General features: G+C 64.4%; 211 protein-coding genes, 2 tRNA genes and 3 pseudogenes (2 of these 216 only partly in view). 127 read left to right on the forward strand and 89 right to left on the reverse strand.

Annotated features, from left to right (window positions below):
- Positions 1-207, reverse strand: partial view of a hydroxyisourate hydrolase gene (uraH, locus tag HYN69_RS00840; protein ID WP_108436960.1) — the 5' portion only. 144 nt of this gene lie to the left of the window's left edge; the window shows 207 of its 351 coding nt (coding positions 1-207); the start codon lies at positions 205-207; its stop codon lies beyond the left edge, outside the window.
- 151 nt (positions 208-358) lie between these two features.
- On the opposite strand from uraH, the gene puuE reads away from it, so the two are divergent.
- The 4 genes from puuE (at position 359) to HYN69_RS00860 (ending at position 5,339) form a co-directional block, all read left to right on the forward strand.
- Entirely contained in the window at positions 359-1,774 is a 1,416-nt protein-coding gene (gene puuE, locus HYN69_RS00845) for an allantoinase PuuE (RefSeq protein ID WP_108434069.1), read from the forward strand.
- On the forward strand, positions 1,771-2,616 hold the full coding sequence (locus HYN69_RS00850) for a bifunctional allantoicase/(S)-ureidoglycine aminohydrolase (protein WP_108434070.1): 846 nt from the start codon (positions 1,771-1,773) through the stop codon (positions 2,614-2,616). Before puuE ends, HYN69_RS00850 begins: the two co-directional genes overlap by 4 nt.
- 85 nt (positions 2,617-2,701) lie before the next feature.
- Positions 2,702-3,175: an ureidoglycolate lyase gene (locus tag HYN69_RS00855; RefSeq protein WP_108434071.1), complete on the forward strand. Its 474-nt coding sequence runs from the start codon at positions 2,702-2,704 to the stop codon at positions 3,173-3,175.
- Between the two features lie 193 nt (positions 3,176-3,368).
- Complete coding sequence (locus tag HYN69_RS00860) at positions 3,369-5,339, forward strand: potassium transporter Kup (protein WP_108434072.1); 1,971 nt, start codon at positions 3,369-3,371, stop codon at positions 5,337-5,339.
- Here HYN69_RS00860 and HYN69_RS00865 read toward each other — a convergent pair.
- The 5 genes from HYN69_RS00865 to bhcA all read right to left on the reverse strand — a co-directional run bounded on the left by HYN69_RS00865 (position 5,336) and on the right by bhcA (position 10,845).
- Complete coding sequence (locus HYN69_RS00865) at positions 5,336-6,310, reverse strand: type I glyceraldehyde-3-phosphate dehydrogenase (RefSeq protein WP_108434073.1); 975 nt, start codon at positions 6,308-6,310, stop codon at positions 5,336-5,338. The genes HYN69_RS00860 and HYN69_RS00865 overlap by 4 nt on opposite strands.
- Before the next feature lie 170 nt (positions 6,311-6,480).
- Entirely contained in the window at positions 6,481-7,440 is a 960-nt protein-coding gene (bhcD, locus tag HYN69_RS00870; RefSeq protein ID WP_108434074.1) for an iminosuccinate reductase BhcD, read from the reverse strand.
- A gap of 79 nt (positions 7,441-7,519) precedes the next feature.
- Positions 7,520-8,683: a 3-hydroxy-D-aspartate aldolase BhcC gene (gene bhcC, locus HYN69_RS00875; protein ID WP_108434075.1), complete on the reverse strand. Its 1,164-nt coding sequence runs from the start codon at positions 8,681-8,683 to the stop codon at positions 7,520-7,522.
- 4 nt (positions 8,684-8,687) lie between these two features.
- Positions 8,688-9,659 (reverse strand): beta-hydroxyaspartate dehydratase BhcB, encoded by a 972-nt coding sequence (gene bhcB / locus HYN69_RS00880; protein WP_108434076.1) that lies wholly within the window; start codon positions 9,657-9,659, stop codon positions 8,688-8,690.
- A 16-nt stretch (positions 9,660-9,675) separates the two neighbouring features.
- Complete coding sequence (gene bhcA / locus HYN69_RS00885) at positions 9,676-10,845, reverse strand: L-aspartate--glyoxylate aminotransferase BhcA (protein WP_108434077.1); 1,170 nt, start codon at positions 10,843-10,845, stop codon at positions 9,676-9,678.
- Between the two features lie 139 nt (positions 10,846-10,984).
- On the opposite strand from bhcA, the gene bhcR reads away from it, so the two are divergent.
- Positions 10,985-11,800: an HTH-type transcriptional regulator BhcR gene (bhcR, locus tag HYN69_RS00890; RefSeq protein WP_108434078.1), complete on the forward strand. Its 816-nt coding sequence runs from the start codon at positions 10,985-10,987 to the stop codon at positions 11,798-11,800.
- Here bhcR and rlmN read toward each other — a convergent pair.
- Both rlmN and HYN69_RS00900 read right to left on the reverse strand, forming a co-directional pair.
- Positions 11,797-12,975 (reverse strand): 23S rRNA (adenine(2503)-C(2))-methyltransferase RlmN, encoded by a 1,179-nt coding sequence (gene rlmN / locus HYN69_RS00895; RefSeq protein WP_108434079.1) that lies wholly within the window; start codon positions 12,973-12,975, stop codon positions 11,797-11,799. The two genes, bhcR and rlmN, sit on opposite strands and share 4 nt — an antisense overlap.
- 99 nt (positions 12,976-13,074) lie before the next feature.
- A complete protein-coding gene (locus HYN69_RS00900) occupies positions 13,075-13,596 on the reverse strand; it encodes an invasion associated locus B family protein (RefSeq protein WP_108434080.1) in 522 nt (173 codons plus the stop codon).
- 185 nt (positions 13,597-13,781) lie between these two features.
- On the opposite strand from HYN69_RS00900, the gene HYN69_RS00905 reads away from it, so the two are divergent.
- Positions 13,782-14,789 carry an asparaginase gene (locus HYN69_RS00905; protein ID WP_108434081.1) on the forward strand — a complete coding sequence of 336 codons (1,008 nt, stop codon included), beginning with the start codon at positions 13,782-13,784 and terminating at the stop codon, positions 14,787-14,789.
- 236 nt (positions 14,790-15,025) lie between these two features.
- Entirely contained in the window at positions 15,026-15,373 is a 348-nt protein-coding gene (locus HYN69_RS00910; protein WP_108434082.1) for a DUF2794 domain-containing protein, read from the forward strand.
- A 13-nt stretch (positions 15,374-15,386) separates the two neighbouring features.
- On the opposite strand, the gene HYN69_RS00915 is transcribed toward HYN69_RS00910, so the two are convergent.
- The 3 genes from HYN69_RS00915 to HYN69_RS00925 all read right to left on the reverse strand — a co-directional run bounded on the left by HYN69_RS00915 (position 15,387) and on the right by HYN69_RS00925 (position 18,039).
- Positions 15,387-16,205: a C40 family peptidase gene (locus HYN69_RS00915; protein ID WP_108434083.1), complete on the reverse strand. Its 819-nt coding sequence runs from the start codon at positions 16,203-16,205 to the stop codon at positions 15,387-15,389.
- Positions 16,205-17,593, reverse strand: coding sequence for a leucyl aminopeptidase family protein (locus tag HYN69_RS00920; protein ID WP_108434084.1), 1,389 nt, complete (start codon positions 17,591-17,593; stop codon positions 16,205-16,207). The genes HYN69_RS00915 and HYN69_RS00920 overlap by 1 nt, the downstream gene beginning before the upstream one ends.
- 68 nt (positions 17,594-17,661) lie before the next feature.
- Positions 17,662-18,039, reverse strand: coding sequence for a hypothetical protein (locus HYN69_RS00925; protein ID WP_108434085.1), 378 nt, complete (start codon positions 18,037-18,039; stop codon positions 17,662-17,664).
- 146 nt (positions 18,040-18,185) lie between these two features.
- Between HYN69_RS00925 and HYN69_RS00930 the strand changes: the two genes are divergently transcribed.
- Entirely contained in the window at positions 18,186-18,836 is a 651-nt protein-coding gene (locus tag HYN69_RS00930; protein ID WP_108434086.1) for a carbonic anhydrase, read from the forward strand.
- A gap of 40 nt (positions 18,837-18,876) precedes the next feature.
- Here the strand turns inward: HYN69_RS00930 and HYN69_RS00935 are convergent, their stop codons facing one another.
- The 4 genes from HYN69_RS00935 to HYN69_RS00950 all read right to left on the reverse strand — a co-directional run bounded on the left by HYN69_RS00935 (position 18,877) and on the right by HYN69_RS00950 (position 22,910).
- Entirely contained in the window at positions 18,877-19,068 is a 192-nt protein-coding gene (locus HYN69_RS00935) for a hypothetical protein (protein WP_108434087.1), read from the reverse strand.
- A gap of 306 nt (positions 19,069-19,374) precedes the next feature.
- The gene (locus HYN69_RS00940) at positions 19,375-20,397 is read right to left on the reverse strand and encodes an aspartate-semialdehyde dehydrogenase (RefSeq protein WP_108434088.1); all 1,023 of its coding nucleotides are present in this window, start codon (positions 20,395-20,397) and stop codon (positions 19,375-19,377) included.
- Between the two features lie 96 nt (positions 20,398-20,493).
- Positions 20,494-21,666, reverse strand: a complete 1,173-nt coding sequence (locus HYN69_RS00945; protein WP_108434089.1) for an MFS transporter — start codon at positions 21,664-21,666, stop codon at positions 20,494-20,496.
- On the reverse strand, positions 21,666-22,910 hold the full coding sequence (locus HYN69_RS00950) for an MFS transporter (RefSeq protein ID WP_108434090.1): 1,245 nt from the start codon (positions 22,908-22,910) through the stop codon (positions 21,666-21,668). The genes HYN69_RS00945 and HYN69_RS00950 overlap by 1 nt, the downstream gene beginning before the upstream one ends.
- Before the next feature lie 175 nt (positions 22,911-23,085).
- Here HYN69_RS00950 and HYN69_RS00955 point away from each other — a divergent pair, with 175 nt between their 5' ends.
- Positions 23,086-24,669, forward strand: a complete 1,584-nt coding sequence (locus tag HYN69_RS00955; RefSeq protein ID WP_108434091.1) for an alpha-amylase family glycosyl hydrolase — start codon at positions 23,086-23,088, stop codon at positions 24,667-24,669.
- Here the strand turns inward: HYN69_RS00955 and HYN69_RS00960 are convergent.
- From HYN69_RS00960 to HYN69_RS00995, 8 genes are all read right to left on the reverse strand, one after another.
- Positions 24,666-26,570, reverse strand: coding sequence for a beta-galactosidase (locus HYN69_RS00960; protein WP_108434092.1), 1,905 nt, complete (start codon positions 26,568-26,570; stop codon positions 24,666-24,668). The two genes, HYN69_RS00955 and HYN69_RS00960, sit on opposite strands and share 4 nt — an antisense overlap.
- The gene (locus HYN69_RS00965; RefSeq protein WP_108434093.1) at positions 26,567-27,424 is read right to left on the reverse strand and encodes an SMP-30/gluconolactonase/LRE family protein; all 858 of its coding nucleotides are present in this window, start codon (positions 27,422-27,424) and stop codon (positions 26,567-26,569) included. Before HYN69_RS00965 ends, HYN69_RS00960 begins: the two co-directional genes overlap by 4 nt.
- Entirely contained in the window at positions 27,421-28,038 is a 618-nt protein-coding gene (locus HYN69_RS00970; RefSeq protein ID WP_108434094.1) for a 2-dehydro-3-deoxy-6-phosphogalactonate aldolase, read from the reverse strand. Before HYN69_RS00970 ends, HYN69_RS00965 begins: the two co-directional genes overlap by 4 nt.
- On the reverse strand, positions 28,035-28,928 hold the full coding sequence (locus HYN69_RS00975; RefSeq protein WP_108434095.1) for a 2-dehydro-3-deoxygalactonokinase: 894 nt from the start codon (positions 28,926-28,928) through the stop codon (positions 28,035-28,037). The genes HYN69_RS00970 and HYN69_RS00975 overlap by 4 nt, the downstream gene beginning before the upstream one ends.
- Before the next feature lie 89 nt (positions 28,929-29,017).
- Positions 29,018-31,081: an alpha-galactosidase gene (locus HYN69_RS00980; protein ID WP_108434096.1), complete on the reverse strand. Its 2,064-nt coding sequence runs from the start codon at positions 31,079-31,081 to the stop codon at positions 29,018-29,020.
- Complete coding sequence (locus HYN69_RS00985) at positions 31,078-31,923, reverse strand: carbohydrate ABC transporter permease (protein WP_108434097.1); 846 nt, start codon at positions 31,921-31,923, stop codon at positions 31,078-31,080. Before HYN69_RS00985 ends, HYN69_RS00980 begins: the two co-directional genes overlap by 4 nt.
- 3 nt (positions 31,924-31,926) lie before the next feature.
- The gene (locus tag HYN69_RS00990; protein ID WP_108434098.1) at positions 31,927-32,853 is read right to left on the reverse strand and encodes a carbohydrate ABC transporter permease; all 927 of its coding nucleotides are present in this window, start codon (positions 32,851-32,853) and stop codon (positions 31,927-31,929) included.
- Positions 32,854-32,921: 68 nt separating this feature from the next.
- Positions 32,922-34,175, reverse strand: coding sequence for an ABC transporter substrate-binding protein (locus HYN69_RS00995; protein WP_108434099.1), 1,254 nt, complete (start codon positions 34,173-34,175; stop codon positions 32,922-32,924).
- 106 nt (positions 34,176-34,281) lie between these two features.
- Here HYN69_RS00995 and HYN69_RS01000 point away from each other — a divergent pair, with 106 nt between their 5' ends.
- The gene (locus HYN69_RS01000; protein WP_108434100.1) at positions 34,282-35,064 is read left to right on the forward strand and encodes an IclR family transcriptional regulator; all 783 of its coding nucleotides are present in this window, start codon (positions 34,282-34,284) and stop codon (positions 35,062-35,064) included.
- A gap of 16 nt (positions 35,065-35,080) precedes the next feature.
- Complete coding sequence (locus HYN69_RS01005) at positions 35,081-36,133, forward strand: ABC transporter ATP-binding protein (protein ID WP_108434101.1); 1,053 nt, start codon at positions 35,081-35,083, stop codon at positions 36,131-36,133.
- Here HYN69_RS01005 and pbpC read toward each other — a convergent pair.
- Positions 36,130-38,174: pseudogene (gene pbpC / locus HYN69_RS01010) on the reverse strand (penicillin-binding protein 1C). The gene HYN69_RS01005 and the pseudogene pbpC overlap by 4 nt on opposite strands.
- Before the next feature lie 24 nt (positions 38,175-38,198).
- Positions 38,199-43,585 (reverse strand): annotated as a pseudogene (locus HYN69_RS01015) (alpha-2-macroglobulin family protein).
- A gap of 154 nt (positions 43,586-43,739) precedes the next feature.
- Between HYN69_RS01015 and HYN69_RS01020 the strand changes: the two are divergent.
- From HYN69_RS01020 to HYN69_RS01050, 7 genes are all read left to right on the forward strand, one after another.
- On the forward strand, positions 43,740-46,256 hold the full coding sequence (locus HYN69_RS01020) for a hybrid sensor histidine kinase/response regulator (protein ID WP_108434102.1): 2,517 nt from the start codon (positions 43,740-43,742) through the stop codon (positions 46,254-46,256).
- 403 nt (positions 46,257-46,659) lie between these two features.
- On the forward strand, positions 46,660-46,986 hold the full coding sequence (gene rsfS, locus HYN69_RS01025; RefSeq protein WP_108436961.1) for a ribosome silencing factor: 327 nt from the start codon (positions 46,660-46,662) through the stop codon (positions 46,984-46,986).
- Position 46,987: 1 nt separating this feature from the next.
- Positions 46,988-47,458: a 23S rRNA (pseudouridine(1915)-N(3))-methyltransferase RlmH gene (gene rlmH / locus HYN69_RS01030; RefSeq protein ID WP_108434103.1), complete on the forward strand. Its 471-nt coding sequence runs from the start codon at positions 46,988-46,990 to the stop codon at positions 47,456-47,458.
- A 61-nt stretch (positions 47,459-47,519) separates the two neighbouring features.
- On the forward strand, positions 47,520-49,037 hold the full coding sequence (gpmI, locus tag HYN69_RS01035) for a 2,3-bisphosphoglycerate-independent phosphoglycerate mutase (protein ID WP_108434104.1): 1,518 nt from the start codon (positions 47,520-47,522) through the stop codon (positions 49,035-49,037).
- The gene (locus HYN69_RS01040) at positions 49,034-50,143 is read left to right on the forward strand and encodes a murein hydrolase activator EnvC family protein (protein ID WP_108434105.1); all 1,110 of its coding nucleotides are present in this window, start codon (positions 49,034-49,036) and stop codon (positions 50,141-50,143) included. The genes gpmI and HYN69_RS01040 overlap by 4 nt, the downstream gene beginning before the upstream one ends.
- Before the next feature lie 5 nt (positions 50,144-50,148).
- On the forward strand, positions 50,149-51,495 hold the full coding sequence (locus HYN69_RS01045) for a S41 family peptidase (RefSeq protein WP_108434106.1): 1,347 nt from the start codon (positions 50,149-50,151) through the stop codon (positions 51,493-51,495).
- A gap of 49 nt (positions 51,496-51,544) precedes the next feature.
- Positions 51,545-52,021 carry an RNA pyrophosphohydrolase gene (locus HYN69_RS01050; RefSeq protein WP_108434107.1) on the forward strand — a complete coding sequence of 159 codons (477 nt, stop codon included), beginning with the start codon at positions 51,545-51,547 and terminating at the stop codon, positions 52,019-52,021.
- Between the two features lie 153 nt (positions 52,022-52,174).
- Here the strand turns inward: HYN69_RS01050 and HYN69_RS01055 are convergent, their stop codons facing one another.
- A complete protein-coding gene (locus HYN69_RS01055) occupies positions 52,175-53,215 on the reverse strand; it encodes an LLM class flavin-dependent oxidoreductase (RefSeq protein WP_108434108.1) in 1,041 nt (346 codons plus the stop codon).
- 192 nt (positions 53,216-53,407) lie between these two features.
- Positions 53,408-54,169 carry an NYN domain-containing protein gene (locus tag HYN69_RS01060; protein ID WP_108434109.1) on the reverse strand — a complete coding sequence of 254 codons (762 nt, stop codon included), beginning with the start codon at positions 54,167-54,169 and terminating at the stop codon, positions 53,408-53,410.
- Positions 54,170-54,334: 165 nt separating this feature from the next.
- Between HYN69_RS01060 and HYN69_RS01065 the strand changes: the two genes are divergently transcribed.
- Complete coding sequence (locus HYN69_RS01065) at positions 54,335-54,775, forward strand: DUF2382 domain-containing protein (protein WP_108434110.1); 441 nt, start codon at positions 54,335-54,337, stop codon at positions 54,773-54,775.
- Positions 54,762-55,874, forward strand: a complete 1,113-nt coding sequence (locus tag HYN69_RS01070; RefSeq protein ID WP_108434111.1) for a YsnF/AvaK domain-containing protein — start codon at positions 54,762-54,764, stop codon at positions 55,872-55,874. Before HYN69_RS01065 ends, HYN69_RS01070 begins: the two co-directional genes overlap by 14 nt.
- A 116-nt stretch (positions 55,875-55,990) precedes the next feature.
- Here the strand turns inward: HYN69_RS01070 and HYN69_RS01075 are convergent, their stop codons facing one another.
- The gene (locus HYN69_RS01075) at positions 55,991-57,127 is read right to left on the reverse strand and encodes an S-(hydroxymethyl)glutathione dehydrogenase/class III alcohol dehydrogenase (RefSeq protein ID WP_108434112.1); all 1,137 of its coding nucleotides are present in this window, start codon (positions 57,125-57,127) and stop codon (positions 55,991-55,993) included.
- Between the two features lie 146 nt (positions 57,128-57,273).
- Between HYN69_RS01075 and HYN69_RS01080 the strand changes: the two genes are divergently transcribed.
- The gene (locus HYN69_RS01080) at positions 57,274-57,552 is read left to right on the forward strand and encodes an I78 family peptidase inhibitor (RefSeq protein WP_159082316.1); all 279 of its coding nucleotides are present in this window, start codon (positions 57,274-57,276) and stop codon (positions 57,550-57,552) included.
- A 60-nt stretch (positions 57,553-57,612) separates the two neighbouring features.
- Here the strand turns inward: HYN69_RS01080 and HYN69_RS01085 are convergent, their stop codons facing one another.
- Positions 57,613-58,047 carry a c-type cytochrome gene (locus tag HYN69_RS01085; RefSeq protein WP_108434114.1) on the reverse strand — a complete coding sequence of 145 codons (435 nt, stop codon included), beginning with the start codon at positions 58,045-58,047 and terminating at the stop codon, positions 57,613-57,615.
- 166 nt (positions 58,048-58,213) lie between these two features.
- Between HYN69_RS01085 and HYN69_RS01090 the strand changes: the two genes are divergently transcribed.
- Entirely contained in the window at positions 58,214-59,947 is a 1,734-nt protein-coding gene (locus tag HYN69_RS01090) for a Y-family DNA polymerase (protein WP_108434115.1), read from the forward strand.
- Between the two features lie 8 nt (positions 59,948-59,955).
- Here HYN69_RS01090 and yaaA read toward each other — a convergent pair whose 3' ends face one another.
- From yaaA to HYN69_RS01105, 3 genes are all read right to left on the reverse strand, one after another.
- Positions 59,956-60,747, reverse strand: a complete 792-nt coding sequence (yaaA, locus tag HYN69_RS01095) for a peroxide stress protein YaaA (RefSeq protein WP_108434116.1) — start codon at positions 60,745-60,747, stop codon at positions 59,956-59,958.
- Between the two features lie 33 nt (positions 60,748-60,780).
- Positions 60,781-62,823 carry a DNA helicase RecQ gene (gene recQ / locus HYN69_RS01100; RefSeq protein ID WP_108434117.1) on the reverse strand — a complete coding sequence of 681 codons (2,043 nt, stop codon included), beginning with the start codon at positions 62,821-62,823 and terminating at the stop codon, positions 60,781-60,783.
- Between the two features lie 61 nt (positions 62,824-62,884).
- On the reverse strand, positions 62,885-63,172 hold the full coding sequence (locus HYN69_RS01105) for a YggT family protein (protein WP_108434118.1): 288 nt from the start codon (positions 63,170-63,172) through the stop codon (positions 62,885-62,887).
- Positions 63,173-63,435: 263 nt separating this feature from the next.
- On the opposite strand from HYN69_RS01105, the gene HYN69_RS01110 reads away from it, so the two are divergent.
- The 6 genes from HYN69_RS01110 to arfB all read left to right on the forward strand — a co-directional run bounded on the left by HYN69_RS01110 (position 63,436) and on the right by arfB (position 68,542).
- Positions 63,436-63,966 carry an acyl-CoA thioesterase gene (locus tag HYN69_RS01110; RefSeq protein WP_108434119.1) on the forward strand — a complete coding sequence of 177 codons (531 nt, stop codon included), beginning with the start codon at positions 63,436-63,438 and terminating at the stop codon, positions 63,964-63,966.
- A 61-nt stretch (positions 63,967-64,027) separates the two neighbouring features.
- The gene (locus tag HYN69_RS01115) at positions 64,028-65,392 is read left to right on the forward strand and encodes an MFS transporter (protein ID WP_108434120.1); all 1,365 of its coding nucleotides are present in this window, start codon (positions 64,028-64,030) and stop codon (positions 65,390-65,392) included.
- A 2-nt stretch (positions 65,393-65,394) separates the two neighbouring features.
- Entirely contained in the window at positions 65,395-66,276 is an 882-nt protein-coding gene (mepA, locus tag HYN69_RS01120; protein ID WP_108434121.1) for a penicillin-insensitive murein endopeptidase, read from the forward strand.
- The gene (locus HYN69_RS01125) at positions 66,249-67,145 is read left to right on the forward strand and encodes an esterase-like activity of phytase family protein (protein WP_108436962.1); all 897 of its coding nucleotides are present in this window, start codon (positions 66,249-66,251) and stop codon (positions 67,143-67,145) included. The genes mepA and HYN69_RS01125 overlap by 28 nt, the downstream gene beginning before the upstream one ends.
- 89 nt (positions 67,146-67,234) lie before the next feature.
- On the forward strand, positions 67,235-67,861 hold the full coding sequence (locus HYN69_RS01130; protein WP_108434122.1) for a queuosine precursor transporter: 627 nt from the start codon (positions 67,235-67,237) through the stop codon (positions 67,859-67,861).
- Between the two features lie 258 nt (positions 67,862-68,119).
- Entirely contained in the window at positions 68,120-68,542 is a 423-nt protein-coding gene (gene arfB / locus HYN69_RS01135) for an alternative ribosome rescue aminoacyl-tRNA hydrolase ArfB (RefSeq protein WP_108436963.1), read from the forward strand.
- Positions 68,543-68,716: 174 nt separating this feature from the next.
- Here the strand turns inward: arfB and pncB are convergent, their stop codons facing one another.
- A complete protein-coding gene (gene pncB, locus HYN69_RS01140; protein ID WP_108434123.1) occupies positions 68,717-70,006 on the reverse strand; it encodes a nicotinate phosphoribosyltransferase in 1,290 nt (429 codons plus the stop codon).
- A gap of 1 nt (position 70,007) precedes the next feature.
- A complete protein-coding gene (gene pncA / locus HYN69_RS01145; protein ID WP_108434124.1) occupies positions 70,008-70,616 on the reverse strand; it encodes a bifunctional nicotinamidase/pyrazinamidase in 609 nt (202 codons plus the stop codon).
- A gap of 126 nt (positions 70,617-70,742) precedes the next feature.
- Here pncA and trhO point away from each other — a divergent pair, with 126 nt between their 5' ends.
- Together trhO and HYN69_RS01155 are read left to right on the forward strand one after the other, a co-directional pair.
- Positions 70,743-71,645, forward strand: a complete 903-nt coding sequence (gene trhO / locus HYN69_RS01150) for an oxygen-dependent tRNA uridine(34) hydroxylase TrhO (RefSeq protein ID WP_108434125.1) — start codon at positions 70,743-70,745, stop codon at positions 71,643-71,645.
- Between the two features lie 58 nt (positions 71,646-71,703).
- A complete protein-coding gene (locus tag HYN69_RS01155) occupies positions 71,704-72,804 on the forward strand; it encodes an MFS transporter (RefSeq protein ID WP_108434126.1) in 1,101 nt (366 codons plus the stop codon).
- Here HYN69_RS01155 and HYN69_RS01160 read toward each other — a convergent pair.
- Positions 72,801-73,361: a DUF2585 domain-containing protein gene (locus HYN69_RS01160; RefSeq protein WP_108434127.1), complete on the reverse strand. Its 561-nt coding sequence runs from the start codon at positions 73,359-73,361 to the stop codon at positions 72,801-72,803. The genes HYN69_RS01155 and HYN69_RS01160 overlap by 4 nt on opposite strands.
- Positions 73,362-73,437: 76 nt before the next feature.
- On the opposite strand from HYN69_RS01160, the gene HYN69_RS01165 reads away from it, so the two are divergent.
- Complete coding sequence (locus tag HYN69_RS01165) at positions 73,438-73,659, forward strand: hypothetical protein (protein ID WP_159082317.1); 222 nt, start codon at positions 73,438-73,440, stop codon at positions 73,657-73,659.
- Here HYN69_RS01165 and HYN69_RS01170 read toward each other — a convergent pair.
- The 3 genes from HYN69_RS01170 to HYN69_RS01180 all read right to left on the reverse strand — a co-directional run bounded on the left by HYN69_RS01170 (position 73,625) and on the right by HYN69_RS01180 (position 78,024).
- On the reverse strand, positions 73,625-74,359 hold the full coding sequence (locus HYN69_RS01170; protein WP_108434129.1) for a metallophosphoesterase: 735 nt from the start codon (positions 74,357-74,359) through the stop codon (positions 73,625-73,627). The genes HYN69_RS01165 and HYN69_RS01170 overlap by 35 nt on opposite strands.
- 801 nt (positions 74,360-75,160) lie before the next feature.
- Positions 75,161-76,756, reverse strand: coding sequence for a phosphoglycerate dehydrogenase (serA, locus tag HYN69_RS01175; protein ID WP_108434130.1), 1,596 nt, complete (start codon positions 76,754-76,756; stop codon positions 75,161-75,163).
- A 110-nt stretch (positions 76,757-76,866) separates the two neighbouring features.
- A complete protein-coding gene (locus HYN69_RS01180) occupies positions 76,867-78,024 on the reverse strand; it encodes a phosphoserine transaminase (protein WP_108434131.1) in 1,158 nt (385 codons plus the stop codon).
- Positions 78,025-78,174: 150 nt separating this feature from the next.
- Here HYN69_RS01180 and serB point away from each other — a divergent pair.
- Positions 78,175-79,049 (forward strand): annotated as a pseudogene (serB, locus tag HYN69_RS01185) (phosphoserine phosphatase SerB).
- Positions 79,050-79,125: 76 nt separating this feature from the next.
- Positions 79,126-79,890, forward strand: coding sequence for a TSUP family transporter (locus HYN69_RS01190; RefSeq protein ID WP_108434132.1), 765 nt, complete (start codon positions 79,126-79,128; stop codon positions 79,888-79,890).
- Between the two features lie 204 nt (positions 79,891-80,094).
- On the opposite strand, the gene zapE is transcribed toward HYN69_RS01190, so the two are convergent.
- On the reverse strand, positions 80,095-81,174 hold the full coding sequence (gene zapE, locus HYN69_RS01195) for a cell division protein ZapE (protein WP_108434133.1): 1,080 nt from the start codon (positions 81,172-81,174) through the stop codon (positions 80,095-80,097).
- Between the two features lie 126 nt (positions 81,175-81,300).
- On the opposite strand from zapE, the gene HYN69_RS01200 reads away from it, so the two are divergent.
- Positions 81,301-81,504 carry a hypothetical protein gene (locus HYN69_RS01200; RefSeq protein ID WP_108434134.1) on the forward strand — a complete coding sequence of 68 codons (204 nt, stop codon included), beginning with the start codon at positions 81,301-81,303 and terminating at the stop codon, positions 81,502-81,504.
- Positions 81,505-81,568: 64 nt separating this feature from the next.
- On the forward strand, positions 81,569-82,798 hold the full coding sequence (locus HYN69_RS01205; RefSeq protein WP_108434135.1) for a hypothetical protein: 1,230 nt from the start codon (positions 81,569-81,571) through the stop codon (positions 82,796-82,798).
- Here HYN69_RS01205 and HYN69_RS01210 read toward each other — a convergent pair.
- Both HYN69_RS01210 and HYN69_RS01215 read right to left on the reverse strand, forming a co-directional pair.
- Complete coding sequence (locus HYN69_RS01210; protein WP_108434136.1) at positions 82,795-84,327, reverse strand: di-heme oxidoreductase family protein; 1,533 nt, start codon at positions 84,325-84,327, stop codon at positions 82,795-82,797. The two genes, HYN69_RS01205 and HYN69_RS01210, sit on opposite strands and share 4 nt — an antisense overlap.
- Entirely contained in the window at positions 84,324-85,586 is a 1,263-nt protein-coding gene (locus tag HYN69_RS01215; RefSeq protein ID WP_108434137.1) for an imelysin family protein, read from the reverse strand. Before HYN69_RS01215 ends, HYN69_RS01210 begins: the two co-directional genes overlap by 4 nt.
- A gap of 251 nt (positions 85,587-85,837) precedes the next feature.
- On the opposite strand from HYN69_RS01215, the gene HYN69_RS01220 reads away from it, so the two are divergent.
- A complete protein-coding gene (locus tag HYN69_RS01220; protein ID WP_216824630.1) occupies positions 85,838-86,140 on the forward strand; it encodes a GIY-YIG nuclease family protein in 303 nt (100 codons plus the stop codon).
- A 96-nt stretch (positions 86,141-86,236) separates the two neighbouring features.
- Positions 86,237-87,040 carry a sulfotransferase family 2 domain-containing protein gene (locus tag HYN69_RS01225; RefSeq protein WP_108434138.1) on the forward strand — a complete coding sequence of 268 codons (804 nt, stop codon included), beginning with the start codon at positions 86,237-86,239 and terminating at the stop codon, positions 87,038-87,040.
- A 19-nt stretch (positions 87,041-87,059) separates the two neighbouring features.
- Here HYN69_RS01225 and HYN69_RS01230 read toward each other — a convergent pair whose 3' ends face one another.
- The 3 genes from HYN69_RS01230 to flhA are packed head-to-tail and all read right to left on the reverse strand — an operon-like array spanning position 87,060 to position 90,924.
- A complete protein-coding gene (locus tag HYN69_RS01230) occupies positions 87,060-87,779 on the reverse strand; it encodes a sigma-70 family RNA polymerase sigma factor (protein ID WP_230426455.1) in 720 nt (239 codons plus the stop codon).
- Positions 87,780-87,834: 55 nt separating this feature from the next.
- Positions 87,835-88,809: a hypothetical protein gene (locus HYN69_RS01235; RefSeq protein WP_108434139.1), complete on the reverse strand. Its 975-nt coding sequence runs from the start codon at positions 88,807-88,809 to the stop codon at positions 87,835-87,837.
- 12 nt (positions 88,810-88,821) lie between these two features.
- A complete protein-coding gene (gene flhA, locus HYN69_RS01240) occupies positions 88,822-90,924 on the reverse strand; it encodes a flagellar biosynthesis protein FlhA (RefSeq protein ID WP_108434140.1) in 2,103 nt (700 codons plus the stop codon).
- A 414-nt stretch (positions 90,925-91,338) separates the two neighbouring features.
- On the opposite strand from flhA, the gene HYN69_RS01245 reads away from it, so the two are divergent.
- The 6 genes from HYN69_RS01245 (at position 91,339) to HYN69_RS01270 (ending at position 95,146) form a co-directional block, all read left to right on the forward strand.
- Complete coding sequence (locus tag HYN69_RS01245; protein ID WP_159082318.1) at positions 91,339-91,779, forward strand: hypothetical protein; 441 nt, start codon at positions 91,339-91,341, stop codon at positions 91,777-91,779.
- Positions 91,780-91,968: 189 nt separating this feature from the next.
- Entirely contained in the window at positions 91,969-92,520 is a 552-nt protein-coding gene (locus HYN69_RS01250; protein ID WP_108436966.1) for an LPP20 family lipoprotein, read from the forward strand.
- Positions 92,520-93,605 carry a flagellar assembly protein T N-terminal domain-containing protein gene (locus HYN69_RS01255; protein WP_230426456.1) on the forward strand — a complete coding sequence of 362 codons (1,086 nt, stop codon included), beginning with the start codon at positions 92,520-92,522 and terminating at the stop codon, positions 93,603-93,605. The genes HYN69_RS01250 and HYN69_RS01255 overlap by 1 nt, the downstream gene beginning before the upstream one ends.
- Positions 93,606-93,607: 2 nt before the next feature.
- Positions 93,608-94,312, forward strand: coding sequence for a flagellar basal body P-ring formation chaperone FlgA (gene flgA, locus HYN69_RS01260; protein ID WP_108434142.1), 705 nt, complete (start codon positions 93,608-93,610; stop codon positions 94,310-94,312).
- Between the two features lie 34 nt (positions 94,313-94,346).
- On the forward strand, positions 94,347-94,652 hold the full coding sequence (gene flgM / locus HYN69_RS01265) for a flagellar biosynthesis anti-sigma factor FlgM (protein WP_108434143.1): 306 nt from the start codon (positions 94,347-94,349) through the stop codon (positions 94,650-94,652).
- Positions 94,653-94,729: 77 nt separating this feature from the next.
- Positions 94,730-95,146: a hypothetical protein gene (locus HYN69_RS01270; protein WP_108434144.1), complete on the forward strand. Its 417-nt coding sequence runs from the start codon at positions 94,730-94,732 to the stop codon at positions 95,144-95,146.
- A gap of 101 nt (positions 95,147-95,247) precedes the next feature.
- Here the strand turns inward: HYN69_RS01270 and HYN69_RS21115 are convergent, their stop codons facing one another.
- Both HYN69_RS21115 and HYN69_RS21120 read right to left on the reverse strand, forming a co-directional pair.
- Positions 95,248-96,066, reverse strand: a complete 819-nt coding sequence (locus tag HYN69_RS21115) for a DNA methyltransferase (protein WP_159082319.1) — start codon at positions 96,064-96,066, stop codon at positions 95,248-95,250.
- 235 nt (positions 96,067-96,301) lie between these two features.
- Complete coding sequence (locus tag HYN69_RS21120; protein ID WP_216824631.1) at positions 96,302-97,048, reverse strand: DNA methyltransferase; 747 nt, start codon at positions 97,046-97,048, stop codon at positions 96,302-96,304.
- Between the two features lie 71 nt (positions 97,049-97,119).
- Between HYN69_RS21120 and HYN69_RS01285 the strand changes: the two genes are divergently transcribed.
- The 4 genes from HYN69_RS01285 to HYN69_RS01295 all read left to right on the forward strand — a co-directional run bounded on the left by HYN69_RS01285 (position 97,120) and on the right by HYN69_RS01295 (position 102,694).
- Positions 97,120-98,394 (forward strand): lytic murein transglycosylase, encoded by a 1,275-nt coding sequence (locus HYN69_RS01285; protein ID WP_108436968.1) that lies wholly within the window; start codon positions 97,120-97,122, stop codon positions 98,392-98,394.
- Between the two features lie 408 nt (positions 98,395-98,802).
- Positions 98,803-98,973 (forward strand): hypothetical protein, encoded by a 171-nt coding sequence (locus HYN69_RS20425; RefSeq protein ID WP_159082320.1) that lies wholly within the window; start codon positions 98,803-98,805, stop codon positions 98,971-98,973.
- 85 nt (positions 98,974-99,058) lie between these two features.
- Positions 99,059-99,229 (forward strand): hypothetical protein, encoded by a 171-nt coding sequence (locus HYN69_RS01290; protein WP_159082321.1) that lies wholly within the window; start codon positions 99,059-99,061, stop codon positions 99,227-99,229.
- A 573-nt stretch (positions 99,230-99,802) separates the two neighbouring features.
- A complete protein-coding gene (locus HYN69_RS01295; RefSeq protein ID WP_108434148.1) occupies positions 99,803-102,694 on the forward strand; it encodes an error-prone DNA polymerase in 2,892 nt (963 codons plus the stop codon).
- A gap of 176 nt (positions 102,695-102,870) precedes the next feature.
- On the opposite strand, the gene HYN69_RS01300 is transcribed toward HYN69_RS01295, so the two are convergent.
- Complete coding sequence (locus HYN69_RS01300) at positions 102,871-103,452, reverse strand: SOUL family heme-binding protein (RefSeq protein WP_108434149.1); 582 nt, start codon at positions 103,450-103,452, stop codon at positions 102,871-102,873.
- 229 nt (positions 103,453-103,681) lie between these two features.
- On the opposite strand from HYN69_RS01300, the gene leuC reads away from it, so the two are divergent.
- From leuC to HYN69_RS21790, 5 genes are all read left to right on the forward strand, one after another.
- Positions 103,682-105,103: a 3-isopropylmalate dehydratase large subunit gene (gene leuC, locus HYN69_RS01310; protein WP_108434151.1), complete on the forward strand. Its 1,422-nt coding sequence runs from the start codon at positions 103,682-103,684 to the stop codon at positions 105,101-105,103.
- A gap of 3 nt (positions 105,104-105,106) precedes the next feature.
- Positions 105,107-105,712, forward strand: coding sequence for a 3-isopropylmalate dehydratase small subunit (leuD, locus tag HYN69_RS01315; protein ID WP_108434152.1), 606 nt, complete (start codon positions 105,107-105,109; stop codon positions 105,710-105,712).
- A gap of 254 nt (positions 105,713-105,966) precedes the next feature.
- A complete protein-coding gene (locus HYN69_RS01320; protein WP_108434153.1) occupies positions 105,967-106,803 on the forward strand; it encodes a hypothetical protein in 837 nt (278 codons plus the stop codon).
- Between the two features lie 11 nt (positions 106,804-106,814).
- Positions 106,815-107,558 carry an endonuclease/exonuclease/phosphatase family protein gene (locus HYN69_RS21785; RefSeq protein WP_108434154.1) on the forward strand — a complete coding sequence of 248 codons (744 nt, stop codon included), beginning with the start codon at positions 106,815-106,817 and terminating at the stop codon, positions 107,556-107,558.
- Positions 107,525-107,863 (forward strand): hypothetical protein, encoded by a 339-nt coding sequence (locus tag HYN69_RS21790; protein WP_329608599.1) that lies wholly within the window; start codon positions 107,525-107,527, stop codon positions 107,861-107,863. Before HYN69_RS21785 ends, HYN69_RS21790 begins: the two co-directional genes overlap by 34 nt.
- Here the strand turns inward: HYN69_RS21790 and HYN69_RS01335 are convergent.
- The 3 genes from HYN69_RS01335 to HYN69_RS01345 form a co-directional block, all read right to left on the reverse strand.
- Positions 107,799-108,707, reverse strand: a complete 909-nt coding sequence (locus HYN69_RS01335) for a LytTR family DNA-binding domain-containing protein (RefSeq protein WP_108434156.1) — start codon at positions 108,705-108,707, stop codon at positions 107,799-107,801. The genes HYN69_RS21790 and HYN69_RS01335 overlap by 65 nt on opposite strands.
- Positions 108,707-109,630, reverse strand: a complete 924-nt coding sequence (locus HYN69_RS01340) for a LytTR family DNA-binding domain-containing protein (protein WP_108434157.1) — start codon at positions 109,628-109,630, stop codon at positions 108,707-108,709. The genes HYN69_RS01335 and HYN69_RS01340 overlap by 1 nt, the downstream gene beginning before the upstream one ends.
- A gap of 69 nt (positions 109,631-109,699) precedes the next feature.
- Complete coding sequence (locus HYN69_RS01345) at positions 109,700-110,239, reverse strand: hypothetical protein (protein ID WP_108434158.1); 540 nt, start codon at positions 110,237-110,239, stop codon at positions 109,700-109,702.
- Positions 110,240-110,444: 205 nt separating this feature from the next.
- Here HYN69_RS01345 and leuB point away from each other — a divergent pair, with 205 nt between their 5' ends.
- The 3 genes from leuB (at position 110,445) to HYN69_RS01360 (ending at position 112,770) form a co-directional block, all read left to right on the forward strand.
- On the forward strand, positions 110,445-111,551 hold the full coding sequence (leuB, locus tag HYN69_RS01350) for a 3-isopropylmalate dehydrogenase (RefSeq protein WP_108434159.1): 1,107 nt from the start codon (positions 110,445-110,447) through the stop codon (positions 111,549-111,551).
- Positions 111,552-111,665: 114 nt separating this feature from the next.
- A complete protein-coding gene (locus tag HYN69_RS01355; RefSeq protein WP_108434160.1) occupies positions 111,666-112,625 on the forward strand; it encodes a DMT family transporter in 960 nt (319 codons plus the stop codon).
- 68 nt (positions 112,626-112,693) lie between these two features.
- Positions 112,694-112,770 (forward strand) — tRNA-Pro (locus HYN69_RS01360).
- A gap of 149 nt (positions 112,771-112,919) precedes the next feature.
- Here the strand turns inward: HYN69_RS01360 and HYN69_RS01365 are convergent.
- On the reverse strand, positions 112,920-113,684 hold the full coding sequence (locus HYN69_RS01365; RefSeq protein ID WP_108434161.1) for an IclR family transcriptional regulator domain-containing protein: 765 nt from the start codon (positions 113,682-113,684) through the stop codon (positions 112,920-112,922).
- A 129-nt stretch (positions 113,685-113,813) separates the two neighbouring features.
- Here HYN69_RS01365 and HYN69_RS01370 point away from each other — a divergent pair, with 129 nt between their 5' ends.
- Genes HYN69_RS01370 through HYN69_RS01385 form a run of 4 tightly spaced genes read left to right on the forward strand, consistent with a single transcriptional unit; the run spans position 113,814 to position 117,543 of the window.
- Complete coding sequence (locus tag HYN69_RS01370; RefSeq protein ID WP_108434162.1) at positions 113,814-114,548, forward strand: 3-oxoacid CoA-transferase subunit A; 735 nt, start codon at positions 113,814-113,816, stop codon at positions 114,546-114,548.
- Positions 114,545-115,216, forward strand: a complete 672-nt coding sequence (locus HYN69_RS01375; RefSeq protein WP_108434163.1) for a 3-oxoacid CoA-transferase subunit B — start codon at positions 114,545-114,547, stop codon at positions 115,214-115,216. The genes HYN69_RS01370 and HYN69_RS01375 overlap by 4 nt, the downstream gene beginning before the upstream one ends.
- Positions 115,217-116,416, forward strand: coding sequence for a 3-oxoadipyl-CoA thiolase (gene pcaF, locus HYN69_RS01380; protein ID WP_108434164.1), 1,200 nt, complete (start codon positions 115,217-115,219; stop codon positions 116,414-116,416). It abuts the gene before it with no gap.
- 59 nt (positions 116,417-116,475) lie between these two features.
- Positions 116,476-117,543, forward strand: a complete 1,068-nt coding sequence (locus HYN69_RS01385) for a maleylacetate reductase (protein ID WP_108434165.1) — start codon at positions 116,476-116,478, stop codon at positions 117,541-117,543.
- An 8-nt stretch (positions 117,544-117,551) separates the two neighbouring features.
- Here the strand turns inward: HYN69_RS01385 and HYN69_RS01390 are convergent, their stop codons facing one another.
- Together HYN69_RS01390 and HYN69_RS01395 are read right to left on the reverse strand one after the other, a co-directional pair.
- On the reverse strand, positions 117,552-119,282 hold the full coding sequence (locus HYN69_RS01390; protein WP_108434166.1) for an ABC transporter substrate-binding protein: 1,731 nt from the start codon (positions 119,280-119,282) through the stop codon (positions 117,552-117,554).
- Positions 119,283-119,286: 4 nt separating this feature from the next.
- The gene (locus HYN69_RS01395) at positions 119,287-120,198 is read right to left on the reverse strand and encodes an NAD(P)-dependent oxidoreductase (protein WP_108434167.1); all 912 of its coding nucleotides are present in this window, start codon (positions 120,196-120,198) and stop codon (positions 119,287-119,289) included.
- 311 nt (positions 120,199-120,509) lie between these two features.
- On the opposite strand from HYN69_RS01395, the gene HYN69_RS01400 reads away from it, so the two are divergent.
- The 13 genes from HYN69_RS01400 (at position 120,510) to HYN69_RS01460 (ending at position 133,448) form a co-directional block, all read left to right on the forward strand.
- Complete coding sequence (locus HYN69_RS01400; protein WP_108434168.1) at positions 120,510-121,577, forward strand: zinc-binding dehydrogenase; 1,068 nt, start codon at positions 120,510-120,512, stop codon at positions 121,575-121,577.
- Positions 121,578-121,608: 31 nt separating this feature from the next.
- Complete coding sequence (locus HYN69_RS01405; RefSeq protein ID WP_108434169.1) at positions 121,609-122,679, forward strand: SDR family oxidoreductase; 1,071 nt, start codon at positions 121,609-121,611, stop codon at positions 122,677-122,679.
- A 20-nt stretch (positions 122,680-122,699) separates the two neighbouring features.
- Positions 122,700-122,987 carry a YciI family protein gene (locus HYN69_RS01410; RefSeq protein WP_108434170.1) on the forward strand — a complete coding sequence of 96 codons (288 nt, stop codon included), beginning with the start codon at positions 122,700-122,702 and terminating at the stop codon, positions 122,985-122,987.
- Positions 122,984-123,991, forward strand: a complete 1,008-nt coding sequence (locus HYN69_RS01415; RefSeq protein WP_108434171.1) for a Gfo/Idh/MocA family protein — start codon at positions 122,984-122,986, stop codon at positions 123,989-123,991. The genes HYN69_RS01410 and HYN69_RS01415 overlap by 4 nt, the downstream gene beginning before the upstream one ends.
- A gap of 12 nt (positions 123,992-124,003) precedes the next feature.
- Positions 124,004-124,984: a zinc-dependent alcohol dehydrogenase gene (locus HYN69_RS01420; protein WP_108434172.1), complete on the forward strand. Its 981-nt coding sequence runs from the start codon at positions 124,004-124,006 to the stop codon at positions 124,982-124,984.
- Between the two features lie 30 nt (positions 124,985-125,014).
- Positions 125,015-126,043 (forward strand): ABC transporter permease, encoded by a 1,029-nt coding sequence (locus HYN69_RS01425; protein ID WP_216824632.1) that lies wholly within the window; start codon positions 125,015-125,017, stop codon positions 126,041-126,043.
- Positions 126,036-127,097, forward strand: a complete 1,062-nt coding sequence (locus tag HYN69_RS01430) for a substrate-binding domain-containing protein (RefSeq protein ID WP_108434173.1) — start codon at positions 126,036-126,038, stop codon at positions 127,095-127,097. Before HYN69_RS01425 ends, HYN69_RS01430 begins: the two co-directional genes overlap by 8 nt.
- Before the next feature lie 70 nt (positions 127,098-127,167).
- Positions 127,168-129,693, forward strand: coding sequence for an ATP-binding cassette domain-containing protein (locus HYN69_RS01435; RefSeq protein WP_216824633.1), 2,526 nt, complete (start codon positions 127,168-127,170; stop codon positions 129,691-129,693).
- A gap of 87 nt (positions 129,694-129,780) precedes the next feature.
- Positions 129,781-130,644 (forward strand): intradiol ring-cleavage dioxygenase, encoded by an 864-nt coding sequence (locus HYN69_RS01440; protein WP_108434174.1) that lies wholly within the window; start codon positions 129,781-129,783, stop codon positions 130,642-130,644.
- 4 nt (positions 130,645-130,648) lie between these two features.
- On the forward strand, positions 130,649-131,728 hold the full coding sequence (locus tag HYN69_RS01445; protein WP_216824634.1) for a ketopantoate reductase family protein: 1,080 nt from the start codon (positions 130,649-130,651) through the stop codon (positions 131,726-131,728).
- Positions 131,721-132,062, forward strand: a complete 342-nt coding sequence (locus tag HYN69_RS01450; RefSeq protein WP_159082323.1) for a hypothetical protein — start codon at positions 131,721-131,723, stop codon at positions 132,060-132,062. The genes HYN69_RS01445 and HYN69_RS01450 overlap by 8 nt, the downstream gene beginning before the upstream one ends.
- Before the next feature lie 177 nt (positions 132,063-132,239).
- Positions 132,240-132,668: an Rrf2 family transcriptional regulator gene (locus HYN69_RS01455; RefSeq protein WP_108434176.1), complete on the forward strand. Its 429-nt coding sequence runs from the start codon at positions 132,240-132,242 to the stop codon at positions 132,666-132,668.
- 135 nt (positions 132,669-132,803) lie between these two features.
- Complete coding sequence (locus HYN69_RS01460) at positions 132,804-133,448, forward strand: NADPH-dependent F420 reductase (RefSeq protein ID WP_108434177.1); 645 nt, start codon at positions 132,804-132,806, stop codon at positions 133,446-133,448.
- A 224-nt stretch (positions 133,449-133,672) separates the two neighbouring features.
- Here the strand turns inward: HYN69_RS01460 and HYN69_RS01465 are convergent, their stop codons facing one another.
- The 8 genes from HYN69_RS01465 to map all read right to left on the reverse strand — a co-directional run bounded on the left by HYN69_RS01465 (position 133,673) and on the right by map (position 139,628).
- Complete coding sequence (locus HYN69_RS01465) at positions 133,673-134,176, reverse strand: YidB family protein (RefSeq protein WP_108434178.1); 504 nt, start codon at positions 134,174-134,176, stop codon at positions 133,673-133,675.
- A 31-nt stretch (positions 134,177-134,207) separates the two neighbouring features.
- Positions 134,208-134,459, reverse strand: a complete 252-nt coding sequence (locus HYN69_RS01470; protein WP_108434179.1) for a GlsB/YeaQ/YmgE family stress response membrane protein — start codon at positions 134,457-134,459, stop codon at positions 134,208-134,210.
- Between the two features lie 111 nt (positions 134,460-134,570).
- Positions 134,571-135,488 carry an ornithine cyclodeaminase family protein gene (locus HYN69_RS01475; RefSeq protein ID WP_108434180.1) on the reverse strand — a complete coding sequence of 306 codons (918 nt, stop codon included), beginning with the start codon at positions 135,486-135,488 and terminating at the stop codon, positions 134,571-134,573.
- Positions 135,485-136,108, reverse strand: coding sequence for an HAD family hydrolase (locus tag HYN69_RS01480; protein WP_108434181.1), 624 nt, complete (start codon positions 136,106-136,108; stop codon positions 135,485-135,487). Before HYN69_RS01480 ends, HYN69_RS01475 begins: the two co-directional genes overlap by 4 nt.
- The gene (locus tag HYN69_RS01485) at positions 136,083-137,054 is read right to left on the reverse strand and encodes a DMT family transporter (protein WP_108434182.1); all 972 of its coding nucleotides are present in this window, start codon (positions 137,052-137,054) and stop codon (positions 136,083-136,085) included. The genes HYN69_RS01480 and HYN69_RS01485 overlap by 26 nt, the downstream gene beginning before the upstream one ends.
- Positions 137,055-137,197: 143 nt before the next feature.
- On the reverse strand, positions 137,198-137,653 hold the full coding sequence (locus tag HYN69_RS01490) for a YaiI/YqxD family protein (RefSeq protein WP_108434183.1): 456 nt from the start codon (positions 137,651-137,653) through the stop codon (positions 137,198-137,200).
- Positions 137,646-138,476, reverse strand: coding sequence for an S-formylglutathione hydrolase (gene fghA, locus HYN69_RS01495; RefSeq protein WP_108434184.1), 831 nt, complete (start codon positions 138,474-138,476; stop codon positions 137,646-137,648). The genes HYN69_RS01490 and fghA overlap by 8 nt, the downstream gene beginning before the upstream one ends.
- Before the next feature lie 321 nt (positions 138,477-138,797).
- A complete protein-coding gene (gene map, locus HYN69_RS01500) occupies positions 138,798-139,628 on the reverse strand; it encodes a type I methionyl aminopeptidase (RefSeq protein WP_174213590.1) in 831 nt (276 codons plus the stop codon).
- A gap of 131 nt (positions 139,629-139,759) precedes the next feature.
- Here map and HYN69_RS01505 point away from each other — a divergent pair, with 131 nt between their 5' ends.
- Genes HYN69_RS01505 through HYN69_RS01515 form a run of 3 tightly spaced genes read left to right on the forward strand, consistent with a single transcriptional unit; the run spans position 139,760 to position 142,237 of the window.
- Entirely contained in the window at positions 139,760-140,479 is a 720-nt protein-coding gene (locus HYN69_RS01505) for a competence/damage-inducible protein A (RefSeq protein ID WP_108434185.1), read from the forward strand.
- Positions 140,476-141,180 (forward strand): GNAT family N-acetyltransferase, encoded by a 705-nt coding sequence (locus HYN69_RS01510; protein WP_108434186.1) that lies wholly within the window; start codon positions 140,476-140,478, stop codon positions 141,178-141,180. The genes HYN69_RS01505 and HYN69_RS01510 overlap by 4 nt, the downstream gene beginning before the upstream one ends.
- A 19-nt stretch (positions 141,181-141,199) precedes the next feature.
- The gene (locus tag HYN69_RS01515) at positions 141,200-142,237 is read left to right on the forward strand and encodes an OmpA family protein (protein WP_108434187.1); all 1,038 of its coding nucleotides are present in this window, start codon (positions 141,200-141,202) and stop codon (positions 142,235-142,237) included.
- A gap of 18 nt (positions 142,238-142,255) precedes the next feature.
- On the opposite strand, the gene HYN69_RS01520 is transcribed toward HYN69_RS01515, so the two are convergent.
- From HYN69_RS01520 to HYN69_RS01540, 5 genes are all read right to left on the reverse strand, one after another.
- The gene (locus tag HYN69_RS01520; protein ID WP_108436973.1) at positions 142,256-143,161 is read right to left on the reverse strand and encodes a LysR family transcriptional regulator; all 906 of its coding nucleotides are present in this window, start codon (positions 143,159-143,161) and stop codon (positions 142,256-142,258) included.
- A gap of 164 nt (positions 143,162-143,325) precedes the next feature.
- Positions 143,326-145,317 carry an NADPH-dependent 2,4-dienoyl-CoA reductase gene (locus tag HYN69_RS01525; RefSeq protein ID WP_108434188.1) on the reverse strand — a complete coding sequence of 664 codons (1,992 nt, stop codon included), beginning with the start codon at positions 145,315-145,317 and terminating at the stop codon, positions 143,326-143,328.
- Between the two features lie 182 nt (positions 145,318-145,499).
- The gene (locus tag HYN69_RS01530) at positions 145,500-145,871 is read right to left on the reverse strand and encodes a hypothetical protein (protein WP_108434189.1); all 372 of its coding nucleotides are present in this window, start codon (positions 145,869-145,871) and stop codon (positions 145,500-145,502) included.
- Between the two features lie 2 nt (positions 145,872-145,873).
- Positions 145,874-146,650: a DUF6478 family protein gene (locus HYN69_RS01535; RefSeq protein WP_108434190.1), complete on the reverse strand. Its 777-nt coding sequence runs from the start codon at positions 146,648-146,650 to the stop codon at positions 145,874-145,876.
- Between the two features lie 136 nt (positions 146,651-146,786).
- Positions 146,787-147,410: a hypothetical protein gene (locus HYN69_RS01540; protein WP_108434191.1), complete on the reverse strand. Its 624-nt coding sequence runs from the start codon at positions 147,408-147,410 to the stop codon at positions 146,787-146,789.
- A gap of 169 nt (positions 147,411-147,579) precedes the next feature.
- Here HYN69_RS01540 and HYN69_RS01545 point away from each other — a divergent pair, with 169 nt between their 5' ends.
- The 4 genes from HYN69_RS01545 to HYN69_RS01560 all read left to right on the forward strand — a co-directional run bounded on the left by HYN69_RS01545 (position 147,580) and on the right by HYN69_RS01560 (position 150,808).
- Positions 147,580-148,020: a GNAT family N-acetyltransferase gene (locus HYN69_RS01545; RefSeq protein ID WP_159082324.1), complete on the forward strand. Its 441-nt coding sequence runs from the start codon at positions 147,580-147,582 to the stop codon at positions 148,018-148,020.
- Between the two features lie 98 nt (positions 148,021-148,118).
- Positions 148,119-149,012: an acetyl-CoA carboxylase, carboxyltransferase subunit beta gene (gene accD, locus HYN69_RS01550; protein WP_108434193.1), complete on the forward strand. Its 894-nt coding sequence runs from the start codon at positions 148,119-148,121 to the stop codon at positions 149,010-149,012.
- A gap of 1 nt (position 149,013) precedes the next feature.
- Positions 149,014-150,288: a bifunctional folylpolyglutamate synthase/dihydrofolate synthase gene (locus HYN69_RS01555; protein WP_108434194.1), complete on the forward strand. Its 1,275-nt coding sequence runs from the start codon at positions 149,014-149,016 to the stop codon at positions 150,286-150,288.
- 67 nt (positions 150,289-150,355) lie between these two features.
- On the forward strand, positions 150,356-150,808 hold the full coding sequence (locus tag HYN69_RS01560; protein WP_108434195.1) for a PIN domain-containing protein: 453 nt from the start codon (positions 150,356-150,358) through the stop codon (positions 150,806-150,808).
- On the opposite strand, the gene HYN69_RS01565 is transcribed toward HYN69_RS01560, so the two are convergent.
- Positions 150,783-151,415, reverse strand: coding sequence for a TetR/AcrR family transcriptional regulator (locus HYN69_RS01565; protein WP_230426457.1), 633 nt, complete (start codon positions 151,413-151,415; stop codon positions 150,783-150,785). The two genes, HYN69_RS01560 and HYN69_RS01565, sit on opposite strands and share 26 nt — an antisense overlap.
- Before the next feature lie 129 nt (positions 151,416-151,544).
- Between HYN69_RS01565 and mbfA the strand changes: the two genes are divergently transcribed.
- Both mbfA and HYN69_RS01575 read left to right on the forward strand, forming a co-directional pair.
- A complete protein-coding gene (gene mbfA / locus HYN69_RS01570; RefSeq protein ID WP_108434196.1) occupies positions 151,545-152,522 on the forward strand; it encodes an iron exporter MbfA in 978 nt (325 codons plus the stop codon).
- A complete protein-coding gene (locus HYN69_RS01575) occupies positions 152,522-153,214 on the forward strand; it encodes a nitroreductase family protein (RefSeq protein WP_108434197.1) in 693 nt (230 codons plus the stop codon). Before mbfA ends, HYN69_RS01575 begins: the two co-directional genes overlap by 1 nt.
- A gap of 108 nt (positions 153,215-153,322) precedes the next feature.
- Here HYN69_RS01575 and HYN69_RS01580 read toward each other — a convergent pair whose 3' ends face one another.
- Genes HYN69_RS01580 through HYN69_RS01590 form a run of 3 tightly spaced genes read right to left on the reverse strand, consistent with a single transcriptional unit; the run spans position 153,323 to position 155,732 of the window.
- Entirely contained in the window at positions 153,323-153,967 is a 645-nt protein-coding gene (locus HYN69_RS01580; protein WP_108434198.1) for an HAD family hydrolase, read from the reverse strand.
- Positions 153,964-154,527, reverse strand: coding sequence for a 16S rRNA (guanine(966)-N(2))-methyltransferase RsmD (rsmD, locus tag HYN69_RS01585; RefSeq protein ID WP_108434199.1), 564 nt, complete (start codon positions 154,525-154,527; stop codon positions 153,964-153,966). The genes HYN69_RS01580 and rsmD overlap by 4 nt, the downstream gene beginning before the upstream one ends.
- On the reverse strand, positions 154,527-155,732 hold the full coding sequence (locus HYN69_RS01590; RefSeq protein WP_108434200.1) for an NAD(P)/FAD-dependent oxidoreductase: 1,206 nt from the start codon (positions 155,730-155,732) through the stop codon (positions 154,527-154,529). The genes rsmD and HYN69_RS01590 overlap by 1 nt, the downstream gene beginning before the upstream one ends.
- A 91-nt stretch (positions 155,733-155,823) precedes the next feature.
- On the opposite strand from HYN69_RS01590, the gene HYN69_RS01595 reads away from it, so the two are divergent.
- Complete coding sequence (locus HYN69_RS01595; protein WP_108434201.1) at positions 155,824-156,312, forward strand: peroxiredoxin; 489 nt, start codon at positions 155,824-155,826, stop codon at positions 156,310-156,312.
- Between the two features lie 17 nt (positions 156,313-156,329).
- Here HYN69_RS01595 and HYN69_RS01600 read toward each other — a convergent pair whose 3' ends face one another.
- Entirely contained in the window at positions 156,330-157,097 is a 768-nt protein-coding gene (locus tag HYN69_RS01600; protein WP_108434202.1) for a sulfite exporter TauE/SafE family protein, read from the reverse strand.
- A gap of 200 nt (positions 157,098-157,297) precedes the next feature.
- On the opposite strand from HYN69_RS01600, the gene HYN69_RS01605 reads away from it, so the two are divergent.
- Positions 157,298-158,965, forward strand: coding sequence for an acyl-CoA dehydrogenase family protein (locus HYN69_RS01605; RefSeq protein ID WP_108434203.1), 1,668 nt, complete (start codon positions 157,298-157,300; stop codon positions 158,963-158,965).
- On the opposite strand, the gene HYN69_RS01610 is transcribed toward HYN69_RS01605, so the two are convergent.
- Together HYN69_RS01610 and HYN69_RS01615 are read right to left on the reverse strand one after the other, a co-directional pair.
- A complete protein-coding gene (locus tag HYN69_RS01610; RefSeq protein WP_108434204.1) occupies positions 158,940-160,178 on the reverse strand; it encodes an MFS transporter in 1,239 nt (412 codons plus the stop codon). The two genes, HYN69_RS01605 and HYN69_RS01610, sit on opposite strands and share 26 nt — an antisense overlap.
- Before the next feature lie 84 nt (positions 160,179-160,262).
- Positions 160,263-162,206: a lytic transglycosylase domain-containing protein gene (locus HYN69_RS01615; protein ID WP_108434205.1), complete on the reverse strand. Its 1,944-nt coding sequence runs from the start codon at positions 162,204-162,206 to the stop codon at positions 160,263-160,265.
- 183 nt (positions 162,207-162,389) lie between these two features.
- Between HYN69_RS01615 and dapA the strand changes: the two genes are divergently transcribed.
- Positions 162,390-163,262, forward strand: a complete 873-nt coding sequence (gene dapA / locus HYN69_RS01620; protein WP_108434206.1) for a 4-hydroxy-tetrahydrodipicolinate synthase — start codon at positions 162,390-162,392, stop codon at positions 163,260-163,262.
- 68 nt (positions 163,263-163,330) lie between these two features.
- The gene (locus HYN69_RS01625) at positions 163,331-164,158 is read left to right on the forward strand and encodes a DMT family transporter (protein WP_230426538.1); all 828 of its coding nucleotides are present in this window, start codon (positions 163,331-163,333) and stop codon (positions 164,156-164,158) included.
- Here the strand turns inward: HYN69_RS01625 and HYN69_RS01630 are convergent.
- Positions 164,137-164,571, reverse strand: coding sequence for an ion channel (locus HYN69_RS01630; RefSeq protein ID WP_108434207.1), 435 nt, complete (start codon positions 164,569-164,571; stop codon positions 164,137-164,139). The genes HYN69_RS01625 and HYN69_RS01630 overlap by 22 nt on opposite strands.
- 110 nt (positions 164,572-164,681) lie before the next feature.
- Between HYN69_RS01630 and smpB the strand changes: the two genes are divergently transcribed.
- From smpB to HYN69_RS01645, 3 genes are all read left to right on the forward strand, one after another.
- A complete protein-coding gene (gene smpB / locus HYN69_RS01635) occupies positions 164,682-165,161 on the forward strand; it encodes an SsrA-binding protein SmpB (protein WP_108434208.1) in 480 nt (159 codons plus the stop codon).
- Positions 165,162-165,365: 204 nt separating this feature from the next.
- Positions 165,366-166,214 (forward strand): 3-mercaptopyruvate sulfurtransferase, encoded by an 849-nt coding sequence (sseA, locus tag HYN69_RS01640; protein ID WP_108434209.1) that lies wholly within the window; start codon positions 165,366-165,368, stop codon positions 166,212-166,214.
- Between the two features lie 3 nt (positions 166,215-166,217).
- Positions 166,218-167,396 carry an amino acid aminotransferase gene (locus tag HYN69_RS01645; protein WP_108434210.1) on the forward strand — a complete coding sequence of 393 codons (1,179 nt, stop codon included), beginning with the start codon at positions 166,218-166,220 and terminating at the stop codon, positions 167,394-167,396.
- A gap of 101 nt (positions 167,397-167,497) precedes the next feature.
- Here HYN69_RS01645 and HYN69_RS01650 read toward each other — a convergent pair whose 3' ends face one another.
- Together HYN69_RS01650 and HYN69_RS01655 are read right to left on the reverse strand one after the other, a co-directional pair.
- Complete coding sequence (locus HYN69_RS01650) at positions 167,498-168,844, reverse strand: ammonium transporter (protein WP_108434211.1); 1,347 nt, start codon at positions 168,842-168,844, stop codon at positions 167,498-167,500.
- A 28-nt stretch (positions 168,845-168,872) separates the two neighbouring features.
- A complete protein-coding gene (locus tag HYN69_RS01655) occupies positions 168,873-169,211 on the reverse strand; it encodes a P-II family nitrogen regulator (protein WP_108436976.1) in 339 nt (112 codons plus the stop codon).
- Between the two features lie 257 nt (positions 169,212-169,468).
- On the opposite strand from HYN69_RS01655, the gene HYN69_RS01660 reads away from it, so the two are divergent.
- Both HYN69_RS01660 and HYN69_RS01665 read left to right on the forward strand, forming a co-directional pair.
- Positions 169,469-171,802 (forward strand): transglycosylase domain-containing protein, encoded by a 2,334-nt coding sequence (locus HYN69_RS01660; RefSeq protein WP_108434212.1) that lies wholly within the window; start codon positions 169,469-169,471, stop codon positions 171,800-171,802.
- A gap of 109 nt (positions 171,803-171,911) precedes the next feature.
- Entirely contained in the window at positions 171,912-172,391 is a 480-nt protein-coding gene (locus tag HYN69_RS01665; protein ID WP_108434213.1) for a VOC family protein, read from the forward strand.
- A gap of 160 nt (positions 172,392-172,551) precedes the next feature.
- Here the strand turns inward: HYN69_RS01665 and HYN69_RS01670 are convergent, their stop codons facing one another.
- Together HYN69_RS01670 and HYN69_RS01675 are read right to left on the reverse strand one after the other, a co-directional pair.
- The gene (locus HYN69_RS01670; RefSeq protein ID WP_108434214.1) at positions 172,552-173,160 is read right to left on the reverse strand and encodes an MlaC/ttg2D family ABC transporter substrate-binding protein; all 609 of its coding nucleotides are present in this window, start codon (positions 173,158-173,160) and stop codon (positions 172,552-172,554) included.
- Entirely contained in the window at positions 173,150-173,869 is a 720-nt protein-coding gene (locus tag HYN69_RS01675) for an MlaA family lipoprotein (protein WP_108434215.1), read from the reverse strand. Before HYN69_RS01675 ends, HYN69_RS01670 begins: the two co-directional genes overlap by 11 nt.
- Positions 173,870-174,119: 250 nt before the next feature.
- Between HYN69_RS01675 and HYN69_RS01680 the strand changes: the two genes are divergently transcribed.
- From HYN69_RS01680 to HYN69_RS01710, 7 genes are all read left to right on the forward strand, one after another.
- Positions 174,120-175,853 carry a type I secretion system permease/ATPase gene (locus tag HYN69_RS01680; protein ID WP_108434216.1) on the forward strand — a complete coding sequence of 578 codons (1,734 nt, stop codon included), beginning with the start codon at positions 174,120-174,122 and terminating at the stop codon, positions 175,851-175,853.
- A 2-nt stretch (positions 175,854-175,855) separates the two neighbouring features.
- Positions 175,856-177,157, forward strand: coding sequence for an HlyD family type I secretion periplasmic adaptor subunit (locus tag HYN69_RS01685; protein WP_108434217.1), 1,302 nt, complete (start codon positions 175,856-175,858; stop codon positions 177,155-177,157).
- Positions 177,158-177,234: 77 nt separating this feature from the next.
- On the forward strand, positions 177,235-177,693 hold the full coding sequence (locus tag HYN69_RS01690) for a RidA family protein (protein WP_108434218.1): 459 nt from the start codon (positions 177,235-177,237) through the stop codon (positions 177,691-177,693).
- A complete protein-coding gene (locus HYN69_RS01695; RefSeq protein ID WP_108434219.1) occupies positions 177,693-178,475 on the forward strand; it encodes a glycerophosphodiester phosphodiesterase family protein in 783 nt (260 codons plus the stop codon). The genes HYN69_RS01690 and HYN69_RS01695 overlap by 1 nt, the downstream gene beginning before the upstream one ends.
- Before the next feature lie 99 nt (positions 178,476-178,574).
- Complete coding sequence (locus tag HYN69_RS01700; protein ID WP_108434220.1) at positions 178,575-179,744, forward strand: GNAT family N-acetyltransferase; 1,170 nt, start codon at positions 178,575-178,577, stop codon at positions 179,742-179,744.
- 43 nt (positions 179,745-179,787) lie between these two features.
- Positions 179,788-180,405 (forward strand): glutathione S-transferase family protein, encoded by a 618-nt coding sequence (locus tag HYN69_RS01705; protein WP_108434221.1) that lies wholly within the window; start codon positions 179,788-179,790, stop codon positions 180,403-180,405.
- Positions 180,398-180,685 carry a 4a-hydroxytetrahydrobiopterin dehydratase gene (locus HYN69_RS01710; protein ID WP_108434222.1) on the forward strand — a complete coding sequence of 96 codons (288 nt, stop codon included), beginning with the start codon at positions 180,398-180,400 and terminating at the stop codon, positions 180,683-180,685. Before HYN69_RS01705 ends, HYN69_RS01710 begins: the two co-directional genes overlap by 8 nt.
- 79 nt (positions 180,686-180,764) lie before the next feature.
- Here the strand turns inward: HYN69_RS01710 and HYN69_RS01715 are convergent, their stop codons facing one another.
- The gene (locus HYN69_RS01715) at positions 180,765-182,363 is read right to left on the reverse strand and encodes a phosphoenolpyruvate carboxykinase (protein WP_108434223.1); all 1,599 of its coding nucleotides are present in this window, start codon (positions 182,361-182,363) and stop codon (positions 180,765-180,767) included.
- 430 nt (positions 182,364-182,793) lie between these two features.
- Here HYN69_RS01715 and HYN69_RS01720 point away from each other — a divergent pair, with 430 nt between their 5' ends.
- The 7 genes from HYN69_RS01720 to HYN69_RS01750 are packed head-to-tail and all read left to right on the forward strand — an operon-like array spanning position 182,794 to position 188,145.
- Entirely contained in the window at positions 182,794-183,495 is a 702-nt protein-coding gene (locus tag HYN69_RS01720; RefSeq protein ID WP_108434224.1) for a response regulator transcription factor, read from the forward strand.
- The gene (locus HYN69_RS01725) at positions 183,492-185,177 is read left to right on the forward strand and encodes a sensor N-terminal transmembrane domain-containing protein (RefSeq protein WP_108434225.1); all 1,686 of its coding nucleotides are present in this window, start codon (positions 183,492-183,494) and stop codon (positions 185,175-185,177) included. The genes HYN69_RS01720 and HYN69_RS01725 overlap by 4 nt, the downstream gene beginning before the upstream one ends.
- A gap of 3 nt (positions 185,178-185,180) precedes the next feature.
- Positions 185,181-185,609, forward strand: coding sequence for an HPr kinase/phosphorylase (locus HYN69_RS01730; RefSeq protein WP_108434226.1), 429 nt, complete (start codon positions 185,181-185,183; stop codon positions 185,607-185,609).
- The gene (rapZ, locus tag HYN69_RS01735; RefSeq protein ID WP_108434227.1) at positions 185,606-186,526 is read left to right on the forward strand and encodes an RNase adapter RapZ; all 921 of its coding nucleotides are present in this window, start codon (positions 185,606-185,608) and stop codon (positions 186,524-186,526) included. Before HYN69_RS01730 ends, rapZ begins: the two co-directional genes overlap by 4 nt.
- Before the next feature lie 7 nt (positions 186,527-186,533).
- Complete coding sequence (locus HYN69_RS01740; RefSeq protein ID WP_108434228.1) at positions 186,534-186,929, forward strand: PTS sugar transporter subunit IIA; 396 nt, start codon at positions 186,534-186,536, stop codon at positions 186,927-186,929.
- A gap of 10 nt (positions 186,930-186,939) precedes the next feature.
- The gene (locus HYN69_RS01745; RefSeq protein WP_108434229.1) at positions 186,940-187,224 is read left to right on the forward strand and encodes an HPr family phosphocarrier protein; all 285 of its coding nucleotides are present in this window, start codon (positions 186,940-186,942) and stop codon (positions 187,222-187,224) included.
- A 33-nt stretch (positions 187,225-187,257) separates the two neighbouring features.
- Complete coding sequence (locus tag HYN69_RS01750; RefSeq protein ID WP_407925239.1) at positions 187,258-188,145, forward strand: lysophospholipid acyltransferase family protein; 888 nt, start codon at positions 187,258-187,260, stop codon at positions 188,143-188,145.
- Positions 188,146-188,257: 112 nt separating this feature from the next.
- Here HYN69_RS01750 and HYN69_RS01755 read toward each other — a convergent pair whose 3' ends face one another.
- Positions 188,258-188,968, reverse strand: coding sequence for a 16S rRNA pseudouridine(516) synthase (locus tag HYN69_RS01755; RefSeq protein ID WP_230426459.1), 711 nt, complete (start codon positions 188,966-188,968; stop codon positions 188,258-188,260).
- 29 nt (positions 188,969-188,997) lie between these two features.
- The gene (locus HYN69_RS01760) at positions 188,998-189,876 is read right to left on the reverse strand and encodes a 3-hydroxybutyryl-CoA dehydrogenase (protein ID WP_108436978.1); all 879 of its coding nucleotides are present in this window, start codon (positions 189,874-189,876) and stop codon (positions 188,998-189,000) included.
- 144 nt (positions 189,877-190,020) lie between these two features.
- Here HYN69_RS01760 and HYN69_RS01765 point away from each other — a divergent pair, with 144 nt between their 5' ends.
- Positions 190,021-190,854, forward strand: coding sequence for a DUF6473 family protein (locus HYN69_RS01765; RefSeq protein WP_108434231.1), 834 nt, complete (start codon positions 190,021-190,023; stop codon positions 190,852-190,854).
- 111 nt (positions 190,855-190,965) lie between these two features.
- Here HYN69_RS01765 and HYN69_RS01770 read toward each other — a convergent pair whose 3' ends face one another.
- The 6 genes from HYN69_RS01770 to HYN69_RS01795 form a co-directional block, all read right to left on the reverse strand.
- Positions 190,966-191,889, reverse strand: coding sequence for an electron transfer flavoprotein subunit alpha/FixB family protein (locus HYN69_RS01770; protein WP_108434232.1), 924 nt, complete (start codon positions 191,887-191,889; stop codon positions 190,966-190,968).
- Positions 191,889-192,650 carry an electron transfer flavoprotein subunit beta/FixA family protein gene (locus HYN69_RS01775; RefSeq protein WP_108436979.1) on the reverse strand — a complete coding sequence of 254 codons (762 nt, stop codon included), beginning with the start codon at positions 192,648-192,650 and terminating at the stop codon, positions 191,889-191,891. The genes HYN69_RS01770 and HYN69_RS01775 overlap by 1 nt, the downstream gene beginning before the upstream one ends.
- Before the next feature lie 134 nt (positions 192,651-192,784).
- Positions 192,785-193,363, reverse strand: a complete 579-nt coding sequence (locus HYN69_RS01780) for a cob(I)yrinic acid a,c-diamide adenosyltransferase (protein WP_108434233.1) — start codon at positions 193,361-193,363, stop codon at positions 192,785-192,787.
- Positions 193,363-193,566 (reverse strand): twin transmembrane helix small protein, encoded by a 204-nt coding sequence (locus HYN69_RS01785; protein ID WP_108434234.1) that lies wholly within the window; start codon positions 193,564-193,566, stop codon positions 193,363-193,365. Before HYN69_RS01785 ends, HYN69_RS01780 begins: the two co-directional genes overlap by 1 nt.
- Before the next feature lie 83 nt (positions 193,567-193,649).
- Positions 193,650-194,471 carry an SDR family NAD(P)-dependent oxidoreductase gene (locus HYN69_RS01790; RefSeq protein WP_108434235.1) on the reverse strand — a complete coding sequence of 274 codons (822 nt, stop codon included), beginning with the start codon at positions 194,469-194,471 and terminating at the stop codon, positions 193,650-193,652.
- Between the two features lie 73 nt (positions 194,472-194,544).
- The gene (locus HYN69_RS01795; protein WP_108434236.1) at positions 194,545-195,072 is read right to left on the reverse strand and encodes an SH3 domain-containing protein; all 528 of its coding nucleotides are present in this window, start codon (positions 195,070-195,072) and stop codon (positions 194,545-194,547) included.
- 126 nt (positions 195,073-195,198) lie between these two features.
- On the opposite strand from HYN69_RS01795, the gene HYN69_RS01800 reads away from it, so the two are divergent.
- Positions 195,199-197,502, forward strand: coding sequence for a DNA topoisomerase IV subunit A (locus tag HYN69_RS01800; protein WP_108434237.1), 2,304 nt, complete (start codon positions 195,199-195,201; stop codon positions 197,500-197,502).
- Positions 197,503-197,690: 188 nt separating this feature from the next.
- Here the strand turns inward: HYN69_RS01800 and HYN69_RS01805 are convergent, their stop codons facing one another.
- Positions 197,691-199,055, reverse strand: a complete 1,365-nt coding sequence (locus HYN69_RS01805; protein WP_108434238.1) for a cytochrome P450 — start codon at positions 199,053-199,055, stop codon at positions 197,691-197,693.
- 133 nt (positions 199,056-199,188) lie between these two features.
- Here HYN69_RS01805 and HYN69_RS01810 point away from each other — a divergent pair, with 133 nt between their 5' ends.
- The 3 genes from HYN69_RS01810 (at position 199,189) to HYN69_RS01820 (ending at position 201,651) form a co-directional block, all read left to right on the forward strand.
- On the forward strand, positions 199,189-199,872 hold the full coding sequence (locus tag HYN69_RS01810) for a hypothetical protein (protein WP_230426460.1): 684 nt from the start codon (positions 199,189-199,191) through the stop codon (positions 199,870-199,872).
- A gap of 111 nt (positions 199,873-199,983) precedes the next feature.
- A complete protein-coding gene (gene tuf / locus HYN69_RS01815) occupies positions 199,984-201,159 on the forward strand; it encodes an elongation factor Tu (protein ID WP_108434239.1) in 1,176 nt (391 codons plus the stop codon).
- Between the two features lie 114 nt (positions 201,160-201,273).
- On the forward strand, positions 201,274-201,651 hold the full coding sequence (locus HYN69_RS01820) for a GFA family protein (protein ID WP_456238444.1): 378 nt from the start codon (positions 201,274-201,276) through the stop codon (positions 201,649-201,651).
- Here HYN69_RS01820 and HYN69_RS01825 read toward each other — a convergent pair.
- On the reverse strand, positions 201,648-201,869 hold the full coding sequence (locus HYN69_RS01825; RefSeq protein WP_108436980.1) for a DUF2798 domain-containing protein: 222 nt from the start codon (positions 201,867-201,869) through the stop codon (positions 201,648-201,650). The two genes, HYN69_RS01820 and HYN69_RS01825, sit on opposite strands and share 4 nt — an antisense overlap.
- Positions 201,870-201,986: 117 nt before the next feature.
- Here HYN69_RS01825 and HYN69_RS01830 point away from each other — a divergent pair.
- The 18 genes from HYN69_RS01830 to HYN69_RS01915 form a co-directional block, all read left to right on the forward strand.
- Positions 201,987-202,062 (forward strand) — tRNA-Trp (locus tag HYN69_RS01830).
- 428 nt (positions 202,063-202,490) lie between these two features.
- Complete coding sequence (locus HYN69_RS01835) at positions 202,491-203,357, forward strand: porin (protein ID WP_159082325.1); 867 nt, start codon at positions 202,491-202,493, stop codon at positions 203,355-203,357.
- A 67-nt stretch (positions 203,358-203,424) separates the two neighbouring features.
- Positions 203,425-204,453 (forward strand): substrate-binding domain-containing protein, encoded by a 1,029-nt coding sequence (locus tag HYN69_RS01840; protein WP_108434242.1) that lies wholly within the window; start codon positions 203,425-203,427, stop codon positions 204,451-204,453.
- A gap of 192 nt (positions 204,454-204,645) precedes the next feature.
- Complete coding sequence (locus HYN69_RS01845; RefSeq protein WP_159082326.1) at positions 204,646-205,803, forward strand: hypothetical protein; 1,158 nt, start codon at positions 204,646-204,648, stop codon at positions 205,801-205,803.
- A gap of 141 nt (positions 205,804-205,944) precedes the next feature.
- Positions 205,945-206,136 carry a preprotein translocase subunit SecE gene (secE, locus tag HYN69_RS01850; RefSeq protein WP_108434244.1) on the forward strand — a complete coding sequence of 64 codons (192 nt, stop codon included), beginning with the start codon at positions 205,945-205,947 and terminating at the stop codon, positions 206,134-206,136.
- Between the two features lie 165 nt (positions 206,137-206,301).
- Entirely contained in the window at positions 206,302-206,835 is a 534-nt protein-coding gene (gene nusG / locus HYN69_RS01855; protein WP_108436981.1) for a transcription termination/antitermination protein NusG, read from the forward strand.
- A gap of 91 nt (positions 206,836-206,926) precedes the next feature.
- Positions 206,927-207,379: a 50S ribosomal protein L11 gene (gene rplK, locus HYN69_RS01860; RefSeq protein ID WP_108434245.1), complete on the forward strand. Its 453-nt coding sequence runs from the start codon at positions 206,927-206,929 to the stop codon at positions 207,377-207,379.
- A gap of 5 nt (positions 207,380-207,384) precedes the next feature.
- Positions 207,385-208,083, forward strand: coding sequence for a 50S ribosomal protein L1 (gene rplA, locus HYN69_RS01865; RefSeq protein WP_108434246.1), 699 nt, complete (start codon positions 207,385-207,387; stop codon positions 208,081-208,083).
- A 427-nt stretch (positions 208,084-208,510) separates the two neighbouring features.
- On the forward strand, positions 208,511-209,026 hold the full coding sequence (rplJ, locus tag HYN69_RS01870) for a 50S ribosomal protein L10 (protein WP_108434247.1): 516 nt from the start codon (positions 208,511-208,513) through the stop codon (positions 209,024-209,026).
- Positions 209,027-209,101: 75 nt separating this feature from the next.
- Positions 209,102-209,476: a 50S ribosomal protein L7/L12 gene (gene rplL, locus HYN69_RS01875; RefSeq protein ID WP_108434248.1), complete on the forward strand. Its 375-nt coding sequence runs from the start codon at positions 209,102-209,104 to the stop codon at positions 209,474-209,476.
- A gap of 249 nt (positions 209,477-209,725) precedes the next feature.
- Entirely contained in the window at positions 209,726-213,859 is a 4,134-nt protein-coding gene (rpoB, locus tag HYN69_RS01880; RefSeq protein ID WP_108434249.1) for a DNA-directed RNA polymerase subunit beta, read from the forward strand.
- A 103-nt stretch (positions 213,860-213,962) separates the two neighbouring features.
- A complete protein-coding gene (gene rpoC, locus HYN69_RS01885) occupies positions 213,963-218,204 on the forward strand; it encodes a DNA-directed RNA polymerase subunit beta' (protein WP_108434250.1) in 4,242 nt (1,413 codons plus the stop codon).
- Positions 218,205-218,306: 102 nt separating this feature from the next.
- Complete coding sequence (locus HYN69_RS01890) at positions 218,307-219,122, forward strand: glycosyltransferase (RefSeq protein ID WP_108434251.1); 816 nt, start codon at positions 218,307-218,309, stop codon at positions 219,120-219,122.
- 25 nt (positions 219,123-219,147) lie between these two features.
- On the forward strand, positions 219,148-220,029 hold the full coding sequence (locus HYN69_RS01895; protein ID WP_108434252.1) for a DMT family transporter: 882 nt from the start codon (positions 219,148-219,150) through the stop codon (positions 220,027-220,029).
- A complete protein-coding gene (locus HYN69_RS01900) occupies positions 220,026-220,751 on the forward strand; it encodes a glycosyltransferase family 2 protein (protein ID WP_108434253.1) in 726 nt (241 codons plus the stop codon). Before HYN69_RS01895 ends, HYN69_RS01900 begins: the two co-directional genes overlap by 4 nt.
- 11 nt (positions 220,752-220,762) lie before the next feature.
- Positions 220,763-221,068, forward strand: a complete 306-nt coding sequence (locus HYN69_RS01905; protein ID WP_230426462.1) for a lipid-A-disaccharide synthase N-terminal domain-containing protein — start codon at positions 220,763-220,765, stop codon at positions 221,066-221,068.
- Positions 221,061-222,497, forward strand: a complete 1,437-nt coding sequence (locus HYN69_RS01910; RefSeq protein ID WP_108434255.1) for an ArnT family glycosyltransferase — start codon at positions 221,061-221,063, stop codon at positions 222,495-222,497. Before HYN69_RS01905 ends, HYN69_RS01910 begins: the two co-directional genes overlap by 8 nt.
- Positions 222,487-222,787, forward strand: the beginning of a protein-coding gene (locus tag HYN69_RS01915; RefSeq protein WP_159082327.1) for a phosphatase PAP2 family protein. It continues 392 nt past the right edge of the window; only the first 301 of its 693 coding nucleotides appear in the window; the start codon lies at positions 222,487-222,489; its stop codon lies beyond the right edge, outside the window. The genes HYN69_RS01910 and HYN69_RS01915 overlap by 11 nt, the downstream gene beginning before the upstream one ends.

Below are 222,787 nucleotides of genomic sequence, written 5' to 3' on the forward strand. Positions count from 1 at the left end.
ATAGTCGCCTGCGCAGAACACCAGCTCATAGCTCCCGGCCACCAGCGGTGTCAGCATCGGCGCATCCGTCCGGCCGTCCGCATTGGTCACCGTCTCGGCGATCTTGCGATGGGAATCCCCGCTCACAAGGTACAGCATGATCCGCACCCCCGCCGCAGGTTTCCCTCGCGCGGTATCCAGCACATGCGTCGTTAACCGTCCGGCCATCGTACCCTCCATATTTCCCCCAGCTTAGCCCGCTTTCCCCGCAAAACGCGACCGCCCCGCCGCCGAAAAGGTCTTACTTGGATTTTTTGATAAACCCCGCTCGACTTCCGTCCTAAGCTTCCCTTTGACAGGCATTGCAAGGAAATCCCAAGTGAACCGTTACCCCCGCGATTTCCGTGGCCACGGCCCCGACGCCCCCGATGCCAAATGGCCGGACGGCGCGAAAATCGCTATCTCCCTCGTGCTCAACTACGAAGAGGGTGGCGAAAACAACATCCTGCACGGCGATGGCCAGTCCGAAGCCTTCCTGTCCGACATCGCCGGCGCCGCCCCTTGGCCGAACCAGCGCCACTGGAACATGGAAAGCATCTACGACTACGGCGCCCGCGCCGGTTTCTGGCGCCTGCACCGCCTGTTCACCGAACGCAGCATCCCCGTCACCATCTACGGCGTGACCTCGGCCCTTGCCCGCAACCCCGAACAGGTCGCCGCGATGAAAGCCGCAGGCTGGGAAATCGCGTCCCATGGCCTCAAATGGGTCGACCACCGCGACATGGCCCCTGAAGAGGAAGCAAGGCAAATCGCCGAATCCTTCCGCCTGCACACCGAAGTCGTCGGCGCCCCCCCGCGCGGCTGGTACACGGGCCGTTGCTCGATGAACACCGTGCGCCTGACCGCCGAAACCGCACGGCTCGACTGGATCAGCGATACCTATGACGACGACCTGCCCTATTGGCTCGAAGTCGGCGACCGCGACCAGCTTGTCATCCCCTATACGCTCGAAGCCAACGACATGCGCTTTGCCACCGCACCGGGTTACATCACCGGCGAGCAGTTCTTCACCTACCTGAAAGACAGCTTCGACACCCTCTACGCCGAAGGCGAACAGGGCCGCGCCAAGATGTTTTCCATAGGCCTGCACAACCGCCTGATCGGCCGCCCCGGCAAGGTCGCCGGTCTGCAAAAATTCCTCGACTACGCCCAATCCCATCAGGGCGTCTGGTTCCCCCGCCGCATCGACATCGCCGAGCATTGGGCGAAAACCCACCCCCACCACCGCATCGAACGCCCCAGCCAGATGACGCGCGACCGTTTCACCCTACGCTTCGGCAGCATCGTCGAACACTCGCCCTGGGTCGCCGACCGTGCTTGGCAGCTCGAACTCGGCCCCGCCCATGACAGCGCCACCGGCCTCGCCAACGCGCTTGCCCGCGTGCTCCGCACCGCCAGCCACGATGAACGCCTGACCGTCCTTCGCGCCCACCCCGACCTTGCCGGAAAACTCGCCGCCGCCAAGCGCCTTACGCCCGAAAGCACCGCCGAGCAGGCCAGCGCCGCACTCGACGCGCTGACCGACGAAGAACGCAGCCAGTTCCAGTCGCTCAACACCGCCTATGTCGCCAAACATGGCTTCCCCTTCATCATCGCCGTGCGCGACAACACCAAGGACTCCATTCTTCAGGCCTTCCAGTCCCGCATCTCCAACGACACGACCACCGAATTCGCCACCGCCTGCGCGCAGGTGGAACGCATCGCCGAACTCCGCCTCAAGGACATTCTCCCGTGACCAGCTATTACACGCCCCCCGGCGGCCTGCCGCCCCAGACGCAACTGATGACCGGCCGCGCCGTCTTTACCGATGCCTATGCTTTCATCCCGAAGGGCGTCTTTTCCGATATCGTCACCAGCTTCCTGCCCGGCTGGGACAAGACGAAGCTTTGGCTCATCGCCCGCCCGATGTCGGGCTTTTCCGAAACCTTCAGCCAATACGTGGTCGAGGTCGCCCCCGGCGGCGGCTCCGACGCGCCTGATCCCGACACGGGCGTGCAGCACGTCATCTTCGTCACCGGCGGCCTCATCACCCTCACGATCGACGGTCAGGGCTTTGAGCTCGACGAAGGCGGTTACGCCTATATCCCCGCGGGCGCCAAATGGACCCTCCTCGCCGAAGGCGGCACCCCCGCCCGCTTCCACTGGGTTCGCAAACTCTACGAACCCGCCCCCGGCGTGGCTCACCCCACCGCCTTCGTGACCAACGAAAAGACCATCCCGCTCTCGCCCATGCCCGATACGAACGGCGTCTGGGCCACCACCCGCTTCGTCGATCCGTCAGACCTGCGCCATGACATGCATGTCAACATCGTCACCTTCCAGCCCGGCGGCACGATCCCGTTCGAAGAAACCCACGTCATGGAACACGGCCTTTACGTGCTGCAAGGCAAGGCCGTCTACAAACTCAACCAAGACTGGGTCGAGGTCGAGGCAGGCGATTTCATGTGGCTGCGCGCCTATTGCCCGCAAGCCTGCTATGCCGCAGGCCCCGGCCCGTTCCGCTACCTGCTCTACAAGGATGTCAACCGCCACGCCAAGCTGCGCGGCCCCGGCGCTTTCGGAGCCCTCGCCCGCTGATCCTGCCCCCGCACCCCTTCACCTTTGCGCAAATACTCCACGGGGGTGCGGGGGTGTGAAACCCCCGCTCCGACAGGTCAAACCGATGCAACCGATCAGAACCGAACCCCTCACCGCCGAAGCCTTCGCCCCTTTCGGTGACGTGCTCGACGCCACTGGCGATTTCCGGCTCATCAACGCGGGCCTCTGCCAGCGCCACCACGACCGCGCGACACTCGATTTCGGCCCCGAAGGCCGCGCCGGCGTCTCGATATTCAAAGCCGAAGCCCGCAGCCTCCCTTACGAATTCGACCTGATCGAGCGTCACCCCGACGGCTCCCAGGCCTTCCTGCCCATGTCCGCCGATCCCTTCCTCGTCATCGTCGCAGCAGGCCCCGAGGCCACGCCCCGCGCCTTTCTCACCAATGGCGCGCAGGGCATCAACCTGCACCGCGGCACATGGCACGGCGTGTTGACCCCGCTCCATTCTCCCGGCCTCTTCGCCGTGGTCGACCGCATCGGTCCCACCCCGAACATCGAAGAATACCGCTTTCCCGCGCCCTTCACCGTCCAGCCCTGATCCCCGCGCAACGCTGCATTGCAGAAAGGCCCTTGCCGCATTGTTGCCATAGGCGTAAAAGCCTGCCCATGCCGCCGCTGCTACGGCCGTGTATGGAGTGTCCGAAGACCCGCGCACGGGTCTCATCTGCCCGACGAGACGCGCCTATTCCGGGCTGCTCGGTCACACCCACCCTGTAAAATCCATGAACCCTATGCATGACCCCAAGCTTGCGGCGTCAGCCGAGCGGCAGTTGCCACTCTTTGACGAAGACGAACTCGACATCGCCGCTTATCTTCGCGACGAGGGCGAAGACCATCACGCATCGGTTGCGCCAAAGGGGTTTGCGGCCCTGACCCTCGGCGCGGTCGGCGTGGTTTATGGCGACATCGGCACGTCTCCAATCTATGCCTTTCGCGAAGCCTTGCGCCCTGTCGCAGCCGATGGCCTCGCACGGGCAGAAGTCCTTGGCCTTTTGTCGATTCTCGTCTGGACGCTCATCCTCATCGTCACCGTAAAATATGTCCTGTTCCTGCTGCGCGAAGACAACCGCGGCGAAGGCGGCGTGCTTGCGCTTTACACGCTCGCCCGCCTTGCAATCGGCCGCCGGTCCATCCCGACCCTCTCGCTTGCCATAGCTGGCGCGGCATTGTTCTACGGTGATGCGATCATCACACCCGCAATCTCGGTGCTGTCTGCGGTCGAAGGCGCAGGTCTGATCCTGCCGCAGCTCGAAACCTATGTCGTGCCTGTCACCCTCGGCATCCTGTTTGCGCTTTTCTTCGTCCAGCGCCAAGGCACCGCCCGCATCGCCATTGCCTTCGGCCCGATCACCGCCCTGTGGTTCGTCGTGCTCGCCGTCACCGGCGTGTGGCACATCATCGGCAACCCTTCGGTGCTAGCGGCCTTCGACCCGCGCTACGCCGCCTCTTTCCTGATCGAGCACCGCGCCATCTCGTTCATCGTCCTTGGCGCGGTCTTTCTGGCCGTCACCGGGGCCGAGGCGCTCTATGCCGACCTCGGCCACTTCGGTCGCAAGCCGATCATGACCGCATGGTTCATTCTGGTGTTTCCGGCGCTGACACTCAATTATCTGGGGCAGGGCGCGCTGGTGCTTGCAGATCCGTCAGCCGTCGAAAATCCCTTCTTCCGCAGCGTGCCCGAAAGCCTGCTGCCGTTCCTCGTGGCACTCGCCACTGCGGCGACCGTCATCGCGGCTCAGGCTGTGATCTCGGGCGCCTTTTCGATGACCCGCGCCGCTGTCCAGCTTGGCCTGTTGCCGCGCCTGACCATCCGCCACACCTCGCATGACCAAAGCGGACAAATCTATATCGGCGGCATGAACTGGATCATGCTGTTCGGCGTGCTCTGGCTGGTTCTCGCCTTCGGCAGCTCCGAGGCACTGGCCTCCGCTTACGGCATTGCCGTCACCGGAACCATGGTGGTGACCACCTCGCTGGCGATGATCTATATGGTCCGCTCGGGCAAGTTGCCGCTTTGGGCGACGCTTCTGGTTGCAGCGCCGATGATCGCGCTCGAACTCGCCTTCCTCGCCTCTAACATGACCAAGGTCGCCGATGGCGGCTATGTGCCCCTCATCCTCGCCAGCATCGTGGGCCTGTGCATGTGGGCATGGTGGCGCGGCACGCAGAACATGTCGGTCAAATCCCACAAGCAGATGGTTGGCCTGCAAGGCTTCGTCAAATCGATGAGCCATTCTTCCGTCCATGTCGTCCCCGGCACCGCCTTCTTCCTGACACCCGACCCCACCGTCGTGCCCTCGGCGCTGCTTCACAACCTCAAGCATAACCGCGTCCTGCATGAACAAAACGTGCTCCTGACAGTGGAAACCCTGCGCGTCCCCGTCGCCATGCCGGAAGAACGCGCCAGCTACGAACTGCTCGACGGGCGCTTTGCCCGCCTGACGCTGCGCTTCGGCTTCATGGAAACACCCAACGTCTCGCGCGCCATGGGCAACGCCCGCAAGGTCGGCCTGAAATTCGACGTGATGTCGTCAAGCTTCTTCCTTGGCCGCCGTCGCCCCGTTGTCGCGGGCACCTTCGGTCTCGACCGCCTCCTTGACCGGATCTACGCGGCCCTGACGCGGTTTTCGGCAGACCCGTCCGATTTCTATCACCTGCCGCGCGACCGTGTCGTCGAACTGGGCGAAAGGGTGGCCGTCTAGCCCATCAGGGCGGCCACATCGAGCATCCGGTTCGAAAATCCCCATTCATTGTCATACCAGCCGAACACCCGCACCATCCCCTGCGGCGTGATCCGCGTCTCGGGGCAGGCCATGACAATGCTTTCAGGCCGCGCCCGCAGGTCGGTCGAAACCAAGGGCCGGTCGGTCGCCCCCATCACGCCGCCTGCACTCCGAAAAGCCGCGTTGATCTCATCCACCGTCACCGCACGCTCCAGCATCACCGCCAGATCGACACAAGACACGCTCGCCACCGGCACCCGCACCGCCGACCCTTCGATCCGCCCCGCCAGATGCGGCAAGACGCGGTCCAGCAAACGGCTGGCCGAGGTGGTGGTGGGCACCATCGACAGCGCAGCAGCCCGACTGCGCGGATAATCCGCCGCCGGAGCATCCACCGTCGGCTGGCTCCCGGTATAGCAATGGATCGTCGTCATCGATCCCGTCACCACACCCCAACGTGCATCCAGCAACTTGGCCAGCGGCGCCAGCGCATTGGTCGTGCAAGACGCGTTCGACACGATCCGCGCCCCGCCAAGCGCCGTTTCGTTTGCCCCCAGCACCACCGTCACATCCGCCGCCGCCGAAGGCCCCGACACCAGCACCCGTGCTGCCCCCGCCACCAGCCCCCGCGCCGCAACCTCGCGGGCATCGGCCCGTCCCGTGCATTCCATCACCACATCCACGCCACCCAAGGGCAGGCCCGAGATATCCGGCGTCCGGTGCAGCGCAATGGCCCGCCCGTTGACAACCAACGCGCCCGCCTCCAGCGTGACCGTCCCGCGCCAAGGGCCAAAAACGCTGTCATATTCAAAGAGATAGGCGCACATTTCAGCCGCCGCGATATCATTGATACCGACGATCTCCAGCCCCGCCCATTTCTGCGGCGCCTCTGTCCACGCCCGCAACACGGACCTTCCGATCCGCCCGAACCCGTTCAGAAACACCCGCATGATCCGGCCTCGCCTGATATTTTTTGATCAAAAACCACGCCACAAAGGCGACTGCAACGGAATTTGACGCAAATTCCGCGCCGGTTTCTGACGCAGAAACCGCCCCCCACCGCTGCGCCCCGATTTTTGCGTCAAAAATCGCCGCGAAGTTTTCGTGAAACTTCGCACCCCTACACCTCGACGGTAAAGCCCAAGCCCCGTTCCCGCGCACGCTTCACCGCCATTCCGGCAACAGCAAGGTCTTGCAACCCGACGCCCGTGCCGTCGAACAGCGTAATCTCGCCGTCGCTCTGCCGCCCGCTCTGCATCCCCGCTACGACATCGCCCAAGGGTGTGATCGCACCGGCCTCGATCAGGCCCGCTGCAACCGCATGCTGCGCTTCCCCGATCATCACCGATTGCGCCACCTCGTCGGTGAAAACCCGTGCCTTTGCCAGCAGTGCCGCTTCCACCTCTTGCTTGCCCTTGGTGTCGGTCCCCATGCAGGCCAGATGCGTTCCCGCCGATACGTGCGCCGCCATCAGGCTCGCCGCAGGCGACGAGGTGATGGTGATGATCGCATCCGCATCGACCATCCGCTCCAGCCCGACCGCTTCGAAGGGCAAGCCCAGACCCGCCGCCACCGCCGCCAGCTTCGGCAACATTTCAGGATGCAGGTTCCAGCCGATCACCTTTTCCCAAGGTCGCACCCGCGCCGCCGCGCGCAGTTGGAATGCCGCCTGATGCCCGGCGCCGACAATGCCCAGCACCTTGGCATCGCGCCGCGCCAAAAGGTCGATCGACAGGGCCGAAGCCGCCGCCGTCCGCAGCGCGGTGAGCAGGTTTCCCCCGACCATCGCCACGGGAACCCCGCTGTCGGGATCGAACAGGAAGACGGTCGACTGATGGTTCGTCAGCCCGCGCTCCATGTTGGCGGGAAAGTAGCCGCCCGATTTCAGGCCCAGCATCCCGCCCGAAACGTCGATGCCCGATTTGAACCCGTATTGCCGCCCCTGTCCCAGCGCCTCGCGCACCACCGGAAAGTTCCGCGCCCCGCCCCGCGCCATCGACGCAAAGCAGTCAGAGACCGCCGCCAGCGCGTCGACCTCCGAAACAAGACCGGCGATCAGCGCCTCGGGAATGATCAGCATGGGGTCACCAACTTCCTAACGGTTCTTAACGAGTTTACGGATATCGTCTGCATCGCCTGTGCATCGCCTGTGCACAGGGTCAATAGGCCTTCCCACGGGCCGAAACCGGCCAGACCACCTCAACCTTGCCGCCCCGCACGCCGACATACCAGTCATGCACATTGCAGGTCGGATCACAGTGTCCGGGCACCAGTTTCAGCTTGTCGTTGACCTTCAAAACACCCTGCGGATCGTCGATAACCCCATGTTCGTCCGAGCATTTTATGTATTTCACATCGTCGCGGCCAAAGATCACCGGCAGCCCGCTGTCGACCGACTGCGCCTTCAGCCCGGCATCGCAAATCGCGCGGTCGGGCTTTGTGTGGCTCATCACGCTTGTCAGGATGAACAGCGCGTTCTCCCATTCCCCCCGGTCGATCCGGTTGCCGTTCTTGTCCAGAATCCGGCCATAATCCGCATCCATGAAGGCATAGGAACCGCACTGCAATTCATTGTAAACGCCGGAATTTCCTTCAAAGTAATAAGACCCGGTGCCGCCGCCGCCAACGATGTCGCACTCCAGCCCGACAGCCTTCAGCCCCTCGACCGCATCGCGCACCATGGCCACCGCCACCGCAATCTTGGCCTCGCGGTCCTCATACTTGTCCATATGTTGCATCGCACCCTGATAGGCCTGAATTCCCGCGAATTTCAAACCCTTGGCACATGCGATCGCCTGCCCAAGCTCCACCACCGTAGCGGTCGAGGTCACCCCGCAGCGCCCCGCGCCGCAGTCGATTTCCACCAGACATTCGATCACCGTGCCATGCGTCACCGCTGCCGCCGACAGATCGGCCACATTGGCCAGATCATCCACACAGCAGATCGTCCGCGCCCCCAGTTTAGGCAAGCGTGCCAGCCGGTCGATCTTGGCCAAGTCCCTGACCTGATTGGAAACAAGCACGTCCTTGATGCCGCCACGGGCGAAAACCTCGGCCTCGCTCACCTTCTGGCAGCACACCCCGACCGACCCGCCCAGCCGTTCCTGCAACAGTGCCACATCGACCGACTTGTGCATCTTGCCATGCACCCGATGCCGCACGCCCATCTCGCGGGCGAACCGTCCCATCTTGGCTACGTTGCGCTCCAGCGCGTCAAGGTCGAGCACAAGGCACGGCGTCTGGATATCGGCCTCGTCCATTCCCGGCAGGGCAGGGATGTCGTAGCCCACTTCGAGGCCGGCGAAACTCTCTTTGATATTCATGGCGTTATCCCTTCATCCACGGCAGAGTATCCAGATCGACATTCCCGCCGGTCAGGATAACCCCGACCCGCTTGCCCCGGAACGCCTCGGGGTTCTTCAAGATCACGGCCAGAGGCACCGAACAGCTCGCCTCGATGATGATCTTCATCCGCTTCCACGTCAGCTTCATCGCCTCGACGATCTCGTCCTCGGTCGCGGTGAATACATCGCTCACGTGGTTCTTCACGAAATGCCAGGTCAAATCCTTCAACGGCACCTTCAACCCGTCCGCCACCGTGTCGGGCGCATCATCGGCAATTATATGGCCCGCCTTGAAACTCCGCGCCGCGTCATCGGCATTCAGCGGTTCGGCGGCGTATATCTTCACATCGCGCGCTATCGTCGATAGCGTCAGGCAAGTGCCTGAAATCATTCCGCCTCCGCCAATCGGAGCGACCACGGCTTCAAGCCCCGGCACCTGCTCCATCAACTCGCGCGAGCATGTCGCCTGACCCGCGATCACTCGCGGATCGTTATATGGATGCACGAAATCCGCCCCCGTTCGCGCCTGCACCTCGGCAAAGACCGCCTCGCGGCTGCTGGTCGAAGGCTCGCATTCCACGATCACCCCGCCATAGCCCCGCACGGCATCCTTTTTGGCCTGCGGTGCCGTGCGCGGCATCACCACGTTGCAGGGTATCCGCCGCCGCCCCGCCGCGTAAGACAGCGAAAGCGCATGGTTTCCGCTGGAATGGGTGGCAACTCCGCGGGCCAACTGGTCATCGCGCAACCCGAACACCGCATTCGACGCGCCCCGCACCTTGAAGGCACCGGCCTTCTGGAAGTTCTCGCATTTGAAGAACAACTCGGCCCCGGTCAGTGCGTTGAGGTAAGAAGATGTCAACACAGGCGTCTTATGGATATGGGGCGCGATGCGATGATGCGCTTCCAGCACGTCTTCAAAGGTCGGTATCATCAGTCCGTGAAAATCTCTCATTTCCTTAATGCTTCCTTTACGCCGCCGCCCGCAGGGCGACCGATCCACGGTAGAATTCCTGCGCCGCCGCCACGCCCGACCCCAGGCGCACCGGCCAGCCCAGATCGGCCATGCACATCTCGGCAGTCGCCAACCCTGCCAGCATCATCACATCGGTCAGCATTCCCAGATGCCCGATCCTGAACACCGTGCCCGCCACCTCGCCCAGACCCACGCCAAAGGCCACGCCGTATTTGTCGGCGGCCAGCTTGACCAGATCGGTGCCGTTGCAGCCTGCTGGCACCTGCACGGCGGTGACCGTGTCGGAATAAAGCTCGGGCCGCGCCGCAAAGGGACGCATCCCCCAAGCTGCAACGGCGTGGCGTACCCCTGTCGCAAGCCGTGCATGGCGGGCATAAACCGCCTCAAGCCCCTCGTCCTCGAGCATCTGGATCGACGCGGCAAGGCCCGAGATCAGGCCCACCGCAGGCGTATAAGGATAGCCCCCCGCCGCATAGCTTTTCAGCATGTCGCGGAAATCGAAGAAGGTTCTTGGCAAGGTCGCGCTGTCCATCGCCGCCAGCGCCTTGTCCGACACGCCCAGAATTGCAAGGCCAGCGGGCAGCATGAACCCCTTTTGGCTGCCGGCCACCGCGATATCGACACCCCATCCGGACATATCGAACGGCATCGACCCGATGGACGACACGCCATCCACGAACAAAAGCGCCCCATGCCCCGCCATCGCACGGCGGATGCCCGCGATATCCGATTTCACACCCGTGGCCGTTTCATTATGCGTCGCCAGCACCGCCTTGATCTTGCCTGCCTTGTCGGCCCGCAGCGCAGCGGCAATCGCTTCCAGCGGCGCGCCCTCGCCCCAAGGCGTCTCGATGATCTGCACGTTCAACCCGTGCCGCTGGCACAGGTCTATCCAGCGGTGCGAGAACATGCCGAACCGCGCCGCCAGCACCGTATCGCCTGCCGAAAGCGTGTTGCTGATTGCGGCTTCCCACCCCCCCGTGCCGGTCGAGGGCAGGATGATGACTTCACCACCCGACATGTTTAGCACGCGCCGCACGCCATCCACCGCAGGGCGGAACATCCGCGCGAAGGCGGGCGAACGGTGGTCCAGCGTGGCAATGTCGCAGGCCTTGCGGATCGCATCGGGAATGTTGGTCGGGCCGGGAATGAAAACGGGGTTCATGGGTCTGGTCTCCTGACGTTGAACCCAGATTACGCTTGCCATTCCCACCGCACAATTTTTTCGAAAAAGATTTTCAATAAGTGAAAAAATCTGTATTATTTATTGAAATCAATATGTCACGCTTTTTCAGGCATTTGTCATGACTGATCTTCCCCGCCTTCGTGGCCGCCCCAAGGCCTTTAACGACAAGACCGAACAGAACACGGTGCAGGCGCTTGACCGCGCCTTGGGCCTGCTTTCGACGCTTGCCGCTTCCTCGGGCCTGACGCTTTCCGAACTGGCGCAAACCTCGGGCCAAGCCGTTGCCACCGTCTACCGTGCGCTGACCACGCTGCAATCGCATGGCATGGTCGAATGTGAAGATCCGGGGCAAGTCTGGCATATCGGCGCAGATGCCTTTCGTGTCGGTTCGGCCTTTCTGCGCCGCACCAAGGTGGTCGAACGCGCCCGTGGCCCGATGGACCAGTTGATGCGTGACAGCGGAGAAACCGCCAATCTGGGCATCGAAGCGGGGGATGAAGTCCTGTTCCTGTCACAGGTCGAAACGCATGAGGCGATCCGCGCCTTTTTCCCGCCGGGAACCAAGGCGCCCATGCATGTGTCGGGCATCGGCAAGGCGCTGCTCGCCTGGTATCCCGAGGAAAAGCTTGACGGAATCCTATCACGTCAGGGGATGGAGCGGTTCACCACGTTGACCCATACCGCCCCCGCCACGCTGAAGCGCGACCTTGTCCATACCCGCGAGCGCGGCTTTGCCATCGACGATCAGGAACGCGCCGAAGGGATGCGCTGCGTCGCGGCCCCGATCTTCAACGCCCACGGCGAACCCGTCGCGGGCCTGTCCGTGTCAGGCCCCGCCTTCCGCATGGCCCTGTCGAACGCGGCGAATCTGGGCGATCTGGTCCGCACCGCCGCCGACCGCGTGACCGGGGCGACGGGTGGGATGCGCCCCTAAAGCCCCGCTTCCGCTGCGATCTCGCGCGATGATTTCCGCGCCCGCTCGGTCGCCGATTTCAACTGCCCGCAGGCTGCCATGATATCCTCGCCCCGCGGGGTGCGGATCGGGCTGGCGTATCCGGCCTTGTAGACGATGTCGGCAAACGCCTCGATCCGCTCCCAATCCGATCGTTCATAGGGCGCACCGGGCCATTCGTTGAACGGGATCAGGTTGATCTTCGCCGGAATCCCCGAAATCAGCTTCACCAAGCGCCGCGCATCGGCATCAGAGTCGTTTACACCCTTCAGCATCACATATTCGAACGTGATCCGTTCCGAATTCGACAGTCGCGGATATTCGCGCAACTCGTTCAGCAAGGTCTCGATATTCCAGCGTTTGTTGATCGGAACCAGCTTGTCGCGCACCTCGTCGGTCGTGGCGTGGAACGAAACCGCCAAGAGACAGCCGATCTCCTCGGCCGCCCGCGCGATTTCGGGCACGACACCACTGGTCGACAAAGTGATCCGCCGCCGCGACAGCGTCAGCCCTTCGTTGTCCATCACCACCTGCATGGCATCGCGGACATTCTCGAAGTTGTAAAGTGGCTCGCCCATGCCCATCAGCACGACGTTGGACACCAGCCGCGTTTCATCCTTGGGCGCGCCGGGCACCGGCCATTCGCCCAGATCGTCGCGCGCCAGCATTACTTGCCCCACGATCTCGCCCGCCGTCAGGTTCCGCACCAGTTTCTGCGTGCCGGTATGGCAGAACGAACAGGTCAGCGTGCAGCCGACCTGACTGGAAATGCACAGCGTCCCGCGATCCTTTTCGGGGATATAGACCGTCTCGACCTCATGCCCGCCCGCGATCCGCACCAGATATTTGCGCGTGCCATCGGCTGAAATCTGGCGGGTCACGACCTCGGGCAACTCGATGGTGAAATGCTCGTCAAGAAAGGCGCGGTAATCCTTGGCCAGATTGGTCATTCCCGCAAAGTCGCGCAGACCCCAATGGTAGACCCACTGCCAGACTTGCCCCAGCCGCATCTTGGCCTGCTTTTCGGGCGTACCCTTTTCGATCAGTGCCGCGCGCAACTGGTCGCGCGTCAGGCCGACGATATTGACCTTGCCGCCCTCGGGCAGCTTGCGCGGAAGGGTCAGCACGTCCTGAGTGATGGGCGCGGTGGCGGTCATGGCATTGTCCTGATCGGGTTTAAGCCAGTCATATAGGGGATTCGCCCCAAAAACAAAAGGCTCCCCGACGGGGAGCCTGTCGTCGCAATTACGTCACGCTTATTTGCAGCGCGTCTCGGCCTCGGTCACGGCAGCAGTAAAGCCGCGCAGGCTGAAGGTGTCTTTGGTCTGGGTGCCCTTGCCCGAACGCGCCGACAGCACCGCCTGCGATCCGTTCTTCATCGCCGCCAGAATGGCATCGTCACCGCCCGGCGCAGCCCATGCCCATTCGCCATTGGCGACCAGTTCAAAGGTCTTACCATCCACATCGACACCGATCTTCGACCCGTCGGCAAAGGGATAGCCGCCGGTAAAGGAAATCTCGGCGGGTGAACCAGGGCGATAGGTCACGAACAGCAGAATATCGCCGCGCCGCACCGAAACCGGCTGGCCGTCACGCGTGTTGACGGATTCCTTCGGAACCGTCACACCCCAGCACTCTTTCGGATTGTCCTCGGTGAAAACGTTCCAGTCCGAGGTCACTGCAACGCGGTTGCCAGACTCCTGCGCCGAAACCGCCGAAAGCGAAAGCGCCCCCGAAACGAGTGTCGCGCCAAGAACCCGGCCGAAATGGAACGTCATGTCTAGAAGCCTCCGATAATGCCCAAAGCTCTTGCGCTGTCGCCTTGTCGCCGGACCGACCCGACAAGTGGCGTCCTTTTCAGTGGCGCAGAACCCACCAACCCGATACTCCCTTCTAAACGGAAAAGTCGATTTCGCGAAAGCCCCATGGGCAAAAAATCGCGCAAGCGTGAGGAGGAAAACCCATGAGCAAGGTCAATGACGGTGCGGTTCCCGTAGCCGAAGCCTGGCGCGGTGGCATTCTGGAAAGCACCCATACCGGCCATGCCGTGATTTGTGACGAAACCGGACAGATCGCGCACAGCTGGGGCAACCCTTCAGCCATCATCTTCCCGCGCTCATCTTGCAAGATGCTGCAAGCTCTGCCGCTGGTGGAAAGCGGTGCTGCCGATGCGGCGGGCCTGACGCCGCGCCAGCTTGCCCTGTCTTGCGCCAGCCACGAAGGAGCGGCCCTGCATACCGATGCGGTCAGCCACTGGCTTGCCGATCTTGGCCTGTCCGAAGGCGATCTGCGCTGCGGGTCGCACGAACCCTATGACCGCGCCGAACGCAACCGTCTGATCGAAGCGCATGAAACGCCATGCCAGCTTCACAACAACTGCTCGGGCAAGCACGCGGGTTTTCTCACCCTGAACCGGCACCTGAAAGCCGGATCGGAATATGTCGAGGTCGACCATCCCGTGCAGAAAGCGGCACGTGAGGCGTTCGAGGCCACCACGGATGAGGCCAGCCCCGGCTACGGCATCGACGGCTGCTCGGCCCCGAATTTCGCTACATCGGTGCTGGGACTTGCCCGCGCGATGGCCAGCTTTGCCGCAGCCCGCGAAGATGGCGGGGTGCGCCAGAATGCCATGCACCGGCTGACCCACGCCATGGCCGCCTATCCCGAAATGGTCGCGGGTGAAGGGCGGGCCTGCACCGAACTGATGCGCGCCATGGGGGGGCGGGTTGCGATCAAGACGGGGGCGGAAGCGGTCTTTGTCGCTATCGTGCCGGAAAAGAAGATGGGCATCGCGCTCAAGATAACCGATGGCGGCACCCGTGGGGCGGAAGCCGCGATTGCGGGGCTGCTGGTCAAGCTGGGCGTGCTCGATGCCGAACACCCCGCCACGCGCAAACGCCTGAACGCGGTGCAAAAGAACTGGCGCGGGTTTGAAACCGGCATCACCAAGCTTGCACCCGGCTTTGCCTGACAAAGCAAGGCCCCCGTCGCGGCAAGCAACGGGGGCCCCTTTGTGCGATCGCCCGGTCCGGACAGATTGGGGGCAATGTCGCCGCGCCGTTCGATCGTCTGACACCCGTATGACGGGCAAACACGGCAAAAATTGGGGGCTTTCCCGGTTTCACCGGGGCCATATCGGGGCAAGTTGTGGAACCGCGGGCGTCAGCCTTCGCTTGATTTGCCAAGGCAAGGGGGTAATCTGACCAGATGACCGTGCAGACGCCGACGCCTTTCCCGCTGTCCGACACCCTGCCCGAGCAGGTCCATTTCGACCGTGCCGAATTGTCGATGATCCTTACGCTTTATGGCCGCATGGTCGCCCTGGGCGAATGGCGCGACTATGGCATTTCGGCCCTGCGCGACATGGCCGTGTTTTCGGTCTTCCGTCGCACCGCCGAAAATCCGCTTTACCGCATCGAAAAGCGTCCGCGCCTGCGCGCCAAGCAGGGCATGTATGCTGTCGTCGGGATGGATGGCCAGATCTTGCGGCGCGGGGCTGACCTTGCGGCCGTGCTGCGGGTCTTGGAAAAGAAACTGATCCGCCCGATCGACTGACCGAATTGGGTTACTATGGCCTGCGCCGCATCAGGACGGGCAGCCCTTCCTGCGCCATGACCCTTGCGATACAGGCCGCGACACCTTCGTAAGCCACCGACATCGTATGACCGTTGGCGTGTATAAGCTGGTCGGCATCGACCGCCATCGCCACATGGCCCTTCCAGAACACAAGGTCACCGCGTTGCAACGGCGCATCTTCGGGCAGATCGGTTCCGACCGAACGTTGCTGGTCGCTGTCGGCAGGGCAGGGCTTGCCGCAGGCGATCAGCGCGGCCTGCACCAGGCCCGAACAATCGATGCCTGCCCTGCTGTTGCCGCCCCAAAGGTAGGGCGTGCCGAGGAAAAGCTCCGCCACCGTGACCGCATCGGCAAACGGCGCATCGAGCGGGCGCAGGTGCATCTCGGGAATGAAGCCTTGCGGCGTTTTCGCAAACTTTCCCTCGATTTCCGTGACCGTTACCAGACTGCCAAAAGACAGAGCCGCAACTTCGGCTGCCTGCACGCGGGGGCCTGAATAAAGGTGGCTCGCCGGGGCCGCTACGCGATGCGTCGGCTTGCTGGCAGCGCCAAGTGCTGCGTCAGCGACATAGCCGCAATAGCCATCCTTCGCCGCTTGCACAAAAGCCCAACCGTCATGACGTTCGATGACCATCACGGCCTCGCCCCACAAAAGCTGTCGGTCGCGGTTGCCTGACGGCCCATCGAGCAGATCGACGACCTGCGCTACAACGTCCGCCGCTTCGCCCGCTACGTAAAGCGGGGCATCGACAATGCCGCGCATGGATTGCAGCGCCACACGGCCGTTTGCAGGCGTCAGGCGGCGATCCATCACAGACCCAGCATCGCCGGCAATGCCAGAAGCAAGGCCCGCGCGCCTTGGCCTGCGCCCCCTTTCGGGCGGGCGGGTGCCTCGGTCGGGGTGTGGCCGTAGATGTCGAAATGCATGTAGCGCGGCTTGTCGACGAAGCGCCGCAGGAACAGCGCGGCGGTGATCGAGCCCGCAAAGCCAAAGCCGGGCGCGTTGTCGAGATCGGCGATCCCCGGTTCGATCACGCTTTCATAGGCGTCATGGAACGGCATCCGCCAGACCGGATCGAACCCCGCCTGCGCGCCGGATTCCAGCGCCGCCACCGCCCGTGCATCGTCGGTGTAATATGGCGCAAGATCCGGCCCCACCGCCACGCGCGCGGCTCCAGTCAGCGTGGCCATCGAGATCACCAGATCGGTCTCTTCCTCGCAGGCGTAAGCCAGCGCATCGGCAAGCACCAAGCGCCCCTCGGCATCGGTATCGTTGACTTCGACCGTCAGGCCCTTGCGCGAGGTCAGAATGTCCTTGGGCTTGAGAGCGTTGCCCGAAATGACGTTTTCCACCGCGGGCACCAGAACACGCAGGCGGATCGGCAGGTTCAGGCGCATGACCATCAGCGCCAGCCCCATCACGGTTGCAGCCCCACCCATGTCTTTCTTCATCAGCGACATGCCCGACGACGGCTTGATGTTCAGCCCGCCCGTGTCGAAACACACCCCTTTGCCGACCAGCGTGACCAAGGGCCCCTTTTCGCCCCAACGCATGTCGAGCAAACGCGGCGCACGGGGAGACGCACGGCCGACCGCATGGATCATCGGAAAATTCTGCGCCAGAAGGTCATCGCCCCGGATCACGGTCGCATCCGCAACGAAACGGTCGGCCAGATCGAGAAAGGTCGCCTCCAGCTCGGCGGGGCCAAGGTCGCTTGCGGGCGTGTTGATCAGGTCGCGGGTCAGAAACTCGCCCTCGGCCATGGCAGCCAGCAAGGCGGGGTCGCACCCCTCGGGGCATTTCAGCGTGACCGCCTCGGGCATTTTCGCCTCGGGCCGGTAATAGTCAAACCGGTATTGTGCCAAAAGCCAGCCAAGCGCGGCTTCGGTCTTTTCTGCCACGCCGAGCGGTCCTTCAAGATGCCAGACCCCTGCCGGCAGGGCAACGCAGGCCTTGGCTACACCAAAGCGCGTGCGCTTTCGGCTTTTGGCGGTGCCGAACCCGACTACTGCGGCCTGAACCTGTCCGTCGGGAGCGGGCAACAACCGAACATCGCCAAGCGAGGCTTCGAATTTCGTCGCCCCTAGCCAAGCTGCTTCGGCTTCCGAACATTCTGCCAGAAAGGCAGAAAGCCGGTCGGACGAGACGACATGAAGCGGGCGCGAAGGCGCGGCAGGATCGGCAAAAGCGGGGATCATTGGCACGGTTCCGTCACTACTGGGGCAAGACCAGCCTATCCGACCCAAAGATGCCCGCAAGGCCCGGATTACCGGCCTGCCACCCATTCGCGGGAAAGCCCGACCAAAGACCGGCTGGCAACCCGCATCAGCCGGGCGCAAACTGCGGCAAAGGCCGTCGGGTCGGAATGGCTGCGCCGCAAATCGCCTGCGACATTGGCCAGACTGATAAGCCCAAGCCCCAGCGCCAGTTTCTGCACGCGGCGGGAATGCCACTGCACATCGGCAAGATCATGCAGCCGCACCTGCGTTGCGATTGCGGCAACCGCAAGCGCCAGATCCTCGATCGACCGGGCCAGCACGCGGGCTGCCGTGTCGGGACCAAGCCGGTCACAGATTTCACTGATCGCGCCTGCATCCTCGCGCAAGAATTCGCGCGGGCTCAGCGCAATGACGGCGCATGCCATGCCACACCTCGAAAAACACCACTCACCCGGCACACAGCATGTTTCGTGCCACTGAATAAAAGGTTGCCGCGATATGCAATAAACTCTCGAATTTTCCGTTTCAGGGGCCTAGGAAGGCGCACGGAACGAAGAAGCAAGGAGACCAGATGCTTCAGGCCCGCCCCCTCCCCGCCTATCTGATCCAGCGCTTTCAAGGTTGGAAGGCCACGACCTATCAGGACAATAAGGCGTGGTACCGGCGGCTTGCCGAAAGCGGCCAGCATCCTCGGGCCATGGTCATTTCCTGCTGCGACAGCCGCGTGCATGTCACGTCGATCTTCGGCGCGGACGAAGGCGAGTTCTTCATCCACCGCAACGTCGCCAACCTCGTGCCGCCCTACAATCCCGATGGCGAATATCATGGCACCTCGGCTGCCGTCGAATATGCCGTAACCTCGCTCGGGGTGGCGCATATCGTCGTCTTGGGCCATTCCAACTGTGGCGGGGTGCGCGGATGCCACGACATGTGTTCCGGACACGCCCCGCAGCTTGAGGAAAAATCCAGCTTCGTCGGGCGATGGATGGACATCCTGCGCCCCGGTTTCCTGCGGATACAGCACCTGCCCGAAGCCGATCGCCCGCGCGCGCTGGAAAAGGAAGCAGTCCTCGTCAGTCTTGAAAACCTGATGACTTTTCCCTTCGTGCAGGCCGCAGTCGAAGAGGAGCGGCTTACCTTGCATGGTCTGTGGACCGATACGGGGGAAGGTGGTCTTGAACAATACGACCCGTCACGCGCGGGTTTCGTTCTGGTCGGTTGAACGGGCGCAGCGTCAGGGGTGGCGACGCGCCCACGAGCCTTCAGGCAGCAAATGCTTGCATGCGCCGGTTGGCATGCCGTGCGGTGATTTCGACGGCACTGCGATTGTGCAGGTCGAAGTCGTTGCGGAACAGATCCTGCAACTCGCTCTGGGTCATTTTGGCACGATCTGCAGCCCCCGCATCGGCGGCCTGGCGGCGCAGAAAGATCGACGATGCAAAGGTCTTGAACATGATATCCCCCGAAAGCGTGTCCGATACCCATTAGTGCCAATAAACATGGCAACATCTCAATGCGAACGAGGCTTTTCTTGGGCTTTCATGGGGATGCGGCTCATCCCTTTGGGTGGGTGTGGAAAAGACCTTTTGCCAGCGATCCAACCCGCTGGTCTGCCACATTAAGGCAATCACTTGGCGCCGCGTGCCGCTTCGTGGCGGAACATTGACCCGTACCGCTGCGCCGGTGACATGAGTGAGTCGGCACCGCAATGAAAAATCCCGCCCGATTGGGCGGGATTCGTTCAACAATGGCCGGGGATCTTAGCCCTTTTTCAGGCAGCGGTTGCCCAGCACTTCGGCGATCTGCACGGCGTTCAGTGCGGCACCCTTACGCAGGTTGTCCGAAACGCACCAAAGCGACAGGCCGTTTTCCACCGTGCTGTCCTGACGGACGCGGCTGATGTAGGTCGCGTAATCGCCCACACATTCGATCGGGGTGATGTATCCACCCGGTTCGCGCTTGTCGACAAGCAGGATGCCGGGGGCCTCGCGCAGGATGTCCTGAGCTTCTTCCCAGTCGAGGAAATCCTCGAATTCGATGTTGATCGCTTCGGAATGACCGACAAAGACCGGAACACGAACGCAAGTTGCGACGACCTTGATCTTCGGGTCGAGGATCTTCTTGGTCTCGGCCACCATCTTCCATTCTTCCTTGGTCTCGCCCGAGTCCAGAAAGACGTCGATCTGCGGAATCACGTTGAAGGCGATCTGCTTGCTGAACTTCTTCGGCGCGACTTCCTGACCGGGAACATAAATGCCCTTGGTCTGGCTCCACAACTCGTCGATGCCTTCCTTGCCTGCGCCCGAAACCGACTGGTAGGTCGAGACCACAACGCGCTTGATACGGGCGCGGTCGTGCAACGGCTTGAGCGCAACCACCATCTGCGCGGTCGAGCAGTTGGGGTTCGCGATGATCATCTTGTTCTTGTACATCTCGATGGCGTCGGCGTTCACTTCCGGCACGATCAGCGGAATGGCCGGATCGTAGCGGTAGAGCGACGAGTTATCGATGACTACGCAACCGGCTGCAGCCGCCTTGGGCGCGTAGATCTTGGTCGCCTCGGACCCGACTGCGAAAAGCGCGATGTCCCAGCCGGTAAAGTCGAAGGTGTCGAGGTCTTTGGTCTTGAGAGTTTTCTCCCCGAAGCTGATCTCGGTGCCCATGGATTTGCGCGACGCGAGTGCGACGATTTCGTCCACAGGAAACTCGCGCTCGGCGAGGATGTTCAGCATTTCGCGGCCCACGTTACCCGTGGCACCCGCGACGACGACCTTATAGCCCATCGGGGTTCTCCTTTACCCGTCCCCCCTGCGGGGACGGGGCCTGTTAGCCTATGGGCGGGTCAGGGAAAAGCGGATTCCGCCAAGACCGATGTCGCATCAGTCGGTCCGGTCGCGCGAAAAGGCATAGATCACCAGTCCGGCCAACAGGCTGACGGCGAAGAAGGCGAATATCGCCTGATAGGGCGCGGTTTCGGGCGGTGTCAGGGCTGCCGCGTGCAGCCTGCCCGTGACTACCTGTGCAAGTCCCACTGCAGCGATGCCGAACAGGTTCAAAAGCGTCACTCCGCGCCCGACCAGATGAGGCGGAAAAAATGCTCGCCCGTGTGCTACGACCATGCCGAAGGACGACCCGAAAAACCCGACTCCGGCCAAAAGCGCCAAGGCGGTAAGGGCACTTGCCGTCGGAATGGCCCATAACGCTGCAAGGCACAGCGCCACGGCCAGATTTCCGCCGAAGATCAGCCATTTGCGCGTGCCGAGAAACCGCTCCATCGGCCCGTAGGCAAAATTGCCCACCACCATGGCCAGCCCCATCACCAGCGATGCCCGCCCGATCCCTGCCGCATCCGCATGGAAGACATCGGCGAAATAAGGGCCGACCCACAGCCCACGCAATCCGGCTGCCGGCGCGTAGCAGACGACCATCATAATCACCACCGGCCATAACGCCGGCATACGCATCAGGTCGAACACCGAACCTTTGGCTTCATGCGTGACGCGCTGCGGGTCGCGCACCAAAAGCGCGATCCCTGCCGCCACGACCAGCGTGATGCCCGCCATCGCCCAAAGCGTGCCGCGCCAGCCAAATGCATCGACCGTGGCCGACAGCGGCAGGGACGCCGCGACGTTGCCGAGCGATCCGAAGCCGATCACCGCCCCCGCCAAGGTGCCGAACACCGCTGCCGAATAGGTTCGGGCAAAGATGTAGAAAGATGCCATAAGCACAGGCGCGCAGCCCGCTCCGATCAGGATCATCGCCACCCACAGCGCCACCGGACCCTGCGCTACGGCGAACACCGCTGCCCCGCCCGCCCCGCCGAATGCCAGCAGCGTGGCGGTCGTCCGTCTGGGGCCGATGCTGTCCAAGGCCCAGCCCACAGGCAATTGCATCAGCGCAAAGGACAAAAACCAAAGCCCCGACGCGGCGGCGAGGTCTTCTGCCGTTGCGCCAAGCTCGGACGCGAGCACGGGCGACAGGACGGCAAGGAAGGCGCGGTAAAACTGCGACAGCACGTAAGCCGCGACAAGGCTTGTTATGCCGACCTTCATCAAGCCGCCTGCGCCACGAGCGGTCTTTCGCGGATCGGCAGGTGCAGCACCGCCGAAAAGGCGCCCACACCCACGCCGATCCACCAGACCACCGAATAGCCCCCCGTCAGATCATACATCATACCGCCCAGCCAGACGCCCAGAAACCCGCCAATCTGATGGCTCAGGAAGACTACACCGTAAAGCGTGCCCATGTAGCGCAGCCCGTAGATATGGGCGACCAACCCGCTCGTCAGGGGCACGGTCGCCAGCCACAGCGCCCCCATGACCGCCGAAAAGACCAGAACCGATGTCGGGGTGATCGGCATCGAGATGAAGGCGGCGGCGGCGATGGTGCGCCCGGTATAGACGCCCACCAGCAGGTATTTCTTGGTGTAGCGCTTGCCCAGCCAGCCCGCCGTGACGGTGCCGACGATATTGAACAGACCGATTACGGCGATTGACACCGCACCCAGCGCCGATGTCGTGGTGATCCCCATGCCAGCGATCATGCCCGAAGGGTCGATTGGGCCGCAAAGCTCGGTCACGAAGGCGGGGAAATGCGCGGTGATGAAGGCAAGCTGATACCCGCAGGAAAAGAAGCCGAGGAAGATGAAGGTATAGGTCGGGTCCTTGAACGCTCGGATCAGCACGGTGCCGAGCGATTCCTCGAGTTCGGCTTTCGTGGCGGGTTTGCCGGGGGTCAGGAAGGGCAGCGCCACCATCGCGGCAAGGATCACTACGGCGAAGATGACAAAGACCGTCTGCCACGGGTGGCTTTGCAACAGCAATTCGGCGGTCGGCGCGCCAAAGACCTGCCCCGCCGAACCGGCGGCGGTGGCGATCCCCAGCGCCATCGACCGGTTCTCGGCACTCGCCGCGCGCCCGACGATGGCTAGGATCACGCCGAACCCGGTGCCTGCAATGCCGAAGCCGACGAGGATGGCCAAAAGCTGGTGCTCACCGGGAGTGACCGCAAAGGACGAAGCGACAAGCCCCGCCGCATAAAGCATGGCACCCAAAATGATTGCCCTGCGGTCGCCGAAACGTTCCGCCATCGCCCCGAAGATCGGCTGCCCGATCCCCCATGCAAGGTTCTGTATCGCGATGGCCAGCGAGAAATCGGCACGCGCCCAGCCGAATTCGGCTGCGATGGGGATCTGGAACACGCCAAAGCTGGCACGGATGGCAAAGGACAGCATCAAGATGACGCATCCGGCGATCAGGACCGGTGTCACCAGTTTGGATTGGGCGGTAAGGGGCATGTTCACTTCCTAGGCAGGCGTGTTTTCTCTGCCCAGTCTGCGGCGCGGTCAAACGTTAAATTGTTGCCATATCAATCACAGGCGCGGGACGCCTTGCTTGGTTCTGCAACAGGTACTTGCCCTGATGCGGCCAGACTGGCTAACGCAGGCTGTGGCGTAGCGACAAGGGACGGACATGGCACGGGATTGGTGGCGCGGCGCGGTAACCTATCAGGTCTATCCACGGTCCTTTCAGGATTCGGGTGGCGATGGCATCGGCGACTTGCGCGGCATCACCTCGCGCCTGCAATATATCGCCGATCTTGGCGTCGATTGCATCTGGCTCAGCCCGTTCTTCACGTCGCCCATGCTCGACATGGGGTATGACGTGTCGGATTATTGCAACGTCGATCCGGTCTTTGGCACGTTGGCCGATTTTGACAGGCTGTTGGCATCGGCGCATGGGCTGGGGCTGAAAGTGATCGTCGATCAGGTGCAATCGCATTCGTCCGACCAGCACCCGTTCTTTCAGGAAAGCCGCCAGAACCGCACCAACGCGAAAGCCGATTGGTATGTCTGGGCCGATCCGAAACCCGATGGAACCCCGCCGACAAACTGGCTTTCGGTCTTTGGCGGCACGGCATGGCAATGGGACGCACGCAGAAAGCAGTATTACCTGCACAACTTCCTGTCCCAACAGCCGGACTTCAATTTCCACAATCCTGCCGTGCAGGATTGGGCGCTGGGCAACATGCGCTTCTGGCTGGACCGCGGGCTTGACGGTTTCCGCTTCGACACGGTCAATTATTTCTTCCACGATCAGGCGCTGCGCGACAACCCCGCCGATCCCCGCGAAAAGGAACAGGCCGAGGGCAACCCCTACGGGATGCAATACCACCTTTACGACAAGAACCGCCCCGAAAACCTGTTGTGGATGGAGCGGATCCGCGCCCTGCTCGACGAATACGGCGCCGCATCGGTGGGCGAGATGGGCGAGAGCCACCACGCCATCCGGATGATGGGCGAATACACCGCGCCGGGGCGGCTGCATCAGTGCTACTCGTTCGAGCTGATGGGCTATGACTACACGCCCGATTTCTTTCGCCGCAAGCTTTCCGAGTTTTTCGAGGGCGCGCCTGATGGTTGGCCGATGTGGGCTTTTTCCAACCACGATGTGGTGCGGCACGTCAGCCGTTGGGCAAAGTATGGTGCAACGTCAGACGCTCTGGCGAAACAGGCTGCGGCGTTGCTTTTGTCTTTCGAAGGGTCGGTTTGCCTGTGGCAGGGCGAGGAGTTGGGCCAGACCGATACCGAACTTGCCTTTGACGAATTGACCGATCCGCAAGGCATCAACTTTTGGCCAGAACCCGTGGGGCGCGACAACACGCGCACGCCGATGGTCTGGGACGGGTCTGGATACGGCGGCTTCAGCACCGCTCGCCCATGGCTGCCGGTCAAGCCACCGCAGCTTGCGCGCAATGTGGCAAGCCAGCAGGGCGTGGCGGGTTCGGTGCTGGAATTCTACCGCCAGATGCTGGCGTTTCGCCGTGATAGCGCGGCCCTGCGGTCGGGACGGACGCGGTTTTTTGACCTGCCCGACCCGGTTCTGGGCTTTGTGCGGGGCAACGGGTTGGGCTGTTTCTTCAACCTCTCAGCCCAAACGGTCAGTGTTGCGGTTGAGGGCTTGGGCGATCCCATCGGTCCTTCGCTTGCAGCAAAGACCGATGGCACGACCCTGACGCTCGGCCCGAATGGCGTCGCCTTTGCCCAGATCGGCTAGTCCAGCTTTTCCCAGTAGACTCCGGCTGCCGGTATCGTCACCTCGCCGCGTTCGACCGGAACGGCGTTGTAGTTGAACCAGAAGCGGTGCGTTCCGCTGTCGCGGCGGCGCAAGCCTTCGGGCAAGGGGTCGACCAGAATGCCCCGTGCATCGCAAAGCGTGGTCAGGATGCGGTCAAGCGCCGTCTCGTCCGGCCAGCCGGCCAGATAGTGCAGCCCACCGGCAGCGACAAGCGCGGGCCAGCCGTCGGTGCTGCGTTCTACGACCGTGCCTTCGGTTTCCAACTTTTCACGCCAATGCAGGAAGTTGCCGCCAAGGTCCAAGGGAACCGGAACATCTGGCGGCAGGCTTTCGACCCGCGCCACGGTCGCGGCCAATCCGGGCAGGTTCGGCGGCAGCGGAACGGGCGTCGCGAATTCGACGGTCTTGGCGTTGCTGCGCGGGCCGACCAGCGAAGCCCCGTTGTGACGGGCAAGCGCGTTCAGCAGCGGTGCTGACAGGGTGGCAATCCCCGGTGCCAGAACCAGTTTGTAATTGCCAAGATCGCCGCAATCGGGGGGTAGAATGTCGATGTTCAGCCCAAGCCGCCGCAAGCCGCGGTAAAAGGAAAAGGCCAGACGGAAGTAATCGAAATCCTGCCCCTGCGGCTGGGTCTGCCATGCCCAAGCCGAGGCATAGTCGAACACCAGCGCCACATCGGCGCGGGCGGCATCGACATCGGGCATCGCGGCCAGTTCCTTTGCCACCTCGCCCGCCTCGTGGAAGGCCTGCGCCGGGGCACTGTCGGGGCGCAAAAGACCCGCGTGCATCTGCTCCTGTGCAAAGGGGGCCTGCCGCCAGCGGAAATAGCACACCGCCTCGGCCCCATGGGCAAAGGCCTCCCACGCCCAAAGCCGGGCCATTCCGGGCAAGGGGTCGGCGTTCCACGGTGCCCAGTTTACCGGCCCCGGTTGCTGCTCCATGATCCACCAGCGCCCGCGCCCGACAGCGCGGTAAAGGTCGTGGTGGAAGGCCTGAAAATCCGGGTCGCCCTGCCGAACGAAGCGGCGCTTGTGTTCGGGCGTGACCTCCAGACGGTCCGACAGGAACCCGAGCGGATAGGCATCCCATGACGCGATATCGAGGTCAGCACCTGTAGCGAAATGGTCGAATTCCGTGATCCGCCCCATGTAGTTATGCGCGATCGGTGCATCGGAAAACTTGCGGATGATGTCGGTTTGCAATCGGTTGTAACCCACCACCTCGTCCGAGGCGAAGCGGCGGAAGGCCATGACATGGGCGGGGTTCGCTTCGGTCACGGTCAGGTTCGGCAGGCCGATGTCATCAAAACTGGAGTATTCCATCGACCAGAAGATGTTGCCCCATGCACGGTTCAACGCCTCGGTCGACTGGTAGCGTTGGGCGAGCCAATCGCGGAACGCCTTTAGCGCGGCGTCAGAATAGGACAGCACCGTATCGTGGCAGCCGTACTCGTTGTCGGTCTGCCATGCAGCGATGTGGGGATTGCGACCGTAGCGTTCCGCAAGCGCGGTCACGATGCGGGCCGATTCGTGGCGATACCCGCGGTGGGAAAAACAGTAATGCCGCCGCGACCCGAAGCCCCGCGTGCGGCCTTGGGCATCGACGGCCAGCATGTCGGGGTGCCTGTCGAGCATCCAGCGCGGCGGCGTAGCGGTGGGCGTGCCCAGAACCACCTTCAACCCTGCCGCGCCCAGCGTTTCTATGGCGCGGTCAAGCCAAGCCCAGTCATAGCGCCCCGGAACCGGTTCGATCCTGCTCCACGCGAATTCGCCGATCCGCACCCATGTCAGGCCCAGTTCGGCCATGCGGGCGGCATCTTCGGCCCATTGGGCTTCGGGCCAATGTTCGGGATAGTAGCAGACGCCAAGCGTGCGTTTCATAAGATGACCCTTGGTTCGGGAAGGCCTGCGGCAATGTCGGGCAGCGCAAAGGTCTGGCCTGACAACGGCGCACGGACAAGTGCCGCCGCGTCCATGTGCTCGCGGGCGGTGGTGACGAAAAGCGTTGTGAAATCCGGCCCGCCAAAGGCCGGACAGGACGTTTGTGGCGCATCGACGAGCACGGCGCGCAGGAATTCACCGGCCGGCGAATAGCAGGCGACCCGCCCCGCGCCCCATTGTGCGCTCCACAGATTGCCCGCAGCATCGACTGTTGCGCCATCGGGGAAAAGCCCCTCGGCGGCCAGATCGACGAAGAGTTCCGGATCGCCCGAAGGCCAGCCGTCGGCGTCCAGCGCCACGCGGTTGATCTTTTGCATTACCGTATCGGCGAAATAGGCGGTGCGCCCATCCGGTGCGAAACAGATCGAATTCGGAATTGTCAGCCCGCCGAACAATTTCCGCAATTCGCCCCGATACCAGCGGTAGATCGACCCTGCGCCCGGATCATCACCACCCCGCTTGCCCATCGTGCCGATCCAGAACCCGCCCTGACGGTCGGCGCGGCCATCGTTGGACCGGGTGCGCGGATTGCCCGGTTCGAGTTCGACCAGCGTTTCGATCTCTTCGCTTTCCAGTTCGAACAGGAAAAGATCGCGCTCGCCCGCGATCAGCAGGTGGTCGCGAGTCACCCAACCGGCGGCTGACACCAGTTCGACAAAGCTCCACGTCTGCGGCCCCTCGCGGCCGACCGTGTGCAGCTTCTTGCCAAGGATGTCGAACCAGAACAGTTGGCGGCGTTCGGGGTGCCACAGCGCACCTTCGCCCAGTTCGCAGGGGCGCGGGTCGTAAATCATGCCAAGGCCCCTTTGGCGGCGTCATAGGCTGCGACGATCTTTGCGGCGCGGACCGCGACCTCGGCTGCCGACAGGCCCGGTGTGTAGAGCGCTGTCCCGATGCCAAAACCATCTGCGCCAGCCTTGATCCATTGACCAAAATTGTCGGCCCCCGCGCCGCCCACGGCATAGACCTGCGTGGCCTTGGGCAGGACCGCCCGTATCGCCTTGACCCCGTCAGGCCCGATCAGCGAGGCGGGGAAGATCTTCAGCCCGTCCGCCCCTGCCTTGAGGGCGGCGAAACATTCGGTCGGCGTCATCACGCCGGGCCATGACGAAAGCCCCATCGCCTTGGTCGCCGAAATCACTTCGGGGTCCATGTTGGGCGAGACGATGAGCGTGCCACCGGCCTCGGCCACGGCGCGCAGGTCTTGCAGGGTCAGCACTGTTCCCGCGCCGATTTGTGCATGGGCAGACACGTCGCGCGCCATGGCGGCGATTGATGACAGCGGGTCAGGGCTGTTCAGGGGCACTTCGATGCGGGTGATGCCCGCCGCGATCAGCGCATGGGCCACGGGCAGCGCATCGGGCGGAGTGATGCCGCGCAGGATGGCGATGATGTTGCGATGGGTCATGCTGTCACCTGTGCGCGGGCTGCGGTTAGTCCGGCCAAAGTGGCGTCTGTGGCCGGAACAAGGCGGGGGCTTGCGCCTTGGGTCACAAGGGCGCGGGCGTAGGACTTTGCCAAGGCCTCCGAGCCGACGATGGCCACCTCTTGCCCCAGCCAGAAGGGTTTCGACGCGGCCAGTTCCACACCGATCAGCAGGCCGGAAAGCCGCGCGCGTGCGGCGCCAGCATCAAGGCCCGCAATCAAGCCTTCGGCGCGCAACCCGAACAGCTTGGCTCCAATCCGCTCGGGGCGCGACAGGGTGTCGGACAGGGCCGTATCAAACGCAGCGTCGTCCCAGTCGCCCCCTGTCATGCCATGGCGCAAGACCGATTGGGTTGAAAGCAGGGCGAACAATTCTCCGGTCATGAAGGTCTGGAAACTGACCACCTCGCCCGCCGAGACGTGGACCCATTTCGAATGCGTTCCCGGCAGGCAGATCACACCGTCAAAACCCGGGTTCAAAGCAAGCACTCCGGCAATCTGGGTTTCTTCGCCGCGCATGACGTCGGCCGGTTTTGCCTGCTTCAGGCCGGGTATCAGGCGCACTGCAATACGCGTGTCGCGGGACGGGGCGGTGACAAGGCTTGCAGAATCCAGCGGAGTGCAGGGCGTGGCGCGGTAGGGCGCTTCGAACCAGCCCTGACGGCTGCCGACCATGCCGCAGGCGATGACCTCGGTCCGATCCGCCGTCAGCCAAGGCGTGATCAGCCGCAGCAGGGCCGGTTCGAACCCGTCGCGGTCAAGGCTGCCCATCCCGTCATCTGACGCGGCATGGGCAAGGATGCCGCCCTGTCCCATCGCCCAGGCCCGCAGGTTCGACGTTCCCCAATCGACTGCGATCCAGTCTGTTTTCATGTCCGGTATTCCTGCTATCCTTGCGGCACCGTCTTGGGCCGAAGGTCTGATATTTCAGCAAAACCATATGGTTGTTGCATTCTGCGCCATCACAACCGTCGCCCCTCGACCACCCAGACCGACCCCGGCCATGCCACCGGAAGCAAGATGCCGCAGGTCATGAGCGTCTGGCCCGTCAGCGTCAAGTCCTGCGATTTCAATGCGTTCGGGCCACGGCTTTGGCGCGGTGCGTCGGCGCGGTTCAGCAAGTGAACGCTGTAACGCGCTTCGGGGTCCAGACCCGTCAGCCGCAGCGGGCGGGGAAGGATCTGGCTGCTGGTGCTTTCCTGCCCGCAAAACAGCACGAAACGGCTGGAATCGGCCGAAATCTGCATTTCAGAGATGGTGGCGGGGTCGTCACTGTCGAGGCGGAGGATGGTGCCGCGGGTCATCCAGTCGCGGTTGGCTTTCCACCAAGCCGTTATATTCGTGAGGGTTTTTTCTTCATCAGGCGTCAATTCGCGCAGGTCCATCTCGAACCCAAGATGCCGCTGGGCGGCGACCCAGGCGCGGGTGGACATGGGCAGAACGCGGCCCGAGGTGTGGCAATGGCGTGGCCCGACATGGCTGCCGGTGACGGCAAGCGGCAGGAACAGCGCCGCATCATGTTGAATTCGCAGCCTTTCCAGCGCGTCGTTGCTGTCGGAAAGCCAGACGCGCTGGGTGTGCGCCAAGATGCCTGCATCGATCCGCCCCCCGCCCGAGGCGCAGCTTTCGATCTCGACCAAGGGGTGCGCGTGGCGCAGGGCGGTGAGCAATTCGTAAATGCCGTGGGTCTGGTCGGCGTCGACTACGGGGAGAAGGCGGTTGTGGTCCCATTTTATGTAATCGATGGGGTATTGGGTCAAAAGTGCGGAAATCGAGTGGAACAGATGTTCGCGCACCTGTGGCAGGGCGAGGTTCAAAACCATTTGATTCCGGCCAGTTACCTGATCCTGCGGGCCAAGCATCCAGTCGGGATGGGCGCGCATCAGGTCGCTGTCGGGGTTTACCATTTCGGGTTCGAACCACAATCCGAACGACATGCACAACCGATGCACAGATTCGATCAGCGGCGTTAACCCTTTGGGCCATTTTCGTTCATCCACCCACCAGTCGCCAAGACTGGTCGTGTCATCGTCGCGGCGGCCGAACCAGCCGTCATCCAGCACGAAGCGTTCGGCCCCGATGGCAGCGGCGCGTTCGGCGATGGCAGTCAGGTCAGGCAGGTGGTGGTTGAAATAGACCGCCTCCCAGCAGTTGTAATGCACGGGGCGGGGGCGGGCGGGATCGGGCCACTTCACCACGCGGTCGCGGATATCGTGCTGGAAGGTGGCGCCGATGCCGTTCAGGCCAGCGGTCGAGACGGTGGCGATAAGTTCGGCGGATTCGAAGCGGGTGGCGGGCCGTGTTTCCGCGCCTGTCGCATGGCCGAACTGGACCTGACGGCGACCGTCGGGCAATTCCTCGGCCAGCATGCGATGCCCGCCGGACCATGCGTAATGCAGGGCGTGGGCGGTGCCGCCTGTGTTGGTGCAGCCATTTCCGGCAAAGATGACATAGGGCGGGTGTTCGTGACCCGACCGGCCCGTGCGGCTTTCGCGCATGCGGATGCCAGCCGACCACGGCGTGCGGTTCAGGTGGAATTCGCTGATCCATTTGCCGTGGATATCGATGATATCGCCCTGCTGCGGGGCGGGCAGGACCGGGGCGGCCAGCCATTGGACGCGGACGGGGTGATCGGCGGTCAGCACGGTTTGCAGGGTGATGACACCGGTGGGTTGTGCTGTGAGGTGATGGGCAAGCGCCATGCCTGCGCTGCGCGAATGCAGAACCAGCGAGGTCGGGCTGACCTCGGCGCGGTCAAAGGTGAACTGCGGGTGCAGCGGCGTGCCGTCTTGGGCCTGCACGACAAGGCCGGGTTGTCCGGCAAAGGCGCGGCCCGATTCGGGTGTTAGCGTCACGGGGGCGAGCGAGTCGAGCATCCCGCCCGTAAGGTCGTTCTGCGCCGACAGGGCGAGTTGGCCGAGGTCTTCGCTAACGGGCAGGCACGGGCCCCAATAGGTGACGGCGGGGATACCGCCGGAAGTCGTCAGGGCGATGGTCTGATCGCCCGCATCGATACGCCAGTTCATTTGACGGCCCCGAGGGTAAGGCCTGCGATGAAGTGCTTTTGCATGAGGAAAAACATCAGGACAGGCGGCAGGGCGGCAAGGATCGAGCCTGCCGAGACGAGGTGCCATTGCGCGATCCACTGGCCGTTCAGCGACGACAGGCCCGCCGTGATGGGCTGGCTGTCGACGCCTTGGGTCAGCACGGTGGCCCAGAAAAAGTCGTTCCAGATGAAAGTGAAGACCAGCACCGACAGCGCCGCGATGGCGGGGCGCATCAGGGGCAGGACGATGAACCAGAAAATGCGCCATTCCGCGACGCCCTCGACGCGGGCGGCTTCGATCAGCTCATACGGCAGGGCCTTGATGAAGTTCCGCATGAAGAGGGTGCAAAAACCGGTCTGGAAGGCGATGTGGAACAGCGCAAGCCCATACCACGTGTCATACATGCCCAGTTGCAGCGTCATGTCGCGCACGGGGACCATCAGGATCTGGAACGGCACGAAATTGCCCGCCACGAACATGAAGAACACAAGGATGTTGGAGCGGAAGTTGTAGACTGCCAGTGCAAAGCCCGTCATCAGCGACAGGCTGACCGCGCCGATCACCGTGGGAATGGTGACCCAGAGCGAGTTGACCATGTATTGGCCGATGGGCGTTTCGGTGAAGATGAAGACGTAGTTTTCCCATGCGATGCCCGAGGGCATGCCGAAATAGTTTCCCATGGCAAGGTCGGAGGCGGGGCGCAGCGAGGTGAGCGCCACGCCGAGCAGCGGGAAAAGCCAGATGATCAGGGCAAGGGGCAGGGCGATTGCATAGACCCATTGCGCGGCGGGCGAGGATTGCCGGATGGGACGGGGGAACATGGATCAACGCTCCGTTTCGTCGCGCCACATCTTCCAGATGAAGCCCGAGATGAAGATCATCATGATCGCAAACAGCACCACGGCGATGGCCGCGCCATAGCCCATACGGTAGCCGTATTCGCCCAAGGCCATTTCGAACATGTAATAGGACAGCACGCGGGACGACCCGAAGGGGCCGCCGTTTGTCATGATCGACACGAGGTCGAAGGAGCGCAACGCGCCGATCACGGTGACGATGACGGCGATGAAGGTCGCGGGGCGCAGTTGCGGCAGAACGACATACCACAGCATGCGCCAGCCCTTGGCCCCGTCAAGCCGCGCGGCCTCGATCTGGTCGGGGGCGACGTTGTTCAGGCCGGTGAGATAGAGGATCATCACATAGGCGATCTGCGGCCAGAGGCCTGCGGCGATGATGCCATAGGTGACAAGGTCGGGGTCGGCGAGGATGGCGGTGCCGGTGCCAGTGACGGATTCCGTCAGCAGATAGAACAGCCCGAAATTCGGCGCGTAGAACCATGCGAAGATCAGGCCGACGACGACCTGGCTGATGACGAAGGGAAAGAAGAACAGCGATTTGTAAAGCCGGATACCCGTGACTGTCTGGTTCAGGAAGATCGCGATGAACAGGCCGATGGGCAGGGCGGCCATGTAAAGGACCAGCCATTTGAGGTTGTTCCAGAGCGAGGTTTCAAAGGCGGGGTCGGTCATCAGTTCGGAGTAGTTGCCGATGCCGACGAAGGTGCCGGTGAACTGGCCGTCCTTGTTGTAAAGGCCGTTCCAGTCATAGAAGGAAAGCGTGACGCTCTGGACGATGGGCCAAAGCACGTAGACGGTGAACATGAACAGGCCGGGGGCGAGAAAGAGCCAAGGCGCGATCGTGCGCTGGTTCCATTTCCGCGGGCTGCGCTGGATCGGGGACGCGGCGGTCATGTCTGTTCCCATCGTCGCTAGGTGCAAAAACGGGCGCCCCCGATGACAGGGGCGCCCGTGGTATCAGATCACTGCGGATAGATGCGCAGACGGGTCTGTTCCAGACGCTCGAGGATCTCGTCGAGCTTTTCGGGCTGGACGAGGAACTGCTGGAAGCCTTCCATGCCTGCCTTGGCGTATTCGGCATCCGCGTCGCGGTCCCAGAACTGGGCGATGCCGCCCGTCGCGGTGGACAGCGCCTGGAAACCGGCCGTCAGGAACGGATCGGCGGCATCGACGGTCGAGTTCTTGTTGGTCGGCAGCTGGCCCACGGCGCCGTTCCATTTCGACTGCGCGTCAGCACTGGCGATGAAGGCCAGCAGCTTTTTCGCATCGTCGGGGTTCTTTGCACCGCTGGTGAGGTGGACCGTGTCGGTCGGGGCTTCTTCGGCACGGGCGACACCGGCGGTGATTTCCGGGAAGACCATGAAGCCGAGGTTGTCATTGGTCATGCCGCCTTCCTTGAAGACGCCGACGGCGAAGTTGCCCATGACATAGTTGGCGGCCTTGCCCTGCACGAACAGGGCTGCGGCATCCTGCCAGTCGATCGCGGCGTGGTTGGCGGTGACGTAGGGTTGCAGCTTGCCGAGGTTGTCGAACACGGCGCGCGCTTCGGGCGAGGTCCACGACACCTTGCCTGCGGCGAGGTCGCTGTGGAACTGGTAGCCGTTGGTGCGCAGCGAGATGTAGTCGAAGATACCCGCGACCGGCCAAAGCGCGCTGGAGCCGGTGGTCACGCAGTCGATGCCTGCGGCCTTGAATTTTTCGCAGTTGGCAAGGAACTGGTCCCAGGTCACGCCGCCATCGCCCGGCAGGTCGACGCCTGCGGCTTTGTAGGCGTCGCGGTTATAATAGATGCCCCACTGGTAATAGGTATAGGGGACGGCATACTGCTTGCCGTCGATCGTCGAGGACGGGACCGACGAGGCGAGCGCATCGGTCAGGCCGTTGTCGGCCCAGACATCCGAGATGTCGGCGAAAAGGCCGGCCTCGACAAAGGGACGCATCCGGTTCGCAGCATACCAGTTCGCCAGATCGGGCGCATCGGCGGTCAGGAAGTTGCGGATCGCGTTCTTGTAGGCTTCGTGGTCGAAGTTGGTCAGCTGGACGTCGATCTCGGGGTTTGCGGCCTCGAAATCGGCGATCAGGGCTTCGGCAGCCGCGAGCGGGATCGGGTCGTAGTCGGCATTCCATGTGACGACGCGCTTGTCTTGCGCCATTGCCGTGGTTGCCATGAGCAACGCAGCGGACAGGGCGAGCGTGCCCTTTGCGAAACGGACCATTGGTTTCCTCCCTTTTGGTTCCATTATGTGAAACTTAGTTTTGAATATTGAAAACTATGCGGATGATCCGCTACTATGTCAACAGCAGAGCGAAAGGCTGGGGGTCATGGGCGCGGATCAGGGGGACGGAACGGTCGGCAAGGCGCTGGATGTCCTCGACATGGTCGCGGGTGCCGGGCGTCCGGTGCGGTTCACCGAATTGCTCGAACAATCGGCCTATCCCAAGGCCACGCTTTACCGGCTTTTGCAGACCCTGACGCATCAGGGGATGCTGGCTTATGATCCCGACCGGCAGACCTATTCGCTGGGCGTGCGGCTTGTCAGGCTGGCGCATGCGGCTTGGGCGACATCGTCGCTTGCGCCGATTGCGCGGCCCTATCTTGATGAATTGTCAGGCGAAACCGGCGAGACGATTCACCTTGCACAGATGGACAACGGGCAGGTGTTGTATGTCGACAAGCGCAACGCCCTGAAGCCGGTCGAGATGTTTGCGCAGGCGGGCAAGGTTGGCCCCGCCTATTGCACCGGGGTGGGCAAGGCGATGCTGGCGTTCCTGCCGGACGAGGCGGTCGAGCGGGTGATCCAGCGGCAGAGTTTTCACAGTTTCACGGCGCAGACCTTGGACAGCCCCGAAAAGCTGTGGGCCGAACTGCGGGCGATTCGCAGCCGTGGCTATGCCTTTGACCGCGAGGAGCACGAGCCGGGAATCATTTGCTGTGCGGCGCCGATCCTGACCAAGGCGGGAAGGGTGATTGGCGCCTTGTCGGTGACATCGACGACGGCGCGAACGACGATTGCCGCCTTGGGCGCAGTATCGGGACGGATCAGGGAGACGGCGGCAAAGATCGCGGCCGAGGCGGAAAGCTGGCGCTTTCCGGAACAGGGTTAAACGGGAGGGGACGGACATGACAGGCGTTACTTTGCAGAATGTCGTCAAGCGTTACGGCGATGCACAGGTGATCCACGGGGTCGATCTGACGGTCGAGGACGGAGAGTTCTGCGTGTTCGTCGGCCCTTCGGGATGCGGAAAAAGCACGCTGTTGCGGATGGTTGCGGGTTTGGAGGAAACGACCGGCGGGGCCATCCGCATCGGCGCGCGTGATGTGACCCATGCCGATCCGTCCGAGCGGGGCGTGGCGATGGTGTTCCAGACCTATGCGCTTTACCCGCATATGACGGTGGCCGAAAACATGGGGTTCGGGCTGAAGATGACCGGCCATCCCAAGGCCGAGATTGCCACCAAGGTGGCGGAAGCGGCGCGGATTTTGAAGCTGGAAGACTATCTTGGCCGCAAGCCCAAGGCGCTTTCGGGCGGGCAGCGGCAGCGGGTCGCGATCGGGCGGGCGATTGTGCGGGGGCCGGAGGTGTTTTTGTTCGACGAGCCTTTGTCGAACCTCGACGCCGAGTTGCGGGTGGAAATGCGGGTCGAGATTGCCCGTCTGCACCGCGAGATCGGGGCGACGATGATCTATGTGACGCATGATCAGGTGGAAGCCATGACGCTGGCCGACAAGATCGTGGTGTTGCGTAAGGGCAAAGTCGAGCAGGTCGGCAAGCCTTTGGAATTGTATCACAATCCGGACAACCGCTTTGTGGCCGGTTTCATCGGGTCGCCTGCGATGAACTTTGTTTCCGGCGTGGCGGGTGACGGTGGTGTGGCTGCGGCGGGTCTGGGCGGCACGGTTGCGGCGGGGGTGCGGTTGCCTGCATCGGGCAAGGTGACGGTGGGGCTGCGGCCGCAGCATCTGCGGGTGGTCGAGGCCGCGACGCATCGCGTCGACATGACCGAGGCTTTGGGCGGGGTCAGCTATATCCACCTGACCGCGCCGACCGGCGAGAAGCTGGTGATCGAGGCAAAGGGCGATGTGATTCCCGCCGCAGGGTCTATGGCGGGAATCGCGTTTGACGCCACGGACGCGCTGTTCTTCGACGAGGCGTCGGGCCTGCGGCTGCGCTAGCGCAGGCGGATCGTGGTGCGGGCCGAGCGGCCTGTGGCGTCGATCACCGAAAGGGTCGTGAAACCCTTTGATTGCAGGGGCAAAAGCGCCTCGCGCGTGGTTTGCCCCGTGGTGACGGGGCGGCCATCGACCAGCCACGAATAGGGCGCGGTGCCGCCTTCGACCCGTGCGAGCAGGCCTTGGGGGAGGGGTTCGAGTTCGGCCCCCTGTGGCGGGAAGGCGATGCTGGGCGCATCGGCGGCTGGCGCGAAGGCGGCTTGGCGTGAGCGGAAACGTTGCAAGGGTGGCGGGAGTTGCGCGTTGGCGACAAGCAGGGTTTCGGGTGGTGGCGGCGGTTGCGGGGTCAGGTCGGGCTTGAGGCGGGCGAAGGCCTGGAACAGGACGGGGGCGGCGAGGTCGGCGCCGAAGGCCCCCGGGACGGGGGTGCCGTCGGGGCGGCCTAGCCAGATGCCGATGACGTGGCGGCCGTCGTAGCCGATGGCCCAGGCGTCGCGGTGGCCGTAGCTGGTGCCGGTCTTGTAGGCGAGGCGGTTGGCGGGGGCGCCTGCGGGGGGTGCCAATCCGGTAAGGATATCAGTGACTTGCCACGCCGAGGCGCGGGATATGACGCGGGTTTCGGTTTTTGCTACGGTGGCGCAATCCTGCCAGCGCAGGGCGCGGGACATACCGCCATTTGCGATGGTGGCGTAAAGGCCCACCATATCTTGTAATGTCACGCCGATGCCGCCCAAGGCGATGGCAAGGCCCGGTTTGCCGGGGGGCAGGCGGTAGCGGACGTTCGATTGGTCGAGGGCGGAGAGAAGTTTTTCGGGACCTAGCGCGTCGGTCAGTTCTACCACGGGGATGTTAAGGGATTGTTGCAGGGCGTCGCGCATGCGGATCGTGCCGTGGAATTGGCGGTCGAAGTTCTGCGGGGCATAGGTGCCGAAGCGGACGGGGCGGTCTTCGATCAGGGTTTCGGGATGACCCAGGCCAGCGTCGAAGGCAAGGGCATAAACCATTGGTTTCAAAGTAGAACCGGGGGATCGCAGGGCGCGGGTCATATCGACGAAACCGGCCCGCGCATCGGCCTGAAAGGCGGCGGAACCGACCGAGGCGAGGATTTCGCCGGTCGTGTGGTCGGCGGCGACGATGGCGACCTGCACGCGGTCGCCCAGCCCGCGCAGCGTGTCGGCGGCGAGGGTTTCGAGCGCTGTTTGCAAGGATGCGTCGATGCACAGGTGATGCACGCTTTTTGCGCGGTCCGTTAAGACTGCGTTATCCGAAAGATGCGGGGCATGGGCGGGGAAGGGTTGGCGGGTGGTGGGGATCGCCTCGCGCTGCGCGGCCTTGGCTTGGTCGGGGGACAGGATGCCGGCCGACACGGCGCGGGCAAGGACGCGGTCGCGCCCTGCGGCGGCGGCGTCGGGGGCGCGGTCGGGGCGGCGGCGTTCGGGGCTTTGCGGCAGGGCGATGAGCAGGGCGGCCTGGGCGGGCGTGAGGCGCTTGGGGTCTTTGCCGAACCATGTGCGGGTCGCGGCGCGCAGGCCTTCGACATTGCCGCCGTAAGGGGCGAGTTGCAGGTAGAGGGTCAGGATCTGTTCTTTGGTCAGCCGCCGTTCGAGGGCGAGGGCCACGCGCATCTGGCGGAGCTTGCCGGAAAGCTGGCCGGTGGTGCCCTCTTCAGCCAAGCGGGCGACCTGCATGGTGAGGGTGGAACCGCCGGAGATGACGTGGCCGTTCCATGCGGCTTGCAACGTGGCGCGGATCAGGGCGCGGGGGTCGATGCCCGAATGGGTGGGGAAGCGGCGGTCTTCGTAAGCCATGAGCATGGCGAGGAAGGTGGGGTCGGTTTCGGCCACGGTGAGCGGCAGGCGCCAGCGGCCATCGGCCACGGTATAGGCGCGCAAAAGCTGGCCCGTGCGGTCGAGGACGAGGGTGGAGGTCTCAACCGAGAGGGGGGCAGGGCGGTGGCGTCGATCCATGCGTCAAAGCTGTCGCGGGCTGTGGCGGCGAGGAACAGCCCCGCCGCCAGTAACAGCGCGTGCCTTGCGCGGATCATTTCGTCCCGGTCATTCTGTAACCGTCATTCTGTAACCGTGACGCGGCCCGTGTCGCCATGGGCGCGGAAATCGGGCTGGTACATGTCTTCCACCGATGCGGCGGGGTGGATGTAGCTGCCCGGTGTGACGGCGCGGACGACATAGGCCAGACGGAAGGGCTGGTTGTCGCTGCGGTCTACGGCGGAAAGGAAGCGGTCTTGCCGGAACTCGCTATGTGCGGTTTCGGTGAGCAGGTCGAGGCCGAGGGCTTCGGTGATCTGGCCGCTGGAGAGGAGGTTCGGGTTGTCGATTTCAAACCCTGCGGGAAGGGGGTCCGTAACCATCAGGCGGGCTTGGCCTGCGTCGAAGGGGGTAACTTCGAGGACCGCGACGAGTCGGGTTCCGGCTTTGACGGTTGAGGTGTCGGCGGGTTCGCCGGTCAGCGTGTAGTAGCTGCGGGTGATGGCGTAGCCGTTGCCGCCTGCGGGTTCGGGTGTGACGGGGGTGCCGAAACTGGTGACGGTAAGCGTGGTGTCGGGGCCGGTGTTTTCAACCGCAAGCGGGGTGTCGCCCAGAAGCCGGACAAGGGGGCCGGTGGCGGGTGTGCCATCGATCAGGATGTCCGGTGTGCCGTCCGTCAGGGCGCGGGCGGCGAGCAGGGTCCATGTCGCCTCTTGCGTCGACAGGGGGCCGTTGTGGGCGGCGAGGCGGTTGGTGATCGCTTCGGTGTTGACCGCTTGGCTGCCGGATTCGGTGGCAAGGGTCAGGAGCGTTGCGGCATCGCGGTAGGGGCTGCCGTAATCGGCGCGCCATGTCTGGGCGGTATCGTCGGGTTGAAGTTGCGCTTCGGCCTGTTGGAACAGGGTATCGGCACGGGTCTGGTCGCCATAGGTGGCAAGGGCTGCGCCCAGTTGGGCCACGGCTGCGGGGGTGGCAAAGGAATAGGCTTTGACATCGGCGTAATAGCGCAGGTCGCCGATATTTGCCGCCCCTTCGCGGGCAAGGACGTAGAGGGCGTAGGCCAGAGCCTCGCCGCCATTATCGAAATCGGCGGCGTAGTTGACCTGATTGCGGAGGTTATCGAGGGCGAGGCGGTAGGCGGTGTCGGGGACGTTCAGGCCCTTGGCTTTCGCGCGCGACAGGAAGTCGGTCACGAAGGCGTCGAGCCAGAAATCGCCCGATCCGGCCTGCCAGAGGCCAAAGCCGCCTTCGGCGCCCTGGTTGGTGAGGATTTCGGTGATGGTTTCTTGCAGTCGGGCGCGCAGGTCTTCGCCGTGGGGCAGGTCGAGCGCCTGTGCCACGGTGTCCAGGTAGAGCAGCGGCATGGCGCGCGAGGTCATCTGTTCGGTGCAGCCATAGGGATAGCGGTCGAGTGCCGCGAGGACGCCGGGGGCGTTCAGGCGGGCGACGGGGCCTGCGGCGAGCGTGGCGCGACCGTTGGTCAGGCCGTCGAGGGCGGCGGCGTCGAAGGTGAAGGTTTCGCCCTGTTTCAGATCGAAGCGCGAGATGCGGCTGGTTTCGGGGGCGTTCGATTGGACGGGCAGGGTGAGGGTTTTGGTCAGAGCCTTGCCGTCGGGGGTGGCGAGGGTGACGGTGATGGTTTGCAGCCCTGCGTCGGTTGCAGTGACGGGGATGGCGATGGCGGCTTTGCCCTGTTCCGTCAGGGTGACGGAGGCGGGGGCGGTGCCGAGGGTGAGGCCGGTTGCGGTGATTGAAAGCGGCATTTCGCCTGCGGGACCGGTGGCGTGGACGATTTCCAGCAGCAGGCGGCTTTCATCGCCGGGGGCGAGGAAGCGGGGCAGCGAAGCGGTGACGACCACGGGGTCGCGGACGAGGACATCGGCGGAGGCCTGGCCGATGCCGGTGCCGCTCCACGCGACGGCCATCAGTTTGACGGTGCCGTTGAAGGCGGGGAGGTCGAAGGAGGTTTGGGCGATACCGTCTGCGCCCACGGTGACGGGGCCGGTGAAGAAGGCGAGGAGTTGTTCGGTGGGCGGGGGGGCTTGCAGGCGGGCCTGCGCGCCTGCGTCGCCGCCGGAGCGGACGGTGCCGGTTGCGCCGTTGAGGCCGTCGATCAGGCGGCCGTAGATGTCGCGGATGCCGACACCGAGTTTGCGCTGGCCGAAGTAATGGGCTTGCGGGTCGGGCGGGGTGAAGGCGGTGAGGTTGAGGATGCCCTGGTCGACGGCGGCGAGGGTGACGTAGGCGGTTTCGCCTGCGGTGATGCCGGTGACCTTGACCGACACGTCGAGCGGCGCGCGGGGGGCGGATTCTGCGGGGGCGATGATTTCGGCGGTCAGCGCGCGGGGGCCGGGTGCTATGGCGGCGTGGGCGAGGCCAAGCGCGCGGGCGGGGTTGTGGCCTGCGCTGGCGTCCATCGGGCGCAGGACCGAGGCGGTGACGTAGACGCCTGCGCCCCAGTCATCGGTGACGGGGAGGGAGATGCTGTTTTCGCCCATCGTGACTTTCACGGCCTGCATGGCGATGACGCGGTCGGACAGGACGGTGATCAGCGCGGTTCCGGCAAAGCGCGGCACAAGGCGCAGGGTGGCGGTGTCGCCTGCCGCATAGGCGGCTTTGTCGAGCGAGAGGTCGAGCGTGTCGGGCGTGCTGGAGACATCGGCGGCGGCGAACCAACCGGCGCTGAAGGGGATGGAGGCGGCGGCACCTGCGGTGCTTTCGACGGCGAGTTCGTATTCGCCCCATTTTACGGGGGCGGCGATTTCGGTCGGGCCATTCAGGGTGATGTCGCCTTCGCTTACGCGGGTGCGGGTGGTGACGGGTTCCCACATCCATGCGCCGTAGGATTGATACCACTGGTAGGTGGTTTCGACGCGGGTCAGGGTCCATTTCACGGGCAGGGGGGTGGCTTTGCCATCGGTGCCGACACCGACAAGGGTGAAGCGGGCTTCGCCGTTTTCGGGCAGGACGCCGTCGAAGGCGGGTTTGATGCCGATGAGGGGTTGGGAGGGGGTGAGGGGTTTGGTCAGCTTGCGTTCGACGGGGCGGCCCGAGCCTTCGGCGACGCGGACGGCGATGACGGCTTCAAGCGGTTGGGTGGTGGCGGGGACTGCCGGAAGGGTGAGCGCGAGGGTGGCGTTGCCTGCGTCATCGGTGCGGACGGGGTCGATGGGTTGAACGACGGCCGAGAAGGGATCATCGGCGCGGCCGAAGCTGTAGCCTGCCCAGCCGTCAAGTTCCTTGGCGGCGCGGATCAGGGTTTCGCCTTCGATGGCCAGATCGGCCCCCGGCGCGCCGAAGAGGTATTTCGCGGCAATGGTCAGATCGGGGTTGCCCGTGACGGCAAGGGGCGTGTCGGGCAATGACAGGGCGAAGTCGATGCGTTCGGGCAGGAAATCTTCGACCAGCAGCGTGCGCGAGGCGAGGGGGGCGGCGTCGAGGTCGGCCAACATGTCGATGCGCCAGACGCCGCGCGGGGCAGACCCTGCGACCGGCATGGCGAAGACGTAGCCGCCTGCGGTGTCGGTGGCGAGGTGGCGGGAATATTCGATCCCGTCAGGGCGGCGCAGGATCGCGGTGAGCGGCAGGCCGGTGATGGCCTTTGCGTCGCCATCGCGGGCGAGGGCGGTGGCGTAGACGGTTTCGCCTGCGCGGTAAGCGCCACGGTCGGTGGTGACGAACAGATCGACGGGGGGCGAAGCCTCGCGCCCTTCGACGCCACGGTCGGACAGGTCGAATTCGGGATCGGTCAGGGAAAGGAAGGTCAGGTCGTCTTCGCCATCGCGGGCGATGACCATGCCGGGGGCGGCGGCGCCCGTGCCACGGGTGAGCCCTGCGTCGAACAGGGCGTGGCCGGTGTCGTCGGTGGTGGCGGTGGCGAGCACCTCGTTTCCGGTGGAAAGGAGTTGCAGCGCCACGCCCGCTTTGGGTTCGGCGGATCCGAGCGAGAGGACGAAGACATGTAACCCGTCGGTGCCGGAAAGCGTGGTCAGGCCAAGGTCGGAGACGGTGAAGAACTGCCAGCCAGCGGGGGTCTCATACGGGTCGACGCCGGGGATGGCGGCTTTGAGCGCGAAGACGCCCGAGGGCTGGCCTGCCAGCGCATCAGCCATGGGCAGGCGGGTGGTGACATCGCGGTTGAGGTCTTGTGTTACGGTGGCGGTGCCGTTCCAGACTTGGGTGCCGGTTTTGGCGGAAAAGTCGTATTCCTGCCAGTCGGCCAAGGGGCGGAGAGGTAGCCGTTTTGCACGGACGCAATCAGGTTGCGGTCGGTGACGCGGTAAAGCGTGAGGTCGAGCGTGGTGGTGTTGACGGTTTCCACGGGAAGCGCGGGGTCGCCTGCGCGGGGCAACACATAGGCGCGGCCCGCAAAGCGGACGGCGGGGCTGCGGTCGCGGATATACGAGGTGATGTCGACCGATTGCATCAGCACCTGACCATCGGCGGCTGGCAGGCCTTCGCGCAGGGTGATGCTGACGGTCTGGCCATGTGTGACGCCGCCCACGCAGATGTCGCGGCCCTGCGCGGTGACGGTCAGGGTCGGGTCGGGGGTGCGGACGAAAGTGGCGTAATCGACTCCGGCAGGCACGAGGTCTTCGGACAGGGTGGCGCAGAGACGGGGGCGGGCGCTGTCAGCCTCGACCCGGTTTTCGACGATGCGGAAGCCGTATTTTCCGGTAGCCTCGGCCAGAAGGCCTGCGGTTTCTTCGCCGCCCGCTATGGAATGGGCGAGGCGCAGGGCTTTTAGCCCGTCAGTGCCGCGACCGAGGAATTCGAGCGCCTGAGCCATGGGAAGAAGCACGTCGCGCTGCTGTTCGGGGGATTGAGCGCGCAGGTAGCCGTTGGCGGCGGCCCAATAGGCCTGTTCGCGCAGGCTGCCTGCGTTCGGTTCGTCGGTTTCGGCGGCGGAGAGCAGCAGGCGGGCGAATTCGGACCAGTCTTCGTAGCTGTCGGACAGGTTTGCGGCGTCGCCCATGTGGCGGAAGGCGGAATCAACGTCACCCGCGGCTTCGGCTTCGGCGGCGGCTTGGCGGCGGTCTTCGAGGCTGACGCCGTCGTTGCGGTAGGCGTCTGACAGGCCGAGGGCCTGGGTGGCGAGTTGCGACACCTCCCAGTCCGGCAGGAAGGACAGGTCGGCGCGGCGGCTTTGGGCCAGCGGTTCGGCGGCGGCGTCGCGGGTCAGGACGTTGCCGGATATGGCGTCGGCAAAGGGGGTTTCGGCGCCGGCGTCTTTCTTGATGAAGCAGGCGCCCTTGGCGGTGTTGTAGGTGAATTCGGTGCAGGATGCGTTGGCGGTGCAGGCCAGTTCGCAGGCTTCCTGCGTGGTGTCGAAGGCGGTGGCAATGTCGCCGCCGGGCCGGTCGACGCCGATGGTCAGGGCAAAGCGTTTGGCGGGGATCAGGTCTTGGGCCTGTGCCGTCAGGGGCAGGGCGAGGGCAAGGGCGGCGGTGACAGAGAGGAGCAAGCGCATAATGGAAAACCTGACAAATGACCTGCGCGACCTTTGCACGGCGGGGGCGCTTGCGACAAGGATTCGGATGGGCTGCACGCTTTGGCTGTGGCGTTAAGCATATGTTCACCGCGCTTGCGCCAAGGTGGCTGCGAACGGGCAAGGGGCGTCGGGCGTGAGCGATCTGGTGGAACGGCTGGCACGGGAGCGGCGGGCGCGATTGTCGGCCGAGCGGCTTTTGGACTGGAAGAGCCGAGAGCTGGTGGCGGCCAACGAAAAGCTGGCGCGGCAGGCGCGGGCGCTTTCGGATCAGGTGGTCGAGGAACGGCAGTCAGCCCATGCCGCGCGGTCGGAAGCCGAGCGGCTGAAGGGGCAGAATGCGCGCTATGTCGGCGATCTGGACCGCGCGCAAAGCGTGGCGGTGATGGTCGAGCGGCGGATGCGCGATGCGCTGGATGCGATGCGCGACGGGTTCGCGATTTTCGATGCCGAGGGGCGGCTGGCGCTGGCCAATCCGGCGTGGTGCGCGGTCTTCGGGGCGGAATTGCCGGTGGGCATGGGGTATGATGCGCTGCTGGCGCTGCTGGTGCCGCTTTTGGCCGTGGACGAGCCTGACGCGTGGCTGGCGATGATGCGGGCGCGGGCGGGAATGGTGCCGGTGCCCGCCGAGGTGCTGTCGTTCCGGTCGGGGCTGCACCTGCGGCTGGAGGAGCGGCTGACGCGCGATGGCGACCGCGTGGCGCTGCTCATCGACATCACCGACGAGATGCGCCTGCGGGCCGCGGTCGAGGCTTTGCCGGACGGATTTGTGATCTTTGACAGGGAGGACAGGCTATTGCTGTGCAACGAACGGTATCGCGAGCTTTACCCCCTTGCCGCCGAGGCGATCAGGACGGGCGAGAGTTACGGCGACATCTTGCGCCATGCCCTGCGCGCTGGGCAGTTCGCCGATGTGGGCGATGCGCCCGACTGGCTGGCGGCGCAGCTGCGGGCCGAGGCGGGCGAGGTGGAATTGGCGGGCGGGCAGGTGATCCGTGTGCAGCATCATCCCACGCCCGATGGCGGGCGGGTGGCGCTGCATGCGGATGTGACCGCCGCGCATGAGGCGCGGGTGGCGCTGGAGGCGGCACGTTTGGCGGCAGAGGCGGCGAGCCGGACGAAATCGGCCTTTCTTGCCAATATGAGCCACGAGATCAGGACGCCGATGAACGGCGTGGTCGGCATGGCGGAACTGCTGTGCGACACGGCGCTGAGCGATGATCAGCGGCTGTTTGCCGAAACGATCCGGTCGAGCGGCGAGGCTTTGTTGGTCATCATCAACGACATTCTGGATTATTCCAAGATCGAGGCAGGGCGGCTGGTGCTGCACCCCGAAACCTTTGATCTGGAGCGGCTGATCCACGAGGTGGTGATGCTGTGCCAACCGAAAGCGCGGGCGCAGGGCATCGATCTGCTGGTCGATTTCGATGTGTTCCTGCCGACGCGCTTTGTCGGCGATCCGGGGCGGCTGCGGCAGATATTGACCAATCTGCTGGGCAATGCGGTGAAATTCACCGCCCAAGGCCATGTGCTGGTGCGGGTGGTGGGGTTCGAGACCGACACGGGCGAGGTGCAGTTGCATGTGACGGTCGAAGACACCGGCATCGGCATCGCGGCGGATCAGCTTGAGCTGATCTTCGGAGAATTCTCGCAGGTCGAGGACGCGGCGAACCGGCGGTTCGAGGGGACGGGGCTTGGCCTTGCGATCACGCAGCGGCTGGTCGAGCATATGGCGGGGGCGATCTGGGTCGACAGCACGCTTGGGCAGGGGTCGTGCTTTGGTTTCCGGCTGGTGCTGCCGGTGGCCGAGGGCGCGGCGGGGCCTGCGCTGCCTGCGGCTTTGCGAAGGGTGCTGGTGGTGGATGACAGTTTCATCAACCGCACCATTCTGGAACGGCAGTTGACGCCTTGCGGTATTCAGGCGGTGCTGGCGCGGTCGGGGGCCGAGGGGCTGGCGGCCCTTGGTGACGGGGTGTTCGATCTGGTGATCACCGACCATGACATGCCGGAAATGGACGGGCTGGCCTTTACGCTCGCGCTGCGGGGGGCGGGCTGGCAGGGGCCGGTCATGATGCTGTCGTCGCATGGCATGGCGCTTTCGGAGGCCGAGCGGGCGCTGTTCGTGGGGGTTGTGCAAAAGCCGGTGCATCGGGCCGAGCTTTACCGGCGGCTGGCCGCGCTGGGGGCCGATGCGGTGCCGGAGGGGGGGCCGCAGCCCGAGGTTGCGCCGACCGAGGCGCGGCGCATGAAGGTGCTGGTGGCCGAGGACAACCGCACCAACCAACTGGTCTTTGGCAAGATGGTGCGGGATCTGCCGATCGATCTGGTCTTTGCCCAGAACGGGCGCGAGGCGGTCGAGATGTGGCGCGACTGGTCGCCCGATCTGGTGTTCATGGACATCTCGATGCCCGAGATGGACGGGCGCGAGGCGACGCGGGCTATCCGTGCCGAAGAGGCGGGGCGTGGCCATGTGCCGATCCTTGCCTTGACCGCCCATGCGATGGAGGGCGACGGTGACGGGATACTGGCGGCCGGGCTGGACCGGCATCTGACGAAACCGCTGCGAAAGCCGGTGATCCTGGGTGCGCTGGCCGAGTTTTGCCCGCCGGATGCCGTGCCGATTCTGTCGGCCGTGCAAGCGGATGCAGCGTGATCGCGCGCGGCTGTCTGCTGGAGGGGGCTGTCTGCCGGACGGGGCTGTTTGCCGTCTCCAGACCTCATCCGAGGATATTTCGGACAAGAGGAACGGGGCAATGCAGGGAAAAGCGCGGTTTTTCGGGGTGGCGGGGCGATGGGCCTTGCTATCGGGCGGCGTTGGCGCTATCGCGCCCGACTTCTGTATGCCGGTCCTGCCTGACGTTGAGAATTCATTTTCGCGGTGGTAGCGTCGGGACAGGCCCCCTGCGCCGGGGAAGGATCGGCGCGCAACCCTGGAGGACGATGTCCTGTCTCATTCTGACCCTGCGACCGGTTTGCCGGTCGGGCCGCGGGCCGAGCGCATGAGCGCCGCCACGGAACAATCCGAAACCTATACCGCCGACGAGCTTTTGGCGCGTGTGCTTGCGTCGCTCGACGATGACAAGGCCGAAGAGGTCGTGCAGATCGATCTGCGCGGGCGGTCGGACGTGGCCGATTACATGGTGATCTGCTCGGGCCGGTCGACCCGTCAGGTCGCGGCGATTTCCGAAAAGCTGGCAGACCGGCTGAAGCAGGAATTCCGCCTGTCGGCCAAGATGGAAGGCAAGGAAACCGGCGACTGGGTGCTGATCGACGCGGGCGATGTTATCGTCCATGTGTTCCGCCCCGAAGTGCGCGATTTCTACCAGCTTGAAAAGATGTGGCTTCCCGGCGACGCGCATCGCAATCCGGTGCCGAGCGCCTGAGATGCGGGTGCATCTGCTGGCGGTGGGGCGGATGCGGTCCGGCCCCGAACGGGCGCTGGTGGATGACTATGTGACGCGGTTCGACCGGACGGGGCGGGCGCTGGGCCTTGGCCCGCTGGTCGAGCACGAGGTCGAGGACAAAAAGGGCGGCGGGATGGAGGCCGAGGGCGAGCTTTTGGCCCGCGCCCTGCCTTCGGGCGCTTTGCTTGTGACGATGGATGAACGCGGGCGGGTTATGTCATCGCCCGATTTCGCCGCGATGCTGGCGCGTTGGCGCGATGGCGGGCGGCAGGATGTGGCTTTCGTCATCGGCGGCGCGGACGGGATCGCGCCGGGATTGCGGGCGCGGGCCGAGGCTTCTGTGAGTTTCGGGGCGATGGTCTGGCCGCATATGCTGGTGCGGGTGATGCTGGCCGAACAGTTGTACCGCGCGGCGACGATTCTGGCGGGTGGCCCCTATCATCGGGCGTGAAGCGTTGCCCAAGGCGGCGGCTGGCGCTATTGAGGCGCAACCAGACCGGAGGGGCCGCGCCATGACCAATTTCAAACCCGTTGTGCTGTGCATCCTTGACGGTTGGGGCCTGTCGGATGTGACTGCGGGGAATGCGCCTGCCTTGGCGGATGTGCCGAATTTCCGGCGGCTGATGGCGACTTGCCCCAATGCCACGCTGGTGACGCATGGGCCGGATGTGGGGCTGCCCACGGGGCAGATGGGAAATTCCGAGGTCGGGCACACAAATATCGGCGCGGGGCGCGTGGTGGCGATGGACCTTGGCGCGATCGACCTTGCGATCGAGGACGGGTCTTTTGCGGTGAACGAGGCGCTGCTGGCCTTTGTGGCCAAGCTGAAGGCGAGCGGCGGGGCGGCGCATCTGATGGGCGTGATCTCGAACGGGGGGGTGCACGGGCATATCGTGCATGTGCTGGCGGCGGCGCGTGCGATCACTGCGCTGGGCGTGCCGGTCTGGCTGCATGCGGTGACCGACGGGCGCGATGTGGCACCGAGTTCGGCTGCAGGGTTCATCGACGAGCTGGTCGCGGGCCTGCCTGCGGGGGCGCGGGTGGCGACGGTGATCGGGCGCTATTGGGCGATGGACCGCGACAACCGCTGGGACCGCGTGGGCCGCGCCTTTGGCGCGATGGTGCGCGGGACGGGCGAGGTTGCGGCCGATGCGGCGGCGGCGGTGGCGGCATCTTATGCCAAGGGCGAGACGGACGAGTTCGTGGCCCCGACGGTGATTGGCGATTACGCGGGGATGCGCGACGGGGACGGGGTGTTTTGCCTGAACTTCCGCGCCGACCGGTCGCGCGAGATTTTGGCTGCGCTGGGCGATCCGGCCTTTGCGGATTTCGAGACGGGCAAGCGCCCTGCCTTGGCGGCGATGCTGGGGATGGTGGAATACTCCGACGCGCATAACGCCTATATGCAGACGGCTTACCCCAAGCGGGCGATCCCGAACACGCTGGGCGAATGGGTGGCGGCGGCGGGGCGCACGCAGTTCCGGCTGGCCGAGACCGAGAAGTATCCGCATGTGACGTTTTTCCTGAACGGGGGCCGCGAGGTGCCGTTCGAGGGCGAGGCGCGCGCGATGCCGAAATCGCCGAAGGTGGCGACCTATGACTTGCAGCCCGAAATGAGCGCGGGCGAGGTTTCGGATCATTTGGTGCAGGCGATCGAGCATGGCTACGATCTGATCGTGGTGAATTTCGCCAATCCCGACATGGTGGGGCATACCGGCGATCTGGGGGCCGCGATCAAGGCCTGCGAGGCGGTGGACCGCGGGCTTGGCCGTGCCTTGGCTGCGCTGGAGGCTGCGGGCGGCGCTATGGTGGTCTGTGCCGACCATGGCAATTGCGAGATGATGATCGACCCCGTGACGGGCGGGCCGCATACCGCGCATACGACCAATCCGGTGCCGGTGATCCTGTTCGGCGGGCCTGCGGGGGCGGTGTTGCGCGGTGGGCGGCTGGCCGACCTTGCGCCGACCGTGCTGGGGTTGATGGGGTTGCCCTTGCCGCCCGAGATGACCGGACGCAGCCTGATCGCATGATCCTTCGTATTGCTGCCCTGTTGGTCTGCCTTGCTGCGCCGGTTGTGGCGCAGGGCGTGGCCGATCAGGCGGCGGAGGCTGCGGCCGATCTGCAAAAGGCGGTGACGGCGCTCCAGACGGCCGAGGGCGGCAAGGACCGCGTGGCGGCGCTGACCCAGACGATCGCGGCCTATGAAAGCGGGCTTGGCGTGCTGCGCGAGGCTTTGCGTCAGGCGAGCCTGCGCGAGACGGAGCTTTCTTTGCAGTTCAACGCGCAGCGCGAGCGGATCGGGCAGTTGGTGGCGGTTCTGGCGCAGCTTGAAGCGGAACCGGGGCCGCTGCTCATGCTGCATCCTTCGGGGCCGCTGGGCACGGTGCGGTCGGGGATGATGCTGGCCGATGTGACGCCCGCGCTGCAGGGCGAGGCGATGCGGCTGAAGGGCGAGTTGCAGGAGTTGCGCGACCTGCGCGATTTGCAGCTTGCGGCGGGCGATACGCTGGCGCGGGGGCTTCAGGCGGCGCAAGCGGCGCGGTCGGCGCTTTCGCAGGCGATTTCGGAGCGCACGCAACTGCCGCGCGGCTTTGCCGAAGACCCCGACGAATTGCGCCGGTTGCTGGAGAGTGCGGATACGCTGGATGCCTTTGCGTCGGGCCTCGCGCCGGTCGAGGATGACGAGAATTACTTCATCACCGCCAAGGGCCGCTTGCCGCTGCCGGTCGTGGGGTCGGTGTTGCGCCGCCCCGGCGAGGCGGATGCGGCGGGGGTGGCGCGGCCGGGGTTGACGCTGTCGGTCAGGCCGCGCGCACTGGTCACGGCGCCATGGCCTTCGACGATACGGTATCTGGGGCCGCTGCTCGACTACGGAAATGTGATCATCCTGGAGCCGGGGGGGCGCTATCTGTTGGTTATTGCCGGGCTTGAGACCGTGTATGGAGAAGTGGGCGAGGTGGTTTCTGCCGGCGCGCCGCTTGGCCTGATGGGGGGGACCGATCCGACGCTTGCCGATCTGTTGTCGGTGTCGGAAGATGGTGGTGGCGTGCGCGAGACGGAAACGCTTTATATGGAATTGCGGCAAGGGGCCGATCCGGTGAACCCGGAAGACTGGTTCACCGTAGGAAGGGATTGAGGCGGATGAAGAAGTTTGTGATGGCCGCGCTGGGCGGCACCGTTGCCGGCGCGCTTTTGACGACGCAGGTCGCCGGTCCGCTGATCGCCCAGGAAGCCGAAAAGAGCACCTCGGTTTACGAGCAGCTTGACCTGTTTGGCGACATCTTCGAGCGGGTGCGCGGGCAATATGTCGAGGAGGTGGACAGCGAAAAGCTGATCCAGGCGGCAATCAACGGGATGCTGACATCGCTCGACCCGCATTCGAGCTATATGGCGCCCGACGATTTTGCCGACATGCAGGTGCAGACGCGGGGTGAATTCGGCGGCCTTGGCATCGAGGTGACGCAGGAAGAGGGCTATATCAAGGTCGTCTCGCCCATGGACGGCACGCCTGCCGACAAGGCCGGGATCAAGGCGGGCGATTTCATCACGCAGGTCAACGGCGAAAGCACGATGGGGCTGAACCTTGACGAGGCCGTGGACAAGATGCGCGGGCCTGTCGGTTCGGAGATCATCCTGACCATCGTGCGCGAGGGGACCGAAGACCCGTTCGACGTGTCGCTGATCCGCGACACGATCAAGGTGACGGCGGTCAAGGGCCGCACGGTCGGTCAGACAGTTGTGCTGCGGGTGTCGACGTTCAACGACCAGACGACTCCGGGCCTCGAGGCCGAGTTGAAGAAGGGTGTCGAAGCACTGGGCGGGCTGGACAACGTGGAAGGCTTCGTCATCGATCTTCGCAACAATCCGGGCGGTTTGCTGACCGAAGCGATCAACGTGTCGGACGCTTTCCTTGAAAAGGGCGAGATCGTTTCGACGCGGGGCCGCAACCCGCAGGACGGCGAGCGGTTCAACGCGACGCCGGGCGATCTGACCAAGGGCAAGCCTGTGGTGGTGCTGATCAACGGCGGGTCGGCATCGGCGTCGGAAATCGTGACGGGGGCCTTGCAGGACCATCACCGCGCCATCGTGGTGGGCACCAAGAGCTTTGGCAAAGGGTCGGTGCAGACCGTGGTGCCGCTGCGCGGGCAGGGCGCGATGCGCCTGACCACGGCGCGGTATTACACGCCGTCGGGCCGGTCGATCCAGGCTTTGGGGGTGATGCCGGATATCGTGGTGAACCAGCCGAAGGCCGTCGATCCGGCGACCGAAGCCGGACCCGAGGTCAACGCGCAAGGCGGGCGGACCGAGGCCGATCTGCGTGGCATCCTGTCGAACGATTCGATGACCGAGGACGAGCGCAAGTTGCTGGAAGAGGAACGCGCCAAGGTGGAAGAGGCGGCCAAGCTGCGCGACGAGGATTACCAGCTTGCCTATGCCGTCGACATCATCCACGGGCTGTCGACCGTGGCGCAGGCCCAGCAGCCGTGACCGGAGCGGCCGCCCCCTGCGGGGCGGCCCCCATTTGGAAAGTGCTGCGATGACCTTATCCGACCTGCCCTATCGCCCCTGCGTGGGGATTGTTCTTATCAATGCGAAGGGCGAGATTTTCGCAGGCCAGCGGCTGGATTCGACTGCCGAGGCCTGGCAGATGCCGCAGGGCGGGATCGATCCGGGCGAAAAGCCGCGCGAGGCGGCGTTGCGCGAGTTGTGGGAAGAAACCGGTGTCACCGCCGATCTGGTCGAATTCGTCGCCAAGACCGAGGATTGGGTGACCTATGACCTGCCGCCGGACTTGCTGGGCAAGGTCTGGGGCGGCAAGTATCGCGGACAGCGGCAAAAGTGGTTCCTGTTCCGCTTTCTGGGTTCGGACGACGCGATACGCATTGCCACCGAGCACCCAGAGTTCAGCCGCTGGCGCTGGATCGGCGCCGACGAGATGGTTGCCGCGATCGTGCCGTTCAAGCGGTCGGTCTATGAGCAGGTGGTCGTGGCGTTCCGGCCCTATCTGGCCTGATCCTTTCCGGGCGGTGATCTGGCGGAGCGGCCCATTGGGGCCGCGAGCGATATCTCGCGCTTGCGCGCTCGGGCGTTAGGGGGGCTCGCCCCCCTCTTGCCGCGTGCCGCGGCAATTCACCCCGGAGGATATTTGACGGCAGAAAATGCCGGATCAGCGGGTTGTGGCGGGAGTGGCGAGAAGGTCTTGCACCAGCGGGATGACTTTTTCGCCATAGAGGCGGATGCCTTCGAGCAGGGTTTCATGTGGCATGGGGCCGGTGGCGTATTTCATGTCGAAGCGGGTGACGCCGAGGTCTGACATGGCCCTGGCGATCTTGCGGGCCACGGTTTCGGGTGCGCCGACATAGAGCGAGCCTTGGGTCACCTCGTCCATGAAGCGTTCGGGGGTGACGGAGGGCCAGCCGCGCTCGGCGCCTATGCGGTCGAACATCGCCTTGTAATGCGGCCAGAGCTGTTCGGCGGCGAGTTCGTCGGTGGCGGCGACATGGCCGGGAGAGTGGATGCCGATGGGCTTTGCACGGCGGCCAAGCTGGGCGCAGGCGCGGTGGTAGAGATCGACATAGGGTTTGAAGCGGCGCGGGTCGCCGCCGATGATGGCGAGCATCATCTGCAGGTCCTGCCGCACCACCCGTACGACCGATTCGGGGCTGCCGCCCACGCCGACCCAGACCTGAAGCCCTGCGCCAAGGGTGGGAAAGACCTTTTGCGCGGTGAGGGGCGCGCGGGTTTGGCCGGACCATGTGACGGTTTCATCGCGCACGAGGCGGGCGAAGAGGTCGAGCTTTTCTTCGAACAGCCGTTCGTAATCGTCGAGCGCATAGCCGAAGAGCGGGAAGCTTTCGGTGAAGGAGCCACGCCCGAGGATCACCTCGGCCCGGCCGTCCGAGATGGCGTTGAGCGTGGAAAACCGCTGGAAGACGCGGACAGGATCGTCGGACGAAAGCACGGTGACCGCCGAGCCGAGGCGGATGCGGCTTGTCTTGGCGGCGATGGCGGCGAGGAGGATTTCGGGCGAGGAGATCGCGAAATCCGCGCGGTGATGTTCGCCAAGGCCAAGGAAATGCACGCCCAACTCGTCGGCGAGGACGCCTTGGGCGACCACATCGCGCAACACCTGATCATGCGGTTTCAGCTGCCCGTCGGGACCGAAGGAGGTGTCACCGAAGGTGTCGAGGCCGAGTTCGATCTGCATGATTTTCCTTTCGCAAGGCCCGAGGATAGGCGCAATCGGCACGGATTTACAGACTTAGCCGTTTGGAACACAGGCCGCGGGCGCCCGGGACTTTTCCTGAAAAGTCCCGGGCGGGGGCCGGAAAATCTTTGGCAAAGATTTTCCGGCGAGGGGGAGGGGCAAAATCCTTCTGGAAGGATTTTGGCGCGGCGGTCAGGCCACATCGCGCATTTGCAGCTGGCTGCCAGCGCCGGATTTCACCTCGAAGCGGCTGATCTTGCGGACGAGGTCGGAGAGTTTGGCGCTGCCATAGGTGCGGGTGTCGAAATCGGGATTGGCTTGGGTGATATACTGGCCGACCTGACCCAGCGAATACCATTCGCCATCGGGGTCGATGGCGCGCATGGCGGCGACGATCAGGGGGATCGCCTTGGCCGGAGGTTCCTTGCCGCCGCTTTGCGGTTTGGGTTCGGTTGGTTCGCTGCGGGCGGCGCTGCGCGGGGCGGGGTCGGCCTGCGGTTCGGGCTCATCGGGCGAGCCGAGGTTTTCGACGTAGATGAAACGTTTGCAGGCCTGCCGAAAGGCTTCGGGCGTTTTCTTTTCGCCGATGCCGAACACGTCGAGCCCCTGTTCGCGGATGCGGGCGGCCAGCCTTGTGAAATCGCTGTCGGAGGAGACGAGGACGAAGCCGTCGAACAGGCCCGAGTGCAGGAAATCCATCGCCGCGATGACAAGCCCTATGTCCGAGGCGTTCTTGCCCTTGGTGTTGGAGAACTGCTGGTCGGCGACGAGGCCGAGGGCGGCCACCTTTTTCGCCCAGCCGCCGAGGCGTTGGGCGGACCAGTCGCCATAGATGCGGCGGACCGATGCTTCGCCCAGACCGGCGATTTCCTCGAAGATCGCCTCGGCATAGCCCGATGGCACGTTGTCGGCGTCGATCAGCACGGCGAGGCGGGGGGCGCGGGGTTCGGGCATTGGGTGTCCTTTGGGCCGTTTCGTCCTTTGTGACCCAAAGCGCGCGTGGGGGAAAGGCTGGCTTTCTTGATCCTGTGCAAGCGCAGGTCTGGCGGGGAGCGCGGCACAGGAACCCTGCCGGTCCCGGCGGGTTCACTGGCCCTGTAACCTACGGGCGAGGACCGGATGGGAGAGCGCGACAAGGACGACGACGCGGTTTTGCCGCTGGCCGAGGAGCGGCTGGTCGTCGGAACGCGGCGGGTCGTTTCAGGTCGGGTGCGGTTGCGGGTGACGACCGAAACACTGGACGAGCCGGTGACGGCCGACCTGCGGGGCGAGACTGTAGAGGTGACGCGGGTTCCGGTGGACCGCGAGGTGGACGCGATGCCCGTGACGCGCGTCGAGGGCGATGTGACCATCGTTCCGGTGGTCGAGGAGGTGCTGGTGGTCGAGCGGCGGCTTGTGCTGCGCGAGGAGATCCATCTGCGCCGCACAGCCACGGTCGAGACGTTTGCGACCAGCGTTCCGCTGCGCCAGCAGCGCGTGGTGATCGAGCGGGACGGCGAGGAGCCGTTCCTTTTGCCAATCAACATCAACCAAGAGGATGAGAGCGATGAGCGACTATGATGATGGATCGGTAGCACTCGGTTCGGCCCGCAGCACGATTGTGACGGGCTTTTTCGACAGCCGGGCCGAGGCGGAAAGTGCAGCCGAGCGGCTGCGCGCCCTGGGTCTGGGCGGGCAGGTGCAGGTGACCGAAGGGGCGGGCGGGCCAGCGATGTCGGACATCGAGGAGCGCGATGAACGCGGGTTTTTCGAGCGGCTGGGCGATTTCCTGTTCCCCGACGAGGACCGCAGCACCTATGCCGAAGGGCTGTCGCGCGGGGGCTATCTGGTCACGGCGACGGGGCTGACCTCGGCTTCTTACGACTTGGTGATGGATGCGCTGGAAGAGGCGGGCGCGGTCGATATCGACGAGCGGGCGGCAAGTTGGCGGTCGGAAGGCTGGAGCGGTGGCGCTGTGTCGTCGGATGAGAGCCGCGGGCTTTCGGGTTCGGCGGGAGTAGGGGCCGGAACCGGCTATGCGTCGGAGAATGTCGGCGGGTCGTCCTATGGGGCGGGCGCGGTTGGCGCGGGGCGTATGGGGTCGGAACTGGCGGGCGAGGGGCGGTCCGGTATGGGCAGCAGCGGTTCGGTTTCGGGGTCCGCGCTCGGGGCTTCGGGGTTGCGGTCTTCGGATAGCGACGAGACGGTGCCCATCGTCGAGGAGCGCTTGCGCGTCGGCAAGCGTGATACCAGCCACGGGCGGGTGCGCGTGCGGTCCTATGTGGTGGAAGAGCCGGTGACTGAAACGGTGCGGCTGGAGGAAGAGCGGGTCGAGGTCGACCGCCATCCGGTCGACCGTGCGGTTGGCGCGGGCGATGGCGACCTGTTCCGCGAGCGCAGCATCGAGGCCGAGGAATACCGCGAGGAAGCCGTGGTCTCGAAAGAGGCGCGCGTGGTCGAGGAGGTCGGGCTGCGCCGGACGCATGACAGCCACGAGGAAACCGTTTCCGACACGGTGCGGCGCACCGAGGTGGAAATCGATGACGGGCGCGGCGGCGACAGCCTGTCGGGTGGGTTCCGGTCGAGCCGTCCGGTGAGCGAGGTCGAGGCGGAATCGGGTATGGACGATGACGAGATCGACGCGACGGGTCTGACCGAGAGGGACGTGAACCGTCCCTGACGCCGTAGGGTGCGCCTTTACGGCGCACCCATCTTTGGCCCACGAAGGTGCGCCGTAAAGGCGCACCCTACGCGGGGGTGGTTGGCGTGCGCCGGATCGGCGCTGCCGATTTCGGGTCAGTAGACCACGACCGAGCGGATCGACTCGCCCTTGTGCATCAGGTCGAAGCCTTCGTTGATGCGTTCAAGGGGCAGGATGTGGGTGATCATGCTGTCGATCTCGATCTTGCCGTCCATGTACCAGTCAACGATTTTTGGCACATCGGTGCGGCCGCGTGCGCCGCCAAAGGCGGTGCCTTTCCAGATGCGGCCGGTGACAAGCTGGAAGGGGCGGGTTTCGATCACCGCGCCTGCGGGGGCGACGCCGATAATGATCGACTGGCCCCAGCCACGGTGGGTGCATTCGAGCGCGTCGCGCATCACCTTGACGTTGCCGGTGCAGTCGAACGAGTAGTCGGCCCCGCCGATCTTGTCGAAGGGGGTCTTGGTCAGGTCGACGATGGCTTGGACGACCGATGTGCCTTCGGCCAGTTCCTTGGGGTTGACGAAGTGGGTCATCCCGAACTTTTCGCCCCATGCCTTTTTGTCGTTGTTGAGGTCGACGCCGATGATCATGTCGGCTCCGGCCATTTTCAGGCCCTGGATGACGTTGAGGCCGATGCCGCCGAGGCCGAACACGACCGCTTTCGCGCCGATTTCCACCTTGGCGGTGTTCAGCACTGCGCCGATGCCGGTGGTCACACCGCAGCCGATGTAGCAGATCTTGTCGAAGGGGGCATCGTCACGCACCTTGGCCAGCGCGATTTCGGGCACGACCGTGTGGTTGGCGAAGGTCGAGCAGCCCATGTAGTGGTGGATCGGGGTGCCGTCGAGCATCGAGAAGCGCGAGGTTCCGTCGGGCATCAGGCCTTGGCCCTGGGTGGTGCGGATGGCGGTGCAGAGGTTGGTTTTCTGCGACAGGCAGGACGGGCATTCGCGGCATTCGGGGGTATAAAGCGGGATGACGTGATCGCCCACTTTCAGCGATTTGACGCCCGGACCGACGGCGATGACCACGCCCGCGCCTTCATGGCCGAGGATCGCGGGGAACAGGCCTTCGGGGTCGGCTCCCGACAGGGTGAATTCGTCGGTGTGGCAGATGCCGGTTGCCTTGATTTCCACCAGAACCTCGCCCTCACGCGGGTCGGCGAGGTTCACTTCCATCACTTCGAGGGGTTTGCCGGGGGCCATGGCGACGGCGGCGCGGGTACGCATGGGATGCTCCTGTCTTGGTTTGGTGGTAGGTTGCCCAAACACCGCAGGATTGCAACGTGTGAAACCGACAAGAACCGGTAACGGAACGAAGCGGGCGTTCGGGCGTTTGGCGAGGTTGGATGGCAAAAACAGCGGGAGACGGGACGATGGGAAAGATGATGGTGGCGGTTGCGGTGGCCGCGCTTTTGGCCGGGTGCGAGCCGATGGGCGTGCCGGTTGCCGATGCGCCAAGCCCGAACACTTGCGGGGCCTATGACCTGCAATATCTGGTCGGATCGCCCGATACGGTGCTCGAGACGATACGGTTCAACAAGCCGCTGCGGGTCATTCAGGCGGGGTCGGCGGTGACGATGGATTACAACGCCGACCGTATCAACATCGAGCTGGACCGCTACCGGATGATTTCGCGGGTGTTCTGCGGGTAACCTGTCACAGAAAAAAGCCCCCGTTTGTGCGGGGGCTTTTTGGTCTGCGTTGCGTCAGTCTTACATCCGGTAGGCGGTGTGGCAATCCTTGCAGGTGCCGCCGATGGCGCCCATGCCGGCCTGCACGCCTTCGAGCGAGGAGGCGTCGAGCGCGGTTGCGGCGGCTTCGAGTGCGCCGGATTTCTTGACGAAATCATCCCAGTTGGCCCAGATTTCGGGCTTTGCCTCATCCGCCGGATCGGCGCCGCCTTGGGTTTCGAAGGTGGCGGTGATCTTGGCTGCGGCTTCGGCCAGCGCGGTCTTGGCCGCTTCGGCGGCGGCGGCGTCATAGGGGGCCTTGCCGCCCGCCATGCCGCCCAGAACCTTGGTCGCGCCGCCGATGGTTTCCATCAGTTCAGAGCGGGCAATGGCGTTGGGGTCGGTCCGTTCGGCTGCGTAAAGGGCGGTGGCGGCAAAGGCGAAGCCGGTGATGACGAGGGTTTTGGTGAATTTCATTATGCGTTTCTCCCTGAACTCTGGAGACCGACTATAAGGGGGGTCGTGTGACACGGAAGTGACCTTGTCACGCCGAAAGCCTGTATCACGGCATTGTCAGCGGGGGCGGGGCGGGGGTGGACTCGGGCCATGGCTGCGGTATGTTTGGAACATAACGGGAACATTTATGGCCAAACGTCGAATCCTTGTGATCTGGTTTCCCCGTCTGGGGGTCGAGCGGGTGCTGCGCCGGCGCGGGGCGGCCCTGCCTGCGCCCTTTGCGGTGGTGGGTGACCGGAACGGGGCGCAGGTGCTGGTGTCGGTCAACCCCGAGGCGGGGGCGCTGGGATTGTTCGAGGGGCAGGGGCTGCGCGATGCGCGGGCGATCTGTCCCGCCTTGGATACGGTGACGCAGGACGAGCGGGCCGAGGCGGCGTTTCTGACGGTGCTGCGGCGCTGGCTGGGGAAATATTCGCCCTGGGTCGCCGAGGATGCGCCGGACGGGGTGATGCTGGACCTGACGGGATGCGCGCATCTGTTTGGCGGGGAAGCGGCGCTGATGGAACAGGTGGCGGACGAGTGCGAGGCGATGGGGCTGACGCTGCGGGCGGGGTTGGCCGATACGCCGGGGGCGGCCTGGGCGCTGGCGCGGTTTGCGGGGCGCGGGGGCGGTGGCGGGGCCGAGACACGGTCGGGTGACGATATCGCGCAAGAGGCCCATGCCACGCGGTCAAAGGCGGTGCGGCGGCGGGCGGGTCCGGTGGCGCCTGCAGGGCCGCAGGGGGTGATCGCACCCGAGGGGCGTGCGCGGCAGATGCTGGGACCGCTGCCGGTGGCGGCGCTGCGGCTTGGGGCGGATGTGGTCGAAGGGCTGGCGCGTCTGGGCGTGCGGCGGATCGAGGATCTGGCGGTGCTGCCCCGCGCCACGCTGCCCAAGCGGTTCGGCCCGATGGTGCTGCGGCGGCTGGATCAGGCCTTCGGGTTGGAGATCGAGCCTGTCACGCCGGCCAAGGCGCCTTTGCATTTCGCGGCGCGCTTGAGCTTTCCTGACCCGATCGGTTTGCTCGGCGATGTCGAGGCGGGGGTGGACCGGTTGCTGCCGGTGCTGTGCGCCAAGCTCGCCTCACGGTCGCGGGGGGCACGGCGGGTGCGGTTGCAGGCGTTCCGCGCCGATGGCGATGTGCAGGTGGCCGAGGTGGGGTTGGCGCGGGCCTCGGACCGGGTGGAAAGCATCAGGCCGCTTCTGGCGCTGAAGCTGGGCGATATCGACGCGGGCTTCGGGATCGACATGCTTCGGATCGAGGCGGTGCTGACCGAGCCGCTGATGGCCGTGCAGTTTCGCGCCCGCATGGGGGAAGATGCCGCCCCCGTGCCGCAGGATACCGCGCTGGACGAGATCATCGGCAAGCTGGGCACGCGGCTGGGGGCCGAGGCGGTGACGCGGTTCCATCCGGCCGAAAGCCATGCGCCCGAGCGGGCGTTTCAGGTGCTGGCTGCGGCATGGTCGCAGCCTTTGGGCAAGCCGTGGGAAGGCTGCGGGCGGCCGCGACCGCTGGTCATGCTGCGCCCCGAGCCGGTGGCGGGGCCGGAAGGGCCGGTGCCGCCGAAAGGTTTTCGCTGGCGCAGGCGCGACTGGGTGACGCGGGTGGCGACTGGGCCGGAGCGGATCGCGCCGGAATGGTGGCTGGACCGGCCCGAGTGGCGGTCAGGCCCGCGCGATTACTGGCGCATGGAGACCGAGGATGGCACGCGGCTGTGGCTGTTCTATGCCCATGGCGGGGATGTGTCGGGGGGTGGTTCTGTCAGGGGGTGTTTGCGTGAGCGATTTCTTGCGAAGAAATCGCGCCGGAATTTGACGCAAATTCCGCGGTCGGGCGTGGAGCCAAAATCTGCGTCAGATTTTGCCGCGATTTCTTCGTGAGAAATCGCTCAGGCGGCTTCGGCAGCCGCTTGGCGCAGGAAGACGGGTGCGTCGGGGGCGGAGCGGTCAGCATCGTAGCCGTAGCCGCCGATGGTGAAGCCGGTCAGGTCGGCGGGGTCGGTCAGGCGGTGTTCCGAAATGAAACGGGCCATGGCGCCGCGGGCTTTCTTGGCGAAGAACGAGACGATCTTTGCTTCGCCCGCTTTCACCTCGAGGAAGGTGGGGGTGATGATGCGGAGTTTCAGGGCCTTGCGGTCGACGGCGTGGAAATATTCGTTCGAGGCGCAGTTGACGAGGATTTCGCTGCCTGCGGTTTCGCCTGCGTCGTTCAGCGCATTGGCGATCTTGCGGCCCCAGAAGGCATAGAGGTCGGGGCCTTTGGGGTTTGCAAGTTTGCTGCCCATCTCCAGCCGGTAGGGTTGGATCAGGTCGAGCGGGCGCAAAAGGCCGTAAAGGCCCGAGAGGATGCGGAGGTGGTCTTGCGCCCACAAGAGCGCGTCGGGGTCGAGGGTTTTCGCCTCGAGCCCCGCGTAGGTGTCGCCGTCAAAGCAGAAGGCGGCGGGTTTCAGCGTGGCGGGGTCGGGCTTGGGTTTGTAGGCGCGGAAGCGGTCGTGGTTCAGCTTGGCGAGCGGTTCCGAGATATCCATCAGCGCGCGCAGGTCGGCAACCGAGAGGTCACGCGCGATGCGGGCGAGTTTTGCGGCCTCGGCCCCGAAATCGGGGGTGGTGGGGTCCAGCCCTGCGGGCAGGGGGCGGGGCGTTTCGTCCAGTCGCTTGGCGGGGGATATCACGGTCAGCATGGAGGTCTCCTGTGGCACTCGACTTAGGGCGCGTCAGGCGTCGCGCAAGACGCCGAGGAAAGCTTCGCCGAAGCGTTCGGTCTTTTGGGCGCCCATGCCCTGTATCCGGTCGAGTTCGGGGATGGTCGAGGGGCGCAGTTCGGCGATCTGGCGCAGGGTGGAATGGGTGACGGAGAGGTATTTGCCGGTGCCATCCTCGCCGCGCGAGAGGCGGAGTTGTTCATCGGCGAGGCGGTCGTAGACTTGGCCCGCGTCGCGTCCGGCAAGGCGCATGCGCTGGGGGTGGAGTTCGGCGGCGGCGCCGTTGATGACGGTAAGGAAGGCTGTGCCGTAGCTTTCCAGTTTCTTCGCGCCAACGCCGTTGATGCGGGCGAATTCATCGAGGTTGGCGGGGCGCTTTTCGGCCATTTCGGCAAGTGTGCGGTCGGGGAAGATGACATAGGCGGGAACGTTGGCCTGTTCGGCCAGCGCGCGGCGCTTGGCTTTCAGGGCCGACATCAGGGGGGCGTCTTCGTCCGAGGTCAGGGTTTTGATCGCCACGCGGGGTTGGGCGGAAGCCACGGTGTCGCGGCGCAGGGTGATGTTTTCCTCGCCCCGCAGAATGGGGCGGGCGGCATCGGTCATCCGGAGGGCGCCGTGGCGGTCGGGGTCGGGGCGGACGAGGTCGCGGCCCATCATCTGGCGGAACACCGCGCCCCATGCGGGTTTGGTCAGGTCGCGTCCCACGGCATAGGTGGGAAGCTGGTCGTGGCCGCGTTCCTTGACCTTGGGCGTCGGGGTGCCGGTCAGGATGTCGATGAGGTGGCCCGCGCCGAACCATTCGCCGGTGCGAAGGATCGCGGACAGCGCCTTACGCACGGCATCGGTGGCGTCGAACAGGTCGGCGGGGCGGTCGCAGAGGTCGCAGTTGCCGCAGGGTTCGGAGGTTTCGCCGAAATAGCCGAGCAGCACCTGACGGCGGCAGGCGGTGGCTTCGGCAAGGCCGAGGAGCGCGTTGAGGCGGGCGTGATCGGCGGCCTTGCGGTCGGGCGGGGCCACGCCTTCGTCGATCTGGGAGCGGCGCAGGCGGATGTCATCCTGCCCGTAGAGGGTGAGGGTTTCGGCGGGTGCGCCGTCGCGTCCGGCGCGGCCGATTTCCTGATAGTAGCCCTCGATGGATTTGGGCAGGTCGGCGTGGGCGACCCAGCGGATATCGGGTTTGTCGATGCCCATGCCGAAGGCGATGGTGGCAACGACGATCAGCCCGTCTTCACGCTGGAAACGGATTTCGACGCGGCGGCGGTCTTCGGCCTCCATCCCGCCGTGATAGTGGCAGGCGGAGTGGCCCGCTTCGCGTAAAGCTTGGCCGAGGGTTTCGGTCTTGGCGCGGGTGGCGCAGTAGACGATGCCCGACTGGCCCTTCCGCGCGGCGGCAAAGCGCAGGATCTGCGTGCGGGGCGTGTCTTTGACCGCAAAGGCGAGGTGGATGTTGGGCCGGTCGAAGCCGCGCAGAAAGGTTTCGGGCTGCACGCCGTCGAACAGGCGGGTGACGATTTCGGCGCGGGTTTCTTCATCCGCTGTGGCGGTGAAGGCGGCGAGCGGGACGCCCAGCGAACGGCGCAGTTCGCCGATACGCAGGTAATCGGGGCGGAAGTCGTGGCCCCATTGCGACACGCAATGCGCCTCGTCCACGGCGATGAGGGTGGTGTTGATGCGGCGCAGCAGGGCCAGCGTGCCGGAGGAGGCGAGGCGTTCGGGGGCCATGTAGAGCAGTTTCAGGCTCCCTGCGTCGAGGGCGGCGAAGACGCTTTCGGTTTCCTCGTCGGTGTTGCCGGATGTCAGGGCGCCGGCTTCGACGCCGGTTTCGCGAAGCGAGCGGACCTGATCGCGCATCAGGGCGATGAGCGGCGAGATGACGACGGTAACGCCATCACGGCAGAGCGCGGGAAGCTGGAAGCAGAGCGATTTGCCGCCGCCCGTTGGCATGATGGCAAGGGTGTTCTTGCCCGCCATGACCGCATCGACGATTTCCGCCTGACCGGGGCGAAAGCCGGAGAAGCCGAAGATCGAGGACAGAAGGGCGGTCGGGTCTTGCATCTGGCCGGAATCGCTGTGGCGCGGGCAGGGTGGCCCGCGCGCGGTTAAGACGTCGTCAGGATCAGAGGAAGGCGGCGGCGTTGTTGATCAGGATGATCCGGAGCGCGTAGATCGCAAGGAGGGCGACGAGCGGCGCGAGATCGAGCCCGCCCATGTTGGGCAGGAAGGACCGCAGGCGGGAATAGACCGGACGGAGCAGGTTTTCGAGACCGTTCCAGATTTGGTAAACGAGCGGCTGGCGCAGGTTGAGGACCTGGAAGTTTATCAGCCAGCTCATGATGATATGGGCAAGGATGATCCACTGCGCGACGTTCAGGATCAGAAGCAGGATTTGCAGCAGAGAGGTCATTTCGCGGCCTTCGCACCAAGGAAAGAGTTCGTGTGGCTTTGCACACAAGAGGTTGTGGTCAGAGGTAATGGTTGGGCGGGCAAAGGGCAACGGTTATCGACGCTGCGCTTGTGGCTGGTGGCGGAGCGGGGGGTCACAACCCCCCGCAGCCCCCCTCGGACCGGTCCGGTGCAGAAACTGCGGCTGCGAAACCCGCAAGGAATGGGTCTTGCTTGACGCGGGCTGCGGGCTTGGGTCACGTGCGGCGGGGCAGGAGGGCTGCGATGTATCCGTTTTTTCGTCTTGGGCTGGAGCTGTGGAAGGCGCGGCGTGCGCCTGCGATGGGGCTTTTGGAGACCCATGTGAGCCATCATCGCTGCTGGCCACAGGATCTTGATCTGTGGATGGAGCTGAACAACGGGCGGACGCTGACGCTGTTCGATCTGGGGCGGGTGCCGATGGGGCGGCGCAGCGGGCTGCATGTGGCGCTGGCCGCGAACGGCTGGGGGGCTGCGGTGGCGGGGGCGGTGGTGCGTTACCGGCGGCGGGTGCGGGCCTTTGATGCGATCGAGATGAAAAGCCGCTGCATCGGTTGGGACGGGCGGTTTTTCTACATCGAACAGGCGATGTGGGTGCACGGGGAATGTGCGAACCATATCGTGCTGCGCTCGGCGGTGACCTCGAAGGCGGGGATCGTGGCGCCGGGGCAGGTGTTGGGGGCGATGGGCTTGGCGTTGGACAGTCCGCCGCTGCCGGAATGGGTGCAGGCGTGGATTGCCGCCGAGGGGGCGAGGCCCTGGCCTCCGGAGCTTTAGGCAGGCTTGCGCGACGGGCGCTTTCGGGATTCAATCGCCGGTAATCACAAAGGGGCAGGCGATGGCGAGTGGCACGACGAAGCGCATATGGGGCTGGTGGTTCTTTGACTGGGCGAGCCAGCCTTACAACACGCTGCTGCTGACCTTTATCTTTGGTCCGTATTTCGCGGAAATCGCCCGTGGCTATTATCAGGCGCAGGGCATGGGGGTCGATGCGGCGGCTGCGGCGGCGCAGGCCTATTGGGGGGCGGGGCTGGCGATTGCCTCGGTCATCATCGCGCTGCTGGCACCGTTTCTGGGGGCGATTGCAGACGGGACGGGGCGGCGGCTGGTCTGGGTCTGGGTGTTCTCGGCCTTTTACGTCGTGGGAAGTTACGCGCTTTGGTATGTGGCACCGGGGGGTGAAAGCCTGTTCTGGGCGGTGGCGTTCTTTGGCCTTGGCTTCATCGGGATGGAGTTCGCCACGATCTTTACCAATGCGCTGATGCCGAGCCTTGGGGACCATGACGATCTGGGGGCGGTCAGCGGGTCGGGCTTTGCCTTTGGCTATATGGGCGGGTTGATCGCGCTGATCCTGATGCTGACGCTGTTTTCCGAGAATTCGGCCACCGGAAAGACGCTGATCGGGATAGACCCGCTGTTCGGGCTGGACCCCGAGGCGCGGGAAGGGACGCGGGCGGTGGGGCCGTTCACGGCGGTCTGGTATGTGGTGTTCATGATCCCGTTCTTTCTGTGGGTGAAGGAGCCCAAGACCGAGCGGAGGCCGCTGAACCTGCGGCTGGCGTTTGCGAGCCTGCGCGAATTGCTGGCGGGGCTGCGGTTTCGCAAGAGCCTGTCGGCCTATCTGTTGTCGTCGCTGTTCTACCGTGATGCGTTGAATGCGCTTTACGGGTTCGGCGGGGTTTACGCATCGGGCGTGCTGGGCTGGGAGATCACGCAGATCGGGGTGTTCGGGCTGGTCGGGGCGGTGACGGCGATGGTGGCAAGCTGGGTCGGGGGCAAGATGGACCGCCGCTTCGGGCCGAAACCGGTGATCGCGTTCTGCATCGTGGTCTTGATGGTGGTCTGCACCGTCATCGTGGGGATGACGCGCGAGCAGCTTTGGGGGATGCCGCTGGATTCGGCGGCGGGGACTTCGGACACGATCTTTTTTGCCTGCGGGGCCTTGATCGGGGCGGCGGGTGGGGCGCTGCAATCGGCGAGCCGCACGCTGATGGTGCGCCACACCACGCCGGACCGCGCGACCGAGGCGTTCGGCCTGTTCGCGCTTTCGGGCAAGGTGGCGAGTTTCATCTCGCCCGCGCTGATCGCGTTGGTGACGGGGATCAGCGGATCGCAGCGCATCGGGATTTCTCCGCTGATCGTGATGTTCGCAATCGGGCTGGGGCTGCTACTGTTTGTCAGGGCGCGGGGCGAGCAGGAATGAACATGATCGGGCGGGTTTTATGTGTGATGGCTGTGGTCGCCGCTTTTCCTGCGATGGCTGAAACCAAGGCGAACAAGCTGTTCGGCGCGGCGGACGCGCCTTCGCAGCAGGCCCCGATGCCGATCGGCAGCTATGCCAAGGGCTGTGGCGCGGGGCTTGTGGAACTGGCCGAGACCGGGCCTACGTGGCAGGCGATGCGGCTGAGCCGGAACCGGCATTACGGGCAGCCCGATCTGGTGGACTTTATCGGTGATCTGAGCCGCTTTGCGCGGGATCGTCTGGGCTGGGCGGGGCTTTATGTGGGCGATATGAGCCAGCCGAGGGGCGGGCCGATGACCAGCGGGCATGCCAGCCACCAGATCGGGCTGGATGCCGATATATGGATGCTGCCGCCTGCGCGGCTGGACCTGAGCCGCGCCGAGCGGGAAGCGATTTCATCTGTCGCGGTGCGGTCGGCGGATCAGCTTTCGGTGACGCGGGCGTGGACGCCTGCCCATGCGGCGCTGCTGGAGGCGGCGGCGTCGGACCCGCGGGTGGACCGGATTTTCGTCGCGGCGGCGGTCAAGATCGCGATGTGCAAAACGGCAAATCGGTCGGACAAGAAGTGGTTGCAGAAGATCAGGCCGATCTACGGGCATGACACGCATTTTCATGTGCGGTTGAAGTGTCCCAAGGGGGCCACGCTGTGCGAGACGCAGAAACCGAGCGTTTCGGACCTGTCGAATGGCGGGAATGGCTGCGATGACACCTTGATGTATTGGGTGTCGGATGCCTATCTGCACCCCAAACCTTCAAAGGAGCCAGCACCGGCTGTTCGTGGTCCGCGCGACTACACGATGGCCGATCTGCCCAAGCAATGCATAAACGTCCTCTCTTCGCCCTGATTCTGGGCTTTGCCCTGATCGGGGGGTTGCAAGGCAGCGCAAGCCCGCCTTTGCCTGCCGGTTACCTGCAAAGCTATCGCTGGACGCTGGATGATGCGAATTTCGGCGGGCTGTCGGGGATTGTTGTCTGGCCGGATGGCGCGCGGTTTCTGGCGATTTCCGACAAGGGTGCCTTTGTCGAGGGGCGCATGGAGCGGGCGGCGGACGGGTCGATTGCGGGGGTGTCTTCAGGGCCGATGCGGCCGCTGCTGGCGCGGGGCAGCGCGGGGCTGGCCAAGGGGCGGACCGATTCCGAAGGTTTGGCGGTGGGGCCTGACGGGCGGGTGTTCGTGTCCTTTGAAGGGGTCGCGCGGGTGCTGGAATATGACCGGATTTCGGGGTCGGCCCTGAACCTGCCGTCGCATCCCGATTTCGCGCGGATGCAGATCAATTCCGCGCTGGAAGCTTTGGCGGTCGATGGGGAGGGTACGCTTTACACGCTGCCCGAACGGTCGGGCGCGATGGACAGGCCGTTTCCGGTTTATCGCTTTCGCGGGGGTGTGTGGGATCAGCCGTTCGATGTGCCACGGCGGGGCGGGTTTCTGGCGGTGGATGCCGATGTGGGACCGGACGGGCGGTTTTACCTGCTCGAGCGCGAATTTCAGGGGCTGGCGGGGTTTGCCAGCCGCGTGCGGAGTTTTGCGCTGACGGGCGGGGGCGTGGCCGACGAGCGGGTCGAGATGCAGAGTGCCACGGGGCAGCATGACAATCTGGAAGGTTTGTCGGTCTGGCGTGACGGGACGGGGGGGCTGCGGATGACCATGGTGTCGGATGACAATTTCAACTTTTTCCAGACGACCGAGATTGTGGAATACCGCGTCTTGCGTTGACTTGGCACGCCGTGGGGCGTAGTGCGGCCCCCGTCATCCGATGAGCGGGTGGCCAAGTCTCCGCGACCTTGTAAAAAACGGACGAACATATGACCCGCATCCAGACTTATGGCGTGATCGCCATGGCCATCGTCGTGGTGGCCTCGAACATCCTTGTGCAGCATCCGATCGGCCAGTGGCTGACGTGGGGTGCGTTCACCTATCCCTTGGCGTTTCTGGTTTCGGATATCGTCAACCGGCTGTCGGGCGCTTCGGCAGCGCGGCGGGTGGTTTATGTGGGCTTTGTCGTCGGGCTGGTGTGCAGCTGGGTCGGCACGCAGGTGGCGGGCGAGTTCGGCCCGCTTGTGACACTGCGCGTGGCGGTCGGGTCGGGGACGGCGTTTCTGATCGGGCAGCTTCTGGACATCGGGGTTTTCAACCGTTTGCGCCGGTCGGTTGCGTGGTGGAAAGCGCCGTTCGTCTCGACCCTGTTCGGGTCGACCATCGACACGGCGATCTTCTTTACCATCGCGTTTTCGACCGGTCTGATCTGGATCGAACCCGGTAACGATGTGTCATGGGCGGCGGAACCGATGCCGCTTCTGGGCTTTGGTCCGATGGTGTCTTTGTGGGTTTCGCTGGCCGTCGCGGACTGGCTGGTCAAGGTTGCGGTCGATGTGATCGCCCTGTTGCCGTTTCGATTGGCGGTTTACCGCTTTGCAGCACGGGTAGCGTAATTTCTTTTGACAAACACAAAATCTGTGTCACCTTTTGGGTATCGGCAACCCATTGAAAGGAGGTGATCCAGTGTCTAGAGCTACATTGGAGATAGGTGTCAGGACAGTCGGGGGGCGTGTTTTCTAAGGGCAGCCCCTTGGATAAACAGACTACCGATTGGGCTTGGTACCTAACTGGCCCATCTCCTTGGATCTCGGAAAGGGTCGCCTGTGTCGGGCGACCCTTTCTCTGTTTTGAAGGCAGGTCGGGTTATGGAAATGCTGCGGATCAATGACACGCTGGTGATTGCCGACTGGGAGTTGAGCGAGAATTTCTCGCGCTCGTCGGGGCCGGGCGGGCAGAATGTGAACAAGGTGGAAACGGCGGTCGAATTGCGGTTCGAGGCCGAGCGGTCGCCGCATCTGGGGCCTGCGGTCAAGGCGCGGCTGAAGCGGATCGCGGGGCGGCGCTGGACCACGGAAGGGGCCATCGTCATTCGCGCCGAGGAGACGCGGAGCCAGATCCGCAATCGGGAAATGGCGCGGGAGCGGCTGGTCGAGATGATCCGCGAGGCGCTGGTGGCGCCCAAGCGGCGGGTGGCGACAAAACCGACATGGGGCAGCACGAAACGGCGGCTGGCGGCCAAGGCGGTGCGCGGCGAGGTGAAGTCGCTGCGGGGGCGGGTGGACGGCGAGGAGTGAGGGCGTTCCTGCCGTTGGTAGCAACGGGAAGGATCGCTGCTTTCTGCCTCGACAACGATTTTTGGCGCAAAAATCGTGGCGGAGTTTGGCGCAAACTCCGCGTCCGGCCCGATTTCTGCGTCAGAAATCGGCGCGAAAAATGCGTCATTTTTCGCTTTCGAAAGCGGGCGATCTTTAGACGGTAACCGCCACCGCAGCCTGTTCGCCCACGCCGAAGACGCGCTTGTAGCGGGCGACCTCATCTGCCGGTCCCATCGCCTTGTTGGGGTTGTCGGACAGTTTTACGGTGGGGCGACCGTTGGCGGAAACCGCCTTGCACACGAGGCTGAACGGGGCGAGGCGGTCTTCGGCCAATCCGGTGAAATCGTTGGTCAGCAGGGTGCCCCAGCCGAAGGATACCTTTACGCGGCCTGCGAATTGGGCGTGCAGTTTGGCGATGCTGTCGACATCGAGACCGTCGGAGAAGATCACCAGTTTCTTCGTCGGGTCTTCGCCGCGCGATTTCCACCAGCGGATGGCGGTTTCGGCGCCTGTCGCCGGATCGCCCGAATCGATGCGGATGCCTGTCCATGTCGACAGCCAATCGGGGGCGTTCCGCAGGAAGCCTTCGGTGCCATAGGTGTCGGGCAGGATGATGCGAAGGTTGCCGTCATGTTCCTCGTGCCAGTCGGCCAGCACCTGATAGGGCGCTTGCGCCAGTTCGGCGTCGGAATTGGTGAGGGCGGAATAGACCATGGGGAGTTCGTGGGCATTGGTGCCGATGGCTTCGATGTCGCGTTTCATGGCGATGCGGCAGTTCGAGGTGCCGGTGAATTTATCGCCCAGCCCTTCCTGCATGGCCTGCACGCACCAGTCTTGCCACAGGAACGAATGGCGGCGGCGGGTGCCGAAATCGGCGATCTTCAGGCCGTCGATGGGACGCAGGCGTTCGATCTTTTCCCACAGCCGCGACATGGCGCGGGCGTAGAGGATTTGCAGCTCGAATTTGCCCATGCCTTTGAGGACGGCGCGCGAGCGGAGTTCCATCAGCACGGCGAGGGCGGGAATTTCCCACAGCATCACCTCGGGCCATTTGCCTTCGAAGGTCAGCTCATACTGGCCATCGTGCTTTTCGAGGTGATAGGCGGGCAGGCGCATGCCCTCGAACCACTCCATGAAGTCGGGGCGGAACATCTGGCGCTTGCCGTAAAAGGTGTTGCCGCGCAGCCATGTGGATTCGCCGCGTGACAGCGAGAGCGAGCGGACATGGTCAAGCTGTTCGCGGAGTTCGCCTTCGTCGATCAGGTCGGCGAGGCGGACGGATTTCGTGCGGTTGATCAGGCTGAAGGTGACGTGGGTTTCCGGCTTGTTGCGGAAAATCGACTGGCACATCAGCAATTTGTAAAAATCGGTGTCGATCAGCGAGCGGACGATCGGGTCGATCTTCCAGTTGTGATTGTGCACGCGGGTGGCGATATCGACCATGTCACTGTCCAAGGGTTACGCCTGCGGCGTTCAGTTTAGTGGTGGCCTCGGCCAGTGATCCGTTCAGGTCGATGGCGCGGCAGGCGCCTGTCAGCACCGTGGCGGCAAAGCCATTGGCGGCGGCGTCGAGGGCGGAATACGCGACGCAGTAATCGGTGGCGAGGCCGACGAGGGTTAGCGTGGTGACACCGCGGGTGCGGAGATAGCCGTCAAGCCCGGTGGGGGTTTTGTGGTCGTTCTCGAAGAAGGCCGAGTAGCTGTCGATTTCGGGGCGGAAACCTTTGCGGATGACCATTTGTGCGGTGTCGGTGCGGAGCGCGGGGTGGAAGGCGGCGCCATCGGTGCCGATCACGCAATGGGTGGGCCAGAGCACCTGCGGGCCATAGGGCATTTGGGTCAGCGAGAAGGGGGCGGCGCCTTCGTGGTTGGCGGCAAAGCTGGCGTGGGTGGCGGGGTGCCAGTCTTGGGTCAGCACCACGGTGGCGAATTCGTCCATCAGCGCGTTGATGCGGGGGATGATGCTGTCGCCGTCGGTCACGGCCAAGGCACCGCCGGGGCAGAAGTCGTTCTGCACGTCGATCACGATCAGGGCTTCGGTGGCGGGGCGCATCGGGGGGCCTTGCGGTTGTTTTCCTGATCTTGGGTAGGAAACGCGCGCGCCCGCGTCAATCGTATAAGCTGGGCTTTGCGGGGTAGCAGGCTTGAACTCGGGCGTGAAGGGGTGCATTTCGCGGCCATGATCACCATCGCCGCGCTATATCATTTCGCCCGATTTGCCGACCCTGCCGCTTTGCGGGGGCCGCTTTTGGCCCTGTGTCAGGCGCAGGGGGTGAAGGGGTCGCTTCTGCTGGCGGGCGAGGGGATCAACGGCACGATTGCGGGGGACCGTGCAGGCGTCGATGCGGTGCTGGCGCATGTGCGGGGCTTGCCCGGATGTGCTGCGCTGGAGTGGAAGGAAAGCTTCGCCGCCGAGATGCCATTCGGCAAGATGAAGGTGCGCTTGAAGCGCGAGATCGTGACGATGGGGCAGCCCGACGTGGACCCGAAGGCGGCGGTTGGCCATTACGTGCAGGCGGCCGAGTGGAACGATTTGATTTCCGCGCCGGATGTGGCGGTGATCGACACGCGCAACGATTACGAAGTGGCGATCGGCACGTTTCAGGGCGCGGTCGATCCGGGAACGCGGGCGTTTGGCGAGTTTCCGGCGTGGTGGGAGGCGAATGCTGCGCGGTTTCATAACAAGCGGATCGCCATGTTCTGCACGGGGGGCATCCGTTGCGAGAAGTCGACGAATTTCCTGTTGCAGCAGGGCGTGGCCGAGGTGTTCCACCTGAAGGGTGGCATCCTGAAATATCTTGAAGAGGTGCCTGCCGAGCAATCGCTTTGGCAGGGTGAATGTTTCGTCTTCGATCAGCGCGTGTCGGTCGGGCACGGGTTGGTGCCGGGGCAGATGTCGTCTTGCGGGGCGTGCCGGCGGCCTGTCACGCCCGAGGGGCGGGCGCATCCGATGTATGAGGAAGGCGTGCGTTGTGCGGCCTGCGCCGAAGAATACGACGAGGCGGATCGGGCGCGGTTCCGCGAGCGGCAAAAGCAGATGGAACTGGCGCGGGCGCGGGGCGAGCGGCATCTGGGTTCGTAACCGCGATTGACAGTCGCGGATCGCCAAGGGACACCAAGGGCGATTTCAGGAGAATGACTTGGCCCAACTGATCCGCACCCATGCCGCCCTGCTGTTTTCGGGCATCGTCACATTCATGCTGATGGGGGCGGGGCAGTCGCTTTACGGGCCTGCGCTGCCCGCCTTTGCGCGGGAATTCGGGCTGACGGTGGCCGATGCGGGTTGGCTGGTGTCGGCCTTGTGGATCGGGTCGGCCACGGGGGTGGCGATCATGTTCTGGCGCGGGGCGGGTGTCACGCCGCGCCATGCGCTGGCGATCTTGGCGTTGGGGGCTGCGGGGGTGGCTGCGGGGCTTGGCTGGTGGGGGACGGTGGCGGCGTCAGTCGTGTTCGGGACGGGTTACGGGATGTCGGCGGTGGTGTTCAACCCGCGCGTCTTGCGGGCCTTCGGGGCCAAGGGGCCTTCGATGGTGGGGCTGTTGAACGCGACATTTGCGGCGGGCGCGATTGCGATGCCCTTGGTCTTTGTGGCGGTGGGGTCGGACCCGCAGACGGGCTTTGCCATCGTGGCGGGTGTTTGTGCGGTGACGTGGCTTTTCGCGGGGTCGTCGGGGCGCATCGAGGACGAGGCGGCGGCGGGAACCGAGCCTTACCGCTTTCGCCCGCTGATCCTGTGCTTTGCCGTCTTGGGGATCGCGACCGAGGCCTGTCTGATCGGGCTGGGGCCGACCGCGCTGATCACGGCGGGGGCGACCGAGGAGGTGGCGGCCAAGGCGCTGTCGGGGTTTTTCGTGGCCTTTTTGCTGGCGCGGATTGTGCTGGTGTTTCTGGCGCACCGCTTTGCGGCTTTCAGCATTTACGCCGTGTCGATGGCGGGGGCGGCGGTTGCGGCATGGGGGGCGGTGGTGTTTCCGGCGGTGCCGTTTTTCGTCGCGCTGGGGGCTGCGGCGGGGCTGTTCTTTCCCAACTGCTATGTCGCGGCCTGCCGGCTGATGGGCACCGACCCGAGGGTGACGCCCACGATCATTGCCGCAGGGCTGGTGGGTGGCATTTCTGCGCCCGTCTTGCTGGGGCAGGTCTTGGGCGGGATGGGGTCGCGCGGGTTTTTCGAGATCATCGGCACGGTCTGCCTGCTGACGGCAGTGGCGGGCTTTGCCCTGCGCGGGCGGATGAACCGCTAGCCCGCCTGCCAGAGGCGGACGGCATCGAGCGGATAGGCGAGCATCAGGATGTTGAGCGCAAGGCCATCGCGGATGAGCCATGTGGTCAGGGCCTCGAACGCGATGATCAGGGTGATGCTGGCCCAGATGGGCAGGAAGCGGGCGAGGAAGAAGCCCGCGATCATCGCCGCGATATCAGCGACCGAGTTGATGACCGAATCGCCGAAGTAGTCGAGCGAGATGGTCACGGCGCGGTAGCGGTTGATGATGAAGTCGGAGTTTTCAAGGATTTCCCACGCGGCTTCGATCAGGGTGCCGATGGAGAGCCGCCAGCCGAGCGGCAAGCGGCGGGCGATGGCCCAGAGCGCGGCATAGAACAGCAGGCCGTGGATGATGTGGCTGGGGGTATACCAGTCGGTCAGGTGCTGCGAGTTTTCGGAGCTTACGACTGTGCCGTGCCAGAGCTTGACGTAGCCGCAGGTGCAGATCGGCACACGGCCCACATGCCAGAGCCAGAAGGCGGCGAGGGCGGTGATCGCGGCGGTGAGGTAATAGGGGAAATGGCGCGACTGGATCATGGGGCGAGGAAAGCACGCCGCAAAGGGCTTGGCAATTGCGGGTTGCGCTATAGCTTTGGTGCAAACGGAGGGCGATATGGCTGGGAAATACGGGCCGACGCGGGGGGAATTCGTGTTCCGCGCGGTGTTTTCGGTGCTGGGGCTGGTGGCGATAGGCGTGCTGGTCGCGCTGCGGGGCGTGCCCAAGGGGCCGGGTCTGGTCGAGGTGTTCGGGATCGCGCTTTTGTTCTTTGGCGGGACGCTGGTGCACAGCCTTTGGCGTCTTAGGGGGTCAGGGGAACGCGGCCCTGATCGGTGAGGGTGAAGGCCTTTTTGCCGTCGAGCACGATGGCGGTCAGGGGGCCGCCGTAAGCGGCGGATGAGTCGATGTTGATGCGGTTGCCGTAATGCGTGGCGTGGTCGAGGGCGGTGTGGCCGTGAACCACAAGGAAGCCGTGGTTGCGGGCGTCATCGAGGAAGCCTGCGCGGATCCAGACCAGATCGGTTTCGCGTTGGCGGTCCATCGGCACGCCGGGGCGGATGCCTGCGTGGACAAAGACCACCTCGCCGCGTTGCAGCCATGTGGGGCGGTGTTTGAGAAAGGCGCGGTGCGCGTGGGGGACGGCGGCGTTCGCTTCGGCATGGACCGGGGCGATGGGCCGGTCGGCGGCGTTCTTGACCCCGTAGGAGGCCAGCGTGGCCGATCCGCCAAGGCGGGGGTGCAGCCACGAGAGGTCGGAGCGCAGGCCTTCGTCATGGTGGTGGATGTCGTCGAGGAAACCGGTGAACATGCGGTCGTGGTTGCCCTTGATCACCTCCCACGGTTCGCCCGCCGCCATGCCGTCCATCAGGTGCTGGATCACGCCGCGGCAATCGGGGCCACGGTCGACCAGATCGCCGAGGTGGATGACGGGGGCGTCAAGGGTGCCATGCGCGGCGCGGTCGGAGGCGATGCGGGCATGGGCGGCGCGCAAGAGGTCGAGATGGCCGTGGATGTCGCCGATGGCGTAGGTGATCATGGGCTGCCCTTTTGGCCAAGAGCGGGGGGTTTCACACCCCCCACACCCCCCGTGGGATATTTGAGCCAGCGTGAAAGGGGAAGGGGTGCTATCCAATTCCTGCCGAGCGGCGTGCGGGCCAAGGCAGACGGGAGATAGGTCGGCACGGGTGAGGGGGCTGGCAGATAGGCGGGGACGTCCGGTCTGAGCGGGGTTTCACACCCCCGTGCCCCCGTGGGAAATTTAAGACCGCGCGAATTGCTGAGGTGCGTTGGTTTGGAGGCCATGGTGCAAGCCTGTTCCGGGCGGTTTTGAACGAGGGGCGGGGTCGGACCGGAAACCGCGCTTTGGCTGTGACATGACGTGTTTTGATGTGGTCGGGGTCGGGCGGACTTTTCGCTTCGGATCCAGACGGCGGCTTTGGTTTGGCTGCTGCTCTGTTGCATAGCGGGTGTCAGGTCGGGTTTGCATTGGCCGTTGTCGCGGACCAAGGGGCGCAATGGCCCGATGCCCTGCGGCTGCGCGGGATGGCTGCGGTTGTTGTGCTGCGCTGTTGCGATATGATCGCGTGGGGTCACGTTAAGAAGGTTCGTCAGGCCGTCTTGCCGCACGTGCCTTGGCGCTTCGTGCAGCCATGCGGTTCGCTCGGTGGCCCCGAGAGGGGGACGACGCGCCTGCACGAGTTGGGCGCGTCGAGGATTTCGAATGTTGTTCGGTGGTGTGGACGACCCGCTTTGCACAAGGTCCGACGGCACGGCCATGTTTCACGCTTGTCCAAATATCCCACGGGGGTGCGGGGGTGTGAAACCCCCGCTTGGACCGTCACGCCACGTCGAATTCCAGCGGTTTGACCTGTTGGAAAAGGCCGGTGGATTCGAGCGTGTCGACGACCTTGGGGTCGATGGGCTGGTCGAGGTAGAGGATGGCGATGGCGTCCTGCCCCACGCCCGAGCGGCCGAGGGTGAAGTTGGCGATGTTGACGCCGTTCTTGCCCATGGTCATGCCCAGAAGGCCGATGATGCCCGGCACGTCTTCGTTTGTGGTGTAAAGCATGTGCTGGCCGATTTCGGCGTCGATGTTGATGCCCTTGATCTGGATGAAGCGGGGTTTGCCGTCGGAAAAGCAGGTGCCCGCGACCGACCGTTCGCGGGATTCGGTGACCATGGTGACCTTGATATAGGCATCAAAGGTGCCGGTCTTGTCTTGCCGTGTGGTCGAGACGAGGATGCCGCGTTCTTTCGCCACGATGGGGGCCGAGACGAGGTTCACGTCGGGGTTGGTGGCCTTCATCACGCCGGCGATCACGGCCTGGTTGAGGGCGGCGAGGTTCATCTCGGTCACGGTGCCGTCGTAGAGGATGTTGATGGCCTTGATCGGTTCATCCGTCATCTGGCCGATGAAGGCGCCGAGGTGGGAGGCGAGTTTGACCCACGGGCCCATCACTGCGGCCTCTTCGGCGGTGACGTTGGGCATGTTGAGCGCGTTCTGGACGGCTCCGGTCAGCAGGTAGTCCGACATCTGTTCGGCCACTTGCAGCGCCACGTTTTCCTGCGCTTCGGTGGTCGAGGCGCCGAGGTGGGGGGTGCAGACCACGTTCGGCATGTTGAAGAGCGGGTTTTCGGTGGCGGGTTCGACCTCGAACACGTCAAGCGCGGCACCCGCGACGTGGCCGGAGGTGAGGGCTGCCGCCAGCGCCGCCTCGTCGATCAGCCCGCCGCGGGCGCAGTTGATGATGCGGACGCCGCGCTTGGTTTTGGCAAGGTTCTCGGCTGACAGGATGTTGCGGGTCTTGTCGGTGAGGGGGACGTGGAGCGTGATGAAATCGGCGCGGGCGAGGAGGTCGTCGAGATCGACCTTGGTCACGCCGAGCTGTTTGGCGCGTTCGTCCGACAGGAAGGGGTCGTAGGCCACGACCTTCATCTTGAGGCCAACGGCGCGGTCGCAGACGATGCCGCCGATGTTGCCTGCGCCGATGACGCCGAGGGTTTTGTTGAACAGTTCCACCCCCATGAATTTGGATTTCTCCCACTTGCCCGCATGGGTAGAGGCGTTGGCTTCGGGGATTTGGCGCGCAACGGCGAACATCATGGCAATGGCATGTTCGGCGGTGGTGATCGAATTGCCGAAGGGCGTGTTCATCACGATCACGCCTTTTTTCGAGGCGGCGGGGATGTCGACGTTGTCGACCCCGATACCGGCGCGGCCCACGACTTTCAGGTTCGTCGCGGCGGCGAGGAGCTTTTCGGTCACTTTGGTGGCCGAGCGGATGGCGAGGCCGTCATATTGGCCGATCAGTTTGGCGAGTTCGTCTTTGTCCTTGCCGAGTTTCGGCAGGTAGTCGACCTCGACCCCGCGGTCGCGGAAGATCTGGACGGCGGTTTCGGAGAGTTCGTCGGAAACGAGAACGCGGGGGGCCATGGGGATGTCCTTTGTCAATACGGGTTCCGGGGGCGGTGGGTGCAGAGCACCCACCCTACGGGAAGGGGATTGGGGGTAGGGTGGGTGCTATTTGCACCCACCATGCGCGGTCAGGCGGCTTGCGCTTGTGCCGCGATTTCGGCGTGGAAGGCATGGGCGATCCACGGCATCAGGGCGACCACGTCGGATTGCTCGACGGTCGATCCGCACCAGATGCGCAGGCCTGCGGGGGCGTCGCGGTATGCGCCGATGTCATAGGCCACGCCCGCCTTTTCCAGCCGTTTTGCCACGGCCTTGGCGAAAGCTTCGCCATCGGTGATGCGCGGGTCGGTGAATTTGAGGCAGACGCTGGTGGTCGAGGCCGTGGCGGGGTTTTCCGCGAGGTTCGCAAGCCACGGGTTGGCGGCGCAAAAATCCCACACCGTTTGCGCGTTCGCCGTTGCACGGGCGATCAGGGCGGGCAGGCCGCCGATGGATTTGGCCCATTTCAGGGCCGCGAGGTAATCTTCCACCGCCAGCATCGAGGGGGTGTTGATGGTCTCACCCACGAAGATGCCTTCGATCAGTTTGCCCTTGGAGGTGAGGCGGAAGATCTTCGGCAGCGGCCATGCGGGGGTGTAGCTTTCCAGCCGTTCCACCGCGCGGGGCGACAGGATCAGGATGCCATGCGCGCCCTCGCCCCCCAGCACTTTCTGCCACGAAAAGGTGGTGACGTCGAGTTTGTCCCAAGCCAAGTCCATCGCGAAGGCGGCGCTGGTGGCGTCGCAGATGGTCAGGCCCTGACGGGTGGCGGGGATGGCATCGGCGTTCGCAAGGCGGACGCCCGAGGTGGTGCCGTTCCATGTGAAGACGACATCGCTGTCGAAATCGACCGTCGTCAGGTCGACGATCTGCCCGTAGGGGGCGATTTTGACTTTTGCGTCGAGTTTCAATTGCTTGACCACATCGGTGACCCAGCCTTCGCCAAAGCTTTCCCATGCCAGCATCTCGACCGGGCGGGCGCCGAGCATCGTCCACATCGCCATTTCGACAGCGCCCGTGTCCGAGCCCGGGACGATGCCGATGCGGTAACCTTCGGGGACGTTCAGGATTTCGCGGGTGAGGTCGATGGCTTCTTTCAGCTTGGACTTGCCGACGGCGGCGCGGTGCGAACGGCCCAAGGGAGCATCTGCCAGAAGGTCAAGCGAGAAGCCGGGGATCTTGGCGCAGGGGCCAGAGGAAAAGCGCGGATTTTCCGGGCGCAATGCCGGTGCGGTCAGGTCGGTCATGGTATCCTTCCAGATATTTGCCCTTCGGTGGGGAAGGGTGTCCCGCTGCCGGAATTAGCGGGGCGGGCGGGGTGGCACAAGCTGGAAAATCGTCGTAAAGCGCCGCATCGTCGCGAAAAAGCGACAGCCCTGTTCACTATCGGAAACATCATGTTTGTCGCCACTCTGCTGACCGATCCCGCCCGCCCCGTGCTTGACCGCGCCACGGTCGAGGCTTTGCGAAATGCCTGGGGCGGGGGCGATGCGGTCTGGCTCGAGCCGGGGGTGGCGGCGGAATTTCCTTTGGAAAACATGCCCTTGAACCGCTGGGAGGTGTGGGAGGGGTTGCAGGGCTTGCGGGTCGATCTGGTGGTGCAGCGCGCTGCGGGGCGCAAGAAGGCGGTGCTGCTGGCGGATATGGACAGCACCATGATCCAGCAGGAATGTATCGACGAATTGGCCGACGAGGCGGGGGTGGGGCCAAGGGTGGCCGAGATCACGCGTCGGGCGATGAATGGCGAGCTGGATTTTGACGCCGCGCTGCGCGAGCGGGTGGGGTTGCTGAAACGGTTGCCGCTGGCGGTGATCGGCTCGGTCATTCGCGACCGGATCACGCTGATGCCGGGGGGGCGGGAACTGGTGGCGACGATGCGGGCGAACGGGGCCTATGCGGCGCTGGTGTCGGGGGGTTCACTGCGTTTACCGCCGAGATTGCGGGGGTGTTGGGATTTGACGAGAACCGGGCCAATACGTTGATTTCGGATGGGAAATTGCTGACGGGTGAGGTGAGCGAGCCTATCCTTGGCCGACAGGCAAAGGTGGATGCGCTGGTAGAGATTACCGGAAGGTTGGGGTTGCGAGAGGATCAGGTTCTGGCCGTGGGCGACGGGGCGAACGATCTGGGGATGCTCAAGCGGGCGGGGGCCGGTGTGGCGCTGCATGCCAAGCCGGTGGTGGCGGCGGAATGCGACATCCGCATCAACCACGGCGATCTGACGGCGCTTTTGTTCCTGCAAGGCTATGCGCGTGAGGAATTCGTTTCTTGAACTTCCCCTTCCGACGCGGTTCTAACAGCCCGAAGTGAAGGCGGCGTTAAGCCGTGACGCGGGAAAGGGCTGGGGCATGTTCGAGGTTTTGCCGCATATCGTGGTGTTGCTGGTCGTTGCGGCCTTTGTGGCGGGGTTCGTCGATTCCATCGCCGGCGGGGGCGGGTTGATTTCCGTTCCGGCGCTGTTGCTGGCGGGGGCGTCGCCAATAGAAGCCTTGGCGACCAACAAGTTGCAGGGCACCTTTGGCGCCGCGACCGCGACGGTCGCTTACGCGCGGGCGGGGCATGTGCGGCTGCGGGATCAGGCGGGGATGGCGGCGGTTTCGGCGCTGTTCGGCGGAATCGGGGCGTTGGCGGCGCATCTTATTCCGGTCGAGGTTTTGCGGGTGGTAATGCCTGTGGTGCTGGTGGCGGTGGCGGCTTTTTTCGCGCTGAAACCGGGGCTGAGTGACGCCGACAAGGTCGAACGGATCAAGCCTGCGGTCTTTGCAGTGACGGCGGTGCCGTTGATTGCGGCCTATGACGGGTTCTTCGGGCCGGGGACGGGGTCGTTCTTCATGCTCGGGTTCGTCATGCTGGCCGGATACGGCGTTCTGAAGGCCACGGCGCATACGAAACTGTTGAATTTTTCCAGCAATATCGGGTCTTTGGCGGTCTTTGTCTTTTCGGGCGCGACATGGTGGTTCGTGGGCTTTGCCATGGCATTCGCCCAGATCGCGGGGGCGGCCATCGGGTCGCGTTTGGCGATGCGGGCGGGGGCGCGGCTGATCAAGCCGCTTTTGGTCGTGACCTCGACCGGCATGGCGCTGCGTTTGTTGTGGCAGGTCTGGGCGGGGTAAATCCGTGACGCCCGGTCATGGCTGCTGCCCTCGCAGGGGGCATTCTGCCCCCTCGCCGCCAAGGCGGCTCACCCCCTGAGGATATTTGCAGGGCAGAAAATGCAGGCGCGCCTTCTCCTCATTTTCTGTCCTTCAAATATCCTCGGGAGGGGTCCGGGGAGGGTGGAAAACCCTCTCCGGCGGTTCAGCAGGATTGATGTCGGGTCAACTGGCCCAGTCGGCGCTTTGCATTTCGCGCAGGCGCGAGGCGGTGCGTTCGAATTCGAAGGCGCCTGTGCCTTCGAGGTAGAGCCGTTCGGGCGTGTCGGCCGCCGAGCAGATCAGCCTGACTTTGGCCTCGTACAAGGTGTCGATCAGGGTGACGAAACGTTTCGCCTCGTTGTAGTTCGAGGCGGAGAGGCGGGGAATGTCTTCGAGGATCAGCACGCGGATGGCCGAAGCGATGGCGAGGTAATCGCCGGGGCCGAGGGGGCGGGCGCAGAGATCCCAGAAACTGGCGCGGCCCACGCCGTTTGCAAAGCGCGGCACGGTGACGCTGCGACCGTTGACCGGGAGGGCGAGGGGTTCGCCCTTGGCATTGCCGGTGAGGTCGGTCCAGATTGCATCGATCTGGGCGGTGACGCGGCCTGCGGGGTGGAAATAGACCTGCTGGCCGGTCAGGCGGTGCTGGCGGTAGTCGGTCGGGCTGACCAGTTCGCGCACCGTGAAGCGGGTTTCGAGCAGCGCGATGAAGGGCAGGAAGAGCGCGCGGTTCAGGCCGTTCTTGTACAGGTCTTTTGGCGGGCGGTTCGAGGTGGTGACGATGACCACCCCTGCGCCCAGCAGTTTTTCGAACAGGCGGCCCACGACCATGGCATCGGTGATGTCGGTGATCTGCATCTCGTCAAAGGCGAGAAGGCGGGTGTCTGCGATGATCGCCTGAGCCACGGGGGCGAGCGGGTCGTCGGTGCCTGTCTTGCGGGCTTCGTGCATGCCTTTGTGGACCGACTGCATGAAGGCATGGAAGTGGACGCGGCGTTTGGCGGTTATGTCGACGCTTTCGGTGAAGAGGTCCATGACCATCGACTTGCCGCGCCCCACGCCACCCCAGAGGTACAGGCCGGGGGGAGGTGTGACCGGTTTGGCGAAAAGGCCTGCGAACAGCCCGACGCGGCGGGTGGCATTGGCTTCGAGCCATGCGCGCAGTGATTCGAGATCTGCGAGGACGGCGGCCTGCGCGGGGTCGGCGCGGAGCAATCCTGCGCTGACGCGTGCATCGTAAAGCTCTGTCAAGGTTTGGCGCATAGCCTTGAGTACTCAATACCGGCGCCCGAGTGAAGCGGATGACGCATGCCTTTGCCTGTGAGCGATGCTTTTGGCTGGGTCTTGCAACCGTCTGGCGCCTGAAACGAAGGGGAAAGAGGGGTTAGAATGGCAGCCTTATCCGAGGACATGACCGTGTATCCGATCGCCAATGGCTTGCCAAATAACCGCCGGTTGAAAGTGCTTGGGCGCGCCTATGCCGCGCCGGGCGATGCTCCGCCCGTGATATGGCGCGGTGGCTGGTGGGTGGCCCCTGCGGCCGCGGCGGGGGCGGCGGTCTGCCTTGTGCAGATTCTGTCGGTCTTCGTTTAGGCGGCGGCTAAAGCGCGATCGGGTTCTGCCGTTCTGGTCTGACGAAGCAGAGGAGTGACCGGATATGGCAGTGGCGCAGTTCTACGGGGCGAAGGCCGAGGCGGCCGATGCCGCCGGACAGGGGCAACGCATCGTCGCCCTGTCGGATTTCGGCGCGGTTGCCGATCTGGCGCGGGCGATTTCGGGTGCGGGCGGGGCCTGTATCCGGGTTGGCGAAGGCGCTGCGGTGCGGATCGCGTTCTATCCGGCGCGCGAAGGTGTGACCGACTTGCCCGCCGCGTTGTTGCGGGGCGAAAAGGCTGTGGATGTCGCGCAGGAGCCGGGCGTTGCGGGATTGCCGGGGGTGCAGTTCTGGGCCGGGTTTCCGCTGCGGGCGCCCTCGGGGGTGGTGCTGGGGCTGTTGGGCGTGATGGATGACGCGCCGCTTGCGCTGTCGCAAGGGGTAATCGGGCAATTGCAGGGGCTGGCCGATGTGCTGGCGCGGCAGGTCTTGCTGGCCGAGGCGGCGGTGGCCGTGCTGGCGCGGCGCAGTTTGCAGCTGATCGAGGACGTGTCCGAGGTCGATGACAGCGCGGCATCGCCGGTGCTGCGCGGGCTGTTGCGCTTTGCCTGCGGCGAGACGCCCAACAGCACCGAAGCGATGGCGCTGCGGATCGCGGGGTTGGCCGAGGCCAAGGCTGGCAAGCTGGTGCTGACCGCGGTGGCCGAAGGGATATTGGCGCAGCAGGGTTTCGACCGTGGCGTGACCGAGGCCGAGCTACCCGAGGCGGTATCGGCCGCCGTGGTGCGGCCCGGCGACGACTTTTCACCGATGGCGCGGTTGCGGATCGGCGAGCAAAGCTATGACATGGCGCGGTCCGAGGCGATCGAGGCCTTGGCGTTTCGGGTGACCGGGACCGATGCGGCGTGGCAGGTGTTGGAAAACGGACTGGAAGAGGGTTGGCCCGAGATCATCGCCGAGGTGCTGCGTAAGACGCGGGACGTGGTGATGGACTATGTGCGGATGCATATGATCCACGAGCGCGACGTGACGCTGCCCGAGGGGCAGTATCGCTATGACCTTTACGGGATGAGCTGGACCCTGCGCGGAACGCCGGACCATGCCGAGGTTTCGGTGAATGGTGGCAGTTGGCTGGCCTTTGATGCGTCGGGCGTGTCGTGGGACCAGCCGCGCGATTTGTCGGCGCGGGCGGCGATTGCCGGATATCCCGACATCGGCGACCGGATCGGGGCGGATGTGCATGAATGGTGCAAGCGCATCGCCGCCGGTTCGGAAGTGACGCCAATCTTCTAAAGGCTGTCGAGGAAAGCGATCAGCGCGTTGCGGTCTGCCTGTGGCAGGGCGATGACGCGGTCGCGGGCGGGGGCGGCTTCGCCCCCGTGCCAGAGGACAGCTTCAAGCAGGGTGCGGGCGCGACCGTCGTGCAGATAGCTTTCGACGCCCGTGACCTGTTCGGTCAGCCCGATGCCCCAGAGCGGCGGGGTTTTCCATTCGGTTCCCGTTGCGCTTCCTGTGGCGCTTCCTGTGGCGCGGTCTTCGGGGCGGTCTTCGGGGCGGTGGTCGGCGAGGCCTTCGCCCATGTCATGCAGCAGCAGGTCGGTATAGGGCCATATGAGCTGGAAGCTTTGCTCGGGTTGGCCGGTCAGGCGGGCGGTGACATGTTTGGGAGTGTGGCAGCCGGTGCAGCCGGTTTCGAAAAACACCCGTTTGCCGTGCAGGACGGTGGGATCGCCCGCGTCCGGGCGGTTCGGCACGGCGAGGTTTCGGGCGTAGAAGCTGACGAGTGCAAGGCTTTGGTCGGACACCTCGAACCCGTCGCGTGCGTTTGGTTCCTGCCCCGTGGCGGCGGTTTTGCAACCCGTCTGGGTGGCGGTGCAATCGCCCCACGGGTCGGGGTGCTGCTGCGTCGACAGGCCCATGTCGCCTGAAAAGGCTGCGGCGGATTGGGCTGTGATGCTTGGGGTGCCGCCCTTGAGGCCGAAACGGCCCAAGGCTGCGCCGGTGGCGGTGGGGATGCGTGCAGCGCGGCCAGAGATGCCGTCACGGTTGGCATCAAAGGGGTCTTCGGCTGACAGGATTTCAGCGGCGGGTATCGCTTCGAGCAGGCCGAGGCCGATCATCTGCGGGGCAACGCGGGGCGAGATCATCAGCGCGGGGTCGGGTTGGCCGTAGGCGGGGTCGCCAATCAGGAAGGTGGGCTTTCGCAGCGTGACGGTGATGCCGTCGGCGAGGGTCACGGGGACGTTCTTGTAAAACAGGTCGATGCGGCCTTCGGCCCTTTGGCCTGCGGTGGCATGGTCTTGCAGTTGCGCGCCAAGGGTCGGGTCGGGTTTCGTGGCGTTCCAGCCGGCGATGGCTTCGGGACCGGTGTTTGCGGGAAGCGACAGGCGCAGGATCATCGACACGGTGCCGTCGGTTGCCGTTTCGGGGGCATGGCCGCGCCCGTCTTTTATGTGGCAATCCTGACAGGCGCGGGCGTTGAACAGCGGACCGAGACCGTCGGAGGCCTTGGCCGAGGAAGGGGCTGCGACCCATGCCTTTGTAAAAAGCGCATTGCCGAGTTGGAAATCCATTTGCCGGTCGAAGGGCATGTTGGCGGAAGGCTGGCTGAAGGCATCGGCTGTTGCGCTGCGGCGGGTGGTGGCGGCGCCTGCGGGCAGGGATTCAAAGGGTTCGGCCTTGGTGAAATCGGTGGTCGGCTGCACGACCGTTGCGATCCGCGACTGTTCTTCGGCAGTGCGGGCGAGGGCGTTCGGAAGCGGATCGTCGAGAGCGAGGGCGGGATGGGCGAGCGCGATCAGCAGGGCGGCGGAGCGGATCATTGGAAGACGGCTTCCGGTGCGTCGAGGCTGTCGGAGCCTTCGAAGGTGACGGGTGACAGGCCGAGGGTGGCGACCGCCCCGGTGACGCTGGTGGTCTGGGCCACGAGGGCGTTGACGGCGGTGGTGATCAGGGCGGCGCCGGTGGTGTTGTCGGTGGTGTTGTCGGTGGTGTTGTCGGGGGCGAGCATCTGGTCATAGGCCGTGCCGTTCTGCGCGGCGGTCTGTATGGCGGTCAGGGCTGCGACCGAGGCGTCGAGTTCGGCGCGCAGGCGGGTGTCGAGGCCTGCGTCTTTGGCGGCGACGAGGTCGGAGAGCGAGGGGCCTGCCAGCGTGCTGCCATCGGGGCGGGTGTAGCGGCCAAGGTAGACGTTGCGGATGCCGATGCCGTTGTAAAGGTGGCTGGTGGGGGTGGTGTCGGAAAAGCAGTCCTGTTCTTCCTCGGGGTCGTTCAGCATGAGGCCGAGTTTCATCCGTTCGCCGGCGAGTTCGCCGTAGCCGAGGCTGCCCATGCCGGTGAGCATGGCCGCGAGTGCGGCTTCGGGGTCGGCGGTCAGGCGGGTGCGGGCGGGGCCGCTGGCGGACCATGCGGCGGTCATTTCGGCAAGGTCGGAGACGAGAAGGCTTGTCGCGGCGGCAAGATAGGCGGCGCGGCGGTCGCAATTGCCGTTGGTGCAGGCGGCGGTTTGCAGGAAATCGGTATGGGGCCGGTCGCCCGCGCCGGGGGCGGTGCCGTTCAGGTCCTGGCCCCAGAGCAGGAATTCGATCGCGTGATAGCCCGAGGCGACGTTCGCCTCGTGTCCGTCTGCTTCGTGCAGGGTGCGGATCAGGGCGGGGGTGATGGTGGTGCCGTCTATGGCGCGGCCCGACAGGGTAAAGCGCGGGGTGCCGACGACGTTCAGCGTGGCGAGGGGGTTTGTGGCGTCGGGCGCGGCGGCCACGTAGTCGATCAGCCCTTCGTCGAGCGGCCATGCGTTGACGCGGCCTTCCCATGCGTCGACGGCGGGGTTGCCGAAGCGGAACACCTCGGTCTGGCTATAGGGGATGCGGGCGAGCGCCCATGCGGTGCGGGCGGCTTGCAGCGTTTCGGGCGAGGGCCCGGCGATCAGGGCTGCGACGGCAGAGTCCAGCGATTCTGCGGTGGTCAGGCTGTCGGTGTAGGCGGCTTCGGCAAGGTCGGCATAGGTGGCCGCAACGGTTGCCGGTTCTGCGGCATGGGCGGCGGCGGGCAGCAGGAACAGCAGGGCAAGAAGGGGGCGCATGGCGGACCTTTGGTGGCTGTGGCGGGCTGTGACTGTATTTCCGACAAAAACAGTCAGTTGTAAAGCGGGGTCGAAAGAAAGGGGCTTTCCGCCCCTCTTGGCCTTTGGCCAATTCACCCCGAGGATATTTGAGCGAGCATGAAATAGGGGTTGGCGTTCCGTTTCACGCTGGTTCAAGTATCCTCGGGGGAGGGCCGCTTGCGGCCCGTGGGGGGCGGAAAGCCCCCCTTCTGGCGCGGAGATGGGTGCAGGTGGGGCAAGGGGAGGCAGGGCCGGAAGACGTGCTGCCGGTTCAGGCGGGGTTCGTCTATGTCATCGGCTGTGCGGATGCGCGGGGCTATGTGACCTATGTCGGCTGGACGGTCGATCTGGACCGCCGTCTGGCGAGGCACAATGCGGGGACCGGGGCCAAGAGCACGCGGGGGCGGGTCTGGTCTTTGCTTTATGCCGAGCGGTTGGGCGACCGCCGCGCGGCGATGAGCCGGGAATGGAATCTCAAGCGCGACCGCGCCTTGCGTCGCAGGCTGGCGCTGGCGGCGCAGGGGTTGGGATGACGGTTGTGGCGGCTGGGCAGTTGTGGTGGCGAGGCAGTTGTGGTGGCGAGGCGGGCCGGATACCGTTAATTCTATTTAATTACATCCGGACCGGACATGCCCAGTCAATCCTTCGTAGACGCTCAGGTTCTGGTCGTCGAATTTCCGGCCGCGGGAGTGATGCATGTCGCGCCGTCGAAGGTCGGCTCGACGTCGATCATGCAGGCTTACGGGCAAATGGCCGGTCTGGATATACGCGACGGTTCGGTGCGTAACGATCTGCGGCGCGACGCGCGCAGCGGACGCAGCGCGGCGGCGGGGCTTTCCATGCGCTATGTGGCGGCGGACGAATTGCCCGATCTGGTGGCGGCGCGACCGGGGTGGCGGGTTTTGGCGAATGTGCGGTGCCCCTATGACCGCGCGGTTTCGAACTGGCACAGCAAGCTCAACCGCTATGCGCGGCGTTATGATCCTTGGGTCTATTACCGGGGCAAGCTGGGGCAATTGTTCGAGGGGCCGAAGGCCTGGCCGCATATCGAGCGGGCCAACGCGCATATGCAGCGGCACATTCCGTTCCGGTCGATGGTGGCGGGGCTGGCGCAGAACGGCGTGTCCTTCGACCGGCATTTCGAGCAGCAGGCGCTGCTTTTGGCACTGGACCGTGTGCGCTATGACCATGTGTTCCGGCTGGAGCGGTTCGGCACCGATTTTCCGGCGGTGTTGGCCGGTCTGGGGATCGGGGCGGAATTTACCGGCCGGTTGAGCATCGTTCCGCACAGCAACCGGACGGCAGCAAGCAGGCCGGGTGCCGGCTTGCTGGATGCCGGGACGATCGCCTTGATCGATCGGGCCTATCCGCAGGACAAGGCGCTGCTGGGCTACAGTGACCCGATTTCCGGAAGGGTGGCCCGTTGGGGTTGACTTCTGCGCGGGGGGCGCGTCAGTCGTCGCCCTCCATTTCCTTGATCGCCTCGCGCAGGCGGCCGACGGCGGCTTTCTTGATCTGGCTGACGCGACCCGTGGTGACGCCGAGGATTTCGGCGATTTCGTAGACGTTCAGTTCTTCGACGAAATAGAGTTGCAGCACCATTGCCTCGCGTTCGGGCAGTTGGCCAAGGGCGCGGCGCAACATCTGGCGCATCTGGTCGGCCTGAAGCTGGTCTTCGACGGTGCGGTGGCCATCGGAAAAGAGCATCGAGTGGTCCGAGTAGACCTCGTCCAGCGACTTGATCGAACTTGCGCCGAATTGGGTTTCCCAATCTTCCAGTTCCGACACGGTAATGCCCATTTCGGCGGCGATTTCGTGCTTTTCCGGGGCACGAAGCAGGTTCTGTTCGAGCTTCAGCACCGAGGCGCGCTTTTTCTGCTGCATCACGATGGTGGCGCGGCAGAGCGAGGACGAGGCGCGCAGGTAGTCGACGATGGACCCCCTGATGCGGATCGCGGCATAGGAGGCAAAGGTTGCCCCTGCGCGGGGCGTGTAGCGCTGGGCGGCATCGACGAGGCCCATGTAGCCGACTTGCAGCATATCCTCGACCTCGGCCATGCGGCCGACGCGGCCGTGCATGTGCCAAGCGATCTTGCGGACAAGGTCCATGTGGCTGCGGACCAGCTTTTCGGGCGAGGGGCCGTCCTGTTCGGGGTACCGTTTCGCGAGCATCAGGCGTGCCCTTTCGTGATGGTTACACTTGGGATGGTTTTCGGGAAGGCGGGTTTCATTCTGCCGCGATCCCATTTTGCGCCGCCCAGCCGCCGGACCAGTGCATCAGGTCGGCGGGGCCGGGGCGGCGGAGGCTGTCGATGATGCCGGTGCCAGCGGCGACATGCGCCAGTTTCAGGCCCGCGTTAGCGATGGCTTCGAGTTCGGGGATTTCCGGCTCCCACAGGTCAAGCCGGGTCAGGCAGACGGTGGGTTGCCACGCCGCCCAGTCGCGGCACAGGCGCGCGGTGAGGGCGGGATGGGTTCCGGCGGGGATGCACAGGATCAGCTCGGCGTCGTCGCTGTCGATCAGACGGGCGGCGAGGTCGGGCGTGTGGTCTGCGGCATCCGAGAGATCGAAGATCTCGGGGAAGGCGGGGTCGGGGTCGGTGAAGTCGAGCGCGGCCTGAATCGTCGGGCGGTCGAGGGAAAGGCCCATGAGCCGTGCCCAGCCGCGCAGGCGGTCTTCGTGCAGCAAGAGGCCCGGCGCGGGGGCGACGAGGCGGGGTTGCAGGCGGCGGTCGGCCTGCAGGATGCGGGCGGCGAGGCGGGCGGCGAGGAGCGACTTGCCGCTGCCCGGCGGGCCGAGGATGACGCTGCGGGGGGCTATGGGTTCATCGAGGCCCGGTGCGAAGAACAGGCGGCGGGCAAGGTCGGCCAAGGGGTCGCCTGCCTGCGGGCGGGCGGCGTTTCGGGCGGCGGGGCGGGATGCGGCGGGGCGGGATGCGGCGGCGCGGAAGCTGCGCTCGAAGGGCGATGCATCGCGGCTGGCACGCAGCGCGGGGCGTTCGGGGCGGGGCGGCGAAGGGTCCGCCTGCGCGGGGGCAGGGGCTTGCGCTTCGTCCGCGTCAAGCGCGTCGGCGCTGGCGCGCAGTTCGTATTGGCCGTCGATCTTGCGGGTCGACAGGATCAGCGCATCGGGACCGAGGCGGCGGAGGATTTCCTCCATCGCCTTTTGGCTGGTCTTGGCGCGAACGGTGATTGTGGTCATGGATCAGCCCTTTCAGCGCGAGGGGAGTTGGCTTTGGCCGCCGATGGAGGCGATGACTTCGACGCGGCGGGTTTCAGGCAGTTCGTTGATGCCAAGGACGATGGCATCGGGCAGGTGCGGGCGCAGGAAAGCGGCAAGGCTGCGGCGCAACTGGCTGGCCACGATGAGCACGGCCTGTTTGCCTTGGCCCGTTGCTTCTTCCAGCGCGTCGGACAGGGATTTCACCAGCGTCTGGGCAAGGCCGGTGTCGATGGTCAGGCCTTCGTCGCCCTGGCGGCGGGCGCGCAGGAGCAGTTGTTCCAGTTCGGGGTCGAGGGTGACGAGCGGCATGGGCGTGTTGATCGGGGTCATCTGTTGCAAAAGAAGCGGGACGAGCATGGGGCGCAGCGCCTCGGCCATGTCGGGGGCTGAAAGGTTGCGGCCCGAGAGTTCGGCAAGGCCTTCGACGATGCGGCGCAGGTCGCCGATCGGGATGCGTTCGGACAGCAGCGTGCGAAGGACGCCGGTGACGGTGTGCAGGGGCACGAGTTTGGGGACCACGGCATTGACGAGGGTGGGCGAGACGCGGGCGAGAGTGTCGAGCAGCACCTGCACATCGTCGGGACCGATCAGGTCGGCGGCGTGTTTGTAAAGCAGCTGCGACAGGTGGGTAGCGATCACGGATTCGGGTTCCACCACCACGTGATCGTCGGCTTCCGCCTCGGCCAGCTGGTGGGGCAGGATCCAGACGGCATCGAGACCGAAGGAGGGGTCTTTGACCTCGATCCCCTTGAGCTTGCGGGCCGAGCCTGCGCCGGGAATGGCGAGTTTGCGGTCGGGGTAGACGACATCTTCACCGCGGATCACTTGACCCACGCGGATGCGGTACTGGTTCGGCGGCAGGGTCAGGTCGTCGCGGATGCGGACGCCTGGGACGACGAAGCCCATGGCCTTGGACACCTCGCGCCGGATTGCGGTGATGCGGGTGACGAGCGCGCCGCCGCCTTCGCCTGCGAGCGGGATCAGGCCGTAGCCGATCTGCAACGAGACGGGGGCGTGGTCGGCGACATCGTCGGGGGTGATGCCTTCGGAGGGTTTGGCGTCAGCCGGTTCGACAGTGTCGGTGCCGGGCGCGGCGCTGTCGTCGGTATTGTTCAGGTCGGTGCGGCCGAACCATGCGATGGCGGCAGCAGCGGCGGCGGCGAAGAGGAAGACGCCCGAGGGCATGCCGGGGACGAGGCCGATGATGCCGAGTACGGCGGCGACCGGCATCCATGCGGCGCGCAGGTGGATCTGCTTGGCGATCAGGCTACCCATGTCATGGCTGGACGAGACGCGGGTAACGATGATGGCGGTGGCGATGGAGAGGAGAAGCGCGGGGATCTGCGCGACGAGGCCGTCACCGATGGAAAGCAGCACATAGGTATGCGAGGCGTCGGCCATGGTCAGGCCGTGTTGCAGCGTGCCGATCAGGATGCCGCCGATGATGTTGATGGCCAGGATCAGGATGCCTGCCATGGCGTCGCCTTTGACGAATTTTCCGGCACCATCCATCGAGCCGTAGAAATCGGCCTCGGCCGCCACTTCGGCGCGACGGGCGCGGGCGGTGTCGGGTGTCAAAAGTCCGGCATTCAGGTCGGCGTCGATGGCCATCTGCTTGCCGGGCATGGCGTCGAGGGTGAAGCGGGCCGAAACCTCGGACACGCGGCTGGCACCCTTGGTGATGACGACGATGTTGATGATGACGAGGATGGAGAAGACGAGGATACCGACGACGATGTTTCCGGCGATGACGAATTCGCCGAAGGCCTTGATGACCTTGCCCGCCGCGTCATGGCCGGTGTGGCCTTCGGTCAGCACGACGCGGGTCGAGGCGACGTTGAGCGCGAGACGGAAGATGGTGGCGATCAGCAAGAGGCTGGGAAAGCTGGAGAAATCCAGCGGGCGGTAGGAATAGAGCGCGACCATCAGGATCACGAGGGACAACAGGATGTTGGCGACGAAGAAGAGGTCGAGCAGCACCACGGGAAGCGGCATGACCATCATGGCGATGATCACCAGAACGCCGAGCGGCAGGGCGAGACCGGCGAGTTGCGCCTTGAGGCCGCCGGATGCGGGAAGGGTGGCAGCGGTCATGCTGTGGCCTGTCGGGTTAAACAAAGGGGCGTGCGCGTCGTCATCTGTCTGTGTGGCCTGATCACGGGGTGGGTATCGGCTTTCGGTCTGCAATCGCCGTGCCACGGGGGGTGCTTCCCCTCCCTTCGTCTGTGCCGCTGCCGGACCATGCGGAGCGGCGTGCCGCCGCAAGCCTTTCCTCTCGCTTCGCTCCGGCGAAGGAAGGGGGGCTTTCCGCCCCCCTCGGCGCTTGCGCGCCCCCCCGAGAGTATTTTCGCCGGGTGAATTCGGGGCGTGAAGTCGGGGCGTGAAGTCGGGGGAAGGTGGTGATGCGACGCGGCTTGCGCGGTGGAGGGGCCGGGCTTGCGGATGGATTGTCCGTTTGGGTCCATGCCGTTACGGTCGTGTCAGTTGGACGGGTGTGACGGTAAGCGCGTGAGCGGTTTTTTTGGTTTCCGGTTGCCGGTGGTGGATGGGCCGACAGCCATTTACGCAGTCAGGATGGCCGGCCTGCCGGTGTTGCTGGTTGGCGCAAGTGCGGCGCTTCGGGCGGTTCTGGAGGCGGTGCGGCCTGACCGGTCGGTCGGGTTTCTGGCAGCCTGCGTGGTGGCAGCGGTTGTGCTTGTTGCTGTCGCCTTCCGGATGAGGGCGGGGCGTGCGGCGTGGGTGCCCTTTGCGGCGGTTGCCGTCGTGGCCTGGTTCCTGCTTTGCCTGTTGGCGGCTTTCGCGACGTGGCAGTCGGCGCCGGATGTCGTGCTGGTGAGGATCACGATCTTTACGGACCTGATCGTGCCGGTGCTGTGCATGGTTCTTTTGACCGGCGGGCTGCGCGGCTGGTGGTGGCTGCGGCGGCGGGCGATCCGATCCGGGTTGTGACGGGCACCTGCGGTTGCCTTGGATATTTGGGCGAGCGTGAAGGCGCGGCGGACTGCTGCTTTTTCTCATCCTGCATATCCCGGGGGTGAGGCGCTTGCGCCCAAGGGGGCGCAAAGCCGCCTTTTTGCGATGGTTGGCGGTGGCACGCGGTTTGCAGCGCGGGGGGATCATGCGATCCGGAGAGCTGACATGCGTTCGATATTCCTTTTGGTTCCGCTTGCCCTGATGGGCTGTGCGACGGCTGCGCCGACGGCGAAATCGGCTTTGCCGCTGGATGCGCGGGAAAACACGGTGCAATTGGCCGGGATCAAGGACGATCTGGATGCGGCGGACCGGCTGGCGGCGCCTGCGGTGGGCGGGTCTGGGGCTGCGGCTGTGGTGGCGCCGCCGATGATGTTTGCGCCGGATGTGCCTTCGCTCAAGGGTCTTGGGTTCGCGCAGATCGCGGGGCAGCCGGGCAAGACGCAGAACGAGAAGCGGCTGATGGCGATACGGGCGGCGAGGGTCGATGCGTTGCGCGACCTGACCGAGCAGGTGCATGGCGTGCGGATTTCCGGCACGACCACGGTGCGCGATGCGGTGGTGGCCGATGACAGCCTGAACGCCGTGGTGCAGGGCACCTTGCGCGGGGCGCGGACGCTGCGCGTCACGGCCTCGGGCAGCGACAGCTACGAGGTCGAGATGGAATTGGACCGCGATACGGTCGCCTATATCGTGCGGGCGCTGAAGGGGCGGATCTGATGCGGCTTTGGCTGGTTCTGTTTATGGTTTTTGCCGCTCCGGTGCGGGCGGGCGATCTGTGGATCGAGGCTACCGGATTTGCCGTGCAGTCGGGGGCCGAGGATCAGGCGAGCGCCAAGCGGCGGGCGGTGGCGGATGCGCTTTTGATGGCGGCGCTGTCGGGTGGGGCGGATGTGCGCGCGCATACGGCGGTGGACCGGTCGGTCGTGACGTCTGACATGCTGATCGTGCGGCCCGTGGGACGGGTGAAGGAGCATCGCCTGCTGTCGGCGGTGCGGAACGGTGACACGTGGCAGGTGACGATACAGGCGCGGGTCGGGCTGGGGGCCGAGGGCGCGTGCCAGTCGCGGCGGCGCATGGCGATTGCGGCCTATGCGCCGCAGATCGAGGTGTCGCCCTATGCGCCCGCGTGGGCGGTGCCGCTGGCGCAAGAGGTGGCGAATGATCTGGTGCGGCAGGTCCAGCGGCATCCGATGGTCGAGGTGGTGCGGGTGACGGATCGCGCGTTGCCCGACATGACCGAGGCGCGCGAGCGGCTGGATTACACCGTGCTGACGCGCGGGTCGGTGCGGCTGGGGGCGGGCGAGCATGGTTTCGTGCCGGTGATCCGGCTGGATGTGGGCGCTGCGGGGCGGCGGGCCGCGCTGGAGTTGCAGATGGAGCTGGTGCTGATCGGCGGCAATGGCGAGGTGACGCGGGCAGTGGTTGCGCGGCAGGTGGCGCTGCCGGGGCCTTCGGTGCTGGGGCGTGCCGCCGTGCTGGTCGAGCCGAACCGCCGGCAGATGGCGGCCAAGCTGACGGCGGGGCTGGACCGCGCCATGACGGAATTGCTGGACGTCGAGACGTGCAAGCCCGTGTTGACGCATCTGGCGGTTTCGGGCGGGGCGATCAGCGCGCCGGTGGGGCGGCGGCAGGGGCTGACGATGGGCGCTATCGCCTTTACCGCCGATGGCGATGCCTCGACCGAGATGCTGGAGGTGACGGGGCTTTCGGCAAATGGCGTGACGCTGAGGCCGCTCGACCCGAACCGTCCGGCGCGTGCCTTTGCGGGGCGTCCGGTGCGGTTTGTCGAGACGGGGCTTTAGCGATGTTGCGGGTGGCGGTGATCTTGACGCTGGTCGCCCAACCCGCTTTGGCGGGCTGGCCCGAGGGCGTGCCGGGGGCCGAGGTCGGGCGCATGGTGCGCGCGGCGATGGCGGGGGCGGGGGTGGCCGATGCGCCTGCCTTTGCCGATCCGGTGCGGGCCTATCCGGCTTGCGCGAATGATCCCGTGGTCAGCCCGCGCGGCGGCGACTGGGCCACGGCGGAAGTGCGTTGCGCTTCCCCTGCATGGGTGCGGGCGATCCGGACGGGGGCGCGGCCCGGGGGGGTGGTTTCTAACGGGGGTGCAGAAGCGGCAAGTGGGCCGCCGGTGGTGACGCTGGTGCGGTCGGTCGCCAAGGGGGCTTTGATCGGGGCGGGGGATGTTGCGTTGCGACCGATGGGCGCGCGGTCGGTTGACGGGATATTCACCGATCCGGCGGCGGTCGTGGGGCGGCGGGCGCGGGCGCATCTGGGCGAGGGGCAGGCGGTGCTGGTGCGGCAGTTGGAACCCGATTGGCTGGTGGAAACGGGCAACCCGCTTTCGCTGACCGCCGAGGCCGGGGGGCTGGCGGTTTCGGCCCCTGCCGAGGCGCTGGAGGACGGGCAGCTTGGCGATGTGATCCGTGTCGTCAACCTGTCGAGCCGCCGCGAGGTGAAGGCGCTGGTGACCGGACGGAATATTGTGACCGCGCAGACTAACATGCGCTGAGCGCGTGCCGTTAACGGGCTAAACGGAGGCTCTCATGGTTGATCTTATCTCGTCCTTTACGCCAAGACCCCGGATCGCCAAACCGGGTGAAGATGTCGGACCGTCCATCGCCGGACCCAATGCCGGACCGGCTGCCGGTGCGGTGGCCAAGCCCGGCGGCGATACTGTCGCGCTGAGTGCGGGGGCGACCGCGCTGCCTGCCGAACTGTCGGGTGGACCGCCGATCGACCTCGAGATCGTCTCGAAGATCAAGGAGGCGATTTCGGAGGGCAAGTATCCCGTCGACCTCGACAAGATCACCGAGAGCCTGTTTCAGGATTTCGTGAAGATGATGGCCTGATTATTGCTTGACTGCCCCCAAGACGGATCGGCCAGACAGGGCCGGACCAAGACCTGACCGAACCGGAGCATAGACCGATGAGCCTTGGCGTGACCGCTGCGATCCTTGCCACTTTGCTGGCGGGGGTTTCCCTTGTCTGGTTGGGCCTTTTCGGGCCGGGCCTGCGGCTGCGGGGCCGTCAGCGCCTTGTGGCGGCGGCTGTGCCCGTGGCGCCTGTGGCTGTGGGCGAGGGGGCCGCGCATATGGCCGAGCATGTGGCGGCGCGGGTCGAGGGGTTGCTGACCGCCCAGTCGCAGGCGCAGGCCGATGCGCTGGCCGACCTCAGGACCGAGATCCTTGGCCTGAAGTCGGATGTGGAATGGCTGGCGGGCGAGCGGATGATCGAGCAGGCCATAGCACTGGCGCAAAGCGGGATCGAGGCCGAGGAGATCGGGCGCGAGCTTGGCATGTCGCGCGATGCGGCGGAAACCATCGTGGCGTTCCGGCGGCACTGACCGCGCCGCAAAGGTTAGTGAATTTACGAGTGTGGCGCGGCCCTTGGGGGCTGCGCTTTTTTCTTTTGGCGCTGCGGTGGGCTGCGGTGGGCTGTGGCGGTTCAGAACAGGGTGCCTTGGGCGGTGCTGTCCACCTCGGCCGCGGCGCGTTTGAAGGTGTCGTTGCGGGCGGCGGGCAGGCGGTGGGCGCGGTCACGCAGGGAAAGGGCCTCTTCGATGGTGACGATCTGGATGCGGGGCACGGCGGGGAAGCCTGCAAGCTGGTATTGGCCCGCGCCTGCCGCTTCGGTGACCATGGGTTTGGTGGGTTCGGTGAGGGTGAGGAAGATGCCCACCTGCGCGCCTTCGCGTTCGATCACGCCGCGCAGGTCGCGGATCTGGGCCACGCCGACATTGTCGCCCGCCTTGACCGACACGATGGCGCGGCCTTCGTGTTTGGGGCCGAACCAGATGTTGCCGTCGATCCCCTTGTCGGCCCCGCGCTTGGACAGGTTGCCCGGCTGCGCGCCGATCAGGGCGAGCGCCCATTTCTCGAACTCGAAATAATGGGCCGAATTGTCGCGGCCCCGGCGGGCGAGGTTGCGGGCACCTTCGAGGTCTTGGGGGACGCCGTGGGTGATGAAGACGAGCTGTTCGGGCATGTCGCGGTAGGCATCGCGCAGGCGCTTTTCGATCAGGCCGATGGCAAGGTGGGTGACATCGATCCCGATCCAGCGGCGACCGAGTTTCTGCGCCGCATGGACGGTGGTGCCGCAGCCACAGAACGGATCAAGCACGGTATCGCCGGGGTTGGACGAGGCGTTCAGGATGCGTTCGAGCAGGGCCACGGGTTTTTGGGTGGGGTAGCCTAGGCGTTCTTGGGCTTGGGAGTTGATCGGTCGGATATCATCCCATGCGTCTGAACAGGGGACGCCGGGCATCTCATCCAAATACCGTTTGTATTGTGGAACACCGCCGGGCTTAGTTTGAATTATGCGCCCTTCTTCGATCAAGGCTTCCATGTTTTCGCGTGAATAGCGCCAATGGCGGAAAACTCCCATGACTTCATAAAAGGCGTTACCTTTCGACGCTCCGCCCGGTCCTGTAAGATTATCCAAACGATAAAGCCGTCCGTTCTCATCTCGGTGTCTGTATTTAGTATCAACGTATGTCGCATCATAGCCTGTGAACGGCTGATTGAAAAATTATCTGGCCTTTCCCCGCTTTTTTGAAGCGTAAGATAACGTCACGGACCCGTGGGAAATGTTTTGCGCCTTGTTTATAGTCAGCCTTCGCAGTCGTGCGATGCCAACTAATTTCGTTTACATAGTTTTCCGCCCCAAACACCGCATCCAGCAAAATCTTGAGGTAGTGGCTCGCCGTAGGGTCGCAGTGCAGGTAGAGGCTGCCGGTGGGTTTCAGGACGCGGTGCAGCTCGATCAGGCGGACGGCCATCATGGCGAGGTAGGCCATCATGTCGTTGTCGCCCAGAAACGAGCGGATCGCCCGCAGCATGGTGCTGGCTGCGGCATTGCCGGAGCGCATCACATCGCCAAAGGCTTCCTCGGCGCTGTCGTTCCAGTGCCATGTGTCGTCGAAAGCCTCGATCTGCGCGGCGCTGGTGCTGCCCTCGGGGCCTTTGAACAGGATGTTGTAGCCCGCGTTGGAATTGAACGGCGGGTCGAGGTAGATCAGGTCAACGCTTTCGGTCTGGATGCTGTCGCGCAGGACGCGCAGGTTGTCGCCGTAATACAGGTGGTTTGCCCCCAGAAGGGGTCTTTCCGGCGCACTCATTACTTTTATCCCGAACAACTCGTACCGATACGGACAAGATGGCTGCGCCTTGGGGTTGTGGCAAGGGGGCTGTGGGACGAGTGGACCGGCGGCAACCTGCTTGGCGTGGAACGGCATCGCTTTGCGCAAGGCGGGGGCTGGGGTAGCCTTTGGCCAAGCGGGGGCTGACGGGTGGCCGAGAGCGCGGCGGGGGGCGGAAGATGCGGGGGACGCGGCGAGGGGTCGGGCTGTGCTTTTGGTTGGCGATTTGGGGGGCGGGTGGCCTTGCCTCGCCCCCCGCGCTGGCGCAGGGTCTGGTGCCAGAGGCTGCGGCAGAGGCTGCGAGCGGGGGGACGATGGCCGAGGGGGTTCAGGCGGGATTTGCCGATTGGGTGCAGGGGTTCGTGCCGCGCGCGCGGGCGGCGGGGATTTCGGACGCGACGCTGGCGCAGGCGTTGCGCGGGCTGCGCTACAATGCCGATGTGATCGACAAGGACCGCAACCAGTCGGAATTCGTGCGCCCGATCTGGGAGTATCTGGACCGTGCGGTTTCCGACACGCGGATCGGCAACGGGCAGGACGCGCTGCGCTTGCATGGGCGGTTGCTCGACCGGATCGAGGCGCGGTACGGGGTCGAGCGCGAGGTGGTGGTGGCGGTCTGGGGGCTGGAGTCGTCATACGGGCAGAACCGCGGCGACATTCCGGTGATCGAGGCTTTGGCCACGCTGGCCTATGACGGGCGGCGCGGGCCGTTCTTTGAAGCGCAACTGATCGACGCGCTGCGGATCGTGCAGTCGGGCGATGTGGGGGCGGGCGATGTGCGGCTGGGGGCGTTCAGGGGCAGTTGGGCGGGGGCGATGGGGCATACGCAGTTCATCCCGTCGAGCTATCAGGCCTTTGCGGTGGATTTCGACGGCGACGGGCGGCGCGACATCTGGTCTGACGATCCTGCCGATGCCTTGGCCTCGACAGCGGCTTATCTGGCGCGGTCGGGCTGGCAGACGGGGCGGCCCTGGGGGGTGGAGGTGGCGCTGCCTGCAGGGTTCGACTACGGGCTGACCGGCGAGCGGCCGGTGGCCGAATGGCAGGCGCTGGGTGTGCGGACGGCCCAAGGGCAGGCGCTGCCCGACCACGGGGTGGGGTCGATCCTGCTGCCTGCGGGGGCGCGGGGGGCGGCGTTCCTGATCTTTGGTAATTTTCGCGCCATCGAGCGGTATAATGCGGCGGATGCCTATGTGATCGCGATCGGCCATTTGGCCGACCGCTTGCGCGGCGGCGGGCCGATCCGTGCCGCATGGCCGCGCGAGGACCGTGTGCTGAGCTTTGCAGAGCGGCAGGAGATGCAGGAGCGGCTGGGCCGTGCCGGCTATGACACCGGCGGGGTGGACGGCAAGATCGGTCCGAAGACGGTGGCGGCGGTGCGGGCGTTCCAGCGGTCGGTCGGGATGGTGGCGGACGGGTATCCCAGTCTGGAGCTGCTGGGGCGGCTGCGCTGAGGGGGGTGGGTGCAGAGCACCCACCCTACGGGGCTGGGGCTTGGGCCGTCGGTTGGCCGGGGGCCAGCCCCCGGACCCCCGGGATATTTGGGCCAAGGAGAAGGGGGTAAGGGGTGGAATTGCGTAAGGCCGGTCCGGAAGATGCCGAAGCGTTGGCGGCGCTGCATGTGGCCTGTCGGGCCGAGACCTATGGCGCGCTGCCGCCCGCGACGGAGATTGCGCGCTACGGCTTGGCGCTGCGCCGGGCGCAATGGCAGCGGTGGCTGGGGGCGGGTTTTGTGCCTGCCGCAGGCGGGGTTTGCGATGATGCGTCCGCAGCGCGAGGCGGGGTTGGCGGGGGGCTGAGCCGAGGAGCTTTGCGCGCTTTATCTGCTGCGCGCGTGGCAGGGGCAGGGGCTGGGTCGTGCCTTGCTGGACGGGGTGCGCGCGGGGCCTTTCACCGCGACGGTGGTGGCGGGCAATCTGCGGGTCAGGCGGTTCTATGCGGCGGCGGGTGGGGTGGAACTGGCGCGGTGGGCCGAGGATATCGACGGGATGCGCGTGACCGAGGGGGTGCTTGGGTTTCGCGGGGCGCGGTGAGGCCGGGGCTGTCGGGACGGGGGGCTAGGTAGCCGCGTGGTGCAAGCCTGTGTCCGGGGTGGGCTGTCGGGGGGCGGGTCGGGCATTGCTGGACGGGCTGTGCGTGGGGGGCTTCACCGCCACGGTGGTGGCGGGCAATCTGCGAGTCGGGCTGTTCTATGCGGCGGCGGGTGGGGTGGAACTGGCGCGGTGGGCCGAGGATGTCGACGGGAGGTGCGTGACCGAGGTGGTGCCGGGCTTCGGCGGGGCGCGGTGAGGCCGGGGCTGTCGGGACGGGGGCTGGAGGAGAGGGATCGCCGTTCGGCGCAAGCGTTTGGCTGCCGTGGCGCTGGGGCGGGCTTGCCGGGTGTAGTGCGCGCCTTGCCCTTTACCTCTGCGGCGGCAGCGGTGGGCAATTCTGCGGGCTATCCTGCGGGGTGGGCTGGTCCATGCGGCGGCGGTGTCGGTCGCTGGCCAGGGCCGGATGGCTGGCGGTGCAGTCGCAGCCATCATTGGCAGGGTGCCTCAGGTTTGGCAGAGCATTCGCGGTGGGCGGCTGCGCCGGATGGTGCCGCACATAGGCTTTTTGGGGGCGCCCTGTTGCGCGCCTTGGCCATGCGCTGGGGGTGTGTAAACCTTGGCGGTCCGATCCGGTGACCCGAGCGGCAGGCCGAAAGGAAGTGGGGCCTGCGGGGCGTTGTGGTGCGGGGCGTTGTGGCGCTGCGGGGCGTAGGGTGGGTGCTTTGCACCCACCATCCTTGGGAAAGGCTGCCTGCGCTGGCGGACTCGCCATCGGGTGGCGCGCGCGTTAGGATGTTCCTGTAATGTTCCTTTCGACTCATGCTGCCACATGCCCTTCGTCGAGCTGTCCGCCCTGTCCAACTTTACATTCCTTCACGGGGCGTCGCACCCCGAGGAGTTGATGTCGCGTGCCGCCGAGATGGGGTTGCCCGCGCTTGCGGTGGCCGACGAGAATTCGGTCGCGGGGATCGTGCGGGCGCATGGCCGCGCACGGGAACTGGCGCGGCTGGCGGCCGAGGCGGGGTTGCCTGCCCCGATCCGGCTGATCCCTGCGGCAAGGCTGCGGCTGATGGACGGCTTCACCCTGACCGCGTTGCCGCGCGACCGGGCGGCATGGGGGCGGCTGTGCCGGTTGATCTCGAAGGGCCGGCTGGCGACGGCGAAGGGGAGTTGCCTGTTGGGCGCGGATGACCTGCTTGAGTGGGGTGAGGGGATCGAGATGCTGATCCATCCGCCCCCGCACGGGCAGCGGGCGGCGTGGCAAGCGGTTGCGCGGCGGTTGGTGGCGGCGTTTCCGGCACAATGCAGCCTGCTTGCCGCGCCGCGCTATGACGGGCAGGACGGGCCGCGCTTTGGCCGTTTGGCGCGGTTGGCTGCGGCGCAGGGGATGCCGCTTGTTGCCTCGGCAGCACCCATGATGCACCATGGCGGGCGGCGGCGGCTGGCCGATGTGCTGGCCGCGATCCGGCTGGGGCGCACCATCGACACGCTGGGGCGCCATGCCCTGCCCCATGCCGAGCAGCGCCTGCGATCTGAAGCCGAGATGCTGCGCCTGTTCGCGGGGCATGAGGACGCGGTGCACCGGTCGGGCGAGATTGCGGCGCGACTGGTCTTCTCGCTTGACGAGTTGCGCTATGAATATCCGTCCGAGGTGACGGGCGGCGAAACCGCGGCGGGGCGTCTGGCGCGGCTGGCGTGGGAGGGGCTGGACTGGCGCTATCCGGCGGGCGCGACCGAAAAGGTGCGCGCGCAGATGGCGCATGAACTTTCCCTGATCGGCAAGCTGCACTACGAGCCCTATTTCCTGACCGTGCATGACATCGTGGCCTTTGCCCGCGACCGGGGCATCCTGTGCCAGGGGCGCGGGTCGGCGGCCAATTCCATCGTCTGCTATGCGCTGGGGGTGACATCCGTCTCGCCCGAGGTGGGGACGATGGTGTTCGAGCGGTTCATTTCCGAAGCGCGGAACGAGCCGCCCGATATCGACGTGGATTTCGAGCACGAGCGGCGGGAAGAGGTGATCCAGCATATCTATGCCCGCTACGGGCGGCATCGCGCGGGGCTTTGCGCCACGGTGATCCATTATCGCGGCAAGCGGGCGGTGCGCGAGGTGGGGGCGGCGATGGGCCTGTCGGAAGATGTGCTGGGCGCGATGTCGAGCCAGATCTGGGGCTGGGGCGGGGCGGGGCAGATGACCGAAGCGCGGCTTGCCGAGATCGGGCTGGACCCGACCGACCGCCGCCTGATGCAGGCGTTGCAGTTGATCGACGAGATTCAGGGGTTTCCGCGGCATCTGAGCCAGCATGTCGGGGGCTTCATCATCACCGAGGGGCGGCTGGACGAACTGGTGCCTATCGAGAACGCCACGATGGAAGGCCGCACGGTGATTTGCTGGGACAAAGACGATATCGACACGCTGGGGATACTCAAGGTCGATATCCTTGCGCTGGGCATGCTGTCGTGCATCCGCAAGGCGTTCGATCTTGTGCAGCAGCACCATGGCACCGGCTATACGCTGGCCAGCCTGCCGCGCGAGGATGCCGAAACCTACGAGATGCTGTGCCGTGCCGACAGTCTGGGGGTGTTTCAGGTGGAAAGCCGGGCGCAGATGAATTTCCTGCCCCGGATGCGGCCCCGCAGTTTCTATGACCTTGTGATACAGGTGGCGATCATCCGGCCCGGCCCGATACAGGGCGACATGGTGCACCCCTATCTGCGGCGCAGGAACGGGCAAGAGATCGTCACCTTTCCTTCCGATGCGCTGGGGCGCGTGCTGGGCAAGACGCTGGGCGTGCCGCTGTTTCAGGAACAGGCGATGCAGATCGCCATCATCGGCGCGGGCTTCACCCCCACCGAAGCCGACCGCCTGCGCCGGTCGCTCGCCACCTTCAAGAAGCATGGCTCGGTCAGCGAATTCCACGACCGCTTCCTGCAGGGCATGCAAGCCAATGGCTATGACGCCGATTTCGCGGCGCGCTGTTTTGCGCAGATCGAGGGCTTCGGCAGCTACGGCTTTCCCGAAAGCCATGCGGCGAGTTTCGCGCATCTGGTCTATGCCAGCGCCTGGCTCAAGCGGCACCATCCCGGCATCTTCGCCTGTGCGCTGCTGAATTCGCAGCCGATGGGGTTTTACGCCCCCGCCCAGATCGTGCGGGATGCGCGCGAACACGGGGTCATCGTGCGACCGCCCTGCATCAACGCAAGCGACTGGGACAATATCATGGAGCGCACCGCCGAGGGCGCGCTAACTCTGCGTCTGGGATTTCGCCAGATCCGGGGCATGTCCGAAGAGGAGGCCTGCTGGATCGTGCAGGCCCGGGGCAACGGTTTTTTGACGGTCGAAGATGTCTGGCGCCGTGCGGGCGTGGCGCCCGCGATGCTGACCCGTCTGGCCGAGGCCGATTGCTTCGCCAACCTCGGCCTGTCGCGGCGCGACGCGCTCTGGGCGGCGCGGGGGCTGTCGAAGGGGCCGGTGCTGCCGCTCTTTGCGGGCGATATGGACGGCGAAGGCATCGTCGAACCGGCGGTCGCCTTTGCCGCGCTGACGGCGGGCGAGGCGGTGGTCGAGGATTACATCGCGATGCGGCTGACGCTGCGGAGCCATCCACTTGCCCTGCTGCGCCCGTGGCTGACGCCCGATGCCACCGGCCAGCCCGATTTTTCTGCGAAAAATCCCGCGAACCTTTGGGCCGTGCCGCCTGTGGCAACGGTCGGAGTTTGAGTATTTGGACAAGGGTGAAAAGGTGCTGGCTCTTTCGCTTTCACGCTGCCCAAATATCCCGGGGGGACGATCGGCCTGCCGATCGTGGGGGCTGGCCCCCCTTGCTTCGGTTGCGACAGGCATCGACCCTGCCGGAGGGGGCGCCAGATTTTTCGCAGAAAAATCGTGGTCGGGGGCTACTCGACGCTGAAGGACACTTCGTTGCGGCGGCGCCAGGGCAGGGTCAGGGGGGCGTCGTAGAACTGGTAGTGCGGGCCAGCGGTGACGGTCAAGCCGCGCGCGGCGATCCAGTCGCGGAGTTTGGCGGCGCGGGTTTCCATGTCGGCGGTCTGGGGCAGGCCCGAGAAGGTGACGACGGCTTGGCGGTCGCCTGCCACTTGCCGCAGTTTCACGGCGGCGTCGCGCGGGACGGGCAGGGTTTCGACGCCATAGGCGCCGGGCATGGTGAATTGCACGGTCCATCTGTCGCCGCCTGCCGGAGTTTGTGCCACGGGGACGGTCATGGCGATCTTCTCGCCCCCTTCGTTGCCGCCGAAGATATAGCCTGCCAGCGCGCGGAAGCCGCGGCTTATCGCCGTGCTGCGGTCGCCCGTCACCGTCACCTCGGCCACCACATGCGGGCCGTAGCGGCGGAGTTCGACCCCGTCCGCCACGGACTCGACCGTGTAGGGCGGCATCTCGTAGCCCTTGTGCTTTTGCTGATCTGCCATCGCCGTTCCTGCCATCACGAGCCAGAGGCCCAGCCAGAGTATCTGCATGGTAGCACCTTTGCCTTGCCGCTTTACAGCTAGCTTGCCTCGCCGGGGATTCGAGCGTATCAAGCGCGCCATGATACGCTTTTTCGACATGGATGACCGTGCGCGCCTGCCGTGGCGCTTCAGCCGCGAAAGCCGGTCTATTCTGGCACGACTTCGCTAGGAAGTCCGCCTTTGCACGCCTTTGCGTGCCCGTCTGACCCTTTGCCCATTCATAATCCGAGAGAGAGCCATGACCGCTGCTCCGCGTACACTCTATGACAAGATCTGGGACGACCATGTCGTTCATCAGGCCGAAGACGGCACATGTTTGCTGTATATCGACCGCCACCTCGTGCATGAGGTGACGAGCCCGCAAGCCTTTGAAGGGCTGCGGATGACGGGGCGCACCGTGCGTGCGCCGGAGAAGACCATCGCGGTGCCGGACCATAACGTGCCCACCACGCTTGACCGCGCCAATGCGGCGACGATGACGGAAGACAGCCGGATTCAGGTGGCGGCGCTGGACAAGAACGCCAAGGATTTCGGGATCAATTATTATCCCGTATCCGATGTGCGCCAAGGCATCGTGCATATCGTCGGGCCGGAACAGGGCTGGACCTTGCCGGGGATGACGGTGGTGTGCGGCGACAGCCACACGGCCACGCATGGCGCGTTCGGGTCGCTCGCCCACGGGATCGGCACGTCGGAAGTGGAGCATGTGCTGGCCACCCAGACGCTGATCCAGCGCAAGGGCAAGAACATGAAGGTGGAAATCACCGGATCGTTGCGCCCCGGCGTGACGGCCAAGGACATCACGCTGTCGGTGATCGGCGAGACCGGCACGGCGGGCGGTACCGGCTATGTCATCGAATATTGCGGCCAAGCGATCCGCGAGCTTTCGATGGAAGGCCGCATGACGGTTTGCAACATGGCGATCGAGGGTGGCGCGCGCGCCGGTCTGATCGCGCCGGATGAAAAGACATTCGCCTATGTCATGGGTCGCCCGCATGCGCCCAAGGGGGCGAAGTGGGAAGCGGCTTTGGCCTATTGGAAGACGCTGTTTACTGACGAGGGCGCGCATTTCGACAAGGTCGTGACGATCAAGGGCGAGGATATCGCGCCCGTGGTGACATGGGGCACCAGCCCCGAGGATGTATTGCCGATCACCGGCGTCGTGCCCAGCCCCGACGATTTCACCGGCGGCAAGGTCGATGCGGTCAAGCGCAGCCTTGAATATATGGGCCTGACGCCGGGCCAGAAGCTGAGCGACATCGAGATCGACACCGTGTTCATCGGGTCTTGCACCAATGGCCGGATCGAGGATTTGCGAGCGGCTGCGGCGATTTTGAAGGGCAAGAAGATTGCCGTGAAGCGGGCGATGGTGGTTCCGGGTTCGGGCCTCGTGCGCGCGCAGGCCGAGGAAGAGGGGCTGGCGCAGATCTTCATCGACGCCGGTTTCGAATGGCGTCTGGCGGGGTGTTCCATGTGTCTGGCGATGAACCCCGACCAGTTGCAACCCGGCGAGCGCTGTGCGGCCACCAGTAACCGCAACTTCGAGGGGCGTCAGGGCCGTGGCGGGCGGACGCATCTGCTGTCGCCCGGAATGGCGGCGGCGGCGGCGATCACGGGCCGGTTGACGGACGTGCGCGAATTGATGACGGAAGGGGTGTAAGCCATGCAGAAATTCACCACGCTGACCGGCATTGCTGCACCCATGCCGCTGGTCAATATCGACACGGACATGATCATTCCCAAGCAGTTCCTGAAGACCATCCAGCGGTCTGGGCTTGGCAAGAACCTGTTCGACGAGATGCGCTTCACCCAGGACGGGGTGGAAATCCCGGATTTCGTGCTGAACCAGCCTGCTTACCGCAAGGCTGAAATCCTTGTGGCGGGCGACAACTTCGGTTGCGGGTCGAGCCGTGAACATGCGCCTTGGGCCTTGCTCGATTTCGGCATCCGCTGCGTGATTTCGACCAGCTTTGCCGACATCTTCTTCAACAACTGCTTCAAGAACGGCATCCTGCCCATCGTCATGCCGCAAGAGGTGGTCGATGTGCTGATGGCGGATGCGAAGAAGGGGGCGAATGCGCGGGTGACGGTCGATCTGGAAAGCCAGACTGTCACCACCAGTGACGGGCAGGTGTTCGGCTTTGACGTCGACGCGCATCGCAAGCATTGCCTGATCAACGGGCTCGATGACATCGGGCTGACGCTGGAAAAGGCGGCTTCGATCGACAGCTACGAGGCGAAAGCGGCGATGACGCGGCCTTGGGCCTGAGCGATCAATCCGCGCAAGATGGGGGGCTGTCCGAAAGGGCGGCCCCTTTTCGTTAACGATTTGATGCAATTGGGCGACAGTTTTTCGTCCTTTCGCCGCGATGGCGGGCGCAGGTGCTGCGGGCAGTTGCCAGCAAGGCCGCATTTTGGCTTAATTGGGGCAAGAATGAGGCAGACGCCCGAAGGGGCGGATAATGACCGGACCGGCACTTGCAGCACAGCGCAAGGTCAGGGACGGCGAAAGGTGGCAAGGCAGTGGTTTCGCGGCTTCCCGGCGCGATCATCCGCGCGATACTGGTGATGGCTTTGGCCGTCCTGCCTTCGGTTGTCTTGCCGGGGGTTTCGGTCGATTCCAAACAGATGGCTGCATTGGTGGCGCTGTTCGTCGGGCTGATGATCTTTTTCGAATACAAGGCCGAAGCGCCGAGCCTGATCGAGTTCCGTGATGCGCCGCCGTTCAATTCCTGCCGCTTCGGTCTGCTCTTTGCTGTGGTGGCGCTGCTGAGCCTTGTCGAGCGCGACGAGGTGGCGCCCGGTTCGCTGGGCGGGTTGGTGTCGGCGGTTGGCGCCTTGTTCGGACATATGCTGGATTTCAACGGCAGTCCGGTGCGGATGGCGGCCCTGTTGCTGGAAGGCGGAATCGACAGTGTCGCATGGCCTGCGCTGCGGTCGGCGGCGGGGCTGGCCTATGCAGTGGGGTTCTGCGGGACCGGGCTTGTGGTTTTGCTGCTGGTCAGCGCGGGGTGGCCGTGGCGGGGGCAGGCGTTCAACGTCTGGGTAAACCTGCCGACCTTTGATCCGACGACGGGCAAGGATGTTGTCAGCCGCTTGCGGCGCGATGCGGGGATTAACCTTTTGTTAGGGTTTTTCCTGCCATTCGTGATCCCGGCGGTGGTGCGTTTCGGGCTGGGCGGGATCGGGGCCGAGGCATTCTTGTCGCCGCAGACGCTGATATGGACAATGGCGGCATGGGTTTTCATTCCGGCTTCGCTGGTGTTGCGCGGTGTGGCGATGCTGCGCGTGGCGCAGATGGTGCGCCAGAAGCGGCGGGCTTCGGCGCTGGCCTACGACGAGGCATTCTTCGCGGCCTGATCGCGCTGGCGATGCTGGCCTTTCCACTGGCGGGCGGGGCGGGGGCCGAGGAACGGTTGCGCGTCGCCACCTGGAACATCGGGCTGGAACGGGACGGGCCGGGGCTGCTTTTGCGCGACATCACGGGCGGCAAGGACGCGCAGGTTCTGGCATCGGTCGCGGTGCTGGCGGCGCTGGATGCCGATGTGGTGCTGCTGACCGGATTTGACCATGACGCGGGGCTGGCGGCGCTGGATGCGTTCAGGGACGCTTTGGCCAAGGGCGGGGTAGCTTACGGCTACCGTTTCGCGCTGAACCCGAACACCGGCGTGCCGACGGGGCTGGACATCGACGGCAACGGGCGGTCGGGCGAGGCGCGGGACGCGCAGGGCTGGGGCAAGTTTCGCGGGGCGGGCGGAATGGCGGTGCTGTCGCGCCTGCCGGTCGATGTTGCCGGGGTGCGGGATTTCTCGAAGCTGTTGTGGCGCGATCTGCCGGACGCGCAATTGCCCGGAGACATGGCGGCGCAGAACCTGCAAGGGCAGCGGCTTTCGACCACGGGGCATTGGGATGTGCCGCTGGTCTTGCCGGACGGGGGGGCGCTGCATCTTTGGGCGTGGCACGCGACGCCGCCGGTGTTTGACGGCCCCGAGGACCGGAACGGGCGGCGCAACCATGACGAGGCAGCGTTCTGGCTGGCCTATCTGGACGGGCGGATCGGCATGGCCCCCCCGCGCGGTTCGTGCTTTTGGGGGATGCCAACCTGGACCCGGTAAAGGGGGACGGTCGGCCCGCCGCGTTGCTGGCGCTGCTGGGTGATGCGCGGCTGGCCGATCCGGTGGGGGCAGAGGATACGGTGGATTATGGCCCGCCGCTTGGTGCGCTGCGGCTGGATTACGTGCTGCCTGCGGCGGGTCTGACGGTGGCGGGGGCGAAGGCGGGGGCGGGGGCGGTGGCGGTGGCGGGGGCGGGGGTACTTCGGCCGGACGGTCTGGCGGAGGGGCTGGCGGCTGCGCTCAGGCTTTCATCGCGTCACTGGCCGGTATGGGTCGATCTGGTGCTGCCTTCGGGGCGGTCTTGACCAGCCAGTCGATCACCTCGGCCTGACGGGGGAGCGCGACCTTGGCCTCGCCGCCGAAGGTGAGGTCGAGCACCAGTTCGCGCCCCTTGCGCCGGTGTGCCAGAACCGCACGACGCGCCACCCAATGCGAGCGGTGGACGCGCAGGCCCAACCCTTGGGGCAATTGGACGAGCAGCGCCGAGAAAGGGCCGGGCACGTCGTAGCTGTGGGTGTCGGTGACGATGCCGACGTAATTGCCCTGCGCTTCGATGTGCAGGATGGTTTCGGGCGGGATGTCGTGCCCGCCCGCCTGGAGCCGCGCGTGCGACTGGGCGGCGGGTTCCGAGATGGCGGGGTCTTTGCGGAGTTCCTGAAGGATGCGCGGCAGCAACAGCCAGATCACCAGTTGCAACGCAATCTCGATCACGACGAAGTAGAACACCGTCAGCACGGCAAAGATCTTGGCGCTGATCCGTTCCACACCTGTCAGATAGAAGACCGTCGCCTCGCTTGCCGCAAGGCCGAGTGCCGAGACGGTCAGCACCACATACCAGTGCGATATGACGACGGCGCGGCCTTTGCCGCCGAAGATCGCATCGGCAAGGGTGTAAAAGCCGATAAGGCCGAGGGCGACGACCAGAACCCCCGCGCCGTATTGCGTCAATCTGATGCCGAGCGGGGTCGTGGTGGACTGGCCGCTCGGGTCCAGCAGGGTAAGGCCCATCCACATCAGAACGTAAAGGGCGATCAGATAGCGGTGCAACATGGCGCGCGCGGATTCGAACCGGCGCATCCGCAGGGTTTCGCCATTGACGAGGCGCAGGTGCAGGCCTTCGCCCGTCGGGTTTTTCGAGGCGCGGCGCATCACGGCGCATCGCTGCGCGGCAGGCCGAGGCCGGTCAGCCAATTGCGGACCGCATGCCGCCGGGTGACGGCGACCGGAACGGTCTGGCCGCCCTTGAGGCGCAGGGTGATATCGCGCCCCTTGGCCTGCCAGCCGACCAGCGCCGAGGCGGCGACCCAATGCGAGCGGTGCACCTGCATGCCCAGCGGGTCCGGCAACTGGCCTACCAGATCGGACAGCGGGCCGGGCAACAGAGCCGTGCGGTCGTTGGCCCGCAGATGGACGTAGTTTCCGTCCGCTTGCAGGTGGATCAGCGCCTGAAACGGAAAGCTGACCCCGTCGGCTTCGAGGAACCCATCGGGCAGGGGCGGGGCCGGGCGCGCCGGTGTGCGGGGCGTTTCGGTCATCCAGAGTGCGGGATCGGATTCGGCAAGCGTGCGGATCGGAAGGCCGCGCAACTCGGCCAGGATAAGGGGGATCAGCCGGTGGTTGACGATGGTGGCTGCAAGTTCGGCGACGAGGTAATGGAACACCAAAAGAAGGGTGAGCCGCGTCAGGTTTTCGCTGAAGTCGGGCACGAACATCCGCAGCAAGCTCTCGCCCACGATCACCGAGCAGAGCGTGGAGGCGAAGAGGATCGGCGACAGGTGGATCGAGAAAGAGCCGCGCCTTTTGGCGATACGGGCGCAGGCCGCAAAGCCCGACATCGCGGCGAGCATGAAGGCGGTCATCGAGCAGACGTAGATCGCGCCGCGCAATTCGACGGGCAGGCTGCGGGCGGCATCGTTGGTGTCGAGGCCGACGAGCACGAAGAGGATGACAAGGTAAAGCGACAGAAGATGCCGGTGCAGCACGATCACCTGCATCTCGCCCGGCAGGATGTGGAGCCTGCCGAGGCTGAGGAGATGCAAGGTGAGCGCGCCGTTGGCGGGGGGTGCGGTCATGGCCGGTCCGCCTGCACGGGACGGGTCACGCCGGGGGCGTATCGGACGTCAGGTCTGCGTTGCATCCTGTCAGGCCGCCGCGTCGGGGGATTGCAAGAGAAGGCCGCCGTCTGCCGCGAAGTGCTTGTCCTTACGCAGGTCCCTGAGGATGTAGCCCATCGTGTACTGCATCATGATGCTGGTCAGCAGCTCGGTCACGACGATGTAGAACACGAGCTTCATCGCGAAGTGCAGGGGCGTCGAACGGGGTATGCCGAAGAAGAACGGATCGAGCACATCGGCGCTGGCGACCGCGCAGGTGACTGTCAACACCAGAACCCAGGCCATCCGGACGCGGGGAATGGTTCCGGTGCGTCTGGCCCACCAGACGGCCACGTGCTTGCACAGCACGACGATCAGCACGCCGGCGAAAACCTCGATCGTGGCTACGGCAAGGGTGAGTTCGGGTGTACGCACATCGCTGTCGCGGCCGATCGTGGCGACGAGGATCATGCATGCAAGGCCGAAGTAGAAGAAGAGCATGATGCGATGCCGCGTCACGGCGTAGAATTCGCCTTCGTACAAGATAAATTCGGGCCCAAGAGGGACCTTCACCACTGACATCTTCATCGTAACGACCCCTAACCCCGCAAAGGTAGCATTCCCTAATAACGGGGCAACCATTCTTTTGGATAGCTTTGATTGACAAGTATTAACGAAGCCTTCCGGCAACGCTGCGTGGCAAGCGGGAGCAGACAGTTGCCTTGACCGCGCGGGGCCAAGCGGCTAGGCCACGGGCCAACGATTTTTCCGATGTTTTGCAGGAGCGCGCGCCGTGGCAAACCCTTCCATCCTTATCCTTGCCGGTGACGGTATCGGCCCCGAGGTCATGGCCGAGGTGAAGAAGATCATCGGCTGGTTCGGCACCAAGCGGGGCGTTACCTTTGACGTGACCGAAGATCTGGTGGGCGGTTGCGCCTATGACGCGCATGGCACGCCCCTGACCGATGCCACCATGGCCAAGGCGCAAGAGGTAGACGCGGTGCTTCTGGGCGCCGTGGGCGGGCCGAAATACGACGTGCTCGATTTCAGCGTGAAGCCCGAGCGCGGGCTGTTGCGGCTGCGCAAGGAGATGGACCTGTTTTCCAACTTGCGCCCCGCGCAGTGCTTTGACGCGCTGGCCGATTTCTCGTCGCTGAAAAAGGATGTGGTCGCGGGGCTGGATATCGTCATCGTGCGCGAATTGACCAGCGGGGTCTATTTCGGCGAGCCGCGCGGGATTTTCACCGAAGGCAACGAGCGCGTGGGGATCAACACCCAGCGTTATACCGAATCCGAGATCGCCCGCGTGGCGCGGTCGGCGTTTGAACTCGCCCGCCGCCGCAACAACAAGGTTTGCTCGATGGAGAAGGCCAATGTGATGGAATCGGGGATTCTGTGGCGGCAGGTCGTGCAGGAAGTGCATGACAAGGAATATGCCGATGTCGAGTTGACCCACATGTATGCCGATGCGGGCGCGATGCAGCTGTGCCGCTGGCCCAAGCAGTTCGACGTGATCGTGACCGACAACCTGTTCGGCGACCTGTTGTCGGACATGGCCGCGATGCTGACCGGATCGTTGGGGATGCTGCCTTCGGCGTCGCTGGGGTTGCCGATGGAGAACGGGCGGCCCAAGGCGCTTTATGAACCCGTGCACGGTTCGGCCCCCGACATCGCGGGGCAGGGCAAGGCGAACCCGATCGCCTGCGTGCTGAGTTTTGCAATGGCGCTGCGCTATTCGTTCGACATGGGCGACGAGGCCGCGCGGGTCGAGAAGGCCGTGGAAAAGGTGCTGGCGGATGGTGTCCGCACCGCAGACCTGATGGGCCCCGAAGGCGGCGTGCCGGTGTCAACCAGCCAGATGGGCGATGCGATCATCGCCGCACTCGACGCGTCGCTTTGATCGGCAAAGATACGCAAGGGGGCGGCGGTTTGCGGCCCCCTTCGTCTTGCACCTGCCGCGTGTGCAGGACTAAAGGGTGTGGTAACGGTTTCACACACCCAAGCGGAACATCCCATGCACAGCAATCTGCGCGGCGCGCTTTTGTCCCTTGCCTCATTCGGGGTTTACGCCACGCATGATGTGATCGTGAAGGCGCTGGGGGCAAGCTATGCGCCGTTCCAGATCATCTTCTTTGCGGGGCTGCTGGGCTTTCCGCTGATCACCATCATGCTGATGAGCGACCGCACGGATGGCACGCTGATCCCCAAACATCCGTGGTGGACGGCGATCCGCACGGTTTCGGCGGTGCTGACGGGGTTGGGCGGGTTCTATGCCTTTTCGGTGCTGCCCATGGCGCAGTGCTATGCGATCTTTTTCGCAATGCCGATCCTGATCACGCTTCTGGCCATTCCGCTTCTGGGCGAGCGGATCGGTTTTCACCGTGGCATCGCGGTTTTCGTGGGTCTGGCGGGTGTGCTGGTCGTGCTGCAACCGGGCGAGGTGGAGTTCAGCCTTGGCCATCTGGCGGCGCTGTCGGCGGCGTTCATGGGGGCGCTGACGTCGGTCATCGTGCGAAAGGTGGGCAAGGCCGAACGGTCGATCGTGCTTATGCTTTATCCTATGGTCGCCAATTTCGTGGTGATGGGGGCGGCCCTGCCGTTCTTTTACGAACCGATGCCGCTGGAACATCTGGGGATGCTGGGGGCCATGGCGGCGATGGGGCTGATCGGGGGCTTGCTGTCGATCTATGCCTATCGGGCTGCGCCTGCGGTGATCGTGGCACCGATGCAGTATTCGCAGATGCTGTGGGCGGTGTTTTACGGTTGGTTGTTCTTTAGCGAGTCGCTCGACTGGAACACCGCTCTGGGCAGCGCGGTCATCATTGCCTCGGGCATGTATATCGTGCTGCGCGAGGGGACGCCTGCGGTTTCGACCAACCGTCCGGTGCTGGAAAACCGCTCGCGGCTGGACACGGGCATGCAACCGCGCATCGGGGCATGGCTGCGGCTGTTCGAGCGCCGGTCGGGTGGCTGAATTCGGCGCGCTATCTTGCGCGGGGTCTTGCAAAGGCGGCGCGGTGCCTGTAACCCCCTGCCCACGGTCGGAGCGTAGCGCAGTCTGGTAGCGCACCTGCTTCGGGAGCAGGGGGTCGGAGGTTCGAATCCTCTCGCTCCGACCAATTCAAAAATCCCGATAATGCAATCACTTGAGAAAGTTGCGGACTATAGTTCCGGAACGGTTTGCCGGACCGGCTGTGTGAAGTAGCCGGCCATGAGTCGTGTCAGGCTGGACTTTCATTCCGTCACCTGCCTTGAGTGCGCCGCGTTTCTAAAACCGCAAAAGCCCGCGCAACTGGGTGGCCACGCTGCGAAGCTCGGGGACGAGCCGTGCCGCAACATCGGCAATCGGCTCGGGTCCGGCCGCGAGCCCGACGTTCAGCGCCGCTATGACTCGACCGCGAGCGTTCACCAAGGGAACGGCGACCGAGCACAGACCGAGTTCAACTTCCTGGTCGATGACGGCAAATCCTTGCTCGCGCACTTTGCTGATCTCTGAAACAACCGCTTCGGGATCGGTCAGGGTATAGGGTGTGCGGGGCGTCAGCGGAGCTGACCCGATCAACTCTTTCGCCGCCGGTGCGGGCAATGCCGCAAGCATCACGCGGCCCATGCTGGTGCAATAGGCGGGCAGGCGGCTGCCCGGCATGAGGCTGATCGACATGACCTTGCGCTGCGCGGCACGCGCGACATAGACGATCTCGGCCCCGTCGAGGATCGACACCGACGAGCTTTCACCGATCCGGTCGGACAGCGTATCAAGCGCCGGTTGCACGATGGCGGGCATCGGCATGGAGGCAAGGCAGGCCGTTCCAAGTCGCAGCACCCGGGGTGTGAGGGTGAAGAACTTGCCGTCCCAGTCGGCATATCCGTGATGGGCCAATGTCAGCAGGCAGCGGCGGGCCGTGGCACGGTCGAGGCCCGAGGCGGCGGCTACCCCGGTGATGGACTGGCGCGGCGTATCTGTCCCGAAGGTCTCGATCACCGCGAGCCCTTTGGCCAACCCGCCCATGATGTCGCGTTCGGTGATCGCCATGCCCGTGCCCTGTCGTGCGATATGTCAACAAATTATGCATAGCGCACATCGTGCATGGACGAAAGGGGGCCAGCGGCGATAAGCCTTGATGCGACCCTGCGGCCAGACTCGCGGGACTGGAGGTTTCGGATGGACAAGACCCTTCCCGACCTTGCCACGGCAGTGGCAGGGATATCGGACGGCATGACCGTGATGATCGGCGGCTTCGGCGGATCGGGCGCGCCGATCGAGCTGATCCACGCGCTGATCGACCGTTTCGTGGCGACGGGCCACCCGCGCGACCTGACGGTGGTGAACAACAACGCAGGCAACGGGCATGTCGGGTTGGCGGCGCTGATCGAGGCGGGAATGGTGAGGAAGCTGATCTGCTCGTTCCCGCGCTCGGCCGATCCGGTGGTTTTCACCGAGATGTATCTGGCTGGAAAGATCGAGCTGGAACTGGTCCCCCAGGGGACGCTCGCCGAACGCATCCGTGCGGGCGGGGCGGGCATTCCGGCGTTTTATACCCCGACAAGCTTTGGCACCGATCTAGCCAAGGGCAAACCCGTCGAGGTGTTCGACGGGCGCGCCTATGTGCAGGAACGCTGGCTTAAGGCCGATTATGCGCTGGTCAAGGCGCATCTGGGCGACCGCTTGGGCAACCTGACCTACCGGATGGCCGCGCGGAACTTCAACCCGCTGATGTGTACCGCTGCCGCCGCAACAATCGTGCAGGTCAGCCGCATCGTCGAGGCGGGCGGGATCGACCCTGAATCGGTGATCACCCCCGGCATCTTCGTGCAGGGTCTGGTCGAGGTGCCGAACCCCGCGCAGGAAGAAATCCTGAACCGCGCCAATGCCCGATACCCCGAGGTGGCCGAATGACCGCGAAGCTTTCCCCCACGCAAATCGCATGGCGCGCCGCGCAGGACATCGAGGACGGCGCATATGTCAACCTCGGCATCGGCTTTCCCGAGATGGTCGCCAAATTCCAGCCACCGGGACGCGAGGCGATCTTTCACACTGAAAACGGTATTCTCGGCTTTGGCGAGGCTCCGCCCGCGGGGGACGAGGACTGGGACCTGATAAACGCAGGCAAGAAGGCTGTGACGATCAAGCCGGGCACGGCGTTCTTCCACCACGCCGACAGCTTTGCGATGGTGCGGGGCGGGCATCTCGACGTCGCGATCCTGGGTGCCTACGAGGTGGCCGAGACGGGCGATCTGGCGAATTGGTCCACGGGGCCAAGGGGCGTGCCAGCCGTGGGCGGGGCGATGGATCTTGTGCATGGCGCAAAGCGGGTGGCGGTGATCACCGACCATGTGACCAAGGATGGCAAGCCGAAACTGGTGCAGCGCTGCTCTTTGCCACTGACAGGCGTGGGCTGTGTGACACGGATATATTCCAGCCTCGCCGTGATCGACATCGAAGGTGGACGGTTCGTCTTGCGCGAAAAGTTGCCTTCGCTGTCGATTGACGCATTGCAGGCCCTGACAGGGGCGGAAATGCTCGTGCCCGCGCCCGTTGTCGACCTGACCGTTCCGGAGCTTTGAATGACCCCCGTTTATATCTGCGACTATATCCGCACGCCCATCGGCCGCTTCGGCGGGGCGCTGTCTTCGGTCCGTGCCGATGATCTGGGCGCTGTGCCGCTGCGGGCGCTGATGGCGCGCAACGGCGGCGTCGACTGGGACGCGGTGGACGATGTGATCTTCGGCTGCGCCAATCAGGCGGGCGAGGATAACCGCAACGTGGCACGGATGTCGGCCCTGCTTGCGGGCTTGCCCGTGTCGGTGACCGGGACGACGATCAACCGTCTGTGCGGGTCGGGGATGGACGCCGTGCTGGTCGCTGCACGCCAGATCGCGGCGGGCGAGGCGCATCTGATGATCGCAGGCGGCGTCGAAAGCATGTCGCGCGCGCCCTTTGTCATGCCCAAGGCAGACACCGCCTTTTCCCGCAATGCCGAGATTTACGACACCACCATCGGCTGGCGTTTTGTGAACCCGGCGATGCAGGCCGCCCATGGCACCGACTCGATGCCGCAGACGGGGCAGAACGTGGCAGATGACTTTGGCATCGACCGCGACGCGCAGGACGCGATGGCGCTTGCCAGCCAGAACAAGGCGGCCGCCGCACAGGCCAGCGGGCGGTTGGCGCGGGAAATCACCCCCGTCACCGTTGCGCAGCGCAAGGGCGATCCGCTGGCCGTGGCCCAGGACGAACACCCCCGCGCCACCACGATCGAGGCGCTGGCCAAGCTCAGACCGCTGTTTCCGAACGGCTCGGTCACGGCGGGCAATGCGAGCGGCGTGAACGACGGCGCGGCGGCGCTGGTCATCGCCTCGGAAGCCGCGATGAAACGGCACGGCCTGCGCCCCCTCGCCCGCATCCTCGGCGGGGCGACCGCAGGCGTTGCGCCGCGCATCATGGGCATCGGCCCCGCACCCGCAAGCGAGAAACTGATGGCCCGCCTTGGCCTTGGACCCGCCGATTTCGACGTGATCGAACTCAACGAAGCCTTTGCAGCCCAAGGCATCGCCACGCTGCGCCAACTCGGCATCGCCGACGACGACCCGCGCGTGAACCGCAACGGCGGAGCGATCGCACTGGGCCATCCGCTCGGCATGTCCGGCGCGCGGATCACCGGAACGGCGGCGCTGGAACTGCACGAGACCGGGGGCAAGCGGTCGCTTTCCACCATGTGCATCGGCGTCGGTCAGGGAATCAGCATCGCGCTGGAACGGGTCTGAGCGAAGGGCCGACGCGGCAACGCAGCATCCTACCGACTGGCCGAATAGCAGGGAACCGAATGACGCTTTTTCAGAACAGCTTTGTCGTCAACAGCGCCGCAATGCGCGTCAGGTTCGGCGCCGGTGTGCGGCACAGTGTCGGTGACGAGATGGAGGCGCTTGGGCTGTCGCGGGCGCTGGTGTTGACGACGCCGCAACAGGCCGAGACGGGGCGCGAATTCGTCCGCCTGCTTGGCAGGAACGCGGTCGGTTTGTTCGACAAGGCAACGATGCATACGCCCGTCGCCATCAGTGAAGAGGCAACGGCCGAGGCTATTCGTCTGGCAGCAGATTGCGTCGTATCGATTGGCGGGGGTTCGACGACCGGTCTGGGGAAGGCGATCGCGCTGAGGACCGACCTGCCGCAGATCGTTGTGCCGACGACTTATGCCGGTTCGGAAGCGACGGGTATTCTTGGGCAGACGGAGCACGGACGGAAGACAACGATCACCACGCCCAAGGTCCAGCCCGAGGTGATTTTGTATGATCCCGAACTGGTGCAGGGCCTGCCGGTCGGCATGACGGTGACGAGCGCGCTGAACGCGATGGCGCATGCGGCCGAGGGGCTTTACGCGCAGAACCGTTCGCCTGTGTCCGGCCTGATGGCGCTGGAAGGTCTGCGCGCATTCCGCAACGCGCTTCCCGCAGTGGTCGCCAATCCGTCCGATCTGGCTGCGCGGGGGGAGACGCTTTACGGCGCCTGGCTCTGTGGCAGTGTTCTTGGCTCGGTCGGCATGGCGCTGCATCACAAGCTTTGCCACACGCTGGGCGGGAGCTTCGATCTGCCGCATGCCGAAACCCATGCAGTCATCCTGCCCCATGCCATCGCCTATAACGAGGTGGCGGTGCCAGACCTGCTGCGCCCCGTTGCCGAAATCTTCGGAACCGAGAGCGCGGGCGCGGCGCTTTACGCCTTTGGGCGGGATATGGGCGCACCGACCGCCCTGCGTGATCTGGGGCTGGCCGAAGCCGATCTCGACCGTGCGGCAGAGCTTGCGACCCAGAACCCCTATTGGAACCCGCGACCCGTCGAACGGTTGGCGATCCGCGCGATGCTACAGGCGGCATGGGCCGGTGACGCGCCCTAGCAGGCCTGTCAGGTTGCGCTGTTGACCGCGCTGAGGATGCTGTTCTCGGCATCTCGCAGGGCCTGACGCGCGGGTTTGCCGTGGAACACCGCATCGTGGATTTCGGCGCCGAGGATGCGTTCGATCAGGCTGAATTCCTGAATCGGCGGACGCGCCCATGTGACAAGCTCGTTCCGGCGGGCGAGTTGGTCGGCCATGCTGACGATGGGGGACGAGGCCAGCGCCTCGGGGTCGGCGCAGACGGAAAAGCGGGGGGCGACAGGGAAGCCGTTCTTGACATGGGCTTTCATCGCCTCGGGCGAGACCATCCATGTGATGGCGTTCATGATCTGCTTTTGCCGTGCGGGTTTGACCGAGGCAGGGATGGTCATGAGAAAGCCGCCGATGGGGGCCGCGATGCGGCGCAAGCGGCGCGAGGGCGGGGGAAGATAGGCCACGCGGCGGGCGACCTGCGAGCTGAGTTCATGTTCGAAACGGGCGGCGCGCATGGTCCAGCAATAGGCAAGGCCGGCCCGGCCGGACATGAAGCACTGGATGCGCTTTTCCCAATCCATGAATTCGATGTCGGGGGGCGACACCTCGACCAGTTGCTTCATGTATTCGATCACCTCGACCGCATCGACCGTGTCGATCTGCAGTTTGAGCTTTTCGAATTTCGGAAAGACCCAGCTTTCCTGATTGTGCAGCGGCATGTCGATGATCGTCTTCTGGCAGGCAGCCAGAAAGAACATGAAGGAATTGGCGATTGGCATGCCGCGCTGGCCGTTCCACGCGATGCCGTAGAATTCCGATGCGGGCCGGTGCAGGGCGCGGGCGGCGGCGATGGTTTCATCAAAGGTGCGCGGAAAGGTCAGGCCCTTTTCCTCGAACAGGTCGCGGCGGGCGGCGAGGATTTCTATCGTGCAATAAAGCGGGATGCCGTATTGCGTGCCCTTCCAGTTTCCGGTGCCCCAGACCGAGGGGTGGAAATCGAGCGGGTTGATCGCGGCGTCCTGCAACAGATCATCAAGGGGCGCGAGGTAGCCTTTTTCGGCAAATTCGCCCAGCCACGGCATGTTGATGGAAATGACATCATATTCGGCGTTCGGCTTTTCGAAATAGCTTTGCGAATTGACGTAAAGGTCGGGTAGCCGCTGCAGGTCGAAGCTGCTTTTCTTGCCCAGATCGTTGCGGAAATCGGACCACATGTTTCGCATCGACGAGAAGTAGTTGTCGTCGTTGAGCAGAAAGCGAATGTCGCCCGGGACCTTGCCGGCGATGTCGTCGCCGCGCACGGGCGAAATGATCTGTGCCGCGAAATAGCTGCCGCCGAAATAGTATTCGTTCGCCTCGGCGCCTTTTCGCAGGCCGAAGGTCTTGGCAAGATGGCCTTTTACGTGGGTCGCGTATTCCATGAAGCTTTGCAGCAGCGTGTCTGCGGGTTCGAGGAAATGCGTTTTCAACCCGCCGCCGCGCGGCACCTGACGGATCAGCCCGTCTTCGATCATCTTGCCGATCATGCGGTTGCCGGTCGAATAGGGCACGCCTGCGAGTGTTATCAGGCCGGATTTGTCGATGGGGCGGCGGCGCAGGTGGCTGTCGACGAGTTCGAGCACCACGTTCCAGTACACATCCTTTGCCGCACCGGGCAGGCCGGTGTCGAACGGGGCGCGGAGTTTGCGTAAAAAGTCGACGATACGCGACAGTTCATGCGCGGTGAGTTCCGGTGAGGCAGCGATGGACGTGTTGACCTGTTGCACCGGTTCAGCCCCGTTGTGCGGAAATCCCAGAATGCCATTTCACCAAAGCGAAGAAATCTTCGTTTTGCAATCCTGCATTCGCTGCGGCGCGGTAAAGTTCGAGGATAAGCCCCGAGGTCAGCATCGGCACGCCGTTGCCGCGTCCGGCATCGCTGATAAGGGTAAAATCCTTGATCATCTGCTGGATGGTGAAGGCGGGGGTGTAGTCTTCTGACACCACCAGATCGGCCTTGTACTTGAACAAAGGCGAAGCGACGGCACTTTCGCAGATCACCTCCATCATCGCGGCGCGGCTGAGACCGCCGCTGGCGCCCATGCTGACGGCTTCGGCAAGAATGGCCGAGGATGCGCCGACGAGCGTGTTGAGAACCAGCTTCATGTAGCGCGCCTCGTCGCCCGTCCCGAGCCAGAACTGGCGGGCCGACAGCAGCGAGATCAGGGGGAGGGCCGTTTGCCAGCCTTGCGGATCGCCCGAGGCGAGCACGGTGAGCGTGCCTTTTTCGGCCAGAGCAGTGCTGCCCGATACAGGGGCGCGGATGTAGAGAATTCCAGCATTTGCAAGGATTTGCGCGACTTCTGCAGAGCATTCGGGGGAAACGGTGCTCATCTCGACCAGCACGGCACCGCGCGGCAGGCGGGTGGCAAGGCCCGCGACCACGGCGCGCAGGGCGGCATCGTCGGGCAGGGTGGCAAAGACGAGGTCGGCCCCGTCGAGGGCGGAAAGGTCTGCGCTGGTTGCGGCCCCTTCGGCAGAAAGCATCGCAAGCGTGGCGGGGTTCGGTTCGCAGACCGCGACCGCAATGCCTGCGGCAAGCAGGTTGCGCGCCATGGGCAGGCCCATCTTGCCCGCTCCGACCCAGCCGGTCTTTCTGCCCGCCACGCCTGCGCGTGTTTCGGCCGCCACTTTCGAATCCATGAGACACCTCGCGTTCGTCTGCGACCAACATAGAGGGTCGATCCGGCGCTACGTCCCGGAATTTATCCGAAGCGGATAATTTCGCCCCGCTGTACCCGATCCGGTTTGATATCGATGGATCAAGGGAGTGAGTCGGGACCGTGCAGACGAGAGCGTCTGGCCCGATGCGTGAAACCAGTGACCCGTAGCCCGTGCATGGCGAGCAAGGCGGCCATGCGGTAGGGCGGCTGCACGCCAGAGCGGTGTGAAAGTAGGGTCGGCAGGCGTCATGCGCGGTGCGTGCGGTTACGACAGCAGGGGAGGAGCGAAACATGCGGGCAGTCCGTTTTCACGGGGCACGGGATATCCGGGTCGAGGATGTGGCAGAACCTTCGGGCAAGCTGGCGCCCGACGATGTGCTGATCGCCCCGGCAGTGACCGGTATTTGCGGAACCGATCTGCACGAATACCTTGCAGGCCCTATCGTCACGCCGAAAGAGCCGCACGTTTATACCGGAGCGACCAACCCGCAGATTCTGGGGCACGAGTTTTCTGCGCGGGTTCTGGCCGTCGGTGACGCGGTAAGCCATGTGGCGGCAGGGGATCGCATTTCGATCCAGCCGCTGTTGTCGCCGCGCAACGACTATTACGGCAAGCGCGGGCTGTTCCATCTGTCGCCCGTCATGGGCTGCGTGGGGCTAAGCTGGGCCTGGGGCGGAATGGGCGAAAAGGCGGTGATCAAGGATTACAACGCCCAGCCGGTGCCCGATAACATCACCGACGATCAAGCGGCCATGATCGAACCCGCTGCCGTTGCGCTGTATGGTGTGGACCGTGGCGGGGTGACGGCAGGGTCGACCGTGCTGGTTTCGGGCGCGGGTCCCATCGGCGCGCTGACGGTTCTGGCGGCGCACGCCGCAGGGGCTGCGCTGGTCATCGTGTCCGAGCCGAACCCGAACCGTCGCCGGATCATCGCCGAAATTGCGCCCTATGCCATCGTGGTCGATCCCCGAAGCGGAGATTTGGCGCAAGTGGTTGCCGATCTGACCGAAGAAGGCGTGGGCGTGGATGTGGCGCTGGAATGCGTCGGGCTTGAAGCGTCGCTGAATGCCTGCGTTACGGCGGTGCGCCGTCAGGGGCGGGTGGTGCAGGTGGGCCTGCACATGAAGCCTGCCAGCATCGACGCGATGCTGTGGGCCTTGAAGGACATCACCGTGGAAGCGACGTGGTGCTACCCGACGCAAATCTGGCCGCGCATCGCGCGCATGATCGCTGCGGGGAATTTCCCGGTCGAGAAGGTGATCACCGCACGGATCGACGCCAAGGATGTGGTCGCCAAGGGGTTCGAGGCACTGCTCGATCCGGCGGGCGAACATTTGAAGATTCTGGTCACGACCTGACCGCAAGCTGCATCGAAGAAAGAACAAAAGAATGAGCACCAAGAACGTCGCCTTGATCGTCGGGGCCACCGGCCTGTCGGGCAGCTATGCGGGACGCTTGCTGAAAGCGCAGGGCTGGACGGTCGTCACGCTGTCGCGCGGGGCGGCAGAGCTGGAGTTTTCCGACCGCCATATCGCCGCCGATTTGCAGGATGCGGCGGGGACGAAAGCGGCACTGGCTGCGGCACAGGATGTGACGCATGTGTTCTTCTGCACATGGTCGCGGCAGGCGAACGAGGCCGAGAACGTGCGCGTCAATGCGCTGATGATCCGCAATCTGTTCGACGGGCTGGCAGCTGCCCCGATCAAGCATGCGGCGCTGGTGACGGGGTTGAAGCATTACCTCGGGTCGTTCGACGATTACGCCAAGGTCAAGCCCTACACGCCCTTCCTTGAAAGCAGCCCGCGTCTGCCGGGGCTGAATTTCTATTACGCGCAGGAAGATGTGCTGTTCGAAATGGCCGAACAGCGCGGGTTTACGTGGTCGGTGCATCGCCCGCATACCATGATCGGGTTTGTCATCGGCAATGCGATGAACATGGCCGTGACGTTGGCGGTCTATGCGTCGATCTGCAAGGAAACCGGGCGGCCGTTCGTTTATCCCGGATCGACCGAGCAGTATAATGCCGTGACCGATGTGACCGACGCGCGGCTTCTGGCCAAGCAACTGGTCTGGGCGGCGACAACGCCGGAGGCGGCGAACACGCCGTTCAACACCTCGAACGGCGATGTCTTCCGCTGGACTTGGTTGTGGAAGCAGATTGCAGATTACTTCGGGCTGGAGGTTGCGACCCATCCGGGCAAGCCGACGCTTCTGGAAGAGCAGATGGCCGATGCGCCCGCGATCTGGGCGGGCATGGTCGCAAAGCACGGGTTGCAGGACATTCCGGTGAACACGCTGGCTTCGTGGTGGCACAGCGACGCCGATCTTGGGCGCACGCTGGAGTGTTTCACCGACATGACCAACAGCCGCACGCTTGGCTTTGACGCCTATCAGCCCACGCGCAGCAGCTTCACCGATGTGTTCGACGAATTGCGCGCGCGCAAGATCATCCCGGCGTGAGCGGGGGCAGGGGAGATATCATGCATTACGTAGTCCATTGCCTTGACCATGACGGTGCCGTTGAAAAGCGGTTGGCGAATTATGACGCGCACAAGGCCTATCTGGCGGCGGCGACGGTCAAAACGGTAATCTCGGGTCCGCTTTTGGCGGATGACGAGGCGACGATGATCGGAAGCTGCTTTGTTCTGGAAGCAGACAGTCTGGCAGCGGTCGAGGATTTCAATCGCAACGACCCCTTTGCCAAGGTGGGGTTGTGGAAAACCGTGTCGATCCGTCCCTTTGCCAAGCGCGTGGATAACCGGACATGAGCAATCCCGTAAACATCGCATTGGTCGGCATGGGCTGGTGGGGCCAGAAGATGCTGGCCGTTTTGCAGGCGGCGCCGCAAGATATTCGCGTGGTGCGGGCGGTCGAGCCGAATATCGAGACGGTGCGGGCGCTGTGCGCCGAAAAGGGGATCGCGCTGACGGCGGATTATGCCGATGCGCTGGCCGACCCGAGCGTCGAGGCGGTGGTGCTGGCCACGCCGCATTCGATGCACACCGGACAGATCGCTGCGGCGGTGGCGGCGGGCAAGCACGTGTTTTGCGAAAAGCCGCTGGCGCTGACCAAGGCCGAGGCCGTGCGTTCGGTGGAATTGTGCCGTGCTGCGGGGCTGGTGCTTGGCATGGGCCACGAGCGGCGGTTCGAACCCCCGGTCGCGGAAATGCTGGCGATGGCCGATGCGGGCAGTTTGGGCCGTATTCACCAGATCGAGGCGAATTTCAGCCATGACAAGTTTCTGTCGCTGGCGCGCGACAACTGGCGTCTGAAGGCCGATCAGGCGCCTGCGGGCGGGATGACGGCGACGGGGATTCACCTGCTGGACCTGTCGGTGCGACTGCTGGGGGCGGCAGAGTCGGTGCTGTGCATCTGCGAGCAGCTTTCGTCGGACCTGCCGCAGGGCGACACGGTGGCGGCTTTCGTCAAGTTCAAGGGGGGTGGCACGTCTTACGTTTCGGCCTCACTCGCCAACCCGTTCATGTCGCGCTTTACGGTTTACGGGGCCAAAGGCTGGATCGACATCCGCGACAAGGCGCATGTCGAAGCGCCTGACGGCTGGATCGTCACCAGCGCCATGACGGGCGGGCCGATCATCACCCGCGAAATCGGCAAGGCCGAGCCGGTCAAGGACAACCTCGTGTCGTTCGCCCGCGCCGTGCGGGGCACCGAGACCTATCCGGTGACGGGTGAACATCTGGTCAACAACATCGCACTTCTGGAGGCCGTGTTCCGCTCGGCTACCAGCGGCCGCATCGAAACCGTCGCATAAGGAACGAACGCCATGAAAGCCCTTATCTTCGACAAGCCGAACCAGCCGGTCGTGACGGATATCCAGACGCCGTCGATCAACGAGAACGAGGTTCTTGTCCGGTCGCGCCGCGTGGGGATTTGCCATTCGGATTACGAATTGCTTGCGGGCAACTATATCATCCCGATCTCGTATCCCGTCACACCCGGCCATGAATGGGTGGGCGAAGTGGTCGAGGTCGGCCGCAACGTCAAGGGTTTGCAGCGCGGCGACCGTGTGGTTGGCGAATGCGTGATCCGCACGCCGGAACGTATCCACCATTTCGGTTTCTCGATGGATGGAGCGAACCGCGAGTTCTTTGCCGCCCGCCCCGAGTGGCTGCACAAGCTGCCCGATGGTGTGGATGACGCAAAGGGCGCGCTGATCGAGCCGTTCACCTGCGGTTACTATGCCGTGCTGCGGCATGGCGGGGTGGATGCATCGCAGACCGTGGTGGTTTCGGGTGGCGGGACCATCGGCCTTGTGTCGGCGGCGGCGGCGATTGGCATGGGCGCGCAGGTGATCGTGGTCGATCCGGTGCCGCTGCGGCGCGAAATCGCGATGCGGCTGGGGGCCGTCGGCACGGTCGATCCGTCTGCGGGCAATGCCGTGGAAGCGGTGACCGAGATGACCAAGGGCGGCGCCGATCTGGTGGTCGAGGCTGCGGGGCATCCGTCATCGCTGGCCAATGTGTTCGACTATGCACGGCCCGAAGGGTTCGTTTCGATGGTGGGCATCAGCATCGGGCAGAAGATTCCGGTCGAGCTGGGCAAGATCCAGATCAAGGACCTGACCGTGCGCGGCTGCATCGGGTCGCCCGGTGTGTGGCCTGCGGCGATCCGGTTTCTGGAGCGCACGGGGATCGACCTGTCGCCGATCCAGACCCACAGCTTTGGTCTGGATGATGCGATCACGGCTTACGAGTTGGGCAAGGACCCGACCAAGGCCGTGAAGATCACGCTTGAGATCGCCTGACGAAACGCGACCGGGGAGGGGAGCAAAACGATGGCGCAAGGGATGCAAGCGGCAACGGCGCAGGGCGGCTTTGGTCTGACGCAGGTCAGGCTGGCGCGGGGCTTTGTCACGGTGGTCGTGTCGACCGTGCTGCTGCTGCTGGTCTGTCTGGTCTTTGCGCCGTCGGCCGTCTCGGCTGGCGGGTTGGCTGGAAGCCTGCCTTTCGCGGCGGTGATTGCCATCGTGGGGCTTGGGCAGATGCTGGTGGTGCAGCAGGGCGGGTTCGACCTGTCGCTGGCGGGCGGTGTATCGCTGGCGGTGGTGGTGACGACCCACCTTTCGGGCGGCAACGATGCGGACCTGCTTTCGTCGGTGATGATCGCCTTTGGCTTTGCGCTGGTTGCGGGATGCGTCAACGGCATCCTTGTCGGGGTGATACGGCTGAACGCCATTATCGCGACCATCGGGATGAACGCGCTGCTTTACGGGGCCGTGTTCGCGGTGTCGGGGGGCGTGCCGCGTATCACGACGCCGCTGATGGCGGAAATTGCGGGGGGCAAGACGTTCGGCCTGCCCAATTCGGTGCTGTTCGCGGTGGTGATCATGGTGGTTGTCAGCTTTGTGCTGAAAGCCTCGGTCGCGGGTCGCCGGTTCGAGGCGATCGGGGCCAATCCGCAGGCCGCCCATGCGGCGGGGTTGCCTGTGCGACGCTATCAGGCCGCGGCCTATGTGCTGGCCCAACTGCTTTACTGCGTCGCGGGGGTGCTGATTTCGGGCATCACGCGCGAGCCTACGGCCTTTCAGGGCGACAGTCTGCTTTTGCCATCCGTTGCGGTGGTCGTGCTGGCAGGCACGTCGCTTCTGGGTGGTCGGGGTTTTCCGATTTCGACGGTCATTGCCGCGTTCTTCCTGAACCAACTCAGCCAGTTCGCGCTTGCCGTCGGAGTGCCGTTCTCGGCCCAGACCATCATTCAGGCCTTGGCCTTGGTCTTTGGGATCGGCGTCTACTCGGTCCACTTCAAACGGGCCGCAACAAATCGCGCTACCATGTCCAACTCGGAGGAAACGGACGATGTCTAAGACACTTACGCTGTCGTTGTCGCTGGCGACGATCACCCTGACCACGGCTTTGGCCACCACCACCGTGCTGGCGGAAACCCCGTCCTGGTGCGGGCCCAAGCAAGCCTCGCTTGCGCTGCTCGACGGCTTTGGCGGCAACAGCTGGCGCCTTGTCACCACCGCTTCCGGCAAGGAAGAAGCGGCGAAATGCCCGAGCATCACGCAGTATGAATATGCCGATGGTCAGGGCAACACCCAGAAGGCCATTTCGGACATCAACTCGATGGCGGCGCGCGGCATCAATGCCATGGTCGTCTTTGGCGATGCAGGCCCCGCTGTGCTGCCCGCGCTGACCAACGCGCACAAGGCAGGCACCATCGTGGTGCCCTACCGCGTGAACGTGGGCGGTGAAGAAGGCGTGAACTACGCCAAGTTCATCGGGTCGTCCTTTGTCGAGGACGGCAAGAGCTGGGGCAACTGGATCAAGACCAACCTGCCCGATGGCGGCAACGTCCTGTTCCTGTCCGGCCCCGCCGGAAACAGCCAGGGTCTGGACGAGCTGGAAGGCATGAAATCGGTTCTGGATGACAAGTATGTCTTCATCAACCAAGAGCCGTTCGCCGTCACCAACTGGGATCCGTCCTTGACCCAGCAGGTTCTGTCTGCCGAGATCGCCAAGAATGACAAGATCGACGTGATCGTGTCGGACTTCGGCCCGTCGCTTGTCGGCGCGCTGCCGGTGTTTGCGGAATTCAAGCGGTCGATCCCGATGCTTGCCACGTCGGACGGCAACTCGTTGTCGTGCTTCTGGGCGCAGAACCACGAAGCCAACCCGGACTTCAAACTGTTCACGGTTGCGACCGGAAACGACAACGTGCGTCTGGCCGTGCAATGGGCAGTCGCGCTTGCCACCGATGGCACGCCGCCGGCTGACAATATCTTCAAGGCTCCGGTCTATGAAGATTCGGTTTCGGGCACACCGAACCCGGTGACCTGCCGCGACGATCTGCCCGGCTCGATCTATCTGTCGGCCGAAATGGCGGATGACGCGCAGGCCGCAGCGGTCGGCCAGTAAGTGAATTCCGGCCCGCGGCAGGTGCTGCGGGCCGGACCCTTTTTCCCGTTTCGGGACAGCAGGACAGGTCATGCCCGAGGTAGCAGCGATGAACGACATGCAGGTGCAGGATGCCGCCCCGGCGGCGCTGGTCGTGCCAAGGATACGGCTTTCCGGCATCACCAAGACCTTTGCCGGTGTCACGGCTCTGGCGGATGTGTCGGTCGAAATCTATCCGGGCGAGGTTCATGCCATCCTTGGCGAGAACGGCGCGGGCAAGTCCACGCTGATGAACGTGATCGCGGGTGTGTTCCGGCCCGATACCGGCACGGTCGAATTCGACGGGGTGACCGTCAGCCCGATGACGCCGGAAAAGGCCGCAGCACTGGGCGTTTCGGTGTCCTACCAGCATCCGGCTGTGCTTGACGATCTTTCCGTGCTGGAAAACCTGCGCGTGGCGCTGCCCGCGCGGGTTTTTGCTGCGGGCGACCCTGAGCGCATCGCACGGGGAATGCTTGACGATGTCGGTCTGGATGTCGGGCTGCATCTGCGGGCCGATGCGCTGACGGTGGCGCAAAAGCACCTGTTGGAAATCGCCAAGGCGCTGGCGACGCGCCCGCCGGTCCTGATCTTGGACGAGCCGACCGCCGCGCTTGACCAGGACGCGACCGAGATGCTGTTCGACCGCATCCGTTCCGTCGTGGCGCAGGGAACGGCGGTGATCTACATCACACACCGTCTGGCCGAACTGCGCCAGATCGCGCATCGCGTCACCGTGCTGCGCGACGGGCGGTTCAAGGGCGGGGCGTTGGTGCGCGACGTGACGGATGACGACCTGATGGCGATGATCGTCGGGCGCAGCCTTGCTTCGGCCTTTCCGCCCAAATGCGCCGAGGGCGCACCGGCGACGAATTTTGCCGTAAGCGGTCTGTCGGGCCGCAAATTCCACGACGTGCGTTTCGCCGTCGGACGCGGGCAGATCATCGGGGTCGCCGGAGTCGAGGGCAACGGTCAGGCGCAACTGATGCGGGCACTGGCGGGGCTTGAGTCGTGGAGCGGGGAGATCCGCCTTGACGACAAGACATTGACCGCTGCGGACGTGAAACAGAAGTCGGCCTATATGCCGTCGGACCGCCATTCCGAAGGGATCATCGCCGATCTGACGGTGCGCGAGAACGCCACTTTCTCTGCGCTGGACCAGCTAAGCCATCTGGGCATCGTGAACCGTCGCGCCGAACGTGACGAGGTCAAGCGGCTGTTCGGATCGCTTGCGGTCAAGACGCCGGGGCTGGAGGCCAAGATCCTGTCGCTGTCGGGTGGCAACCAGCAAAAGGTCGTCATGGCGCGGGCGCTGATGTCGAAGCCCGGTTTCATTCTGGCGGACGAGCCGACCCAAGGCGTCGATGTGGGCGCAAGGTTCGAGATCTACCGCATCCTGCGCGAGGTGTCGCAAGCGGGCACGCCGGTGATCGTCAATTCGTCGGACGCGGCCGAACTGGAGGGGCTGTGCGATATCGTCATCGTCATGTCGCGGGGCCGCGTGGCCGAAACGCTGCGGGGCGAGGACGTGACCGAAGAGAGGATCGTGGCGGCAGCGGTCAAGGCGCAGACGCATATAGCCGGCGACGATGCGGTGCAGAGACTGCCCGCGAAGAAACGGCCCCTGCACGATTTCATCCAGAGCGACAATGCGACGGTCGCGCCGCTTGCCATCGTGATCGCGGCGCTGGGGCTTTATGTGTTCAGCCAGAACGGCAACTATTTCTCGGCCTTCAACATCTCGAACATCCTGCTTCTGGCGACCGCGCTGGGGTTCATCGCGATGGGGCAGACCATTGCCCTGCTGATGGGCGGGATCGACCTTTCGGTCGGGCCTTTGGCGGGCTTTCTGGTGGTGGTGGCGTCGTTCTTCATCAACGATGGCCAGTCGCCGCAGACCATCGCGCTGGGGTTCGCGCTGATGTTCGCGGGGGCGCTGGTGGTGGGGTCGATCAACGGGTTGTTGATACGCTTTGCCAATTTCACCCCGATCGCGGCGACGCTTGCCATGTATATCGGCCTGCAAGGCATGAGCTTCGTGCTGCGTGACGGGCCGGACGGTTACATCAACTTTGCGGTGATGGATTTCATCGGCTGGAAGCTGGGACCGATCCCTGTGGCGTTTATCGTGCTGGTCGCCGTGGCGCTGCTGGCCGAATACGGGCTGCGCTACCACCGCGCCGGATGGCAGTTGCGGTCCATCGGGTCGGACGAAGGCGCTGCGCGGCGGATGGGTATCCGCGTGGACCGTGTGGCAGTTGCGGGATACGTCGCCGTGGCGCTGTGCACGGCGCTGGGGGCGGTGATGCTGATGGTGCAGATCGGCGTCGGTGATCCGCAGCAGGGGGTAAGCTATACATTGGCCAGCATCACGGCGGTCGTGCTGGGCGGGACAAGTCTGCGGGGCGGGCGGGGCACGTTCATCGGCACCGTGATGGGCGCGGTCTTGCTGACCGAGGTGCTGAACGCGGTGTCGTTCCTCGGCCTGTCGCAGACCTATCAATACGTATTCCAGGGCGTGCTGATCCTTGCCGCGGCCCTGATCTATTCGACGGCAAGAAGCCAGACCAAGGCCTGACGCCGCCCGATACCGCAAGCATGGCCCGATCGGGTTCGGCCTCGGCCGCTTGCGGGCAGGTGCGCGCATTTCGACAAAGGAAACCGGATGACAAAAGTGCCAGATATTCAGTTCTTTACGGAAAGCGGCTCGGTCGAGGCTGTGAATGGCCGGATCGGAGCGGGCACAGAGCCACGGCTGGCGCATGTGATGCAGCGGCTTGTCGAACATCTGCATGCCTTCATCAAGGATGTCGGCCTGACCCAAGAGGAATGGGAAGCGGCCATCGGTTTTCTGACGCGCACGGGCCAGATGTGCGATGGCAACCGGCAGGAATTCATCTTGCTGTCGGATGTTCTAGGCGTGTCGATGCTGGTCGATGCGATCAACAACCGCCGCCCGGTCGGGGCGACCGAAAACACGGTGCTTGGCCCGTTCCATGTCGACGGCGCGCCGGAATACCCGATGGGGGCGAACATCACCAAGGACGGCGGGACCGAGACCTGCCTTTTCGAGGGTCGCGTGACGGACCTTGACGGCAACCCGCTAGAAGGCGTGCGGATCGATGTGTGGTCCGACAACGAGGACGGCTTTTATGACGTGCAGCAACCGGGGCAGCAGCCCGAGCACAACAACCGTGGCGTCTTTGTCACGGGGCCGGACGGGCATTACCGCTTTCGCGGTATCAAGCCGGTTTCCTATCCGATCCCGGCGGACGGGCCGGTGGGACAGCTTCTTGAACGGCTCAGGCGTCACCCGTGGCGGCCTGCCCATATGCATTTCATCGTCAGTTGCGACGGGTTCGAGACGGTGGTCACGCATACCTTTGTGGCGGGCGATGACTACCTGACATCGGACGCGGTTTTCGGTGTGAAAGACACTCTGATTGCACCGTTCGAGCTGGTCGAAGGGGGCGAGACCAAGTGGCGGTCGACGTTCGACTTTGTGTTGAACCGCAGGGTAAAGGGCTGAGGGGATGAACACCGACATGACCGGGGCCAGCCTGAAACAAAGCCCGCGCATCGCCTTTCTGGGCACCGGAGCGCAGGGTGCATCTATCGCGGCGGATTTTGCGGCAGCGGGGCTGGATGTGACGTTCATCGACCAGTGGCCCGCGCATATCGAGGCGATCCGCGATAAAGGGATCACGGTGAACTTGCCGACGCGCAGTTTCAACGTGCGGGTTCCGGCGCTGCATCTGTGCCAGGTGGCCGAGATCAAGCAGCCCTTCGACCTGATCTTTCTGGTTGTAAAAGCATACGACACGCTTTGGGCCAGCCATCTTGCCAAGTCGGTTCTGGCGGAAGACGGATTCATCGTCGGGCTACAGAATGGCATGACCCATGAAGAGATCGCGTCGGTGGTCGGTCATCACCGCACCATTGGCGCTGTGATCGAAATCGCATCGAACATGTGGGTGCCGGGCATTACCAACCGCCAGAACGACCATGACGAAAGCTGGTTTGCGCTGGGTGCGCTGGACCCTGCCCAGCAACACCGCGTCGAAGGCGTGGCCGAGATACTGCGCCATTCGGGGCGGGTCGAGGTGGTCGACGACATCCGCTCGGCCAAGTGGATGAAACTGGTTGTGAATGCCGCCGAACTGATACCTTCCGCAATCATCGACACCGCGCTGAACGATGCCGCCCGCGCGCCCGGTATGCTGGACGTGATGCGCGAGGCGGGATACGAGGCGATGCGTGCCGCCTTGGCGGACGGGGCGACGATCATGCCGATCATCGGGATGCCGCCAAGCATGAGCAACGATCCCGAACGCTACGTGGACGAGATTTTCGCCGAAGTGCTCAAGACGTTCTCGCGCGAGGATACGCTGACGACGTCGCTTCAGGATTGGCGCAAGGGGCGGCGGGCCGAGGTGCGCGAGGTGAATGGTTGGGTTGTCGACATCCTGCGCGCCCACGGGCAGGCGGCACCGGTCAACCAACGGGTCGTAGAGATCGCGCTTGAGATCGAGGCGGGACTGATCCGTCCCGACCAGAGGAATATCGCGCTTTTGAAGAGCGATTTGCAGCCCGCAGGTGCCGAGCGTGCCTAACGTAAAGATCTATGTGGACGAGAGTGTTCTGGCAGGCGTAACGGAGCGGTCGGAGGCCGCTATGGCCGAACTTCGGCGCTATCTCTGCGAGGCGTTGGGCGTGACAGACGCGGCCTGTCATATCGTCCTGATCGGGGTGAAATCCCCCGCCGGCCAGACGCCCGCGAATGTCGAACTGGTGCTTTTGCGCAGGCAGGATCGGACAAGCGAGGTGATGACAGCGTTTTGCAGCCGGTTGCGCGACCTGATGACCGGGTGGCTCGGGTGCCAGACGGCCATCCGTTGCACCTTGATGGAGACGGAACTGTATTTCGTGGCGCGCCAGCCAACCTGAGCTTCCGTGCAGCACGCGCGGCCTGACGTGGACCGAGGCGGAAGGGCGCCATATCTGCAAAGCGGTCGCTAGAGCGGCTATCGCAAGATTATGCTGCACCGGCGCGGTGGTGTGATTTTTTGCTTGACGGTGCGTATCATATGTAATAGTGGTATCGACACACAAACGGAACACATCATGCCAACCAGCACCCGCTTTGCCGTAGCCACCCATATCCTGACCGCGCTTGCCGTGACCGGCGACAAGCCGCTTCGGTCGGAAGATCTTGCCGTCACGGTCAATACCGGGGCCGTGGTGATCCGCGGGCTTTTGTCGCGTCTGGCCGAGGCAGGGTTGACCCGGTCGCAGCTTGGCAGCGGCGGCGGGGCACTCCTTGCGAAGGCTGCCAACGAAATTCGCTTGCTCGATGTCTATTGCGCTGTCGAGGATACGGAACTGTTCGCGGTCCATCGCCAGCCGCCCAGCGCGGTTTGTCCGGTGGGGGCCAATATTCTTGGTGCCATCAACCCCACGCTGGCGCGGGCAAGAGCGGCGATGGAGGCCGAGCTTGGTCGCACGACGATTGCCGAGATAGCAGAGACTGTTTCCGCTGCCGCACGTGTCTGAAAACACGGGTTTCGTGTCAGACGCAGGCTAAGAAATGTCGGTGTGCAGTTAACACACATTCATATAATCGACCGGACAGTAAATGGGCGCTGACGATCTTCCCCTTACGGCCCAGTTTTAAGAGTGGAGAATGAAATGACTATCGGAATCATCGGTGCAGGCGCACTTGGCAGCGGTGTGGCACGGGCTTTGGCCAAGGTCGGCATCAGCGCCACCATCGCCAACAGCCGTGGGCCGGAATCGCTGGCCGATCTCGTCAAGGAAATCGGCCCGACGCTGAAGGCAGGCACTCTGGCCGAAGCGGCAGCCGCCGACATCGTGCTGGTCGCGCTGCGGTGGGTCGACGCCGAAAAGGTGCTGTCTGCCCTTCCGGCATGGAACGGGCGGATCGTCATCGACGGCACGAACCCGGTCGCCTTCCTGGAAGAAGGTAGCCCCGAGCGGAACGACCCGACCAACCCGTTCGCGGCCTATGGCATCGCGCCAATCGATCTGGGTGGCGTCGCGTCGACCGACATCTTTGCAGGCTTTGTGCCGGGTGCGCGGGTGGTCAAGGCGTTCAACCATCTGGATGTGGACGTGCTTAAAGAGCCGACCGTGAACGGCGGGCAGCGTGTGCTGTTCTATTCGGGCAATGATGCCGCAGCCAAGGCCGAGGTCGGTGCAGTCATCGAAAAGATGGGCTTCTTCGCCGTCGATGTCGGGACGCAAGCTGTCGGCGGGGCGTTGGCACAACTTCCCTTCGGCGCGCTGGCCATGACGAACTTCGTCAGGGTCTGATATCGCCCGACCGGGGCCCGCAAGATTGCGGGTCCCGGCAAACTACCAGCTCGCCGCATGGACGGACAAAGGCATTCCGCACATATTTCGCCAAGGGCGCGATGAACACCAAGCCGCATGCCGCCACTGCTGCCAACCGGCGCCCGATCCACTTGTTTATGACTGTAGGCCGGTTGAGCGATTGCACGGGCGCAGCGGCCCTTGCAAACTGCCCTACAGGCACGTCAGAGCAGGCTTTGCGCTTCGTCCTCGGTCGGGATGCGGCCGTGGGGGGTGAAGCGGTCGACGGTTTGCGGCAGGTTGTGCGACAGGCGTTCGAGGATCTCGCTGCGCGACAGGCCGGTCGTCTGGGCCAGTTCGTCAAGCGTGTCGTGGCCGAGCGCCTGTTCGAGCTCGCTGTGGTCGATGGGCTGGTTCGAGCCTGACCCGACCCAGCTTTCGGCGCGGTCGCGGTGACCGGACTGGCCAAAACGCTCCATCAGTTCGCCGATGCCGCCGGCAAGCCCGCCGCCGCCGAGGCTGCCGAGAAGGCCGCGAAGACCGCCACCCGATCCCGTGCCCTGCCCGCCGCCGAGGCCGCCCGAAAACATGCCTCCGGATGCGTTGGGCTGCTGGCCGGACGCGCCGCCTGCGCCGCCGAGCATGTCACCCAGTTTGTCGCGGTTCTGGTAGCCGGCGACGGTGGCTATGCCCAGAAGGGCAAGAAGGGACGGGGTGGAACGGGCCATGATGGTCCTCCTGTGGATGGGTTCGGGTGGGTCAGCGGCGGCGCGAGACGGCGCCCCAGATCACGAGCACGATTACCGCACCGACGATCGCTGCGATGATGCCCGCGCCTTCGTTCGGGCCATACCAGCCCAGCGCCTGACCGAGGTAGGTGGCGACGAAGGCGCCGACGATGCCCAGAAGCGTGGTGAGGATGAAGCCCGAGGGTTCATTGCGGCCGGGTGTGATCAGCTTGGCGATGACGCCTGCGAGAAAGCCGATGATGATGGTCCAGATGATCGACATGGGGGGCGCGGCCTTTCAGAGCTTGGGGCCGGTGCGGCCCCTTGCGTTCTGAACGCGCCGATGTGCTGGCGGTTCCGAGCGGCCCGCTTGATGGCCCGTCTTATGACCCGCCTAACGGTTTGCCCAGCGGCCCATGATGTAATGCGCGGTCATCAGGTCGAGATGCGCGCCGCCGCCGTTCTTGGCGATGGTGATCTGATCTGGCGAATGGCGGCAGTAGATGCCTGACGCCAGATCGTAGAAATCGGCGCGGATGTCGGTTTCGGTGATCGTGCCATTTGCGAGCGGGTCTATCAGCTCTCCGATATGGTGCAGCGTGGTGGCGCGGCTGTCGACGAAGACGGTGGCGCGGCGCATCGCTTCGTCGTCGACCTCGCGCATGTCGGGGCGGTAGGCGCCGATCAGGTCGAGGTGCTGGCCGGGCCGCAGCCATGCGCCCCGGATCAGGGGTTCGGTCGACATGGTTGCGGTGCAGATGATGTCGGCGCGGCCCACGGCGGCGGCAAGGTCGGTCACGGCGGTGACGCGCGGGTCGACTGCGGCCATGGCCGCGGCTGCGGCGGGGGTGCGGTTCCAGACGAGGAAGCGGGCATCGGAGAAATGCGAGGCGTAGGCATCGACCATCGACCGCGCCACGGTGCCCGCGCCGACGAGCAGGATGGTGGAGGAATCGGGGCGGGCGAGTTTCTTTGCGGCCAGCAGCGAGTCGCCGGCGGTTTTCCATTTGGTGACGAGGTGGAAATCGACCAGCGCCAGAAGCTCTCCGGTCTGGTCATCGAACAGGGTAACCGCGCCGTTGATCGTGGGGCGATGCAGGGCGGCATTGCCGGGAAAAACTGTTGCGACCTTGACCAGTTGCGCCATGCCGTCGATCCACGCGGCGCGGTTCAGGATGGTGTCGGCGCCGCGATGGAACAGGATATCGTCGATCTGCGCCCGTGGCAGGCGGTGGCCCGCTTCGATCGCGTCGGTCAGGCCCTGCCATGAGAGAAGCCGTTCGGCCCCGGGTCCGATGATGTTCGGGATCATAATCCGGCCTCGGCTTTGGTGAGCAGGCCTTGGGCGATCAGGCAGTCGGCCCAGCCTTGCCAATTCAGGAAGTGGTGGGTGCGCCAGCCGCGTGCTGCGGCGGCGGCGATGTTGTCGGCGCGGTCGTCGGTGAACAGCAGCCGGTCGGGGGCGATGCCGCAATCGCTTTCCACCATGGCATAGATGCGCGGATCGGGTTTCATCACGCCCATGCGGCCCGAGACGTAGAGGCGGTCGAAGTCGCGCAGGAAGGGCAGGCTATCGGCATGATTCGCAAAGGTTTCGCCGCTGGCGTTGGTCAGGGCAAAGACCGGAACGCCCTTGGCGCGCAGCGCGTGGAGCAGGCGGACCCCACCGTCGATCAGGGGCTGCGCCAGTTCGGGCCAGCGGTCATGCCAAAGCCGGATCTCGGGTGCCCAGTCGGGGTGGGCCGTGGCGCAGTCGTAGACGGTCTGGCGGAAGGGGTCGCCTGCGTCGATGCGGTCGTTCATGGCGTGCAGATCGACGGCTGCGAAAAGGGCGCGGCGGCGGTCCTCGCCTATCACGCGGTCGTAAAAGGCTTCGGGCTGCCAGCGGGTCAGCACATTGCCGATGTCAAAGATCACTGCCTCGGGGGTCACCTGTGATGTCCTTCTTGCGGCGGACGGTTTCGCGCCAGAGCGTATAGATGCCCGCGCCGCAGATCAGCGCAATGCCCAAAGCGGCGGTGGCGTCGGGCCATGTGCCGAAGACGACGATGCCCCAGAAGATGGCAAGCGGCATGGCGGCATATTCGAAGGGCGCCACGAGTGCGGCTTCGAGCAGGCGGTAGGCTTGGCTCACCATCAGCCCACCCACCGCAACGGCGATGCCGGTGGCAAGGAACCACGGCGCGTCATGCAAGGGTGGCCAGACCCATGGGCGCAGCAGAAAGGCGACCGAGGCATTGTCCGACCCCGAAAACTGGCCTTGGCCGACTGTCAGGCCCATCAGGGTGGACAAAAGGATGAAGCCGCATTGGACGTAGAACGAAAGCGTCATGGCGGATTCGGTATCCTTCATCCGCCGTGTCATCATGTGGCTGGATGCGTAGCAGAAGGCCGAGATCAGCACGAGGATCGCGGCGGGCTGGATCACCCCCGTGCCGGGGCGCAGCATGACGACGACGCCCGCCATGCCGACGCAGACCGCAAGCCAGCGGCGCGGCCCGACCTTTTCGCCAAGCACGAGGATCGACAGCAGCGTGACCAGAAGCGGCGAGACGAAGGCGATTGCCACGGCATCGGCAAGCGGCAGGGCGGCGAGGCCAAGGAAGTAGCACAGGTTCGAGCAGAGCACGAAGCCGACGCGGATCATATGGTCGCGGCCGCGGCGGGTGATGATCTGGCGAAAGCCGGTGCCGGAAAAATGCATGAGCGCGAGCAGGAAGACCATGCCGATCGCGGCACGGATCAGGATGACCTGATGCAGCGCGTAAGAGCCGGACAGGAACTTGATGGCAAGGTCGTTGATCGACAGCGTGGCGCTGCCGCCTAGGGCCAGAAGGATGCCCGTTAGGGTGGTGCGGGCTGCGGGTTGGGTGGTCATGATGACGGCAGTCAACCGCGCTTGGCGCGGCGTTTCTATCCTGCCTGCGACATGGCGGGTGGCAAAGGAGGGTGGGTGAATCACCCACCCTACGGTTGCGTGCCGCCTTTCGTAGGGTGGGTGCTCTGCACCCGCCGCCCGGCTTAGCCAAGCGCCTTGGCGGCGCGGAGTTCGTGTTCCAGCACTTCGAGAAAACGCGAGCGGTCAGCTTTCGAAAAGGGCCGGCCGCCGCCCTGACGGAACGGGTCGGCGCTGCGAAGGTCTTGCATCAGGTCGCGCGTGGCCAGCACGTTGCCGATGTTGCGCCCGGTAAGCACCTCTCCATTGTGTTTCACCACGACCGCGCCTGCGGCGATCACCTTGGCGGCAAGGGGTATGTCGCCCGTCACCACCACATCGCCCGGCCCCGCCTGTTCGGCAATCCATTTGTCGGCCTCGTCCGGTCCGGCGGAAACGAAGACGCTTTCGACCAGGGGGTTGGCCGACGGGCGGATGCCGCCGTTCGACACCATCAGCATACGGACGCCGTGGCGTGTGGCGACGCGCTCGGCCTCGTCCTTGACCGGGCAGGCGTCGGCGTCGATGAAGATCCTAGGCATGCAGCGCCGCTGCGTGGAAGGCGACGTGTTCCTCCATGAAGGTGGAAATGAAGAAGTAGCTGTGATCATAGCCCTTTTGCATGCGGAACGATCCGCCCTGACGGCGCGACGCCATCGCTTCGGCCATTGCCTCGGGTTTCAGAAGGTCGAGAAACTGGTCGGCGGTACCCTGATCTATAAGCATCGGGCCATCGAAGCCGCGTTTGCGCATCAGAAGGGTGGCGTCATAGGGGGCCCATGTCGCTTCGTCCTTGCCAAGATAGGCGGTGAACTGTTTGCGGCCCCAGTCGCTGGCAGTGGGGTTGCAGATCGGGGCAAAGGCGGACACCGAGCGGAAGCGGCCCGGAAAGCTCATGGCGATGGTCAAGGCACCGTGGCCGCCCATGGAATGGCCGGTGATCGACTGCGCCACCTCGGCCAATGGAAAGGCGGAGAAGAGCACGTTGGGCAGTTCGTCGGTGATGTAATCCCACATCTGGAAATGCGGCTCCCACGGGTCTTCGGTGGCGTTGACGTAGAAGCCCGCGCCTTGGCCCAGATCATAGGCCGTGTCGTCGGCCACCTGCGCGCCGCGCGGCGAGGTGTCGGGAAACACGAGGCCAATCCCCGCTTCGGCCGCCCAACGCTGCGCGCCGGATTTCACCATGGCATTGTCATGCGTGCAGGTCAGACCCGACAGGAACCACAACAGCGGAACCGGCCCGTCCTCGGCCTGCTCGGGCAGGAAAAGGCCAAAGGTCATGTCGCAATCGCACAGGTCCGAAGGGTGGGTATAGACGCCCTGCACGCCACCGAAAGCCCGGCTTTCCGATACGGTCTTCATTGCACATCCTCATCTTGACGCGCCCAAATTTCCACGCAGCGCGCGGGGTTGCAACCCTGCGTGGCGATTTTGATGCCGTGGCATTGCGGGGATGGAAAAGAAGGGGGCTCGCCCCCCTCGCCCTTCGGGCTCACCCCGAGGATATTTGAGCAAGCATGAAAGCGGCAAGGGGAATGCTTGTTTCACGCTGGCTTAAATATCCTCGGGGAGGTGAATTGGCCGGAACGGCCAAGAGGGGGGTGCGAGCACCCCCCTTACTTACGCCCGAGCGCGCATGCGCGAGATATGGCTTGCCCGCGCGCTTGCGCGGGCTCCGTTTGGTCATTGGGTGGGGTGGAAGCGGCCTGCGGGCGAGAGGGTGAATATCTGGCAGCCCGTGGCGGTGACGCCGACGGAATGTTCGAACTGCGCCGACAGGCTTTTGTCGCGGGTGATTGCGGTCCAGTCGTCCGACAGCACCTTGGTCTCGGGGCGGCCGAGGTTGACCATCGGTTCGATGGTGAAGAACATGCCCTCTTCCAGCACCGGCCCCGTGCCGGGGCGGCCGTAGTGCAGCACATTGGGGGGCGAGTGGAACACGCGGCCAAGGCCGTGGCCGCAGAAGTCGCGCACCACCGACATGCGGTTGGCTTCGACGTAAGTCTGGATCGCGTGGCCGATGTCGCCGAAGGTGTTGCCCGGTTTCACCGCCGCGATGCCGCGCATCAGGGCTTCGTGCGTGACGTTTATCAGGCGCTGGGCAAAGGGTTTGGCGCTGCCTGCCACATACATGCGGCTTGTGTCGCCGAACCAGCCATCCACGATCACGGTCACGTCGATGTTCAGGATGTCTTGCGTCTGCAACACGTCATTGCTGCGGCCCGGCACCTTGCTGCCCGGGATGCCGTGGCACACCACATGGTTCACGCTGATGCACGAGGCGTGCTGGTAGCCCTTGTATCCCACCGTGGCCGAGGTCACGCCGTGGCGTTCGACCTCGGCCGTGATGAAGGCGTCGATCTCGCCGGTCGTCGCACCCGGCACCACAAGGGGGGCCACCGCGTCGAGGATTTCGGCGGCGATGCGGCCCGCGGCGGCCATGCCTGCGAAATCTGCATCCTCGTGGATGCGGATACCGTCCCGTGTGATGCGACCGCGCGTTTCGTCCAACATAACCGTCCTTGCGACTCTTTGGTCATAGATAGGCAAAACCGGGAGCGAAGACCAGACCCGCGCCAAAGGGACTTTGAAACGGTGCGCCTGCGTCCTATACCCCGTTTGACGCGCAATACAGGAGAGAGCCGATGCCCAACCCCACCGCTGCTATGCTGGTGATCGGCGATGAAATCCTGTCGGGGCGCACGCGCGACAGCAACATGCATCATCTGGCGCAGCGCCTGACCGAGCATGGCATCACGCTTGCCGAGGCGCGGGTGGTGCCTGACGAGCAGGGGCGCATCGTGGCGGCGTTGAACGATCTCCGCCGCGCTTACGACCATGTGTTCACCAGCGGCGGCATCGGGCCGACGCATGACGACATCACCGCCGATGCGATTGCCGTGGCCTTTGGCGTGGCGATCACCCACCGCGCCGATGCGATGGCATTGCTTGCCGCGCATTACGAACGGGCGGGGCTGCCGTTCAACGATGCGCGGCAGCGGATGGCGCGGATACCCGACGGGGCGAGCCTGATCGACAACCCGATCAGCACCGCGCCGGGGTTCACGCTGGGCAATGTGCATGTGATGGCGGGGGTGCCCAATATCTTCGAGGCGATGCTGGCGGGGGTTTTGCCTACGCTCACGGGCGGAGCGCCGCTTTTGTCGCAATCCTTGCGGGTCAATCGGGGCGAGGGCGAGATTGCCGGAGACTTCGCCGCGCTGGCGGCCGAGTTTTCCGACCTGTCGATGGGCAGCTATCCGTTCAATACCAATGGCGTCTATGGCACCAATCTGGTGATCCGGGGCACCGAACCTGCACGGATCGATGCCGCGATGACACGGCTTGCGGCGCTGTTTGCATGATCGGCCTGCCCGCCCTGACGGAAGCGACATGGCCTGCGGCTTCGGTGCGCCGTGTCGGGCCTTGGGCCATCCGCGAAGGGCAGGGCGGCGGGCAGCGCGTTTCGGCGGCGGGTGCTGCGGCGGGGTGGCGCGACGCCGATATTCCGCAGGCCGAGGCGGCGATGGCTGCACTGGGGCAAGAGCCGCTGTTCGTCATCTGGCCCGAGGATGCATCGCTGGATGCGGCGCTGGCGGCGCGGGGGTATCGCATCAACGATCCGGTCGTTGCCTATGCCGCGCCCTGTGCCGCGCTGGCTGATCCTGCGCCACCCTTTCTGACCACCTTTCCGCATTGGCCGCCGCTGGGCATTGCCGCTGCGTTATGGGCCGAGGCGGGCACCGGCCCTGCGCGGCTGGCGGTGATGGACCGCGCCACGGGGCCGAAATGCGCCATTCTGGGGCGGGCGGGCGACCGTGCGGCAGGGGTGGCTTTTGTCGCCTTCCATGGCGAATTGGCGATGCTGCATGCGCTGGAGGTCGCGCCGCAGATGCGTCGGCAAGGAGTCGCGCACAACATTCTGCGGGCTGCGGCTGGTTGGGCGCAAGATCAGGGGGCGCAGACGCTGGCATTGTTGGTGACAGAGGCCAACGCGGGCGCGCGGGCGCTCTATGCTTCCCTAAGCATGCATGTTGTGGGACAGTATCACTATCGAAAGAGATAGCCCGAAAAGAGGCTGAGCAGTGAGAACCGACCCGAACCCTATCGCGCAAGCCTTGCGTCACAGCAGCCTTTGGCTTGGGCTGGTGTTCTGTGCGGCGCTGGTCCCTGTTCCGGTGCTTGGATTCTCGCTGGAATTTCCGCTGCCTGCGACTGCGCTGGGCGAGCGGCGCGCGGAACTGACCTCGTACCGATTGCCCACGGGGCCGTTCCGGCTGGATGCAGTGCCGACGCGGTTGACCGAGGGCACCTTGGACCAGACCGCGTGGCGGCTAGAGGCCGAGGGCAAGACGACGCTGGAGATATTGGCCCCCTTGCGCGTGCAGATCGCCAAGGCGGGGTGGGTCACGCTGTTCGAATGCGAGACCGAGGCCTGTGGCGGTTTCGATTTCCGCTACGGGATCGACGTGCTGCCGGAACCGGAAATGCATGTGGACCTTGGCGATTACCGCTTTCTGGCGGCAAGCCGTGTGGGCAAGCGGGGCGAGGAATTCCTGTCGCTGCTGGTCAGCCGGTCGGCGGACCGGGGCTTTGTGCAGATGACGCTCGTGGGGGCCGAGGCCGAGCCTGACCTTTCGGCTTCGACCAAATCGCCGGAAGACCCCGTAGAGGCGGATGTTGCGGCGGCGATTGCGGCGCAAGTGCCCGTTTTGCAGGTGGCGCCCGAATCGGTGGCCGCGCCCGATACGCTGGTTGCGGCGCTTTCGGCGGGGCAGGCTTTCGCGCTGGACGATCTGGTGTTCGCATCGGGCGTGGCGCGGTTGTCGGCGGGGGAATACCCGTCGCTTGGCATTCTGGCGGGTTGGATGCAGGCCAATCCCGACGCACAGGTCAGGTTGGTCGGCCATACCGATTCGTCGGGCGGGCGGGCCGAGAATACCGCGCTGTCGAAGAAACGGGCCGAGGCGATACGGGGTGAATTGGTGGCCCGTTTCGGCATCGATGCAGGCCGGATCACCGCTGACGGTGTTGGCCCCGACGCGCCGCGTGCCAGCAATGACACCGAGGCGGGGCGCAAGAAAAACCGGCGGGTCGAAGTGGTGCCCACCCCGACCCGCTGATGTCTTATCGGTGAAAAATCACCAGATGTCGGGCCCCTTGTCGATCAGGCTGCGGGCGAGGAAGTCGATGAAGGCGCGCACCTTGGGCTGGGTGAAACGTCCCGGCGGGTAGACCGCGTAGATGCCCTGGGTTTCGACCGGAAGGCCGGGGATCGCTTCTTCGACCAGCCCCTGTTTCATCGCGTCGTAATACAGGAACGAAGGCAGGTAGGCGATGCCAAGGCCCGACACGGCGGCGTTGAGCAGCGATTGGCCATCGTTCACGGTTAGCCAGCCCGCCGTGCGGACCTGACGCTTTTCGCCCGAGGGGGCGGTGATCTTCCAGACGTTGCCATTGGCCTGATTGGAATAGTGCAGCAGCTTGTGGTCATTCAGGTCGTCGATCTTCATCGGACGGCCATGGCGCTGGAAATAGGCGGGCGAGCCGATCATGCGCTTGGTGGTTTCAGTCAGCTTGCGCGCGCGGAGCGAGCTGTCTTCCAGCTCTCCCACGCGGATCGCCATGTCGAAACCTTCGCTGATCAGTTCCACGTAGCGATTGTTCAGCACCATGTTCACGGTGATGTCGGGGTATTCGAGCAGGAAATCCCCGAGGATCGGCGAGAGCAGGTTGACCCCGAAATCGGTGGCCACGCTGATTCGCAGCAGGCCCGAGGGTGCGGATTGCATCGAAGTGACCAGCGCATCAGCTTCGCCAGCATCGTTCAGCACGCGGCGGGCGCGGTCGTAATAGGCAAGGCCGATCTCGGTCGGTGACACGCGGCGCGTCGTGCGGTTCAGAAGGCGCGCCCCCAGACGCGCCTCGAGTGCCGAGACGTGCTTGGACACGGCGGATTTGGAAATGCCCATCTTCTTGGCTGCGTCGGTGAAGCCGCCTTGATCCACCACGGTGGCGAAGGCTTCCATCTCGGTCAGTCGGTCCATTGTTTTCCTCTGGCAAGCTATGAGGTCGTCTTTGGCGGTATTGATCGCCAATTCGGGCAGCATCGGGGCGCGGTTGCGTCCGATCCGCGGTATTGCGGGGTATCGTTGCTTTTGCGGAAACGGAAAGCCGACACTTCGGTCAGCGGCCCCGACCTTTGGACGGGTCAGAGCGTGGCGGCCAAGCGGGCGGCTTGGTCGATGGCGCGTTTGGCATCAAGCTCGGCTGCGACATCGGCGCCGCCGATGATGTGGCAGGGGGCGGAAAGGCTGGCGGCAAGGCTGCGGTTGGGGATCTGTCCGGCGCAGAGGACGACGGTGTCGACGGGCAGGAGTTCGGGGGCGCCGCCGCGTTCGATGGTCAGGCCTTGGGCGGTGATCTCGCGGTAGGTGACGCCGCCCAGCAGCGTCACGCCCTTGGCGGCGAGGGTGGCGCGGTGGATCCAGCCGGTGGTCTTGCCAAGGTTGCGGCCCGGCTTTTCGGCCTTGCGCTGCAACAGCCAGACTTGCCGTGCGGCGGGCGCAGGGTGGGGCCTGACCAAGCCGCCCGCGACCTGTGCCGGATCGCCCACGCCCCATTCGCGCCGCCATTGCGCGGGGTGCAGCGTGGGGCTGGTGGCTGCTTCGGTCAGGAACTGCGCCACGTCAAAGCCGATGCCGCCCGCGCCGACGATCGCCACGCGGGGACCGACGGGTGCGCCGTTCAGCACGTCGAGATAGGACAGCGCGCGGTCATGGCCTGCGATATCGGGCTGACGCGGGGTGACTCCGGTGGCGATGATCACCTCGTCGTAACCGGCAAGCAGGGCGGGGGTGGCGGGTGTGGACAGGCGCAGGTTGACGCCCGCCACGCGCAGGCGGGTGGCAAACCAGTCGATCAGGGGGCCGAATTCCTCCTTGCCCGGAATGCGGGCGGCAAGGCGGAGTTGGCCGCCGATCTGGCCCGAGGCTTCGAACAGGGTGACGCTGTGGCCGCGTTCTGCGGCGATGGCGGCTGCGGTCATGCCTGCGGGGCCTGCGCCGACCACGGCGATGCATTTGGGGGCGGTGGTCGGGGGATAGGTCAGGTCCAGCTCATGCCCCGCGCGCGGGTTCACCAGACAGGAGGCGATCTTGCCGGAAAAGGTGTGGTCGAGGCAGGCCTGATTGCAGGCGATGCAGGGCGCGATTTCGGCGCTGCGCCCGGCGGCGGCTTTCGCCACGAAATCCGAATCGGCAAGGAAGGGGCGGGCCATGCTGACCATGTCGGCCATGCCACGGGCCAGCAGGTCTTCGGCCACTTCGGGGGTGTTGATGCGGTTCGAGGCGATGACGGGGATGGTCACTTCGGCCCGCAAACGCTGGGTCAGGTGGGCAAAGGCGGCGCGGGGGACCGAGGTGGCGATGGTGGGCACCCGCGCCTCATGCCAGCCGATGCCGGTGTTGAGGATGGTGGCGCCCGCGGCTTCGATGGCGCGGGCGAGGGCGGCGACCTCGTCCCATGTCGAACCATCTGGTACGAGATCGATCAAGCTGATCCGGTAGATCAGCAGGAAAGCGGGGCCGAGGGCCTCGCGGATGCGGGTGACGATCTGAACCGGCAGGCGCATGCGGTTGGCATAATCCCCGCCCCAACGGTCGGTGCGGTGGTTGGTACGGCGGGCGAGGAACTGGTTGAGGAAGTAGCCCTCGCTTCCCATGACCTCGACACCGTCATAGCCCGCGTCGCGTGCGCGGGTGGCGGCGGTGACCATGTCGGCGATCTGCTTTTCGATGCCGGCCTCGTCAAGCTCGCGCGGGGGAAAGGGCGAGATCGGGGAACGGATGGCAGAAGGGGCGACGCAGTCCTTGCCGTAAGCGTAGCGGCCCGCGTGCAGGATCTGCATGGCGATGCGCCCGCCTGCGGCATGGACGGCGGCGGTGACGCGGGCGTGGTTCGTGATGTCATCAGGGGTGAAAAGCCCTGCCGCACCGGGGAATACGCCGCCTTCGGCATTGGGGGCCATGCCGCCCGTGACGATCAGCCCGACCCCGCCGCGCGCCCGTTCGGCGTAGAATGCCGCGACCCGCGCCCAGTCGCCCCGCTCCTCGAGCCCCGTATGCATCGACCCCATGACCACGCGATTGGGCAGGGTCAGCGGGCCGAGGGTGAGGGGGGCGAGAAGGTGGGGGTAGGGCATGGGCGTCTCCTGCCCGCCTTGATGGCGCAGCGAAGGACGGATGTCACGGCTCACGTGGCGTCAGGTTCTGTCACTGCAGGGGGCAACGATTTTTCTGCGAAAAATCAGCCCCCGCCCCCCGCCGGAGCGCGCCGTGAATTTTCGCAGAAAATTCGTTGGGCCGCAAAGGCGCCGGGGCGTGGTCAGGTCGTTTCCACGCAATGCCTGCGGAAGGCGCGTTTGAGCATGTCGAGTTCGGCGCGGAGCAGGTCGATCTCGGCGCGCAGGTCGTCTTCCATGGCGACGCCGGTGATGATGGTGAAATGCGCCAGCGTCTCGCCCGCCGCGCGGGCGCGGATGAGGAAGGTCTGCACGCCCTCGGTCAGGACCGCGGCGGGGATCGGCACCTTGACCAGCCATTGTCCCGTGGCGTCGGGAAGGGCGGTGACGGTCAGTCCGGGCAGGACCGCGTCGTTCAGGCGCACTTCGAGGCCGGGTTGGTCGACATCGGCTTTCAGCACGCCCTCCCACACTCCGCCGCGGATGCGCGTTTTCGTCAGGCTTACCCCGTCCATCGTCAAAGCTCCGCCCGTGGCCTGCGGCTGACCGTCAGGTCGCGCAGGGTGATCTGGTTCATTTCCGGCCCTTCGAAGATCAGGTCGATCCAGAGCCGTTCGATCCGCTTTTCGTTGACCTTGGTATAGGCCAGGTCGAATTCCACCATGGTCTCGGCCCCGTTGAGCGGCATCTCGCGGACCACCTGTTCGGTGTTCGGCCCGTGTTTCACGTTCAGGCGGGCAAAGATTTCCAGCGGTTTCTCGGTTTCGATGATCGCGTCGATCCGCACGAGATGGCGCAGTTTCAGGCCCTGCGCGCCTTCGTCGGGAAGGTCGATGACCAGTGACAGGAAAGATCCGTCGAAGCGGAATACGTCGAGCCTGAGGCCATAGGGCGCGACATCGGCTTCGCGTGTGTTCCTGATCTGGCGCAGGGTCAGTTCCGACTGGCGGCAATCGTGGAAGATGGTGGCACCCTCGCACACCTGCGTCCGCGTCGCCACGGCGGCCACGCCGGGGGTCGGGATCGGGCCTTTCCACAGTTCGGGACGCCAGACCCATTCGGTGCCGGGTTGCTTGCGGATGGCGTTAGAGCCGATGACGGGCAGGGCAAGGCGGTGATCGGCCACATGGATGATCCGGTCGAGCTGGCGGCGCAGGCTGCGGGCGCGGGTGCGCCAATGGCGCAGGTCGGCAAGGTCGGCAGCCGCGGCAGTGTCTGCCGCCTCTTGCCAAAGTTTCAGCGCCCGCCGCTGGAGAACCCTATCGAGAACCGTCGTAAGTTTTCCCAAAGCCACACCGTCTTTACCATTCCGCACCCGGGCTGACCCGAGGTTCGCCCCGCTTTATGCCGCAAAAGGCGTGCCGCGCCACTGGCTAATTGCCGGTTTTGTCGCCGATTGTAGACAGAGCGTGACCTTTCGCGCGGAAAGCCTAGGCGGGCGGCTGCACCGGCAGGCGATTCGCGGTGTCGAGGGCGGCGAGCGCGGCGTCGAGAAGCGACCGGCTTTGGTCGGATGTCAGGGGGGCATCGGGCGATCCGGTGACCGAAACGGTGGCAAGCCGTCCGCGCAGGCCACGAAAGGCGCGCCAGTATTCGCCCGTGGTGTTGTCGGCGACGTGGAGCACGAAGGTGGCATCCGTGCCTGCGGCAGAGAGCACGCGCACGTCTTCGGCCCGGCCTTCGCGGGCAAGGGCGGCGCGTCCGGCTTCGGACTGGAAAAAGGCGGCCAGTGCTTCGCCCCCGCCGGCCAGGACGCCTGCCGAGGCGGCTGGACCGACCGAGAGCGTGATGATCGCCGGAGGGGCCGATGCCGATGTGGCGCCCGAACAGCGCCCCATCAGAATCACCGCGCTGTCGTCGCCGCGCATGCCCGCGCCCGGAGAGATGCAATAGCCCGAGGGGGCCGACGCGACCACTGCGCCGTCGATGATCGGGATGGTGCGGATGCGGCTTGTTCCTGCGACATCGCAGCCCGCGACCGCGACCAGTGCCATGATCGACAGGCCAAGGCCCGACCTATGGCCAAATGCCCCATAGCGCGCTTTCAATTGCATCCCGAACACCCTTATCCAGCACCATGCCCCGGCTTTCGCTATGCAGGAGCGCCCCTTGCATAGCGCCGCGAGCGGCTTTGCGTCCACCTTTCTGCGAAAGCGCGTAGCGGACGATTGCCATTTGCCGCCGCTGGCGTTTGTCTGTGCGAAACGATTTGCGGAGAGACCCATGCGTATCAGACCCGTTCGCGACACCGATCACGCCGCATGGCTTGGCCTATTCCGCGCCTATGCCGGCTTTTACAAGACCAACCCGACCGCCGAAGCCGAAGCCGCCGTCTGGGGCTGGATCTTTAATGCGGCCGAACCCTTCTGGTGCGATCTGGCGGTCGACGCCGATGATCGCCCGCTTGGTTTTGCACAGTACCAGTTGATGCACCGGTCGCTGGGCGGGTCGAAGGTGTGCTACCTGTCGGACCTGTTCACACTGCCCGAGGCGCGGGGCCAAGGCGCGGGGCGGGCCCTGATCGACCACGTGCGCGCGGTTGCGGGGGGTATGGGCTGTCCCAACATTCGCTGGTTGACGGCCGAGGACAACGCGACCGCCCGCGCGCTTTACGATACGTACCAGCCGCGCACGCCCTTTGTGCTTTATTCCGTTCCGACGTGACGGAACGGGAACATCGCCCTGACAATTGCAATTCACCCCCCGCCGGACTATCTGTCCGCGGATAACAGACCGCCACGACCAAAGGGCTGCGCCTCGCGATGAACTGGATTTCCAATTACGTCCGCCCGAAGATCAACTCGCTCTTCTCGCGCCGCGAAGTGCCCGAGAACCTGTGGACCAAGTGCCCCGAATGCGGCACGATGCTGTTTCACCGCGAATTGCAGGCCAATCTGAACGTTTGCACCCATTGCGACCACCACATGGCGATCAGCCCGCGGGAACGGTTCGGGGCGCTGTTCGATGGCGGTATCTTTACCGAGGTCAAGGTGCCGGATGCGCTGGTCGATCCGTTGCAGTTCCGCGACCAGAAAAAATATCCCGACCGGCTGAAGACCGCGCAAAAGGCGACCGGAGAGCGCGAGGCGATGCTGGTGGCCGAGGGCGAGATTGCCCGCACGCCGATTGTCGCCGTGGCGCAGGATTTCAGCTTTATGGCCGGATCGATGGGCATGTATGTCGGCAACGCTATTCTGGCCGCCGCCGCGCGTGCGGTCGAGATGAAGCGCCCCTTGGTGCTGTTTTCGGCTGCTGGCGGGGCGCGGATGCAGGAAGGGATCTTGTCGCTGATGCAGATGCCGCGCACCACGGTCGCGGTTCAGATGCTGCGCGAGGCGGGGCTGCCCTATATCGTCGTCTTGACCCACCCGACCACGGGCGGGGTGACGGCATCTTACGCCATGCTGGGCGATGTGCAGATTGCCGAACCCAATGCGCTGATCTGCTTTGCCGGTCCCCGCGTGATCGAACAGACCATCCGCGAAAAGCTGCCCGAAGGGTTTCAGCGGGCGGAATATCTGCTGGATCACGGGATGCTGGACCGCGTGACGCATCGCAAGGCGCTGCGCGAGGAGTTGGTGACGATCATCCGCATGCTGACCGGACAGCCGCCCGCGATCCGGGGCGAGTTGACCTTGCAGCCTGCCGAAGCCTGACATGGCCACCGCTTACGGTTCCGATGCCGTCCTCGAACGGATGATGACCTTGCACCCCAAGGTCATCGACCTGACGCTTGACCGCGTGCACCGCTTGCTGGGGTTGCTCGGCAATCCCGAACGCGCCATTCCGCCGGGGATCCATATCGCGGGCACCAATGGCAAGGGCAGCACGCAGGCGATGATCCGCGCGGGGCTGGAAGCGGGGGGAAGCCGCGTGCATGCCTATACCTCGCCGCATCTGGCGCGGTTTCATGAACGCATCCGGCTGGCGGGCGAGTTGATCTCTGAACCTGCGCTGACCACGCTGCTGGATGAGTGTGTGGCAAAGAACGGTGCGGACGAGATCACGTTTTTCGAGATCACCACCTGCGCGGCTTTCCTCGCCTTTGCGCGCACGCCTGCGGATTGGACCTTGCTTGAGGTCGGGCTGGGCGGGCGGCTCGATGCGACCAATGTGATCGAACCGGCGCTGTCGATCATCACGCCGGTCAGTCTGGACCATCAGGCGTTCCTTGGCGATACGGTCGGCGCGATTGCGGGCGAAAAGGCCGGGATTATCAAGCGCGGCGTGCCCTGCATCGTGGGACCGCAGACAGACGAGGGGCTTGCCGTGATCGAGGCGCGGGCCGAACGGCTGGGCGCGCCCTTGCTGGTTTATGGCCAGCACTGGCATGTCTGGGAAGAAAACGGGCGGATGCTCTATCAGGACGAGCGGGGGCTTTTGGACCTGCCGCTCCCGAACCTGCCCGGACCGCACCAGATCCAGAACGCCGGTGCCGCGATCACCGCGTTGCGCCATCTGGGCCGCGACGAGGCTGCGGTCGAAGCCGCCGTGACCCGTGCCGAATGGCCCGCCCGTATGCAGCGCCTGCGCCGTGGGCCGCTGGTCGACAGCGCGCCTTCGGTCGAGTTGTGGCTGGACGGCGGGCACAATCCGGCAGGGGGCGAGGCGGTGGCCGCCACGCTGGCGCGGATGCCCGAACGCGAGACGCATGTGATTTGCGGGATGCTGAACACCAAGGATGTCACGGGCTATATGGTGCCGCTTGCCCCCCATGTGACGCGGCTGCATGCCGTGACCATACCGGGGGAAAAGAACACCCTTCCCGCCGATGAGACGGCAGATGCCGCCCGCGCGGCGGGGATCGACGCGGTGGCAGCTGGATCGGTGGCCGAGGCCTTGGCCGCAATCGCCGCCGCAACGCCCGCCGCCCGCGTGCTGATCTGCGGGTCGCTCTATCTCGCCGGAGCGATCCTGCGCGAGAACGGCTAATTCAACCCGACCCTCGGGAGAGTCGTGCTAAAGGTTAACGCAGTTTGATTCTGCAAAGACCTTTGCCATGACATCTCTTTCGCCTGTTTCCGGCCCTGCCGCGTCGCGTGTCGCCGTTCTGATCGACGGCGACAACATCCCCCAGTCGTTCCGCCCCGAGATCGACCGCCACGCCCGCGAGATGGGACGCGTGGTGTCGGGGCAGGTGTTCGGCGACATCGCCCTGCACAGCGACTGGGCGAAAGAGGCGGGTGAGAAGACCGAGCGGCCTATACTTGCGCTTGTGAAGGAATTGATCCGCACCAAGGGGGATGCGACAGGGTTGGAGATTGTGCGGCTGAACTCTCTGCACGGCACGATCGGTTTTCGTGCTTCGCAAACGCCGGAAAAGCAGTGGCGGGCCTGGTTGCGGGCAAGGCCGGACCATTTCGAACTTGATCCGAAGGGTCCGGAAAGCCGCGTGCGGCTGGTCGCATCGGCCAGCGCGACTGCGCCTAACGCCGCCCGTAGCGGGCCATGAACATCGCAACCGCGCCTTCGACCACCCGTGTCACATCGCGGGGCTTGGCGTCGTTGATGCCGAAGATGGCGCGGTCATGCAGGTCCGCCTTGCACAGTTGCGCGAATTGGTCGGCGGCAAGGTCGAGGTCATCGACCGCGATTTCGCCCCGTGCGACCGCCTTGGACAGGTAGCCGACCAGACGCTGGCGCACCATCAAGGGGCCGGAGTGGTAGAATTCCTGGCCCAAGGCGGGGAAACGGTCACTTTCGGCCACGCACATGCGGAACATGCGCTGGCCGAATTCGGATTGGCCAAAGCGCACGATGCGGGTTCCGGCCACGCGCAGCACCTCGGCCACGGGGGCGGTGTCGTCGATCAGGGCGGCGGCTTCGGTCGCCTGACGGGAACATTCGGCCTTGGCGACTTCGGTGAACAGCAGGCGTTTGTCGGGGAAATAGCTGTAAAGCGTGGCCTTGCTGACGCCTGCCTCGCGGGCGATGTCATCGACCGAGGCGCCTTCGAAGCCGTCGCGCAGGAAGATGCGGCGCGCGCCGTCGAGCACCTGATCGAACTTGCGGCCCCTGCGGATGGTCGGCGCGGGCAGAGCGGTCACGGTTGCGGACATGGTTTCCCCCCACGTTTCCCAGCATAGACAGGCGTGGCCCCTGCGACAAGCGGTCCGGTCTTTTCGGCTTGCCGCAGCGCGGGGCTTCGTTATCTTAGAATGATTCCAAACTGACAGGTGTGCCTTTCGATGATACCCGGACTGACCACCCGCCGCCGCTTTTCCGATCTGACCGAGCAAGAGGTTCTGGCGCTCGCCATCTCCTCCGAGGAGGACGACGCCCGCATCTACCGCAGCTATGCGGAACGGTTGCGGGGCGAATACGCCGCATCCGCTGCCGTGTTCGACGGCATGGCGCGGGAGGAAGATGCCCATCGCCAACGGCTGATCGAATTGCACCGCAGCCGGTTTGGCGAGGTGATCCCGCTGATCCGGCGCGAGCATGTGGCGGGGCATTATGCGCGCAAGCCGGTGTGGCTGACGGCGAACCTGCCCATCGCCACGATCCGCACCGAAGCGGCGGCGATGGAGGCCGAGGCGCACCGCTTTTACACCCGCGCCGCGCAGGCGACGACCGATGCGGCCACGCGCAAGCTGCTGGGCGATCTGGCGGCGGCCGAGGCCGGGCATGAACGGCGGGCGGGGGAGTTGGCCGAGGCGCATCTGACCGGCGAGGCCCGCGAAACCGAGGACGCGACCGCGCGGCGGCAGTTCATCCTGACATGGGTGCAACCGGGGCTGGCGGGGCTGATGGACGGGTCGGTGTCCACGCTCGCGCCGATCTTTGCCACGGCTTTCGCCACGCAGGATACGTGGACGACCTTTCTGGTGGGCACGGCGGCTTCGGTGGGGGCCGGTATCTCGATGGGGTTCACCGAAGCCGCGCATGATGACGGGGTGCTGTCGGGGCGGGGCAGTCCGTGGAAGCGCGGGTTGGCGTCAGGGGTGATGACGACGCTGGGCGGGATGGGGCACGCGCTGCCCTATCTGATACCCGATTTCTGGACGGCGACGATCATCGCCATGGTGGTTGTCTTTGTCGAATTGTGGGCGATTGCGTGGATCCAGAACCGCTTCATGGAGACGCCTTTCCTGCGGGCGGCCTTGCAGGTGGTGTTGGGTGGTGCTTTGGTCTTTGCGGCGGGGGCTTTGATCGGAGGCGGCTGATGTATCGCAAGGGTGAGGTGAGCTATCAGCCGCTGGCCCTGCCCGACCGCGTTCAGGTGCCGGATGGTCAGGCGCTGGCGCAGGCCGAGGCGTTTCTGGCCTATATGAAAAAGCGCCATTCGGTGCGGCAGTTTTCCACCCGCATGGTGCCCGAAGCTGTGATCGCCGCCTGCATCGCCACGGCGGCGACAGCACCTTCGGGGGCGAACCACCAGCCTTGGCATTTCGTGGCGGTGGCCGATCCGGGCCTCAAGGCGCGGATCAGGGAGGGCGCCGAGGAGGAAGAGCGGGCCTTTTATGCGGGCGGGGCGAGCGACGAGTGGCTTGCCGCTTTGGAACCCATCGGGACAGGGGCGGAAAAGCCGCATCTGACCGATGCGCCATGGTTGATCGTGGTCTTTGCGCAGCGGTACGGGGTCACGATGGATGGCGCTCGCTACAAGAATTACTACGTGCCGGAAAGCACTGGCATTGCCACGGGGTTTCTGATCGCGGCGCTGCATCATGCGGGGCTGGTTTGCCTCGAACATACGCCGAACCCGATGAAGTTTCTGGGGCCTTTGCTGGGGCGGCCCGACCATGAGAAGCCGGTGATGATCTTGCCGGTGGGCTGGCCTGCCGAAGGGGCCACGGTGCCTGCGGTGGCCAAGCGGAAGAAGCCGCTGGATCAGGTGATGTCGGTGTTCGGGTAAGCGATTTCTTACGAAGAAATCGCGGCGGAATTTGACGCAAATTCCGGGCGCAGCGTCGGACACCGGTTTTTGCGTCAAAAACCGGCGCGAAATCTGCGTCAGATTTCGCTACAGGCCCAGAAGCGCGGGCAGGGCGTGCATCGACGAAAAGAGCCGCGCGCCCGTGGCTGCGAGCGCGGGGTGGTCGCCCTGCGGGGCGTAGCCGAAGCAGGCCATTCCGGCAGCGCGGGCGGCGGTGGCGCCTGCGACCGAATCTTCGATGACCACGCAACCGGCAGGTTCGATGCCAAGGCGCGATGCCGCGAGCAGGAACAGGTCTGGCGCGGGTTTGGGTTTGCCGATGGCTTGGCCGGAATAGAGGTGCCCCCGGAAGCGGTCGATCAAGCCGTGCTGGCCCAAGGTGATGTGCATCTTTTCGACGGTGCCGTTCGACCCCATCGCAAAGGGGATGCCTGCGCGGTCGAGCGCGTCGAACACTCCGGTGATGCCGTCGATCAGGGCGGTGTTCTCGCGCAGCATGGCATACATGCGGCGGTAGAAATCGGCCACCCAATCGTCGGGCAGGTTCGCACCGGCGGCGCGGGCGCGGGTGGCGACGGTCTCTACCGTGCCGCCCACGTATTTCGCGTTCAACTCGTCAAGGCTGACGGGCAGGCCGTAGCGGACAAGATCGGCCTGCACCATCAGCAGGGTGGGGTGTTCGCTGTCCACCACCACGCCATCGCAATCGAAGATCACGGCACGGGGCGTCATGGGCGCAGCCGCAGCAGGGTGACATGCGTGTCGCCATAGCGGCGCTGGTCGACGGTGTCGAAACCGGCGGGGGGCAGGGGGGACGCACCTTCCTCCCATACCACCAGTGCGTCGGGGGCAAGCCAGCCGCCCGACAGCAGCGAGGCGAGGGCGGCTTCGCCAAGCGATTTGCCGTAAGGCGGGTCGAGGAACACAAGGCCGAAACGGTCGCCCTTGTTTGCGCCCATCTTGGTCGCGTCACGGCGCCAGACATCGGTTACGCCACCCGTGCGGGTCAGTTCGATGTTGCGGCGCAAGAGGGCGCGGGCGGCGGTGCCGTCATCGACGAAGGTTGCCTGCGCCGCGCCGCGTGACAGGGCTTCCAGCCCCAAGGCGCCGGTGCCCGCGAAGAGGTCGAGCACGCGGGCGCCGGTGATCGGGTCGCCGTGGCCGCCATTTATGAGCAGGTTGAAGATCGACTCGCGCACGCGGTCGGAGGTGGGGCGCAGATGCGCCTTGGGGTCTCCGTCGCCCACGGGGGCGAGGTGAAGGCCGCGGAATTGGCCGCCGATGATACGCATTACTTCAGCAGGGCTTTCAGGTTGGTCGCAGGGTCGGCGATGGCGGCGGGGTCCACGCTGCGGCCCTGTTCGATCAGGCGTTTGCCGACCATATAGGCTCGGCTGTCGTTCATCGCATCCACCGCAAGCAGGGTTTCGCCGCGGAAATACCAGAAGGACACCGCGTCACCTTCGGGGCCGCGCGTCACGATGCGGTCATATCCGCTGTTCAGGCCTGCGATCTGCAGTTTGGTGTCGTATTGATCCGACCAGAACCACGGTTGCGCGGTATAGGGCGCGTTGGCCCCTGTGATGTTGGCGGCCACGGCTTCGGCCTGGTCGATGGCATTGCCGACCGATTCCAGCCGCAAGCGCCCGCCCTGCCACGGGAATGACGCGCAATCGCCCGCCGCCCAGACATGCGGGGCCGAGGTGCGGCCCATGGCATCGGTGCGGATGCCGTTTTCCAGCGCGATGCCCGCCGCCTCGGCCAGTGCCGTGGCGGGCAGGATGCCCACGCCTGCGATGACGAAATCGGCGGGCAGTTCGCGCCCGTCGGTCAGGCGAACGCCTGTCACGCGGGCCTCGCCAAGCAGGCGGTCGAGACCGGTCGATTCCATGATCTTGACGCCACGGGCGCTGTGCAGGGCGCGGAAATAGTCGGATGTTTCGGGTGCGGCCACCCGTTGCAGGATGCGGGGGGCCATTTCCAGCACGGTCACGTCCAGCCCCAGTTTCGCGCCGACTGCTGCCGCTTCCAGCCCGATATAGCCGCCGCCCACGATCACCAGCCTGCGGCCTGCGCCGAATTCGGCCCGCATCGCATCGACATCGGCCAGCGTGCGGACGGTGTAGACGCCTGCGAGGTCACCGCCCACGGCTGCGGGCAAGCGGCGCGGGGTCGAGCCGGTGGTCAGCACGAGGTCGGTATAGGACAGCACATCACCGCCGACGGTGACGGTCTGCGCCACCGTATCTATGGCGGCAACGGGGGTGCCAAGGCGCAGGGTGATCGACTGGTCGGCGTAGAAATCGGCCGAGCGGAGCCAGAGCCGTTCTTCCCCGATCTCGCCCAGAAGATAGGCCTTCGACAGGGGCGGGCGCTGGTAGGGGGGCTTGGGTTCCTCACCGATCAGGGTTATCGCGCCGTCGAAGCCAAGGCCGCGCAGCTTGGCGGCACAGGCCGCTCCGGCCTGACCTGCGCCGATGATGATGACATGCGCCATGCGCGTCTCCCTGCCTGCCAAGACTGGCCTTCGTTCGGGCCGGACCCTATATCCCGCACTGGACGAAACGCAACGCGAAGAGGGACGAAGAATGACGATTTCCGTGGGGGCCAAGCTGCCCGAGGCCACATTGTTGAAGCGTGAAGATGGCAATATCGCACCCGTCGCACTGGGCGACAAGCTCAAGGGCCGCAAGGTCGTGGTCTTCGGCCTGCCGGGGGCGTTTACCGACACCTGTTCCACCATCCACCTGCCCAGCTTCATGCGGACGCGCGAGAAATTCGCGGCCAAGGGGATCGACGAGATCATCTGCGTGTCGGTCAACGATCCGTGGGTGATGGAAGCCTGGGATGCGGCCACGGGCGCGGGCAAGGCGGGGGTTACGCTGCTGGCCGATGCGGATGCTTCCTTCACCAAGGCGATCGGCATGGATTTCAGCGCCGGTGTGGTGGGCTTGCTCGACCGGTCGGTGCGTTATGCGATCTATGCCGAGGATGGTGTGGTCAAGGTCTTGAACACCGAGGAAAAGCCCGGCGCTTGCGAGCTGTCGGTGGGCGAGACGCTGCTCGGGCAGATCTGACGCGCTGCGCCGCGCCCTTACATCAGGGCGCGGCGGATCAGGTTCAGGCCCATCACGATCAGCACCGCTTGGGTCCACCAGCGAAAGCGGTTCTGGTCGAGACGGTCTTGCAGGGCGTATCCCAGCGACATGCCGATCTGCGCCGGAATGACGAGTGCGGCGGAAAAGCCCAGCGAGGCGGGGTTGGCAAGGCCGGTCTGGATATGCGCGCCCAAAAGCGTGACCGCGCCCAGCAGGAAGGCCACGCCAAGCGCCCTGACGGTTTCGAGCTTTGGCACTCCGGTGGACAAAAGGTAAACCAGAAGCGGCGGGCCCCAGACGCCGGACACGCCGCCATACAGCCCGCCCAGCACCCCCAACCCCCATTCCGCGACGCGCTGGTGGCGCAGCGGCAGGGTCGGGCTGCGGCCTGACAGGTTGAACGCCGCATAGGCCGTGATCGGCACGCCCAGCAAAAGCAGCATCGCCGGTTGCGGCAGCACGCGCACGAATTGCGCCGAGACGATGATGAAGACCGCCATTGCCAGCAAGAAGCGCCAGAACTTGGCGGTGGTGGCAAGGGCGGGGCCTATGCCTTGGCGCAGGGCTTGGCTGAGGTTGGTTACGAGCGTCGGCAGGATCAGTCCTGCCAGCGCGAGGTCGGGCGGCAGGAAGCTGGAAAAGGCGCTTATCATGATCATCGGCATGGCAAAGCCGACCGCGCCCTTGACGAATCCGGCCACCAGCGTGACCGCGACCGCCACCCAGAAGGCGCCCGCGCCTTGCCCTGCCATGATCAGGTCCATGCCTGCCCTTTCGTCTTTGGCGGCAGAGTGGCGGCTTGGCGCGGCAATGGGAAGGGCGGACGGACTGTCATGCCCGAGCGACGATCCGCTGCGACATTTTACTACGTCTGGCGTTTTTTTGGTGAAACTATGTTGCTTGGCTGTGCATTCCGCTCTAGCTATCTCGCAGTTGCAGAAAACCCGATCCGACAGGTGAACCCATGCCCCATGACGGCCAGCCCATGCCCCAGACGCCGCTTCTTGCCGATCTGTTCGGCCTGACCGCCGCTGCCCTGCCCGAGGCCGAGGCGCTGTTTCACACGGCACGCGAAAACCTGCGCGAGCGGGTCACGCTGGCCGGCAAGGTGTCGGCTGCGGCGCTGGAAGAGCACCAGTTTGGCGCCCATGCGCTGGCGTGGCTGGCCACTTATGTCGAAAGCCTGCGCCAGATGCGCGCATGGGCCGTGCGGGTCGAGGCTGCGGGGCAGTTCGGCGAGATGGAGGCGCTGATCCTGCAAATCGCCTATGGCGAGTATCTGGCGCAGATTTACGGCGGCATCCCGATGTCGCAGGGAGAAACCGCGCGGCTTGGCGACCTGTGGGTCGATGCGGCGCAGGCGGGGGCCGCTGCCGCGCTGCTGATGGCTGCGGGCAACACGCCCGCCGCCCGTGCACGGCTGGTTGCGTTGATGCAGGACAACCACGGGCGGGCGACATTCGGCGTAACGGGGCTGGACGAAGAGCTGGAGATGATCCGCGACCAGTTCCGCCGCTATGCCGACGAGCAGGTGATCCCCTTTGCCCATGACTGGCACCTGAAGGATGAATTGATCCCGATGGAGGTGATCGACCAACTGGCCGAGATGGGCGTCTTCGGGCTGACCATCCCCGAGCAGTTCGGCGGTTTCGGCCTGTCCAAGGCGTCTATGGTCGTGGTGTCGGAAGAATTGAGCCGTGGCTATATCGGGGTCGGCAGCCTCGGCACGCGCACCGAGATTGCCGCCGAGTTGATCCTGTGTGGCGGTACCGACGAACAAAAGGCCAAGTGGCTGCCCAAGCTGGCGAGCGGGGAAATCCTGCCCACGGCGGTGTTCACCGAACCGAACACAGGGTCTGACCTTGGCGCGCTACGCACCAGGGCGCGGCGCGATGGGGATGACTGGGTCATTTCCGGCAACAAGACATGGATCACCCATGCAGCGCGAACGCATGTGATGACGGTTCTGGCGCGGTCGGTCGATGCGACGACCGACTATCGCGGGCTGTCGATGTTTCTTGCCGAAAAGACCCCGGGGACGGATGAGACCCCGTTCGTCGATGCAGGCCTGTCGGGTGGCGAGATCGAGGTTTTGGGCTATCGCGGGATGAAGGAATATACCGTCAACTTCGACGATTTCCGTGTGAAGGGTGAAAACCTTTTGGGCGGGGTCGAAGGGCAGGGGTTCAAGCAGTTGATGCAGACCTTCGAGAGCGCCCGTATCCAGACTGCCGCCCGCGCCGTTGGTGTGGCGCAATCCGCGCTGGAAGCGGGCATGGCCTATGCCACCGACCGAAAGCAGTTCGGCAAGGCGTTGATCGAATTTCCCCGCGTGGCCGGAAAGCTGGCGATGATGGCGGTCGAGATCATGGTGGCGCGGCAGCTTACCTATTTTTCCGCGTGGCAAAAGGACCATGACAGGCGCTGCGATCTGGAAGCGGGGATGGCCAAGCTTCTGGGGGCACGGGTGGCTTGGGCTGCGGCGGACAATGCGCTGCAAATCCACGGCGGCAACGGGTTCGCGCTGGAATACAAGATCAGCCGCATCCTGTGCGATGCGCGTATCCTGAACATCTTCGAAGGGGCTGCCGAGATTCAGGCGCAGGTCATCGCGCGGCGTCTTTTGGACTAAGGTTTCCGGCCGACGGGCGGGGTGATCCAAGACGCGGGTGCAACTGGCTTGCGACCGCATAAGCCGCGAGCAACCCCAATCCGGCGGCGGCAAAGACGCCTTGCACGGGGGCAACCAGCAGCACCAGCCAAGCAGCGCCCGGTGTCAGGATACCCGACACGTCGCGGAAGCTGGAATAGACCGCCGACATCTCGGTGCGTTCGGACGGTTTGACCGCCATCAGGAAGGGCAAGCCGCCGACCACGTCGAGCACCACAAGGAAAAACGCCGCCCCCATCATGGCGATAACCGACAGCCATGGCAGCGGGGCGACGAGGGCCGAGACGAAGAACAAGGCGCCGCAGACGCCAAAGGCCAGCCGCACGCCTTGGCGGACCGAAGCACGCCGCACATAGCGCAGCATCAGGGGCGAGATGAACAACAGCGCGTTCGACAGCGACAGGGCGACGCCGCCGACCTTGTCGCCCAAGCCCGCCTCGATGCAAAAGATCGGCAAGTAGACGACATAGACCCACCAGCCGCAGGACCGCATCACCGCGAACATCCATCCGGCGATCAGGCGGGGCTGGCGGAAGAAGCGGCCCAGATAGGCCAGCGGGTTCAGCGCAGGCCCCTTGGCGCGGGCGATCTGCTTGCCATTGCCAAGCCGCAGCACCCAGAATGTCGCCAGCAGCGCCAACGCAAAGGTTCCGGCCAGAAGGAAGGGCGCGGGCGCCCAGACATCATGCAGCCAGACGCCCAGCATGGGGCCAATGGCCCAAGGACCAGCCGCATAGACCATCTGCGTGGATTGCGTGCGCCCGAGTTCGGCGCGGTCGATATAATCGAGCACATAGGCGTTGAAGCAGACAAAGGTGGTGGCCGTCGCCATTGCAAGGCAGATGAGAGCGGCCTGCACCGACAGCGCCGTGCCGTGGATCGCCAGCGCCATGCCGATCAGGTAAAGCCCGCAGCCCGCCGAATACATCCAGCGGCGCGGCACGTGGCGGGTGAACCACGGGACCATCAACCCCCAGACCAGCGCCACGATTCCGGCGTGGAAATAGGCCTCGGACGTGGCGGCGGCACTGCCCAGCCCCTTGTAGACCGCAAGCGGCATGGCCGAAATCAGCGTGCCGCGCACCGCAGCTTCCATCCCCGCCAGCAATGCGAAATTCTGCACGCGGGGCGTGGGGGAATGGCGAAGGAAAAGCGGGATGTAACGCGTGGCCATGATCTGTCTGATTTTTAGGCATTTGGCCAAGACCGGCCCCGCCCCGTCTGCGCCAAGCGCGACAGGGCGGGTCGGGTTTGGCTTTTATCCGCGCAGTTCCGAGGTGATCCGCACCGGCCCCGCCACGCCTTTCAGCTTGGCGCGGTAGATCACAAGGCTTTCGGTCACGCGCATCACATAGGTGCGGGTTTCGGTAAAGGGGATCATCTCGACCCAATCCACCACATCGACCGACGGGTCGCGCGGGTCGCCGAAGGCTGCGATCCAGCGTTTCGGGCGGCCCGGCCCCGCGTTGTAGCCCGAAGCGACGAGTGCGACCGAAGGGCCGAACTGTTCGACCAGTTGGGCAAGGTATCCGGTGCCGATCTTCACGTTATAGGCCGGATCGTTCAGGCTGCCGCCATCATAGACCAGCCCCACGCGGGGCGCGACCAGCTTGGCGGTCGAAGGCAGCACCTGCATCAGCCCCCGCGCATCGGCGGCGGAGCGTGCGGCGGGGTCGAATTCCGACTCGCGCCGCGAGATCGCCAAGGCAAGGGCGCGGCTGACGGCCAGCCCTTCGTTCGGCACGAAGGACGGGACGGGGTAATAGGCGCGGGGCAGGATGATGCCGCGTTCGGCCGCCTGTTTGGCGATGACAACGGCAAGGTGGGGTTCGTCGATCTCTAGCGAGAACTGGGCAAGCTGGGCGATTTCGGTCTCGTTCAGGCTTTCGGCCAGATGCAGGAAGAAGCGTTTGGCCAGCGTCCGGTCGCCCGCCTTTTCCAGCTGCACGCCAGCGGCAAAGACCGACGACCGCGCAAAACCCGCGTCTTGCCAGTTGGGCGGGCGCTGTTCCGACAAGAGCGAGTCGTCGAGGTTCAGCCCCAGCGTTTCGGCGGCGAGCAGGCCGTAATAGGCGGTCTGGTGGCGCGCCGCGATCTGGTAGGCGGCGGTTGCCCCCGCCGTATCGCCCGCCGCTTGCAGGGCGCGGCCCTGCCAGTAATGCGCGCGGGCGGTGGAAATGGGCGTCGAGACGGCGGCTTCGAGGTGTTTGAAATGCGTCAGCGCGGTCGCGGGGTCGCCAAGGAAGCGCAGCGCGATCCAGCCTGACAGGAATTCGAGGTCGGCGTAATCCGATCCGTCTTTCAGGTGGTGCGATGCGGCCACCTGATAGGCCGCCTTGGGCTTGCCATCGCGCAGCAAAGCGCGGGAAAGTGCGGCGCGGCGGTCGGCCCAAGCGTCGGGGTCGCCCAGCGTCTGGGGCGATTTCGAGGCCGCGATCAGGGTTTCGGCGGCGTCGTCGTCGCGGTCGCGGCGGAAGCGCCAGTTGAACCGTTCATAGGCAAGGCCGGGGTCGGCTTGCAGCGCGGGCGGAATGCGGGCGATCATGGCGTTGACGCCATCGGCATCGGCATGCAGCGCCATCCGCGCCTCGGCCACGGCACGCCAGCCCGACGACACGCGGGGCAGCATGCGCTTGGCCTCGGAGGTGCGGTTCTGCCACAGCAGCCGGTCGAGCCGGACCTCATGCGCGACCGACAGCGCCTCGCCATAAAGACCCAGCAGCGCCTGTTCGTTTTCGGGGCCAAAGGGCAGGGTAGTCCAGGCGCGGAATGCCTCGTTCTCGGCATCTGCCGCGCGGCCCTGCGCTTGCAGGGCGCGGATATAGGCGATGGAGCCTTCGGCGGTTTCGGGCAAGTCTGCGGCGAAATAGGCGATCACGCGGGCGGGATCGGTTGACCGCGCCACCGCCTCTTCGCCCTTTTCGCGCAACAGCGGCAGGCCCGGCCAATCGGGGCGGCGGGCAAGGAAGGCTTCGTAATCCCCCAGTCGACCCCCGCCTGCCCGCAGCCATTGCCAAGTGACGATATCGGCCCCGATCTCGCCCGCGCCTTGGGCTGCGGACAGCGCACCCGTCCAATCCTGCGCTGCAGCCCTGGCTTGTGCATCGCGCATCGCGCCCGCCGCATCGGCAGCAGCAGCCAAGGGTGTGCAACACAAGAATGCCGAAAACAGCCACCCGAGGCGGCGTGAGAAATGGCCCATCTGCTCGTCCGTTTATTATTGGTATTCGTTAGGGTTGAATGTGCCCCAAACGCGGGCAATCGGCAAGCGGTGCGATCCTGCGCGGCCTTGCACTTCGCCCCGCTTGGCAAGCCTTTGCCACACCGTTAGGAAGGGCGCGTTTGCAACGGGCGATTCATCCGCCCACCAATGGAGAGACGTGTCATGATCAAAGGGTCCATTCCTGCCCTGGTGACGCCGTTCAAGAACGGTGCGCTGGATCTCGATACGCTCAAACATCTGGTGGAATGGCATATCGAACAGGGCTCGACCGGGCTGGTTCCGGTGGGGACCACGGGCGAAAGCCCCACGCTCAGCCATGAAGAGCATGAAACCGTGATCGAAGTGGTGGTGAAAGCCGCCCGTGGCCGCGTGCCGGTGATCGCGGGGGCCGGGTCGAACAATACGGTGGAAGGCATTCGCCTGATCCAGCATTGCGAACGCGTGGGGGCCGATGCGGCGCTGGTGGTGACGCCCTATTACAACAAGCCCACCCAAGCGGGGCTGGTCGCGCATTACACGGCGCTGCACGATTGCTGCACCCTGCCGATCATCATCTACAACATCCCTGGCCGGTCGGTCGTGGATATGTCGCCCGAAACCATGGGCCAGCTTGCGGAACTGCCGCGGATAGTGGGCGTCAAGGATGCGACCGGCAAGATCGAACGCGTGTCGATGCAGCGCGCCTCCTGCGGGGCCGATTTCATCCAGCTTTCGGGCGAGGATGCGACCGCGCTGGGCTTCAACGCGCATGGCGGGGTGGGCTGCATTTCGGTGACGGCGAACGTGGCCCCGAAGCTTTGCGCCGAATTCCAGGCGGCAACGCTGGCAGGCGACTACCGCAAGGCGCTGGAGTATCAGGACCGTCTGATGCCGCTGCACGAGGCGATCTTCATCGAGCCGGGTCTGGCGGGGGCGAAATACGGCCTGTCGCTGCTGGGCCTGTGTTCCGAGGAGGTGCGCTTGCCGCTGGTTACGCTGACCGAGGGGACCAAGGCAAAGATCAAGGCGGCGATGGAGTTCGCGGGGGTTCTGTGACCCTGACGGAACGCTCCGCCATCCTGCGCGCCGATAACCTGCGCGGGGCGGTCTGGATGGTGGCCGCCATGGCGGGTTTTGCCGTCGAGGACATGTTCCTGAAGGCCGCCAAGGCGCATATGCCGCTGGGGCAGGCGTTGCTGGCCTTTGGCGTGATCGGCATGGTGTTTTTCGCGGTCATGGCGCGACGGCAGGGCGAGGCGGTGTTGCACCCCGCGGCCCTGTCGCGGCCCCTGCTGATCCGGTCGGGGTTCGAGGTGACGGGGCGGTTGTTCTATTCGCTGGCCATCGCGCTGACGCCGCTTTCGGTGGCATCGGCGATCTTGCAGGCGACGCCGCTGGTTGTGGTGGCGGGGGCTGCGCTGATCTTTGGCGAAACGGTCGGCTGGCGGCGCTGGACGGCCATCGTCGTGGGATTTCTGGGCGTTCTGGTGATTTTGCGCCCCGGTCTTGATGGCTTCAGCGTGCTTTCGCTGGTCACGGTGGTCGGGCTGATCGGCTTTGCGGGGCGCGATCTGGCCACGCGGGCGGCGCCCAAGGTGCTGTCGAACCGGCAGCTTGGGGTTTACGGCATGGCGATGCTTGCCTTGGCGGGGGCGATCATCCTGTCGGTGACGGGGGGCGCTGTCTGGCCCGATGCCACGGGGGCGGCGCTGGTCGTGGGCATGACCGCCTTCGGCATCTTTGCCTATAACGCGCTGACCATCGCCATGCGGACCGGAGAGATTTCGGCCGTCACCCCGTTCCGCTATACGCGGCTGGTCTTTGCCATGATCGCAGGGGTCGTGGTCTTTGGTGAACACCCCGATGCGCTTACCCTGATCGGGTCGGCCCTGATCGTGGGAAGCGGGATCTACACGCTGCACCGCAGCCGTCAGCGGGACGCTTCGACCTGACCTGTGCGGATCAGGCGGAAGGCTTCCACCATCAGGGCGGTCATCAGGCCGAAGTTTAGAAAACCGTTGGTCGCGGTCATGCCCGAGAGGATACGCCATTCATGCGGCAGGATCACATCGCCAAAGCCCAGCGTGGTGAAAGAGACGATCGAGAAATAGAGCGCCTCCTCGAATGTCGCAAAGACGCCGAGCAGGTCATAGACGATGGCCCAAAGCCAGACCCCCGCAGTGGTGGTGGCCACCACCCAGAGCGAGGCTGTCAGCACGGCCAGAATCATCTTGGGCCGGTGCGGTTCTTTCACCAGCCAGCCGTGCCAGCGGGAAAAGCCGATCTCCATCAGCAGGGCCGATACCGCGCCGATCAGGATGGAAACCATCATCACGCCGGTGCCGAGGGCTATCTGATGCAGCATGTTTTCGCTCCTTGCCCCCGCAAACTGCCGCCTGCGCCGCGAAAGGTAAATCCCGCATTCGGGCGGGGCTTCTGGACAGCGGGGGTGGCATCGCCTATCTCGGGTCCATCATGGTAGTGAAGTCCGATCCCAATTCGAAGCTGATTGCAGAAAACCGCCGCGCGCGGTTCGATTACGCCATCGAGAGCGATCTCGAGGCCGGTATCATGCTGCTCGGGTCCGAGGTGAAAAGCCTCCGCAAGGGCGGGTCGAACATCGCGGAAAGCTATGCCAGCGTCGAAGGCGGCGAGTTGTGGCTGATCAACGGCTATATCGCCCCCTATGCCGAGGCCAAGACATGGGGGCACGAGGAACGCCGCCGCCGCAAGCTGCTCGTCAGCAAGAAGGAATTGTCGCGGCTGTGGAGTGCGACGGCGCGCGAGGGCATGACCATCGTGCCGCTGCGGATGTATTTCAACGACCGCGGCATCGTGAAGCTGAAGCTCGGCATCGCCAAGGGCAAGAAGCTGGCTGACAAGCGCGAGACATCGGCCAAGCGTGACTGGGATCGTGAAAAGGCGCGTCTTTTGAAGATGTCGAAGCGCGACTAAGGCGATTTCTGACGCAGAAATCGCGCAAATTTTTCACGAAAAAATTTGGCGCAGCGGCTGGCGTGGGCGCTGGAAATTCCTTCGTAAGGAATTTGCCAAATTTCTGCGTCAGAAATTTGGGTCGGGCCGCGCGGGCCTTTGCAGGCTTGCCCTTTTGGCGCTTTGAAGCTACCTCCCGCGCTGACCCCTATTAGGACCTGGCCCATGTCCGACGATCCCAAGACGCTCGTTTCGACCGACTGGCTTGCCGCGCATCTGAAAGACCCCGATCTGCGGGTTCTCGATGCGTCCTGGTATCTGCCCGATGCCGGCCGCGATGCGCGGCGGGAGTATGAGGTGTTCCACATTCCGGGCGCACGGTTCTTCGATATCGACGAGATTTCGGACCAACGCTCGTCCTTGCCCCATACCGTGCCGCCGGTCGAAAAATTCATGAGCCGGATGCGCGCCATGGGCGTGGGCGACGGGCATCAGGTGGTGGTCTATGACGGGGCGGGGATCTTCTCGGCGGCCCGCGTGTGGTGGACGTTCCGGCTGATGGGCAAGATGGATGTGGCTGTGCTGGACGGCGGTTTTCCGAAATGGCGGGCCGAGGGGCGCGAGATCGAGGATATGCCCCCCGTGGTGCGCGACCGGCACATGACCGTCAGCCGCCAGAACCAGCTTGTGAAAGATGTCACGCAAGTGGCCCATGCCTCAAAGCTGCGCGAGGCCGAGATCATCGATGCGCGGTCGGCGGCGCGGTTCAAGGGTGAGGCGCCCGAACCGCGGGCGGGGCTGCGGTCGGGGCATATTCCGGGCTCGAAGAACGTGCCCTTTGCCACCTTGCTGAACCAGAATGGCACGATGAAGCCGGTGCCGGAATTGCGCGCCCTGTTCGAGGCGGCGGGGGTTGACCTGTCCAAGCCCGCGATCACCACTTGCGGATCGGGTGTCACGGCGGCGGTGCTGTCGCTTGCGCTGGAACGGATCGGCCACAGGAATCACGCGCTTTACGATGGCTCTTGGACGGAATGGGGCATGTTTGACGATTTGCCCGTCGAAAAGGGATAGACAATGTTCGACCATTTGAAGGCCCAGCCGCAGGACAAGATCCTGCAACTGATCCAGATGTATCGTGAAGATGCGCGTGACGGAAAGATCGACCTTGGCGTTGGCGTCTACAAGGATGCGACCGGCCTTACTCCTGTGATGCGGGCCGTGAAGGCGGCCGAAAAGAAGCTGTGGGAGGTCGAGACCACCAAGACCTACACGGGGCTGGCGGGCGAGCCTGCCTATAACGCGGCGCTTTGCGGCATGATCCTTGGGGATGTCGTGCCGATGGAGCGTGTGGCTTCAGTCGCCACTCCGGGGGGCACCGGGGCGATCCGTCAGGCGCTGGAGCTGATCAAGCTGGCGGCGCCTGACGCTACGGTGTGGCTGTCTAACCCGACATGGCCGAACCATCCGTCGATCATCAAATACCTCGGCATGAAGATGGCCGAGTACCGCTATTTCGACGCCGAGACGCGGGGCATCGATTTTGGCGGGCTGATGGAAGATCTGGGTCGCGTGCAGGCCGGCGATGTGGTTTTGCTGCACGGCTGCTGCCACAACCCGACCGGCGCGAACCTCGATGCCGCGCAATGGGATGCGGTGGTCAGGCTGCTGGCCGAAAAGGGGGCCATGCCCTTTGTCGATCTGGCCTATCAGGGCTTCGGTGACGGGCTGGACGCCGATGCCGCGGCGACGCGGCTGATCGCAAAGTCGTTCCCCGAGGTGCTGATTGCGGCATCCTGCAGCAAGAACTTCGGCATCTACCGCGAACGCACCGGCATTCTGATCGGGATCGGCGATGCGGGCGGCAAGGGCGTGTTGCAGGGCAACCTGAACTTCCTGAACCGCCAGAACTTTAGCTTCCCGCCCGATCACGGGGCGCGGCTGGTGACTATGATCCTTGAGGATGACGCGCTGACCGCCGACTGGAAGGCGGAACTGGAAGAGGTGCGGCTGAACATGCTGACGCTGCGCCAGTCGCTTGCCGACGAGTTGCGCCGTGTGACCAATTCCGACCGCTTCGATTTCGTGGCCACGCATCGTGGCATGTTCAGCCGCCTTGGGCTGACCGAGGCGCAGGTGGTGCGTCTGCGCGAGGAACATGCGATCTATATGGTGGGTGACAGCCGGATCAACATAGCAGGGCTGAATGCCCGCACCGTTCCCCTGCTGGCAGCGGCCATCGCGCAGGTTTCCTGACACTTTCGCCACGCTAATGAAAATGGCCCGCAGGAGCGATCCTGCGGGCCTTTCAGTTTGACGGTGGCGGGGAGGAGGTTCGCCACCGTCTGCCGTAATGCTTAGCCGTGGTAGGCCTGTTCGCCATGCGAGGCGAGGTCGAGGCCCTGACGTTCGGTGTCTTGATCGACGCGCAGGCCGATGGTCATGTCGATGGCCTTGAACAGGACCGCCGAGACGACACCCGACCAGACGATGGTGATCAGCACGCCTTCGATCTGGATCCAGAGCTGGCTCATCATGGCGTAGTCGTCGCCCTTGATGCCGCCAAAGGCGCCGGCCGAGAACACGCCGGTCAGGATCGCGCCGATGATGCCGCCGATGCCGTGGATGCCAAAGACGTCGAGGCTGTCGTCATACTTCATCTTGGCCTTCACGACCGTGACGAAGAAGTAGCAGACCACCGAAGCAATCGCACCAAGGGCGATGCCGCCCATCGGGCCGATGGTGCCGCAAGCCGGGGTGACGGCGACGAGGCCCGCAACCATGCCCGAGGCAGCGCCCAGCATCGATGCCTTGCCGCGCTGGACGGTCTCAAGCAGCGTCCATGCCACCGTTGCCGCAGCCGTGGCGATGAAGGTGTTGATCATCGCAAGGGTCGCGCCGCCGTTGGCTTCAAGGTTCGAGCCGACGTTGAAGCCGAACCAGCCGACCCAGAGCATCGACGCGCCGATCATGGTCATGACCATCGAGTGCGGGGCCATGTTGTCCTTGCCGTAGCCGACGCGCTTGCCGATCATCAGGCAGCCGACGAGGGCGGCGATACCGGCGTTGATGTGCACGACAGTGCCGCCTGCAAAGTCGATGGCGCCCTTGGCGAACAGGTAGCCGTTGGCATCCCAGACCATGTGGGCGATCGGGAAGTACGAGAAGGTCGCCCAGAGCACCGAGAAGACCAGAACCGCGCTGAATTTTACCCGTTCGGCGAAGGCGCCGATGATCAGGGCCGGAGTGATGGCCGCGAATGTCATCTGGAAGGCGATGAACAGGTATTCCGGGATCACGTAGCCCGCCGAGAAGGTGGCCGACATGCTGTCTGCGGTCACGCCCGACAGGAACAGCTTGCCAAAGCCGCCAAAGATCGGGTGGGTCGAGCCGCCGAAGGTGAAGGAATAGCCATAGACGACCCAGACGATCATCATCACGCAGGCGATCATCGTCGTCTGCATCAGGACCGAAAGCATGTTCTTCGACCGCACCAGACCGCCGTAGAACAGGGCAAGGCCGGGGATGGTCATGAACAGCACCAGAACGGTGGCGATCATCATGAAGCTGACATCGCCCTTGTCCATGACCGGCGCGGCTTCGACCGCGGCCTCGGTTGTGGCTTCCTGCGCGAGTGCTGGCAGGGCGGCAAGGGCAGCAGCGCCAAGCGCGCCGAGACCCAAAAGTTTTTCAAGAGTTTTCATTGTTACGGATTCCCCTTCCCGCGTTCTGTCAAAGCGCGTCGTCATCGGTTTCACCCGTGCGGACGCGCACGGCGTGCTGGACATCCAGCACGAAAATCTTGCCGTCACCGATCTTGTCGGTCTTGGCGGTGGCGCGGATCGTTTCGACCACCTGATCGGCGAGCGCGTCGGATACGACGATCTCGAGCCGGACTTTCGGCACAAAGTTCACGGCATATTCGGCACCGCGATAAATCTCGGTGTGGCCGGACTGCGAGCCGAAGCCCTTGATCTCGGTCACCATCATCCCCCGGACGCCGATCGTCGTGAGGGCTTCGCGCACCTCTTCGAGCTTGAACGGCTTGATTGCTGCAATGATGAGTTTCACGTCGTTCCCCTTCGTTTGGCGGAACCCCGAAAGGTTCTTGGGGCTATCAGGCGTGTCCAAGCCGTTTCGCACAAGAAAGGCGGGCAGGGTTCGGTCGGCGGTTAACTGCACTTTTGCCTAAATTTTACACTTATTGGGCGACATGCCTGAAAAATGGGCGAACATCGCACGCGAATCGCGCTGGCTGGTGTTTCACATTCCCCCGCAGGCTGTGTAGATTGTCGCAAAACAGATGCACGGGCAGCACGGGCAGAAGAATGGCACTTATCGGTAAAGGCCGTGGTCCGCTTGTGGCGGACCGGCGGTATCCATCAGGCAGACCGGCAAAGGCCCCGTCGCGTAACGGTGGAAGCGGTTCGGGAGGTGGCGGGCCGCGCAAGCCTGCGCCCAAACGCGCAGCTGCGCGCAAGCCTGCCCGCAAGCGCGGCGTGATCGGGACGCTGGTCTTTGGCACGCTTGGCCTGATCTGGCGCATCGTCTGGGGCGTGGGCTGGCGCGTGGGCTTTGTGACGGCGACGATCCTTGCCGCCGCGATCCTGTTCTTTTACGCGCAGCTTCCACCGCTGACCAACCTGATCGACGCCCGCGCCAAGGGGTCGGTCACGCTGCTTGACCAGGATGGCAAGGTGTTCGCATGGCGGGGGGAAACCTTTGGCGGCATGATCACCGCCGACACGGTTTCGCCCTACCTCAAGAACGCCGTGGTCGCGACCGAGGACCGCCGCTTTTACCGCCATTTCGGCATCAGCCCGCGCGGCATCGCATCGGCGGTGCGGATCAACCTGTCCGAAGGGCGCGGCCCGCTGGAGGGCAACGGCGGGTCGACCATCACGCAGCAGGTGGCGAAGCTTCTGTGCCTTGGCGTGGCCTATGATCCGCAAAAGTGGAAGTCGGAAGCCGAATACGAAGCCGATTGCCGCAAGGGCGGGATCGTGCGGAAGATCAAGGAAGTGCCCTTCGCCATGGCGATGGAGGCGAAGTATTCCAAGAACGATATCCTGACGATCTATTTCAACCGCGCCTATCTGGGGGCCGGTGCCCGTGGCTTCGAAGCCGCCGCGCAGCGTTATTTCGGCAAATCGGCCAATGATGTGACCCCTGCCGAGGCCGCGATGCTGGCGGGGCTGCTCAAGGCTCCGTCGACCTTTGCCCCCACCAACAACCTCGACCGCGCGCGGGCACGGGCGAATGTGGTTGTCGGGCTGATGGAGGATCAAGGCTATCTGACAGCCGCCGAGGCCGACGAGGCACGGGCCAATCCCGCCACTTTGTCGCAGGCGGCGGCGACCAAATCGGGTGGCTATTTCGCCGATTGGGTGATGGAGACGGCGCCCGCCTTCCTGACCTCGGAAACCACCGAGGATGTGGTGATCCGCTCGACCTTGGACCAGCGGATGCAGAAGGCGGCCGAGGATGCGGTGGCTTTCGTCTTCGACACCAAGCTCAAGCAGGGGTCGAACGCGCAGACAGCCGTGGTGGTGATGGCCGCCGACGGTGCGGTCAAGGCGATGGTGGGCGGGCGCAAGACCGACCTTGCCGGATCGTTCAACCGCGCCACGCAGGCGTTGCGCCAGACCGGTTCGGCGTTCAAACCCTTTGTCTATGCCGCAGCGCTCGATCTGGGGTGGAGCCCGATGGATTATGTGGAAGACACACCGCTGACCATCAACATCCCCGGATCGGGACCATGGACGCCGTCGAATTACGACAAGGAATTCAAGGGCCTGATCACGCTGGCGCAGGCGCTGGAAGAAAGCCGGAACATTCCGGCGGTCAAGGTGTCGGAAGCGGTGGGCCGCGATCTGGTTCGCAACGTGGCGCAGGGCTTCGGCATTGACAGCGATCTGGCGGCGGGCCCCGCGCTGGCGCTGGGCGCATCGGAATCGACGCTGCTGGAAATGACGGGGGCCTATGCGGGCATCCTGAACGGCGGGTCGTCGGTCAAGCCCTACGGGCTGCTCGATCTGCGGTTGCAGGGCGAATCCGAGCCGTTGATGGGCGCTGCGGGCGGGATCGGCGAGCGGGTGATACAGGAGACATCGGCGCAGCAACTGACATGGATGATGACGCAGGTGGTCGAACATGGCACGGGCGGGCGCGCACGGCTGGCCGACCGTCAGGTGGCTGGCAAGACCGGCACAACGCAGGCGGCGCGCGATGCGTGGTTCATCGGCTTTACCGCCGATTTCGTGGTCGGCGTCTGGATGGGGTATGATGACAACAAGCCGCTGACCGGCGTGACGGGGGGCGGCATTCCGGCCGAGATCTGGCACGAGGTGATGATGCGGGTGAACGAAGGCATCCCGCCCAAACCCCTGCCGCTGATCGTGCCGCAGGCCAAACAGCCGCCCCTGCCGGGAACCGAGCCGACCCCGCTGCCGCCGGGCGCCGTATCGGACGGCGGGATCGACACCGATGGCGACGGCATCGCCGATGCATGGCCGGTCGATCCGAACGACCCCAACGCAGGCCTTGCCCGCCCACGCAACGGCCAAGCCGCGCCGCAGGGCGAACCGGTCCAGCCGCGCCGCGACCGCGCGCAGGAAGACCCCGTCGAGTCGCTGCTGAAAGACCTGCTCGGGATCAACTAGGCCAGCCTTTGCCAAGGGGCGCAGGACGCAGGCGCGTTTTGCGCCCGAACCGGCTATGCTGGCCCAAATCATTCTGGCCCCAAAGCCATGCCCTGAAAGGACAAGCCCCATGCCCGTGCCCAAGAACACGATCTGCCTGTGGTATGACCGCGACGCCGAAGCTGCGGCGCGGTTCTATGCCGAAACCTTTCCCGACAGCGAAGTGACGGGCGTATTCCACGCGCCCGCCGATTTTCCGTCAGGCAAGGCGGGCGATGTGCTGACCGTCACCTTTACCGTGATGGGCATCCCCTGCCTTGGCCTGAACGGAGGGCCATTCTTTACCCAGTCCGAAGCGTTCTCGTTCCAGATCGCGACCGAGGATCAGGCCGAAACCGACCGGTATTGGAACGCTATAACCCGCAATGGCGGCACCGAAAGCGAATGTGGCTGGTGCAAGGACCGCTGGGGTGTGAGCTGGCAGATCACGCCTCGCGTGCTGACCGAAGCACTCGCCACGGGCGGCGACGTGGCGCAGCGGGCCTTTGTCGCGATGATGCAGATGGGCAAGATCGACGTGGAGCAGATCGAAGCGGCGGTGCGGGGGTAGCACAGCCAACCGTCGGGACTCTGGGCCCCTCACCCTGACCCTCTCCCCGAGGGGGAGAGGGAAGCGCGCCGGTTCTGCAGCGCCTTGCGCCGGGTCGGGACGGTCTCTCCCTCTCCCCCTCGGGGAGAGGGTCGGGGTGAGGGGGCCGCCTGCCTGCGCTTCAGATCGTCTGCAACTGCGCGATCAGCTTGTCCAGATCGCCGCCGTTCCGGTCGAGCAACGCCCCGATCTCGGTGCGCTCCGAGGCGAGCATGTTCACGCCTTCGATGATGATGTTGAAGAACAGGTCGCGGCCCGATTTGTCCGACACATGCCAGCGCAGGTCGAACGGGGCCTCGCCCTTCAGCGTGGCGGTCGAGATCACCTCGTAATAGCTTTTGATCGGGCGGGCATCGGTCACTTCGATCTTGCCGCCGATGAATTCGCGGAAGCGGCGGCCGTATTTGCGGCTCAGGTAACCCTGATAGGCCTTGGTGAACGCGGTCATCTGCGCGGGGCTGGCCGAACGGGCAGCAACCCCCAGCGCCGAGCGGGCGATCACTGGCACATCGGCATATTTGACGAAGAGTTTCTCGAAGTCACCGAACATCTGGGTTTCGGATTGGCCCGACCCGATGATCCGGTTCACGTCGGCAACCGCCTTGTCGATCAGCCCGCGGGCCTGGTCCACATCGAGCGCTGCGGCAGGCAACGGCAGGGCAAAGGCAGCCGAGGCGGCCAGTGCGACTGATGTAAACCCGCGGCGAGTCAGTTTCAGGTCATTGCGCATAGGGGTCCTCGAAATTGGCATCATCACTGGTATTTGCGCTGCCACCCGTCTGGCCGAGTTCGAAGCGCCGGTTTTGCAGATACAAAAGCCGCGCCTGCGCGTAGCTGTCCGCGCTTTCATATAGAATGGAATCGAAAGTCGCGGAATAGCGCGACCGATCACCAAGCGTTGATGCGACCTTGGCGCCGGTCATCCAATAGGTTTCGGGCGCCTCGAGCACCAGCCGCAGCGGGTTCAGCGCCACATCGACCAGCGTTCCGGTGAAATCGCGGGTCGTCGACGGGCCGAGGAAGGGCACTTCGACATAACGGCCCTCTTTCGCGCCCCAGACATGCAGCGTCTCGCCGAAATCGGTGGGGGCACCGGCGACACCCATCGCGGTGGCCGGATCGAACAGCCCGCCGATGCCGATGGTGGTGTTGATCACGAAACGCACGGTATTGTGCATCGCGTCGCCGGGTTTGGCTTGCAGCAGGTCGTTGACCACATCGCCCGGCCCGTCGAGGTTGGTCGCGAAATTCGAGATGCCCTGTTCGAGCGGCTGCGGCACGATAGACCCGTAGGCTGACGCGGCCGGGCGCAAAAGCGTCTTGTCCACCCCACGGTTGAAGGCGTGGACGTGGCGGTTCACAGCCTCGTTCGGGTCGTTGATCCCCTGCGGCGCAGGTTCGCGGGCGCAGGCCGAAAGGCCAAGCGCGGCGATAAGCATGAAAGCGCCGCGCAGGGCCGGTCTGGCCTGACGGGGGAAAGAAAAGGATGGAGTTTGACGGATCATCTTTCTACTTTCGCGCTTACTGGCCGTGCGATTAAGGGTTTACAAACGTCTGATCGCGGGAATGACAAGCCATAAGCCTCCCGTTCCGCCATGACAACCGACGAAGCGTGTCGTCCCAGTTATGCGTTGCGGAAAGCCGCCAAGACAACGCACATACCGTTTTACGGTAAAGAGGGGTTTTTGGATGAGTCGAAACGAAATGCAGCGCGGTCTGTCAGAACTGCGCGAGGCTCGGGTCGAGCAGAATGGTCTGCTGGTCGCGGCCTTTGTTTTCTCCGTTTTCGTCAACATCCTGATGCTGACCGGCCCGCTTTACATGCTGCAGGTCTATGACCGCGTGCTGGGCAGCCGGTCGGAACCCACTTTGCTGGCGCTTTCGGGGCTTGTGACGTTCCTTTTCGTCGTCATGGGCGTGCTCGACCATGCCCGCAGCCGGGTTCTGGCGCGGGTCGGCGCGCGCATCCAGCAAAAGCTGGAGCGGCGGGTTTTCGACGCCTCGTTGCGCCGTCTGATGCTGGCGCCCGACGATCCGGCGGCGCTGGCCGCGCAAAAGGACCTTGAAGCCTTGCAGCGGTTCTGGACGTCGCCCGCGCTGGTCGCGATCATCGACATGCCATGGGCGCCGCTGTTTCTGGCAGTGATCTTCATCTTCAACTGGGTGCTTGGCGTGATGGCGCTGATCGGCGGGGTGATCATCGTCGCCATCGCCCTGTTGAACCAAGCCCGCACCAAGGTGCCCTTGGCTCGCGCCACATCGGCGGGTATTTACGCCGACCGCGCCGGAGAATTGCTCAAGGGCGAGGCCGAGACCATCCGCGCGCTTGGCATGACCGGCGCCGCCTTTGACCGCTGGCAGAACGCCCGTGGCGTGGCCGTTGCCGAAGGCATGGTCGCGTCGGATGTGGGCGGGGCCTATGCCATCGCCTCGCGGACCTTCCGGCTGTTCTTGCAGTCGGCCATGCTTGGCCTTGGCGCGTGGCTGGTGCTGCATGGCGACATGACTCCGGGCGGGATGATCGCGGCGTCGATCCTGATGGGCCGCGCCTTGCAGCCCGTCGAGCAGGCCGTGGGGCAATGGTCGGTGGTAACGCGGGCGCGCGACGGCTATGGCCGGTTGGCGGACCTTTTGACCCGCGTGCCGGTCGAGCCCAAGCGCACAGCCCTGCCGCGCCCCAAGGCGCTGGTCGAGGTGACGGCCCTGACGGTGGTGCCCCCCGGCGAGCAGATGCCCGCGCTTCGCATGATGAACTTTACCCTGCCACCCGGTCAGGCGCTTGGCGTGATCGGGCCTTCGGGGGCGGGCAAGTCCACCGTCGCACGTGCGCTGACAAGCGTGTGGCGGGCGGCGAGCGGCAAGATCCGGCTCGATGGCGCGACGCTCGACCAATACGACCCCGACGTGCTGGGCAGTTACATCGGCTACCTTCCGCAGCGGGTGACATTGTTTGACGGCACGGTTGCCGAAAACATCGCCCGTCTGGGCAAGCCCGATCCGGCCAAGGTGGTCGAGGCGGCAAAGGCCGCTGCCGCGCATGACATGATACTCAAGCTGCCCGACGGCTATGACACGCGCCTGTCGTCGGTCGGCGGGCGGCTTTCGGGCGGGCAGACCCAGCGCATCGGCCTTGCGCGGGCGCTTTACGGCAATCCGGTGCTGCTGATCCTCGATGAGCCGAACTCGAACCTCGACAACGAAGGGTCGCTTGCGGTGAACGCGGCGATCCGCGCGCATAAGGCGGCCGGCGGGTCGGCGATGATCATGGCGCACCGGCCTGCGGCGATACAAGAGTGCGATCTGCTGCTGGTGGTCGAGGATGGAACGCGCCGCGCCTTTGGCCCGCGTGATCAGGTGCTGCGTGAGATGGTGAAGAATTCTGCCGACATCGCCCGCGCGGCAACGCCCGGAGGTGTGGTATGAGCATGGACCCGAATCCCGCATGGTCGGCGCGTGGGCCGATCCTTCTGGGCAGTATAGCACTTGCCGTCCTGCTGGGCGGCTTTGGCTTGTGGAGCGTGACAACCACGATCGCGGGCGCGATCGTCGCCAGCGGGCAGATACAGGTCGAACAAAGCCGTCAGGTGGTGCAGCACCCCGATGGCGGCGTGGTCGCCACCATCGGGGTGAAAGAGGGGGCGAAGGTCGCGGCGGGTGACCTGCTCTTGACGCTGGACGGGTCGATGGTGAAATCCGAACTTTCCATCGTCGAGGGGCAGTTGTTCGAACTCCTCGCCCGCCGCGCCCGTCTGGAAGCCGAGCGCGACGATGCCGAGGCGCCCGTGGTGCCGCCCGAACTGGCCGCGATGGTGGCCGAGCGGCCCGCCGTGGCCGAACTGGTCGACGGGCAGTTGCGGCTGTTCGCTGCCCGCCGTGACACGCTGGCGCGGTCGTCCGACCAGCTAAAGCAGCGCGGCGACCAGACGCTGGAGCAGATCAAGGGCATCACCGCGCAGAGCGAGGCCATGACCACGCAGCTTGCTTTGGTGCGGCAGGAGTTGTCGGACCAGCAGGCGCTGCTGGCCAAGGGGCTTACGCAATCGGGCCGCGTGCTGGAATTGCAACGCCAAGAGGCCGAGATGCTGGGCCGCGCCGGAGAGTTGACCGCCGCCAAGGCCGAGGCCGAACAGCGCGTGACCGAAATCGACCTCGAAGCCCTGCGCCTTGCCGCGCAACGTCGCGAAGACGCAAGCACGCAGTTGCGCGACATCGGGTCGTCGGAACTGGAACTGGTCGAGCGCCGCCGTGCACTTGCCGAACAGATCGAACGGCTGGACGTGCGTGCCCCCGTGGCGGGCATCGTGCTGGGCCTGACCGTCACCACCCCCCGCGCCGTGGTGCGCCCCGCCGATCCGTTGCTATACATCATCCCGCAGGACCGCCCTCTTGTGATCGAGGCGCAGATCCAGCCGATCCACATCGACGAGGTGCGCGTGGGCCAGGAAGTGCGTCTTGTCTTCCCCGCCTTTTCCTCGCGCACCACGCCCGAGTTGTTCGGCCGCGTGTCGGTGCTGTCGGCGGATGCCTTTACCGACCAGAAGACCGGCGCCACGTTCTACCGCGCCGAAATCGTGCTGGAAGCCGACGATATCGTAAAGCTGGCCGATAAGGAGCTGTTGCCGGGGATGCCGGTCGAGGCCTTTATCAAGACAGGTGACCGCACGCCGATGGCCTACCTGTTGAAACCCTTTACCGATTATTTCCAAAAGGCGTTCCGCGAAACCTGACCGCAAAGCGTCGCTTGCGTGTCTTGCGGGGGTGGGTTGCCCCCGCTAGCCTGCGCCAAACCCAAACGGAGGCCACCATGACCATCGAAGCCCGCCTCGCCGAACTCGGCGTGACATTGCCCGACGCGCCCGCCCCTGCGGCCAATTACGTGCCCTTCGTCGTGGTGGGCAACATCGTGCATGTGTCGGGCCAGATCAGTCAGGATGCCAACGGGCTGATCAAGGGGCGTCTTGGCGCCGACATGACGGTCGAAGACGGGGCGGCGGCGGCGCAACGCTGCGCGATTTCCCTGCTCGCGCAGGTGAAAAAGGCCTGTGGCGGCGATCTTTCGCGGCTGGTGCGGGCGGTGAAGCTGACGGGGTTCGTCAATTCGACGACCGATTTCACCGACCAGCCCAAGGTTATCAACGGCGCGTCCGATTTCCTTGTCGCCGCTTTGGGCGATGCCGGACGGCATGCGCGGTCTGCGGTATCGGCCGCATCGCTGCCCTTGGGGGTTGCGGTCGAGATCGAAGGCATCTTCGAGATCCGCTGATGCGTGCCCCCCTGCCTGCCGCCTTCCTGACCCTGCCCATCGCCCACCGCGCCTATCACGACGTGGCGGACGGGCGGCCCGAAAACAGCCGCGCTGCCGTTCGCGCGGCTGTGGCTGCGGGCTACGGGATCGAGATCGACCTGCAACTGTCGCGCGATGGCGTGGCGATGGTGTTCCATGATGAAACGCTGGAGCGCCTTACCCCGCATCAGGGCTGGCTGCGCGACCTGACCGCCGCGGAACTGGGGGCCACGGCGCTGACCGGCGGGGACGAGGGCGTGCCGACCTTTGCCGAAATCCTGTCGCTTGTGGCGGGCCGCGTGCCCCTGCTGGTCGAATTGAAAGACCAGACCCTGCGGATGGAGGATACCGACGGCAAGCTTGAAGCCGCCACGGTCGCGGCCTTGCAGGGTTACGATGGCCCCGTCGCACTGATGTCGTTCAACCCGCATTGTCTGGCGCATCTTGCCCGTCTGGCCCCGCACATCCCGCGCGGCATCACCACCTCGGCCTATGACGCGCAAGACTGGGCACCCCTGCCGCCCGAAACCTGCGACCGCCTGCGCCCGATCCCCGATTACGACCGCGTCGCTGCGTCCTTCATCAGCCATGAGGCCGCCGATCTCGCGCGCCCCCGCGTGGCCGAACTCGCCGACCAAGGGGCGGCGGTGCTGTGCTGGACGATCAAATCGCCGCAGGCCGAGTCCGAGGCGCGCCGTATCGCGCAGAACATCACCTTCGAAGGCTACTCGGCGCAGATCCCGTCCCCGCCCGCCGCTTGACGCAAGGCACATCGGGTCCACCTTTCCCCGTGTCGCAATCATCCTGGGGGGTCCGGGGGCCGAATGGTCCCCCGGCTTTCCGCAAGAACCACGGGCCGCATGACACATCCCACCCTGCACGACAGCCTGACCGAGATCGACGCCGCCGAATGGGACGCCGTGGCCTGCCCCGAGGCGACTTCGGGCCGTCCGGTCGACCCGTTCACCACGCACCGCTTTCTTGTGGCGCTGGACCGGTCACGGTCGACCGGCACCGGGACAGGCTGGGGAACCAAGGCGCTGGTGCTGCGTGATGAGGACGGGCGGATGATCGGGGCGACCCCGCTTTACGTCAAATCGCACAGTCAGGGCGAATACATCTTCGATCACGGCTGGGCCGATGCGCTGGAACGAGCGGGGGGGCGCTATTACCCCAAGCTGCAAATCGCCGTGCCCTTCACCCCTGCGACAGGCCGCCGCTTCCTGACCGCCCCCGATGCGCCCCATACCCGCGATGCTCTTATCGAGGCCGCGATCGGGCTGGCGGCGGGCAACAAGCTGTCATCCCTGCACGTCACCTTTTGCACGGGCGACGAGGCCGAAACCCTGTCAGCCCGCCACGGCCTGCTGCACCGCGTGACCCAGCAATTCCACTGGGAAAACCGCGGCTACGCTACGTTTGATGATTTTCTGGCCGACCTCGCGTCGCGCAAAAGAAAGAACATCCGCAAAGAGCGCGAAACCGCCCGCGCCGCAGGCCTGACCATCCGCGCCCTGACCGGCGACGAGATCGAGGAAAAGCACTGGGATGCTTTCTGGTATTTCTATCAAGACACCGGCAGCCGCAAATGGGGCACGCCTTACCTGACCCGCAAGTTCTTTGACGAAGTCCACAAGACCATGCGCGACGATGTGCTGCTGGTTCTGGCGGAACGGCAGGGCAAGCCGGTAGCGGCGGCGCTGAACTTCATCGGGCGTGATACGCTTTACGGGCGCTATTGGGGCTGCAGCGAAGACCACCCCTGCCTGCATTTCGAACTGTGCTATTATCAGGCCATCGATTACGCCATCGCCCACGGCATGGCGCGGGTCGAGGCGGGCGCGCAGGGCGAACACAAACTCGCGCGCGGCTATCTGCCAACGCCCGTCCATTCGCTGCACTGGATCAATGATCCGAACTTCCGCGAAGCGGTCGCCCGCTACCTGCAAGCCGAACGCCGCGCCGTTGACGAAGAGATCGAGGTGCTGACGTCCTACGGTCCCTTCCGCAACGTGACCTCCGAGGACTGACAAAGCCCGCGCCATGCGCCATGATGGGCCAAAGGAGCACGCCATGACCCTGACGCTTTACACCCATCCGATGTCACGCGGCCGCATGGCCCGCTGGATGCTGGAAGAACTGGGCCAGCCCTATGATGCGGTTTACCTCGACTATGCGACCACGATGAAAACGCCCGACTATCTGGCGATCAACCCGATGGGCAAGGTGCCCGCGCTGGTGCATGACGGCCGCGTGGTAACGGAATGTGCGGCCATCGTCACCTATCTGGCCGATGCCTTTCCCGACGCGGGGCTTATGCCTGCCGACCGCGCCGCCTTTTACCGCTGGATGTTCTTCGGGGCCGGCCCCTTTGAGTCGGCGGTCACGAACAAGGCGCTGGGGGTCGAGGTGCCGCCGGAAAAGCGGGGCTTCGTCGGCTATGGCAGTTTCGATCGGCTGTTGGCAACGCTCGACGCCACGCTTTCGGCGCGTGACTTTCTGGCCGGAGACAGGTTTTCGGCGGTTGACCTCTATGTCGGCTCGCAGATCGGCTACGGGCTGATGTTCGGCTCGCTTCCCGCAAGCGCCGCCCTGTCCGCCTATTGGGACCGGATCAAGGACCGCCCCGCCCGCCTGCGCGCCGCAGGTCTCGATGATGCCGAACTGGCAAGGATGAAACACGATGGCTGACCGATTGACCGACCGCAGCGCGCTGGAACCGCTTTTTGCCGCCGGATGGGCGTTGCAGACGGACCGCGACGCGATTTCCAAGCGTTACATGTTCAAGAACTTTGTCGAGGCCTTCGGCTTCATGACCCGCGCGGCGCTTTGGGCGGAAAAGCTGGACCATCATCCGGAATGGTCGAATGTCTACAAGACGGTCGATGTCACGCTGACCACGCATGATTGCGACGGGCTGTCCGCGTTGGATGTGCGGCTGGCGCAGAAAATGGACCAGCTTGCCGCGTAAGGGCGGGCACGATTTTTCTGCGAAAAATCACCCGCCGGTCCTGAACCGGGGGTGATCTTTGCCGCGCGTAACAGGGCCGTTAGCGGATGGCTGCGGCTTTCACGTCGTCGTCGATGAAGGGCACGTATTGGCCGAAATTGTCGGCGAACATGCCCACCAGTTTGGCGGCCTGCGCGTCATAGGCGGCTTTGTCGGCCCAGGTTTCGCGCGGGTTCAAAAGCGCGGCGTCCACCCCCGGCAGGGCTGTGGGCACGTCGAAGCCGAAGTTCGCATCGCGGCGGAATTCGACGCTGCCGAGCGACCCGTCCAGCGCCGCCGCGAGCAGTGCCCGCGTGGCCTTGATCGGCATGCGCTTGCCGGTGCCATAGGCCCCGCCGGTCCAGCCGGTGTTCACCAGCCAGCAGGTCGCGCCATGCTTGGCGATCTTGGCTTGCAAGAGCTTTCCGTAAACCTCGGGGCGGCGCGGCATGAAGGGGGCGCCGAAGCAGGTGGAGAACGTGGGCTGCGGTTCGGTCACGCCGCGTTCGGTTCCGGCGACTTTTGACGTGAAACCCGACAGGAAGTGATACATCGCCTGCGCGGGGGACAGCCGCGCGATGGGGGGCAGCACGCCGAAGGCGTCGCAGGTCAGCATGATCACGTTCTTTGGATGCCCGCCAAGGCCGGTGGCCGAGGCGTTCGAGATGTAGTCGAGCGGATAGGCGCAGCGGGTGTTTGCGGTCAGGCTGTCGTCGTCGAAATCGAGTTCCAGCGTTTCGGGGTCGTAGACCATGTTTTCCACCACGGTCGCGAAACGGTGGGTGGTGGCAAAGATTTCGGGTTCGGCTTCGGGGTTCAGGTTGATGGTCTTGGCGTAGCAGCCGCCTTCGAAATTGAACGACCCGCGGTCGGACCAGCCGTGTTCATCGTCGCCGATCAGCGTGCGGTCGGGGCTGGCCGAAAGCGTGGTCTTGCCGGTGCCTGACAGGCCGAAGAACACGGCCGTATCGACGGGGTTGCCGATGGCATGGTTGGCGCTGCAATGCATCGGCATCACGCCCTTTTCCGGCAGCAGGTAGTTCAGCAGGGTGAAGACCGATTTCTTGTTCTCGCCCGCGTAAGCCGTGTTGGCGATCAGGATCAGCTTCTTGTCGAAGTTGAGCGTGATCACCGTTTCGGTCCGGCAGCCGTGGCGGGCCGGATCGGCCTTGAAGCTGGGGCAGTTGATGATCGTCCATTCCGGCACGAAACTGTCGAGTTCGCCGCGCGCCGGGCGGCGCAGCAGGTGGCGGATGAACAACCCGTGCCATGCCAGTTCCGTCACGACGCGCACATCGAGGCGGTGGACCGGATCGGCCCCTGCATAAAGGTCTTGAACGAAGTAGTCGCGCCCCTGCATGTGGGCCAGCATGTCGGCGTGCAGCAGGTCGAATGCAGCGGGCGACATGGCGGCGTTGTTTTCCCACCAGATCGTCTTTTCGACCGAAGCGGTGTGGACCACGAATTTGTCTTTCGGCGAGCGTCCGGTGAACTGGCCGGTCGAGCAGAGGAACGCGCCGCCCTTGCCAAGCTTGCCTTCGCCGCGCTTCACCGCCTGTTCGACCAAGGCGGGTTCGATCAGGTTGTAATAGACGTGTCCCAGTCCGGTGATGCCTTGATGCGCCAATTCCTGCGCGGGGTTCACGCGTCCGTTCATCATCCTGCAAGCTCCTCAGGGCCGGAAAATTTCCGGCGTCTCTTCCCAAAACGCAACCCGGGCCAAAGGGTTGCAACGATCCCCCCCGGGCCAACAGGGGGGTGTCCCATTGGCTATAACACGGCGTTCCGAATTTGGAACAGCACGCAAGCGCACAGTTAGCGCAACCATTCCAAGGTTAGCGCAATCACTTGCTGCGGTGCGGTTGGAAGTGGCGGCTGCCCGCGCCGCGCGGTCGGGGAAAGCGCCGGAGCGTGTGGAAAGATGGTTAATATTTGCGGTGAAACTGCGGCAAATAGATCATTCCACCTAACTTTCGTGCGTCCGCGCCCCCCAGTTCCAAGGTGATTCGCACATTCGGGTTGATTCCAATCGGCGGAAAATGGATCATCTGGCAAAAATCAGAATAACGGGCAGTAAGGGATAACCACACATGGCAAGGATTGCGCTTGTTGACGACGACAGGAATATCCTGACGTCCGTTGCGATGACGCTTGAGGCCGAGGGGTTCGAGGTCGAGACCTATAATGACGGGCAATCGGCACTGGATGCGTTCAACCGGCGCCTGCCGGATATGGCGGTGCTCGACATCAAGATGCCGCGCATGGACGGGATGGACCTGCTGCAGCGCCTGCGGCAGAAAACCTCGATGCCGGTGATTTTCCTCACCTCCAAGGATGACGAGATCGACGAGGTTCTGGGCCTGCGGATGGGGGCTGACGATTACGTCAAGAAGCCCTTCTCGCAGCGTCTGCTGGTAGAACGCATCCGTGCGCTGCTGCGTCGGCAGGAAGCCATCGCGTCGGGCGAGGTGGCCACGACCGAAGAAACCAAGATCATGGAGCGCGGGCAGCTTCGCATGGACCCTCTGCGCCATTCTGTGACGTGGAAGGGCATGGATGTCGCGCTGACCGTGACGGAATTCATGCTGCTTCAGGCGCTGGCGCAGCGCCCCGGTTTCGTGAAAAGCCGTGACCAGTTGATGGACGTGGCCTATGACGATCAGGTTTACGTCGATGACCGCACCATCGACAGCCACATCAAGCGTCTTCGCAAGAAGATGCGTGCAGTTGATAACGATTTCTCGGCCATCGAAACGCTTTACGGGATCGGCTACCGCTACAACGAGGAATGACCGCACAAACGCGCCTGACAAAGGAGGGGCGTCCGGCCGCGTCGGGCGACCTGCTTCTCGGAGACGACTGGGTCGCACCTGACCATCTCGTCGATCCCGCCCTGCGTGAAGGGCGGGGGCGGCGCGGTTTCGTGTCGTTGAACCGGTCGCCGCTGGCCCGCAAGATCATCTTGTTCAACCTGCTGGCGCTGGTTCTGCTGGTGGCGGGCGTGCTGTTCCTGAACCCGTTCCGCGACAGCCTTGTGATCCAGCGCGAGCAGGGCCTGATTTCCGAGGCGATGCTGACCGCCGACCTGCTCGAGGCCAGTTTCGAAGGGCCGCCGCAAGCCGCCGATGTCGATGCCGCGCTGTCGACGGCAGGGATTGGTCCGGGGGTCGAGGTCTTCGTATACACGCCCGAGGGTGCGCTTTTGGGCCGCCATACCGGCGATCCGCGCGAGGTGGTCGATACGGCGAACCGCACGACGCTGATCGTCGATGCGCTGAACTGGGTCTGGGACGGCGTGACCGGCCTGTTCGCGGCAAACCCCGCGACGCTGCAACCCTATGACGGCGAGGCGCTGGTGCGTCCGCTGATCGACGAGTCTGCAAAGGGGCAAACCGTGGTCAACACGGGGCGCGGGCCGACGGGCGGGGCGCTTTTTTCAGTCGCCACACCCGTGACCGAGGCAGGGGCGCTTGTGGCCGTGGTCGCGTTGACCAGCGCCGAGGGCGAAATCGACCGTCTGGTGCGTTTTGAACGCGAGCAGGTTTTGCAGATGTTCGTGGTGGCGCTGATGGTCAGCCTTGGCCTGTCGCTGGTCTTGGCGTCCACCATTGCGAATCCGCTTTCGGACCTTGCCGCCGCTGCCGAACTGGGCCGCGACCGTGACCGCCGCGCGGGGCCTGCGCGCGTGCGTATCCCCGATCTGGCTGCGCGGCCCGACGAGATTGGCCGCCTGTCGGTGGCAATGCGCGGCATGGTGGCGGCGCTCTATGACCGGATCGACGCCAACGAACAATTCGCCGCCGACGTGGCGCATGAGATCAAGAACCCGCTGGCGAGTTTGCGGTCGGCGGTGGGCACGCTGCGGGTGGCAAAGCGCGACGACCAGAAGGAAAAGCTGCTCGAGGTGATCGAGCATGACGTGCGCCGCCTTGACCGCCTTGTCAGCGACATCTCGAATGCCTCGCGGCTGGACAGCGAATTGGTCAAGGAGGAGGAGGAGGAATTCAACCTCGTCAAGACCCTGACCAACCTGTGCGAATATCTGGGCAATCAGGCCGAGGAAAAAGGGGTCGAGTTCATCACCGATTTCCCCCCCGATCCGATCAGCATCCACGGGCTGGAAGCGCGTCTGGCGCAGGTCTTCGTCAACCTGATCTCGAACGCGGTCAGCTTTTGCGAGGAAGGCGATGCCGTCCGCGTCTGGGCGCGCCGCCGTGCAAACCGCGTGCTGGTGGTGGTCGAAGACACCGGCCCCGGCATTCCCGAACAGGCGCTGACCAAGGTGTTCAAGCGGTTCTATTCCGAGCGCCCGCAGGTGCAGTTCGGCCAACACTCGGGCCTTGGGCTGGCGATTTCCAAGCAGATCGTCGAAGCGCATGGCGGGGTGATCTGGGCCGAGAACATCCGGCCCACCAATGCCGATGCCACGTCGGACCCGCTGGGTGCCCGTTTCGTCGTCGGCCTGCCGGTCTGACCCGTGACACACCCCCCTGACCTGACGCTGCATGCGACATGCGTGGCGGTGGGCGAAACGGGGGTGTTGATCATCGGGCCAGCCGGATCGGGCAAATCGTCGCTCGCGCTGGCGTTGATGGCTTATGGCGCGGTGCTGGTGGCCGATGACCGGACCGTATTGACCCGTGACGGGGCCGATCTTGTGGCGAGTTGCCCGCCCGCGATCCAAGGGATGATCGAAGCGCGGGGTTTGGGGCTTTTGCACGCCGAAGCGCGCGTAGGCGTGGCCATTGGTCTGGTCGTCGATCTGGGCCAAACCGAAGGTCAGCGCCTGCCGCCTTTCCGGAATGTGATGCTGTCCGGACGGACACTGCCCCTTGTGCTTGGCCAGACATCTCCCCATTTTCCTGCTGCGCTTTGGCACTATGTCAAGGCGGGGCGGCGGGAATGAAAACGCAAACGGCAAAGGCCGAAACCTTGATCGATGGGCACCACGTGGTGCTGGTGACCGGGCCTTCGGGGGCCGGGCGCTCGACTGCTATCGATGCGCTCGAAGACCTCGGCTACGAGGTGATCGACAATTTGCCACTGTCGCTGATACCGCGCCTGATCGACGGGCCGCCACTGGCCCGCCCCATCGCGCTGGGCATGGATGTCCGCAACCGCGATTTCAACGCGACCGCGCTGATCGAGACCATCGACACGCTGACCCGCGATCCGCGCGTGTCGCTGGATGTTCTTTACCTCGATTGCGCTCCTTCGGAACTTATCCGGCGCTATGCCCAGACGCGGCGGCGCCATCCGCTGGCCCCCGCCGAAACCCCGGTCGAAGGGGTGGGCCGCGAGATCGACCTGCTCGCACCGATCCGCGTGCGCGCCGACCACCTGATCGACACGACCGAAATGTCGCCGCATGACCTCAAGGCGGAACTCGCGCAATGGTTCGGGCGCGACACGTCGCATCGCTTGGCGGTTTCGGTGCAATCCTTCAGCTACAAGCGCGGGCTACCACGGGGCGTGGATATGGTGTTCGACTGCCGCTTCCTGCAAAACCCCTATTGGGCCCCCGATCTGCGCGATCTTGACGGGCGCGATGCGGCGGTGGCCGATTTCATCCGTACCGATGCCCGTTTCGTGCCGTTCTTCGAAAAATTGCGCGATCTGGTACTGCTTTTGTTGCCCGCGACCGTCGAAGAGGGCAAAGCGCATCTTTCGATAGGGTTCGGCTGCACCGGCGGGCAACATCGCAGCGTCGCAATCGCGGAAATGTTGGGCAATTCGCTTGCAGAGGCAGGCTGGCCGGTGTCAAAACGTCACCGGGAACTTGAACGCAGGTCAGCAGGTTTGCTGTCCTCGGCATCGGGGTGATGGGCGCGTGATCGGTATCGTGATCGTGGCGCATGGCGGCCTTGCACGGGAATATCTCTCGGCGGTCGAACATGTCGTCGGTAAACAGGATGCGATGCGCGCCATCGCCATCGAGGACGAACATGATCGCAGCGCCAAACAGGCCGAGATCTGCGATGCGGCTGATTCTGTCGATCTGGGGCAAGGTGTGGTCGTTGTGACCGACATGTTCGGTGGCTCGCCGTCGAACCTGTCGCTGATGGCCTGTTGCGGGCGCGATCGCCGGATCGTCTATGGCGCGAATCTGCCGATGCTGATCAAGCTGGCCAAATCGCGCGACATGTCGGTGCCCGATGCCGTGGCCGCCGCGCTTGACGCGGGGCGCAAGTATATCAACAGTCTGGACTTGGGCAGCGGTGCGTGACCCGCAGCGGATGGATGAGGCCAGAGTGACGTCGAAAACCCTTCGGATCATCAATGAAAAGGGCCTGCATGCGCGGGCCTCGGCCAAATTCGTCGAAGTCGTCGAACAGCATGACGCGCAGGCGGCCGTGACCAAGGATGGAATGACGGTTTCGGGCGACTCGATCATGGGGCTTTTGATGCTTGCCGCATCGCGCGGAACCTCGATTGACGTCACGACAAGCGGCACTCAGGCCGAGATGCTGGCCGACGCGCTGGAGGCGCTGGTTGCAAACCGCTTCGGCGAAGACTACTGAGACGCGTCGGGCGAAGGTAAAGGCGCATAACGGGTGATCGAGACGTCGCACAACAAAACGGAGCCTGTCGCAGTGCGACGGGATGACGGTGGCGGCAAGCCCTATGACATGCGCCGCCTCTCCTATGCGGGCACGTTCAAGAACCCGTTCAAGGCCGCGACCATCCGCGCCATCGAATGGACCACTGCCAAGATCACGCTTCTGCGGCTGATCCGGCAGTTCGAACGGTCGGGCGCGCCTTTTGGTTCGCCCTTCTGGCCCAAGGCGATCCGCCAGATGGGAATCACCATCCAGACGCCGCCCGAAGAGATTGCGCTGATACCGCCCACCGGTCCGCTTGTCGTGGTGTCGAACCACCCGTCGGGGCTGGTCGACGGCATGGTGCTGGCAGAACTGGTCAACCGCGTTCGACCGGATTTCAAGATTTTGACGCGCAGCCTTTTGACGGGCATCCCCGAGGTTGCGGAATTCATGATCCCCGTGCCCTTCCCGCATGAAGACAACGCCCGCGAACTGGGCTTGCAGATGCGCGACGAGACGATGAAGCATCTGCGGGCAGGCGGGGTCATCATCCTGTTTCCGGCGGGCAAGGTCGCGATGTCCGAAGGCTGGTGGGGTCCGGCAGTCGAAAGCGAATGGAACGTCTTTACCCACAAGATCGTCAAATCATCGGGTGCGACGATCCTGCCGGTTTATTTTCCGGGCCAGAATTCGCGCACATTCCTGATCGCCAACAAGATCAGCGACACGATCCGGCAAGGATTATTGCTGTATGAGATCAAGCGCTGCCTGTTCAAGCCGACCCGCCCCGTCATCGGTGCGCCGATTCCGGCGGAAGAACTGAAGAAATGGGAGGGCAATCCGCGCGGTTTCCTCGCATGGTTGCGCGCGCACACGCTCGGGCTGAAGCACAGCGCCTGACAGCCGTCGGCCACGATTTTTCTGCGAAAGATCGACGACACCGATGCTTCTGCGAAGGATCTTCGGAGCGCGTCTTCAAGTTTTCGCAGAAAAATCTTGGTCCGGTTCAAACCTAGCTGAAGATCAGCGAGATTTCTTCTGTTCCCAACAACCGCCATTGCCCCGCAGCCAGCCCGTCGGGCAGGGTCAGCCCGCCCAGCCGTTCACGGTGCAGCGCCTCGACATGGTTGCCCACGGCCGCGAACATGCGGCGCACCTGATGATAGCGCCCCTCGGTCACGGTCAGCAGGGCTTCGGTCGGTGACATCACTTCCAATCCAGCCGGAACAAGGGGTTTTTCCTCACCCTCCAGCATCAAGCGGCCCGAAGCGAAGACCGCCGCCTCGTTGCCCGTCAGCGGGCGGGCCAGCCTTGCACGATAGGTCTTTTCGACATGCCGCTTGGGGCTGATGATGCGGTGCAAGAGCGCCCCGTCATCGGTCATGAGCAAAAGCCCCGAAGTCTGCTTGTCGAGCCGCCCGATGGTCGAGATCGCCGGATCGCGCCCGCGCCAGCGTTTGGGCAGAAGATCATAGACGATGGGCCCGTCTTCCTTGTGCGAACAGGTCATCCCCAAAGGCTTGTGAAGCAGGATCACCATACCTTGCAGCGGGTCGAGCGGTTCGCCGTCGATTTGCATCCGCTTGGGCAGGTCGGGCGTCACGGCGATGCGCGCGCTGGCATCGGCCAGTTCCACGCCGTCAAGCACGATCCCCCCCGCCTTGGCCAGCCGCGCCATCTCGCTGCGCGAACCGTAGGCCATCGAGGACAGCAGTTTGTCCACGCGAGAGGTTGGCGCTTTTGTCATGGCCGTCAACGCGTCGGAACCGGCACCTCGCCGCGATAGTCGTAAAAGCCGCGCTGCGTCTTGCGGCCCAGCCAGCCTGCTTCGACATATTTGGTCAGCAGCGGGCAGGGGCGGTATTTGGTGTCGGCCAGCCCGTCATGCAGCACGTTCATGATGGCAAGGCAGGTGTCCAGCCCGATGAAATCGGCCAGTTCAAGCGGCCCCATCGGATGGTTCGCGCCGAGTTTCAGCGATTCGTCGATGGATTTGACGTTCCCGACGCCTTCATACAGCGTGTAGACCGCCTCGTTTATCATCGGCATCAGGATGCGGTTGACGATAAAGGCGGGGAAATCCTCGGCACTCGCCGCCGTCTTGCCGAGCTTTCGCACCACCCCGTGCAGCGTGTCCCATGTCTCGGCATCGGTGGCGATGCCGCGGATCAGTTCGACCAGCTGCATCACCGGCACGGGGTTCATGAAGTGGAACCCCATGAACTTTTCGGGCCGGTCGGTCCGGCTGGCAAGCCGCGTGATCGAGATCGACGAGGTGTTCGATGTCAGGATCGTCGACGGTTTCAGATGCGGCAGAAGGTCTTCAAAGATCGCCTGTTTCACCGTCTCGCGTTCGGTCGCGGCTTCGATGATCAGGTCGGTCGGGCCGACATCGGCTAGCGTGAGCGTCGTCTTGATCCGGCCCATTGCGGCGGCTTTGTCGTCAGCCGTCACCTTGCCGCGCGTGACCTGCCGTTCGATGTTCCGGTCGATTGTGGCGATGGCCTTGTCAAGGCTGGTCTGGCTGATGTCGGTCAGCAGTACGTCATAGCCTGCAAGCGCGAAGACATGGGCGATGCCGTTGCCCATCTGGCCTGCGCCGACGATCCCGACCGTGCGGATCTCTGCCATAACGTCACCTTCCTTCACGAATTTCGTGAAAACCTTATGCATCCCAAGCCCTTCGGCGCAAGGCCACGGCGGTGCGGCTTTACGCTTTCTTGACGGATCGGCGCCAAAGCTGGGCGCGGGTGTGTTGCAATGCAGGTGTGCGGGATGAGCTTTGCTTTTCCGGGCGAGATGTCGCTCGACTATTTTCCATGCCGTTACGGGCGTTCGAAACTGCTGTTCCGGGGACCAAGGCGCGATCTTGCCGCGCCCTATGTCGCTGTGCTGGGCGGGGGTGAAACCTATGGCAAGTTCGTGGCCGAGCCTTGGCCCGCGCTTTTGCAACAGGCGTTGGGGGTGCCGGTCGTCAACCTTGGCGCGGTGAACGCGGGGCCGGATGCATGGGCGGGGGATGGGGCTATCCCTGAAATCGCCGCGCAGGCGCGGGTGACGCTGGTGCAGGTGACAGGCGCCCAGAACCTGACCAACCGCTTCTATTCGGTGCATCCGCGCCGGAATGACCGGTTCCTGCGTGCCTCGCCGCTGCTGGCCTCGATCTACCGTGAGATCGATTTCACCGAGTTCACCTTTACCCGCCACATGATGCAATCGCTTTACCGCGCCTCGCCGGAAAAGTTTGCCATCGTGGCCGAGGAGTTGCGGGCGGCATGGCTGGCGCGGATGATCGCGCTGTTGCCGCGTCTGGGGGCACGCGTGGTACTGGTCTGGATGGCGGGGCAGGGGCCAGACGCGGCGCGGCCCGTGCCCGAGGATGAGCCGATGCTGGTGACGCGGGCGATGCTTGATGCGCTGGTGCAGCGCGGGGCGGGGCTGGTCCAGGTGGTCTATAGCGACAGGGCGCAGACGCAGGGGGTGGCGGGCATGGTCTATCCGGCGATGGCGGAAGCGGCGGCGCGGGCAATGCCGGGGCCGATGCAACATGCCGAGGTTGCGGCGGCTGTCGAGCCGGTTCTTGCGGGGTTGCTCGGGCTGGGTGGGTGAATCACCCACCCTACGGGGCGCTGTTGTAGGGTGGGTGATTCACCCACCCAGCCAACGCAAGCAAAAGGCGCGGCGGTTTCCCGTCGCGCCTTTCGGTAGGTTTCCGAAAGCTCAGAGCTTTTCGATCATCTCGGGGACGAGCGTGAACAGATCGCCCACCAACCCGTAATCGGCGACCTGAAAGATCGGCGCTTCCTCGTCCTTGTTGATGGCGACGATGACTTTCGAATCCTTCATCCCCGCAAGGTGCTGGATCGCGCCGGAAATCCCCAAGGCGATGTAGAGCGTGGGTGCCACCACCTTGCCGGTCTGACCGACCTGCCAGTCGTTCGGGGCATAGCCGCTGTCCACCGCCGCACGGCTGGCACCGACGGCTGCTCCCAGCTTGTCGGCCAGTTTTTCGACCAGCGCGAAGTTTTCCTGCGACCCCAGACCGCGCCCGCCCGAAACGACGATGCCCGCCGAGGTGAGTTCGGGGCGATCCGACGTCGCCACCTTGTCCTCGACCCACGAAGACAGCGACCCGTCAGCGGCAATGGCGATTTTCTCGACCGCAGCCGAGCCGTCCGCAGCAACAGCGGTGAAGCCTGCGGTCCGCACGGTCATCACCTTTTTGGCGTCCGACGATTTCACCGTCTGCACGGCATTGCCGGCATAGATCGGGCGCTCGAAGGTGTCGGCGTCGATCACGGCGGTCACGTCCGAGATCACCATCACGTCGAGCAAGGCCGCCACGCGCGGCATGACGTTCTTGCAGAACGCGGTCGCAGCACCGGCGATGTGGCTGTAGTTGCCCGCCAAAGCCACGATCAACCCGGCGGTCGACTCGGCCATGCCATGGTCAAAAGCTGCGTCGTCGGCATGCAGCACCTTGGCCACGCCCGCGAGCTTGGCCGCTTCGGCAGCGGCAGCGCCGCCCGTGCCTGCGACTAGAACGTGGACTTCGCCAAGCGAAGCCACGGCGTCCAGTGTCTTGGCCACGGCATCGGTTGCCAACTGGCCGTCATTCACATCGGCAAGAAGAAGAACGGCCATCAGATCACCCCTGCTTCGTCTTTGAGTTTCGCGATCAGCTCGGCCACCGAGCCGACCTTGACGCCCGCCTTGCGGCCCGCCGGTTCGACCGTCTTCAGCACGGTCAGGCGCGGGGCCACGTCCACGCCGTAATCGGCGGGGGTCTTCACCGCCAGCGGCTTGGCCTTGGCCTTCATGATGTTGGGCAAGCTGGCATAGCGCGGCTCGTTCAGGCGCAGGTCGACCGTGACGATGGTCGGCATCTTGACCTTGATGGTCTGCAAACCGCCGTCGACTTCGCGCGTGATCACGGCGTGATCGCCCTCGACCGCCAATTCGCTTGCAAAGGTCGCCTGCGACCAGCCGAGCAGCGCCGAAAGCATCTGCCCCGTTGCGTTCATGTCATTGTCGATGGCCTGCTTGCCACAAAGGACCAGACCCGGACCTTCTTCCTTGACCACGGCTGCGAGCAGCTTGGCCACCGAAAGCGGTTCGATGTCGGTATGCACGTTATCGGTCGCCTCGATCAGGATCGCGCGGTCGGCACCCATGGCCAGCGCGGTCCGCAGGGTTTCCTGGCTTTGCTTCACGCCGATGGACACGACGACGACCTCGGTCGCGATGCCCTTTTCGCGCAAGCGAATAGCCTCTTCCACCGCGATCTCGTCAAAGGGGTTCATCGACATCTTGACGTTGGCGAGATCGACGCCCGATCCGTCCGCTTTCACACGGACCTTCACGTTATAGTCGATCACCCGTTTGACAGGCACCAGGACCTTCATCGGCGCAATCTCCATGTTCCGGCCCCATGGGGCCCAATCCAAGCTCTCGACAGCCTAAGTAATCGCTTGCGCTGCGCTGCGACAGACCAAATGCGACAGCAAACCGCGTCCCTACGTCGCGTTATGCTTGCCGGTCAGCCCTCGCGGGTCAGTCCGGGCACCCAGAGGACATCATCTTTGCCGTCGTTGTTGGCGATACGCCCCGCGACGAAGAACCAGTCGGACAAGCGGTTGAGGTATTTGACCGCTTCGGTATTGACCGATTCCATCGTGGCGGTTTCGACCACCAGACGCTCGGCGCGGCGGCATACGGTGCGGCACAGGTGCAGTTGCGCGGCGAGGGGTGACCCGCCGGGCAGGATAAAGGACCGCAGGGGCGTAAGTTTGGTGTTCATCGCGTCGATCTCGCGTTCCAGCCGCAGCACCTGTGCCTCTTGTATCCGCAAAGGGGTGTAGGGCAGGGCGGAATCGAGGTGCATGTCGGGCGTGCAGAGGTCGGCGCCAAGGTCGAACAGGTCGTTCGAGATGCGGGCCAGTGCCAGTTCGATCTCGCCCTCCGCGTGCTGGCGGGCAAGACCCACGGTCGCGTTCGTCTCGTCCACCGTGCCATAGGCCGACACGCGCAGCGAATGTTTCGCCACCCGCGCCCCGTTGCCCAGCGCGGTTTCGCCCGCATCGCCAGTTTTCGTGTAAATCTTGGACAGAACGACCATCAGCGGCCCCCATGGAAATAGGCGAAGGTCACAATCAGCACCACGGCCACGGCTTGCGCCGCGATGCGGTAGCGCATGATGCGGTTCGCGTGTCTGCGGTTGAATTCCCCGCCTTTGCCGAAGCTGCCGATCCCGAGCATCAGGATGGCGAGCACGACAAGCGCCGATAGCGAGGCGAGGATGAAAAGCGGATCGTTCAGCATGGTGGTCCCTCCGTTCGGCGGTGATCTAGGGGTTGTCGGGCAAAAAGCGAAAGGGAAAACGATTATTCTGCGCCCGAGTGGCACTAACCTTTGGAAATCACCCAGTCGAGCAGCGAGGTCGGCAGGATCCGCCGCAAGAAGCCCATCAGATAGGTCGGCGTCGTGACGTAATAGCGCGCCTTGGGGCGCGGGCTGTCCAGCGCCTTGACCAGCGCCCGCGTGACAGCCGAGGCGGGCAGTTCGAAAGGGTCTGGCCCACGCTTTTCGTAAAGCCGCCCGCGCAGGCTTTCGTATTCGGCGCGGCGGGCGGAATTTTCCCAGTCGATCCATTTCTCGAAATGCGGGATGGCGTTCTGGCGGATCAACGTGCCGATGGGGCCGGGTTCTATCAGGATGGTGTGGATGCCGGTGCCGCGCATCTCGATCCGCATCACGTCGCTTAGACCCTCCATCGCGAATTTGGTGGCGACATAGGCCCCGCGCCATTTCGCGCCGACAAGGCCAAGCACCGACGAGCAGTTGACGATGCGGCCATGCCCCTGCGCCCGCATCACCGGAATGATCCGCCGCGTCAGGTCGTGGTAACCGAAAAGGTTGGTCTCGAAAATCTCGCGCAGCGCGCCGCGCGGCAGGTCTTCGACCGCGCCGGGGCAGGCGAAGGCACCGTTGTTGAACAGCGCATCGAGCCTGCCTCCGGTGCGCGACAGGGCCTCAGTCACGGCGGATTCGATGCTGGATTCGTCGGCATAGTCGAGGCGGAAACTCTCCAGCCCCTCGCCGCGCAGGCGTTCGCAGTCGGCTTCCTGCCGGCAGGTGGCAAAGACGCGCCAGCCAAGGGCGCGCAAGCCCTGCGCCGCGTCGTACCCGATGCCGGAAGAGCAGCCGGTGATAAGGATGGACCGCATGAAACCCGCCTGACTGACCCTGAACCCCTGTCTGCTTAGGCGGTCGGGGCGGTCTTGGCAAATGCCCAAACGGTCAGTCGGCAGTGGCCAGATCGACCGTCGCGGTGGCGGGGGCCTGATCGGTCAGCAGGCTTTTGTGCACGAATCCAGTCACGTCGCCTGTGGCCGAGCGGACCCGCATCCAGCCGTTCGGTTCGGCCCACATCAGATAGACCGCTTCGCCAAGCCCGACCTTTCCGGCAAGGGCGCTGCGTTTGTTCGGCTCGCTGCGGACATTGGCGGTTCCGGCGGTGATCCAGCGCAGCTGCACATTGGCGGGCAGGTTCGCATCGGCGGACAAGGCGCTGTCGGTCAACGTGTCCGTCAAAGTGTCTGGCGTGGCTTGCGAAGGCGCGGTCGGCGTGTAGGCCGCAAGCGATACCTCTTGCGGTGCCGTCGCCCGAACCACAGGCTTCGGGGCGGGCAAAACACGGATCCCGCTGATGGCTGGCGCGTCGCTTGCCTGTTCCACGGCAAAGCGGGCGGTCCGGGCCGGGCCATCGCCAAAGATGACCATCGACGAATAGAGCGACGCACACAAAAGAACCAACAACCTGAACACGACTCATACTCCGGCGACTCATACTCGGGCTGCATAACATGCAGGGTGCGACGCGGGTCAACGCTTGTTGTGGGCATCCTCGCTTTCGCGCTGGACCGAAGGCGTGGCGCGAATTACACAACATCCATGTCAGATTTGCCCGAAGACCCCAATACACAGTCCGTGACCCTGTCCGAGCCGCTTTCGCGGGCCATCGGTGAACGCTATCTGACCTATGCGCTGTCCACGATCATGCACCGCGCCCTGCCCGATGCGCGCGACGGGCTGAAGCCCGTGCACCGCCGCATCCTTTATGCCATGCGCGAACTCAGGCTTTCGGCCACGGGGGGCTTTCGCAAGTCGGCCAAGATTTCGGGCGACGTGATGGGCAACTATCACCCCCACGGCGATGCCGCGATCTATGATGCGATGGCGCGCCTCGCGCAGGATTTCAACGTGCGCTACCCGCTGGTCGACGGGCAGGGCAATTTCGGCAACATCGACGGCGACAATCCGGCCGCCAGCCGCTACACCGAAGCCCGCCTGACCGCGATTGCCGAAACCCTGATGGAGGGGCTGGCCGAAAACGCGGTCGACTTCCGCCCGAACTACGACGGCACGCTGGAAGAGCCCATCGTGATGCCCGCCGCCTTTCCGAACCTGCTGGCCAACGGGTCCAGCGGTATCGCGGTGGGGATGGCGACGAACATTCCGCCCCATAACCTCGACGAGTTGATCACTGCCTGTCAGGCGATGCTTAAAGACCCCGAACTGGACCATGCCGCGCTGGTGGCCATGGTGCCCGGCCCCGATTTCCCCACCGGCGGCGTGATCGTGGAACCGCGCGAGAATATCCTCGAAGCCTATCGCACCGGGCGCGGGTCGTTCCGGCTGCGGGCGAAATGGCAGGTCGAAGACCTTGGCCGTGGCATGTGGCAGATCATCGTCACCGAGATTCCCTATCAGGTCGCCAAGTCCAAGCTGATCGAAAAGCTGGCCGAGGTGATCCAGACCAAGAAGGTGCCGCTGCTGGCCGATGTGCGCGACGAATCCGCCGATGACGTGCGGATCGTGCTGGAACCGCGCACGCGGACGGTCGAACCCGACATGCTGATGCAGATGCTGTTCCGCAACACCGACCTCGAAACGCGGTTCGCGCTGAACATGAACGTGCTGATCGACGGCAAGGTGCCAAAGGTCTGCTCGCTGCGCGAGGTGTTGCGCGCCTTTCTCGACCACCGCCGCGATGTTCTTAAACGCCGGTCGTTCCACCGTGTCGAAAAGATCGACCACCGGCTCGAGGTGCTCGAAGGGCTGATCATCGCCTACCTCAACCTCGACCGCGTGATCGACATCATCCGCTATGACGACGACCCCAAGGCCGCGCTGATGCGCGAAGACTGGGGCGTACCGCACAAGCGGGCGATGACCGAAAAGGATTACATCCCCCCCGCCCCGGGCGAGGGCGAGCTGACCGAGTTGCAGGCCGAATCGATCCTGAACATGCGCCTGCGGTCGTTGCGGCGTCTGGAAGAGATCGAACTGAACCGCGAACGCGACGAATTGATGAAGGAACGCGCCGATCTGGCCGACCTTCTGGAAAGCGACCGTCGCCAGTGGAAGAAGATCGGCGAGGAGCTGGAAGATATCCGCAAGAAATTCGGCAAGGGGACCGAGGTCGGCAAGCGCCGCACCGATTTCGCCGATATGGGCAGCACCGAGGAAGTCCCGTTCGAGGCGATGATCGACCGTGAACCGATCACCGTGATCTGTTCCAAAATGGGCTGGATACGGGCGATGAAGGGCCATGTCGCGCTGGATTCGGATGTGAAGTTCAAGGATGGCGACGAAGGCCGCTTCCTGTTCCACGCCGAAACCACCGACAAGATATTGCTCATCGGGTCGAACGGGCGCTTCTACACGCTGCTGGGTGCCAACCTGCCCGGCGGGCGTGGCATGGGCGAACCCGTGCGCCTGATGGTCGATCTGCCCAACGAATGCGAAATCACCGATCTGATGATCTTCCGCGCCGGTGAAAAGCTGCTGGTGGCATCCACCGCCGGTGACGGATTCATCGTGCCGTCAGACGAGGTTCTGGCGCAGACGCGGGCGGGCAAATCGGTGCTGACGGTGCGCGACGGGGTCAAGACGGCGCTCTGCCGCCGCGTTTCGGGTGACCATGTCGCCGTGGTCGGTGAAAACCGCAAGGTGCTGGTTTTCCCGCTGGTGCAATTGCCCGAAATGGCCAAGGGCAAGGGCGTGCGCCTCCAGAAATACAAGGACGGCGGCCTGTCGGATGCGATCACCTTTACGCTGGCCGACGGGTTGTCGTGGAAAGACCCCGCAGGGCGCACCCGGACCGAGACGGAACTGGCGCTGTGGACCGGCCCGCGTGCCGCGGCGGGAGCTATGGCCCCGCGTGGTTTCCCCCGCGACAACAGATTTACCTGACCCCCCAAAACGAAAACGCCCCAAAACGAAAACGCCCGGAGCCGAGGAACACTCGATCCGGGACGCCTACTCGTTACCGACATACTGATTACAGGCCGCTTGTGACGACACATCAGAAGATATCGATCAGATATGAATTTTCAATTACACCGCGCAGGACTTTTTGCACACGTTGCCGTTGCGTCACATCAGGCAGCACTCGCCTTTAACCATACGCCCCCCTCGGGCCGCAGTGTCAGGATCATCACCGGTTTCGGATCGCGCCCCTGCACCGGATCGAAGCGGAAGCGCGACAGCAGGGTCGCAAGGATGATCACCGCTTCCTGCAGCGCGAAGTTCTGGCCGATGCAGATGCGCGGGCCGTCACCGAACGGCAGATAGGCGAAGCGCTCGACGGGCTTTCCGCCGGCAAAACGGTCGGGATCGAAACGGTCGGGATCGGGCCAGAGCTTGTGGTGACGGTGCAAGGCATAGACCGGCAGGATGACTGTATCGCCGCGCAACACCTCGCGACCGCACAATGCGTCATCCGCCTGCGCCGTGCGCGACAGGAAGGCGGCGGGCGGATACATTCGCAACGCCTCGTCCACGATGCTGCGGATATAGGGCAGGGCCATCACATCGTCCGCAGTCGCAGCACGCTCCGAAAGCACCGCCTGCGCTTCGGCCCGCGCCTTGTCCTGCACCGACTGGTCGAAGGCGCAAAGGTAAAGCGACCATGCCAGTGTCAGCGCGGTCGTCTCGTGGCCCGCGACGATAAAGGTCAGCAGGTTGTCGCGCAATTCGGCGGTGGTCATCCGCCGTCCGCTTTTGGGGTCTTCGCCCGCCATCATCAGGTCGAGCAGATCGGGGATTTGCGGCCCCCCTTCGGCCCGCCGCTTGTCGATTGCGCCGTCGGCCACGCGCTTCATCTCGCGCACGCCCGATTGCGCCAGCATCCGCGACGGGCGCGGCAGCCATGTCGGCGCGCCGATCACGTCGAGCAACGATACCTTGGCCGTCTGGCTTATGTAGCTTTCGATCGAGCGGTGGATCGCGTCACGGTCGAACCCGCCGCCGCCGGAAAATGTCACATCCGAAATCACCTCGAAGGTCGCCGTCACCATCTCGTCGAACACGTCGACCGCGCGGCCCATCGTCGCTGCGATCCGCGCCACGGCCCGATCCGCCGCTGCCGTCATCACCGGCGCCAATGCGGCCACGTTGCGGTGGCTGAACACCGGTGCCGCCGCTCGGCGTTGCCACAGCCATTCCTGCCCTTCGGCCACGAACATCGACTTGCCGATGCCGGGTTCGAGAATCAGCTTGGTCACATCAGACTTCGGATAGTCCTCGACCTTGTCGCGCAGGATGCGTTTGAGCGCCTCGGGGTCCATGACCATATGCCAGCGCTTGCCCGTCCGCCCCGACACGATGGGCGCGTGCGTGGCGATTTCGGGGATCAGCTCCAGCACGTTGCGCCGCCCCGCTTTCAGCGTGCCGAACACGCCCAAGGGTTCGGTCGCCAAGGGAACGCGCACGGGCTTGCGGGCAGGTGCAGGGGAATCGAGCATGGGAGCCTCGTCTTTTTGCTTCCCTTCAGATAGGCGGTCGCGCGCTTTCGGAAAGGCCGCGATTGCGCCACGGCGCAGGGGCGGCTATCCATGCCATGCGCCCCGTTGCGCGAAAGTCATAACCGGATCACCCATGCGCGCACTTCGTCTGACGGCCCTCTGCCTTGGCCTTGCCTTTATTGCGGCTTGCCAGAAGAACGACCTAAAAGAGCCGCCGGTGCCCTTGGGCAACTTTGCGCTGGGGTTGAACATCGTCGTGGCCGACAATGTGCAGAAGGTGCCGATCTCGCGCAATGCGACGCCCGACGAATGGGAAACGGTGATGAAAACCGCCGTGGCCGACAGGTTCGGCCGCTACAACGGGACCAAACTCTACAACGTCGGCATTTCGGTCGACGGCTATGCTCTGGCGCCTCCGGGAATTCCGGTCGTCGCAGCGCCCAAATCGGTGCTCGTGGTCACGGCGAACATCTGGGACGACGCGAGCCAGACCAAGCTGAACCCCGAGGGAAAGCAGATCACCGTGTTCGAAAGCCTTTCGGGCGAAACCTTCATCGGGACGGGCATCACCCGAACCAAAGAGCAGCAGATGGAAGCGCTGTCCTACAATGCGGTGAAACGGGTCGAGGAATGGTTGCTCGACAACCCCGAATGGTTCGGCCTGCCGCCGGGATACAAACCGTCCGGCCCGCGCAAGGCGCCCGAATTCGACATGACCGCGCCCGCCTTGCCGCCCGCCGATGCGGGCAGTCGCCCCGTGCCGCGCCCTGTGCCCGAATCGGCGACAGGCCTCGTTCCGGTGACGGCGGGGAACTGATCGCGCGGCCCCGCTGGCTTTTGCCTTTCGGCTTGATTTTCCCCCTGCGGCGGCATAAGTCGCCGCCCGTGTAGCATTGGGCCGCATCGGCCCCCCAATTCGAGGCCCGACATGGCAAAGGCAAAGTTTGAACGGAACAAACCGCACGTCAACATCGGCACGATCGGCCACGTTGACCACGGCAAGACGACGCTGACGGCGGCGATCACCAAGTATTTCGGCGAATTCCGCGCCTATGACCAGATCGACGGCGCGCCGGAAGAGCGGGCACGCGGCATCACGATCTCGACCGCGCACGTGGAATACGAGACGGAAGCGCGTCACTACGCCCACGTCGACTGCCCCGGCCACGCCGACTACGTCAAGAACATGATCACCGGCGCTGCCCAGATGGACGGCGCGATCCTGGTTTGCGCCGCGTCCGACGGCCCGATGCCGCAAACGCGCGAGCACATCCTGCTCGGCCGTCAGGTCGGCATTCCCTACATGGTCTGCTACATGAACAAGGTCGACCTTGTTGATGACGCCGAACTGATCGAACTGGTGGAAATGGAACTGCGCGAGCTGTTCTCGTCCTACGAATACCCCGGCGACGACATTCCGATCGTCAAGGGTTCGGCCCACCAGGCCATGATCGGCGAGCGCAAGGACATCGGTGAAGACAGCATCCGCGCGCTGATGGCGGCTGTCGATTCGTATATCCCGACGCCCGCACGCGCCATCGACCAGCCCTTCCTGATGCCGATCGAAGACGTGTTCTCGATCTCGGGCCGTGGCACGGTTGTGACCGGCCGTATCGAGCGCGGCGTGATCAACGTTGGCGACGAAGTCGAAATCGTCGGCATCCGCGACACCAAGAAGTCGACCTGCACGGGCGTGGAAATGTTCCGCAAACTGCTCGACCGCGGTGAAGCCGGCGACAACGTCGGCGTGCTGCTGCGCGGCATCGACCGTGAAGGCGTGGAACGTGGCCAGGTGCTGTGCAAGCCGAAGTCGGTGAACCCGCACACCCAGTTCGAAGCCGAAGCCTACATCCTGACCAAGGAAGAAGGCGGCCGCCACACGCCGTTCTTCGCCAACTACCGTCCGCAGTTCTACTTCCGCACGACCGACGTGACGGGAACGGTCCAGCTGCCGGAAGGCACCGAAATGGTCATGCCGGGCGACAACCTGAAGTTCAACGTCGAGCTGATCGCCCCGATCGCGATGGAAGAGAAGCTGCGCTTCGCCATCCGTGAAGGCGGCCGCACGGTTGGTGCAGGCGTCGTCTCGAAGATCCTCAAGTGATCTGACGGGGCCACCCGGCCAAAGTGTGATGAAAGGCTCCGGTGCGAACCGGGGCCTTTTTTCTTTGCCGTGACATCCCATATCTGACGCGATCTGCAGGACGGGGGCGGCATGATGACCACGCTGACGGGGGGCTGCCTTTGCGGGCATATCCGCTTTACCGCAACAGGGACGCCCGGGCATCCGCACAGTTGTTCGTGCCATATGTGCCAGCGCCATTCGGGTGCGCCCGCGATGGTCTGGGTTACATATCCGGCAGGGGCGGTGGTCTGGGACGGGCCCGGCGGCGCACCGCAGCTTTGGCGATCCTCGGCGCAATCGTCCCGCGCCTTTTGCCCGCAGTGCGGATCGACCCTTGGCGCGGTCGACGATGCGCCGACCGTGGGCCTTGTGACCGGCGCTTTCGACAGGCCGAACCTGCAAGCCCTTGCCCCCGTGGCGCATAGCTATCGCAGCAGACGCCCGCGCTGGTGGGCCAAGCTGTTCGCTTAGGACGTCAGCCGCGCCACAACACGGCGGGCCAGCGGTGCGACGATCAACACGGTTGGAAAGGCCAGCGCCCATGATACGGCCCAATTGCCCGCCCAGAGCGCCGGAAAATGCGGCCCCAGACCCAGCGTGCGAAAGGTCGACAGCCCCGAGACGATGCAGGACATCAACCCCGACAGGATGAAGCCGAACAGGACGGGGGCATAGCGGGCGGGGATCATGGGCAAGGCCTTTGGCAGGAAATCGGGCCGCAGCAATAGATCGCGGTTTTCCCTGCGGCAAGCACCCATTCGGCCCTTGATTTCTCCCCTCCCATGCCGTAACTCGCGCTCAGGCATAGGAGTTTAGCTCAGTTGGTAGAGCATCGGTCTCCAAAACCGAGGGTCGTGGGTTCGAGTCCCCCAACTCCTGCCAGCCTTTCCCCTTAGAACTACGCGATGCGCCGCGCCTGAAAATGCGTCGGGCGCCGCCTGATTCCCGCGTGCCACACCGGATGCCGGGTGGCAGTGGTACAGGTGCGTCCGGTTTGCCGCTGCATAGTCGGCCGGTGCGGTTGAAATTAACCCAAATTGCTTTGTTTTTGACGTCCTGTTTTTCTTGCTTTGGAAGAACGGATTGGCACAAGCCATTGCAAATTCGATATAAAATAATGATTAATTACCAGAATGAATTTTCTTTGGGTGTTTTAACCGAGTTGCCCGAAAGCCACACTCTATATCTTTGGCATGGTTTTTAAGCCCAAATCGGTTTTGCCGATTTTTGATACAATCCCGTTACCCGGCATTGGTATCCGGCGGGCTGATCGGACTGAGGGAGTCCGGTTCGATTTGCCTGGGGCCAAAATGAAAAAATATCTGCTCGTCTCAACTCTCGTCATCGCGTCGTCTGGCGCTGCCTTTGCCGACGTTTCGCTTTCCGGCGATGCACGCATGGGCATTGCCTCGGTCAAGGGCGGCGACTACAACTTTTCCAGCCGCGCTCGCGTCCGTTTCTCGCTCTCGGGCGAAACCGATTCCGGCCTGAAATTCGGCGCACAGTTCCGCGCCAACGAAGCGGCTGATACGGCTGCGTCCGACAAGGGCACCGGAACCGTCTTCATCGAGATGCCCGATTACGGCAAGCTGACGATGGGCGATACCGATGGCGCCGTTCAGGCCGCCGTCACCCAGCTGGCGCCGATCGGCTTTGACGACACGCAGAAACTGCAGGAATTCACCTTCCTGACCGGTGGCGACACCGGCAAGGGCAAGGACCTGCTTTACACCTATACCAGCGGTGCGCTGTCGTTCAGTGCGTCGATCGGCAACCCCGGCGCAGCCTCGGGTAGCGGGTCGAGCGCGAACAAGGACGATTCGGCCATCGGCGTCGCCTACACGACCGAATTCTGGAAGGTCGCTGCCGGCTACGAAGACAACGGTGTCAACAGCCAGACCGTGCTGAGCGGCAGCTATGGCAACGGCCAGTTCGAAGTGAAGGGCGTTTACGGCCAGCGTGACGACGACAAATCGCAGTACGTGGTCTATGGCACCTATATCATCGGCACCAACACCCTCACCGCATTTTACCGCGATGACGAAATCAAGGCGACCAAAGCAACGGGCTTCGGCGTCGCGCATGATTTCGGTTCGGGCCTGGTGTTCTCGGCCGGTTACGCCAAGGAAGAAGCCAAAGACGCCAACGTCAGCGTCGGCCTCACGATGGCATTCTGATCACCCAGTTGTGTCACTCCGGTCCGCACCAGCGGGCCGGAGATCCAATTCCAAAGGAGAATATCCAATGACACTCGTTTCAAAGGCCGCCCTGTCGGTCGCCCTGCTGGCTGGCATGACGGTTGCCGCTGCGGCGCGCGATCAGGTGCAGGTTTCCGGCTCGTCCACGGTGCTGCCTTATGCCGCCATCGTTGCCGAAGGCTTCGGTGAAAACTTCAGCTTCCCGACCCCCGTCGTCGAAGGCGGCGGCACCTCGGCCGGCATCAAGAAATTCTGCGAAGGCGTGGGCGAGAACACCCCCGACATCGCCACCGCATCGCGCAAGATCAAGCAGTCGGAAACCTCTCGCTGCAAAGCGAACGGCGTTACCGACATCGAAGAAGTCCGCATCGGCTATGACGGCATCGTCTTCGCCTCCGACATCAACGGCCCGTCCTTCAACTTTACTCCGGCGCAGTGGTACAACGGAGTTGCCGCCGAGGTCGTGATCAACGGCAAGATCGTTCCGAACCCGTTCCAGAAATGGTCCGACGTCGATCCGTCGCTGCCCGATCAGGAAATCCTCGCCTTCATCCCCGGTTCCAAGCACGGCACGCGCGAAGTGTTCGACCTGAACGTGATCGAAACGGGCTGCAAGACATTCAAAGCCGACAAGGTTCTGGCGCGTCGCGCTCTTGGTGACAAGGACAAGACCAAAGAAGCCTGCATCGCGATGCGCACCGACGGACGTGTGGTCGAGATCGACGGCGATTACACCGAAACGCTCGCCCGGCTGCAGACCAACATGCAGGGCATCGGCGTCTTCGGTCTGGCGTTCTACGAGAACAACACCGACAAACTGCGCGTCGCCGATTTCAAGGGCGTGACGCCCTCGCGTGGAACCGTCGCCTCGGGTGAATACAAGATCTCGCGTCCGCTGTTCCTCTACATCAAGAAGCAGCATATCGGCATCATCCCCGGCCTCAAGGAATTCACCGAATTCTTCGTGTCGGACGAGATGGCCGCTTCCGGTGGCCCGCTCGAAGCCTATGGTCTGGTTCCCGATCCGGAACTGGCAAAGACCCAGTCCAAGATCGCTTCCGAACTGGGAAGCTGATTCCGCAAGGTCGCAGCAAATCCGAACGCTCCGGGCCGATGGTCCGGAGCGTTTTCCATTTGCGACGGATCAAGCGTTTAGGCCCGGAAATTGCCCCGAAAAGACCACTCGCCTGCCGCAGACCGGTCGCGCTGCGGTTCCGGCGGAATGGTTGTCTGCGCCGGTAACCGTTTTTCTTGTGCGAGTGATAACATGTCCCAGTTTCGGTATGCGGTCGGGCGGCTCATGGGTGGGCTGCTGGCCTTGGGCCTTTTTGCGCTGTTTCTCAACGCCCTGATCCTGTCGCAGCAACAGCGGATGCAAAGCGCCTTGGCGCTTTCGGGGCCGCCACCGGCACAGGTGGCGCTCGGGCAATTCGTGCCGGATCAGCCAAGAGGCGAAGTCAACCTCGCCGCCCGGATCGATGCCGCCATAGACGTGGCGCTGCCGGCGGGGACCGGCAGGCTTTACCTGCTGGTCGATCCTGCCGCGCCGACGGGCAGCCGTGCGCGGGCTGCGATGTTCGTATCGCATTCCGACGCGCAGGCTTTCGAGGCCTATGTGTCACAGGCGACGCAAGCGAGGGTCGGCGATGCGCCCGTGATCGCGCTGAACGGTGCGCTGGAACTGCCCTATTGGATCGACCGGGCAGAACTGGCGGCGGCCGAGGCCGGGCGCGGGCTGTCAAAAGATTTGCCCTTTGTCCGGCCCTTCCTGACCGGCCGCGAGGCAGGTCTTGCCCCGCCGCTTTTGTCCTATCTCGTGCCGGGCGTCCTTCTGCTGTTGCTGTTGGCGCATCTTTTCGCCGAAGCGCGGCAGGTGATGACCCGCCGCCGCGCCTTGCGCGCCTTGGCTGCGCTCGATGCGCTGGACCGCGAGGCGGAAGAGACGGCGGCGATCTCGACCGCCTTGCAACCGGGCGACCGGCAATGGGCCGACGTTGCCGCCCGCCGCCATGGCCTGCGGCAAAGGCGGATGGAACTGGACGCTGTGCTTGCGCGGGGGCTTGGTGTCGGGTCCACGCGCGGGGTCTGGCTGGTGGGTGCGGCGATCGGCGGCTTGGCCAGCATCCTGCCGCGTCGTCCGATGCTGGATGTGGTCGCCAACCATCTGGTCGGCGGCGATGTGGCCGGGGTCGTGGCGCTTGCCGGACAGGCAAGCTGGTTTGAGCCCCTCGAAGCTGCGATGGCGGTTCCGGGTGACATGTTGGCGCGTCTGGTGCTGTCGATGTTCGGGCCGCAGTCGACTGGCGTGGCATCCGGGCTGCGAGGCCTGCCCTTTACGGTCTGGCTTGCGCTTGCGGTGGTGATCATGCTTGTCGTGATGCGTCGGGGCGACGTGAACCGCAGCCTGCGCGGCCATCTGCGCTAGGGGTGCGGGCTGCGGGTTCGACGCCGCCCGCCAGCTGCTTTGCGGCGCAGGCCTATCGCGCTGCCGCCCGCGCTTGAATTCCCGCGCCTTAGCCTGTATCTGAGGCGCAGATTTCCCTTTGCCGCACCGGACCCGGAACACATGGCCACCAAGACCAACCCTTTGCAGTTCATCCAGCAGGTCCGTACCGAGGTCAGCAAGGTCGTCTGGCCGACGCGCCGCGAAGTGATGCTGACCACGATCATGGTTTTCATCATGGCCGCGCTGACCGCGACCTTCTTCAGTCTGGTCGATCTGGGCATCCGCACGGGGCTGCGGCTGATCCTCGGCTAAGGTCGAAACACCGTTTCTCCTTGAATTTCTGGGTGGGGACGGGTATTCGCGCCACAAGTTCGGGATGATCGGCGCGCAGCGATTCGTGTTGCGCGCTGTTTTTTGTTCCTGAAACACCAAGAATTACAGGGGGATATTCCCCCGAAAAGCAGGATGGACGAAGGCATGGCCAAGCGCTGGTATTCGGTAAGCGTTCTCTCGAACTTCGAGAAGAAGGTTGCCGAGCAGATCAAGACTGCCGTTGCCGAAGCCGGTCTTCAGGAAGAGATCGACGAAGTGCTGGTTCCCACCGAAGAGGTGCTGGAAGTCCGGCGCGGCAAGAAGGTGACGTCCGAGCGGCGCTTCATGCCCGGCTATGTGCTGGTGCGGATGGAGATGACCAACCGCGGCTATCACCTGATTTCGTCGATCAACCGCGTCACCGGTTTCCTTGGCCCGCAGGGCAAGCCCATGCCGATGCGCGACGCCGAGGTGAATGGCATTCTGAACCGCGTCGAAGAGGGCGAGATTGCGCCGCGCAACCTGATCCGCTTCGAGATCGGCGAAAAGGTCAAAGTGACCGACGGCCCGTTCGAGGGTTTCGACGGCATGGTGGAAGAAGTCGACGAACAGCACAGCCGCCTCAAGGTGTCTGTGTCGATCTTTGGCCGGGCAACGCCGGTCGAACTGGAATTCACGCAGGTCACCAAAGGACTCTGACGTGCATCGCGTGGGAGGCGAGCGCCCCGTTTCGGGGTGACGGACCGGACCACTAAACCGCCCGCAAGGGCTGTGACAAAGGAGATGGCCAATGGCCAAGAAGATTATCGGCAGCCTCAAGCTGCAAGTCAAAGCGGGTCAAGCAAACCCGTCCCCGCCGGTCGGTCCGGCACTCGGCCAGCGCGGCCTGAACATCATGGCTTTCGTCAAGGAGTTCAACGCCAAGACCGCCGACATGACTCCGGGCACGCCGACGCCTGTCGTCATCACCTATTATCAAGACAAGTCGTTCAGCCTCGAGTTCAAGACGGCCCCGGCTTCGTATCTGTTGAAAACCGCCGCTGGCCTGCCGCAAGTCGGCAAGCGCAACCGCGCCAAGGGTTCCTCGAAGCCCGGCCGTGAAGTTGCCGGCACCGTGACGGTCGCGCAGGTCCGCAAGATCGCCGAAACGAAGATGAAAGACCTGAGCGCCAATTCGATCGAGGCTGCGATGCAGATCATCCTCGGATCGGCCAAGTCTTGCGGCATCGAAGTGAAGGGCTGATCATCATGGCAAAGCTCGGCAAGCGCACCAAAGCTGCGCAAGAAGTCTTCGGCACCGCGATCAACGTGTCGCTCGAAGATGCACTCGCCCTGATCAAAAAGGGCGCGACCGCGAAATTCGACGAGACCGTCGAAATCGCGATGAACCTCGGCGTTGACCCGCGCCATGCGGACCAGATGGTCCGTGGTGTGGTCCAGCTTCCGAACGGCACCGGCAAGACCGTTCGCGTCGCCGTCTTCGCCCGTGGCGCCAAGGCTGATGAAGCCAAGGCCGCTGGTGCAGACATCGTCGGCGCGGAAGACCTGATGGAAACCATCATGTCCGGCAAGATCGAGTTCGACCGTTGCATCGCGACGCCGGACCTGATGCCGCTCGTCGGTCGTCTGGGCAAGATCCTCGGCCCGCGCAACCTGATGCCCAACCCCAAGGTCGGCACCGTGACGATGGACGTGAAAACGGCCGTCGAAGCAGCCAAGGGCGGCGAAGTGCAGTTCAAGGTCGAAAAAGCCGGCGTGATTCACGCAGGCGTTGGCAAAGTGTCGTTCGACACCGCCAAACTGGCTGAAAACATCCGCGCTTTCGTCGACGCCGTGACCCGTGCGCGCCCGTCGGGTGCCAAGGGCGCCTACCTGAAAAAGGTCTCGCTCTCGTCCACCATGGGCCCGGGCGTTTCGGTCGAACTGGCGTCGGCTGCGGCCAAGTAAAACCCCGCTTGCGGGATATAAAGCCGCCGGTCCCCCGTGGACCGGCGGTTTTTCATTGGTCGCCGGTTTTTTGCGTTGATCCCCGCTGCGTTGCCTGCAATCCTGCACGCAGGAACGCGAAGCGCGGCTAAAGCCGCGTGATAATTGGTTTTCCGCGAAAGGCGGGCTTCCAAACCCTCGCGTTAGTCTTTATAGCCACAATCTGCGCTAACCGCCCGATTCGTCGGGAGGTTGCGTATTTCGTCCGAGACGGTGGGTGTCAGGCAATCGCCTGACTTAATTTCCCTCCCGAGATGAGAGAACGAGAACAAATTTCCGGGGGAACTCCCTCGGGCGATTCTGGCCTCGGGACATCATTCGGACCCGAACGCCCCGGCAACGGGGCAAACATGAGCCGGGGGGAAACCCCCACACTTGGAGTGAAACTGTGGATAGAGCCCAGAAAGAGAAAGTGGTCGAGGAACTCGGCCAGATCTTCGAAAGCTCTGGCGTTGTAGTGATCGCTCACTACACGGGTATGACGGTTAAACAGATGCAGGACCTGCGCGCCAAAATGCGCGAAGTTGGCGGGTCCGTACGCGTTGCCAAGAACAAGCTCGCCAAAATCGCCCTTGAAGGGAAACCCGGCGTTAAAATGGGTGACCTGCTCACGGGCATGACCGTGCTCGCCTATTCGGAAGATCCTGTCGCTGCTGCGAAGGTGACCGAAGCCTATGCCAAGGGGAACGACAAGTTCGTTATCCTCGGCGGCGCAATGGGTGACACTGTCCTGGACCTGGCCGGTGTGAAAGCCGTGGCAGCCTTGCCGTCGCGTGAAGAGCTTATCGCTCAGATCGTGGCTGCAATCGGTTCGCCCGCCTCGAACATCGCCGGTGCGATTGGCGCGCCTGCTTCGAACATCGCAAGCATCCTGTCGACCATCGAGGAAAAGGCTGCGGCGTAAGCCGCTGTCCGGAACCATACCCGCGCGGGGCAATCCCGTAGCGTTGGACCCCATCTTTATAAACGGAATGAGCAAATGGCTGATCTGAACAAACTCGCCGAAGAAATCGTTGGTCTGACCCTCCTGCAGGCGCAGGAACTGAAGACCATCCTGAAAGACACCTATGGCATCGAGCCGGCAGCCGGTGGCGCCGTCATGATGGCCGCTGGTCCCGCCGCTGCAGCCGCTCCGGCTGAAGAGCAGACCGAATTCGACGTCGTCCTGACCGACGCTGGTCCGAACAAGATCAACGTCATCAAAGAAGTCCGCACCATCACCGGTCTGGGCCTGAAAGAAGCCAAGGACCTCGTGGAAGCTGGCGGCAAAGTCAAAGAAGCAGTGACCAAAGCCGATGCCGAAGGGTTCAAGAAGACCCTCGAAGCAGCTGGTGCCAAGGTCGAGCTGAAGTAATCGCGCCGGATGCGCCTCGCGCATCTAGTATGACGATTTTGGCTGGGTCCGGCATAGTCCGGGCCCAGCCGAACCTGTCTTGAAAGGGGCATCCGGCACGGGTGCATCTTTCAAGGCGTGGTTCAAGGTTCGGGAGCTTTCCGGTGGGACGGAAAGCATGAATGGAACCTGGCACCCCTTTCGCCAAGCGGCGCGACCGTGACCCCGACGGATGCGTCCCTGCGACACGAGAAAAAGGTGACGACGAGCATGGCGCAAGCTTACGTTGGTCAGAAACGCATCCGCCGCTACTATGGCAAGATCCGTGAAGTCCTCGAGATGCCGAACCTCATCGAGGTTCAGAAATCTTCCTACGACCTGTTCCTGAAATCGGGCGATGGCCCGAAGCCCGCCGATGGCGAAGGCATTCAGGGCACGTTCCAGTCGGTGTTCCCGATAAAGGACTTCAACGAGACCGCGGTTCTCGAGTTCGTCAAGTACGAGCTGGAAAAGCCCAAGTACGACGTTGACGAATGCCAGAGCCGCGACATGACCTATGCCGCGCCTCTCAAGGTGACGCTGCGCCTGATCGTGTTCGATGTCGATGAAACCACCGGCGCGCGGTCGGTCAAGGACATCAAGGAACAAGACGTCTTCATGGGCGACATGCCCTTGATGACCTCGAACGGCACGTTCATCGTGAACGGCACCGAACGTGTGATCGTGTCCCAGATGCACCGGTCGCCCGGCGTGTTCTTCGACCACGACAAGGGCAAGACCCATTCGTCGGGCAAGCTGCTCTTCGCTTGCCGGATCATCCCCTATCGCGGCTCGTGGCTCGATTTCGAATTCGACGCCAAGGATGTCGTGTTCGCCCGCATCGACCGCCGCCGCAAGCTGCCCGTGACGACGCTGCTCTATGCCCTCGGCATGGGGCAAGAGCAGATCATGGACGCCTATTACGAGACGGTCGATTACAAATACGTCAAGAACAAGGGTTGGGTGACCAAGTTCTTCCCGAGCCGCGTTTCGGGCACCCGTCCGACCTATGACCTCGTCGATGCCGCAACCGGCGAAGTGATCCTGAAGGCCGGCGAAAAAGCCACGCCGCGCATGGTCAAGAAATGGCGCGACGAAGGTGCTGTCACCGAACTTCTGGTGCCTTACGAATATATCCTCGGCCGCTTCGTCGCCAAGGATATCATCAACGAGGAAACCGGCGAGATCTGGGCGGAAGCCGGCGACGAGCTGACGATGGAATACGACCGTGACGGTTCGCCCAAGGGCGGGTCGGTCAAGGTGTTGCTCGATCAGGGCATCACCACGATTCCGGTTCTCGACATCGACAACGTCAACGTCGGTCCCTACATCAGGAACACGATGGCGGCAGACAAGAACATGGGCCGCGACACCGCGCTCATGGACATCTACCGCGTCATGCGTCCGGGTGAGCCGCCGACCGTCGAAGCCGCAAGCCAGCTGTTCGAAACCCTGTTCTTCGATAGCGAACGTTACGACCTTTCGGCTGTCGGTCGCGTCAAGATGAACATGCGTCTCGACCTTGGCCGTCCCGACACCCAGCGCACGCTGGACCGTGACGACATCATCGCCTGCATCAAGGCGCTGACCGAGTTGCGCGACGGCAAGGGCGAAATCGACGACATCGACCACCTCGGCAACCGCCGTGTGCGGTCGGTCGGCGAGCTGATGGAAAACCAGTACCGCGTCGGCCTGCTGCGTATGGAGCGCGCGATCAAGGAACGTATGTCCTCGGTCGAAATCGACACGATCATGCCGCAAGACCTGATCAACGCCAAACCCGCCGCCGCTGCGGTGCGTGAATTCTTCGGCTCAAGCCAGCTGTCGCAGTTCATGGACCAAACCAACCCGCTGTCGGAAGTGACGCACAAGCGCCGCCTTTCCGCCCTCGGGCCGGGCGGTCTGACCCGCGAACGCGCCGGTTTCGAAGTGCGCGACGTTCACCCGACCCACTATGGCCGGATGTGCCCGATCGAGACGCCCGAAGGCCAGAACATCGGCCTGATCAACTCGTTGGCCACCTTTGCCCGCGTGAACAAGTATGGCTTCATCGAGACACCCTACCGCAAGGTGATCGACAACAAGGTGACCGATGAAGTCATCTACATGTCGGCGACCGAAGAAATGCGCCACACCGTGGCGCAGGCCAACGCGGCGCAAGATGCCGAAGGGCGCTTTACCGATGACCTGATCTCCAGCCGGAAATCGGGCGAATTCATGCTGAACCCGCCGGACGCGATCGACCTGATCGACGTCTCGCCGAAACAGCTTGTCTCGGTCGCGGCCTCGCTGATCCCCTTCCTTGAGAATGACGACGCTAACCGCGCCCTGATGGGTTCGAACATGCAGCGTCAGGCGGTTCCGCTGCTGCAATCCGACGCGCCTTTCGTCGGAACCGGCATCGAAGCCGTGGTCGCACGTGACTCTGGCGCCGCCATCATGGCCCGCCGCGCCGGTGTGATCGATCAGGTCGACGCAACGCGTATCGTCGTGCGCGCAACGGAAATGCTCGAACCCGGCGAACCGGGCGTCGACATCTACCGTTTGCGTAAATTCAAGCGTTCCAACCAGTCGTCCTGCATCAACCAGCGTCCGCTGGTCAAAGTGGGCGATGTCGTGGTGCGTGGCGAAGTGGTGGCTGACGGTCCCTGCACCGACATGGGCGAATTGGCCCTTGGCCGGAACGTGGTCGTCGCCTTCATGCCGTGGAATGGCTACAACTACGAAGACTCGATCCTGATTTCCGAACGCATCCTGCGCGACGACGTCTTCACCTCGATCCACATCGAGGAATACGAAGTCGCCGCCCGCGATACGAAGCTGGGGCCGGAAGAAATCACGCGCGACATCCCGAACGTGGGCGAAGAAGCCCTGCGCAATCTGGATGAAGCCGGTATCGTCTATATCGGTGCCGAGGTTCAGCCGGGCGACATTCTGGTGGGCAAGATCACCCCCAAGGGTGAAAGCCCGATGACGCCGGAAGAAAAACTGCTGCGCGCCATCTTCGGTGAAAAGGCGTCCGACGTGCGCGATACCTCGCTGCGTCTGCCGCCCGGTGCTTATGGCACCATCGTCGAAGTGCGGGTCTTCAACCGTCACGGCGTCGATAAAGACGAACGCGCCCTGCAGATCGAGCGTGAGGAAGTCGAACGCCTCGCCCGCGACCGTGATGACGAATTGGTGATCCTGGAACGGAACATCTATTCGCGTCTGAAGACGCTGATCATGGGCAAGACCGCCGTCAAGGGGCCGAAAGGCATCCGTTCCGGTTCGACCATCGACGACGAGTTGCTGGGCACGCTGTCGCGCGGCCAGTGGTGGCAATTGGCGCTGGCCGAAGAGGCCGAAGCCAAGGACGTCGAAGCCCTGCATGACCAGTACGAAGCGCAAAAGCGCGCTTTGGAACTGCGTTTCGAAGACAAGGTCGAGAAAGTCCGTCGCGGCGACGATCTGCCTCCGGGCGTGATGAAGATGGTCAAGGTCTTCGTCGCGGTGAAGCGCAAGCTGCAACCGGGCGATAAGATGGCCGGTCGTCACGGCAACAAGGGCGTCATCTCCAAGGTCGTTCCGATCGAGGATATGCCCTTCCTTGCCGATGGCACCGCCGTCGACCTCGTGCTCAACCCGCTCGGCGTGCCGTCGCGGATGAACGTGGGCCAGATCCTCGAGACCCACATGGGCTGGGCCGCGCGCGGCTTGGGCATCCGGATCGACGAGGCGCTCAAGGAATATCGTCGTTCCGGCGATATGACTCCGGTGCGCGATGCGATGCGTCTGGCTTACGGCGACGAGACCTATGACGACGCTTTCGGTGATGTGACCGAAGACCAGTTCCTTGAAATGGCAGGCAACGTCACCCGTGGCGTTCCGATTGCCTCGCCGGTCTTTGACGGCGCCAAGGAAATGGACGTGAACGATGCGCTGACGCGTGCGGGCTTCGATACCTCGGGTCAATCCGTGGTGTTCGACGGCCGCTCGGGCGAGCAATTCGCGCGAAAGGTCACCGTGGGCGTCAAGTACATGCTCAAGCTGCACCACCTTGTCGACGACAAGTTGCACGCCCGGTCTACCGGTCCGTACAGCCTCGTCACGCAGCAGCCTCTGGGTGGTAAAGCCCAGTTCGGTGGCCAGCGTCTTGGTGAAATGGAAGTCTGGGCGCTCGAAGCCTATGGCGCGGCTTACACCTTGCAGGAAATGCTCACCGTCAAGTCGGACGATGTGGCAGGCCGGACCAAGGTTTATGAAAGCATCGTCAAGGGTGAGGACAACTTCGAGGCCGGCGTGCCGGAATCGTTCAACGTCCTCGTCAAGGAAGTGCGCGGCCTCGGCCTCAACATGGAACTCCTGGATGCGGAGGATGAGTGACGCGAAGGGTGCGCCGTAAAGGCACACCCTACGTAGGGTGCGCGGTCCCCGCGCACCTTATCCGCCGACAGTCCCCCGCCGCCCCCATTCATAAGGTTATGAAATGAACCAGGAACTCTCGACCAACCCGTTCAACCCGGTTGCGCCGATCAAGACCTTCGACGAGATCAAGATCTCGCTCGCCTCGCCCGAACGGATCCTCTCGTGGTCCTTCGGCGAGATCAAGAAGCCCGAAACCATCAACTACCGCACGTTCAAACCCGAACGTGACGGGTTGTTCTGCGCGCGTATCTTTGGCCCGATCAAGGATTACGAATGCCTTTGCGGCAAATACAAGCGCATGAAATATCGCGGCGTCGTCTGCGAAAAGTGCGGCGTGGAAGTCACCTTGCAAAAGGTGCGCCGCGAACGCATGGGCCATATCGAACTGGCCGCACCCGTCGCGCATATCTGGTTCCTGAAATCGCTGCCCAGCCGGATCGGCCTCATGCTCGACATGACGCTGCGCGATCTGGAACGCATCCTCTACTTTGAAAACTATGTCGTCATCGAACCGGGTCTGACCGACCTGACCTATGGCCAGCTGATGACCGAGGAAGAATTCCTCGACGCGCAGGACACGTATGGCGCCGACGCCTTCACCGCCAACATCGGCGCCGAAGCGATCCGCGAAATGCTGGCTGCGATCGATCTGGAATCGACCGCTGACCAGCTGCGCGAGGACCTGAAGGAAGCGACCGGCGAGCTGAAGCCCAAGAAGATCATCAAGCGTCTGAAGATCGTCGAAAGCTTCCTCGAATCCGGCAACCGTCCTGAATGGATGGTGCTGACCGTGCTTCCGGTGATCCCGCCGGAACTGCGCCCGCTCGTCCCGCTGGACGGTGGCCGTTTCGCCACCTCCGACCTGAACGACCTTTACCGTCGCGTCATCAACCGCAACAACCGCCTGAAGCGTCTGATCGAGCTGCGTGCGCCCGATATCATCGTGCGCAACGAAAAGCGGATGCTGCAAGAAGCCGTCGACGCGCTGTTCGACAACGGCCGCCGTGGCCGCGTGATCACGGGCACCAACAAGCGCCCGCTGAAATCGCTTTCGGACATGCTCAAGGGCAAGCAGGGCCGCTTCCGCCAGAACTTGCTCGGCAAGCGCGTCGACTTTTCGGGTCGTTCGGTCATCGTGACCGGCCCGGAACTGAAACTGCACCAGTGCGGTCTGCCGAAAAAGATGGCTTTGGAACTGTTCAAGCCGTTCATCTATTCGCGGCTTGAAGCCAAGGGGCTTTCCAGCACCGTCAAGCAGGCCAAGAAACTGGTCGAAAAGGAACGCCCCGAGGTTTGGGATATCCTTGACGAGGTCATCCGTGAACACCCGGTTCTGCTGAACCGCGCGCCCACGCTGCACCGTCTGGGGATTCAGGCGTTTGAGCCGATCCTGATCGAAGGCAAGGCGATCCAGCTTCACCCGCTCGTCTGCTCGGCCTTCAACGCCGACTTCGACGGTGACCAGATGGCCGTGCACGTTCCGCTCTCGCTGGAAGCCCAGCTCGAAGCGCGCGTGCTGATGATGTCGACCAACAACGTGTTGTCGCCTGCCAATGGCGCGCCAATCATCGTTCCGTCGCAGGACATGGTGCTTGGCCTTTACTACACCACCATGAACCGCAAGGGCATGGTCGGCGAAGGTATGGCATTCGCCGACGTGGACGAAGTGGAACACGCGCTCGCCTCGGGGGCCGTGCACCTGCACGCCTCGATCAAGGCGCGGATCCGCCAGATCGACGAAGAAGGCAACGAGGTGTGGAAGCGTTTCGACACCACGCCGGGCCGTCTGCGTCTTGGCAACCTGCTGCCCTTGAACGCCAAGGCTCCGTTCGATCTGGTCAACCGCTTGCTGCGGAAAAAGGACGTGCAGGCCGTCATCGACACCGTCTACCGCTACTGCGGCCAGAAAGAGTCGGTGATCTTCTGTGACCAGATCATGGGCTTGGGCTTCCGCGAAGCCTTCCGCGCCGGTATCTCGTTCGGCAAGGACGACATGCTGATCCCGGATTCCAAATGGACCATCGTGAACGAAGTGCGCGATCAGGTTAAGGAATTCGAACAGCAGTACATGGACGGCCTGATCACCCAGGGCGAAAAGTACAACAAGGTCGTCGATGCCTGGTCCAAGTGCTCGGACAAGGTGGCGGGCGAGATGATGGCCGAAATCTCGGCGGTGCGTTACGACGATGCCGGTGCCGAGAAAGAGCCGAACTCGGTCTACATGATGTCGCACTCGGGCGCGCGGGGTTCGCCGGCGCAGATGAAGCAGCTTGGCGGTATGCGCGGCCTTATGGCCAAGCCGTCGGGCGAGATCATCGAAACGCCGATCATCTCGAACTTCAAGGAAGGTCTGACCGTTCTTGAATACTTCAACTCGACCCACGGCGCCCGTAAGGGTCTGGCCGACACGGCACTGAAAACGGCGAACTCGGGCTATCTGACCCGCCGTCTGGTGGACGTGGCGCAAGATTGCATCGTGCGTTCGCATGATTGCGGCACCGACCGTGCGATCACGGCCGAAACCGCGGTCAACGATGGCGAAGTGGTGCAAACCCTTGCCGACCGCGTGCTGGGCCGTGTGGCTGCCGACGACGTGCTGGTTCCGGGTTCGGACGAGGTGATCGTTGCAGCAGGCGAGCTGATCGACGAGCGTCGCGCCGACCTGATCGATCAGGCCGGTGTGCAGGTGATGCGGATCCGTTCGCCGCTGACCTGCGAAGCCGAAGAGGGCGTCTGCGCCATGTGCTACGGGCGCGACCTTGCCCGCGGCACCATGGTGAACGAGGGCGAAGCTGTCGGTATCATCGCAGCGCAGTCCATCGGCGAACCCGGCACGCAGCTGACGATGCGGACGTTCCACATCGGCGGCATCGCGCAGGGCGGCCAGCAGTCGTTCCTCGAGGCCAGCCAAGAGGGCAAGATCGAATTCCGCAACGGCACGCTTCTGTCCAACGCCAATGGCGAACAGATCGTGATGGGCCGGAACATGTCGATCGCCATCGTGGATGAAAACGGGGCCGAACGTGCGGTGCACAAGATCACCTACGGCGCCAAGATCCACGTCCTTGACGGCTCGACCGTCAAGCGTGGCGCGAAGCTGTTCGAATGGGACCCCTATACCCTGCCGATCATCGCCGAAAAGGGCGGTGTCGCGCGCTTCGTCGACCTGATCTCGGGGATTTCGATCCGCGAAGACACCGACGATGCGACCGGCATGACCCAGCGCATCGTGTCCGACTGGCGTTCCGCGCCCAAGGGCAACGAGCTGAAGCCGGAAGTCATCGTGATGGACCCGGCAACGGGCGAACCGGTGCGCGCCGACAACGGCAATCCGATCAGCTACCAGATGTCGGTGGATGCGGTCCTCTCGGTCGAAGACGGCCAGGAAATCCGCCCCGGCGACGTCGTGGCGCGTATCCCGCGCGAAGGTGCCCGGACCAAGGACATCACCGGTGGTCTGCCGCGTGTGGCCGAACTGTTCGAAGCCCGTCGCCCGAAAGATCACGCGATCATCGCGGAAATGGACGGCTATGTCCGCTTCGGCAAAGACTACAAGAACAAGCGCCGCATCACGGTAGAACCCGTGGATGAGACGTTGCAGGCCGTCGAATACATGATCCCCAAGGGCAAGCACATTCCTGTTCAGGAAGGCGACTTCGTCCAGAAGGGCGATTACATCATGGACGGCAACCCGGCCCCGCACGACATCCTGCGTATTTTGGGTGTCGAGGCTTTGGCGAACTACATGATCGACGAAGTGCAGGACGTGTATCGTCTGCAAGGCGTGAAGATCAACGACAAGCACATCGAAGTGATTGTCCGCCAGATGCTGCAAAAGCTGGAAATCCTCGATGGCGGCGACACCACGCTGCTCAAGGGCGAACAGGTCGAGAAAATCGAGCTGGACGAAGAGAACCTGAAAGCCCGCAACCGTGGCGGCCGCGAGGCCAAGGCGGAACCGGTCCTTCTGGGGATCACCAAGGCGTCGTTGCAGACCCGTTCGTTCATCTCGGCGGCATCGTTCCAGGAAACCACGCGGGTGCTGACCGAGGCTTCGGTTCAGGGCAAGCGCGACAAACTGGTCGGCCTGAAAGAGAACGTGATCGTCGGTCGTCTGATCCCGGCAGGGACGGGTGGCGCCACGTCCAAGGTCAAGAAGATCGCAACCGACCGCGACCAGACCGTGATCGAGGCGCGGCGTTCGGAAGCCGAAACCGCAGCGGCGCTTGCCGCTCCGGTGCCGATGACCGAAGCCGAGGATGTGTTCAGCAACCTGATGGACACGACCGACAGCCGCGATTGATCGCAGCCAAAGCCTGAAACGGGGCCGTCGCAGCGATGCGGCGGCCCTTTTCCTTTGCGCGCCGCCGCTGCTAGGCTGCGGGCGAATGTGGGGGATAGTGTCATGGGTTTTTCCAACCGTCTGGCGGGGCTGATCCGCTTTTCCTATCCCGCCTTGTCGGGTTTCAGCGCCAAGGCCCCCGATGCCGCCCGCCTGCAAGCCATGCTGTTTGCAAGGCCACGGCTGGAACGCCGCTTTGCGCTGTTCGAAACCCTCGCCCTGCCGTCGCTCATCGCGCAGAGCGACCCGGATTTCGAACTGATGGTGCTGGTCGGTGACGCCATGCCCGCTTGGGCGGTCGACCGGCTGCAAGCGGGGATTGCACCCCTGAATGCCCGCATCGTGGCGCTGCCGCCGATGCACCACTATCCCGCGATACAGGCCGCTTACGCCACGCTTCCCACACGGGCCACCACCCACCTGACCAGCTTTCGTCTCGATGACGATGACGCGCTCGACCTCGACCACGTCGCACGGCTGCGCCGAATCGCATCGGGCATCGCCGGTTTCACCGCCACGCCCTTTGCCATCGCCCACAATCGCGGTCTGTTTGTCGACCTGTCCGGCCCGACCCCGCGCTTTACCGAGGTGACCGAGAAACTCCCTCTCGGTATCGGGCTTGCGCTCTGTTCGCCCGTGACCGAAGTCGACACGATCTTTCGGCGCAACCACCGCCTGTTGCCGCAATTCCTGACCACCTTTTCCGATGCGACCGAGATGGCCTTCCTGCGGTCGGTGCATCAGGGCAACGACAGCACCGCCCATACCACAGGCGTGGTGATAGACCGCAGCACGGCCGAGGCGGCGGCGATCCTGACCGCCCGTTTCGCCACGGGGCTGGATGCGTTAACGCGTCTGGCATCGGCTTCCTCATCCTGATAGCGCTGCGATCAGGGAGAGCCTGATGCCGATATCCGACAACATGCGCGGCGCGCTTTACATGAACGTGGCCATGGCCGGGTTCACCATCAACGACAGCTGCATGAAGGCCGTGACCCAGACCATGCCGCTGTGGCAGGCCATCGCGCTGCGCGGGTTGCTCACGCTGGGGCCGCTCTTGATCATCGCCACGATGACCAACGGGCTAAGCCTGCGGATGCCCCGCCGCGACGGGGTGATTGTCGCCATCCGTTCGGTGGCCGAGGTGGGGGGCACGCTTCTGTTCCTTGCCGCCCTTGTTCACATGCCGCTCGCGAACCTGTCGGCGATCCTGCAATCGCTGCCGCTCGCCGTGGCGCTGGCGGCTTGGGCGGTATTCGGCGAAAAGATCGGCTGGCGCAGGCTGACGGCGATCCTCGTCGGTTTTGTCGGCGTGCTGATCGTCATCCGCCCCGGTCCGCAGGGGTTCGACTTCTGGTCGATCATGGGGCTTGCCTCGGTTGCTTGCGTCGTGGTGCGCGATCTTGCCACGCGCGAGCTGTCGCGGGCCGTGCCCTCGGCCTCGGTCGCGGTCTTTGCCTCGCTGACGGTCACCGCCACGGGTCTGGCCCTGTCCTTGCCCGCAGGCTGGCAGCCGATCACGCCGCATGAATGGCTGGTGATCCTTGGCGCTGCCTCGGCACTGGTGGTCGGCTACATGTTTGTCGTCATGGTGATGCGGGTGGGCGACATCGGCTTTGTCGCCCCGTTCCGCTACACCGCGCTGCTCTGGGCGATTTTCCTCGGCTGGGCCGCTTTCGGAACCCTGCCGGATGCGTTAACGCTGCTTGGCGCTGCGCTGATCGTCGGATCGGGCATCTTCACCCTGTGGCGCGAACGCAAACTAAAAGGCACTGCACCGGCATGACCGCGCTTTCCATCGTCATCCCCGCCAAGAACGAGGCCGAAAACCTGCCCTCGCTGATCGACGAGATCGTGACCGCCTTGGCAGGCGAGGCAGATTACGAGGTGATCGTGGTCGATGACGGCTCGACCGATGGCACGGCGCAGGCCCTGCTGGCGGAGCGTGCCCGTTTTCCGATGCTTCGGGTCTTGCGGCACGAAACCTCGGGCGGGCAAAGTGCTGCCGTCCATTCCGGCGTTCGTGCGGCGCGGGGGGCCATCATCGCCACGCTGGACGGAGACGGGCAGAACCCGCCCGCAAACCTGCCCGCGCTGATCGCACCCTTGCGGGGCAGGGGGGCTGATGGCATCGGCATCGTTGCAGGCCAAAGGGTGGCGCGGCAGGATACGTGGTCGAAAAAAGCCGCCTCGCGCTTTGCCAATGCCCTGCGCGGCGCGATGCTGAATGACGGCACGCGCGACACCGGCTGCGGGCTGAAAGCGTTTCGCCGCGACGCCTTTCTTGCGCTGCCCTATTTCAACCACATGCACCGCTACCTGCCCGCGCTGTTCAAGCGTGACGGCTGGCAGATCGCCCATGTCGATGTCACCCATCGCGGGCGCGGGGCAGGGCGATCAAATTACAGCAATTTGCAGCGCGCCATGGTCGGAATTGTTGACCTTTTCGGCGTGATGTGGCTGATCCGCCGTCGCAAGACCGCCGCACCCCGCGACCTCACCGAATAAGGACGAACCCCGTGCAGACATTGATGAGCCTTTTCGGCGCGGAGACCGCAGCCGACACCGCATGGCTTGTCATCGGCCTTTTCGGGCAGTTGATGTTCACCGCGCGTTTCGTGGTACAATGGATCGCATCGGAACGGGCAGGGGCAAGCGTGATGCCGGTCGCGTTCTGGTATTTCTCGCTGATCGGCGGGACGATCGTGCTGTTTTACGGCATCCACAAGCTGGAACCCGTCATCATCCTTGGCCAATTGCCCGGCGTGGTGATCTACAGCCGGAACCTGTGGCTGATCCACAAGGGCCGCAAGGCCGATGTCTGACGCCACGCCGTCGGAGGCCAACCCTTCGGACAACTGGCGCAAGACGGCGCTGATGGTCGTCGCAAGCGTAACGCTGCTGCGTCTGGTGCTGCTGGCCTTTAACCGCACCGACCTGTTCGTCGACGAAAGCCAGTATTGGCTTTGGGGGCAAAGCTTTGACTTCGGCTATTATTCCAAGCCGCCGCTGATCGCATGGGTGATCGGGCTTTCGACGTGGATCGGAGGCGACACGGCCTATTTCGTGCGCGCCCCCTTTGCGCTGTTCCATGGTGCTGCGGCGCTTATCCTTGCAGCTCTTGCCAACCGTCTGGCGGGGCCGCGCGTGGCGCTGGTGGTGGCGGCAACCTATGTGACCCTGCCAATGGTGGCGGTGGGCAGCCTGTTGGCCTCGACCGATACGATCATGGCGCCGTTCTTTGCCGCCGCCCTGTATTTCCACACCCGCCTTGCTGCCGAACGCCGTAGCGATCTTGCGGTTGCGGCGGGGGTCTGCCTCGGCTTTGCCTTCCTTGCGAAATATGCAGCACTTTACTTTCTGATCGGGGTCGGGGCGGGGGCCATGCTGCTGCCCGCGCTGCGGATCGGTTGGCGGAATGCCTTGCTGATGCTGCTGGCCTTTGCCGCCGTGGCTGCGCCGAACCTGATATGGAACGCGGCGCACGGATTTTCCACCGTCGCCCATACCGCCGACAACATAAGCTGGGTGCGGCAGGACAGCCCGCTTGCCTCGCTTTCCGTGACCGAGATGGCCAGTTTCCTGCTCGCGCAATTCGGGGTAGCGGGGCCTTTGGTCTTTACCGCCCTTCTGGTGGCGTTTTTCCGGCGCGAGACGGCGCAGCTGACGGTTTTTGCGCTGCCGCCCCTGCTGATCGTCAGCGCGCAAGCACTGCTGGACAAGGCCTATGCCAACTGGGCGGCCTCGGCCTATTTCGCCGGAACCATCGCCGCCGTGCTGGTGCTGCGGCGCTATCCGCGTCTGGTCTGGACCTCGCTTGCGCTGAACGGTGCGGTGTCGCTGATCCTGCCGCTGCTGACGCTGTTTCCCGCCACCACCGTCGCGGGCAGTGATCCGCTGTTGGACCGCTGGACAGGGCAGGCCGCAATGAGCCGCCAGATCATCGACATGGCAATCGACAATGACGGGCTGCCCGTAGTGGCCGAACGCCGCGATGTGCTGGCCGACCTGTTCTTCACCGGCGCGACAAGTAATGTGCAATTCTACGCCGTGCCGCCAAGGGGCCGCCCGATGAACCATTACGAACAGACCCATCCCTTGCCGCCCGACCTGACGGGCAAGGTGCTTTATATCGCCGCAAAGCCACCCGCCTGCGCCCATGAACGGCTGGAACTCGATGCCGGAACCGGGGCCTATGCGCGGGCGGGGCTGCGGGCCTTTGTCACCGATGCCGCGTGTTTCCATGCGTCTTGACCTGCCCGCGCCGCTGACCGTCGCCGTCGCCTCGGGTCTGGCGATGCTGCCTTTCGTGGCCTATCCCGCGATAGACGAGGCTGTCGCGGGGTTGTTCTTCGACGGCAAGGGCTGGATGGGCGGTCCGGCATCCGAGATGTTGCGTTTTGCGCTGTGGCGATTTTCGGCGCTGGTGCTCTTTGTCGCCCTTGTCCTGTGGCTGGTGGCGCTGTTTCGCAAACGCCCGGCTTGCAACGGGTCAGCCCGCGCCTGGGGTCTGATCGTGCTGACCTATGCGCTTGGCCCCGGCC

The sequence above is a fragment of the Gemmobacter aquarius genome (genome assembly GCF_003060865.1).
GTDB lineage: Bacteria > Pseudomonadota > Alphaproteobacteria > Rhodobacterales > Rhodobacteraceae > Paragemmobacter > Paragemmobacter aquarius.

Excerpts from the sequence above, each read along its gene's own strand:
- serA (WP_108434130.1), bottom strand. The coding sequence starts at position 76,756 with ATGGCCCCCCGCGTTCTCGTTTCCGACGAACTCTCCGAAACCGCCGTC.
- HYN69_RS01425 (WP_216824632.1), top strand. The coding sequence starts at position 125,015 with ATGGCGCAAGGGATGCAAGCGGCAACGGCGCAGGGCGGCTTTGGTCTG.
- leuC (WP_108434151.1), top strand. The coding sequence starts at position 103,682 with ATGACCGCTGCTCCGCGTACACTCTATGACAAGATCTGGGACGACCAT.
- HYN69_RS01625 (WP_230426538.1), top strand. The coding sequence starts at position 163,331 with ATGGCGGGTTTTGCCGTCGAGGACATGTTCCTGAAGGCCGCCAAGGCG.
- secE (WP_108434244.1), top strand. The coding sequence starts at position 205,945 with ATGGCCACCAAGACCAACCCTTTGCAGTTCATCCAGCAGGTCCGTACC.
- map (WP_174213590.1), bottom strand. The coding sequence starts at position 139,628 with ATGTTGGACGAAACGCGCGGTCGCATCACACGGGACGGTATCCGCATC.
- HYN69_RS01300 (WP_108434149.1), bottom strand. The coding sequence starts at position 103,452 with ATGCAGATACTCTGGCTGGGCCTCTGGCTCGTGATGGCAGGAACGGCG.
- HYN69_RS01410 (WP_108434170.1), top strand. The coding sequence starts at position 122,700 with ATGCATTACGTAGTCCATTGCCTTGACCATGACGGTGCCGTTGAAAAG.
- HYN69_RS01160 (WP_108434127.1), bottom strand. The coding sequence starts at position 73,361 with ATGATCCAGTCGCGCCATTTCCCCTATTACCTCACCGCCGCGATCACC.
- rplK (WP_108434245.1), top strand. The coding sequence starts at position 206,927 with ATGGCCAAGAAGATTATCGGCAGCCTCAAGCTGCAAGTCAAAGCGGGT.
- HYN69_RS01060 (WP_108434109.1), bottom strand. The coding sequence starts at position 54,169 with ATGCCCGAACCCCGCGCCCCCCGCCTCGCCGTGCTGATCGACGCCGAC.
- HYN69_RS21115 (WP_159082319.1), bottom strand. The coding sequence starts at position 96,066 with ATGCCCGGCGTCCCCTGTTCAGACGCATGGGATGATATCCGACCGATC.
- HYN69_RS01235 (WP_108434139.1), bottom strand. The coding sequence starts at position 88,809 with ATGACCACAATCACCGTTCGCGCCAAGACCAGCCAAAAGGCGATGGAG.
- HYN69_RS01725 (WP_108434225.1), top strand. The coding sequence starts at position 183,492 with ATGACCGCACAAACGCGCCTGACAAAGGAGGGGCGTCCGGCCGCGTCG.
- HYN69_RS01895 (WP_108434252.1), top strand. The coding sequence starts at position 219,148 with ATGCCGATATCCGACAACATGCGCGGCGCGCTTTACATGAACGTGGCC.
- HYN69_RS01490 (WP_108434183.1), bottom strand. The coding sequence starts at position 137,653 with ATGCCTAGGATCTTCATCGACGCCGACGCCTGCCCGGTCAAGGACGAG.
- HYN69_RS01370 (WP_108434162.1), top strand. The coding sequence starts at position 113,814 with ATGGACAAGACCCTTCCCGACCTTGCCACGGCAGTGGCAGGGATATCG.
- HYN69_RS01835 (WP_159082325.1), top strand. The coding sequence starts at position 202,491 with ATGAAAAAATATCTGCTCGTCTCAACTCTCGTCATCGCGTCGTCTGGC.
- HYN69_RS01645 (WP_108434210.1), top strand. The coding sequence starts at position 166,218 with ATGTTCGACCATTTGAAGGCCCAGCCGCAGGACAAGATCCTGCAACTG.
- HYN69_RS01365 (WP_108434161.1), bottom strand. The coding sequence starts at position 113,684 with ATGGCGATCACCGAACGCGACATCATGGGCGGGTTGGCCAAAGGGCTC.
- HYN69_RS01650 (WP_108434211.1), bottom strand. The coding sequence starts at position 168,844 with ATGAAAACTCTTGAAAAACTTTTGGGTCTCGGCGCGCTTGGCGCTGCT.
- rpoB (WP_108434249.1), top strand. The coding sequence starts at position 209,726 with ATGGCGCAAGCTTACGTTGGTCAGAAACGCATCCGCCGCTACTATGGC.
- bhcA (WP_108434077.1), bottom strand. The coding sequence starts at position 10,845 with ATGAACCCCGTTTTCATTCCCGGCCCGACCAACATTCCCGATGCGATC.
- HYN69_RS01710 (WP_108434222.1), top strand. The coding sequence starts at position 180,398 with ATGGCTGACCGATTGACCGACCGCAGCGCGCTGGAACCGCTTTTTGCC.
- HYN69_RS01200 (WP_108434134.1), top strand. The coding sequence starts at position 81,301 with ATGGCAGCCTTATCCGAGGACATGACCGTGTATCCGATCGCCAATGGC.
- HYN69_RS01075 (WP_108434112.1), bottom strand. The coding sequence starts at position 57,127 with ATGCGTACCCGCGCCGCCGTCGCCATGGCCCCCGGCAAACCCCTCGAA.
- HYN69_RS01395 (WP_108434167.1), bottom strand. The coding sequence starts at position 120,198 with ATGGATTCGAAAGTGGCGGCCGAAACACGCGCAGGCGTGGCGGGCAGA.
- HYN69_RS00990 (WP_108434098.1), bottom strand. The coding sequence starts at position 32,853 with ATGACCGCCGCGTCCCCGATCCAGCGCAGCCCGCGGAAATGGAACCAG.
- dapA (WP_108434206.1), top strand. The coding sequence starts at position 162,390 with ATGATCAAAGGGTCCATTCCTGCCCTGGTGACGCCGTTCAAGAACGGT.
- HYN69_RS01050 (WP_108434107.1), top strand. The coding sequence starts at position 51,545 with ATGACCTTATCCGACCTGCCCTATCGCCCCTGCGTGGGGATTGTTCTT.
- bhcB (WP_108434076.1), bottom strand. The coding sequence starts at position 9,659 with ATGAGAGATTTTCACGGACTGATGATACCGACCTTTGAAGACGTGCTG.
- HYN69_RS01345 (WP_108434158.1), bottom strand. The coding sequence starts at position 110,239 with ATGAAGATGTCAGTGGTGAAGGTCCCTCTTGGGCCCGAATTTATCTTG.
- HYN69_RS01565 (WP_230426457.1), bottom strand. The coding sequence starts at position 151,415 with ATGTCCGCAACCGTGACCGCTCTGCCCGCGCCGACCATCCGCAGGGGC.
- HYN69_RS00980 (WP_108434096.1), bottom strand. The coding sequence starts at position 31,081 with ATGAACTGGCGTATCGATGCGGGCGATCAGACCATCGCCCTGACGACT.
- HYN69_RS01090 (WP_108434115.1), top strand. The coding sequence starts at position 58,214 with ATGGCCAAACGTCGAATCCTTGTGATCTGGTTTCCCCGTCTGGGGGTC.
- HYN69_RS01040 (WP_108434105.1), top strand. The coding sequence starts at position 49,034 with ATGATCCTTCGTATTGCTGCCCTGTTGGTCTGCCTTGCTGCGCCGGTT.
- HYN69_RS01810 (WP_230426460.1), top strand. The coding sequence starts at position 199,189 with ATGCGCGCACTTCGTCTGACGGCCCTCTGCCTTGGCCTTGCCTTTATT.
- HYN69_RS01705 (WP_108434221.1), top strand. The coding sequence starts at position 179,788 with ATGACCCTGACGCTTTACACCCATCCGATGTCACGCGGCCGCATGGCC.
- HYN69_RS01415 (WP_108434171.1), top strand. The coding sequence starts at position 122,984 with ATGAGCAATCCCGTAAACATCGCATTGGTCGGCATGGGCTGGTGGGGC.
- recQ (WP_108434117.1), bottom strand. The coding sequence starts at position 62,823 with ATGCAAGACCCGACCGCCCTTCTGTCCTCGATCTTCGGCTTCTCCGGC.
- HYN69_RS01070 (WP_108434111.1), top strand. The coding sequence starts at position 54,762 with ATGAGCGACTATGATGATGGATCGGTAGCACTCGGTTCGGCCCGCAGC.
- HYN69_RS01180 (WP_108434131.1), bottom strand. The coding sequence starts at position 78,024 with ATGACCGACCTGACCGCACCGGCATTGCGCCCGGAAAATCCGCGCTTT.
- HYN69_RS00945 (WP_108434089.1), bottom strand. The coding sequence starts at position 21,666 with ATGAAGGTCGGCATAACAAGCCTTGTCGCGGCTTACGTGCTGTCGCAG.
- HYN69_RS00970 (WP_108434094.1), bottom strand. The coding sequence starts at position 28,038 with ATGACCCATCGCAACATCATCGCCATCCTGCGCGGCATCACTCCGCCC.
- HYN69_RS01615 (WP_108434205.1), bottom strand. The coding sequence starts at position 162,206 with ATGGGCCATTTCTCACGCCGCCTCGGGTGGCTGTTTTCGGCATTCTTG.
- HYN69_RS01775 (WP_108436979.1), bottom strand. The coding sequence starts at position 192,650 with ATGAAGGTCCTGGTGCCTGTCAAACGGGTGATCGACTATAACGTGAAG.
- HYN69_RS01675 (WP_108434215.1), bottom strand. The coding sequence starts at position 173,869 with ATGCTTATCGCCGCGCTTGGCCTTTCGGCCTGCGCCCGCGAACCTGCG.
- HYN69_RS01560 (WP_108434195.1), top strand. The coding sequence starts at position 150,356 with ATGACATCTCTTTCGCCTGTTTCCGGCCCTGCCGCGTCGCGTGTCGCC.
- HYN69_RS01600 (WP_108434202.1), bottom strand. The coding sequence starts at position 157,097 with ATGGACCTGATCATGGCAGGGCAAGGCGCGGGCGCCTTCTGGGTGGCG.
- HYN69_RS00960 (WP_108434092.1), bottom strand. The coding sequence starts at position 26,570 with ATGAAACGCACGCTTGGCGTCTGCTACTATCCCGAACATTGGCCCGAA.
- HYN69_RS01470 (WP_108434179.1), bottom strand. The coding sequence starts at position 134,459 with ATGTCGATCATCTGGACCATCATCATCGGCTTTCTCGCAGGCGTCATC.
- HYN69_RS01745 (WP_108434229.1), top strand. The coding sequence starts at position 186,940 with ATGGATGAGGCCAGAGTGACGTCGAAAACCCTTCGGATCATCAATGAA.
- HYN69_RS01505 (WP_108434185.1), top strand. The coding sequence starts at position 139,760 with ATGCCCAACCCCACCGCTGCTATGCTGGTGATCGGCGATGAAATCCTG.
- HYN69_RS01715 (WP_108434223.1), bottom strand. The coding sequence starts at position 182,363 with ATGATGAACGGACGCGTGAACCCCGCGCAGGAATTGGCGCATCAAGGC.
- HYN69_RS01670 (WP_108434214.1), bottom strand. The coding sequence starts at position 173,160 with ATGCGCAATGACCTGAAACTGACTCGCCGCGGGTTTACATCAGTCGCA.
- gpmI (WP_108434104.1), top strand. The coding sequence starts at position 47,520 with ATGACCAATTTCAAACCCGTTGTGCTGTGCATCCTTGACGGTTGGGGC.
- HYN69_RS01125 (WP_108436962.1), top strand. The coding sequence starts at position 66,249 with ATGCATAAACGTCCTCTCTTCGCCCTGATTCTGGGCTTTGCCCTGATC.
- rlmH (WP_108434103.1), top strand. The coding sequence starts at position 46,988 with ATGCGGGTGCATCTGCTGGCGGTGGGGCGGATGCGGTCCGGCCCCGAA.
- bhcD (WP_108434074.1), bottom strand. The coding sequence starts at position 7,440 with ATGCTGATCATTCCCGAGGCGCTGATCGCCGGTCTTGTTTCGGAGGTC.
- HYN69_RS01205 (WP_108434135.1), top strand. The coding sequence starts at position 81,569 with ATGGCAGTGGCGCAGTTCTACGGGGCGAAGGCCGAGGCGGCCGATGCC.
- HYN69_RS01610 (WP_108434204.1), bottom strand. The coding sequence starts at position 160,178 with ATGGCCACGCGTTACATCCCGCTTTTCCTTCGCCATTCCCCCACGCCC.
- HYN69_RS01355 (WP_108434160.1), top strand. The coding sequence starts at position 111,666 with ATGCACAGCAATCTGCGCGGCGCGCTTTTGTCCCTTGCCTCATTCGGG.
- HYN69_RS01825 (WP_108436980.1), bottom strand. The coding sequence starts at position 201,869 with ATGATCCCCGCCCGCTATGCCCCCGTCCTGTTCGGCTTCATCCTGTCG.
- HYN69_RS01430 (WP_108434173.1), top strand. The coding sequence starts at position 126,036 with ATGTCTAAGACACTTACGCTGTCGTTGTCGCTGGCGACGATCACCCTG.
- HYN69_RS01435 (WP_216824633.1), top strand. The coding sequence starts at position 127,168 with ATGCCCGAGGTAGCAGCGATGAACGACATGCAGGTGCAGGATGCCGCC.
- HYN69_RS01910 (WP_108434255.1), top strand. The coding sequence starts at position 221,061 with ATGTCTGACGCCACGCCGTCGGAGGCCAACCCTTCGGACAACTGGCGC.
- HYN69_RS01440 (WP_108434174.1), top strand. The coding sequence starts at position 129,781 with ATGACAAAAGTGCCAGATATTCAGTTCTTTACGGAAAGCGGCTCGGTC.
- HYN69_RS01845 (WP_159082326.1), top strand. The coding sequence starts at position 204,646 with ATGTCCCAGTTTCGGTATGCGGTCGGGCGGCTCATGGGTGGGCTGCTG.
- HYN69_RS01005 (WP_108434101.1), top strand. The coding sequence starts at position 35,081 with ATGACAGGCGTTACTTTGCAGAATGTCGTCAAGCGTTACGGCGATGCA.
- HYN69_RS01605 (WP_108434203.1), top strand. The coding sequence starts at position 157,298 with ATGCCCCATGACGGCCAGCCCATGCCCCAGACGCCGCTTCTTGCCGAT.
- tuf (WP_108434239.1), top strand. The coding sequence starts at position 199,984 with ATGGCAAAGGCAAAGTTTGAACGGAACAAACCGCACGTCAACATCGGC.
- HYN69_RS01250 (WP_108436966.1), top strand. The coding sequence starts at position 91,969 with ATGCGTTCGATATTCCTTTTGGTTCCGCTTGCCCTGATGGGCTGTGCG.
- HYN69_RS00975 (WP_108434095.1), bottom strand. The coding sequence starts at position 28,928 with ATGAAAACAGACTGGATCGCAGTCGATTGGGGAACGTCGAACCTGCGG.
- HYN69_RS01230 (WP_230426455.1), bottom strand. The coding sequence starts at position 87,779 with ATGCTCGCGAAACGGTACCCCGAACAGGACGGCCCCTCGCCCGAAAAG.
- rapZ (WP_108434227.1), top strand. The coding sequence starts at position 185,606 with ATGAAAACGCAAACGGCAAAGGCCGAAACCTTGATCGATGGGCACCAC.
- pncB (WP_108434123.1), bottom strand. The coding sequence starts at position 70,006 with ATGGTCGATATCGCCACCCGCGTGCACAATCACAACTGGAAGATCGAC.
- rplA (WP_108434246.1), top strand. The coding sequence starts at position 207,385 with ATGGCAAAGCTCGGCAAGCGCACCAAAGCTGCGCAAGAAGTCTTCGGC.
- HYN69_RS01790 (WP_108434235.1), bottom strand. The coding sequence starts at position 194,471 with ATGCGGTCCATCCTTATCACCGGCTGCTCTTCCGGCATCGGGTACGAC.
- HYN69_RS01270 (WP_108434144.1), top strand. The coding sequence starts at position 94,730 with ATGAGCCTTGGCGTGACCGCTGCGATCCTTGCCACTTTGCTGGCGGGG.
- HYN69_RS01785 (WP_108434234.1), bottom strand. The coding sequence starts at position 193,566 with ATGCTGAACGATCCGCTTTTCATCCTCGCCTCGCTATCGGCGCTTGTC.
- HYN69_RS01130 (WP_108434122.1), top strand. The coding sequence starts at position 67,235 with ATGACCCGCATCCAGACTTATGGCGTGATCGCCATGGCCATCGTCGTG.
- HYN69_RS01445 (WP_216824634.1), top strand. The coding sequence starts at position 130,649 with ATGAACACCGACATGACCGGGGCCAGCCTGAAACAAAGCCCGCGCATC.
- HYN69_RS01225 (WP_108434138.1), top strand. The coding sequence starts at position 86,237 with ATGCCCAGTCAATCCTTCGTAGACGCTCAGGTTCTGGTCGTCGAATTT.
- HYN69_RS01335 (WP_108434156.1), bottom strand. The coding sequence starts at position 108,707 with ATGCGCCGCGCCTCGAAAAACCCGACGGGCGAAGGCCTGCACCTGCGC.
- HYN69_RS01580 (WP_108434198.1), bottom strand. The coding sequence starts at position 153,967 with ATGACGCCCCGTGCCGTGATCTTCGATTGCGATGGCGTGGTGGTGGAC.
- pncA (WP_108434124.1), bottom strand. The coding sequence starts at position 70,616 with ATGCGCCCCGCCACCGAAGCCCTGATCGTGATCGACGTGCAGAACGAC.
- HYN69_RS01700 (WP_108434220.1), top strand. The coding sequence starts at position 178,575 with ATGACACATCCCACCCTGCACGACAGCCTGACCGAGATCGACGCCGCC.
- leuD (WP_108434152.1), top strand. The coding sequence starts at position 105,107 with ATGCAGAAATTCACCACGCTGACCGGCATTGCTGCACCCATGCCGCTG.
- HYN69_RS00935 (WP_108434087.1), bottom strand. The coding sequence starts at position 19,068 with ATGTTCAAGACCTTTGCATCGTCGATCTTTCTGCGCCGCCAGGCCGCC.
- accD (WP_108434193.1), top strand. The coding sequence starts at position 148,119 with ATGAACTGGATTTCCAATTACGTCCGCCCGAAGATCAACTCGCTCTTC.
- HYN69_RS01540 (WP_108434191.1), bottom strand. The coding sequence starts at position 147,410 with ATGCAATTGAAAGCGCGCTATGGGGCATTTGGCCATAGGTCGGGCCTT.
- flhA (WP_108434140.1), bottom strand. The coding sequence starts at position 90,924 with ATGACCGCTGCCACCCTTCCCGCATCCGGCGGCCTCAAGGCGCAACTC.
- HYN69_RS01080 (WP_159082316.1), top strand. The coding sequence starts at position 57,274 with ATGGGAAAGATGATGGTGGCGGTTGCGGTGGCCGCGCTTTTGGCCGGG.
- HYN69_RS01115 (WP_108434120.1), top strand. The coding sequence starts at position 64,028 with ATGGCGAGTGGCACGACGAAGCGCATATGGGGCTGGTGGTTCTTTGAC.
- HYN69_RS00855 (WP_108434071.1), top strand. The coding sequence starts at position 2,702 with ATGCAACCGATCAGAACCGAACCCCTCACCGCCGAAGCCTTCGCCCCT.
- HYN69_RS00955 (WP_108434091.1), top strand. The coding sequence starts at position 23,086 with ATGGCACGGGATTGGTGGCGCGGCGCGGTAACCTATCAGGTCTATCCA.
- nusG (WP_108436981.1), top strand. The coding sequence starts at position 206,302 with ATGGCCAAGCGCTGGTATTCGGTAAGCGTTCTCTCGAACTTCGAGAAG.
- HYN69_RS01255 (WP_230426456.1), top strand. The coding sequence starts at position 92,520 with ATGCGGCTTTGGCTGGTTCTGTTTATGGTTTTTGCCGCTCCGGTGCGG.
- mbfA (WP_108434196.1), top strand. The coding sequence starts at position 151,545 with ATGATACCCGGACTGACCACCCGCCGCCGCTTTTCCGATCTGACCGAG.
- HYN69_RS00930 (WP_108434086.1), top strand. The coding sequence starts at position 18,186 with ATGCTTCAGGCCCGCCCCCTCCCCGCCTATCTGATCCAGCGCTTTCAA.
- trhO (WP_108434125.1), top strand. The coding sequence starts at position 70,743 with ATGATCACCATCGCCGCGCTATATCATTTCGCCCGATTTGCCGACCCT.
- HYN69_RS01805 (WP_108434238.1), bottom strand. The coding sequence starts at position 199,055 with ATGCTCGATTCCCCTGCACCTGCCCGCAAGCCCGTGCGCGTTCCCTTG.
- yaaA (WP_108434116.1), bottom strand. The coding sequence starts at position 60,747 with ATGCTGACCGTGATATCCCCCGCCAAGCGACTGGACGAAACGCCCCGC.
- HYN69_RS01630 (WP_108434207.1), bottom strand. The coding sequence starts at position 164,571 with ATGCTGCATCAGATAGCCCTCGGCACCGGCGTGATGATGGTTTCCATC.
- HYN69_RS01765 (WP_108434231.1), top strand. The coding sequence starts at position 190,021 with ATGAGCTTTGCTTTTCCGGGCGAGATGTCGCTCGACTATTTTCCATGC.
- HYN69_RS01555 (WP_108434194.1), top strand. The coding sequence starts at position 149,014 with ATGGCCACCGCTTACGGTTCCGATGCCGTCCTCGAACGGATGATGACC.
- HYN69_RS01045 (WP_108434106.1), top strand. The coding sequence starts at position 50,149 with ATGAAGAAGTTTGTGATGGCCGCGCTGGGCGGCACCGTTGCCGGCGCG.
- fghA (WP_108434184.1), bottom strand. The coding sequence starts at position 138,476 with ATGAAGACCGTATCGGAAAGCCGGGCTTTCGGTGGCGTGCAGGGCGTC.
- bhcR (WP_108434078.1), top strand. The coding sequence starts at position 10,985 with ATGACTGATCTTCCCCGCCTTCGTGGCCGCCCCAAGGCCTTTAACGAC.
- HYN69_RS01685 (WP_108434217.1), top strand. The coding sequence starts at position 175,856 with ATGGACCCGAATCCCGCATGGTCGGCGCGTGGGCCGATCCTTCTGGGC.
- HYN69_RS00865 (WP_108434073.1), bottom strand. The coding sequence starts at position 6,310 with ATGCGGGTGTTTCTGAACGGGTTCGGGCGGATCGGAAGGTCCGTGTTG.
- HYN69_RS01385 (WP_108434165.1), top strand. The coding sequence starts at position 116,476 with ATGACGCTTTTTCAGAACAGCTTTGTCGTCAACAGCGCCGCAATGCGC.
- HYN69_RS00925 (WP_108434085.1), bottom strand. The coding sequence starts at position 18,039 with ATGGCATGCGCCGTCATTGCGCTGAGCCCGCGCGAATTCTTGCGCGAG.
- rlmN (WP_108434079.1), bottom strand. The coding sequence starts at position 12,975 with ATGACCGCCACCGCGCCCATCACTCAGGACGTGCTGACCCTTCCGCGC.
- HYN69_RS01660 (WP_108434212.1), top strand. The coding sequence starts at position 169,469 with ATGGCACTTATCGGTAAAGGCCGTGGTCCGCTTGTGGCGGACCGGCGG.
- HYN69_RS01800 (WP_108434237.1), top strand. The coding sequence starts at position 195,199 with ATGTCAGATTTGCCCGAAGACCCCAATACACAGTCCGTGACCCTGTCC.
- HYN69_RS01665 (WP_108434213.1), top strand. The coding sequence starts at position 171,912 with ATGCCCGTGCCCAAGAACACGATCTGCCTGTGGTATGACCGCGACGCC.
- HYN69_RS00860 (WP_108434072.1), top strand. The coding sequence starts at position 3,369 with ATGCATGACCCCAAGCTTGCGGCGTCAGCCGAGCGGCAGTTGCCACTC.
- HYN69_RS00985 (WP_108434097.1), bottom strand. The coding sequence starts at position 31,923 with ATGTTCCCCCGTCCCATCCGGCAATCCTCGCCCGCCGCGCAATGGGTC.
- rsmD (WP_108434199.1), bottom strand. The coding sequence starts at position 154,527 with ATGCGTATCATCGGCGGCCAATTCCGCGGCCTTCACCTCGCCCCCGTG.
- HYN69_RS01595 (WP_108434201.1), top strand. The coding sequence starts at position 155,824 with ATGACGATTTCCGTGGGGGCCAAGCTGCCCGAGGCCACATTGTTGAAG.
- HYN69_RS00905 (WP_108434081.1), top strand. The coding sequence starts at position 13,782 with ATGAGCAAGGTCAATGACGGTGCGGTTCCCGTAGCCGAAGCCTGGCGC.
- smpB (WP_108434208.1), top strand. The coding sequence starts at position 164,682 with ATGGTAGTGAAGTCCGATCCCAATTCGAAGCTGATTGCAGAAAACCGC.
- flgA (WP_108434142.1), top strand. The coding sequence starts at position 93,608 with ATGTTGCGGGTGGCGGTGATCTTGACGCTGGTCGCCCAACCCGCTTTG.
- HYN69_RS01455 (WP_108434176.1), top strand. The coding sequence starts at position 132,240 with ATGCCAACCAGCACCCGCTTTGCCGTAGCCACCCATATCCTGACCGCG.
- HYN69_RS01460 (WP_108434177.1), top strand. The coding sequence starts at position 132,804 with ATGACTATCGGAATCATCGGTGCAGGCGCACTTGGCAGCGGTGTGGCA.
- HYN69_RS01065 (WP_108434110.1), top strand. The coding sequence starts at position 54,335 with ATGGGAGAGCGCGACAAGGACGACGACGCGGTTTTGCCGCTGGCCGAG.
- arfB (WP_108436963.1), top strand. The coding sequence starts at position 68,120 with ATGCTGCGGATCAATGACACGCTGGTGATTGCCGACTGGGAGTTGAGC.
- rplL (WP_108434248.1), top strand. The coding sequence starts at position 209,102 with ATGGCTGATCTGAACAAACTCGCCGAAGAAATCGTTGGTCTGACCCTC.
- HYN69_RS01170 (WP_108434129.1), bottom strand. The coding sequence starts at position 74,359 with ATGATCACCTACGCCATCGGCGACATCCACGGCCATCTCGACCTCTTG.
- HYN69_RS01295 (WP_108434148.1), top strand. The coding sequence starts at position 99,803 with ATGCCCTTCGTCGAGCTGTCCGCCCTGTCCAACTTTACATTCCTTCAC.
- HYN69_RS01055 (WP_108434108.1), bottom strand. The coding sequence starts at position 53,215 with ATGCAGATCGAACTCGGCCTCGACACCTTCGGTGACACCTCCTTCGGT.
- HYN69_RS01400 (WP_108434168.1), top strand. The coding sequence starts at position 120,510 with ATGCGGGCAGTCCGTTTTCACGGGGCACGGGATATCCGGGTCGAGGAT.
- HYN69_RS01165 (WP_159082317.1), top strand. The coding sequence starts at position 73,438 with ATGGCTGGGAAATACGGGCCGACGCGGGGGGAATTCGTGTTCCGCGCG.
- HYN69_RS01210 (WP_108434136.1), bottom strand. The coding sequence starts at position 84,327 with ATGATCCGCTCCGCCGCCCTGCTGATCGCGCTCGCCCATCCCGCCCTC.
- HYN69_RS01690 (WP_108434218.1), top strand. The coding sequence starts at position 177,235 with ATGACCATCGAAGCCCGCCTCGCCGAACTCGGCGTGACATTGCCCGAC.
- HYN69_RS01525 (WP_108434188.1), bottom strand. The coding sequence starts at position 145,317 with ATGCCCTACCCCCACCTTCTCGCCCCCCTCACCCTCGGCCCGCTGACC.
- HYN69_RS01820 (WP_456238444.1), top strand. The coding sequence starts at position 201,274 with ATGACCACGCTGACGGGGGGCTGCCTTTGCGGGCATATCCGCTTTACC.
- HYN69_RS01720 (WP_108434224.1), top strand. The coding sequence starts at position 182,794 with ATGGCAAGGATTGCGCTTGTTGACGACGACAGGAATATCCTGACGTCC.
- HYN69_RS01530 (WP_108434189.1), bottom strand. The coding sequence starts at position 145,871 with ATGGACGGGGTAAGCCTGACGAAAACGCGCATCCGCGGCGGAGTGTGG.
- pcaF (WP_108434164.1), top strand. The coding sequence starts at position 115,217 with ATGACCCCCGTTTATATCTGCGACTATATCCGCACGCCCATCGGCCGC.
- HYN69_RS00940 (WP_108434088.1), bottom strand. The coding sequence starts at position 20,397 with ATGGGCTATAAGGTCGTCGTCGCGGGTGCCACGGGTAACGTGGGCCGC.
- HYN69_RS01695 (WP_108434219.1), top strand. The coding sequence starts at position 177,693 with ATGCGTGCCCCCCTGCCTGCCGCCTTCCTGACCCTGCCCATCGCCCAC.
- HYN69_RS01420 (WP_108434172.1), top strand. The coding sequence starts at position 124,004 with ATGAAAGCCCTTATCTTCGACAAGCCGAACCAGCCGGTCGTGACGGAT.
- HYN69_RS01405 (WP_108434169.1), top strand. The coding sequence starts at position 121,609 with ATGAGCACCAAGAACGTCGCCTTGATCGTCGGGGCCACCGGCCTGTCG.
- HYN69_RS01840 (WP_108434242.1), top strand. The coding sequence starts at position 203,425 with ATGACACTCGTTTCAAAGGCCGCCCTGTCGGTCGCCCTGCTGGCTGGC.
- HYN69_RS01590 (WP_108434200.1), bottom strand. The coding sequence starts at position 155,732 with ATGGCGCATGTCATCATCATCGGCGCAGGTCAGGCCGGAGCGGCCTGT.
- rpoC (WP_108434250.1), top strand. The coding sequence starts at position 213,963 with ATGAACCAGGAACTCTCGACCAACCCGTTCAACCCGGTTGCGCCGATC.
- HYN69_RS01375 (WP_108434163.1), top strand. The coding sequence starts at position 114,545 with ATGACCGCGAAGCTTTCCCCCACGCAAATCGCATGGCGCGCCGCGCAG.
- zapE (WP_108434133.1), bottom strand. The coding sequence starts at position 81,174 with ATGCGCCAAACCTTGACAGAGCTTTACGATGCACGCGTCAGCGCAGGA.
- HYN69_RS01900 (WP_108434253.1), top strand. The coding sequence starts at position 220,026 with ATGACCGCGCTTTCCATCGTCATCCCCGCCAAGAACGAGGCCGAAAAC.
- HYN69_RS01190 (WP_108434132.1), top strand. The coding sequence starts at position 79,126 with ATGTTCGAGGTTTTGCCGCATATCGTGGTGTTGCTGGTCGTTGCGGCC.
- HYN69_RS01465 (WP_108434178.1), bottom strand. The coding sequence starts at position 134,176 with ATGGCCCGTTCCACCCCGTCCCTTCTTGCCCTTCTGGGCATAGCCACC.
- HYN69_RS00910 (WP_108434082.1), top strand. The coding sequence starts at position 15,026 with ATGACCGTGCAGACGCCGACGCCTTTCCCGCTGTCCGACACCCTGCCC.
- HYN69_RS00900 (WP_108434080.1), bottom strand. The coding sequence starts at position 13,596 with ATGACGTTCCATTTCGGCCGGGTTCTTGGCGCGACACTCGTTTCGGGG.
- HYN69_RS01105 (WP_108434118.1), bottom strand. The coding sequence starts at position 63,172 with ATGACCTCTCTGCTGCAAATCCTGCTTCTGATCCTGAACGTCGCGCAG.
- HYN69_RS00915 (WP_108434083.1), bottom strand. The coding sequence starts at position 16,205 with ATGGATCGCCGCCTGACGCCTGCAAACGGCCGTGTGGCGCTGCAATCC.
- HYN69_RS01520 (WP_108436973.1), bottom strand. The coding sequence starts at position 143,161 with ATGGACCGACTGACCGAGATGGAAGCCTTCGCCACCGTGGTGGATCAA.
- HYN69_RS01545 (WP_159082324.1), top strand. The coding sequence starts at position 147,580 with ATGCGTATCAGACCCGTTCGCGACACCGATCACGCCGCATGGCTTGGC.
- HYN69_RS01780 (WP_108434233.1), bottom strand. The coding sequence starts at position 193,363 with ATGGTCGTTCTGTCCAAGATTTACACGAAAACTGGCGATGCGGGCGAA.
- HYN69_RS00995 (WP_108434099.1), bottom strand. The coding sequence starts at position 34,175 with ATGGTCCGTTTCGCAAAGGGCACGCTCGCCCTGTCCGCTGCGTTGCTC.
- HYN69_RS01890 (WP_108434251.1), top strand. The coding sequence starts at position 218,307 with ATGGGTTTTTCCAACCGTCTGGCGGGGCTGATCCGCTTTTCCTATCCC.
- HYN69_RS01000 (WP_108434100.1), top strand. The coding sequence starts at position 34,282 with ATGGGCGCGGATCAGGGGGACGGAACGGTCGGCAAGGCGCTGGATGTC.
- HYN69_RS00920 (WP_108434084.1), bottom strand. The coding sequence starts at position 17,593 with ATGATCCCCGCTTTTGCCGATCCTGCCGCGCCTTCGCGCCCGCTTCAT.
- HYN69_RS01110 (WP_108434119.1), top strand. The coding sequence starts at position 63,436 with ATGTATCCGTTTTTTCGTCTTGGGCTGGAGCTGTGGAAGGCGCGGCGT.
- HYN69_RS00965 (WP_108434093.1), bottom strand. The coding sequence starts at position 27,424 with ATGATTTACGACCCGCGCCCCTGCGAACTGGGCGAAGGTGCGCTGTGG.
- HYN69_RS00950 (WP_108434090.1), bottom strand. The coding sequence starts at position 22,910 with ATGCCCCTTACCGCCCAATCCAAACTGGTGACACCGGTCCTGATCGCC.
- sseA (WP_108434209.1), top strand. The coding sequence starts at position 165,366 with ATGTCCGACGATCCCAAGACGCTCGTTTCGACCGACTGGCTTGCCGCG.
- HYN69_RS21785 (WP_108434154.1), top strand. The coding sequence starts at position 106,815 with ATGCTGGCCTTTCCACTGGCGGGCGGGGCGGGGGCCGAGGAACGGTTG.
- HYN69_RS01085 (WP_108434114.1), bottom strand. The coding sequence starts at position 58,047 with ATGAAATTCACCAAAACCCTCGTCATCACCGGCTTCGCCTTTGCCGCC.
- HYN69_RS01285 (WP_108436968.1), top strand. The coding sequence starts at position 97,120 with ATGCGGGGGACGCGGCGAGGGGTCGGGCTGTGCTTTTGGTTGGCGATT.
- HYN69_RS01760 (WP_108436978.1), bottom strand. The coding sequence starts at position 189,876 with ATGGCAGAGATCCGCACGGTCGGGATCGTCGGCGCAGGCCAGATGGGC.
- HYN69_RS01485 (WP_108434182.1), bottom strand. The coding sequence starts at position 137,054 with ATGACCACCCAACCCGCAGCCCGCACCACCCTAACGGGCATCCTTCTG.
- HYN69_RS01680 (WP_108434216.1), top strand. The coding sequence starts at position 174,120 with ATGAGTCGAAACGAAATGCAGCGCGGTCTGTCAGAACTGCGCGAGGCT.
- bhcC (WP_108434075.1), bottom strand. The coding sequence starts at position 8,683 with ATGAATATCAAAGAGAGTTTCGCCGGCCTCGAAGTGGGCTACGACATC.
- HYN69_RS01575 (WP_108434197.1), top strand. The coding sequence starts at position 152,522 with ATGTATCGCAAGGGTGAGGTGAGCTATCAGCCGCTGGCCCTGCCCGAC.
- HYN69_RS01510 (WP_108434186.1), top strand. The coding sequence starts at position 140,476 with ATGATCGGCCTGCCCGCCCTGACGGAAGCGACATGGCCTGCGGCTTCG.
- HYN69_RS01340 (WP_108434157.1), bottom strand. The coding sequence starts at position 109,630 with ATGACCGCACCCCCCGCCAACGGCGCGCTCACCTTGCATCTCCTCAGC.
- HYN69_RS01215 (WP_108434137.1), bottom strand. The coding sequence starts at position 85,586 with ATGCGCCCCCTTCTTGCCCTGCTGTTCCTGCTGCCCGCCGCCGCCCAT.
- flgM (WP_108434143.1), top strand. The coding sequence starts at position 94,347 with ATGGTTGATCTTATCTCGTCCTTTACGCCAAGACCCCGGATCGCCAAA.
- HYN69_RS01770 (WP_108434232.1), bottom strand. The coding sequence starts at position 191,889 with ATGGCCGTTCTTCTTCTTGCCGATGTGAATGACGGCCAGTTGGCAACC.
- mepA (WP_108434121.1), top strand. The coding sequence starts at position 65,395 with ATGATCGGGCGGGTTTTATGTGTGATGGCTGTGGTCGCCGCTTTTCCT.
- HYN69_RS01475 (WP_108434180.1), bottom strand. The coding sequence starts at position 135,488 with ATGATCCCGAACATCATCGGACCCGGGGCCGAACGGCTTCTCTCATGG.